A 230,686-nucleotide genomic window follows, 5' to 3' on the forward strand; every position below is an offset into this window, starting at 1 on the left:
CACCAATATCTCCTGAAAAAAATCTCTAACCCACAATCTGGCTGACGGACATCAGCGCGGTCATCACAGACACGATCAGACCGCCAACCACAATACTGATGACGATGATCGCCGCAGGCCCTGCGATCGCCACCACGCGATCGAGCGTCCGCTGCAATTTCGATTCATAGAATTCGGCGACGCGCCCGGCCAGAACAGGCAATTGCCCGGTTTCATCGCCGAGCCGTAGCATCCGGACCGCCATCGGCGGCAGCGCCTTGGTGTCGGCCAGCGCATCCGACAGCTTTGCGCCATGGCGGACACGGTCGGCGGCGTCGCTCCATACCGCCGAGGAGCCGACCGACGACATCATGTCGACGAGAATGCGCAGCGTCGTCGTCAAATTGACCCCGCTGCCGAGCAGCAGCCCCAAATTCCGGCAGAACAGCGAGGTGCGGTAGAACTTCATCACCTCGCGAACGACGGGCAATCTTGCCGCCGCATTCATGAAACCGCGGCGAACGCTCTCTTGGCGCAGCGAGAGCCAGGCGGTTGCGATCAGGGCCGCCGTGATCGCTAGCACCGCGTCGGAATGGGCGCGCAGGAACGTCGAGAAATTCAGGAAGCTGAGGATAAACGGATCGACCTTGGCGCCGAAATCCTGCAGCACGCTGGCGAATTGCGGCAGCACGAATGTGAGGAAGAACAACAGCACGCAAGCTGCCGCACCCAGCACAAACAGCGGATAGCGGATGGCATCACCAAGCCGGCGCTTCAGCGCCTCGGTGCGGGTCCGCTCATCGGCCAGCACTTCCAGCACCTGGTCGAGCGAGCCGGAGGCTTCGCCAACCCGGATCAGCGCCACATACATTGGCGGGAATAATCCCTCGTGCCGCGCCAGCGCTTCGGCAAAGCTCTCGCCTGCGACGACGCGCGACCTGATGTCGGCGACCACCGGGCGCAACCGGCCGAAATCGGGATCGGCGGCCAGCAGTTCGAGGCCATCATTGATCCGGGCACCGGCGCGCAGCAACAGCGCCAGATCGCGCGTGAACAGGGTTACGTCCTCGGGCTTGGGCTTGTTGAAGAGACTGAAGGCGCTGCGCGCCGAGCCACCTTCCTCCAGCGTGACGTTGTCGACCAGAACGAGGCCAAGACGCTCGATCCGCTGCGCAACTTCGCTGGCTGCGGCTGCGGCGATCGCGCCGGAGACCAGTTCGCCGTTGCCGTTGAGCGCGCGATATCGGTAATTCGGCATTGTCTCACCGAACCGTCGTGACGCGGAACACCTCGGGCACGGTGGTCATGCCGGCGCGGCATTTGGCCACCGCATCCGCCAGCATCGTGGTCATGCCGCGCTGCATCGCCGCGGCATCGACGGTGTGCGAATCCGTCTGCGGCCCGACCAGCTTGCGCACCTCATCGCTCATTTCGAGGATCTCGAACACGCCGTTACGGCCGCGGTAGCCAGTGCCGCCGCAGCGCTCGCAGCCGCCGGCTTCATGAATCACCTCGCCGGCCCTGAAGCCGATCACGGCGAAACGGGGGTCGTTGTCGATATCGGCTGACGTGAGCTGGTGCGGCACCTTGCAGCGGTCGCAGAGCACCCGCACCAAGCGCTGCGCGACCACGGCCCGCAACGTGGATTTGAGCAGAAACCCTTCGATGCCGAGATCGATCAGGCGCGGCACGGCCGCAGCCGCAGTCTCGGTGTGCAGGGTCGTCAGCACCAGATGGCCCGTCAGCGCTGCATGGATGGCGATGTGCGCGGTCTCGGCGTCGCGGATTTCGCCGACCATGATCACATCTGGGTCCTGGCGGACAAAGGAACGCATCGCCGACGCAAAGGTCAGGCCGATCGACGGCTTGACCTGCGACTGGTTGATTCCGGGAATTTCGTATTCGACCGGGTCCTCGATGGTGAGAATCTTGCGCGTCGGCTCGTTGAGGATCGACAGCATGGTCGCCAGCGTCGTGGTCTTGCCGCTGCCGGTCGGTCCCGTCACCACGATCATGCCATGCGGCAGCGCCAGAAGCCGCGTCATGATCGCCTCGTCGCGGGTCGAGAGGCCGAGCTTGCCCATCTCCAGCAGGCCGCGGTCGCGCGGCAACAAACGGATCACGGCGCTCTCGCCGGCCTGCGTCGGCATGGTCGCGACGCGCACGTCGAGTTCGGCGCGGCTGGCGCGAATCCGCGCGGCGCCATCCTGCGGCAGGCGGCGCTCGGCGATGTTGAGGCCGGCCAGAATCTTTACGCGCGAGATCAGCGCTTGCGGCGGGATGCCGGTGGGCGACGGCATCGCGCGCAACAATCCGTCGACGCGCATGCGTACCACGAGCCCGGTGCGGAACGGCTCGATGTGGATGTCGCTGGCGCGGAGCTCGACCGCACGCTCCAGGAGGTCGTTGAGCGCGCGCACGACCGGCGCGCCGCTGGCGAGATCGCGCAGGCTTTCGATATCGTCGTCGGATTGCTGGCTCGACGCCTTGGCGCCCTGCCCGGTTGCGGCATCGTCGGCCTCGATGCGCTGGTCGAGCACGGTGGTGATGTCCTCGAAGGAGGCCACGGCCACTTCGACCGGTTCGCCGAACACGATTTCAGCGGCGCGAATGGCGGCGGTATCGGAGGGATCGGCGACGGCAAGCCGGTAGCTTCCGTTCGGCGCGCGCACCGGAAAGATCGTGGACTCGCGCAGAAAGCGACGTGAAAATCCGTCGAGGCATGGCACCGCCGCCAGAAGCTGCGGCAGGCCCAGCCGCACCACGCCCCAGTAGTCGGAAACCTCGTCGGCGAACTCGGCCGCCGAAAGATCGGTGGCTTCCCACAGCTCGCGAAGCGGGCGCGTCAAGGTTGAATTCGTTGGGGATTCGACACGGGCCCGCGCCCGCGCGGGCAAGGAATATTTTTCCAGAAGGTGCTGCCGGAAGGTCTCTGCGGACAGGTCTCGCATCGAATTCCCACCGCTAACCTTTGTTACCGGAAAACAACAGCTCTCACGTGTGACCTGAGGCCTTTGCCCTTGACTTATTTAGTAGCAAAAACATAATTGTGGCGCAAATTTTTGAATGTCCGGACCATGGGGGACCGGGCGGATTTTTCCAGTTCAACCTTTAGCTTTGGCAGGCGTATTTTGTTCAAAGTGGTCGATCCGCTTTCGCGCCTGCGCTCGGGATTGACCGGGACGCTCGCGTTGACGTTGTGCGCGTTTGTGCTGACGGCCTGCATCGTTACCGCCGACCAGTCGGTCGAGGGCAATCCAAAGGATCCCCGCGCCCAGGACATCGCCGACAAGATCAAGTCGATCGACCTGCTGCCGCGCCAGACGGCGGAGACCGGCGCGAGCGGCATCAAGCAGCAGGGAGCCTCGCGTCCGGCGATCTATCTCAGCGACGGGACGACGCCGTCAGGCTCCGCGCTGATCGAGCGCGAGGGCGCCGCCGGCGGCGGCTACGACCTCAACTTCGAGAACACGCCCGTCGCAACCGTCGCAAAGGTCATACTGGGTGACGTATTGAACGTCGGCTACACCATCGATCCCCGCGTCCAGGGGACGGTGACGCTGGCCTCGGTTCGGCCGGTCGCGAAGGCCGACGCGCTGTATGTGCTGGAAAACGCGCTACGGATGTCCGGCGTGGCGCTGGTGCGCGATCGCAGCGGATACCGCCTGATCCCGTCAGCGGAAGCCGGGCCCGGCGGCATCGACCGCACCGCTTCCGCGGAAGCCGGACAGGGCATCAGCGTGGTGCCGCTGCGCTACGTCTCCGCGCAGACCGTTTTCAGGCTGTTGGACGCGTTCGGCGTCAAGGCCTCGACCACCCGCCCGGACAATGGGCGCAATACCCTGATCATCACCGGCAGCGGCTCGGACCGCGCAGCCGCCATCGACACCATCCTGAGTTTCGACGCCGACTGGATGAAGGGCCAATCGGTCGGCATCTTCCCGGTGCGCAACTCCTCGCCGGAGCCGCTGATTGCCGAACTCGAAAAGATCATGGATTCCGGCGACGGCGGCCTCAGCCAGAACGTGGTCAAGTTCCAATCGATCGGCCGGCTCAATTCCATTCTCGTGGTCAGCCAGAAACCGGAATATCTCAAGCGCGCCGGCACATGGATCGCGCGGCTCGACAAGTCAGATACCGAAGGCGTCAACCTGAAGGCCTATCCGCTGCGCTACGGCAATTCGAAACTGATCGTGGCGCTGCTCAATGACATGCTGCTTGGCCATGGCGTCAATAGTTCGCTCGATAGCGCCTCGAGCCAGATCTCGCCCGGCGCCGGCGTTTCGGTATCCTCGTCGGGCGGCGCGGTGGCCGCACTCAGCGGATTGCCGACGGTTGCGGCCGGTGCCGCCACACCAGTCACCGGCACGGGTACGCTCGCTGCCCGGCCCGCGCCGAACGCGAGCCAGGACAGTTTGCCCAGCGGTGCTGCGGTTGCCGGCACCAAATCGGCGGCCGGCGGCGGCGTTCTGCAGAACGTCCGCATCACCGCCGACGTCACCAACAATGCCGTGCTGGTCTATGCGAATGCGGAATCGCAGCGCATCGTCGAGCAGACTATCCGCCAGATCGACCGGCCGCAGCGTCAGATCGCGATCGAGGCGACGATTGCCGAAGTGACGCTGAACGATCAGCTGAACTATGGCGTGCAATACTTCCTGGCGAGCAAGAAAGGCTCGATCTCGCAGACGATATCGGGCATCCAGGGCACCGGCACTACTGCGATCGAGCCAGCCAGCAACGCCGTCAACGCCGCCGCCGGCGCGCTCATCGGCCGCGCCCTGCCCGGCTTCAATCTTCTGATCGGCGCGGAAAATTCACCGCGCGTCATTCTTGACGCGCTGCATAACGTCACCAACGTCAAGGTTCTGTCCAACCCGTCGCTGGTCGTGCTCGACAACCAGCCGGCAACCCTGCAGGTCGGCGACCAGGTGCCGTTCTCGACCGGCACTGCCACCGTGCTGACCGCCAACAACACGGTGGTCAACACCATCGACTACAAGAACACCGGCATCATCCTGCGCGTGCTGCCGCGCGCCAATTCCAACGGCAACGTGGTGCTCGATATCGAGCAGGAGATCAGTAGCGTCGCCGCCGGAAGCGCCGGATCGCTAACGCCGACGATCTCGCAGCGGCGGGTCAAGAGTTCGATCGCAGTGGCGAGCGGCCAGACCGTGCTGCTCGCCGGCCTGATTAGCGAGACTGAGAACAAGCAGCGGCAGGGAATTCCGATCCTGGATTCGATCCCCGGCGTCGGCGACGCGTTCTCGCACCAGACCAACACACGCGCGCGAACCGAGTTGATCCTGTTCATCCGCCCGACCGTGGTCAAGGATGCCGTCGACGCCAGCGTCATCGCCGAGGAAATGCGCAGCAAGATGAACAGCCGCCTGGTCGGCACCAGCAACCCCGTCGTGGTGGTCGAGCCGCCGAGAGCGGCACGCTAGTCACGCGGACTGCAAGCCGGCGAACCGTCAACTCGCCGCTGTTGCCATGGGAGTCGCAAGCCTCGCCGGCGCCCGGGACCGGATGGTTTGCCGGGCGCGTTCCTAGGGCCGTTCCTGGGGACGCTGATGCAGCCGACCGCAGCCAGCGACTTTTCCCCGCCGTTACATCATCCCCAGCAAACTGACGGGCGCCGCAACGGCAGCGGCGCTGTTGCGCGAGCGGACTATCGGAGCCGGCTGGGAAGCCGTGCTATGGGGCTATCGGCAAGGCTTGGCAGCCCTAGCGTTCAGGCGTCGGCGCCCATTCCAGCGCCCGCAGGCGGGCCTGCGCAATCTCGCCGCGCGTCATCTTGGTAGTGACGGCATCGCGGATGCGGGCGCGCGCTTCCCGCGCCTTGCGGGGCGCACCAGCGGTTGCGAGATTGAGCCACTTGCTGGCCTCGACGACGTCACGCGGCACGCCATGCCCGCGGTCGTAGAGCAGGCCAAGCGAATATTGCGCGCGGCCATCGCCCTGCTCCGCCGCGCGGCGATACCACATTGCGGCTTCCGTATAATTCTGCGGAACCCCGCGCCCGGTCTCGAACATGAAGCCCAAATATGTCTGCGCCGACAAATTGCCTCGCTCCGCCAGCGGAATGAATACCCGCGACGCTTGGACATAATTATCACGGTTGAAAGCGGTTACGCCCTGGCGGAGGGATTGCGCCTCGGAGGAACCATCTGCCGATAACAGCAATAAAGCAGCAACGGCGCCGATCACGTGGCGAAATTTCACAAGGACGCGGAACCATGCATACCGCGTCAGCGGTCGCGCTATCCGTCCGAAGTCACGACAATCCCGGGCGCAGCAATGCTCTTTGGAGTCCATCATCATGAGAGCCTAAATGCACGCACCGCGAAAATCCATAGCATTGCATCCGGTGCTTGCAATAAACTATGGACTCTTCGAACGAGAACGGCGACAAGCGCCGGATTCGGCTTGCCGCGGTCTACCGATTCCACATCGTGCGAACTCACCCCAGGTTCCGGCGAAGTCCAGCTTCTAACTCCGAAATACAATGCGCATTTGTATCATCCAGTCGTGCTACATTCCTTGGAAGGGATTCTTCGACCTAATCGGCCGGTGCGACGAATATGTGGTGTTCGACAGTGCGCAATACGTCAAGCGGCACTGGCATAACCGCAATCGCATCAAGACCGCCAATGGCGTCGAATGGCTCACCATCCCCGTCATTGTCAAAGGCAGATTCGATCAGTCGATCGACGAGGTCGAGATCGAGAAGCCGTGGGCGGAGAAGCATTGGCGCGCGATCGAGCTTGCCTACAAACGCGCTGCATTTTTCGATCAGTTCGCTCCCATGGTGAAGGGTTGGTACGAAGCCGCCGACAAGCTGTCGCATCTGAGCGAAGTGAATTTGCTGTTCCTCAAGGGAATCGCCGGATTGCTCGGATTGCAGACGCGCTTGGTAAGCGATGCGATCTACCCTTCGCAGGGCGTGAAAACAGAGCGGCTCTTGGGGATTGCGCGCGCGGCGGGCGCCGACCACTATCTCAGTGGCCCTTCGGCGCGCGCGTATTTTGACGAGCACATGTTCTCGTCCGCCGGCATTGCCACGGAATGGATGAGCTATGAAGGATATCCTGAATACCCGCAGCTGCATGGCAGCTTCGAACATGCAGTAACCGTGCTCGACGTGCTGTTCAATACCGGCCCGCAAGCAAGGCAATATTCAGCACCGACCGCCGCCCCGACTTCTTGAAATCAGCCAAATGCAGGCGAAAAAAATCCCGGGCAATCAGCCCGGGATTGTCGATGCCAGCGCTCCGCAAGAATATCGGGTGCGTTACTGCAGCGCAGCTGCAGTGGGAGCCGTTCCGAGGCTGCTATTTCCGATAAATCGGTTATTGCCAAACGTGGTAGCGCTGCCGCTGAAACCGGTGCTGTTGTTGCTGACACTGGAGCTCGATACCCGGATATTGCCCGAGGCCGCCTGTACGCCGGTGGTGTTGTGGTTAATTAGCGAACTGTCGATATTCATCGTGGCGCCGGCGTCGGCCTCCACACCGGTCGTATTGCCGGAAAATACCGAACGCGCGATGCTAATGTTGTTACCCGTCGTCGCCGCAATGCCGAATGCGTTGTTGATGGATTGAACATTGTCGATGATCGTGGCGTTGGCGCCACCGGTGGAACCGGCGCTGATGCCGTTTCCGGTGTTGTTCCTGATCACCGAATTTCTGATGAATAGCTTGGCGCCTGCGATAGCTCTCCCGTCCAGGATACCCTGCTGCGTGAAATCCGTGATCAGGACATCGTCGATCTCGACTACGGCTGCGCTCAGGATGTTGATGCCCCGAATGCCGGTGCGTGTGCCAACCGATCCGGAGATTCCTACTCCGCTGATGCTGAGCCCGCGCAACTTCACCGTACGGAATGGGTCGTTCGCGCCAACCGGAACGTTGATGTTGATGCCGGTCGTGAAGCTTGCAAGGATCGATCCAAAGGTGCCCGTGCAATCGAGCGTGATGGACTTGGTGATCGTTACCGCTCCAAATCCAGCGGGGTCCAGGCAGTTGATCTCACCGTTGATGGCCGTCTTGGAGATGGCGCCAGCAAACGTCTTGCAGGGCGCCGTCCGGCTGCAAGGATTGACGTCATCGCCCAGGCCGGACACCCAGGTGCGGGTTGCCTGGGCATATGCCGGGGCGGAAATCAGCAACGGGGCTGAAAAACCGACAAATAATGCAAATAAAGCAATACGACGCATCATCTACCTCCTTGTGTTTGCTGGTTCTTTCTCAAACAAAGCCAACGCGAAAAACGGAAGGGAAAAACGGAAGGGTGAATTCAGGCCTGGAACATGCGGATACGCGACAACCAGCGAGACTGGTCAGCTATCCACGCCCGGAGATTGCAGATTGAGACCTTACACTTTTTATGACGAAGTGTTACAAGACACCAAGAACCCCCACTGAAGCAGGTAGGCGCGGTGTTATTTGCAGATGTTATTTGCTGATTGGCGTTTTCAAAATGCACCCCCCTCTTGCTTCAGTCGCCCAATACCCGCAGAGGTTCAACAATTATTTTGTAATTGGTTGAACGTCCGGGCTCGGAGGTTGACATGAGTCTGATTTGGCTTGCCCATGTAGTTGAGATAATAGAGGTTTAATGCGCGGCCCGGATCGATCGGTGAGATCTATGAAACTGTCAATCGTTACGACCCTGTACCGGTCGGCCTCCAGCATCGAGGAATTTTATCGCCGGGTGATGAAGGCTGCGGAGGCCATCACCGACGAGATCGAGCTTGTGATCGTCAATGACGGCTCGCCCGACAACAGCCTCGATATTGTTCTGGCGCTGCATCAGGCTGACCCTCGCATCGTCGTGGTCGACCTCGCACGAAATTTCGGCCACCACAAAGCTATGATGACCGGCCTCGGCCAAGCGCGGGGCAATCTGGTGTTCCTGATCGACAGCGATCTCGAGGAGCCGCCGGAGCTTCTGTCCCGTTTCCATGATCGTTTGAACGAAGGCGACTGCGACGTTGTCTATGGCGTGCAGGAAATGCGAAAGGGCAGTTCCCTCGAGCGCATGACCGGCACCATGTTCTATTCTGTCGTCGACGCGTTGAGCGATCATCGTCTTCCGCGCAATCTGGTGACGGTACGCCTGATGACGCGCGATTATGTCCGTGCCCTCGTCCGGCATCGGGATCGCGAGTTCCACATCTCGAATCTCTGGCAGCAGTCCGGATATCGTCAGGTTGCGCTGCCTGTCGAGAAGCTGTCGCTTTCGCCGACGACCTACTCGCTGGCTCGCCGCGTTCACATGGCAGTCAAGTACATCACGACAACCTCGACGAAGCTGCTTTACATTGTCTTCTACGGCGGCGTCGCGTTGTGCGGTCTGTCGGCGGTGGCAGTGCTTTATCTTGTCGGCCGGTATCTGTTAAACGGCATCGGTATCGACGGATGGACTTCGCTGATCGTATCGGTGTGGTTCTTCGGCGGCCTTACTATGCTCACTCTGGGCATACTCGGGATATATATGGCGAATATCCTCGCAGAGACGCAGCGGCGTCCCTATACCGTGGTCCGCAGGCTGCATCGCGCCGGCGTGGATGACGCGGCAGGCGTGCTCACTGTACTGCCCCGCAGGAAGCGGAGCGACGGTGGGCCGCTGCAATGACCGATCACCGACGTCGTCTCCCAGGCAGGTCCGAACCCGCGTCAGGTAACAATGCGTAAGTGTCTTTCCTGCGGTGAACGCACGAGCCTTGCACCCGCCCAGAAGCTCGTACCGCCCCACTGGGCCTGTTCGCAATGCGGATGGGCACCGGATACACGCGACGGCGTTGCGATCACCGCCCCGGCACTCGCTGACACCATAAGCGGATTCGACCCCGCCTCGTTCACGAACCTCGCGTCGATCGAAAAAGGGCATTTCTGGTTCGAGCCGCGCAATCGGCTGATCACGTCACTGGCGCAGCAGTTCTTCCCCGATGCGAAATCCTACTTGGAGATTGGCTGCGGCACCGGCTTTGTGCTCGCGGCCATGGCAAAGCGCTCAACGCTGACCCGGATCGCCGGGTCGGAACTCCATCCGCGAGGTCTCGAGATCGCCCGACAGCGATTGCCAGGCGACCGCGCTGAATGGATACAGATGGACGCGCGTGCAATTCCGGCGTTCGAGGAATTCGATCTGATTGGCGCATACGACGTCATCGAGCATATCGAAGAAGACGAGACGGTACTCAGACAGGCTCATGAGGGCCTGCGTCCCGGCGGCGGGATCATCATAACGGTCCCTCAACATCCCTGGCTATGGAGCGCAACCGACGATGTCGCGCATCACGTGCGGCGATATCGCCTTGGGGAACTCGAAGGGAAGCTGCAGGCGGCCGGCTTCGAAATCCTGGCGTCGACGTCCTACACCAGCGTGCTCCTGCCGGCGATGATTGCAGCACGGATGCTCGGCAAGCTTCGCGGTCGGGGACCTTCAACCAGCGCGGTCAATGAGGAGGAGTTGAGGCCCGGGCCAGCCATAAACGGGCTGATGGAGCGCCTCCTGCAACTCGAAGTTTCCGCTACGCTTCGTGGCATCCGATGGCCGGTGGGAGGCAGCCGCGTCGTCGCCGCCCGCAAGGCTTGACGGTAAAGGCCCCGGCTGCAAGACGCTCGCTACTCCGTCTTCGCGCGGTTCTCCGAGAACCACGGCAGCCGATCACCGGATGTCGCCGGGTTTGAGCAGGTACCTCCACGTCGCAGCACGGCCTTCCAGAGCAGCGTTGAGGCATTCGCGCCAATTGCTGTCTGCGCGAGCACGGGCCCCTTTGTCATGTTGCTCCCGAATTCGCGCAGCGACGTCGGCGGGCAATGCCGGAAGCTCGCGAAGATCAGCCAGCAGCCCCTCGCCGGAGGCGCAGTTGGCAGGTGTCGGATTGACAAAGGACGGGTCCGTTAGCTTCGGCCATCGCGTGACAATATCCCGGACATTCATCAAGCAATCGATCGTGTCCCGTCCAGGCATATCGGCAAAGAGCGCCCGGATGGTCCGGATCAGATTCTCGTCCGCGTTCAGTTCCGCATGGCCGTCGACGATCGTGCCGATCAGGCCGGCATCAACGCGGCACGGATAGGCAAACGCCACCTGGATGGCGCGACCCGCCAAGACCGGTGGACCGCCGAGACGAGCCAAATGGGCATCGAGGCGCTTCTGAACGAACTCCCTCTGTTCGGCCGTTTCGGTGGGCGGTGGCTTTAGCAATTGCGCCCAGATGGTGGCTCGATTCAGCAATATGGCATCAAGGCAACCGCGCCAATCTCCTTCCGCCTGGGCCCTGACCACGATCTCATGCTGCTCCCGAATTCGCCTTGTAGTCTCGGCGGCGAATGTCGGAAGGTCCGCAAGAGCCTGCAGCAGCGGCCCGCCGGTGGCGCAAGTTGCCGGCGTCGGGTTCACGAAGAACGGGCTCGTGACCTCGGGCCAACGGTTGGTCAGATCCCATATGTCCATCAGGCAATCGATCGTGAACCGCCCCGGCTTGTCGGCGTAGAGCGCGCGTATGGCGTGAAGCAGATCTTCGTCTGCATTCAGCCTCAGGTGCCCGTCAACGATCGCACCGACAAATGCTGCATCAAGCCGGCACGGATAGGTGACCGCGGACTCTACGTTGTAGACGTTAAGAATGGAGGAATAATCTCTCTCCGCCAAGACCAGGCTTACGCCAGCCTCATGGTAGGAAAGCTTTTCGATCGTTCCGGATTCGCGGTCGATCAAGGCCTCACAGATTGGCGATTCCGCCTGCGCAATGAACTGGTAATATCCTAGCTCGCTTTCTGTAGGCCGCCGAATGGCGGCGATTTCGACCACCATCTTGCTTTCGGTCACTCCTATGCGGCGGGAGATCGCTATGATCTGTGGAACTATGGCTTCAAAGAAGTCGCGATCACAGCCGACGTTCTGGCGCGACGCAGCGCGCAGGTGAGCCGTAATCCAGAACGTCTGCGCGTCGTTCTCCACCGACCTGATTTCAAGCTGCCGACGCAGATACTCGCTCGTCGATGCTGCAACGGGCCGTACCGCATAGACCCGCAAGCGACGCCTGGTCACCGAAAGATCCTCGGCGTTAAAGACGTTGATCCTGCCGATGCCGAAGGCTAGCGGCGCAGCGCCGAAAATGCTGCGCGACCACGCCGCCGCCGCGAACCTGTCCGGCTCATCATGTCCGATCGGCAGGCGAATAAGGAAAGCAGACGCCAGCACGACGAGGGTCATCACGATTGCGACCGGGGCGGCGGCCACTCGCTCGGTTCTCCCGTCGAAAGTCTTGCCGCCAGCGCCGGGATCCATGGCGGACGCGCAGTAGGCAGATCGCTTCTCGAGCTTGCCCGGAAGGGTTGACGTCTCGCACACGCCGAAAAGCTTGGTCCGCCTCTCGGCAATGTAGCGATAGATTGCAGGACCGGCTCCCGTAAGCGACAGCAACCAGAAAAGCGGAAGCAGCGGCCATAATGCCACGAGCCGGTGCGCGAGAACGCTGTACAGCTCGAAGCCTGACCAACGCCGCCCCGTCGCAATCTCGATGCCTACGATATCCTGGAGGCCGTCGGCGAGGGTGACACCTTGCTTTGACAACAGCTCCTGGTTCGCCCGGATCGGCGGGAAATCCAACCTGTGAAAGACATCGATGGTCGACAGTGTGCGCACAGTAGAGTCGCACAGCCTGCAGCGATCATCGAAGAAGACCGTCAGCACGTGAGACGAGTTCCCGAACGGCCGTGTGGTCGCAAACAACCCGATCCACAGCAGCAGTTCGTATTTGCCCAGGAGGCCGAGCCTGAGCACGAACGCGCTGATGAGGAAGAAGGCGAGGCCCCAATACATGGCAAAGGCGCGCGTCGCCCGGCCGAGGAAAAGGCCCGGAAGCACCAATAAGTACCAGGCCCACATGCCCAATGTTGCGACGCGCGAGAAAGTCACCAGCGCAAAGGGGCTCCATTCGTACAATCGGACGACGGCGTCATACAATAGAAGATTATGCGCGGGGGACAGGAGAACCCAAGCAATCACCAGGCCGGATGTCCAGGCCGGATCGCGAAGATGCCAGAACGCCGAGTAAAGGCACACGCAGTAATAGGCGAACAGCGTGACTATTTTGACGACGAGCAGCCGATCGCTGCTTGGCGGCCCTGTCCACCGGTGCATGGCACGGATTACGACACCGGCTTGTTCCGTGCGCGCGAGGACAGCATCGAGTGACAAGGTACGTCCCGCAGGCGCCAGGAAGAGCATCAGCAGGATCATAGACAGGACCTGCGTTCCCAACGTGGATGCGCCAAGAGCGTTATCGACAAGGATGTTTGCGGAGGCCATTAGTGCCACCGTCGCGATTGGGGTAAGCAATCCGACCGCGACGAGCAGTGCGAGACCGGCGGCGATCGCTGCCACGAACGGCACGGCCGAGCCGTACAGTACGCTGCTCCAGACGATTTCGCCGTAACGGACGGCGGCCATCGACCCCGCCACGACGCGGACCACCTCCAGCACGCGGAGGTCTGCAAAGAGATCCTGTTCGGGAAGCGCCTGCCGGTTCCGAATGAATTCAGCCAGCGCCTTTTGCACGCCGGCGGCCCAGCGGTTTACCACCGGCGACTGCGCCGCCACCGCAAATATGCATGTCAGTGTCAGGAATACGAGAAACTCGTAAGCCGGCACTCCATCGCTGAACGCATTGACCATTCTTGCTTTGAACTCGCGCCCCGCCCGGCGCTCCGCGAGCTAGCCCTCGTTTCCATGAGAACTACTGCAGATATCGAAACAAGACTCAACCCTCAATTGGTCGTTTTTTGGAGCCTTCCACTTTTAGGGGAGCACGCGCGCTTGGGCACATCTGACGCGTGATTAGCGTCCGACCGTGCTCAGTGCGATACCAACGACAATGACGCACAAGCCGACGAACTGCCTGAGCGACACCGGCTCGGAGAACAAAAATGAAGCGCTCAGGGGCACAACGACGAAGCTCAGCGCCATGAACGGATAGGCGAGACCCAGATCAAGTTTCTCGATAGCAAGCGCCCAACACACGCTGGCCAATACTCCCGCGAGCAGGCCCGAGAGAACGCCGACGTCGGTATACATCGCCCAAATGTAGCTAAACTTGGGGAGGCTCGCTGCGCTGGGCGCGTGAACGAGTGCCCGAGCCTTGAGAATTAGTTGCCCATACACCGTCAAGGCCAACGCACCGGCTATGTAGAGGTATTTTTCCATCATGAGGCTACGGCCCACTCCATGGCTTGAGCAATCAATGTACTTGACGAGAAGGGGCTGACGAAAGATTGCGGAGGGGCGCAATCCAATACAGGTCGATTATCCGAGGCTTATCTCTTTCCTCGCTCGGACCAACGATGGACCGATCACAGCGCGAATCGTGACGCAATTTACATGTTGTCGTCGAGAACTGCGAGCCCGAAACCGGTTCGACCGTAACCGTCTCCATTGTACAGCATGTAGCGCCGGCTCTGATGTTCGAACACACATGGATAAGTCTGCTCGCTTCGCTCCCAATCGCCGGGTTCGCCTGCAAAGGTAACCGCATCGTCGGCGCGGATCCAGTTCTCGCCGTCCATCGAGAAGGCGAAACCGATGCAGTAGCCGGGATTTCGTCGTGCATACCACATCAGGAGCCCCGCACCATCGCGCACCACGCAAGGACGGGAAACGGCGAATTCCGCCGGATCCGATTGACCGGCGAGCGGGAGCGCGATGCCTGTGTCGGGCTTCCAATGCACGCCGTCCGGCGAGCTCGCCGTCTTCACCACGTGCAACATCTGCAGATCCTGCGGACCCCAGGCCAGATGCGACCCGTACCACATGCGCCAATGGCCGGCCTCATTCAGGACCCAGGGATATCCGACCGTAAACGGGTCGGCTTCCGAACGGCCCACGACAGGCGATTTGAAGCGGCGCTCGAATCTGGTTCCCTCGCGGTCGGCGACGGCCATGCCGATGAAATTCGTGAACGGAACGGATCGACCGGCGCTCCAACCGAGATAATAAGCGTAAAGCGCGCCTTCGATAGTCGCGAACGAAGTGACCGAAATGCCATCGGCATCGAATGCGCCACGCGGTCCCGGCGCCAGCAAGGGCCCCTGGACATCGCTGATGGACTTTGCGCCGGTATCGTCAATGGCAAAGTCGATGGAAGCAAGATGCGAACGGTTCAGCATATCCCGCACAGTGAAGAAGACGCGAAGAGTTCCGTTCGCGCGTATCAGAGGTGTCGGATAGGCGGCATGGCTGACGTACCAGCCCCCGAGGGGCTGCGGAGCGTAGATGCGCCCCCGAGCCGGCGCCATATCTGTCGCTTGCGGCGCATATCAGAACCTCGATAGCCAGATCGTGTTAGGGAATAGCGCGGTTCTCCGCAAAATCATCGCGCCCCTGCAGATACCACTGGGTGATGATAGATGCCATTGCATCCTATTGGCGAACATTGGCTTAAGGTTCCGCATGGGTTTTTAGCAACCTCTTATCAACATCAGATGATTGTACGCGATACTGATTAGCGCTTCGAGGGCGTACGCTGGTCTCCGTCCCTCGATTCAATAGGGGCAGGCGGCGGTTCCATACGAGATTGGCTAGCCTTCTCGCGCACGGCCTCGTCAAGCCAGACGTGTAAGCTCCTTTGGCTGGCTTTGGCGGCTTCAATGGCCATTTGCTTCGCCTCGAGGGTCACACCCTCCAACTGGCCAAAATAGCGGGTTCGCATGGTTCCGCCACGGGCGCCTTGATGCGGCAGGTCCAGATCAATCGTCGGCGGGCCATCGTCCACCGTAAACGAGATCAGGTAGAACGTGCTGCCGATAACGTAGTTGAGACCGACATCCCGCACGTTTTCCGGGAGCTTGTCGAGCGGCGCTGGAGCGGCGCAAAGCGGATTGTTGTTCATGACGATCTTGCCGTACTCGGAACGGCGCAGCCACGGGCCGACCGACTCATCGCCAACGAGCACTTTGCCTCCCCGCTTGGTGACCCGGGCCATCTCGCGCAGAGACCCGCCGATGTCACTGAACATGTTCAGTCCACCAAAGTGGAACACACGGTCAAAGCTGGCGTCCTCAAATGGAAGCGGACATGCCGTCGCAATCGAGTATTCTACCGCAACATCGGACCGCGGCAGGTTGTCGAGGCGCTTCTGACAGAGCCTGACCATCTGTTCAGATATATCCTGGACGAAGAGTTCACCGCCGGTCAGTCTCCTCGCGATGAGTTCGGAATCGCTTCCTGAGCCGCAGCCTATTTCGAGCACGCGGTGACCGGGTCGCAGATCGAGGCGATCCAGCGTTGCGTTGCGGACGCTTGCTTCGTCTTCGTTGAAAGCCTGCCAAAGCCAGCGCATCGCGTTTTCATACATATCGCCGGCTTGAGCGTCGTAGGAGCGCCGTGCATCGTTATCTGGACCAGCAAGGATTGCGCCGGCGGTGAAATCGATCACGCCGTCCTTCATTGGAAACCGGTTACCGGATAGATCTCTGATCTCCACGATAGCGCCAGACCCGTCACCAGCCTTGGACAATGGCTCGCCAGTAATCGGAGAGCGATAGACGCCCAGGGCGGACTGACGCATGTTGTCAATTTCCTTGCCTTTATGTGGCTTACGGGAAGACCGCAGCCGATGCGTTCCTGCCATCATGGAGCACGTCGCCGCGAATGCGGCCTCTCCAGCAGAGTGTAATGAATTCCGCAGCACACTGCGAGCCGTCAAAACGAAGTTTTTGCACTGGCGGATGGGTCAATTTGGCGGGGCCGGCGCTCGACGTTCGGACTTGGACAAGCGGGAGCGCAGATGATATCAGGCACTGGCTTACGAAGCAATTTGGCAGCGGGCGTAGCCTGTCCCGCTTCGATGGTCCGGTCCGGCAGCATTCCCGGGAGAGCGCATGAACCGTCACGATCCCATCCCCCGATACGGGGTTTTGACTCAGTCCGTTTCAACGGATGAGCTGAGCCGGGCCGCGGAAAGCCTGCAAATGCTCGGCTTCGCCGTCGTCGACGCCGGATACACCGCAGCCCAGGTCGCCGATCTGCAGAACCGGTTCGAGGACCTGCGTACAAGGGTCTTTGCAGAGTATGGGGCCGACGCGTTGCGGGCGATCGATGAGCACAACACGATCCGGTGTCCGCTGGGCATGGATGGAGCCTTTCTAAACCTCGCCACGAACGAGCGGATCCTCGGCCTCTGCGAGCGACTGATCGGACCCGGCTTCATCCTCAATCAGCAGAACGGCATCGTGAACCCGGGCGACGCCAATACTTATAACCAGGCCTCCTATCATAGAGACCTACCCTATCAGCATTTCGTCAGTTCGCGGCCGCTGGCCATCAACGCGCTCTACTGCGTCGACGAATTCACGACCGAGAACGGTTCGACACTCGTCATTCCAGCCAGTCACAAAGAGGCAGCGTTCCCGTCAGACGAGTTCATCCGGGCGAACGAGAAGCTCATCACGGCTCCAGCCGGGTCGTTCCTGGTTCTCGACTGTATGACCTACCATCGCGGCAGCACCAATCGAAGCGGCAAGAACCGCCGCGCGGTGAATCACATGTACACGATCGGCCTGATGCGGCAGCAACTCGATCTTCCGGCCCTGCTGGGCGATGCTTTCACAGCGGATCCAAAGCTGCGGCGCCTGCTTGGCTACGACTATGCTGCGCCCCGAAGCGCGGCTGAGTATTACGAGAGCCGCCGCCGCAAGCAGCAACGGGCCTGACGCAGATCTTACGAGCTTGGCCGGTTAGCTTTGACTTCCACCACTAGCACGTTCAGATCCAGCAAGCCGCGTGCGGCAAGCGGAATGCGGGCGCGTTCACGCGTCGTCAGCCCGGCGTGGTGCAGCGCTGCAGTAGCGTCGTTGCAAGCCATTTCCTCTGGACACAACATGACCAGGGTAGAACCCTCAGGCGCCACGGTCAGTTGCCGGACCTGTTCGGCAGACAGCGAAGGCATCGTATAGTTCAGCCAAGCTCTGTCCCACAGCCAGAGCGACACCATGCTGTCCAGCATGTTCGTCCTGAGAGTCTTGCCCATGTATCTCAATTCAACCACGCGCCAGTCGTCGCGTTGATCTGCGGGAAGGCACTCCCGGCAGTACCAAAGATAGAAGGGACGGCCCCCCGCGCGGGTGGAATCGACGATCCAGTTCAGCCGGACCATAAGTTCGTAGAAGGGCTTGTAATCGGGATTGGGCCCGACCCGGAATATCCGACGTGTATCGGCATTGGCGGTACCTGCCAGAACTGTCGCGAACATCAGGACTGCCAAGCCCACGCCCGGTTGCCGGCGCGCGAGCATCATGGCGCCCCCAAACAGCAGCGCGATCACAAACCAGAGGAGATAGGCCCAACGCCATTTCGCCTCGAACGCCCAGAGTTGTTCTGGACCAAGTAGCACCAGAATCGCCGCAGCCGCCAACCCGGCCCCCCCCGCCCAGCTCAGCTCGGGCTGCGTATCATCCTTGGATAGCAAAGCCGCGGCGAGGCCGCCGAATACGAGGCACTGGCCCGGAATGAGATAGCTTCCATAGTGTGCGAATTGCAGGGTGGAAGAGCCTATTCCGAAATCCCACAGCAGGAACCATAAGACCGTCAGAACGATGGTGGCACATCCCGCCGTGAGCAAGAGCGAAGGCGACGCCCCTCTCCGCTTCGCGAGAAGAACGGACAGTCCGGCGCAGAGAAAAGCGATCGGAAGGGCGAGGCGATACGCAGACGGCAGCCACTCGCCTCGCGGAACCAGATAGTTCATGCCAAAGCCGCTGAGTGCCTGGCTGCCGAAATGGATGTTCACGTAGAAGAAGAAGAACGGCCCTTTCAATGACCAGGACGTCAGACAGAGCACGCCCGTCACGATTGCCGCGCCTGCGAGGCCGTGGCGCGCCGTCCGCCAGAGTTCGCGCCAGGATATGCCCTCCGCGTAGAGCCACGACAGGATGGCCAGAATCGTAATGATGCCCGCGATGGCATTGCAGAAGGCCGACAGGGCCGCCATGACGCCAGCCAGAACCGTACCCGCTCGCACTGATAAGATCCCGCCGCGATTGACGAGACATGCCAGAGAAGCGAAGAGAAATGCCATGCCCGGTCCGTCGACATAGCCTCGGGTCACCGTTGCGATCCACAGCGGATTCAGGGCAAGGAACAGCGCAGCCGAAACGGCGGCAACACGGCTGTGCCGCGCTCGCACGGCGTAGTACACCGAGAACAGCGCGAGAAAATGAAAGCCAAGCACGAGAACATAGTTGGCGATCTTGGGTGAAAAGATCCGATGAACGAAGAAGCCCGTCAGCGTATAGGGCAGCCTCATCACGTGATAGTTGGGTCCGAACTCCGCGAGCTTTCCTGGAAAGTCGAGAAAATAGCCGAGATACATCCCGGCATCGACCCAACCCGGCGGCGGGAACAGCTGAAAGCGCCCGAGCAGAAGGTAGGCTAGTGGAACAACGATCAGAAAGACCCCTTCAAACCATGACCAGGATCGGATGGCTTGGTAAGGGGATCCAGGCTTTGGCGATGCATATGAGGCATTGCCCTTGGATGGGATTTCTAGTCGTTCGTCGCGCGACATTCTTGCTAGGCTACCCCGCATTCAATTCTCAATCCCGCCAAAGCGCGGTCGCGCGCGGGATTATCGCGCGTCGTATTATCACGTGTCGTCGAGAACAAAGAGCCCAAACCACCCTATGGTGGCCGGGCTAATTCTATGTACGTTCCCCATGCCGGCTTAATACGCCCGCAGCACAATATGGACTACCTTGATCTCTGGTCGTATGCTAGGTCCAACCTGTACTACGCCGCGAGGTGTTGCCATGCTGCCGCACCTGCGCAGCCATTCCCTGTGCTCGCCCGCGTATTCTCAAGATGCGGATCAGGCTCGTCCGTCAATGCAGGGACGAACTGGCGACCACGCAGTCATGACAGTTGGATCCCGAGTTAGGAAAGCGAAGATCGTTGGATGACGGATACAACTGGATCTTCTGATCCCTCAATCCTGGCGGAAGTCGCAGAGTATTATGCTTCAAAGCTGGAAGCGCATGGCTCGACGCCGCAGGGCGTAGACTGGAACGGCGCGGAATCGCATGACCGGCGTCACAGGCAGTTTCTGCGTCTGCTCGATGGTGACCTCGATGCCTCCGTCATCGACATCGGTTGCGGTTTTGGCGATTTCCTGCGCTTCCTCCGCGCAGCCGGGCATCGGGGACATTTCATTGGCTATGACATAGCGCCGAGCATGATTCGAAAGGCGCGGGAGCTGCATGGCGAGGATGCGGATCGCCAATGGCGGATCGGAGCCGAGCCGACCGAGGTGACCGACTTCGCGATTGCCAGCGGGATTTTCAACGTCAAGGGCGACGTCTCGCACGAAAGCTGGCGCCGCTACGTAGTTCAGACGATCGACACGCTGGCGCGTGCGGGACAACGCGGGTTCGCCTTCAATGTACTTAGCTTGTCGAGCGACCCGGATCGACGGCGACCGAACCTTTACTACGCTGACCCGATAGAAATGCTGGCGCATTGTCTTGCCCGATACGGCAGATCGGTCGCGCTCTTGCAGGACTACGGGCTGTATGAATTCACAATGATCGTTCGCCATTCGTGAACGAGCGGCCAAAGCTCCTCGATCCGACGGCCGTCAGCAGCCCGAGCTTATAATTTTCGCAGACGTGTGCTGGGCACCGGCGACCGCTCTGTCCCGCGCGGGGCGACCACCGAAAAATCCGGCTGATCCTCGAGTACCAAAGCGCCGGCGCCGAGCACGCATTGCTTGCCGATGGAGACATGATCGCGGATCGTGACGTTCACGCCGACGAAACTTCCTGATCCAATGCGCACGCCGCCGGATACGACCACATGCGAGGCCAGAAAGGTGTCATCCTCGATAGTGGAGTGATGGCCGATGTGATTGCCGCTCCATAGCGTGACGTTCGCGCCAATGTTGACGAAGGGCTGGATGGTGTTGTCTTCAAGGATGAAGCAATTTTCCTTCGCGTCAAAGCCGGGAAAGAAAGTTGCGCGGCTGCTCAGGTAAGAAACCAGCGCATAGCCCTTCGAGCGCGCGGCCGCTACTTTTTCCGCCCGTAGCACGTTGAGCCTCACATAGCTGACGGCGACGAACATCCGGTGGCGCGCTGGAGGAAATTTGTCCGCCACCTCTTCAAACGCGACAACCGGTCGGCCACGAAACTCCGATTGCTTGAGGAAGGCGCCGTCCACCGTGAAGCCAACGACCTCGTACTCCGAGTCGTGCGTAAAGTAGAAATCCGCCAACTCCGCGATTTCCCCGGTTCCAAATATGACGATTTTTCGCGATGAATCTGATCCAGTCATTGCAACCTTCTAGCGCATGATCGCTGACGAGCCCACGGTCGGAACGTGATTTTCACCATTATTCCCGGATCAGCGCAACGCCACCCTTCCCCCCACCGAAGCATCGGCGTGGCGGAACATCCAGGGGTATTGATAGCGCTAATGGATGAAAAAGCCCGCGTACCAGCCGGAGGGCCCGGTGCCTTCGTGCTGGCCGGAAAGATCGTGCATCGCTTCCGCGGCCGGGAATGGCTGCAACAGGCCGATATGCTCCGGTGAGAAAAGAGCAGGCTGATGGCTCGCCTGGAAGTGTGGATCCGGGTCGGGCCGATCCGCATATTGAGGGTTCGCAGCGGCGGCAATATCCTCGGTCAGGAACCTGAAGGCATTTTCGTCGACGACGGCAAACGCTGACATGCTTTTCGCCAGCGAACCACCGGCGTTCGCTTGCTGTGAAAGAGCGCCGATCACGCCATCCCCATTGAAATCCTGCTGAAAGCTGACTTCCAGCGACTTCAGGGTACCGCTGCTTCCGGAGACGGCGCCAATGGGGCTCGAAATGTAGTTGCCATTACTGTCAACGTTCCACGCCGTGTAGCTGTCGGATCCCGCAAGCTTCCAAGCCACCTGATAGCCGCCGCTGGTCTGGACCGCCCCGATCGGGACCCAGCTGGACTGGCCGGCTATGACATTTGCTCCGCCGTACTTAAGTGATGGCCCCGTCGCGGTGTCGATGGCCCATAGGTAAAAGTTATTCCCAATTGTGACGAGCGCGGTGGATGCTGCCGCCTCAAACACCGAAGCTCCAGCAATCCCGATCGTTCCGTCGCCGTTGAGATCCTGCTGGAAGCTGGTTTCCAGCAACTTCAGGGGGATACTACCCCCAGACGTATTGCCGATGGCGATCGAGACAAAATTTCCAGTGCTGTCGGTGTTCCACAGCGTGTACGCATCGGATCCCGCAAGCTTCCAGGCCACCTGATAGCCGCCTGCAACCTGCTCCGCTCCGATCGGCGACCAGCTTGACTGCCCTACCACAATGCTTGCACCGCCATACTTGATGGTCGGACCAACCGTAGTTCCATTGGCATATAGGGAATATGTATCGCCAGCCGTCGTCAGAGTCGTCGAACCGGCGGCTTCAACAACAACCATTGGAAGACCAATCACTCCGTCCCCGTTGAGGTCCTGGAGAAAACCGATCTCGAGCGCCTTAAGCATGCTGCTGCTCCCGGATAGATTCCCGATTGAGCTGGAGACAAAATTGCCGCTGCTGTCGACGTTCCAGGCTGTGTAGACATCGGCTCCCGCCAGCTTCCAGGCGACTTGATAGCCATCCGCGGTCTGCTCGACGCCGATCGGCGTCCAACTGGCGGCACCCGCAATGATATAGTTTCCGCCATACTGCAGTACGGGGCCGGATGTTGTGCCGTTGGCGTGCAGGTAGAAGTACCTGCCAGCCTGGCTGAGGCTCGTCGAACCAGACGTTTCAACGGCAATCAGCGATGGAATGCCGATCACGCCATCGCCGTTCAGATCCTGTTGGAAACTGGTCTCGATCGCCTGCAACGACGGACTGGATGCAGAAGTCGGAGCGATGGCGTTGGAGACATAATTGCCGCTGCTGTCGGCGTTCCAGACAGCGTACTGATCGCTGCCGGTAAGCTTCCAGACGATCTGATATCCGCCGGCCGTCTGTTCCGCCGCAATCGGCTTCCAGGCCGACGCCACGACCGCGACACCATTGTATTTGAGCGCCGGCCCGGTGCCGCCGGTGCCGAGGTAGAAATAGCTCCCCATGGAAGTCAGGCTGGTCGCCCCCAGCGATTCAATGAGGACGGGAGTGGCCACGCCCATGAAGTCACTGCCGGCAAGCTGGAGATTGCCGGAGATATCAATTGCGAAATCGGCTACCTGATCACCGTTAATGTCGCCTTGGACAACGGTGACGCCGAGAGAGCTGTTGAAATAGTAGTTCAGCTGTCCGGCAGCGCCACCAAACCCCGAAGTCCCAATGAAGACAAACTGATCGAGCGTTCCCGTACTACCAATCGCATCGATTCCACTGAGGTCGATGTGGTCTGTGCCCGTCGCGAAATCGATGATCTTGTCATGCTGGCCACTCGTGGCCGAGCTGTCACCCAGCAGGAACACGAATATGTCGCCGCTGCTGCCGCCGGTCAGATTGTCGACGCCGGCGCCGCCGATGAGCTTGTCGTTTCCGGCGCCGCCGATCAGCGTATCGGCGCCGCCGCCGCCCGACAGCGTACAGCCCGTGTCGCTTGCGGTCAGCCTGTCATTGCCGCTGCCGCCAATGGCTTTCTCGATGGTCGCGCTGAGCGCGATTCCGATATTGTTGGTAAGGCCGCCTACCGACGAAAAGGCGCCCGCGTGCAGGTCGATGGTCTGCGCCGCCGAATAGCCGGAGCAATCGAGCGTGTCGGTGCCGCCGCTGTCATAGATCGTCAGCGCCGGCGCTGAAGTGTAGTTGCCGAAATTGAAGACCGCGCCGGCATTGCTGTTGAAGCCATAGACGGTATCGCCGGTTCGCGTCGAGGTCGCCGCGCCGTACATCGAAGCCACGGCGTAGATGTCCGCCATCTGCGGCGTCACGACGTAGCGGTACGAACTCCCGGAATAATTGGGCTCCGAGAAATACGACATGATGGAATATTGCCAGGTGTCGTTGGCGTAGGTCGCATTTGTCGAATACGACGCGCTGCCGTTGTAGGGCCCTTGGTGGCCCAAGCCGAGCGCATGTCCGATTTCGTGGACGTAGGTCTGGTAGGCGTAGCTATCGATGCCGGTCTTGCCGTCGTTCGCACCGCCGTCGGTGGTGACCCAGTTGGAACTGATGACGATGTTCATCGACGCGATCGCGCCCGAGCCGTACCAACTCCCGCTGGCATAGGCCTGCATCGAACCGGAATTGCTGAACGTGATATTCGCCGTGCCGGACGTCTGGACGAAAGTGATGTTGGCGACGTCAGACCACGCCTGCAGCGCCGACTGCGCAAGGAACTTCTCGGCCGCGTTCAGCGCATTGATATTGTAGGTGATGGTATTGGAGGCCCAATGATGGGCGATGGTGCTGTTGTATTGCCAAAAGCCGTTGACGAGGTAATCGGCGAGCGTCGCGATCGACGCAACCGGCTTCGCAGCGCTCGTAACCACCGTGGTCACGGTATCGGCCGCCAGGGCGAAAGGCTCGCCTTCATCGACGAAGAGCGTTTCGTTCACCCCCTCGTGCGCCGCCACGGGCGCGCCGTTGCCGGCGTCCGGCGCCGCAAAGGTCCAGACGTCATCGAACGGCGAATCGTTCTTCCTCATCGATCGGGGCCTATCAGCAGGTCGTTCGGTTGCGAGAGAATCGTAAAAGCACACGGGAAACTAGAATCGCGCCTATTAACGCTTGTTTACCAGCCGGGCTTATTGCGCGCTTGCTTTACGGCGCATTACGGCAAAAAGCAGAATCCCGGCTGTTATCCGTAGTCTTGCGGGGGCCGGATTTTCGGTTCCGCCAGGCAGGTGCGCGTCCGGACTAGGGTGCCACCGCGCCGCCCAGGATGGCCCGGCCGGACGCCGAACAAGCTGTTGGAAATCGGCGCCAGATTTGTTTAAGTCGGATCGGGCTGCTCCTTCCCACGCGAAATCCAAAAAACAAAGGTTTCTCAATGCCTTTCTCCCGCGCCTCGCAGGCATTGTCCCGCTTCACCGTGCTCGATCTGACCCGCGTCCGCTCCGGGCCCACCTGTGTGCGGCAACTGGCAGACTGGGGCGCCAATGTCATCAAGATCGACGCACTGCTGGAAGACGGCGGCGGCGAGCAGCCGGGCGGCCCGCGCCAGGGCTCGGATTTCCAGAATCTGCACCGCAACAAACGGGCCATGACGCTGAACCTGAAGGACCCCAGGGGCCTCGACGTGTTCAAGCGGCTGGTGGAACAAGCCGATGTCGTGGTCGAGAATTTTCGTCCCGACGTGAAAGCAAAACTCGGCATCGACTATGAGAGCCTGCGCCGGATCAACCCGCGCCTCGTCTATGGCAGCATCTCCGGTTTCGGCCAGGACGGTCCCTACCACAAGCGGCCGGGCTTCGATCAGATCGCACAGGGCATGGGCGGGCTGATGTCGATCACCGGTGCGCCCGGCCAGGGCCCGATGCGGGTCGGCATCCCCGTCGCCGACCTTACCGCCGGGCTGTTCTGCGCGCTTGGCATCCTCACCGCGCTTTTGGAGCGCGACGTCTCCGGCGAGGGCCAGTGGGTGCAGACCTCGCTCTTGCAGGCGCAGATCTTCATGCTGGATTTCCAGGCCTCGCGCTGGCTGATGGAACAGGACGTGGCCAAGCAGGCCGGCAACAACCATCCGACCTCGATCCCGACCGGCGTGTTCAAGACCTCCGACGGCTACATCAACATCGCCACCACAGGCGGGCGAATCTGGGAACGCTGCGCGCAGGCGATCGGCGCGCCCGAACTCGTCACCAATCCCGACTATGCCACCGCGCCCGCGCGCTCGAAGAATCGCGACGCGCTGAACGAAGCGATCGGCAGGCTTACCGAGAAGAAGTCGACCGACACCTGGGTCAAGGAATTGAACGAGGCCGGCGTGCCCTGCGGCCCGATCTACTCGATCGACCAGATGTTCGACGATGCCCAGGTCAAACACCTCGGCATCGCGCAACACGTGCCGAACGACGAGAACCGCCACATCCAGCTCGTCGGCCAGCCGGTGACGCTGTCGCGCACGCCAAGCAAGATGGCCGCGCGCCCGCCGGAATTCGGCGAGCAAACCGAAGAAGTACTGGCCGAGTTCGGCTTTGCGAAAGACGAGATCGCGGAGTTGCGCCAGCGCAAGGTGGTGTGATCCGCCACACTGCCTAGTCACCATCCTCGTGAAAGGCATTCCATGCGCATCATGATCCTCAATGGCCCGAACCTCAACATGCTCGGCATCCGCGAGCCGCACATCTACGGCTCGACCACGCTCGACGCCATCAAGACGTCGTGCGAGGAGTTCGCGGCTTTCGTCGGCGCGGAGCTTTCGTTCCATCAGTCCAACCACGAGGGCGTGCTGGTCGATCTGATCCAGTCCGCACGCACTGCGGCGGACGCGCTGATCATCAATCCTGCCGGCTTCTCCTTCACGTCGATTGCCATCTACGACGCTCTGAAGATCTTCGAGGGTCCGATCTACGAGGTGCACATCTCCAACATCCATGCCCGCGACGAGTTGCACCGGCACTCCAAACTCTCGGCAGCGGTGAAAGGCGTGATCGCGGGCCTCGGGCCGTACGGCTACATCGTCGCCATGCAGGCCGCGCTGCAGGGTGCCGGCAAAATGCCGGCGTCGCTGCCGGCGGCGGTGCGCGTCGGCCCGAAATGACGGATGGAGCCTGATATGCAGGGAGCCGGCTATCTCGCCATCTGGAGCGATCTCGCAGCCCAAGACGAAACCGACTGGGCGCACTGGATCACGCGCGAACACGCCGCCGAGCGCGTCGGCATCAACGGCTTCCTGGCGTGCCGCATCTTCCGTGCGCTGGGCGTCTCGGTGAACCGCTACTTCATCCTCTACGAACTCGAGGACGAGCGCGTCGTCGGCGGCGCGGATTATCTGGCGCGGCTGAACGCGCCGACGCCGTGGTCGCAGCGCATCATGCCCCGGCTCGGCAATTTCGCGCGCGGCGGCGGCCGCATCGCAGCGTCAGCCGGCACCGGCCAGGGCGGCATCGTCGCTCCCCTGCGCCTCGACGCCGCGCCGTCCTGGGACCCCGCCGCACTTGTCGTCGAGCTCGCCCGCCTCGACCGCATCATCGCCGCGCGGGTCCTGCTCACCGACATCGCGCAGACCTCGATCAAGACTCGGGAAAAGGGCATGCGCGCCAACGACGGCTCCTTCGCTGCCCTGTTGCTGATCGAGGGATTGGACGAAGCCGCGGTCCGCGACGCGCTCCACCATCTGCGCAAGACGCTCCCTGCCGAGGATCGCGGCGCCATCGACAGCCTGCCGCTCTACCGGCTCGCCTTCAACCTGCCGAAGCGACTGCTGCCGGGCTCGGAGAGTCGACGGTCAGCAAAATTGCGAAAACAACCCCATGCAAAGTAGAAATGGGGCCCGCTCCATCCGAAAACACAAGATCTAGACTAGCGCAAACGCTTCGCGTTTGTCGCAGACAATGACGGTGAAACGCTACGCCTTCGCCGGCCGCAGCATGCGCGTGACGCTGCTGAAGGCCCTGTCGATCACCGGCCAGAACAACAGCACGATCGCCAGCGTCGTGATCGAGCCGACCAGGCCGTTCGACCAGAACACCTTCATATCGCCGCCGGAGCCGATCATCGACAGGCGGAACGCATCCTCGGCGCGGTTGCCGAGCACCAGCGCCAGCGTGAATGGCGCCAGCGGAATGCCGATTTTTTTAAAGACGTAACCGACCACGCCAAAACCCAGCATCAGCCAGATGTCGAACATCGCGTTCTGGATCGCGTAGGCGCCGATCGCGCAGGATACCACGATCATGGGTGCTACGGCCGCGAACGGCACCCGCAGGATGGAGGCGAAGATCGGCACCGTCGTCAGCACCAGCACGAGACCGACGACATTGCCGAGATACATCGAGGCGATCAGGCCCCAGACGAAATCCTTGTGCTCGACGAACAGCAGCGGACCCGGATTGAGGCCCCACACCATCAAGCCTCCGAGCAGGATCGCCGCGGTGCCGGAACCGGGAATGCCGAGCGCCAGCATCGGCAGCAGCGCCGCGGTGCCGGAAGCATGCGCCGCCGTCTCGGGCGCGAACACACCCTCGATGCGGCCCTTGCCAAAACTGTCCTGGTCCTTGGAAAAGCGCTTGGCGAGGTTGTAGCCCATGAAGGACGCGGCGATCGCGCCACCCGGGGTGATGCCGAGCCAGCAGCCGATGAAGGAGGAGCGAAACAGCGTCACCCAATATTTCGGCAAATCCTTCCACACGGACAGCACGACGCGCAACGAGATGCCGGCGGCGTGGCCGCGCAGCGCCAGCCGCTCTTCCATCGTCAGCAGGATCTCGCTGATGCCGAACAGGCCGATGACCGCGACCAGGAAGTTGACGCCGCGCAACAGCTCCGCCGAACCGAAGGTCATCCGCAACTGGCCGGACACGGTGTCCATGCCGATGCCGGCGAGCAAAAGGCCAAGCGACATCGAAATGACCGTCTTGTGCTTGGCCTCGCGGCCGAGGCCGACGAAGGAGCAGAAGGTCAAGAGGTACACCGCGAAGAATTCGGGCGGCCCGAATTTCAGTGCGAACGACGAGATCATCGGGGCCAGGAAGGTGATCAGCATCACCGCAACCAGCGAGCCGATGAACGACGAGGTGAAGGCCGCGGTCAGCGCTTCCGCCGCCCTGCCCTGTTGCGCCATCGGATAACCGTCAAAGGTGGTCGCGACCGACCAGGCTTCGCCGGGGATGTTGAACAGGATCGAGGTGATGGCGCCGCCGAACAGCGCGCCCCAGTAGATGCAGGACAGCATCACGATCGCCGAAGTCGGGTCCATCGTGAATGTCAGTGGCAGCAGGATCGCCACGCCGTTGGGGCCGCCGAGGCCCGGCAGCACGCCGACGAAAATGCCGAGCACCAGCCCGAGCATCATCAGCAGCAGCGTCTTCCAGGTCAGCAGCACGGCGAAGCCATGCATCAAGAGGCCCAAGGCTTCCATTTACAGGGCTTCCATCAGTTCAATCCCACCGGCAGCTTAGCGGCCGAGCGCCGCTTCGAGCGGGCCCTTTGGCATGATGACGTCGAAAGCGATGTCGAAGGTCACGAACATCACGGCGGTGAACACCAAGGCGGTGAGCAACGACTTCCACAGCGCGATCTTGCCGACCATGCGCATGAAACCGGCGATCAGAAGGAAGCTCGCGACATACAGCCCGAGGAACTGCATGGCGAGGCAGAACAGCAGCGTCGGCACGAACACCGCCATCACGCGGCGAAGCTGCGCCCGCGTCACGAAGACCTCGGAAGCCTCCCTGCGCGACAGGAATGCGGCGACCAGGCCATAGAGGCTGGCGCCGGCGAGGATCACCGAAAGATAAAACGGAAAGTACCCGGATTGCGGGCCGGTCGATTCCCAGCCTGCTCCCGTGCGCCAGTTGTCGTAACCAAGCGTCAGTGCGAGCGCGAACAGCAGGAGGCAGACGACGACGTCGACCGCGCGAACGCTCGTCACCGCGGGCGAGTCCGCCTCCGGCGCGGTCGGATCCTCGACGACGATTTCGATGTCGGTGTTGGACATGGAGACGGTGACCCCCGGTACGACAGACGTGAACGGGGATACGTGCCGATGCCGCTGGCGTCAATGACCCGCGCTGCGCTCCGGGAATGCGCTCGCAAGTGCAGCACGCTCGGGGCGGAGCAGACCGCGCTCGGTGATCAAGCCCGTCACCAGCCGCGCCGGCGTGACGTCGAAGGCGTAATTTGCCACCGGCGAGCCCTCGGGAACCACGCGCACAGTCTCGACGCGCCCTTCGGCGGTGCGGCCGGTCATGGTCGCCACTTCGTCGGCGCTGCGCTGCTCGATCGGAATCTGCCTGATGCCGTCATCGATACCAAAGTCGATGGTGGGCGACGGCAGTGCAACATAGAACGGTACGCCATTGTCGTGCGCGGCAAGCGCCTTCAAATAGGTACCGATCTTGTTGCAGACATCGCCATTGGCGGCCACCCGGTCGGTGCCGACGATGGCGAGATCGACCATGCGGTGCTGCATCAGATGCCCGCCGGTGTTGTCCGGGATTACCGTGTGCGGAACGCCGTGATGGCCGAGTTCCCATGCGGTGAGCGAAGCGCCCTGATTGCGCGGCCGGGTCTCGTCGACCCAGACATGAACCTTCAGGCCGCGATCATGCGCCAGATAAATCGGCGCCGTCGCGGTGCCCCAATCCACCGTCGCGAGCCAGCCGGCGTTACAATGGGTCAGGACGTTGACGGGCTCACCGGGCTGCTTCCCCGCCGCGATCTGTTCGATCAGCGCAAAACCATGCCGGCCGATCCCCTGGTTGATCGCGACGTCCTCCTCGGCGATTTCGACCGCGCGCCGGTAGGCCGCCGCGACACGTTCGGACGCCGGCAATGGCCGGAGCAATCGCGTCATCTCATCGAGCGCCCATTTCAGGTTGACTGCGGTCGGTCGGGCCGCCAGCATCATCGCATAGGCACGGTCGAGCGCTGCATCGGAAGCGTCCGCCCGCATCGCAAGCGCCATGCCGTAAGCAGCAGTGGCGCCGATCAGCGGCGCGCCGCGCACCAGCATGGAACGGATGGCCTCGGTCGCGTCCTCGGCGCTTGCGATGGACGCCACCACGAATTCATGCGGCAACCGCCGCTGGTCGATCGCGCCCACCGTTCGGCCGTCGTCCTCGAGCCAGATGCTGCGGAAATGGCGGCCATCGACCTTCATGAGCGAAGCACCCGTCCGGCCACCGCATCGAGCTTGGCGAGCAATGCGGGATCGCGCGCTTCCGGCGCAGTGATCAATGCGGTGTCGAGCGCCTTGTCCGATCCAACTGGACAAGGCTCGTGCTCGCGCGGGAAATCGGTGGCGAGACGTGCAACGAGCGCCTTCGCCTTGCCGGCATTCGAGTTCAGCACGCGAATGATGTCCTGCACGGTGACGGCGTCGTGATCGGGATGCCAGCAATCGAAATCGGTGACCATCGCCACGCTAGCGTAGCAGATCTCGGCCTCGCGGGCGAGTTTGGCCTCGGGCATGTTGGTCATGCCGATCACCGAATAGCCCTGCGCCTTATACGTCAGGCTCTCGGCGAGGCTGGAGAATTGCGGGCCTTCCATGCACAGATAGGTGCCGCCCTGCACCGCCGCGATGCCTTCGGCCTTGGCGGCCGCCGCCAGATGCACATGCAGCCGCGGCGAAACCGGATGCGCCATCGAGACGTGGGCGACACAGCCCCTGCCGAAGAACGAACTCTCGCGCTTGTAGGTGCGGTCGACGAACTGGTCGACCAGCACGAAGGTGCCGGGCGGCAGTTCCTCCCGGAACGAACCGCAGGCCGACAGCGAAACCAGGTCGGTAACCCCGGCCCGCTTCAGCACGTCGATATTGGCGCGAAAGTTGATATCGGAAGGCGATAGCACATGTCCCTTGCCGTGGCGCGGCAGGAACACGACCGGCAGCCCGGCGAAGACGCCGCGCGTCAGGGCTGCGGACGGCTCGCCCCATGGGCTCTTGATGCTCTCCTCGCGGACGTCCTCCAGCCCCGGCAGGTCGTAGATGCCGGATCCGCCGATGATGCCAAGCACGGCATTGGTCATGACTTCTCCCACCCAGCGCGTCACAGGGATGTTCGACTATACTGCGACGCAATAATCAAGCATTGTCCGAAGGCTGCAAGAGGGCTTGAAAGGCAGACCGCGAACCGCCGGGAGGCGCGCCAGTCGGTCATCGGCACCTGCCTGCGCATGACCACGCTTGATGCCGCCGAAGCCGGCGCGGCAATACCCGCGCCGCCTGCAAATCGGCATGCCGTCATTGCCGTCGAACGAGAAAATCGAGAAGGTCCGCCTCCGCGTGGCCGGCTACGGCCACACGGCGCAGTGAGAGCAAGCGTGCTACTTCGCGACGAAGCCCGCTTCGTTCATGAGCTGCGAGTTGAGCTTGTCGTCCTCCTCGAGGAATTTCAGCATGTCCTTGCCGGTGAGGAAGATCGGCTTGAGCGCCTGCTTCTCCATGTAGTCCTTGTACTCCGCCGTCTGCGTCACCTTCTGGAACAGGTCGACGTAGAACGCCTGCTGCTCCGGCGTCACCTTGCCGGGCAGGAACATCGCGCGCAGCATCAGGTACTGCATGTCGAGCCCCTCCTCCTTGCAGGTCGGGACATCGTTCCAGGATTGCGTCTCGGTGACCTTGGTCTTGTAGGAGATGCGCTCCTTGTCGAACACGCAGAGCGCACGGACCTGGCCGGCGCGCCAGACCTCGAGATTTTCGGAAGGGTTATTGACGTTGGCTTCGGTGTGCTTGCCGACGAGTTGCGTCGCCGCCTCGCCGCCCGACTTGTACGGCAGATAGGAGAATTTCGCGCCGGTCCTCTGCTCCATGAACACGGTGAGCACATGATCCTCGCGCTTGGAGCCGGTGCCGCCCATCTTGAACGGCGAGCTTGCGGCCTTGGCGGCAGCGATGAAGTCCTTCACCGTCTTGGGGCCCTCGGCGTTATCCCACAGCACGAACTGGTCCAGCGCGACCACCGATACCGGCGTCAGTTCGCGCCAGTTGAAGGGAATTTTGGCCGACAGCGGCAGCATGTAGATCAGCGAATAGGCGATCAGGACCTTGTTGGGATCGCCGTCACTGGACTTCATATACATCAGCGCCTCAGCGCCGGACGCCCCGCCCTTGAGCGATACAACCATCGGCTGCTTCATCAGGTTGTTCTTCTGAATGGCCGCCTGCATCATCCGCGCCATCTGGTCGGACGCACCGCCCGCGCCGGCTGCAACCACGATTTCAACCGGCTTGGTCGGCTCCCAAGCGGCAAGCGCCGGGGCGCTTGCGATCATGGCCGTCAAGGCGGCCGCGGCTTTGAGGATCTGTCTCACGAGTTTCTTCCCTATGTATTTGCAAGACTTTGTAAAATCAGACTTGGCTGGTTGCTTGCCACATCTTGCGAGCGAACCGACGAGAGTTCAAGCTGCACCGCAATGCGCCGCCTATGACTTTCGCATAAATCCTTCCGGCTGGAGGCCCGTAGCTACGTACAGCCGATTCAATCTCGCCGCTTTTTCGTTGCATGGCTACGAGTGGGCCCATTTAATGCACGCTACAAGAAAAACCAGGAGGAGAGACTGAATGAGAAGGATTTTGATCGCTGTCCTTATGGGCACGGCGCTGACCCTTGCGGGGTGCGGACGGGATCCCGGACCGAAGGGCGATGCCGGCCCTCAAGGACCAGCCGGGCCGCAGGGCGCGCAGGGCGTGCAAGGCGTGGCCGGCGCTCAAGGGCAACAGGGTCCCCAAGGGCCGCAGGGACCGCAGGGTGCGCCTGGCGCAAAGGGCGATCCCGGACCGGCTGGCGCTTCCGTCAGGTCGGTTCAGGCCAGCGGTGAGGTCAGTTGCGATGCAAGTGAAAACCTGGTGTCGGTGTTCTGTCCGACTGGCGGTGGACCCGATGGCGCCAAGTGCGGCAGCGGTCCGGCCATTGGTCTTTGTCTCAAAAAGTAGCCGCCCTACCGCGCCACGATCCGACGAATGACGGTCGGCGAAAAAGCATGAAAGCGTTCGCGATTGGTTTGCTCCTGGCTTGTCTTGCCACCGCCGCGGACGCCGGTTCCTCAATCATCGGCGCGGGCTCTCAAACCTGCACAGCCTGGACCAACCGCAAAAAGAATGCGGTCGTCAAAGGAAGCTTTGAATCCTGGCTGGTTGGATTCATCAGCGGCTTGAACATCAGCGGCGAACGGGACATGGTTGGTGGCGGCGACTTCGACGCGATCATTGCGTGGATGGATCAACGTTGCCTCACAACCCCCTCAGACAGAATAGGAATCGCGGCGCTCGACCTGGGTATGGAACTGGCAAAAAAGGCTGCCAAGCCTTAATGGGCGGTTCTGACCGCTGGTTGCCCTACTTGCCCTTCCAGTTCGGCGAGCGCTTGTTGAGGAACGCATCCATTCCCTCGCGGAAATCCTCGCTCATATAGGCGCGCAGGATCAGGTCCTCGCCCTCGTCGCGAGTCAATGTCCGCCGGATGCGGCGCACTGCTTCCTTGGTGACTTCGAGCGTGATCGGCGCGTGGCTGGCGACAAGCTTTGCGGTTTCGTCGGCGCGGCGCTGCAGTGTCGCGACATCAGGCACCACTTCATTGAGCAGGCCGAGCGCCAGCGCTTCCGGCGCCTCGACCAGCCGCGCCTTGAAGATCAGATCCTTGGTCCGCGCGGGGCCTACCAGCGAAACCAGCCTCGAGATATTCGACATCGACAGGCAATTGCCGAGCGTGCGCGCGATCGGAAATCCGATCCGCGTCGCCTCGGTGCCGATACGGATATCGCAGCACGCCGCGATCCCCGCGCCGCCGCCGGTGCAGGCGCCGGCAATCGCCGCGATCGTTGGCACCCGACACGCCTCCAGCGCGCCGAGCACGCGATCGATCCGCGCTTCATAGTCGAGCGCATCCTGCGCGGTCTTGAAGGCGCGGAACTGCGAAATGTCGGTGCCGGACGCGAACGCCTTGTCGCCGGCGCCGGTCAGGATCATCGCCTTGATCGAGCGGTCGTTGTTGATGGTCTCGCAGGTCGCCGCCATCTGCTCGTACATGGCAAAGGTCAGTGCGTTGCGCGCCTGTGGACGGTTGAACGTCAGCCGGGCGATGCCGTCCTCGACGGAATAGATCAGGTCTTCGGTCGAAGCTACAGGAGCGTTCATCGCAGCTCTCTCTGTTTTTGTTTCGGTCAAACAGGCTCAGGCCACGGCGGCCTTTGGCATCGGCACAGTATCGCGTCCCTTGAGCACTTCCATCGCCGCCAGCACGCCACCGCCTCGATGCGGCACCTTGGCGAGATCGAGACCCATCTCGACACCCGACAGCGTGCCCATCATCATGAGGTCGTTGAAATGTCCGATATGGCCGATCCGGAATACCTTGCCCTTGATCTTGTTCAGGCCGGTGCCGAGCGACATGTCGAAGTTTTCCAGCACAACCTTGCGGAAATTGTCGGCGTCATGGCCTTCCGGCATGACGACGCCGGTCAGCGCGGGCGAATGCGCGCCCTGCTGCTGGCATTGCGTTTCCAGGCCCCACACCTTGGCGGCTGCGCGCGTCGCGGCGCTGTGGCGCTTGTGCCGGGCGAAGACGTTCTCCAGCCCCTCTTCCTCGAGCATCTTGACCGCCTCGCGCAAGCCGAACAGCAAGTTGGTCGCGGGCGTGTAGGGCCAGGTGCCGGCCTTGTTGATCGCGATGACTTCCTGCCAGTCCCAGTAGGAGCGCATCGCGGGATTCGCCTTCGCTACCGCAAGCGCCTTTTCCGAGATGGCGTTGAAGCCGAGACCCGGCGGCAGCATCAGGCCCTTCTGCGACCCGGCCACCGACACGTCGATGCCCCAGGCGTCGTGCTCATATTCCAGCGATCCCAAACCGGAGATGGTGTCGACCATCAGCAGCGCGGGATGATTGACGCGGTCGAGAATTTTACGGACTTCCTGCGGATGGGTGACGCAGCCGGTCGAGGTCTCGTTGTGCACCACGCACACAGCCTTGATCTTGTGCGCCTTGTCGGCCGACAGCTTGGCCTCGATCTGCTCGAGGTCGGCGCCGTGGCGCCAGTCGCCGGGCAGGAAGTCGACGTCCAGCTTGAATTTCTCGGCGATGCCGTGCCACAGCACGGCAAACTGTCCGGTTTCCGCCATCAGAACCTTGTCGCCGGGCTGCAGCGTATTGACGAGGGCCGCCTCCCAGGCGCCGGTGCCGGACGACGGATAGATGATCACCGGCTGCTTGGTGCGAAACACCCGCTGCATGGCGGCCAGCACGGCGTGGCCGATCTCGGCGAATTCCGGACCCCGGTGGTCCATGGTCGGCATGTCCATCGCGCGCAGCACCCGGTCCGGCACGTTGGTCGGTCCCGGAATCTGCAGAAAATGCCTTCCAGTATGCACAGTCATGGGCGTCCTTCCCGGTATTGCCTTGGCGTTTCGAGCCGCTCGAATATCACCATTTGGCGGGCTTGTCGCCCGCCGGACGCCGCACGTCAATGCATAAGGAGCAGGGTTGGAGCGGCGCCCCCGGCACGCGCGAGCTGCCGGCTAACTGCCGACGACCTTGAGATGCGCGGGGGAATTGCCTTGCGGACGCTGCTCCAGATACTTCATCGCGGCATCGACGCCTCCGGGACGGTGCGGAACGCCGGCGACCGACAGCCCCATCTCCACGCCGGTCAACGCACCGAGCAGCGTGAGCTCGTTGCATTCGCCGAGATGGCCGATGCGGAATACCTTGCCCGCGACCTTCGACAGGCCGGCGCCGAGCGACATGTTGTAGTTGTCGAGCACGACCTGGCGGAATTGATCGGCGTCGTGCCCCGGTGGCATCAGCACGGCGGTCAGCACGGGCGAATACTCCCGGGGCTCCTGGCACAGCACCTCCAGCCCCCAATGATTGACCGCCGCTCGCGTCGCTGCGGCGAGCCGCTGGTGACGCGCGAACACATTGTCGAGCCCCTCTTCGAGCAGCATCGCGATCGCCTCGCGCAGCCCATAGAGCAGGTTTGTCGCCGGCGTGTATGGGAAAAAGCCCTTCGCGTTCGGCTTCAGCATTTCCTCCCAGTCGAAGTAGGAGCGCGGCATCCGGTTGGTCCTCGCGGCGGCGCGGGCCTTGTCCGAGATCGCGTTGAAGCCGAGGCCGGGCGGCAGCATGAATCCCTTTTGCGAGCAGCCGACGCTGACATCGACCTTCCAATCCTCATGCCGGTAGTCGATCGACCCGAGCGAGGAGATGGTGTCGACCATCAACAAGGCGGGATGTCCGGTCCGGTCGATCGCAGCGCGGATCTCGGCGATACGGCTGGTCGCGCCGGTCGACGTCTCGTTATGGACGACCATCACCGCCTTGATCGCGTGTGCGGCATCCTCTGCGAGCCTGGCCTCGATCTGGGCGGGGTCGGCGCCGCGACGCCAATCGCCGGCAATGAAATCGACCTCGATCCCGAAGCGGCCCGCCATATGGCGCCACAGGGTCGCAAAGTGGCCGGTCTCCACCATCAGAACCTTGTCGCCGGGCGAAAGCGTATTGACGATCGCGGCCTCCCAGGCGCCGGTCCCCGACGACGGAAAGATCACCACCGGTCCAGCTGTCTGGAAAATCCTCTGGCTACCTTCCAGCACCGCCCGCCCGAGTTCGGCGAACTGGGCGCTGCGGTGATCGATCACGGGCATGTCCATCGCGCGAAGAACCCGGTCCGGGACCGGGCTGGGTCCTGGAATCTGCAGAAAATGCCGTCCTTGCCGCATGACAACCTCCCAAAAAGGCCTTGCGAGTTGTTTTGCATTCATTTTTTGTCTTTTCAACCTAATTTTGGTATTCGATTTGGATCGTCGACGCCGCAGATTCTGCAAACTACTGTTATGCAAATGAAATCCACGATTCCCGAAACCGGGGTGCCGATTACCCAGCCCGACCGCCAGGAGGCTTCGCTGCACGGCGAAATCCTGCTGCGGCTTCGCGATTACGTGGTCGAAGGCAACATTCCAGAGGGCGCACGCGTTCCCGAACGGCAGCTCTGCGAGATGCTTGGTATTTCGAGGACGCCGCTGCGCGAGGCGCTCAAGGTCCTGGCTGCGGAGGGCTTGATCGAGCTCCTGCCCAACCGCGGCGCACGCGTGCGCCAGCTTAGCGTGCGGGATCTGGAGGAGCTTTTCGACGTTATGGCCGGCCTGGAAAGCCTCGCCGGACGCCTTGCCTGCGAGGCCATCACCGACGAGGAAATCGCAGCAGTCGAGCGGCTGCACTACGAGATGTACGGCCATTACCTCAATAGCGACATGCACGGCTATTTTCAGGTCAACCAGCGCATCCACGAGAGCATCGTTGCCGCCGCGCGCAACGAGACCCTGCATGCGGCCTACGCCAGCTTTGCCGGCCGGATCCGACGCGTCCGCTATTCTGCCAATTTCGCGCGCCAGCGGCAGCGTTGGGGCGAGGCCATGCGCGAGCACGAAGCGATCCTGGATGCGCTGCGCCGCCGCGCCGGAAGCGAGCTGAGCGACATCCTGTTCCAGCACTTGCGCAACAAGCGAGCCGCAGCCATTGAACATCTGGCGGCGGCATGGGGCGCCGCCACGGCTAAGGCTGCGGGCAGCTAGCTTGTCGATTATGAATTCATAATGTAATTCGCCCTGGAAAAAGTGCATAATCCCGCTGAGGGGTTACAACGACCCTCTTGGGTCACTTTGGATTTGGGATGAAAAACGCCTCAACACTCGAGCGACGCCTGCGGTCGAACATGACCGGCGACGTCCTTTTCGGCGCCTTCGACCGAGGCCGCTACGCCACCGACGCATCGTTCTACCAGATCATGCCGCTCGGGGTCGTGATCCCCCGCACCATCGATGAGGCGCTGCGCGCGCTTGCGATCGCCCGCGCCGACGGCCTGGTTGTCACCCCGCGCGGCGGCGGCACATCGCAATGCGGCCAGACGGTCAACGAGGGAATCGTCGTTGATTTCTCCAAACATCTGAACCGCATCCTCTCGCTCGACGTCGAGAACCGCACTTGCGTGGTCGAGCCCGGCATCGTGCTCGACGACCTCAACCGCCAGCTCAAGAAACACGGGCTGTGGTTTCCGGTCGACGTCTCGACCGCCTCGCGCGCCACCATCGGCGGCATGGCCGGCAACAATTCCTGCGGCGGCCGTTCGCTGCGCTACGGCACCATGCGCGACAACACGCTGTCGATGGATGCGGCGCTGGCCGATGGGACGCTCCTGCATTTCGGCGAGGTACCGCGGGATCTGGCGCGGGTGACCTCGCCGCAGAGCGGGCTCGCGCTGTTCCGGGATATGCTCGATCTCGGCGAGCGCGAGGCCGGCGAGATATCGAAGCGATTTCCCAAAGTGCAGCGCCGCGTCGGCGGCTACAACCTCGATGCGCTGGTGCCGCGCAACGCGCCGAACAACATGGCGCATCTGCTGGTCGGCTCCGAAGGCACGCTGGCCTTCACCACGCAGGTCGAGTTGAAGCTATGGCCCATCATCCGCAACAAGGTGCTCGGCGTCTGTCACTTCGGCAGCTTCTACGAGGCGATGGACGCCGCCCAGCATCTGGTCAAGCTCCGCCCGATTGCTGTGGAGCTGGTCGATCGCACCATGATCGCGCTCGGCCGCGACATCGCGATGTTCCAGCCCGTGATCGAGGCGACCGTGCGCGGCGATCCGGATGCGCTGCTGATTGTCGAATTTGCGGAAGAGGATCAGCCCGACAATCTGCAAAAACTGAAGCAGCTTTCCGAATTGATGTCAGATCTCGGCTTCGGCTGGAACCATCCGCAGCGCAAATGGGGCGGTGTGGTCGACGTTATCGAACCCGCGACGCAGACGGCAATTGCGGATTTCCGCACCTCCGGCCTCAACGTCATGATGTCGATGAAGCAGGAGGGCAAGCCAGTCTCCTTTGTCGAGGATTGCGCCGTGCCGCTGCCGCACCTCGCCGACTATACCGAGCGGCTCAACGCCATCTTCGCCAGGCACGGCACCCGCGGCACCATGTATGCGCATGCTTCCGAGGGCTGCCTGCACGTGCGGCCCGTTCTCAATTTGAAGCTCGAAAAAGACGTCAAGACGATGCGCGCCATCGCCGAAGAGACGTTCGAGATGGTGCGCGAATACAAGGGCTCGCACTCCGGCGAGCATGGCGATGGCCTGGTTCGCTCCGAGTTTCACGAAGCAATGTTCGGCTCCCGCATCGTTGCCGACTTCCGCGAGGTGAAGCAGCGCTTCGATCCCGACAATCTGCTCAACCCTGGCAAGATCGTCGATCCTCCGAAAATGGACGATCGTTCGCTGTTTCGTTATCGGCCGGACTATCACATAGGCGAACTCAAGACCGCGCTCGACTGGTCGGCCTATCCCGGTGCCGGCGGCGGCTTTCAGGGCGCGGTCGAGATGTGCAACAATAACGGCGCCTGCCGGAAGCTCGAGGGCGGCGTGATGTGCCCGTCCTACCGCGCGACGCGCAACGAAAAGGACGTCACGCGCGGCCGCGCCAACACGCTGCGGCTCGCCATATCGGGCCAGTTGGGACCGGACGCACTGGCCTCAGATGAGATGGTGGACACGCTCAAACTCTGCGTGTCCTGCAAGGCCTGCCGCCATGAATGCCCTGTTGGCGTCGACATGGCCAAGATGAAGATAGAGGTGCTGGCTGCCCGCGCGGAGAGACACGGCCTTTCGCTGCGCGACCGGCTGGTCGGCTATCTGCCGCGCTATGCGGATCTCGCGTCCCGCTTCGCCCCGCTCGCCAACTGGCGCAACAACAGTCCGTTGCTGCGTGCGCTGTTCGAGAAGTTTGCCGGCATCAGCGCGAAGCGTGCCCTGCCCGCGTTCCGCCGCGACGTGTTCAAGGCCGACGCGGAGGTCTTCGGCCCCGCCGATGGCCATGAGGTCGTGCTGTTCGCCGATACCTTCAACCGCGCCTATGAGCGCGAGAATCTCGACGCCGCCTTGCGCGTGCTCGTCGAAGGTGGCTATCGCGTTCACATTCCACGACCCGTGGACCGCGCCCGTCCGCTGTGTTGCGGGCGGACATTCCTCTCAGCCGGCCTGGTCGCACAGGCGCGCAGCGAACTGAACAGGCTTGTCGCGACCTACGCGCCGTTCGCCGCGCGCGGCGTACCGATCGTCGGGCTGGAGCCGAGCTGTCTTCTGACGCTTCGCGACGAACTGCTCTCGCTGCGCTCGGACAATGACGCCAAGAGCGTCAGCGCGCATGCATTGCTGTTCGAGGAATTTCTGGTTCGCGAGGCGGAGGCGGGCCGCCTGAAACTGCCGCTCGGCGCCATGCCGACGAAGGCGCTGGTTCACGGTCACTGCCACCAAAAATCATTCGGGGCGTTCAAGCCGGTCGAAAAAATACTTCGCCTCATTCCTGATCTCAGTGTCGAAACCGTCGAATCCAGTTGCTGCGGCATGGCCGGCGCGTTCGGCTACGGCGCCGACACCTATCAAGCCTCGATGGAGATGGCCGAGCTGTCGCTGCTGCCGGCCGTTCGCCGCGCCGATGTGGCTGCGTTGATCGTCGCCGACGGTACCTCGTGCCGTCACCAGATCAAGGATGGCACGAACCGTGCAGCGCTGCACGTCGCCCGGGTGCTCGCGATGAGCCTCGACAGCGCGCGGCCCAACCATTAATCCCGCTCAATCGCAAAGGAACTTAATTCATGGCTGAACTCACCCTCGACGTCGCCCGCAAGATTCTCGATGCCGCCCTTGCCAAGGGCGTCGAGAAGAAACTGAAGCCGCTGGTCATCACCATTCTGGATGCCCGCGGCTGCGTCAAAGTCACGGCGGCGCAGGACGGCACCAGCCTGATGCGGGCCGAGATTGCGCACGGCAAGGCCTATGGCGCACTCGCGTTGGGCATGGGATCGCGGGCGTTGTTCCAGCGCGCCCAGGAGCAGGCCTATTTCGTCGGTGCGGTGAATGCGCTGGCGCAGGGACGTCTGGTGCCGGTGCCCGGCGGCGTGCTGATCCAGGATGACGGCGGCCTGCTTGGCGCCGTCGGCGTCAGCGGCGACACCTCTGACAATGACGAGATCTGCGCCGTCGCAGGCATCGAAGCCGCCGGACTGAAGGCAAACGCGGGCTGATCAGCGCCCCGGCCATGACGGTTTGCGTTTCTCACCGAAGGCCTTGAGGCCTTCCTTGGCGTCTTCCGTCATCGCCAGCAACGCGATCTGGCTTTCGGTATAGGCGATGCTCTCGTCGAACGACATCGAGGCGATCGCCCGCATGGCGTATTTGCCGCGCCGGATCGCGGTCGGCGACTTGTCGACGATGCGGCTGACCAGCCAGTCGACCTTGGCGTCCAGCTCGGCCGCCGGCACCACGTAGTTCAGGAGGCCGGCTTCCTTGGCCGTGTGCGCGTCGAACGGCTCGCCGGTCAGCGACCATTCGCTGACCAGCCGCTTCGGCGCGATCGACTGCAGCAGGCTGAGCACCTGCATCGGGAACACGCCGACCTTCACCTCGGGCAAACCGAAAATCACGTGATCGGCAGCAACAGCCATGTCGGTCATGCACAGCAAGCCCATGCCGCCGGCCATGCAAACGCCCCCCACCCGCGCGATTGCGGGCTTGGTGGCGTTCTGCGACAGCCGCAGCAGATCGGCGTAGTCGACATTGGGCCTGGAATAATCCATCGAAAACGCCGCGCCGCTGTGCTGCAGGTCGGCGCCGGCGCAGAACGCCTTCTCGCCCGCGCCCGTCAGCACGATGACACGGACGTCCTTGTCGTCATGCGCGTCGCGATAGCCACGCGCGATGCCGGCGACCACGTCGGCATTGATGGCGTTGCGCTTGTCCGGCCGATTGATGGTAATCCAGAACGCCTGTCCGCGCTTTTCGCGTATCACGCTGTTCGTGTCGGTCATTGTCCCGCTCGCCTGGTTTGCCGTTGCATGGCAAGCATTTGCGGCAGGATGGCAGCGGACTGCAAGCGGGAATTAGCCGGCGGGCGCGGTCTTCTTCACCCAGACCTTGTTGTCATGGAACGCCGCGCCACCGATGGGAGCGACCGTTTCAGCCCCGGTCAGCATGTTGATGCCGCGGCCGCCGATATGAGCCTTGTTCGGATGGATGGACTCGGCGATCAGCACGCCGCGGCGCACCCCGTCAAACAGCTTTACCGTCAGCGTGGTTTCGCCCCGCATGTTGCCGAGCGTCACGGCGTCGCCATCGGCGATCGAAAGGCTTGCGGCGTCTTCCGGGTGCATCATCACTGTCGGCGCACCCTCGCGGGCCTGCGATCCCGGCGTCTCGTTGAAAGTGGTGTTGAGATAGCTGCGCGACGGCGAAGTGGCGAGGCGGAACGGATGAACCTCATCCGCCTCCTCGATGATCGTCCAGTGGTCGGGCAGCGAAGGCATCTCGGCCCAAGGACCCAGGCCCGGATTGCCGACGGGCGGGTGCGCCCAGTCGGCCTTGAAATGGAACTTCTTGTCGGCGTGCGCGAAGCCGTCGAGATAATGCGAGGTGCGAAAATCCGGCTGGATATCGCGCCACAGATCCGCTTCCAGCGTCTCGATATCGCCGTGACCGCTCTTTTTCAGCGTCGCGTCGATCAGTTCGCGCGGCGTCATCTCAAACCCGGGATGCACGGCGTTGAGGCGGCGGCCAAGGCCTTGCAGCACCTCATGGTTAGAACGGCACTCGCCGGGCGGATCGATCAGCTTGGCGCCGACCGAAATATGCCCGTGACCGCCACCGTAATAGAGATCGTCATGCTCCATGAACATCGTCGCCGGCAGCACGATGTCGGCCATGGCAGCCGTCTCGGTCATAAACTGCTCATGCACCGCCATGAACAAGTCTTCGCGGGCAAAGCCCTTTCGCACAAGTGCCTGTTCGGGCGCCACCGTCACCGGGTTGGTATTCTGGATCAGCATCGCCTTGACCGGCGGTCCACCCTTCAAGGCTTCGGCATCGCCGGTCAGGATACGTCCGATCTGGGACTGATCAAGCCAGCGGCTCGTGCGGTCGATCGCGTCATGCCCCTCGATGATGGATTCGTCGAACTTCCAGATCGAAGCATTGTTGAAGAAGGCGCCGCCACCTTCATATTGCCAGGCGCCTGTCACCGCCGGGATGCACAGCGCTGCATGCATCTGCGCCGCGCCGTTGCGGCTACGCGTGAAGCCGTAGCCAAGGCGGAAGAACGAACGTTTGGTTTGGCCGACAATGCGCGCGAATGCCTCGATCTCTTCCACCGGCACGCCCGAGATCGCTGAAGCCCATTCCGGCGTGCGGGTCGCGAGGTGCGCCTCGAGTTCGTCAGGACAATCGGTATAGCGATCCATATAGGCGCGATCCGCGTAACCCTCGCGGAACAGCACGTTCATGACGCCGCAAGCAAAGGCGCCGTCGGTGCCCGGCCGGAGCAGTATCTTGATATCGGCCTGCTTCATCGTGTCGTTGTTGTAGACATCGATCGCCGCGATCTTCGCTCCGCGCTCCTTGCGGGCGCGTGAGGCATGGGTCATCACGTTGACCTGGGTATTCACGGGATTGGTGCCCCAGATCACAACGAGATCGGAGACCCCCATCTCGCGCGGGTCGACGCCGGCGATCTTGCCGGTGCCGATGGCAAACCCGATGCGCGCGACGGTCGCACAGATGGTGCCGTAGAAACGGGAATACTTCTTCACATGCGCGAGGCGATTGATGCCGTCGCGCATGACGAGCCCCATAGTGCCGGCGTAGTAATAGGGCCAGACAGACTGGGCGCCGAATTCGCGCTCGGCCTGATCGAAGCGCGCGGCGATCTCATCGAGCGCTTCATCCCAGGAAATCCGCGCGAACTGGCCCGAACCCTTTGGTCCGGTACGGCGCATTGGATGGAGCAGCCGGTCAGGATGATGAACACGCTCGGCGTAGCGCGCGACCTTCGCGCACACCACGCCGGCGGTATAGGTCTGCAGCTTGGAGCCGCGGACCCGGCCGATCGAGCGTCCGTCGATCACCTCGATGTCGAGCGCGCAGGCCGACGGACAATCGTGCGGACAGGTGGAGTGGCGGATATCGACCTTGGCGTGCTGGTTCATGCGCTTCTAGGTAACATCAAACGCCGCGGTCGCCGAGAGGGTTTGTCCGGCAGTACACCTGCAAAAACGGCCGTTAGCCATGCATCAGGCGCCGAAATAAGCGCCGCCATTGGTGTGGATGGCCTGCCCGTTGATGTAGCGCGCGCCGGGCCCGCACAGAAAACGAACGGTTGCAGCAACGTCTTCCGGCAGGCCACGATTGCCGGTGATGGTCTGATGGATCAAATGATGCGCCGGCTCCGGCTTGTCCTTGGGACGCGGCGTGCCGATCAGCCCGGGAACCACGCAGTTCACAGTGATGCCGTCATCGGCAAGATCGTGGGCCAGCGCGCGGGTCAGGCCGATGATGCCGGCCTTTGCCGTCACCACATGCGCGCGGTTCTTCGCACCCGTATGCGCGCTGAGGCCGCCGATATTGACGATCGTTCCCGCGCCTGACGTGCGCAACGCCGGCAGGCAGGCCTTCACGCAGTGAAACGTTCCATCGAGGGTCACATCGAGGATTTCGCGCCACGCCGCGTAGTCCATCTCGGCGAAGGGTTTTTCGCGCCGCAGCGCCGCGTTGTTGATAAGGATATCGATACGGCCGAATTGCTTCATGGCAGCATCCGCCATGGCCTGCACCGCCGCGGCGTCGGATACGTCGCCGAGATGAACCAGCGCCTTGCCGCCCGCGGCCTCGATTTCGCGCACAACCGCGTCCGCCTCAGCGCGGTTGATGCGCGCACTGACCACGATCGACGCGCCGCCCTCCGCGAGCGTCAGCGCGATCGCGCGGCCGATATTGCGGCCCGCGCCGGTGACGATGGCGACCTTGCCGGCGAGTTCTTTGGTCATGAGCCGCTACCCACGCAATGGAGAGAGATCGATACGGCCATTATACAGCCCCGCCATCAGCTTCAACGCAGCATCGCTTTGCACCGCGCTCCAGCCGCCATGCGCGGCGTTGAGCAGAAATTTGTCGGTCACGTCCTGTCGCGTCAGTGGCTCCTGCGCGCCGCCGCGCAAATAAGGCTGCCTATCCTCGACCACGCTGCCGTCTTTAAGCACGGCGCGGATATGACCGGTATAATTGTTCGGATAGGGATTATCCGGGTCGATCACGAACTTCACCTTGGCGGCGAGCGCCAGCACGCGCGGATCGCGGATCGCGTTTTCGGTGAATGCACCGAGTCCGACGCCGCCATGCACGAAGCCGGTAGCCAGCAGATAAGGCACGGCGAATTTCGCGGCATAGCCGTTGCGCGGACGCTGCTTGTCGGCGAGCGGCTCCCACAGCCGGTGCACCGTTCCCTCCGCCACCTCGCAGACGATCTCGGTGACATCCTCGGGTTTGATGCCACGCGCGGCCAGCCGGCGCGCACAATCGATATAGGGCTGCGCCATGGTCCCGCATGGATAAGGCTTGAAGGCCAGCGTGTCCGTCACCCAGCGTGTGCCGAAATCGCCGGTCAGCGCATCGTAATCGCCCTCCGTGGTATGTGCAAAGCCATGGAATAGCCCGTGCACGCCCTCGAACACCGTGCGTGGCCCGACGAACCCTGCCCGCGCCAGGAGCGCCGCGCGGATACCCGACTGCGCCGCCCATCCGGCATGCAGCCGTTTGGTCCAGGCGCCTTCCGCAAGATATTCGATGATGCCGCCGGCCAAGCTGCCGGCGACACCGAGGGCATCTACGATCTGCCTGGCGTTGAGGCCAAGCGCGGCACCGACGCCGGCGGCCGCACCCATCGCGCCGAAGATTGCCGTCGGATGAAAACCGGCCTTGTGAACGGCCTTCGGCACCACGAGGCTCAACCGGCACAGCACTTCGGTGCCGACGGCGATCCCGGTCAGCGCCATGCGGCCATCCGGATGATGCCGCTCGCAGGCAGCGAGCACTGCCGGCACAATCACGGCGCCCGCATGCACCGGGCCGCCCTCGAAAGTATCGTCGAAATCCTCGCCATGCGCGGCCGTGCCGTTGACGAAGGCGGCGCCTGCCGCATTCAGCGTGCGCTGGTGCCCGATCGCCGTACAGGGGCCGTCATCGTCGCAGCCCGCCAGCGCGCTTCCGATGTAGTCCGCGTTGCGCGCGGTGACGCACAGCCCGACCACGTCGATCAGCAGGTCCTCGCATTTGCGCGCGGTCGCAGCCGGCAATGCGCCGGGCCCGAGTGCGACGATCTTTTCGGCCAGCGTTTCGGCGACCGACGTCTCCGGCAATCCAGAGGCCATATCGGTCAAATGCGGAAGATTTTTGTGTAGCGCGCCTTGATCGACTCGCTCTCCCTCTCTACCGCCGCGGCGTCATCCTTCATGGTCTTAATGTCTTTCAGTGACTTGCGCCCCGCCTTCTCGACGGTTTGAGAATGCACCGAGCGGAGGCCGCCGACATCGATGATGAGCTGCTGAGCCTCCCGGCTGAGACTGAACGACTGAAACAGCCGCGCCGCGTTCGGATTGGGTGCATCCTTGAAGACGCCGTTCGGTCCGATGATCAGCGGCGAGCCTTCCGTGGCGTAGACCGGCTCGACCGGGCGGCCCGCCTCCTTCATCTGAAAAATGTTGTATTCGTTGCCGTCGGCCATCACCGCGCGCTCGCCGAGATCGAGCTTCTTCGGTGGATCGGCGGATGACTGCACCTGCATGATGTTCTGCTTGGCAAGTTTCTCGAAGAAGCTCCAGCCGAGATCGCGCTGCATCTGGTAAGTCGCGGTCATGATGGTGCCGCTGTAGCCCGGATGCGCCTTGACGATCTTGCCCTTCCATTTGGGGTCGAGCAGATCGGCAAAACTCTTCGGCGCGTCCTCCGCCTTCACCAGATTGGTGTTGTAGGCAATGATGCTGAGCCAGACGCGAAAACTCGCAAACTGGCCGTCCGGATCCTTGTGCTCGGCCGGATAGAATTTTGCGACGTCTTCCGGCACGTAAGGCGCCAGGATGCCGTCGCGCTTCCAGACGATGAAATGCGCGGCGTCGGAGGAGTTCACGACGTCGACGGCGTGGATGTTGCTGGAATATTCCTGGCCGATGCGCTGGAACACGCGCTCCGCGCCGGTGCGTTCGACGCGCACCGAGATGCCTGGATATTTCGCCTCGAACGCCTTGGCCAGCTTCTCCGCGACCGGCAAATCGGTCGAAGTGTAATAGATGACCTTGCCTTCCTTCCTTGCTGCGTCGATCAGCGCGGGCGTCACCGCTTCCGGCGGCGGCGCAGCGGCCATCACGCGCGTGGAGAATGCTGCGCCTGCGAGAGCGGCGCCGGCGCCGGCCAGCACATGGCGGCGTGAAATCCCTGGGTGTTTCATGTTTTCGTTCCCCGCGCTGTCGGCGAAGTTAGGTACCCCTGATCCCCCGCATTATTCCTATGAATTGCCCGCTGTCCATCGCCGGCAGCGTCTGGCGATGGCAGCTAAGCCTAAATGCTACTGTGCAGGACAGGCGGCGCCGGTTTTCATCCAGGCCTCGACCAGAGCGCTGGCCTGCTTTTGCGTGCCGGGCACGGGGCTGCGGCCAGCGCCGGGAGCCCAGGCCCACCCAACCAGCGTGTCTTCGCCGATATGATGGATGAGTTCCTCGAGCGTGCGGCCGCCATTGCGCGCGGGATCCTTGAGCTGGGCGCAGATTTCGGCGATCGTCTTGCCCTCCCACGCCATTTCGCGCGGTGCCAGGTGCCATTCCGGATGACCTGGCATACGGCCGGGTTCGAAGTTCGCATGCCTGTGGCAAATCGAGCAGCGCATCGCGGCAACGCCATGGCCGTCCGCGCCGCGCGTCACCGGCGGCTGGTGCAGCCGCCCCTCGTCGCCCTGCCGCGGCCGATCGGTTGCGGGATGGCAATTCGTGCAGCGCGGATGGGTCAACACCTTGCCAAGCTCGGTAAACATGGCCGCCGATCGCGCATCCGTATCCGATATCGGAGCAAAGCTTTCCGGGCTTGCAAGCGATTGCGGCGCCGTCTGGGAAACGGCGTAACCGGTAAACATACTCGCCGCGACCGCAAGCACGGCGACCGCAAGCTGAACCCGCAGTTCCGATTTCATGTCGATTGCGCCTCGCGTCCGCTCACTGGTTGGCCACGAGATAGCGCCTGGAATCGGCGAGGATCACATCCCGCACGGCCTCGTGGTATTTGATGTAGCCGGTGCAGCGGCAGATATGGCCATCGAGCGCTTCAGCGATGGTGTTTTCGAGATCAGCGCGCTTCACGGGCGCCTTGGCCAGACGCTCCAGCAGAACCTGCCCCTCGTTGAGGAAGCCCGCGGTGCAATAGCCGCACTGGAAGGCGAAGTGCCGGATGAAGGCCTTTTGCAGCGCCGTTAGTTCGTCGCCCTTCGCATGTCCTTCGACGGTGCGGATGGTCTTGCCGTCGAAGCTTGCCGCCGAGGCGACGCAGGTCGGGCTGGTGTAGCTCGTGCCATCAGGATCATCGACGATAACAGCACAACTCAGGCACTGCGCGGCGCCACAGCCGAACTTTGTGCCGGTCATGCCGAGATACTCGCGCAGGAAATCATTCATCGAGAGTTCGTCGCGCACCTCCACCGGTCCATGCGCCCGGCCGTTGATCGTGAGGCTCAATTTGGTCACGCCAAAACTCCCTTGAGCAGGCTTGCCGTCACTGGCAGGGACTGAAACCGGCGGCCGGTTGCGTCGAAAATCGCATTCAGGATGGCGGGCACCACCGGAACCATGACGACTTCCGCCATGCCTTTCGGCGGCTCGTCCGGCGTGAGCGGCGGCAGCATCTCGATTTCGAGGTCGTGCAGCGGCAGGTCCGATCCCCGCGCGACGAGGTATTGCCCGAGATTCCACTGCCCGTTGCCCGGCCCGCCTTCAAAAGGCGGCAGCGTCTCCAGCAAGGCATAGCCGACGCCCATGGCGAAACCGCCCTGCGCCTGCCCCATCACCACCTCGGGCACCAGCGCCGTGCCGCATTCGAACACGCTGTAGGCCTTGGCGATGCGCAGCGCGCCGGTGGCGCGCTCGATCTCGATGCGGACCAGCGTGCCGCACATCGACGTATAGGCCGTGCCGATCCGGTTGTTGTCGGTCGGCGGGAACTTGACGCTGACGCGGTTGATGCGCTCAAATCTCCCGTTCCCTCTGCGCAACGCCAATGCGTCGATCTCGGCGCGATACTGTTCGCCAAAAAGCGGAAAACGCGCGCGTGACCATGCCCAGCGGGAAAAACTGTGGGCCACGGCGCCGGTCACGAGGTTGCGCGCATGCGCTCTTGCGGCGAGGGCCGGCAGCGGCAACGGCGCAAGACCTGTTACGATGAGCTGGCCGTCCTTCCACTGCGCTTTCGCCCAGTCCTTTGCGCGCGGATCATTCGGCGCGATGCGCCATAGTTCCAGCGCCGCCGGCCACAGCCCAAAACGGAAGATGACGCGCGCGGCTTCGGCCGCCGAGTGCGTGCCGACATGCGCGCCGATCGAGGCGCTGGTCGCCGAGCTGATGGCGGGCACCCAGCGCGGATTTTTCTCCGCGGCGTCCTGCGTCTTCTGGTCCATCGTGTAGGGATCGCCCGACGTGACCAATCCAAGGGCGTCATAGGTGTCGACACGCGCCACCGAGACTTCGTCGGCGACCGCACCGAGATGGAGCGCTACCCTATTCGCGAGCGCGGTGCCGATACCGTTGCCCATCTCGGTATGGTCGCAATAGATCGTGATCTTGCCGTCGGGAGACAGTTCGACACGCCCAAGCGAACAATCGGCGCCGGTGCCGTAGTCCTTGGTCACGCACGCAACACCGGTACCGACGAGCATGCCCTGCGCCGCGGCCGATTTCAGCTGCGCGCGCTGCTGCCAGATCGGATGCTTCTCGAGCTTGTCCAGGATTTCAGCGGTGCGGACCGAAACGCCGTAGGGATTGCCGGTCATGGTCCGGCCCTTGGGCGCGAGCGCATTGCGCCGCCGGAACTCGATCGGATCAAGCGGCAAGGCAACTGCCACTTCGTCAACCAGCGCCTCCAGCGCCGTCATCGTCTGCAGCGTGCCATAACCGCGCATCGATCCCGCAGTCACTCCGCGCGAATGGACGGCAACCGTGGTCACGTCGACCTTCGGCACATCATAGATGCCTATCGCGGCGGTCGCGCCGACGGTCGCCACATTGGGTGAAAAATTCGCCAGCCCGCCGCCGTCAAGGACGTGGTCCGCGGCGAAAGCCGTGATCTTGCCCGTTGCGCGGTCGACGCCGATTCGGGATCGCATTTTAAAAGCATGGCGCTTGATGCCGCCCTGAAACTGCTGATAGCGGTCATGCGCCAGCCGCACCGGATGACCGGGGAAGAACATCGCCGCCAGCGCCACATACAGCACAAACGGCGTGTGATCGCGGCCTCCGAAGCCACCACCCATATAGGTGAACTGCGTGTTGATCCGCGCCGGCTTGAACGGAGCGCGGACCTCGCCAAGCAGATGCGCGATCGACTCCGTCGCCTCGTAGGGCGACTGCACACCCAGCACCAGCTCGAGGCCGCCGCTCTTCCTGTCGTGCCACGCGAGACCGGTCTCCGGTTCGAGAAACATCGGATCGACCGATTGCGTCTCGAATTCGCGATCCAGCACCAGAAGATTCGGATTTTTAGCGGCGAGTTCGGCACGGATCCGCTCGCCATGGACCGCGGCCTTGGCGTAGGCCGCCTCGGTATCCTTGGCGGCGGGCGACCATATCGGAAGCGGTGAATTCTGCGAGCGTCCCGGGCTGACCCAGCCGGCCATGATCGGCGAATAGACGTCGGGCGCGTCCGGCGTCGCGCCGGCCACGCGCGTAAAGCGATACGCGCCATAGGCCGGCATGGCGACGGGACCGGTTTCCTCGCCGAACCGCACGAACGTTCCATCGCGCAACGCGAGGCGCGCCTGATCGAAGGCGTCGAACGTCTCGAAGATCAACAGCCCGACCGGCTGCCCCAGATAGAGCGGCGTTTTGCCAAGCGGACAGAACAGGTCGCCGGTATAAAATTCGGGAACGCGGGTGCCGATCTTGTCGAGATCGGCTGATGTCACCACGACGGACGGTTTCATCGCGCCGCCAAGCCGCGCAAGATCCATTCCGAGATAGACGTGTGTCGCATCCGGCGCACGGATGAGCATCGCGTGCGAGGTAGTGGCCGGCCAGCCTGGAAGGTCTGCCGCGCGGAAATCGGATGCGTAAAGCTTCGCGCCGGTTACCTTGGCCGTGCCATCGACCCGGCCCGCGCCATCGGCGGCCGGGTTCCAGCTTGCGCGCCCCGGAAGGGACGCGCGCGGTGGCAAGGCGGCAGCTTCCGCCGAACCCAAACGCGACAGGCTGAGCGCGATGCCGCCCGCCGACACCCAATTCAGAAATTCGCGTCGCGAAGCTCGCATGCTCTCACCTTGTCCGGAACTACTTCAGATCGGCGATGGTCGCAGGCCCCGGCCCCGGCGTGACCAGTGTCGGCCACTGCTTCGAGCCAAAGGGAACAACGGGTGGCAGGAATGGTGCCATGCCGCGCTTGCCGGTCTCGGCGATGATCGCGGCGCGGGCATCGCCGCCCATCAGTTCGTAATCCATCAGATGGTAATTGCCGAAAAACAGCGCGCCGACCGAGCGGTCGGCGATGATGCGGGTCAGCGATTCCAGCATGTCGGTCGGCGTGGTGGTGAAGGAAATCGTCTCGATCAACAGCAGGCGGTTGTTGATGGCGTCGGGGCCGAAGAATTGCGCCAGCACGCTGAACAGAACGTTGTTCTGGCGTGCGACGTAGATCGTATTGCTGGCGGCATAGGTCTTGTCCCAGTCGGCGCCGAGCTGCGTCCTCCATTCGGCCAGCACCGCCATCCAGTGCGCGACCTGCGTTTGCGCCGCCCATGCGACGTTCTTCGCCAGATAGGGCGCCTGTTTCTTGCCGAAAGCTTCGAGGGCTGCGAATGGAATGACGCCTTTGGCAACGCATTCGTCCATGAAGGCGATGTTGTTCTGCAGGATGGTGCGGTTGTTATCGCGCCAGCCCGCCTCCATCGGTGTCGCATCGAGACCGTCGAGCGCCGACTGCATGCGGCTGCGATAGGCCAGCATCGAGCCGCGCCAGGACTTGTCATCGGCGTTATCGATGTAGGGGCCGACGACCTGGGCCAGCGCCATCGTGCTGTGGCCGACGGACTTGAGCAATTGATACACGATCGGCACCTGCGGTGCGTCGATCGGCGCCATGCCCGGCCGATAGAGGATCATCCGGCCGCCGGCGCCTGAGAACAGGCCGAGGATCACCGGATGCTTGCTCAGGATGTTCTTCTGGAAAATCTTTGCTGCGTCGCCATAGAGCTCGAACATGCCGGTGTTGAGCGCCAGCACATTCCTGGTCGCGACATCCGAGGGCGTTGCGGCGGTCTTGCCTGATATCGGCGCCATGTAAGGAGGAAGGGTCTGGGCGCCGGCAACGGTCCCGCCGGAGAGCATGAATACAGCGACGGCCAGACTGGTGGAGATCCTCATGGCGCGTTCCTTGTAGTCGACCTGAACCGTATGGGTCCGGCGCGACGAATATCTGATTCTGGGACTAGCAGTCAGTGTGCGGATGGCTAGACTTGGCACTAGACTTGGCACGAGGTCGGTAAACGGGCCCTTGCAGAAAAAGAGTCAGTTGGGGAGGTTGACATGATGCGCTTGAGAACGGCGCTCGCGCTGGCGGCAATCGTTGCGGCGCCACCTCCTCTCGCTACGCCCAGCCTGGCGCAGGACTATCCCTCCCGGCCGGTGAAGGTGATTGTTCCATTCGGCGCCGGGGGGCCGGCCGACGTTACCGCCCGCCAGATCGGCAACATCCTGCAGGAGAGTTTCGGCCAGCCATTCGTGATCGAAAACCGCACGGGAGCCGGCGGCGTCATCGGCACGCAGGAAGTCACCAAGTCGCCGCCCGACGGCTATACGCTGCTGATGATGTCGAACACCCAGACTGCGAATGAATCGCTGGTTCCACAGCGCAAATACGAGCTGATGCGCGATCTCGCGCCGATTGCGCCGGTCAACTATTCCGACCTCGTCATCGTGGTTCATCCCTCCGTGCAGGCAAAGACGCTGCAGGAATTCATCGCGCTGGCCAAATCGCAGCCTGGAAAACTGAACTATGCGTCATCAGGCCAGGGCACGCCGTATCACATGGCGGGCGAGCTGTTCAAAGCCATGGCCGGCATCGACGTCTTGCACGTGCCCTACCGCAACAGCGGCGAGGCGCGCAGTGGCGTGATCGGCGGCCAGGTGCAGATGATGATCGACGCGGTTCCGGCGATGGCGCCCAACGTCGCCGAAAATCAGGTGCGTGCGCTGGCGACGACAGGCAAGACGCGCTCGACCGTGCTGCCCAATGCGCCGACGGTGATCGAGGCCGGCGTTCCCGGCTATGAGGCCACCATCTGGCTCGGCCTGATGGCGCCTGCGGGTACGCCAAAGCCGATCGTCGACAAACTCAATGCGGCCGTGAACGCGATCGTGAAACGATCCGATATCGTCAAGCTCTGGACCCAGCAAGGCGCGGTTCCTATGTCGATGACGCCGGAGGAATTCGACAAATTCCTGCGCGGCGATATTGTGAAATGGGCGGAGGTGGTCAAGAAGTTCGACAAGCCGCCGCAATAAAAAGAAGCCGCAGGAGAAGGTTCGCCCTCGATGCCGAGCGTTCGATTTCGCCTCAACGGCGCCGAGACCGAGATTGACGCCGATCCCGACCGGTCATTGCTGGATATTCTGCGCGGGCAGCTCGGCATGACCGGGCCGCATTTCGGCTGCGGGGCCGGCGAGTGTGGCGCCTGCAACGTGATTGTCGGCGATCGCGCGATGTCCGCCTGCGATACACCGCTATGGTCGGTGGCAGGCAAGGACGTCACGACGATCGAAGGGCTGGGAACGAGCGAGCGGGCGCATCCGCTGCAGCGGGCCTTCATCGCCGAGCAGGCGCTGCAATGCGGCTATTGCGTCTCCGGCATCCTGATGAGTGCCGTGGCGCTACTGAAGCGAAATCCGTCACCGACAAGCCGGGAGGTAAAGGAAGCGCTCGACCGCAACCTCTGCCGCTGCGGTTCGCATAATCGCATGGTGCGGGCCGTGCTGCGCGCGGCGGAAGAAATGGCGGCAGGATGAACCAGCCGGCCCCTTCCCCGCCCGCGCTGCCGGTAAGCCTTGCGGCAAACCCGAAGCTGTCGTCATGGCTGAAATTCTCAAGCGCCGGACAGGTAGCTATCTCGCCCGGCAAGGTGGAGATCGGGCAAGGCATCGTGACGGCGCTGGCGCAGATCGCCGCGGATGAGCTCGATATTGATCTATCGCGGGTGCAGATGATCCGCGCATCGACCGCCAGCAGCCCCAACGAGGGCGTCACGTCGGGCAGCCTCTCCATCCAGCAATCGGGCCGCGCGCTGCGCCATGCCTGTGCGGAAGTTCGCCGGATCTTTCTTCAGCAGGCGGCGGAACGGCTGGGCGTCGACATCGATGCGCTCGACATCGAGGACGGCACCATTTCGGGACCGGGCAATGTCAGGACCAGCTATTGGGAGCTTGCCGAGGAAGTTTCGCTCGATCGCGACGCCACGCCGGGCGTAACGCCGAAGATCGCATCGCGCCGGGCATTGGCCGGGAATCCAATTCAGCGGATCGACATTCCGGACAAGGTTTTGGGCCGGCCGCGATTCATCCACGATCAGGCGTTGGGGGGAATGCTGCACGGCCGCGTGCTGCGGCCGGAGAACACGCGCGCGAAGCTTGCGGAATTGAAGGAGGATGGCGCCCGCGCAGTGGCCGATCTTGTTGCAATCGTGCGCGACGGCAGTTTTGTCGGTGTCGTCTGCGAGACCGAACATGGCGCGGAGGCGGCTCTCAACGCGTTGCGCAAGGGCGCGTCCTGGTCCGGCGGCGAACCTCTCCCTGACGAAAACGATCTGGCTTCATTCCTGAAAGCCCAGCCGTCGGAATCGACTGTCATCGACAAGAAAACGGCTACGTCGCCTGGCACGGCAGCGCGGACCATCCGGCGGCAATATACCCGCCCCTACATTGCGCACGCGTCGATCGCGCCGTCCTGCGCCATGGCGCAGTGGCACGGCGACCGCGTTCATGTCTGGACCCACAGCCAGGGCGTCTATCTCCTGCGCGCCGATCTGGCGCTGGTTCTCAAACTGCTGGTCGAGAACATCACGGTCGAGCATATGGAGGGCGCGGGTTGCTATGGGCACAACGCCGCCGACGATGTCGCGCTCGATGCCGTGCTGCTCGCCAAGGAAACCGGCGGCCGGCCAGTTCGAGTCCAATGGTCGCGGCAAGGCGAGATGTCGGATTCACCGTTCGGGGCGGCGATGGCGATCGAGATCGAAGCTGACCTGGATGCGCAGGGTGAAATCGTCGACTGGCGACACTCGATCTGGAGCAACGGCCATGCGGCTCGGCCGGGGCGCGCGGCACAGCCCGCATTGCTGGCGGGGTTCGAACTGGCGAATGCTTTTCCGCGCATGATCTCGACCAATCCGCCGCAGGCCAATGGCGGTGGCGGCGATCGCAACTCGATCCCGCTGTATGATTTTCCATCCTGGCGGATCGAGAGCCATCGCCTGACGACCATGCCGATCCGCACTTCGGCGCTGCGGACGCTTGGTGGGCAGGGCAATGTGTTTGCGATTGAATCCATCCTCGATGAAATCGCCACCGAACGCGGTGAGGATCCGGTCGCGTTCCGGCTGCGTCACTTGCGCGATGAGCGGGCCAAGGATGTCATCCGTGCTGTTGCCGCTCGCGCCAAATGGAAGCCCGAGAAGCAGCCGGGCGTTGGTCATGGCGTGGCCTTTGCCCGCTACAAGAACACCGGCGCCTATTGCGCTGCGATCGCCGAAATCGAGGGCGCCGAGGAAATAACCGTCAGCAAGCTGACGCTGGCGGTCGATGTCGGCGAAGCGATCAATCCCGACGGCGTCATCAACCAGATCGAGGGTGGCGCCATACAGGCCACGAGCTGGGTGCTGAAGGAGCGCGTGCGCTTCGACCGGCAACGCATCACCAGCACGAGCTGGACGGAATATCCGATCCTGCGCTTCAGCGAAGTGCCCGATGTGGAGGTTGAAGTGATCCAGCGGCCTGATATCGAGCCGGTCGGCGCCGGCGAGGCTGCCCATGGCCCGGTTACAGCAGCCATTGCCAACGCCGTGTTCGACGCGCTCGGCGTGCGGGTGCGTGATTTGCCCATCACGCGTGACAGAATCATCGCCGCGATGGAATTGACCGCATGAGCCCCCTGAACATCCTCAGCGGCGGCGCGGCACAGGGCCTGGTCGTAAGCCTGACACCGGCCTTCAAGGCCCAGACCGGTTTCGATATCGCAGGCGAGTTTGGCGCCGTCGGCGCCATGGCCGACAAATTACGCAAGGGCACGCCGGCAGACATCGTCATCCTGACCGCGGCGCTCGTCGCCAGACTGGCGGAGGAGAAGTTGGTGGTTGCCCGTTCGATGACCGATGTCGGCGTGGTCGAAACCGCCCTCGCCGTTCGCACCGGCGATCCCCTGGCCGCGGTCAAGGATGCCGCTGACTTGCGCGAGGCCTTGCTGGCGTCCGATGCGATCTTCGTTCCGGATACCAAAGCCTCGACGGCCGGAATTCATGTTGCAAATGTCCTTCAGCAGCTCGGCGTCGCCGATGAAGTTGCCACCCGTCTGAGGGTTTTTCCGAATGGCGCAACGGCGATGCGCGAACTGGCGGCGTCCGAGGCGCGACGTCCGATGGGATGCACGCAATCGACCGAGATCATCGGCACCAAAGGCGTCACCTTGTCCGGTTCACTGCCGCCGGGCTGCGAACTCGCAACCATGTACACGGCAGGCATCACGATCGCCGCCGCCCACCCGCAACGAGCCCGGGACCTGATCGACTTGCTGACCGGCGCCGGGCAGCATGAACAGCGGAAACGCGCGGGCTTTATCAGCGGCCTGAGCCAGGCGCCGACGTAGCGCTCCAATTGTTGGATGAGAGCCTTTCGGGCGCACGGCACAAAACCACTGCATGGCTCGATTTCCGATTGTCAAAGTCAATTCATATACTAATATATCAATCGAGAAAGCAGCCATATGCCCACCCGCACATCGAAAAAGACGGATCCTACGGTTCGCCGAATGGCCGCCGGCACCCGCCGCAGCGGCAGGCCGCGCGCGGCAACGGCGGCGTCAAAAATCTATTCCGATCTTCGGGTCGAACTGGTGTCGCTGCAGCGCCGGCCCGGCGAAGCCATCTCGGAAGCGCAAATCGCGCTCTCCTACGGGGTGAGCCGCACCCCCGTTCGCGAGGCCATTCTCAAATTATCGGATGAGGGCCTGCTGGAGATCTATCCCCAGTCCGGCATCTTCGTGTCGCGCATTCCGGTTGCGGCGCTGCCGGAAGCCATCATCATCCGCAAAGCGCTGGAGGAAACCACCGCGCGGCTCGCCGCGGAACGCGCGACATCGAGCCAGATACTGGCGCTGCAGTCGATCCTGGAACGCCAGCGTGAGGCCAGCGCCGCCGGAGACAGCGACACATTCCACCAAGCCGATGAAATGTTTCATGCTACAGTTGCCGATGTCGCCGGCTATCCCGGAATCTGGAAATATATCCAGCAAGTGAAGGTTCACGTCGATCGCTATCGCCGGTTAACGCTGCCCCAGCGCGGGCGGATTCCAAAGGTGATCGTCGAACATGAGGCTATCCTGACTGCGATCGAGGCGCATAACCCCGAGGGCGCAAGGCAGGCCATGGAAATCCACCTCGAGAGCCTTCTCGAGAACATCGCGGCTACCCAACACATCAATCCGGAGTATTTCGACGAACGACCTTAGAATTCGGAAAATCCACAAACGATAAACAACATCAGGAGGAATACTATGAAACGCCGCGACTTCATCAAGTTGAGCGCAGGACTTGGAGCCACAATGGCGACCGCGACGCCACTGTCATCCGCATTCGCGCAGACCAAAATGGTGCTGAAGGCTTCCGACGTTCACCCGCTCGGCTATCCGACGGTCGAAGCCGTGGTCCGGATGGGCAAGAAACTGGACGCCGCCACCAACGGCCGGCTGACCATCCAGATGTTCCCCTCGATGCAGCTCGGCGGCGAAAAGGAAATGATCGAGCAGGCCCAGCTCGGCGCGCTGCAGATCGCCCGTATTTCGGTCGGCGCCGTCGGCCCCGTGGTGGACGACGTCAACGTCTTCAACATGCCGTTCGTTTTCCGCAACTCCAAGCACATGGAGAAGGTGATCGACGGCGAGATCGGCGACGAATTGCTGGCGAAGATTTCCGCGACCGAAAAAACCGGCCTGATCGCGCTGTGCTGGATGAACGCCGGCTCGCGCAACGTCTACAACAACAAGCGGCCGATCCGGACCATTGCCGACCTCAAAGGCCTCAAGGTCCGCATGATGGGCAATCCGCTCTTCGTCGACACGATGAACGCGCTGGGCGGCAACGGCGTAGCCCTCGGCTTCGATCAGGTCTTCAGCTCGATGCAGACCGGCGTGGTCGACGGCGCGGAGAACAATCCGCCATCGTTCATCGCGCAGAACCATTATCAGGTGGCCAAGTATTTTACGATGACCGAGCACCTGATCATTCCGGAGCTTTTGGTGTTCTCGCGCATCTCCTGGCAAAAGCTGTCGCCCGAAGATCAGGCGCTGATCAAGAAACTTTCAAAGGAAGCGCAGCAAGAGCAGCGCGTGCTCTGGTATGAAGCGGAGAATGCCGCTATCGAAAAAATGAAGGCGGCCGGCACCGAGATCATCACCGACATCGACAAGAAGCCGTTCCAGGATGCCGTCAAGCCGGTCTGGGACAAATACGGCGCGAAATACGCGGCGATGGTCAAGCGCATCGAGGCGGTGAACTAGCGCCGGCTCGCGAATGGCGGTGGCCGGACGACGTCCGTTCCGGTCACCGCCGAGCTACCGAAGCGATTTGAAGCGACGTTATTCTCCGAGGTTGAAATGTCGAATTCTGCGGCCGGAGTTTTCCGGCGTGTGAACGATGCGGTTTACTGGACCGGCGCCGTGGTCGCCTGCGTGGCGCTCGTGCTGGTCTCAGCGGTCATTCCGTGGGCCGTCTATACCCGATACATCCTGAACAGCGCTGCATCATGGCCTGAGCCGATGGCCGTGCTGCTGACTGTCGGCATCACCTTCATCGGCTCGGCCAACTGCTATCGCCAGCGCATCCACATGAACATGACGGTTGGCACCGACTTGCTGCCGCCGCTGCTGCGACGCGCCTCGCTGTTCCTCAGCGAAGTCTTGATGGGCGTGATTGCGATCTTCATGGTAGTTTGGGGACTGCGGCTCGTTCACACCACCTGGGAAAATTCGGTCGACGAATTTCCGTGGCTGTCGGTCGGCATCACCTATTTTCCGATCGTGGTCAGCGGCGCCATGATGCTCCTTTTCGTCGTCGAACGCCTGACCATCGGGCCACCGCCGCGTGACGGCGCCGACGCCCACGTACCGATCGAGTAATTCCCATGGATATCGCAGTTCTGCTTCTCAGCATGTGCTTCTTCTTCGCGATCGGCATGCCGATCGCCTACGCGCTGGCGCTGTCCTCGCTGGTCGGCGCGCTCTGGATCGACCTGCCGGTTGGCGCGGTCATGCAGCAATTCGCAAGCGGCGTCGGCAAGGTCTCGATGCTGACCATCCCGTTCTTCGTGCTGGCGGGGGCCATCATGGCCGAGGGCGGCATGGCCAAGCGGCTGGTTGATTTTGCAGCCGTGGTCGTTGGGTTCACACGCATGCGGGGCGGCCTCTCGCAGGTCAACATTCTCGCGACCACGATCATGAGCGGCATCTCCGGATCGTCGGTTGCCGATACATCCGCGATCGGTTCGGTGATGATCCCCCAGATGGCCGCCAAAGGCTATCCGCGGGTGTTCGCAACCAACGTGACCATCAGCGCCTCGCTGCAGGCAATCATCATTCCGCCGAGCCACAATTCGGTGATCTATTCGCTGGCGACCGGCGGCGTGGTCTCGATTACCAGCCTGTTCCTGGCCGGCGTGCTCCCCGGCCTGCTGCTCGGCTTTTCGTTGATGGTGCTCTGCCTGTTCTACGCCTATCGCGACAAGCATCCCAAGGGGGAGCCTGTTCCGATCCGGCAAGCGATCAGGATGCTCGGAGACGCGGTATGGGGAATCGTGACGCTGGTCATCGTTCTGGGCGGCATCCTCACCGGCGTCTTTACGCCGATCGAGGCGGGTGCGGTCGCCTGCGTCTGGGCGTTCTTCGTCACGATGTTCGTCTATCGGGACTACAAGTGGTCCGAACTGCCGCTACTGGTCTACAAGACGCTGCAGACCGTGGCGATGGTGCTGACGCTGGTGGCCACCGCGTCGTGCTTCGGGTATGTCGCCGCCCTGATGCAGATGCCGGCAAAGATGACCGAGTTCTTCGTTGCCATATCGAGCAACAAATACGTGCTGCTGATGTGGTTGAACATCATGCTGCTGGTTCTGGGAACGGCGCTCGACCTCGCTCCCCTGTTGCTGATCTGCACGCCGATCCTGCTACCTGTCGTGAAGAGCTTTGGCATCGATCCCGTGCATTTCGGCATCGTCATGCTGCTCAATCTCGGCATTGGCCTGCTGACGCCGCCGGTGGGAACGACGCTGTTCGTGGGCTGTGCCATCGGCAAGGTTTCGGTCGACGAGGTGATGCGCGGCATCTGGCCATTCTACTACGTAATGTTTACGGTGCTGATGATCGTGACCTATGTGCCCTGGCTGTCGCTGGCGCTGCCGAAGGCGTTCGGCTTCTAGAGCAGGCGCCGCAGTTCGCGGGCAGAGGAGACTTTTGCGTGAAGATCGTCGACCTTAGCCGCGAGCTCTATCACCGTACGCCGAGCTATCCCGGCCACCCGCCCGTCATGCACGGCGTCTGGAAGACCCACGAAGAATCCTTCGCCGAGTCCGGCAACGTGCACGGGCTGGCGTCGATGTTCATTTCCATGGTCGACCACGCCGGTACCCACATCGACGCGCCCAGGCATTTCGGCAAGAGCGGCATATCCATCGATGAGTACCCGCTGGAGAAATGCATCGTGCCGGGCATCTGCATCGACCTGCGCCACATCGCGCCGCGCGCCGAGATTACGCCTGCCGATCTCGAGGCAGCGGTGACAAAGGCCGGCGTGCCCGTGCCGAAGGGCGGCACCGTGCTGCTCTGCACCGGTCACCATGAACGGACATTCCCCCGCAAGGAATATTCGAGCGACAATTCCGGCGTGAACGTCGCCGCCACCGAATGGCTCGCGCAGCATGGCATCGTGCATTTCGGTATCGATTCGATGCGGCCGGGGCCTGAGGGCAAGGTAAATGCCCTCGTCCACAAGGCCTGCCTCGACCTCGACATCACCCATATCGAGAGCCTGTGCAATCTCGAGGCGCTGCTTGGCCGTGGCCAGTTCACCTTCATCGGCCTGCCGATGAAGTGGCGCGGCGGGACGGCTTCGCCGATCCGCGCAGTTGCAGTGTTTGACATGTGAACGTCGCCAAGGGGCACGTCGCCAAAGGGCGGCGACGCGCACCGCCGGTCATTCGCCGTCGTGTCCCGCCCCTGCCTCTGCCATCTCGCGAAGCGTTTCGGCATTCAGCACAACGATGGCACCGTGCTCGAGGCGTACCAAGTCGCGCCCTGCCCAGGCGCGCAACTGCTTGTTGATGCTCTCCCGGGTCATGCCAACCATCTCGCTGATTTCCTGCTGCGTGATCGCGATGGTTCGGCCCTGCGGGGCAGAGGTGTGCTTTTCGGACAGGCGAAGCAGCGCACTGGCCAGCCGTCCTGGCAGATTCTGCAGGATAATCTGCTCGACCTGATCGCTGGTCGATCGCAACCGCTCGCAGAGCAATTCGATGAATTTCATTGCCAACGCCGGTTGCGCCTTCACGAAGGGGATGAATTCGCGCCGGTCGATGACGAAGAGTTCGCAATTGCTGTTTGCGATGGCGTCGGTCGAGCGAGCCTGTCCGTCGAGCAGCGCGATCTCGCCGAAAATTTCCCCAGGCCCAACGATGTTCAAGATCGCATTGCGGCCATCGGGCGAAGAAATGCTCATCTTCACCGTACCCGAAATGACCGCGTACAGGCTGTGGCCGGGATCGCCTTTGGAAAACAGCGTGGCGCCCCGCTTCAGTGTGGAATGTTTGGCGTAACGGCAGAGCTGGTCGAAGGCCTCCGGCTCGAGGTCGGCAAAAATCGGATGCTTGCGCAAGACCGACAGTTTGCTGCTCGAGAATCCGTGAGCTTCACCCGTCCTTTGTTGAGGCACGCCAGTCAAACTCCAGGGAACACGGGATTACCGCCCTTCCGTAATCAACGCGGACCGGCTTTTCAACCGGAAAGCGCCCCGGCGCGTCAATTTGGCGGCGGAAAACCGAACCAATGCCTCCATAACGGCGGAACCATGGCCGGATCGCACTGCCGTCGCAGCCGAGGGCTGGAATGCAGCAAAAAGCCAGCAAGATCTGGCGATCTTGCTGGCTTTTTTAATCTGCGCCGTCAGGTAGTTATCTCAGCGAAGAATTCGGGCAAAGCATCTGAAGTCCAATTGTTGCGGCTACATGTGTGCCATCGACATTCTCGCCGACCTTCAGCACCAAGCGGCATCGGGCTGGGCGACCTCAGATTGGTCGAAATAACTTCGGTAATCTTGTCGCGGATCGCCTTGGGAATTCCGCCGGAGTGCATGCGCGACGACATAGCCGGAGTGAATGCCGACCCGGACGTGAAGGCCCGGATATTCCAGCAGCTTGATGCGCCTCACGGGCTCGATGGCGGCGTGACAGGCCGTAACGGCGTGGTTGTCGCCCACGTGCGGCGCACCAAACAACGCAATGGTGGGCACGCGGAGCCTGTCATCGGGCGCGCGTTCGCGCGACCCGGTGGCTTTGCCCACGGTTCTCTAACTCCCGCGATAGGTCGCGTAGCTCCACGGCGTCACCAAGAGCGGCACGTGGAGATGGCCTTCCGGATCGCTGACTGAAAAGTGCAAGGGAATGCGATCGAGAAACGGCGGATCGGACATCGGCACGTCGCGATCGGCAAAATAGGCGCCGACGCGAAACGCCAGTGAGTAGCGACCGATCGGCACCGGCTGGCCGCCGATCAACGGCTGATCGGTACGGCCGTCGCTGTTGGTGATGGCGCGCGCCACCACGCGGGACTGGCCAAGATCGGACAGTTCCGTCAGCTCTACCGCTACCCCCGCCGCGGGCCTGCCGCTGTGGGTATCCAGCACATGGGTCGACAGGCGGCCGTGCACCGGAAGCTTATCCTCGGACGCGACGAGTTGATCGAGACGGAGCGCCGCGATCCGGCAGATTTCCCCGATCGAGGTCTGCGCCTCGGCTTGGGCATCATTCGGCAACCGGCGTTCGAAATCGCGCAGGATCGAATCGCGGGTGTGGCGCCGAACGCAGACGATATAGGGAAAGCCGAATTTGGCGCGATAGGCGTTGTTGACGCGCTCGAATGCCTGATATTCGGCATCCGACAGCCGGTCGAGGCCGGCGCTGTTCTGTTCGGCGTGGGATTCCGCGGTGAGACCGGCGGCGCGCTGGGTCTTGCTGGCAAGATCGGGATGCGCCTTGATCAGCGCCAGCTGTAATTCCTTAGGCGCGCCGTCGACCGCCGACTTCATCGCGGCGAATAGCTCGTTGACACCCGCAAACGGCCGCAGCGCCGCCACCTGCCCTGCGATCCATGGCGAGTATTCAAAGACATTTGCCAGTGCGGCGACGAAGTCGTCCTGGCTGCAAATGTTGAGATCGGACAGCTTGTTCAACATCGCTTTCGAACCTATCCGATATCGAAGGCGTTGTCGGCCAGATGCGCCAGATTGGCGTGCCAGTGCTGCGCGATCTCAAGCCGGGTGGGCACCCAGACCCGCTCGTGCTGTCCGATGTAATCGAGAAACCGCATCAGCGAAGCCGCGCGGCCGGGGCGGCCGACGACCCGGCAATGCAGGCCGACCGACATCATCTTCGGCGCGTTTTCGCCTTCTTTGTAAAGAACGTCGAAGCTGTCCTTGAGATAGGTGAAGAATTCATCCCCGCCGCCAAAGCCCTGCGGGTTCACAAAGCGCATGTCGTTGGCATCAAGCGTATAGGGAATGACCAGATGCGGCTTCGAGCCGCGCGCCCTGATCCAGTATGGCAGGTCGTCGGCGTAGGAGTCGCAGAGATAAAGCAGACCGCCGGCTTCCATCAAAAGCCTGAGCGTGTTGATCGAGGAGCGCCCGGTGTACCAGCCGAGCGGGCGCGCGCCAGTCGCCTCGGTGTGGACGCGGATCGCCACCGCGATCTCGGTCCGCTCCTCGCTCTCCGACATGTCCTTGTGCTCGATCCATCGCAGGCTGTGGCTGGCAATGTCCCAGCCAGCCTCCTTCATGGCGGCGACTACATCAGGATTTCGCTTCAACGCCTTCGCGACGCCGAACACGGTGGCCGGCAAATTGCGTTCGGTAAAAATCCGCCACAGCCGCCAGAAGCCGGCACGCGAGCCATATTCGAACATCGATTCGATATTGGCGTGGCGCTGGCCGGGCCAGGGCTGTGCACCCAATACGTCGGACAGGAACGCCTCCGAGGCGCGATCGCCGTCGAGAATATTGTTCTCGCCGCCTTCCTCGAAATTCACCACGAACTGGACCGCGACCCGCGCCTTGCCCGGCCATTGCGGATCGGGCGGATTGCGCCCGTAGCCGCGGAGATCGCGCGGGTAAGCCGGCTCGGCCATGCTAAACTTCCTCGAAGCGGATCTTCTGTGCACCCTTCCACAGCACGGCCTTGCCGAACGCGGTCAGGTTCTCCAGCCCCGAGGTCAGGGTGATGAAGTGGTTGCCGGCGAGCTGGCCCATCTTGCTGGCGAAATGCACGCCGCCATAGGCCAGCAGGATTTCGGTTTCGCTGATGCCGCCCGGATAGAGAATGATCTGGCCGGGCGCGGGATAGCTGGTGTGGTTCTCATAGGAGACGCCGAAATCGAGATCGCCGAGCGGCATCCAGACACCCTCACCGCTCCAGCGGACGTGGATCGCTTGGCTTTCGAACGGCATCGCCTTGCGAAACGCCGCCACCGTCTTCGGCGCCAGTTGCTCCTCGAAGCGGGCCTGGAAGGTGAATTCACCGGCACGAACAATCAGTTGGCTCATCGATCTCTTCTTCTGGATATAGGTGAGGACGCAAGTTCAGCCGTATCCATTACAGCCGGGATTAATGGAAGCAAGGGCCATTCCAGCCTCAAAGGCCGTTTCTCAGGCCGGGGCTCAGCTCGACCCTCGCCGGCATTCATCGAGCGACACGGCTGCTCAGGCGTCGCCGCGCCAGAAAGCGGTCTGCAACGGCAGCTGGTGTTTGATCATCGCAACGCCGTCGACCACCCTGAGGCCACATGCGGCGGAAGCCTGCATGAATTCGGTCCGGCGTGCGGCGATGATATCGAATACCGCGCAATCGCTTGACAGCTTCGCCGGATCCATCGGCAGAGCGTCCGCTGCGTGCAGCCCGAGCGAGGTTGCGTTGACGACGAGGCCAGCGTCGTCGAACCGTTCATCGAGGCTGATGTCAAGACCGGTGAAATGGTCGCGGAGTTTCGCCGCCAGCGTTTCAACCGGCCCCGGCGTCTCGTTGAGGATTCGCAGCCGCTTCAATCCGGCCGCCGCAAGCGCATGGCAGATCGCGCGGCCCGCACCACCCGCACCGATCACGACGCAACGGCGCTCGGGATCGAATACGCCAGCTTCGCGGGCGGCATTGAGGAATCCGCCACCATCAAAGGATTCGCCGACCAGCCGCCCGCCGGGCTCGATCCTGATCGTGTTGACCACGCCCTCGAAGCTGGCGGCCGGTCCGACCGCGTCACAAAGCTCGAATGCGGCGGGCTTGTGCGGCATGGTGAGGTTGAAGCCGGCGACGCTTGGCGATTTCGCCAGCGTGCGGATTGTCTCTGCCAGATGCTCCGGCGCGATGTCGAGCGGCACCATGTGCCAGTCGAGCCCGTTGCCGTGGAAGTAAGGCGTGTAATGGCGGGGCGCGCCGACATGCCCGGCCGGATGGGCAAAGATAAAGACGAATCGCGAAGCGCCGGTCGGAAGCTGCATCGCCTTATCCCTTTACGGCGCCTGCCGTCAGCCCGCTCACCAGATAGCGGCGCACCGCGAGAGAAAAAATCAGAACCGGCGCCATGACCAGCGATCCGCCGGCGGCGATCTTGCCCCATTCCCAGCCCTCGTAGTTCATGAAGTTGACAACGGCAACGGGCGCGGTGCGCGCGTTGATTCGCGTCAGGATCAGCGCGAAGAAGAAGTCGTTCCAGGCATAGAGAAAGCACAGGATCGCGGTCGCGGCGATCCCGGGCGTCACCATCGGCAGCACGATTTCGAGGAACACGATACGGCTCGATGCGCCATCGACCAAGGCCGCCTCTTCCAGCGATTGCGGCACCGTCTCGAAGAACGGCTGCATCATCCAGATCACCAGCGGCAGGTTGAAGCTGGTGTAGACCAGCACCAAGCCGGTGACGGTGTCGAGAAGTCCGATCCAGCGATAGAACAGGAAGAACGGAATCGTGAACGCGATCGGCGGCGCCATCCGCGTCACCAGGATTGCGAAGCTCAGCGCGTGCTTGCCCCGCCCCGCCCATCGCGACAGCGCGTAGGCCGCGGGCACGCCTAAAATGAGCGCCAGCGCGGTGGAGAACGAGGCGCTCATCAGGCTGTTGACGAAGGAGGCCGGGAACGCGCCCTGCCAGAGCGAGACGTAATTCTGCAGCGTCGGCGTGAAGATCAGAGGCGGCGGAAACTGCAGGATCAGGTCGTTGGACTTGAAACTCATCTGCAGCAGCCAGAGGAACGGTGACAGCAGCACGATCAGCGTCACGCCGATCGCCACAAGCCGGCGAACGCTGGCCGAACGGCGGATAGGCCCGCTCATGCTGCCACTCATGCCATGGCCTCGCGGCGGCGGCCCATCCACACCACACCGAGGCTGACGGAGACGACCAGCAGCAGCATCACGACCGTGACCGAACTGGAATAGCCGATTTCGTTGAAATCGAAGGCGAGCAGATAGGCGTAATAGTTCGTCACTTCGGTGACGCTGCCCGGCCCGCCGCCGGTCAAGAGGAATACCAGCGGGAAGGCTTTCACGCTGTCGATCAGGCGAAACATGCCCGAGATAACCAGGATGGGCGTGATGAAGGGCAGCGTGATGTAGAAGAAGATCTGCAACCGGTTGGCGCCGTCGACCAGCGCCGCTTCGGAAAATTCATCCGGAATGGTTTGCAACGCGGCCAGCACCATCAGAAATGTGAAAGGAAGCCATTCCCAGGTGTCGGCGATGATGATCGCGGTCAGCGCAAAATCGACGCTGGAGGTCAGCGACGGCATTGCGATGTTGAGCAGGCCAGCGGCGTAGTAGAGCGGGCTGATATCCGGCGTGTAGATCAGCTTCCAGATGATCGCCACCACGATCGGCGGCAGCACCATCGGGATCAGGAAGAAAGTGCGGGCGAATTCCACGACGCGCGACTGCGTGTGCAGCAACAGCGCCAGCAGCATGCCGAGCAGAACCTGAAACAGCACGCCACAGAACGACAGCTTGGCCTGCACCCACAGCGAATTGACGAAGCGCGGGTCATCAGGCAGCAGGCGATAGTTGCGCAAGGGCGAACTGAAGTCGGTCGACGAGCCCGGATTGACCAACTGGAACGGCGTCAGGCTGGTCACGACCAGATAGATCGCGGGCAGGCCTGCGATCATGAACAACACGATCAGGCTCGGCGCCAGCGCGAAAGCGTTGAAGCGGCGGCGCTCGGCGTCGACCAGTCCTTTTCCGCTCAAAGCGCAGTCCCGGCCCGGCGCATATTGGCAATCGCCTGCTCCTGCGCAGCGTTCATCGCCGCCTGCGCCGGAAGCTGCCTGGTCGCCACCTGTTCGAAGGCCTTGTTGAGGACATCGCCCACGATCGGGAATTCCTTCACGGTGCGATAGGCCATGTAGTTCTCGCCCTTGGCCGGCAATCCGAGCACCTCGAGATAGAGCGCGCCGAGGTCCTGACCGTTGACCGTGTTGAGCTTGCGATATTCCTCGCTTTCGATGACGGATCTGCGGCAGACGGAGGAATGGCCGTGCTCCTTGACGAGCCGCATCGAGATTTCCGGGCTGAGCGCCCATTTGATGAATTCCCAGGCCGCCTTCTTGTTCTTGGCGTTTTTGGGAATGCCGAGCCCCTGGCTGTTGGCGGCCGGGAAATCACGCACCGGGCCGGCCGGCATCCGCACCACCCGCGCGGTGTCCTTGACCTTGCTGTCCCCGGACATGAGGATCGGCGTGATCCACGCGCTGGAATGAATGAAGATGTTGGAGCGGCCGGTGAGCAGCGCTTGCCGCGCCTGATCCTCGGTATAGGTCAGCACGCCCTTTGGCGCATAGTTCTTCAACAGGTTCGCGTAGAACTCGATCGCCTGGATAGCTTCCGGCGAGTTCAGCGCCGGCATGATGTCGGTGGGTGGATTGCGAAAAATGTTGCCGCCAAAGCCCTGGATGTAGGGCGGCAGGCACCAGTGATGAAGCTGGAAGCTGACGAGACCGGTGACGCCGTCGGTGCCGTTGATCGCGGCGCAGACCTCCTGCAGTTCAGCAAAGGTCTTTGGAATCTTCAACCCCTTTTTCTCCATCAGGTCCATACGGGAGAGGCCCATCACCATGGCGCCGCCTTCCCATGAATAGCCGTAAGTCGCGCCCTTGGTGTCGCGGTAAGGCACCTGCGCGCCTTCGACGAAATCCTTCGGCTTCCACTCTGCCGGGGTCAGGTTGGGATCGCCGGTGAATTCATCGAGATTGGCGAGCAGCCCCGCCGCAACCCAGCGCGCGGCGAGAATGAAGGTGACGTTGACGAAGTCGAACGCCGAGCCGCCCGACGATAGTTCCAGATTGGCCTGCTGGTTGTAGACCGGAAACGCCGATAGCTGCAGATCGACCTTCATGCCGGTCTGCGCCTCGAACTCCGGGATGTAGTTCTGCAGCAGGGTGAAGAAGCGGTGCTGGAACGACGCGCCGCGCAGCGTGACGCCGGCAAACGGTTTTGCCTGGGCGATGACGGGCATCGGAAACGCTGTCGCGCCAAGAGTGGCGCCAAGGGTGGCGGCGCCGGCCTGAAGCAGCTTCCGGCGGCTGACGGCTGCGGATTTATGGCCCGAATTCTTCTTGGTCATGGCGCCCTCCCTGACGATCTTTTTCCGACAATATGACCGACATAAAATAGACTGTCAAAAGGAGGCTTCTCTCAGACTAGCTATTTTTATGGTATGAATTGACATCGCATCGCAATAAAGCAGACAATATTATTTCAAGGCTTGAGGGTCACGATTTGCCCAGGGACGCCGAACTCCGCCAGTCCAACACCCACGTCGCGCGCGAAATCGCAAAACTCATCGTCTCCGGCGTATGGCACGAGGGCTGGACACTGCCGCGCGAAATCGAGCTTGCCTCGAAATTTGGCGTCAGCCGCACCTCGATCCGGGAATCGCTATCCGTCCTCAAGGCGAAAGGCTTGATCGCGGCGCGGCAGAAGGCCGGCACGCATGTGCGCGAGCGGATCAACTGGAACATGTTGGATGCGGAGCTTCTGGAGTGGACATGGGCGTTGCGGCCCACGGAAGAGTTCGCCCGTCAGCTCACGCAGGTGCGGCGGATCGTCGAGCCGGAGGCCTGCGCGATCTGCGCCGAGCGCGGCTCGGATGCCGATCTCGCCCGCATCGAACGCGCCTATCGCGAGATGGACGCCGCCGGAATGGACAGCCGCGCCTATTCCGAGCCCGACCTCCGCTTTCATCGCGGCATCCTGACCGCGACGGGCAATGATTTCCTGGTTGCTTTCGGCGCCACCGTCGAAGCGGCGCTTCGGATGTCGTTCGATCTCTCGACGCTGAATCCGGGTGCGCCGCGCAAGAGCCTGCCCTATCACCGCGCCATCCTCGACGAGATATGGGCGCGCAATTCCGATGGCGCGCGGCGCGCGATGCACCGCCTGATGGACCTGACGGAGCGCAATATCACCTCGGCGCTGTCACGCCGGCATGGCGAAGCGATGGCGGCAGCGGATGCCAGCCGTGAGCACGACGCGTAACGGAACGGCCCTAAACGCTTGCTTTCCCTTGGTGTTGTGCGGTTTCATTCCAGGCAAACATCAAGCGACCTCAGGAAACACCCATGCCCGCAAGAATCATCGGAATGATCGGCACCCGGCAGGAAGGCGTCGCGGTTCACCTGATCAAGGGACAGATATCGCGCCAATGGGTGATCGACTTCACCCGCCTGCACGAGCAATGGAACTATGATTCTGTTCTCGTTGGATATTATGCTTCCGCCGCCGAAGGTTTTGCGATTGCGCTTTACGCAGCCGACCACACCGAGCGGATCAAGTTCCTCATCGCGCACCGGCCGGGCTCGGTGGCGCCGGCGCTTGCCGCGCGGCAGGTCGCGACCTTCGACCAGCTCACGCAAGGCCGGATGGCGCTGCACATCATCGCCGGCACCAGCGACGCAGACCAGGCCAGCGAAGGCGACTTCCTGCCCAAGAATGACCGCTACCGCCGCGCCGGCGAATATCTGGAGGTGATGCGAAAACTCTGGACCAGCGACAGCCCGATCGACCACAAGGGCGAGTTCTACCGGGTCGAGGGCGGCTACTCCGACATCAAGCCCCATCAGCAGCCCTGCCCGCCGCTGTTCTTCGGCGGCTCATCGGAAGGCGCGCTGGAAATGGGCGCCAAACATTGCGACGTGTTCGCGATCTTCGGCGAGCCGCTCAAGGAGACACGGGAGCGGGTCCAGGACTTCCGCCGCCGCGCCGCTGCCTTTGGGCGCAGCGTCGGCTTCAACATGTCGCTGCGGCCGATCATGGCGGCGACCGAGGGCGCGGCGTGGGACAAGGCCAACGCCCTGCTGGCGGATGTCGAGCGCAAGACCGGCGCCGCGCCGCAGCCGACCAACCATTCCGCCGAACGCCTGCTCGGCTACGCCGCGCGCGGCGACGTCCATGACGAGCGGCTGTGGATGGGAATCGCGCGCGCCACCGGCGCACCCGGCAATACGTCGTGCCTGGTCGGAACGCCGGAGCAGATTGCGGCGGCGGTGCTGGAGTATTACCGGCTCGGCATTCATTCGTTCCTGCTGCGCGGTTTCGAGAATCCGCACGACACGATCGCGATCGGCCGCGACCTCATTCCACTCATCAAGCAAGGCGCGCTTGCGATCGACCGGCAGGCCGAAGCAGCCGAGTAGACTTCACCCGAAGAATTTGCGGACATCTCAAGATGCCGGCCTAATGCATTGGAGTCCAAGAAGAAAACGCATGAAAGAAATTGCATGAAGGCCGTGGTTGTCGACAGCCACAACTCGATCGACGGCATCTCGATCAAGCAGATCGATACGCCCGGCATTTCCAACGGCGAAGTCCGCGTCGCGCTGAAGGAACTGACCGGCGGGCGTGGGCGGCATCTGGTCGTAGGCTTCGCCTCGGGCACCATTCCGGCACTGGCCTTCAACCTGCCGCTGCTCAAGGGCGGCGCGCTGCTCGGCGTCGATCTCGCCCAGATCCAGAAGCGCGAGCCGGATACGCATGTGCGCCTGATGGCGCAATTGTTCGACTGGCTGGCATCGGGCAAATTGCAGCCCGTGGTCGGCAAAGTCGTGCCGTTCGAGAATTTTCGCGAGGCGTTCAAGACCATGCACTCGCGGTCGGCGCTCGGCAAGATGATCGTCAAATTCAGCTGAAGTGACGCATCAATGCAGGATACGAACTGATGCCTCTGGAAAATAGCAGTAAATCGCGCCGCCTGATGCATACGCGGTCGATCGAAAGCGAAGGATTTCTGCGCGACGATGGCCTTTGGGAAGTCGAGGCGTGGCTGCGCGACACAAAACCCTTCACCCAGCGCGCCGACCGTTTTCGCGGCGAACTGAAGCCGGGCGATCCCGTACACGATATCGGCCTGCGGCTCGCCATCGACGACGGCATGACCATCCGCGAGGCGGAAGCGATGATGCGCGCCACGCCCTACCCCACCTGCGTCGAAGTCGAGCCGATCCTGCGGCGCCTGATCGGCGAGCGGGTCGGCCCGGGCTGGCGCGAAACGGTGCGGCGCAAGATCGGCCGGCTGGAAACCTGCACGCATCTGATGGAATTGCTCGGCCCAGCCGTGACCACGCTGTACCAGACCATGTCCTACGGCAAGAAGCCGCAAGGCCGCGACACGCTGGAGAACCAGCAGAACTCCGGCGAGCGTCCGTTCTTCATCGGCGGCTGCCATTCCTGGCGCACCGACGGCCCGATCGTCGCCGCGATGTTCCCGCAGTTCGCGACCAAGCCGGCGGCGAAAGACTAGATCGGGATGGGTTAGAGTCGAATCGATTCGCCGTTAGTGCGAAGCACTAACGATCTCGTGTCCCGGACACCGTGCAAAGACCCTTCGGCGGTACACCGCAGGGGCCAGACACAAAATCGCTAAAACAACCCCATGCAAAGTAGAATGCGCCCGGCTCGCAGCACTCACGCCGCTTGCGTCCAGGGCACGAGTGACCCCCGGGCACACCCCTCAGAATAGATATCTGAGATATCACTTATTGACATATTAGCATCAATACTTAGGATGCAGGAATGACCTTTCATATTGGTCCGAGCGTCGCCGGCGAGGCAGACTGATGATCACTGCGGCTCAATTGCGGGCTGCCAGGGTGCTTCTCGGCATCGATCAGCGGCGGCTCGCGGAGCTGTCGGGGCTTTCGGTGCCAACCATTCAGCGGATGGAAGCGAGTGAGACGATGATTCGGGGCAACGTCGATTCGCTGGTGAAGCTGATCACCGCGCTCGAGGATGCCGGCATCGAATTGATCGACGACGGGGCGAACAGCGACGGCGGCGGACGCGGCGTGCGGCTCAAGGCCGGCTCCGGAGATCGCGCGGAAAACAAGACATCGAGCGCAGCGAGGGCGCGCAAATAATGTCGGCCGTCGCCCTGCAAATGGTCTGTGTCGCCGGACTGCTCGGGTTGCCCGCGCTGGCGATCGTTCTGAGCCGGTCGAAGATCTCCACACCTGTCATCTACGGCGCGACACTGGCCGTATCGGCGATTGCAATGGCCGGCGCGTTGCGCTTCCTGGTCGGCGGCGCCGCTGATGCCACCACCCTCACCCTGCCGGTCGGTTTGCCGTGGCTTGGCGCGCACTTCCGCCTCGATGCACTGGCCTCGTTCTTTCTCGTCGTCATCAATCTGGGTGGGGCGTCGGCAAGTCTCTATGGCCTCGGCTACGGCCATCATGACCCCGCACCGCACCGCGTGCTTCCCTTCTTCCCCGCCTTTCTCGCCGGCATGAACCTCGTGGTGCTGGCCGACGACGCCTTCTCCTATCTGCTGTGCTGGGAGTTCATGTCGCTGGCATCCTGGGCGCTTGTCATGGCGCATCATCGCGAGCCGGGCAACGCCAGGGCCGGCTACGTCTATCTCGTCATGGCCAGCTTCGGCACTCTCGCGCTGCTGCTCGCCTTCGGCTTGCTGGCGGGGCCGGCGGGAGATTACGGATTTGCGGCCATTCGCGCCGCGCAGCACACGCCCCATGCCGCGACGCTGGTGCTGATCCTGATGCTGCTCGGCGCCGGCTCCAAGGCGGGCCTGGTGCCGTTGCATGTCTGGCTGCCGCTCGCCCATCCCGCGGCTCCGAGCCACGTGTCCGCGCTGATGAGCGGCGTCATGACCAAGGTCGCGATCTACGGCTTCATTCGCGTCTTGTTCGATCTGCTGGGACAGCCGAGCTGGCCGGCCAGCGCGATCGTGCTGTTCCTCGGCAGCATCACCGCCGTCATGGGCATCCTTTACGCCATGATGGAGAAGGACCTGAAGCGCCTCCTGGCCTACTCTACCATCGAGAATATCGGCATCGTCTTTGTCAGCCTCGGCCTTGCCATGGCGTTCCAGGCCAATGGACTGAAGGCGGCGGCGGCGCTCGCCTTCACGGCCGCGCTGTTTCACGCACTCAACCACTCCTTCTTCAAGAGCCTGCTGTTCTTCGGCGCCGGCGCCGTGCTGACCGCGACGGGCGAGCGCGACATGGACAAGCTCGGTGGTCTCATTCACCGCATGCCGTTCACGAGCTTCGCCGTTCTCGTCGGCTGCGTCGCGATCTCGGCGCTGCCGCCGTTCAACGGCTTCGTGTCGGAATGGCTGATCTTCCAGGCGGTGCTGCAAAGTCCGGAACTGCCGCAATGGGCGCTGAAGATCATGGTGCCCGCGGTCGGCGCGATGCTCGCTCTCGCTGCCGCACTGGCCGCGGCGTGTTTCGTCAAAACCTACGGCGTGACGTTTCTTGGCCGGCCGCGCGCCACGGCCGCGGAAACCGCCTCCGAAGTCGACCGCTTCTCGCTCACGGCCATGTCCATCCTCGCCGTGCTCTGCCTGCTCGCCGGAATCCTGCCGGGACTGGCGATCGACGCGCTTGCGCCGGTTACGACTCAAATCCTCGGCAGCCGCATGCCGACGCAGGCCAGTCAACCCTGGCTTTCGATCGTGCCGATTGCCGAGAGCCGCAGCTCCTACAATGGACTGCTGGTGATGGTGTTCATCACGGCGGCCGCGTCGCTGGCGGTCTATTTCATTCATCGCTTCGCCTCCCAGTGCGCTGCGACGCGGACCGGCCTGGGGTTGCGGTTTCTCCGACGCGACGCCCGCCGCGCAATATTCGGGCGTGAGCTTCGCCCAGCCGATCCGCCGCGTGTTCGGCACGCTGGTGTTCCACGCCCGCGATCACGTCACGATGCCGCCGCCGGGAGACCTCCGTCCGGCGCGGCTCAGAATTGAACTGCACGATATGGTTTGGAACGGAATGTATGCGCCAATTGCGGATGCCGTCGGCTTTTCGTCCAGCCGACTCAATCGCCTGCAGTTCCTGACCATCCGGCGATACCTCAGCCTGGTTTTCGCCACCCTTGTCACGCTGCTGCTGGTGCTCGCGATATGGTCGTGATCTCGGACATCATCGTGCAAGGCGTGCAGATGTTGCTCGTGCTGCTGCTCGCCCCGCTCCTGACCGGCTACGTGCGCAAGATCAAGGCCCGGCTGGTGCGCCGTCAGGGAGCCTCCGTCTTTCAGCCCTATCGCGATCTGCTGCGCCTGATGCGCAAGGAAGTGGTGCTCGCTGACAACGCGTCGTGGCTGTTCCGCGTGACGCCCTACATCACCTTCGCGGCAATCTGGGTTGCCGCGGCGCTGGTGCCGACCTTCGCGACCGGGCTGCTGTTCAACTGGACGGCCGATCTCATTGCCATCGTCGCGCTGTTGGGAAGCGCGCGTTTCTTCCTCGCGCTCGCCGGGATGGACGTCGGCACCAGTTTCGGCGGCATCGGCTCCAGCCGCGAGGTGATGATCGCAGCGCTCGCCGAGCCGGCGATGCTGCTGATCGTATTCTGTCTGGCGCTGGTCGCCGGCTCGACGCAACTCTCGACCGTCTCGCACTTGCTGGCGTCGTCCTATGTCGGACTGCGGGTGTCGCTCGGCATGGCGCTGGTCGCACTGTTCATGGTGGCGATCGCGGAGAACGCGCGCATCCCCGTCGACAATCCGGCGACGCACCTCGAACTCACCATGGTGCATGAGGCGATGATCCTGGAATATTCGGGACGCCATCTCGCGATGATCGAACTCGGCGCATTCCTCAAGCTGCTGCTCTACGTCTCGCTGATTGCCTGCGTGTTCTTCCCCTGGCAGATCGCGCTCTACGGCAGCGGCGCGTTGTCCTACACGATCGGCGCCGGCGCCTATGTCGTCAAGCTCGCGCTCGCCGGCTTCCTGCTCGCGCTGTTCGAGACGGCCACGGCAAAGATGCGGGTGTTCCGCGTCCCGCAATTTCTCGGAGCGGCGTTCATGCTGGGCCTGCTCGGCACCCTGCTGCTGTTCGTCTCGAGGAGTTTCTGATGCAAATGCACAGCCTCGCCTTCGACGTTTCCCACACGCTGGCCGGCGGGCTGGTGCTGATCAGCCTGATGATGCTGTATCAGGACCGTCTCTATTCGCTGCTCAACGTATTCGCGCTCCACGCGCTGGTGCTGTCGCTCTCGGTTGCCTGGCAGGCCTTCATCCAGGACGCGCCCCATCTCTATGTCACCGCCGTCATCGCCCTGGTGTTCAAGGCGATCGTCATTCCGGTGGCACTGCACCGCATCGTCAAGCAGCTCGGAATTCACCGCGACATCGAATCCGCGGTCGGGATCGGTCCGACCATGCTGGCCGGAATGGGCCTGGTCGCGCTCTCGCTGGTTCTCATGTTGCGGGTGACGAGCGACGCCGACCCGCTGGCGCGCGAGGATCTCGCCTTTGCGCTGTCGGTGGTGCTGCTCGGACTTCTGGTCATGGTGACGCGCCGCAACGCGGTGAGCCAGGTTGTCGGATTCATGTCGCTCGAAAACGGACTGGTGCTGGCGGCGACTGGCGCCAAGGGCATGCCGCTGGTCGTCGAGATCAGCGTCGCCTTCTCGATCCTGATCGCGTTCATCGTCATCGGCATCTTCCTGTTCCGAATCCGCGAACGCTTCGATTCGGTGGACGTCTCCGCGCTCGACGACTTCCGGGGCGAACGCAGATGAACCTTTCTTTCTTCAATCCCGTCACGGCCGTCCTGCTGATCCCGATCTGCTCGGCGGCGCTGCTCGCGATCCTGCCCGGCTACCGCATGACGGCACGGCTCAATGTCGTTGCCAGCCTGGCGACATTCCTGTCTGCGCTCTCCTTGTTCGTGGTCGAACGCCCCGCCCCCGGGCCTTACGTGCTGATCGACGACCTGAACATCGTGTTCATCGTGCTCAATACCTTCGTGGGATTCACCACCAGCATCTTCAGCGCGAGCTATATCGCGCACGAGCTCGAAAGCGAGCGGCTGACGCCGGCGTACCTGCGCTTCTACCATGCCATGTATCAGATCATGATGTTCGGCATGAACCTCGCGTTCGTGTCGAACAATATCGGCCTGATGTGGGTCGCGGTCGAAGTCGCGACGCTGACGACGGTGCTGATGGTCGGCATCTACCGTACCCACGCCGCGCTGGAAGCGGCCTGGAAATATTTCATCCTGGGCAGCGTCGGCATAGCGCTTGCCCTGTTCGGCACGATCCTGGTCTACATGGCCGCGCGCCCGGTGATGGGCGAAGGCCAGGACGGCATGGTCTGGACGCTGCTGGTCGAGCGCGCAGCAAACTTCGACGCGGCCCTGCTCAACGTCGCCTTCGTCTTCCTGTTTCTCGGCTATGGCACCAAGGTCGGCCTCGCGCCGCTGCACGCCTGGTTGCCCGACGCGCATGCCGAAGGTCCGACGCCGATATCGGCTGTCTTGTCGGGCCTGCTGCTGAACGTCGCGCTCTACGCGCTGCTGCGCTTCAAGATACTGCTCGCCGCCAACCCGGCCTCGATTGCGCCCGGGCCGCTGATGGTGACGATGGGCCTGGTCTCCCTGATCTTCGCGGCCTTCATGCTGTACCAGCGGCGCGACATCAAGCGGCTGTTCGCCTATTCCTCGATCGAGCACATGGGCATCATCGTGTTTGCGTTCGGCATGGGCGGGCCGCTCGCCAATTTCGCCGGGCTGCTGCACATGGTGATGCACAGCCTGACCAAGTCGGCGATCTTCTACGCCGTCGGACACATTTCGCAAATCAAGGGCACCCAGCGGATTTCCCGGATCCGCGGCCTGACCGTGACCCATCCGGCGCTCGGCTGGGGGCTGGTGGTGGGCGTGGTCGCTATCGCCGGACTGCCGCCGCTCGGGATCTTCATGAGCGAGTTCCTGGTCGTGAGTTCGACCTTTGCAAGGCAGCCGTTGCTGGCGATCGTGCTGGTATTCGGGCTGCTGCTGGCGTTCGGCGCACTGACGTTGCGCCTGACGAGTGTTGCCTTCGGCGAGCCGCGCGGCAGTACGGCCCCGGCCGACGCCTCGTATATTCCGATGTTTGCGCATCTCGCGCTGGTGTTGGGCGCCGGGATTTATCTTCCCGCCCCGCTGGTGGTCTGGTTTCAGCACGTGGCTCAGCTCCTTGGATAGGAACGAAATGAAATGCCGTCGCTGATCGATCTGACGCTGGAGGGCCGCAAGGTCGGGCAATACGGCCCGTGGCCGCGCGTTGCGGTCGATACTTCGGTATGGACATTTGCGGCGAGCGAACTGACCCACGGACGCTGGAGCCTGCTCGGCCTGTGGGGCGAGCCCGCAACGGTGCACATGGCAATCATGGATGGACAGACCGCGGAGATCGCGGTCGTCAGCCTGGATTGCTCCGACCGCACGTTTCCTTCTGTCGGCAGGCATCATCCGCCGGCCTTGCGGCTGGAACGCACTATCAACGACCTGTTCGGACTATCCGCCCAGGGCTCGCCCGATGCCCGCCCCTGGCTCGACCACAACCGCTGGGGCGTGCGCTACCCATTGGGAGATCGCATCGACGCATTGCCGAAGGCGGCGCCCTACGGTTTCCTGGCGGCCGAAGGCGACGGCCTGCACCAGATCCCGGTCGGTCCGGTGCATGCGGGCATCATCGAGCCCGGACATTTCCGCTTTACCGCCAGCGGCGAGACCGTGGTCCGGCTGGAGCAACGGCTCGGCTACGTCCATAAGGGCATCGACGCGCTGATGACCGGCGCCAGCGTCGCGCGCGGCGTCCAACTTGCGGCCCGTACGTCGGGCGACAGCACCGTGGCTTACGGCTACGCGTTTTCGCGCGCGACCGAAATCGCGCTGGATCTCGCCGTGCCGGACCGGGCCGTGTTCCTGCGCGCGCTGCTGGCAGAACTTGAGCGGCTCGCCAACCATCTCGGCGACATCGGCGCGATCTGCAACGATGCCTCCTTTGCATTGATGCACGCGCATTGCGCGATGTTACGCGAGGGCGTGCTGCGCGCAGCCGGAACCGCGTTCGGCCATCGCCTGATGCGCGACATCATCGTGCCCGGCGGTGTCAGCCGCGACATCGGCAATGGCGGGGCGGAAACCATCCAGGCCACGCTGGACAATATCCGCCAGCGCTTTCCCGCGCTGGTCGAACTCTATGACAACACCGCTTCGCTGCAGGATCGTACCGTCGATACCGGAACGCTCAGGCCGCCGCTCGCCCAACAATATGCCGCCGGCGGCTATGTCGGCCGCGCCTCGGGCCGCTCGTTCGATGCACGCCGGACGCTGGCCTATCCGCCCTACGACAGCCTGCGTTTCGACGTGCCCGTTCTCAACGAGGGCGACGTCAATGCACGCGTCTGGATCAGGATGCGCGAGGTCGAGCAAAGTCTGTCGCTGATCGACCAGATCCTGAGCCGGCTTCCCGAAGGCCCGACCTACAAGGACGTCCCGCTTGGAGGGGAAGTGCGGGAGGGCATGGCGATCGTGGAGGGATTCCGCGGCGATGTTCTGGTCTGGTTGCGCCTGCGCAATGGCCTGATCGAGCGATGCCACATGCGCGATCCGTCCTGGTTTCAATGGCCGCTGCTGGAAGCCGTGATCGAGAACAACATCGTCGCGGACTTTCCGCTCTGCAACAAATCGTTCAACTGTTCCTATTCGGGCCACGATCTCTAAGCATGATCCCGGAAAAGTGGGTACCGGTTTTCCGAGAGGATCATGCTCAAACAAAAAGGATAGAGCGAGATGACTGTTCGAAGAAGAGTCATCTCGCTCTAAGGAAGCCACGCGATGCGCAAGCTGCTCTTCGAAAGCGTGTTTCGCCGGCCGCTCACCGAGCGGGCGCCATCGCCCGATGACGCCGCCGTGGCGGAGCTTGCAACCGCGCTCGGGCAGGCCGCGCGACGACGGCTCGGCCGGAGCCTGTCGATCCGCGAGGTCGATGCCGGATCCTGCAACGGATGCGAGCTGGAAATTCACGCGCTCAACAATGCCTATTACGACGTCGAGCGGTTCGGCCTGCGGTTCGTCGCCTCGCCGCGTCATGCCGACGTCCTGATGGTGACGGGACCGGTGACGAAAAATATGCGCGAGGCACTACAGCGCACCTATGATGCCACGCCCAATCCGAAATGGGTCGTGGCGGTCGGAGATTGCGCGCGGAACGGCGGATGTTTTGCCGGCAGCTATGCGGTCGTGGGCGGCGTCTCCGAGGTCGTCCCGGTCGACCTGCACATTCCCGGCTGCCCGCCTGCCCCCACAGCCATGCTGCAAGGATTGCTTGCCCTGCTCGAGCGCGCGGACACGGGCGCCGCTACATCGTGAGAAACGCTATCGAACCCGTTCCAGCACCCTCTTCGGGCGGCGGACGGTCTTGCTCTTTGACTTGGGGGTTGTCTTGGGGTTTGTGACATGTTCCCGAAGACGCACCCCTCGCCCGCCTGTCGCGCTTGCGGCGCCCGGATTGATCAGCTCTATCCCGGCGCTCTCGAGCGCGGAAACCAGTTTCATCAGCGAATCGACGTTGGCGCGGATCACGCCATCGCTGGCTTCCATGCGCTGGATGGTCGGCACCGAAAGATCGGCCAGTTCGGCCATTTGCCGCTGATCGATGCTCAGAAGCGCTCGCGCGGCCCTGAGCTGATTGGCGGTAATCATGGAGGCGGTTCTCCCGGTTTTGAAACGGATATATCTATCCCATCTAAATTACCGTCTCAAGCATCAACTTAGAGGTTCAGCATATCAACCGGGAGACTACATGGCCTTAGCACGATTGGCATCCGATCCACGACATGATAAACGATGTATCAAACATCCTATTTAATGCATGGTGAGACAAGGTGCGGCTGCTGGGGCGCTATCAGGGCAGGAACGGCGCAATCGAGATTGTCGAATGCTCCGCGGACGGAACGCGGATCTATTTCGAGGAAGGCATCAGGCAGAGTCAGGCCACACCCGACGGCGAGAGCGTCTTCAGCTACGTCAGGCTCATGGACGAGCTGCTGCATCGCGCGACGAACATTCTGGTCCTGGGATGCGGCGGCGGGAATCTCGCCACCAGGCTGGCACGTCTCGGAAAAGACCTGACGATCGTCGACAATAATCCGATCAGCTTCGTGATCGCTCAGAGATATTTTGGGCTGCCGGACGGATTGCCGCTGGTGGTGTCCGATTTCCGGAAATTCATTCTCGACGACGATCTGCTTTACGATGGAATCGCCATCGATGTCGGAGGTCCGGATTTTTGCTTTGATGACGAATTCGACGTCGAGACCTGCGACGCCATCCGCGCGCGGTTGACGCCCGGTGGCCGCATCGTCATGAACGTCTTGGTCGCGAACGACATCGACCCGGTACCCGATCGCATCGCCGCACGGCTTGCCGGCGACCGGCTGGGAGCGTGGATCATCGACGAACAGGGCGTCCAGGATCGAAATGCGATCATTGCATGCGTGCCGGAAAAGCAGTTGAACGCGCGTCCGGCGCTCGCCGAGGTGATGCAAAACAGCCTCGAGCGATGGTCGACCCGGCGAGGCAGATTGCGCGGCCGCGACCTCGGCGCGATATATTCCACCGCTGACAGGTAGCCAGCCGCGCCGAGAAAACGCTCCCCTCAGTTAGCCGGCGTGTTCGATGGCGCGGATGGCACCGCGCAGTTCGGCGAGCCCGCGCAGGCGGCCGATCGCGGTATAGCCGGGATTGGTGCGCTTGGTTTCCGCGAGATCGTCGAGCATGCGATGGCCGTGATCGGGCCGGAATACGATCTGGTGGCTGGACGAACGCTTCCTGTTCTCGGCAAGCAGCGCCTTGAGCACCGCGATCATGTCGACGTCGCCGTCGAGATGATCGGATTCGAAGAACGACAGGCCGTCGCTTTCCCGCTTGGTCGCCCGCAGATGGGCAAAGCCGATCCGTGGCGCAAAGCGCTTGGCCATGGCCGGCAGATCGTTTTCCGCGCGCACGCCGAGCGAGCCGGTGCAGAAGCAGATGCCGTTGGCCTTCGAGGGCACCGCGTCGAACAGCGCCTGATAGTCTTCCGCCGAGGACGCAATGCGCGGCAGGCCAAACAGCGGCCGCGGCGGGTCGTCCGGGTGCAGCGTCAGCGTCACGCCGAGGGATTCGGCGACCGGCGTCACACGCGCGAGGAATTCGCTGAGGTGCCGGCGCAGCACCGCGGAATCGATACCGCGATATTGCTGCAGGCGGTCGCGGAATTGCGGGATCGTCAGCGGATCCGTCGTGGAGCCCGGCAGCGCGCTGGCAATGTTGGTGACGAGGACATCGATATCGGCCTGCGTCATCCGCGAATAGGCCTCCTTGGCGCGACGCTGCGCGGCCTCGGAATATTCGGCCTGCGCCTCGGGGCGCTCCAGGATATGCAGATCGAACGCCGCGAACCGCTCCTGGTCGAAGCGCATTGCCTTGGCGCCGTTCGGCAATTCCCATTCGAGATCGGTGCGGCACCAGTCCACGACCGGCATGAAATTGTAGCAGATGATCTTGATGCCGGCGGAAGCCACCGCCTCGAGGCTCGCGATCCAGGTCTCGATCGAGCGCGTCGCCTTGCCCCCGAGCCGCTTGACGTCGTCGGGAATCGGAATCGATTCCACCACCGACCAGGTCAGCGGTGAGCGGCCGGGCTGGCTGTTCTCGATCAGGTTCTTGCGCTCCTCGACGGCGGCGCGCGTCCAGGCTTCGCCGATCGGCACCTGATGCAGCGCCGTCACCACGTCGGTCGCACCGGCCTGGCGGATATCGTCGAGCGATACGGGATCATTGGGCCCGTACCACCGCCATCCCTGCAGCATCATGCAAGATCTCCTGAAACGAAAAATGCGATCACGCCGTCAGCACGACCTTGACGCTTTGCGAACGGTCGAGCGCCAGCCGCACCGCGTCGGGCGCGACCGAAAGCGGGCGCTGGGCCGTTACCAGCGAAAGTACGTCGACGCTGCCATCGGCGATCAGTTCGACCGCGGTGAAGAATTCCGCTCCGAAGCGGAACGAGCCGCGCAGGTCGATCTCCTTGGCCATGACAGCATTCGCCGGCACCGGGATCTGCCCGCCCGGCAGATTGCCGACCTGGACCACGACGCCGCCGCGCCGGACGACGCCGATCGCGCTTGCAAGGCCTGCGGCCGTGCCCGAGACTTCAAACGCGACATCGAACGGGCGCGCCGCAGCTTCCGCCTTCAGCGCCTCCTCACCGCCGGAGATATCGACGACATGGTTGGCGCCAAGCTTCGTAGCAAATGCCAGCGGCGCCGCCGCGATATCCACGACGGTCGTCTCCGCGATCCCTGCGCGTTGCGCCGCCAGCATGGTCAACAGGCCGATCGGACCGGCGCCGAACAGCACCGCGCGCTTACCCCTAACGTCGCCGGCGCGGGCGACGGCGTGCAGGCACACCGCCAGCGGTTCGGCGAGCGCTGCCGCCTGATAGGTCACGTGGTCGGGAATCTTCACGCACTGCGCGGGAATGGCGTCGAAGTAGGACGCAAAGCCGCCCTGCATATGCGGGGTCTTCGAGGCCGATCCCATGAAGAAGATGTTTTCGCAGAGATTAGGCCGGCTCTCGCGGCACGGCTTGCAGTGACCGCACCAGCGCGACGGATTGAGGGCGACGCGGTCGCCGACCTTCACGCCTGGCGCAGAGTCTGCGATCTCGACCACCTCGCCCGCGATCTCGTGGCCGAGCACGAGCGGCGAGGTCACCACGAAATCGCCGGTGCGGGCATGGCGGTAGTAATGCATGTCGGAACCGCAGATGCCGCCGGCGCCGAAACGGATGCGAACCATGCCCGCGGCGAGCGGATCGAGCGGCCGCTCGACCATGCGCAGATCTTCCGGGCCGAACAGCGTTGCGGCCAAAGCCATCGATGTCATTTTGAGAGTCCCATATATTTAGGTAGCCAGAGCGTCAGTTCCGGGATGTAGGTGATGGCGATGAGCGCCAGCAGAAGCGGCACCAGCCACGGCAGGATCGCCATGGTCGTGCGCTCGACGGAAAGCTTCGCCACGCGGGCGAGCACGAACAACACCATGCCGAGCGGCGGGTGAAGGAGTCCGATCATCAGGTTCAGCGTCATGATCAGGCCGAAATGGATCGGATCGATGCCCAGTTTCAGAACGATCGGCAGCAGGATCGGCACCAGAATGGTGATGGCGGCGATGGTGTCGATGAAGCAGCCGACGAACAGGATCAGGATATTGGCGAGCAGCAGGAATACCCATTTGTTCTGGGTGATCCCGAGTATCACGTCCGTCAGCGTCTGCGCCGCCTGCGACACCGTCAAAAGCCACGCGAAGATCGAGGCCGCGGTGACGATGAACAGCACCGATGCCGTGGTCTCGATGGTGTCGAACGTCGCCTTGGCAACGGTCTGCAGCGTCATCGAGCGATAACGCACCAGCCCCAGGAACAGCGACCAGATCACGGCAGCCACCGCAGCTTCGGTCGGCGTGAACCAGCCGAGTGTCATGCCGCCGATCAGGATAACCGGCGCCATCAGCGCCATGACAGCGGAGAAATCGAAATACCAGTCGAGCGCGAGCAACGCGACGAGCCCGATTCCGACCGCCATGTTCACGGACATCCCGGCGACGACCAGGAGCCAGACCACCAGCGGGAAGGCCATGACGATGAAGATCTCGAGAGCGGCCGAGCCGATTTGCGGCCAGGAGAACGGCGAGTCGCTGCCCCAGCCGTTCTTGTGGGCGAAATAGGCCACGGTCGCCATCATGGCCAAAGTCATGACGACGCCGGGGATCACGCCGCCGAGAAACAGCGCGCCGATCGAGACGTTCGCCATCATGCCGTAGATGACGAACGGCAGCGACGGCGGGATGATCGGACCGAGCGTGGCGGACGCCGCTGTCACGCCGACGGCGAACTCGGTGGAGTAGCCGTGATCCTTCATCGCCTTGATTTCGATAGTGCCGAGCCCTGCGGCATCCGCGATCGCGGTGCCGGACATGCCGGAAAAGATCACGGAGCCCACGATATTGACGTGACCGAGGCCGCCGCGCATCCAGCCCACCAGCGCGACCGCGAATTTGTAGATGCGTCCCGTGACGCCCGCGATGTTCATGAGGTTGCCGGCCAGAATAAAGAACGGCACGGCGAGCAGCGGAAAGCTCTCGACGCCCGCGATCATGCGCTGCGCCAGCGTCACGTCAGGCGTGATGCCGGTGACGAGAATGTAGACCAGCGACGATGCCGCCATGGACAGCGCGACCGGCAGGCCGAGCAGCATCAGCAGCAGAAATCCCCCAAGCAGCAGCAGCATCGCCCTACCCTTCCGTTCCGTCGAATGCGCCGGGGCGCTCCAGGATGGAGTAGCCCCGCCGCCAGTTCTCGACCGCGATCTGGATCGCGCGCGCGAACATCAACACGAAGCCGAGCAGCACGGCGTAATACACAAAACCCTTTTGAAACTTGATCGTGGTCATCCGCTCGTCACCGATGATCTGGATGAATTGCCAGACCAGCTTGATCGCATAGCCGAAGAACGCGATCCGAATGAGGTCGATCGCGGTCGACAGCGCGCGCGCCGGCAGATGCGGCAGATAGCGGAACAGCAAATCGACCTGGATGTGCCGCGACAGCCGCACGCACATCGCCGAGCCGATGAAGACCACGCCGATCAGGCAATAGGTCGCGATCTCCTCGGTCCAGGCATAGCTGTCGTTGAGGACATAGCGGGTGAAGAACTGCAGGAACACTGACAGCGCCATGATCCAGAAGATCGCGAGCGCGAGCCAGTCCTCCGTGGCGTAATGACTGAGGTCGGCGCCCTTGGGGACCTCGTCCTCGAACGTATGGGCGATCTCGTCCGCCGTGATCTGCTTGTGCACTTCAACCGTCGACATGCGCCCTCCCCGAACTGGCGTTTGAGAAGCTGCGTCCGTGCCCGCCGCCAAAATCGCGGCAGGCACGGACGAAAGCCCAACCGTTTATTTCACCGCCTGGATGCGTTCCCAGTCGGCCTTGCGATAGTCGAAGCTCTCAAAACTCACGGTCTTGAGCACGGTGTCGCGGAACTCGTCCTTGTTGACCTCGGTCACCGTCAGACCCTTCTGCTTGAAGAAATCGACCAGCTTGGCTTCGTTGGTCTTGATCTCGGCGGTCGCCTTCGCCGCCGCTTCCTGCGCGACGTCGGTGAAGATCTTGCGGTCTTCCTCGGACAACTTTTTCCAGAGCGCGCCGGACATCACGGTGTTGAGATGATCGACGATGTGGCCGGTCAGCACGATGTGCTTCTGCACCTCGTAGAATTTCTTGGCCTCGATGGTGGTGAGCGGATTTTCCTGGGCCTCGACGGTGCCGTTCTGCAGGGCGAGATAGACCTCGGCAAACGCAATCGGCGCGGTATTGGCGCCGCAGGCGCGCGGCATCGCAAGATAGGCCGGCACATCAGGCACGCGAATCTTGAGGCCCTTCATGTCGGCGCAGGTCTTGATCGGCTTGTTCGACGAGGTGTGACGCACGCCGTAGTAAGTCACCGCCAGGATGCGATGGCCGGTCTTGTCCTCGTAGCCCTTCGTAAGCTCCTTGAAGACGTCGCTCTTGGTATAGGCGAGGAGATGATCGGCGTCGCGGAAGGTGTAGGGATAGTAGGTCACGCCGATCGGCGGGAAGCTCTTGGCCGCAAAACTCGAGCCCGAGATGATCATGTCGACCGAGCCCAGCGAAAGCCCCTGGTTGATGTCGGTTTCCTTGCCGAGCTGCGAGGCCGGATAGACGTCGATCTGGTAACGCCCATTGGTGCGCTTGCCGATTTCGCCGGCGGCCCAGACGGAAGCGGTGTGGAACGGCTCAGACGTTTCGTAAACGTGGGCCCATTTGAGCTTGGTCTGCGCCATGCCCGATGAGGTCGCGGCCAACAGCGCCGCTGCGGACGCCGCGAATGCAATCGTCAATTTCTTGAACACGTGAATTCCTCCCTTGCTACAATTTGCTTTTGTTACCCAACCGGCCCGGCATTTTGCCGGCTCGTTCGAATTCTCATCGCTCAGCCGCTCCTTGCGCGAACGCGGGAGGCAGACGAAGCTTCGGTTCCGAAATTTTGCGCGAAACGCGCCTGCGAGCGCGCCAGGTGCTCGCGCATCGTCACGCGGGCCGCATCGGGATCGTGCACGGCAATGGCATCACGGATCGCGCGGTGCTCGGCCAGCGCCGCATTCCAGGATTGCGGATTCTCGAAATAGTGCGCGAGCTTGGCGAAGTATGGATTGAGCCGCTGGTCGAACAACTCGCCGACCACACGGACCAGCACGGCGTTGTCGAGACATCCGGCTACAGCGACATGAAACGCGCGGTCATGGATCATCGAGGCCTCGCCCGGATGCTGCACCTTGGCCATCGCATCCAGCGAAGCGTCGATGCGCGCAATGTCTTCGGGTGTCGCGACCCTCGCCGCCTGTTCGGCGATGGCGCCTTCGATGAATTCGCGGGCGCGCAGCAGCTCGAACGGGCCCTCGATCTCGGCCGCCGCCGACAAGGGCGGTGCGAGCGCCGCCGGTTCGCTGACATAAATCCCGGAGCCGACGCGAATCCGGACCCGGCCCTCGACTTCCAGGGCGATCAGGGCTTCGCGCACCGTCGGCCGCGAAACTTTCAATTGTTCGGCAAGATCGCGCTCGGTCGGAAGCCGGCTGCCCACGCGGTATTCGCCGCTGTCGATCAAGGCACGGAGCTGATCGGCAACCTGGCGATAAAGACGTCGCGCTTCCACGGCTTCGAGCGGCACGCTCGGCTCTCCCTGACGATCCCCTGAAGTGATCGATTTTTCTTGCTTTGATCGGGCCCAGGCCAATAAATCGGCAATATTGGCCTTACCAATTGACCAAAGATTGATAGATCGAGCCTCCCATGTCAAGCGAAACGCCGAAAAATCACGTTTCCGGCCCGAAAGACGGCGATTTTCGCCTGTCCGACGCCAACCTCGACAGACTTCCCGGCCATGTCCGGCGTCCGGCCTATGACCGGTCGGACATCACGCCGGGCATCGTTCATCTCGGAATTGGCGCCTTCCACCGGGCGCACCAGGCGGTGGTGATCGACGACCTCCTTGCGGGTGGCGCGACGGAATGGGGAATCGTCGGGGCCAGCTTGCGCAGTTCGGAAACCCGCGATGCCCTCGCCCCGCAGGACTGCCTCTACACCCTCGCCGTTCGTTCCGGCGCGGGCACCGACCACCGGATCATCGGCTCGGTTCTGGCATGCGAAGTCGCCAAGGAGAAACCTGCCCCGCTGATCGCGCGCCTCACCCACCCCGCTACGCGCATCGTCTCGCTGACGGTCACCGAGAAGGGCTACTGTCACACGCCGCAAACAGGCGACCTGGACGAATATCATCCCGACATCGTTCATGACCTGCAGAATCCGGGCACGCCGCGCTCGGCCATCGGATTCCTGGTGGCTGCGCTGGCGCGCCGGCGGATTGCGGGTGCCGCCCCCTTCACCGTTCTGTCGTGCGACAATCTCTCCGCCAATGGCCATACCGTCGGGCGGATCGTGACGCAGTTCGCTAGCCTTCGATCGCGCAATCTCGCCAAATGGATTGAGGCCGAGGTGGCCTTCCCTTCGACCATGGTGGACCGGATCGTGCCGGAGACCACCGACCTCGACCGGTCCGAGGTTTCCTCCGCGCTCGGCATGACCGACGCGTGGCCGGTGGTGACGGAGCCATTCATGCAATGGATCGTTGAAGATCGCTTTCCGGCAGGACGGCCGGATTTCGCCGCCGCAGGCGTGCAAATGGTCTCCGATGTGACGCCGTTCGAGCATATGAAATTGCGGCTGCTCAACGCCAGTCACTCGGCGCTGGCCTATCTCGGCTATCTCGCCGGCCATGAAACCATCGCGTCCACCATGACCGACCATCGCTTTGCAGCGCTCGCCCGACAGGTGATGCTCGACGCGGCGCCGACGCTGGCGATGCCTGAAGGCACCGATATTACGGCCTACGGCGCGTCGCTGCTGCAGCGCTTTTCCAACACCGCCCTGCATCACCGCACCTGGCAGATCGCGATGGACGGTTCGCAGAAACTGCCGCAGCGGCTGCTCGCCCCCATGCAGGACCGGTTGCGGCTGGGCCTTTCGATCGACACGCATGCGCTCGCGGTAGCCGGCTGGATGCGCTACGTCACCGCAAAGGACGAACAGGGACGCGCCATCGAGGTGCGCGATCCGCTTGCCAGGGAATTGGCTGACATCGCTGATCGCGCCGGCCCAGTCGCGGAGCGCCTTGCTCCCGCGCTGTTGGAGGTGCACTCCATTTTCGGCACCTTCGGCAGCGATCCCCGCATGCGCAGCGCCGTCACTGAGGCGCTCTCGAAACTCTATGCCCTGGGTGCACGACAGACAGTGCAGACGTTTCAGCCGACATGATTGGTGGGTCACCCGGTGGCAAGGCCACACCGCGACCGCCGTTCATTTCGGAAATTCAGCGGGCTATCGTGACAACAACGTCCTGGTGAGTGGGTGATCGGGATCGGCGAGCCCGTCGATGACATCGAAATGATGCCGGCCGGGTTCTTCGATCGTGCAGGTTTTCGCGCCGAGCCCGGTCCAGATGTTGGCGAGGAGCGCATTCTGGCGGACGAATTCCGGGCGCTCCGCGCTGCCCACCCAGCACGTCACGCGCACATCCTGCATCGGCTCCAGCAACGCCGGGCTTTCCACGAGCGCCTCGGCCTCGTCGATCCGGAGGTCCGCGTTCATGGCGGCCTTCATCAGCGGACGAAGGTCATGAACGCCGGAAATGGAGACCGTGTGGCTGATGCGCGCCCGGACGTCGCCCGGGAGCGGCGACGTCGCCGAAATCATGCGTGTCACCAGATGCCCGCCGGCGGAATGGCCGGCCAGAAAAAGCGGGCCTTCGACCATCGCGGCGGCGCGCGCGACGGCCGCGGCAATTTCGCGCGTGATCTCGGAGATGCGTACGTCCGGGCACAGCGTGTAGGAGGGCATCGCCACCGCATAGCCGCCTTCAACCGATCCGCGCGCGAGATGCGACCAAAAGCTCTTGTCGAGCGCCTTCCAGAATCCACCATGGACGAAGACGACCAGGCCCTTTGGCCGGCCTTCCGGTCTAAAGAGATCGAAGCAGTTTCGTGCGCGCTCGCCATATGGGATATCGAGCGTCGCGCGGCCGCTGCCCTGGAGTGCATCGCGATAGGCCTGCGCGGGCTGCACCCACGCGGCCGGCCAGCGTTCGCCGCCCGGAATGTTCGGAGCATTCGCATAGGCGTCGCTCCAGTCGGAAATCTGATGAAAAATCACGCAGTTCGCTTTCCATTTCGATTCTGTGGGCCGAACGGATGTCCGATCGATGCCCGCAGGAACCAGTCTATACCGGGAAGCGCACCTTGCGCCCATAAATTTTAAGCTTGAAATAATTGATGTCAGCGCGAATAATTCCAGAGGGCGCGCATCAGGGAAAGACATGACCGATTTCACGCGAACGAAATCCCGGTTCGCCATCCCGAATGGCGTGATCTATCTGGACGGCAATTCGCTCGGTCCCCTGCCCGTAGCGGCCGCCGATCGCGTCGGCCGCATGATATCGGAGGAATGGGGCAGGCACCTCATCAAGGGCTGGAACGTCGCCGGGTGGATGACGCAGCCGCGCCGTATCGGTGACCGCATCGGCCGATTGATCGGCGCTGCCGAAGGGACGGTGGTGGTGGGCGATACGCTGTCCATCAAGGTCCACCAGGCGCTGGCCTCGGCGCTTGAGCTCAATCCGTCGCGACGCGTGATCTTGTCGGACACCGGCAACTTTCCTTCCGATCTCTACATCGCCAGCGGTCTGCTTGAATCGCTCGACCGGGGCTACGAATTGAAGGTCGTGGCCCCCGAAGCCGTCGAAGCCGCCATCGACGAGACGATCGCGGTGCTGATGCTGACCGAGGTCGACTATCGCACCGGCCGGCTGCACGACATGAGCGCGCTGACGCGCAGGGCACATGCCGCCGGCGCGTTGACGGTCTGGGATCTGGCGCATTCCGCGGGCGCGATTCCGGTCGAGTTGGAAGCTGCCGAAGCCGATTTCGCAGTCGGCTGCACCTACAAATATCTCAATGCCGGTCCTGGCGCGCCCGCCTTCATCTATGTAGCGCCGAAGCACGCCGATACGGCGCGGCCGGCGCTTTCCGGCTGGATGGGTCATCACGCGCCCTTTGCCTTTGACCTCGACTATCGGGCCGGGCCGGGCATTGAGCGAATGCGGGTCGGTACGCCCCCGATCATTGCGATGGCCGCGCTCGACGCCGCCCTCGACGTCTGGGACGGCGTCAGCATGACCGACGTGCGCCATGCATCGATCGCGCTCGCCGACCTGTTCATCCGCGAAGTCGAAGGACGTTGTCCCGAGCTGACACTGGCTTCGCCGCGGGACGGAAAGCAGCGCGGCAGCCAGGTTTCGTTTCGTCACCCGGATGGCTACGCGATCATGCAGGCGCTGATCGCACGCGACGTGATCGGCGACTTCCGCGCGCCGGACATGATGCGCTTCGGCTTTACGCCGCTCTACATCGAAGAAGCCGAGGTTCGCGCGGCGGTCGAAATCATCGCCGACGTCTTGACCAATCGCCGCTGGGATACCGCGGAATACCGCAAAAAGGCGCTCGTAACATGACTGGCAATCGCGACGAATCCTCGCGTGAAGGAGCCCAGATGTCGTTCGAGGGGCGCATGTCCTACAGCGATTATCTGCATCTGGAACGCGTTCTGGACGCACAAGAGCCGCTCTCGGACGCGCATGACGAACTGCTGTTCATCATCCAGCACCAGACTTCCGAACTCTGGATGAAGCTGGCCATCCACGAAATCCGTTCCGCCATCAAGGCGATCCGCCACGACCAGTTGCAGCCCGCCTTCAAGATGCTGTCGCGCATCGCCCGCATCTTCGAGCAGCTCAATACCGCCTGGGACGTGTTGCGGACGATGACACCCAGCGAATACACCGAGTTTCGCGATCAGCTCGGGCAGTCCTCGGGTTTCCAGTCGTACCAGTACCGCGCGATCGAGTTCCTGGCCGGCAATCGCAATTCGGCGCTGCTTGCCCCGCACGCCCACCGCGCCGACATCATGGCAAAGCTCGAGGAAATTCTCGCTGAGCCGGGCCTCTATGACGAGGCGCTGCTGCTATTGGCGCGCAATGGTTTTGACATCGGCGAAGACGCACGCCGAACCGACTGGCGCGTCACGCGCACGCCAAACGACGAGGTTTTGGCGGCCTGGAAGACCGTCTATGCGTCGCCGGCGAAACACTGGATGCTCTACGAGCTTGCGGAAAAGCTGGTCGATTTCGAAGACTATTTCCGCCGCTGGCGCTTCAACCACGTCACGACGGTCGAGCGCATCATCGGCCTGAAGCGCGGAACCGGCGGCACGTCGGGCGTCTCCTACTTGCGCAAGATGCTCGAGGTCGAACTTTTTCCGGAACTCTGGAAGCTAAGAACAGAGCTTTAAGACGACACCCGACAAGCGGGTTTCAGCGCGGCACCACTGCGGTCGCTTCGATCTCGACGCGGGCGGCTTTCTCGACCAGACGCACGACCTGTACCAGCGCCATTGCCGGATAATGCGCGCCAAGAATCTCGCGGTAGACGCCGCCGAGTTGTTTCAGGCTCGCGAGATATTCCTCGATGTCGACGACATACCAAGTGAGGCGCACCAAATGCGCAGGGCTGGCGCCGCCCTCGGCAAGGATATCGGCAATGTTGCTCAGCGTCTGACGCACCTGCGCGACGAAGTCGGGCGCGAGGCGCCCTTCCGTATCCCAGCCGATCACGCCGCCGGTCACGACAAGCCGGCCATCGGCGGCCATGCCATTGGCATATCCTTTCGGCATCGGCCAGCCGCTCGGCTGCAGCACTTGCGGGCCGGACGACGAGGTATCGGTCTTGTGATGAGGCACCACACTCAGTGTGGGGCCTTTGGGCGCGATCACCGGCATTCTCCATCAGGTTAGGCGTTATTCCGCGGCGATACTTGGCGACGCCGGACCGCCCGTGGCCATCTGCCTCAGCGCAAAGCGCCTCAGCTTGCCGGTCTCGGTCTTCGGCAGTTGCGCGACGTATTCGATCGCGCGCGGATATTTATAGGGTGCAATCGTCTGCTTGACGTGATCCTGCAACGCCTGTGTCAGCGCGGCATCGGCGGCAGCGCCGCCCGCCAGAACCACGTAAGCCTTGACGATCATGCCGCGCGCCTCGTCGGGCGCGCCGACCACGCCGCATTCGGCCACCGCTGGATGCGACAGCAGCGCGGCCTCGACCTCGGGACCTGCGATGTTATAGCCGGAAGAGACGATCATGTCGTCGGAACGGGCGACAAAAGACAGCCGCCCATTCGCGTCGCGGACGAAGGAATCGCCTGTCAGATTCCAGCCGTCGCGCACATAGTTCGATTGCCTCTTGTCGGCGAGATAGCGGCATCCCGTCGGCCCGCGCACGGCAAGCTTGCCAACGGTACCCGCCGGCAATTCGTTCATGTTGTCGTCGACCACCTTCGCCTCATAGCCGGAAACCGGTTGCCCTGTCGTCCCGGCGACGGCGTCACCGACGCGATTGGTGATGAAGATGTGCAGCAGTTCCGTCGAGCCGATGCCGTCGAGAATGGTCTTGCCGGTCTTGCGGGTCCAGTTTTCGAACACCGACGCCGGCAATGTCTCGCCGGCGGAGACCGCGATCCGCAGCGACGACAGATCGGCGCCGTTGTCCATCGCGGCCATCATCGCGCGATACGCCGTCGGCGAGGTGAAGCAGATCGTCGCCTTATAGGTCTCGATGATCTTGACCATTTCGGGCGGCGCCGCGTTTTCCAATAACGTTGCTGTCGCCCCGAACCGCAAGGGGAAGATTGCGAGCCCGCCGAGCCCGAAGGTAAAGGCCAGCGGCGGCGAGCCGACGAAAACATCATCCTCGGTGACGTTGAGCACTTCTTTGGCATAGCCGTCCGCCACGATCATGAGATCGCGATGGAAATGCATCGTCGCCTTGGGCTCACCGGTAGTGCCCGAAGTAAATCCCAGCAAGGCGACGTCATCACGTCCGGTCTTTACTGCATCGAACCGCACCGGCTTGTTCAGCGCCACCCGGTCGAGCTCGGCATCATGGTTGGACGTGCCGTCGAAATTCACCACCTGCTTGAGAAAGCGGCTGGTCTTCGCGCATGCGACCAACTCATCGGCAATGCGGCTGTCGGTCAGCGCCAGCGCGATCTCGGCCTTGTCGATAATCTTGCCCAGTTCGCCGGCGCGCAGCATCGGCATGGTGTTGACGACGACAGCGCCCGCCTTGGTGGCCGCAAGCCAGGCCGCAACCAGCGCCGGGTTGTTGCCGGAACGGATCAGGACGCGGTTGCCGGGCTTGACGCCGTAGTTCTCCACCAGCGCATGCGCGAGGCGGTTGGACCAGTCAGCCAGTTCCTTGTAGGTGCGCTGGCGGCCGTTGCCGATCAGCGCGATCCGGTCGCCCCAGCCTTTTTCGACGATGCGGTCGGTCAGTTCGACCGCCGCATTCAGATATTCCGGATATTGAAACTCGGGCCGGTCGAGCAGCATGTCCGGCCATTGTTCTGATGGCGGCAGGTTTCGCCGCGCGAAATCGTCGACATGGCCCGACGGGCCAAGAGGTTGGCTGGGAGTTCTACCTGACATTTTCATCTCCCCTCGCTTCCATCAATGAAAGGCTCGAGATCAATATCGAGGACGCCCGGCAACGCCGTCTCGCAAATCATTTTAGGCTTAAAACAATTTTTCGCAAGTGGGAATCAAGGGTGGAATCGCGCCTCCCCGCCGCCGAGACCAGCCTGACGGCGGCGGCGTCATGGGAACCCGTCAGGCGGCGCGGTAGGCCGTTGCCGAGGCCAGGAAGCGGCCATAGGCCGCGGCATCAGGCGGGGTAAATTTCTCCACCAGGGGATTGGCCCGGCGTCCGGACACGCCGATATCGGCCAGCAATTCGTCAAAATGCTTGAAGTGATAAGGCGCCACGCACAACCCGCCATAGACGCCGGCCGCCGGCCGCTCGACGCGCTTGAAATGCAGCATCATCTCGATGTTGTCCCGCATCTCCTCAAGTGTCGGCTGACGGGCGAGTTGGCCATCGGCGTAGCGCACCAGCCAGTTCGCCGCGAGGTCAGCGCACAGCACCGTGCAGAAGCTGGAATTGAAACCGACGAATCCCATCTCGGGCAGGTCCGGATTGGCGATCAGCCGATACAGCCGGTATTGCCCGTCGGGATCGACAAGCTTGTCGCGGTACGCCTGCGGCAGGAACGGCACGCCCAGTTTGTAGCCGATCGCGAGTATCGCGACATCGGCCTCGACGCGCTGCCCGCCGGTCATCACGATCGAGTTGCCGTCGTAGTGATCAAAGCTGCCTCTGATAGCCTTGATGCGGCCGTCGGCGACCATCGGAAAGAATTCTGGCGTGGCGATCGGCACCGAGCAGTTGACGCCGTCTTCGATCCTTTCCTTCGGCACCATGTCGCATTTGCGGAGCTTGAGCTGAACTTTCAGCAGGCTCTCCAGTCCGCGCCAGTTGGCCCAGACGAACGGCTTTGCGACCGCATGCGCGAACCGCGACATCGCGCCGATGCCCCAGCTTCGGAACATCTCCTCCTGCGCGCGGATGTAGAGAATGCGTTTGAAATTGACCAGGCCGCCGATGAAATAGGGAATCCGCCACACCGGCTCGCGATACACCAGCGTCACCTCGGCGGCACCGGAATTGACCGCGTTGACCGCGATATCCGTTGCCGATTTCGAGCCGCCGAGCACAACGATCTTGCGGCCCTTGGCGAGAACAGGATCGTTGTATTGCGAGGAGTGCATGATCCGCCCGCCCTGCGCCTTGAAGGCATCTTCGCCGGGAAGGCTGAGCGTCTGCGGCTCGTTGAACTGTCCCGTGCAAACCGCGACAAAATCGAAATCCTCGTGACGGACGCTGCCATCAGGCCCCCGCAGCTCGAGCCGCCAGCCGGGCGCGGAATCGGGCCGGCGATCCATCTGCACCACGGCCGTATTGAAGCTGACAGCGCCAAGGAGATCGTTGTCCTTGGCGTACTCGGTCAGATAGGCGTGGACCTGCGGACCCTTCGGCCATTCCGGATAGGAATCCGGCATCGCCTTGTCGGTGTAACGGTAGAGATCCTTCGGGCTTTGGGTCTGCACCTCGGGATAGGACCGCGACGGCTCCCAGACGCCACCGAGATCGCCGCTGCGCTCGACGACCGTGACCTGATGTCCGCGCGCGACGAAGGCTTTTGCAGCAGCCAGACCGGATACGCCGGCGCCGATGATGCAAACCTGTTTTTGCCTGACCATGACAATTCTCCAGCAGGGATCAGCCCCAGAGCTGAGGGCTCAACGCGTTGCGATTTCCGGCGCAATTGCCCGGCGGTTGCGGAGCTATTCGTTGGCCTCGGGCGGCAGGAAGTTCACCTCGTGCTGCGCCGAGATCCGGACCACCTCTTCGGGATCCGTCAGATTGTGTAGCTGATTGAACAGCGCTTCGAGCTTCTGCATCGGCGACACCCAAAACAGCGCGCGCGCCGGCTTGTCGGATTTGTTGAAATAGCCATGCGGAATGCCGCGCGGCATCCGAACGAGGTCGCCGGCCTTGGCCTGCACCCAGACGCCATCGAGCTTGAGGTCGAGGGTGCCCTCCTGCACCAGGATGAATTCATCCTGCGTCGGGTGAACGTGCACCGGCACGAACTGGCCGGGCTCGCTGTTGGTCTCGAAGGCAAAGGTTGAATCGGTCACGGCCTTGGGGAAATAGACCTGACCCAGGATATTCCAGGTCTTGCCGCCGTAGCCGGTGCCGCTGGCGGTGATGCCTTTTTCGAGTGCTGCCATGTCGCCATCTCCTGTGTCGCGGTTGTTGTGGTTGCGAAGGTCAGAATGGTTCGCGCAGGCTCTGCCGCGGCGGGTCGGCCGTCTAGCCGGAAAACCACGCGAACCAGCGTCCCGCACTCGCCTCAGCCCGCCCGCGCCTTCGCGGACTTCTGCGCCGAAGCCTTGGTCTTGGCCAAAAGGCGCATCAGCTCGCGGACGTCCTTCGGCGTCAGGTCGCCGAAGACGTCGGCAATCCACAATTCGTGCTCCGCCGCCATCTTGCGGAATTCGGCCCGCCCCGCCTTGGTCAGGCGGATCACCTGTACGCGGCGGTCGGCGTCCGAGGTGCGGCGGTCGAGATGCCCGGATTCGACGAGGCGCTCGACCAGCCCGGTGACATTGCCGTTCGAGACCATCATCCGCTTGGAGACATCGGACAGCGTCATGCCCTCCGGCACCTTGTCGAGCTGGGCCATCAGGTCGAACCGTGGCAGCGTGACGTCGAAGCGCTCGCGCAAGCGGCTGCGCACCTCGCCCTCGACCAGGGTCGTGCAGGTCAGCAGGCGAAGCCACAGCCTGAGTTCGTCGCCATGATGCTCCGGGAGTTCGACGGCCTTGGTCTCTGAATCGAGGATCATGATGCAAATCTGGTCCGGCTTGGGCGTTCGGCGATCCGAACAGAGCGCTGCTTCTCGGATCATTGCTCAGATTTCTTTAAGTTTCAAGCAATTGGCGCACGGCTTGCATAGACGCGTTCTGCTTGCAGGTGCCGTCACCGTCAGAATAAGCTGCGGTCCGAGCGCCTGGTGTGGTGTGGGTTTTCGGTTGCAGAGGCCGAACGGAGAAATAATCATGAAGCAGTCGTTGAAGCTGACCGGACTTGCCGTTTTGCTGGGTGTTGCCGCAGCTCCCGCCGCAGCGCAGGAGAAAATCAAGATCGGCGTGATCACGACCTTGTCCGGCCCGGCGGCCGTGCTCGGCCAGCAATCCCGCGACGGCCTGCAGCTCGGAATCAAGGACCTCGGCGGCAAGATGGCCGGCAAGGACGTCGAGGTCGTCGTCGTCGACGACGAACTCAAGCCCGACGGCGCCGTGACCAAGGCCAAGGGCCTGCTCGAACGCGAGAAGGTCGACTTCGTGGTCGGGCCGATCTTCTCCAACATCCTGCAAGCCATTCACCGGCCGGTGACCGAGAACAAGACGTTCCTGATCAGCCCGAACGCCGGTCCATCGAGCTATGCCGGCAAGGAATGCAGCCCGTTCTTCTACGTGACCTCCTACCAGAACGACCAGGTGCACGAGATCCTCGGCAAGGTCGCGCAGGACCGCGGCTACAAGCGCGTGTATGTGCTGGTGCCGAACTATCAGGCCGGCAAGGATTCGGCGGCCGGATTCAAGCTCGATTACAAGGGCGAGGTCGCTGAGGAAAGCTACACGCCGCTCGGCACGCTGGATTTCCAGGTCGAGCTGACCAAGATCGCCTCTTCCAAGGTCGATGCGCTGTTCACCTTCATGCCGGGCGGCATGGGCGTCGGCCTCGTCAAGCAGTACCGGCAGGCCGGCCTCGCCGACAAGATCCCGGTGCTGTCGGCATTTACGGTCGATGAATCCACCCTGCCCGCGCAGCAGGACGCCGCCGTCGGCATGTTCGGCGGCGCCAACTGGGCGCCGGACATGGACAATCCGCAGAGCAAAAAATTCGTCGCCGCTTACGAAGCTGCCTACAACAGCGTGCCCGGCACCTACGCCATGCAGGGCTATGATACGGCCATGCTGATCGAGAGCGCGGTGAAGGCGGTCAAGGGCGACCTCAAGAACAAGGAGGCGGTATCGGCCGCGCTGAAAAAGGCCGAGTTCGCCTCGCTGCGCGGCGATTTCAAGTTCAACGTCAACGGCTATCCGATCCAGAATTTCTATCTGACCAAGGTCGCCAAGCGTCCGGATGGAAAATTCCAGACCGAGATCGTCGAGAAGGTGTTTTCGAACTACGGCGACCGCTACGCCAAGGATTGCGCGGCGGGCAAATAATCAATCGAGGGGAGCGACACCATGAGGACCGAAATCGCAGGCATCACGCGCGCCAATGAAGGCATCCAGGGAATTTCCTGGAGCATCCTCGGCCAGACCTATGTGCCGAAAAACGTCACCGAGCATTCCTTCTCGTGGCATGCGACGTTCCCGCCCGAGACCTTCGTACCGCCCCACATCCATCCCGACCAGGACGAATATCTCTACATCCTGGAGGGCCAGCTCGACTTCTTCCTCGACGGCGCGGACACGCAGGCCACACCGGGCGATCTGGTGCGGCTGCCGATGGGCAAGCCGCACGGCATTTTCAACAAGTCCGGCCGCACCGCCAAGACGCTGTTCTGGGTGTCGCCGACACGGCGGCTCTACGATCTGTTCTGGGCGATCCACAACATGAAGGAGCAGACGCCGGACGCCGTGGTGGCGCTCGCGGCCGAACACAACATCCACTTCCTGCCGCCGCCTCCGGGGGCGTGAGGCCGAAATGTTTCGTCATGGCCGGGCTTGACGGCGATTGCTGGTCCTACGCCCGCACCGCCGCCAGTCCCAGCGGGGGCGGCGCAAACCCGGCCTTGGAGGCGTAGCCGCGCACGATCGCCTCGCGCTGGGCGTGGCTCAGCACCTTCTCGATGTCGGTAAAGCCATCCGGCGCCAGCTGCTCGACCGCGTCGATCACGCCCTCGGGCCCGCCGCGGCGGTTGGAGCGCACGATCTCCGCCGTCATCGGCAGGCGCTTCTGCTCATAGGCCGCCAGCGCCTGACGCGGATGCTCAGCTCGCGCCAGTTCATCGGCCAGCGCGCGGGCGTCGAGGATCGCCTGCGACGCGCCGTTGGAGCCGACCGGATACATCGGATGCGCGGCGTCGCCGAGCAGCGTCACCCGTCCCCAGGTCCAGTACGGCAGCGGATCGCGGTCGCAGCACGGATATTCGTAGAATTCGGGCGTCGCCGAGATCAGGCTGCGCACATCGACATGCGGCACCTTGAATCGTTCGACATGCGGCATCAGTTCCTCGCGCTTGCCGGGCCGCGACCAGTCCTCGCGGCGGGGCGGCGGTGAATTGCCGTCGCTGACTTTCACCATGACCGCCCAGTTGGTCAGCCGGCTCGCCGGGCTCGATCCTTCCGCGATCGGATAGACCACGACCTTGCCGTGATTCCCGCCGGCCACGATCATCGAGCGGCCGGTGAGGAACGCCGGCCATTCGCGCGCGCCGCGCCACAGCATGATGCCGTTCCAGCACGGCGGCCCCTCGTCCGGAAACAGCATTTCGCGTACCCGCGAGTGAATGCCGTCGGCGCCGACAAGGATATCGCCGCGCGCGGTTTTGACATGGGCGCCGGTGCGGTCGAAAAAGTGCGCGACTACGCCGCCCTCGTGCTGCGCGAACGCACCGAGACGGCAGCCGGTGTGGATTGCCTCCTGGCCGAGCCGCTCCTCAACCGCGCGATGAATGACGCTCTGCAGGCGGCCGCGATGAACCGAGAATTGCGGCACGTCGTGACCGGCATCGAGACCGCGAGGCTCGCGCCAGACTTCCTGGCCGTGGCGGTTCAGATAATACAATTGGTCGGTGCGAACAGCGGCGGCATCCAGCCGGTCCAGCAGCCCGAGGCCGGTCAATTCTCTGATGGCATGCGGCAGCGTGTTGATGCCGACGCCGAGCTCGCGGATGCTTTCGGACTGCTCGAATAGTTCGCAGTCGATGCCGCGCGCCCGCAACATCAGCGCAGTGGTAAGCCCTCCGATGCCGCCTCCGACGATGATTGCTTTCATCCGCGTTACTCCAACTCTCCTCCTCACCTCACACCCCGCTTGCGGAGAGAGGAAGGGATCGAGAGAGCCTGCCATCCAGCCTATTCGGCTGCAAGCGGCTTTGTCGCCTCGGCTTTCAGCTCGGCCCGGGTTTTCGGCTTACCCTTAATTTTGAGGTCCTCGAAATCCTGCCGGTCGCGCACGCTGTTGCGGAAGATCTGTTCCTTGCCGGGCAGATATTGCGGCGGACAGGCGATATCGGCGCCATACCAGGCCGCCGCCCGCATCGTAAACGACGGATCGACCAGATGCGGCCGGGCGAGCGCGACGAGGTCGGCTCGGCCGGCGGCGAGGATGGTGTTGACCTGATCTGCTGTCGTGATGTTGCCGACGCACATGGTTGCGACCCGGGCTTCGTTGCGGACCTGATCGGAGAATGGTGTCTGGAACATCCGGCCGTAGATCGGCTGCGCGTCGCGCACGGTCTGTCCCGTGGAGACATCGACCAGATCGACGCCGGCTTCGCCGAACGCACGTGCGACTGCCACCGCGTCATTGCCGGTGATGCCGCCTTCGGCCCAGTCGGTGGCGGAGATGCGCACCGACATCGGCTTGTGCGCCGGCCATGCCGCGCGCATCGCCTCGAACACCTCCAGCGGATAGCGCAGCCGGTTGGCGAGCGTGCCGCCGTATTCATCGGTACGCGTGTTAGTCAGCGGCGAAATGAAACTCGCCAGCAGATAGCCGTGGGCGCAATGCAGTTCCAGCATGTCGAAGCCGCAGGCCACGCCGCGCAAGGCCGCGGCGACGAATTCCTGCTTGACGCGATCCATCGCGGCGCGATCCATCTCGCGCGGCACCTGGCTGTCGGGGAAGTACGGCAATGGCGACGCCGAGATCGTATCCCAGCCGCCCTGCTCCAGCGGCCGGTCCATGCCCTCCCACATCAATTTGGTGGCGCCCTTGCGGCCGGCATGTCCAAGCTGCAGGCAGATTTTCGCGGCTGAATTGGCATGGACGAAATCGACAATCCGCGTCCATGCCGCCTGCTGCTCGTCGTTCCACAGGCCGGTACAGCCCGGCGTAATGCGGGCGTCGCGGCCGACGCAGGTCATCTCCGTGAAGATCAGGCCCGCGCCGCCGATCGCGCGCGAGCCGTAATGTACCAGATGGAAATCGGTAGGCACCCCCTCCTTCGCCGAATACATGCACATCGGCGAGACCACCGCGCGATTACTGACTTCCATCTCGCGCAGCTTCAGCGGCTGGAACATCGGCGCGACAGGCTTGTCGACATCGACGTCGAAGCCCTTGGCGCGGACCTGCTTCGCAAACGCCTTGTCGACCTCACGGACGAACTCGGGCGCGCGCAGCGTGAGATTGTCGTAGGTGATCGCCTTGGCGCGAGTCATGACGCCGAAGGCGAACTGCACGGGATCGAAATCCCAGAAGCGGTCGACATGCTCGAACCAGACCAGCGAGACGTCGGCCGCATGCTGGATCTTCTCGACCTCCTCGCGCCGCCCGTGCTCGTAGGTCTGCAACGCGGCGTCGACCGTCGGCGCCTGGGCCATCGCGTCAGCGAGTGCGATCGCATCTTCCATAGCAAGCTTGGTGCCGGACCCGATCGAGAAATGCGCGGTTGCTTTGGCATCGCCGAGCAGCACCATGTTGTCCTTGACCCAGCGCTGGCTGCGGATCATCGGGAAATTGCGCCACATCGAGCGGTTGATCAGCAGCGGATGGCCGTCGAGGAACCAGCCGAAAATCTTGGCCATTCGATCGGCGGATTGCTGTTCGCTCAGGCCTTCGAGCCCGGCGCGCTGGAAGGTTTCGGCGTCGGTCTCGAAGATCCAGGTCGAGCGGCCGGCTTCGTATTGATAGGCATGCGCGATGAACGGGCCCCACTCCGTCTCCTGGAAGATGAAGGTGAAGGCGTCGAGCGGCCGGGTCGAGCCCATCCACGCGAACTTGTTGGAGCGCAGGTCGATCTGCGGCTGGAAATGCTCGATGTGCTTGTCGCGGAAGCGGCTGTTGATGCCGTCGGCGAGCACGATCAGATCGGTATCGGCGAAGCGGGCTTCGTCGTCGATGTCGGTCTCGAACAATAGCGTCACGCCGAGTTCGCGGGCGCGCTCCTGCAGGATCAATAGCAGCGTCCGGCGTGAGCAGCCGCAAAAGCCATTGCCGCCGACGCGATGGACGGCACCGCGGAAATGCACGGCGATGTCGTCCCAATAGGCGAATTCCTGGGTGATGCGGCGATAGCTCGGCGGATCGTATTTCTCGAAATTGTCCAGCGTCGCGTCCGAGAACACCACGCCGAAGCCGAACGTGTCGTCGGCGCGGTTGCGCTCATAGACCGTGATCTCGGCCTGGGGCCGCTGTTTCTTCAAGAGGATCGCGGCGTAGAGACCGGCCGGTCCGCCGCCGATAATCGCGATCTTCATCTACCGCCTCCGAAACAGGTGTCGGGCTAGCTCGGAAATTACTTTAAGCCTAAAATAATTTTGGGGCAAGGGGCAGGATTTCGTGCCCCGGATGCGGCGCAGCGATGCGCTGCTGTTCCGGGGCGCCACCTCGGTGGGTCCCGGCCCTGCGGAGCAGCGTAAGGAACGCTGCACCGCGTCCGGGACACAGCCCATAAAGCCCCCTCAATTCCCCTCGAACACCGGGGTCCGCTTGTTCGAAAACGCCTCGAAGGCGCGGCCGAAATCTTCCGTGGTCATGCAGAGCGCTTGCGCCACCGCTTCGGCCTCGATCGCCTCCTCCACCGACATCGCCCATTCCATCGCCAGCATACGCTTGGTCATGGTGTTGGCGAAGGTGGGCCCATCCGAAATCTGCTTGGCCAGAAGCTGCGCCTGCGGCAGCACCGCGTCCGGCGTAACGATACGGCTGAAGAAGCCCCAGCGCTCGCCCTCCTCGGCGGTCATGAAGCGGCCGGTATAGAGCAGTTCGGAGGCCCGCGACTGCCCGATGATGCGCGGCAGGATCGCGCAGGCGCCCATGTCGCAGCCGGCGAGCCCTACCTTGTTGAACAGGAATGCGACCTTGGCCCCGGTGGCGGCCAGGCGCAGATCCGAGGCCATCGCAACGATCGCACCGGCCCCGGCGCAGATGCCTTCGACGGCGGCCACGATCGGCTGCGGACAGGCCCGCATCGCCTTCACGAGATCGCCGGTCATGCGGGTGAAGGCGGTCAGTCCCTTGGTGTCCATCTGAATCAAAGGACCGATGATCTCGAACACATCGCCGCCCGAGGAAAAATTACCGCCTGCGCCGGTGACGACGATGGTTTTGACCTCGTCATCCATCGCGCAGGCGCGGAAGAAGTCGGTGAGTTCGCGATAGCTTTCGAAGGTCAGCGGATTCTTTCGCTCGGGACGATTGAGCGTCACCGTGGCGACGCGATCGACGACGGCCAGCAGGAAATGTTTCGGCGAATAGTCAGCCAGCGGCAGCGTGACGGGGTTGGCGGGCTTGCTCATGATCTCTCCCTGAATTTAATCGTTATCGATGTGGCGGCCGATCAGACTTCGCCGCCCGCTACCGCAATGGCTTGACCCGTGATGGCACCGGCGCCTTCGCCGCAGAGCCACAGCACGGCGTCGGCGACCTCCGATGGCGCCACGAGGCGCCCCTGCGGATTGTGCTTTGCCAGTTCGGCGATGGCCTGCTCGCGGCTGCGGCCGGTTTTCTTGATGATGTTGTCGATCGAGCCGTCCAGCAGATCGGTTTCGGTGAAGCCGGGGCATACGGCATTGACGGTGACGCCGCTCTTCGCCGTCTCCAGCGCCAGCGAACGAACGAGGCCGATGACGGCATGTTTCGCCGCGCTGTAGGCACTAACATAGGCATAGCCCTTCAAACCGGCGGTGGACGCGACGGCGACGATCCGGCCGCGGCGGCGCTCCACCATTCCAGGCAATACCGCCTGCGTGGCGTGGACCACGCCCATGAAATTCACGTCCATCATCCGCTGGAACATCCCCGCATCGGAACGCCCGAAAGGCGCGGACTCCGCTGCGCCCGCATTGGCAACGAGAATGTCGATCGGCTGCCGCGCGGCGGCTTCCGCAACGGCGGCTTTGATCGATGCCGGATCGGCGACGTCGGCTGCCGGATCGGCGACGTCGGCTGCGGCCGCGAACTGTGCCGCGCCGGATGCGACGGCTTCATCCAGCGTAGCGCGGTTGCGGCCGAGCACCGTTACCGTCGCGCCGGCTTTCGACAGCGCCGCCGATATCGCCAGCCCAATGCCCCGCCCGCCGCCGGTGACGAGCGCATGGGAGGAACGCGACAATGGGGACATCGGTCAAGCCTCCTGGATGAAGGTTCAGCGTATATTTTAAACTTCAAGCTTTTGCAAGGAAGCGGCGGGGAACGTGGTTACGGCGGTGCGGTCGTCCATGCCTAGTGCGCAATTGCGCACGGGCGCAGGGACCCACAGCCACCGTCGCCCATTGCTGAACGAAAGCCGTCGACCATCTTGGCAAGACAACATCCGCCGGGGCGTATGGGTCCCTGCGTTCGCAGGGACGACCGGCGTGGAAGCAGTCGCGATACAAAGTATGACTCTGCGTTCTCGCGGCGCATTGCGTCCGAGGTTTGTTGGGTAACTTCTCGCCCTCCTTGTTAGAGGGCGCAGGGAAGACCGGGTGCTTGCTGCACCCGCGGTCTCGCGTGCTATTTGCGCAAACAAAAGTGCACACGAGCATACAGGGCAGCGGGAGCATTCCGGCCTTCCCTGCGCAATGGCTTTACGGTTTACTTCGTGCTCTTCCCGGAGAACGGCTCTTTTGCCTCCGTCGTCGCGCAGACACTTCTGCGCAACTTAACGCCAGCACCGCGGCGCCCGAACCACACGACTTCGCCGTACGCTTCCGGCGCGCAACGTCTATCGCGCCCTCAGCGTCCATCGCATCTCACCGCACGTTCGTGACGATGGCCAACGCCCCTCATCCGCCGTGAGACGGGCGGAGTTATGGAGCTGATTTGCCCGACATGTTAAGCGGAATATTTTTGCGCCAAGGGCTGGACAGGATTTGAGTGATTTGCCCGTCGTGCCAATTGGTCGCAGTCGCTGCACAGGATTTTCGCTTGCGCGAGAAGCAAATCAGTTCGCAGTTCGTAGGGTGGGCAAAGCGCAAGCGTGCCCACCATCAAGAAGCACGATCGGCGATGGATGGTGGGCACGGCACTGACGCGCCTTTGCCCACCCTACGGGTTAACGATGCCGTCTCTTCTCAGCGGCGGCGGCAGAGCATCGTCGCCGATATCGGCTTCCCTGTCTTTGAACAGATGAACGATCGCGTTCGCGTAGTACCGCAACTGCACGAGCTCTTGCGGGTTGGCGCGGTAGGAGTCGTCGGTCTCGATCACCAGATGGCGCAGCGTCAGCATCCGCAGGCCGACGGAGATGGCGTAATCGCGGTCGGCGCGCGGGATGTGAACATAGCTTCCGAGCCGTTCGAGCTCGCCGGTCAAGGTTGAAACGCGGCCCTTGATTTCGAACAACGTCAGCAGCTGGCCACCCGCCTCCAGCATGGCGGTCACAGGCATATCCGAAGCGATGCCACTCGCCGCGCATGGCCAGCCAGAGACGGTCACAATCCCGCAAATCTCGTCATCGCGCTCGCCGGCCTTCGACCGGCCACGGCAGAGCACGCTCGGATACTCAGCCCTCGTTTCAAATCGTCCGACAGTTCATCATGTCCGACGCGATCCGCCGCCGATTCACCAGCCGCTTCACCGTCGGCCAACTTGCCGGGGCGGCTCGATCCCGATCACAAACCTCCCCCGCCGCTCTCAAATCGCCATAGCGCCTGCGGCACGGCCTGGGGCCGGCATCCGAAACCTTTCACAAAAGCGGAAGTCACGGGACGTCACTCCGGAAGACCGGAGGTACGCTCGTAGAGCCGGCTGACGAGATGGAACAGGGGCCGCCCGGATTGTGCGAAGGGAAGATAGCCCAGCTCGTCGAGGCTGAACATGAACGGAAGCCGGGCCTTCTGTTCACCGTGAATTCAGTTTCGCTGGCTAACGTGATCTCACGGCCACCAGAGGTGGCCGGATTTCCAGCCCCTGAACTGAAAGGACACCACATGCTCAAGAATATATCTGTTCCCGTTCTTGTTGCATCGCTCCTCGCTGGATCTGCAGCAATTGCTGCCGGTAGCGCCGTAGCTCATGATACCAAGTCTTCTGTGGACGCAAAGGCGCAGGCGACAGTAGACCAGCCGGTCGCGCAGGGTAACTCCGAGATGTCGGCCGCCAAGAAGGCCGCGAAGAAGACCAAGAAGACCAAGAAAACAAAGAAGGAGATGTAGGTACTCGCGCTTGCGGGAGGTGCGCGATGACGCGGGTGAAGCGGCATCGCGCCACCGCGTCGGCGGAGTTTGGCTGCGTGCTAATGAGTCCACACGCTAGCCCGGCATGAAGGCATCGAATGCGGCCCAGAGCTGCGCGCGATAGCGGTCGTCTTCCTGCAGGATTTCCGATCGTTCCGGCAAGCGCGCCCTCTGGAACGGGATTGGCCGGTATCGACAGCAGCGTCATGGAGTTGATGTCCAGGCGGCGGCTTGGCGAAGAACCACCTGACGGCAATGAACAAGGCGCCGGATCAATCTAGATGATCCCGTTGTTGCGAAGCGCGGCGATGGCATCTGCGTCATAGCCGATATCGGCCAGCACGCGATCGGTGTGCTCGCCGAGCGTCGGCGGACGCGACACGATTTCGCCTGGGGTCTCCGACAGCCGCACCGCGGCGCGCGCCGTCGGCGCCGGCTTCGGCAAGCCGGGTAATCGACATCCTGCATGAAGCCGGTGGCGCGGATATGCGGATGCTCCAGCGCCTGCTGCGGGCTCAGCACCGGTCCGGCCGGAATCATCGCTCTTCCCAGCGTATCGACGGCTTCCTGCGTGGTGCGCTCGGCGCACCAGCGCGCCATCCGTTCGCTGATAACAGGACCGTTGTCGCCGCGCTTGAGATCGTCGGCGAAACGCGGGTCGTTCAGCCAGTGATCCTCCTCGCCCATCAATTTGGCCCAGCGGATGAACAGCGGGTGCCCGGTGACCTGGCACAAGACCCAGCCGTCCTTGGTGCGGTAGATATCGGCGGGCGCCGCGGTCTGGCCGAGATTGCCTGTCGGCACGCGATTGGCTGATATCACCGCCTGCTCGATCAGGGTCGCGTTGGTGAAGGAGAGCGCGGTCGCCAGCAGCGCGCCTTCGACGATCTGCCCGCGCCCGGATTTGCCGCGCTCGATCAGGGCGGCGAGCGTGCCGAACGCGCAATGCAGCGCGGTGCCGAAATCGACCCAGTTCACCGCCGCCCGGTACGGCGGATCGCCCTTGCCCGTCATATACACCGCGCCCGACATCACCTGGCCAACGCCGTCAAAACCAACGCGGTCGGACCACGGCCCCGGCCCGCCGAAAGCGGTCGCGGTGGTCAGGATGATGTCCGGCTTGATCGCCTTCAGCGATTCATAATCGAGCTTCATCGCCCGCAGCGTCTGCGGCGGCAGGTTGGCGACGACGACATCTGATGTGGCGACCAGCCGGCGCATGACCTCCTGCCCTTCCGGCTTCATCGGATCGAGCGTGATGCACTTCTTGTTGCGGTTGACCTGCAGGAACAGCGCGCCCTCGCCGCCTTCGCCCACGGGCGCTACGAAACGGTCCTCGCTGCCGTCGCGTTTCTCCACGCGAATGACTTCCGCGCCGAATTCCGCCAGCAATGTCGCGCAATACGGCCCCGCGATATAGCGCCCGAAATCGAGGACGCGAACGCCCTCCAGAACTCCCCCCATCGATCTTTCCCTTGTTCTTTCTGCTCGATTGTGTCGAGCCTTGTATCATGTTGATGAATGAATTGGACAATCATACAATCACTGATCCCTTTCGAATGGAACATCCACAAATGACCCCGACTGCACAACGGCCCTATCGCGGCGTTTTCCCTGTCGCTCCGACCATCTTCGACGATCGCGGGGATCTCGATCTCGCGGGGCAACGCCGCTGCATCGATTTCATGATCGACGCCGGCTCCAACGGCCTCTGCATTCTGGCGAACTTCTCCGAGCAGTTCGTGCTGACCGATGTCGAGCGCGAACAGGTGATGCATGCGGTGCTGGAGCACGTCGCCGGCCGGGTGCCGGTGATCGTGACGACGACGCATTTCGGCTCGCGCATCTGCGCCGAGCGCAGCCGCCAGGCGCAGGACGCGGGGGCTGCGATGGTGATGATCATGCCGCCCTATCACGGCGCCACTTTCCGCGTGCCGGAGAAGGCTATTTTCGACTTCTACCGCACCGTGTCTGACGCCATCGACATCCCCATCATGATCCAGGATGCGCCGGTTGCCGGGACGCCGCTTTCGGTCGACTTCCTGGCGCGGATGGCGCGGGAAATTCCGAACATCCGCTATTTCAAGATCGAGGTGCCGATGGCGGCGGCGAAGCTGCGCGACCTCATCGCAGCCGGCGGCGACAGCATCGAAGGGCCCTGGGACGGCGAGGAAGCCATCACGCTGATGGCCGATCTCGATGCCGGGGCGACCGGCGCCATGACGGGTGGCGGCTATCCGGATGGCATCAGGCAGATCGTCGATCCCTATCTCGCCGGGCGCCGGGAAGAAGCGATGGCGGCCTATGCGCGCTGGCTGCCGCTGATCAATTACGAGAACCGCCAGTGCGGCTTGCAGGCCGCCAAGATCCTGATGCAGGAAGGCGGCGTGATCGGCTCGGAAGCGGTTCGTCATCCCCTGCAAAGGGTTCACCCGGCGGCGCGGGCCGGCCTCATTGAAATCGCGCGCCAGCTCGATCCGGTGGTGTTGCGCTGGGGACGGTAATCACGCCTTCATGACGGCTGGACGCAAAAGCGCACGGGAACGGAACCTTCGCTTCGATCAAACGTAAAAATCGGGGAGGAGCGACATGACCGAACAACAGACCTTTGCCTTGCTGCTGGGCGAGGCGGCGATGGCCGTTTGGGGCAATATGCCGCGCGACATTCAGGAAGCGCTATTCGAGACCGCGATGCGCGAGCGGGAGGACCTGCGCCACGGCCTCGCCTGTCTGCTGCATGAGCGGCACCCCAGAACGCAGCATCCGGCCAGGCCCGCGTGACGCAGACCTCTACTGCGGAAACGCGACATCCGCAATCACGGGAAGATGGTCCGAATACGCACAGGCCTTGCGATCGGTCCAGGCCGAGCGGATCGCCAGATCGCGCGAGGCATAGATCCGGTCCAGCCGCATCATCGGCAACCGGGCGGGAAACGTCCGCAGCCGCGTTCGGACCGGGCAGATCCGCGCCAGCACGCCTCTCACCGACTTCACCCAGAACCAGTCATTGAAATCGCCGAGCACGAGCGTCCGCGTCGGCTGCACCAGGTCGGCCAGGGCATGGGCCTGCGCGTGCCGTTCATGGATGCTCAGGCCGAGGTGGGTGGCAATGACCCTGACCTCCCCGTGACCGGACAATATGCGCGCGGCAATGGCCCTGCGGGGCTCCCGTTCCTGATACGAGACGTCGGAAATTTTCGGCGGCTCGGCGAAGGGCCAGCGGCTCAACAGCACCTGTCCGTAGTCGCCGTCCTCGGTGACGATCGATCGCGCATCGACGCTGTGGTCGCCGACGGCCTTCGCCAGCAGGGCAAAGGGATCATCGGTTCTTCCGCGCGAATCGACCTCCTGCAGCGCCACGACATCAGGCGACCAGTGGCGGATGATCGAACAAACGCCATCCAGATCGAACTTCGGATTGAGGTGGAAGATGCCGTGCACATTCCACGTCATGATGCGCATTGTGGCCGTCACGTTCTTCGTCCCGCCATCCACGTCACCAGGAACTGCACGCCAAGGCACAGCGCGATCCAGGCTGTGACCGCCAGCGCCAGCAGCACCACATTCGTCCATGAGGCGTTTCTGGCGAGGTCGGCGATCTGCGCGCCGAGCGCGGCCATGACAGCGATCCCCGGCGCCATGCCCAGCACGGTGCCGAGCAGGAAATCGCGCAGGCTCAGCTTGCTCGCGCCCGCCGCCAAGTTCACGATCGAGAACGGGGCGATCGGCACCATCCGGATCATGGCGACCGCAACCACCCCCTTGCCGATGATGCGGCCTTGAACCCGCGCGGCCCGGCGCCCGAGCAGCCGCTGCAGGCGCGCCTGGCCCAGCACGCGGCCGATCGAAAACAGCGTGAGCGCGCTGAGCAGCACGCCGGCGCCCGCACTGAAGAAACCCATCCACGGCCCCAGCGCCGCTGCCGTGGCGGCAATCAACACCAGCACCGGAAACACCACCAGCCCGCCGACGACGAAGGCGGCAATCGCGAACAGCGGCGCGAATTGCGACCGCGCGGGTTGCGAAATGACCGAGGAGACAAAGCCGACATCGGTGAAATCGTGCAGCGACGTGTACTGCCAGGCCAGCGCGAGGCCGGCGAGCGCCGCGGCCAGGCCGGATACCGCCAAAATGGTTCTTGCCGTCCACATGCGATTGGCGGCGCGGTCGAGGCGAAGCGGTTCTCTGGGGTCGGCGACCGGCTGCACGACGGTTGCCACGCTGCCGGCTGTTGCGGCCGGGTCGATCGGCTGCAGCGATTTCGCGCCGCCCGCGTCCGGCAGGCGGTCGAGAAATCCAAACAGGTCGGCTTCGTTGCTTTCGATCTCCCGTTCGTCGACGCCGCAGAAATGCCCGATCAGGCTGCGGCGAAGCCTGGCGATATATTGGCGATGCGCGCCGGATGTCGCCTCGAAGGCGAGATCGCATTCGGTGTCCGCGCCCATCGAGCGATTGTTGAGGTTGGCCGAACCCACGCGCAGGATACGATCGTCGACGATCACCACCTTGCTGTGCACCATGACCGCGGCAGCACGACCCCCATCCCTTGTCACGGGATAGAGAAAACGAACCCGGTCCATCACGCCTGCCGCCACAAATTGTGCGATGAATCCGCCGCGGCCGCTCTGCATGGCCTGCGATTCGAACCAGGACGAATGCATCTTCGGCGTGATGATCAAAACACGAAGCTGTGGCACATCGAGCATCCGCTGCGCCAGCAGGCGCGCGATGTCGGTGGCGCTGGTGAACTGGTTCTCGATATAGATGAGGCGGTCGGCCGCATTGATGGAGGCCTCGAACAGCCGCGCGACCTCGTTCACGCCGGCTTCGCTTGCGGTTGCGATCTCGGTCCGGGCGATGCCTGCCGTCATTCCGCGGGATTGCACCGGCACCGAGGCCGGCCAGCGCTCGCCCGTGACGCCAGCGCTTGCTTCGACCGTGCAGCCGGCGGCGCGCCACCTGCTCTCCGCTATTTCCGTCAAACTGGCCGCCGCTTCGCCATCCACCATGCACTGCACGTCGTGAAACGGCGGATAGGGCTTGCCGTCGGGATCGGTCCGCAGCGGATGATAGGCGTTGTGTTCGCTGGTGTCCCAGCGCCTTATCGTGAGGTCGAGACCGCCGACGAAGGCGAGCGCGCCGTCGATCACGACGATCTTCTGATGCTGCGCCGAGCCCAAGGGAAGGCTGGAGTCGAAACAGAAACGAAGCCTGTCGGGCGCTTCCGAGGTGAATTTGGCGACTGAATTCCACTCCCGCTCCGCCGCGTAGAGCGCCAGGAAATTCCAGCTCAGGATGTTGATCCGCAACTCGGGCTTCGCCTTCAGGAGCGCTTTCAGAAACGCGCCGAGCTCTTCCGGATAACCATCGTCGGCATGCCCGGACGGCCCGACAAAGCGGGTCAGGCTGTGGATGTCCCAACCGATGATGTAGACCTGCCGCGTCGCGAGCAGCAGCGCTTCCCGCAAAGCGGCGAAATACGCGGCCGCGTCATTGAGCATTGCCAGCCGCCCTGCCTTGCACCTTCTCCATACGGTGTCGCCCGGGATGAGGATGGATGAGCTTTGCAGCAGGCGGCACCTCGGCAAGATATGGAAGCATACGGGATCGCGAAACGTATGTTCGCCCGAAATCAACGTTTTGCGGCCGGGCCGGTTCCCCCGACCACAGGCTCGATGTAGGTGCTGTGCAGCGATGTCGGCGACTTGAAACCGTCGAACATGATACGGACGGTGCTGCGATAGTGGCCTGAACCGATGATGATCCCTTCCCGGCCGGCGAGATTTGGGCATCGCCTCGCTCCGAGCGCGCTCAGCCTGACGCGCGTCCGTTCAGGCGGCGGAGACAACTGGTCGGGTAGCCCTTTATGAGATCGCATTCCCGGACCAAGCGCCTTTGCGGGGCTCATTTATTGCCCGGCGAGGAAATACGTTCAGTCCCCAATGCCTGGCGGGAAATCCACCGGCGCACCATGCGATTGACGAAGGGTGGCGCTCCGGAGGCGATCGCGCCCGCCAACCAATGCCTGACGTTTCTTGTCATCGTGAGCATGGTGTCCTCCTTTCCCACCGCGCGCCTGCCAACGGGACAATTCCGACAATCCTGCCCTACACCGAGACCGAGTGTTCGCTGGCGGTCTGCCGGTCCGGCGTGGGCCGCCAATCACGCCACTTCCGGACCGACCGTGCGCTCGCCGGTTCGATCGCGGCCAACAGCGCGGCGTTGATTTCCGCCATGCGCCCAAGCTTGGCCATACACCTGGCAACCGCGACGAATCCGTCCGGCAGAGCCGGTTGCAGCCGCATGAATTCGAGATGCTGGCGCAATGCTTCCTCGTGCTGGCCGAGGCTTTCGCAAACCTGGCCCAGACATTGCCACGCCTTGGCGGCGTCGGGCCGAACCGTCGTCAGGATCCGGAACAGCCGCTTGGCCGCGGCGAAGTCACCCTTCGCCGCCAGCAACTGGCCCAGCCTGTGCAACCCGTCGGCGTGTTTCGGCTCAACCTCCAAAATGCGGCGGTAGCCGATCTCCGCATCGGCCGACTGTCCCTTGCGGTGAAGTTCGGTCGCCTGTTGCAGCAGGTCGGGAATGCACCTGGGATCGATCCGGCCGCCGAGATTCCTGCCACTCCTGGTTTCCAGCACGATGGAGTGGATCTTGCGCTCCTTGCAGCCGAACGAATATTTGTACGGCTCGTTGCCGCGCAGGAAGTCGTATTCGACAAACCCGCGCTCGATGGCGTGGCGAATGCTGTAGGCATGCAGGATCATGCCCGCCGGGGGCCCCTCGAACGTCTCGTCGCGTCCGGTCATGTAGAACGAGAACGTCCGCCTGCGCGGCTCCACCAAGGTCGCCAGCGCCGCGACCGGCCGGTCGCCGTGCCAAAAGGTCGGCAGGTACACCAGACCGGAATGGAAACTGCGCGTCAGCATGTTGCCGTTGGAGCGGATCAGGCTATCGATTCGATCAGCTTTTCGGGCACGCCACTTCGTGTCCCAGAAGCCCAGCAGGGTCTTGAGGTCCCGATCAAACGTCTCTGATGTGGCGACGGTTATTCTATATTCACTGGACGCTTCGACCTGCTTCAGGAGACGGCGGATCTTCTGCCGCGTATTGGAGCTGAGCGCGTCGAGATAAGCGTTCCAGTCCTTCGGCAGCGTGGCGTAGGGGCAGAGACTGTTGTCGATCCCGTCGGTCTTGATGATCTTGTCGACTGTGGTCGCGTGGAAACTCGCCTTCGGAAAGCAGGCGGTCAGCAGCCGCCACCGCCGCTCGGATATTCTGACATTGTCGAAATGGAGCCGCGCCCAGTTCATCTGCCTGATGGCGCGGGCAAAGGCCGGAATGACCTTGTGCTCCGCCTCTAACCTGCAGATGATGCCGGTATAGTCGGCGCCGAAATTGCCCGCCATCCGGATGTTGCCGAAAACGTCGGATTTCTCGATCGTGGTCTGCATCCGCAACGGAAAGAATGCGACGTAAGGCAAATCGGCGGCGTCACGCTCTTTCGCGGCCAGGATGAACCATGGTCCCGGGATGCTGGACAGCCAGCCGCTCAGCCATTTCCATGACAGGAAAATCTGCGCCTCGTCGTCCGCGTCGTAGACCGCGTTCCAGTTGTCCTCGAGCTTGGCCAGCGACGGCAACGTTTCGATGATGTCGATATGCACGGCGGACACCTTTCCAAAACTTCGTGTTAACTGCTCATTGATCGCCTAGCGCTCCCGGAATGCGCGCATCATGCTGTCGTGAATCGGCCTGACGATGTACTGGAAGAACGTCCGTTCCGACGTCTTGATGTAGACCTCGGCCGGCATCCCGGGCGTCGGGCTGAAGCCCGGAATATTCCTGCTCTCCTCGCTGTTGAGCTTGACGCGCACGATATAGATGTCGGTTGGTCCCACCTGCTGGGACTTCTTTTCGTCCGCCAGCGTATCGGCCGACAGGTAGATGACGTCGCCGGAGACCATCGGCGTGATGCGCTGGTTCAGCGCCGTCAGCCGCACCATCGCCGTCTGTCCGTGCTTGACGCTGTCGATATCCTGCGGCCGCAATCGCGCCTCGATGATCAGCTCGTCCTTCAGCGGCAGAAGCTCCATGATGTTCTTGCCGGCCTCGACCACGCCGCCCTGCGTATGATAGCGCAGCTTCACCACCACGCCGCTCACCGGCGCGGTGACGCGCACCCGATCGAGCACGCCCTTGGCGCTCAGCATCCGCTCGCGGACGTCGGCCAGCTCGCCGCGGACCTCATGCATCTGCTCGACCGCGGTCTTGATCGCGGTCTTGCGCACGCCATTGATCTGCTCGACCGCGCGGGCGATGCGTTCCTTGGCATCGCCGATGTCGCCCATGATGCGGCCGACCTCGCCTTCCAGATTGGCCTTCGACCGCTGCAGCACCATCAGTTCCGGCTTGCGTACCAGCCCAGCCTGCACCAGCTTGTCCTTGGTCGCGATTTCCTCGTCGAGCAGAACGATCTGGCGATGGACGGCATCGAGCTGGACCCGGGATCCCCGGATCCGCTCATCCAGCGCGTTGATGCTCTCCTGGATGCTCTTGACGTCGCTGTTGAGGTTGTTGCGGCGCGCCGTGAACGCCATCTTCTGACTGTCCACGATTTCCCTCACCTCGGAAGAGCTGGCCAGCCAATGGACGATCTCGGGCGGCCACTTGACATCGTCTTCCTCCTTCATCTCGGCTTGCAGCCTTGCATCGATCGCCGTCAGGCGGATGCGCCGCAGGAACAGCCGCTGCAACTCCGCGCGCGCCGCGGTGTCGTCAAGCTCGAGTAACAATTGCCCGGCTTCCACCGTGTCGCCTTCGCGCACGTAGATTTCGCGGATCATTCCGCCCTCGAGATGCTGGACGATCTTGTTCTGTCCGGTAACGACGAACACGCCTGAAGCGACCACGGCGCCGGCGATCGGCGCCATGTTGCCCCAGACACCGAAGCCCATCAGCATCACCGCCATGATCAGCGCACCGGCAACGGTTGGCAGCTTGGTCGATCGCGGCAGCGTATCGTACCAGGTGCCCTCTGCTTGCGCGGTGCGGTCCGCAATTTTCCTGTTGGCCATCGCGTAACCTCGTTGCTGTCAAACCGGCCGACGCCCTCGATCAATTCAACGAAGGCGGATCGCCCGGCCCGGTCGGGACATTGTTCGGCTTGCGTCCGGTGATCATCGGAATGATCTCGTCGCGGCTGCCGAAAGCCTGCACCGCGCCCTGATGCAGGATCATGATCTTGTCGACGCTCATCAGCAGCGCGGCGCGCTGGGTGATCGTCACCACCGTGATCTGCTTTTCCTTGGCGCGCACCAGCGCCTTGGCCAGCGCCCGCTCGCCATTGGCGTCCAGATTCGAATTCGGCTCGTCGAGCACGATCAGGCGCGGGTTGCCGTAGAATGCGCGCGCCAGCCCGATCCGCTGCCGCTGGCCGCCCGACAGCGGGCTGCCGTCCATACCGACGATGGTCTCGTAGCCCTGGGCAAAGCTCGAAATCATCTCATGCACATCGGCGGTCTCGGCGGCGTCGAACACGTCCTCGTCGCGGGCGTCGTCACGCATGCGGCCGATGTTGGCCTTGATGGATGCCGGGAACAGTTGCACATCCTGCGGCAGGTAGCCGACGCTCTCGCCGAACTGGCGCGGATCCCAGTTGCGCAGATCCATCATGTCGAGCCTGACGCTGCCGGCGGTCGGAATGATCGATCCGACCAGCATGCGGGCCAGCATGGTTTTCCCGGTGCCGGAATCTCCGACGATGGCAAGCGATTCCCCGGGCTTCAATTGAAAGCTGATTCCGTTCAGGATCACCTTCTTGTTCGGCGGCGGCACGTAGAGAATGCGCTCGACATTGAGATATCCGGCCGGACGCGGCAGGCGGAGCCGCTCCAGGTTGAGCGGCGAGTTCAGCAACAGCGCCTTGACGCGGGCATAGGCCGAACGCGCCTGCACGAAGCTGCGCCAGCCTTCGATGGTGCCTTCCAGCGGCGCCAACGCACGGCTCGCCACGATCGAGGCGGCAATCACCATGCCGCTGGTGACCTGAGTTTCCAGCGCCAGCCATGCGCCCCAGCCCAGGATGGCTATCTGGGTGCACAGCCGCAGGAACTTCGACAACCCCGTCATCAGGATGTTGCGATCCTGTCCGATCACCTGCGCTTTCAGGGACTCCACGGTTTCGCGGCCCCAGACCTGGACGCCTTCCGGAATCATGCCCATCGCATTGATGACCTGGGCATTGCGGGCCATCGATTCCGCCTGCAGGTTTGCCCTGGTGCCGTAATTGTTGGCCTGGTTGAACGGGACCGCGGTGACCCGCTGGTTCAACAGCGCCACGGCGATCAGCGCGAGGCCCGATCCCAGCACGATGAATCCGAGATGGGGATGGATCAGAAACACCACTGCGAAATAGACCGGCGCCACCGGCGTATCGAACATCGTCAGCAGCACCGGACCGGTAATGAACGAGCGCAGGTGCTGCAGGTCCGCCAATGTCTGGAATTCGCGGCTGGATCCGCTCTGCGCGGCCTTGGCGGCGGCGCTCAGGACGGGTCCGCCCAACCGGGCTTCGGTTTCGACCGCAACCCGCATCAGGATGAGGCGGCGCATCATGTCCATCAGCACATGCGCCCCGATCGCGATGAGCACGATGATGGTCAACATCACCAGCGTGTCCGTGCTGCGGCTGGTCAGCACGCGATCGGACATGTTGAACAGGTAGATCGGGATGGCGAGCACCAGCAGGTTGACCGCAACCGAGAACAGACCCACGGTCACCAGGTTGCGGCGCGCATTTGCCAAGCCACTGCCGAGCACGTCCCTGAATTCATTGTCGCTGGAACGCTTATGCAGCGGCGGCGAGTTACCACCGCCACCGCCTCCTCCACCGCCGCCGCCTGCAGAGCCGCCGCCACCGTCCTTGTCACCTCCGGTGCGTAGCGCCGGAGCGGGAACCGCCTGCTCGATCACGACGGTGGATCCCGGCGGCGGGGTCTTGGCTTCGGTCTTGGCGTCCGTCTTGGCTTCCGTCTTCGCTTCCGTTTTGACTTCCGGCCCGGCTTCGGTTTTAGCTTCCGTTTTCACCTCAGCCTTGACTTCCGTCTTGGCCTTCTCGCGCCGGAATGGCTCGACCGATGCCGGCTCGGCGGTCTTGGCGTCAGCGGTCTTGGCGTCAGCGGTCTTGGCGTCAGCAGTCTTGGCGTCAGCAGTCTTGGCTTCGGCCGGGCCACCCTTCTCGTCAGCAAATTTGATGTGCGGATCTTCGGCGCGCGAAGGCAGCGGATCAAACCACGGGCGAAGCGGAATTATCTTGGCTGTGCTCGCCGTTGCTTCGTCATGCTGACTCAGCCGCAAGTTCCCGGCGCTGCTGCCTGGACGATCATCCCAGCCCCACATTTGAAAACTCTCCTGCAACGGCAATAAACAAAACAACTGGACTTCTAGTGCAGCACGCTCGCCATCGGATCTGCCTGCGCCGAATTGGCAATCGCCGCCGGCGGCGGGCTCGCCGTGTCGTGAGGGTGGTCATCGACGAAAGCAATGAGTTCGGTTACCAGCGCGTTGGTATCGGCGTTGACGGCATGATCCTCTGTCGGCACCAGATTGGCCTGCACCAGAATGGAATCGGTGTAGATCTGGCCCTTGACGTATGTGGCATCGGGGTTGACGTCGACGATCGCTGCGTCGTTGTGCAGTCGATTGCCTCCGGTGGTGGCCGACTGCGTTACGGCCCCGTCGGGATCAAGCGCCATCAGATCTGCCAATGGCTGATTCTGGAGCTGATACATCACATCGACGTCGGAGGTGATGTTGGTCTGCCAAACCGCATTGATGTCGTAATAGTTTCCGGTGATGTAGAGCACCTTTAGCGGGCCGCCATGGCCGATGAGGGCGCCGGCCAGTTCCGGATCGAGCGATGTCATGCCGGCGGCCAGCAGGCCTTCGATCAGCGCGAGGTTCCCGGGCAGCTCGTCGAAGGTATCGCCGCCATAATTTGCAATCCCGGCTTCGTTCGCCAGGCTGTTGTCGCCTGAACTCGCTGATTGAGACGGGTCGGCACCGTCGGCGGACATCACGATCTTGTCGTTGTCCAGCAGAATGTTGTTTTGAAAGATCACGTTCAGGCCGTGATAGCCGCCCTTGATGATGATCAGGTCGTATTCAATGCTGCCGTCAAGCACCAGGGCCAGATTGCCTTGCTCATTGTGGCCACCGACGAGGTTGTAGTGGGAACTGCTGCTGACCTGCGTTAACACATCGTTGTCGGAGAGATAGTTGACCTGAGCCACCGCGTGAACGCTGTAATAGTCGCCGTCGACCACGTCGACGCTCCAGTTCGGGCCGGCCGCGTGGGCCGCGAAGCCGGTATAAAGGCTGGGGTTCTGCGCGAAATCGGCGATGTTGGTCGCGACGTCCTGAGCGTTGGCCGCCGATGGCTCCTGATTGCCGCCCGATACGCTGATGTGGTCGTGATCGACGGTCGTGTTGGTCTGGAAGATGGCATTGGTCTTGAAGTAATCTCCCATCACCACCATGGTGCGGGCACCCTCGCCGATATCGACGATCAGCGCCGCGTTGATACCGAAGTTGCCGCCCAACGTGGCCCACTGACCGATCCCGTCGCCGGTATCCGGCAGTTTTTCCGGCTCGGCCGGCGGCGTCGGTTCCGACGGCCGCTCCTGCAGCTCGCCGTTGACATAGTAGCCAGGGGTCACCGAGTGCGCATCCGGCGTGCCGCCCCGCTCGGCCCAGGCCGCGTCGTGAGAGATCACAAAATCGGTCGCGCCGCCATCGGTCTGCGGCATCTGCCAGTTGACGGGTATCTGGGCGTTGGCATCGGCCGCCAATTGCTCGATGGTGGCCATCGCATCGCTGTTGAGGCCTGCGATCAGGGGCTCAACCGCGGCCAGGGCATTGGCCGGTAGATTGACGTCGTCGTCATGCATGAAGTTGTACTGGTGAACCGTCAGTTGGGTCTGCTCGCCGCCATCCTGGTATTGCACCCTGACGTGATGCTCGACACCACCTCCGCCGCCACCGCCCGCCGGCTTCGGCAGCGGGATGTTCGGGGCCTGCGAACGCGGAAGAAAATCGGAATCGTCGTCCTGCGGACCGTGGAGCAGCTTGAGCGGACGGCCTCGGACGAAATGGATCGGGTCGTCCGGCATCGGCTCCGGCACCGGGCCCGCCGCAGTATCCATATCGTCTGGTGCGAAGCGATAATCGTAATTCGGCCGCAGCGTCGTGTAGTCGTCGGAAGGACGGTGCACGAGACTGTCATCATACTGGATGCGGTCGCGGGCGATGTCGTGGAAGATCTGCAGATATCCTGCGAAATGGGAAATGATTTCAACGAAGCTCGCTGACGCCATGGGAACCTCCCGTCGCCCTGAACTGGCGGAGCCGCGGTACGGCCATCAGTTCTTGTCGGCGACTGCAGCGACTGAAATGGAATATGGAAAAAATGACCCGCGCGGCAAACCCCGCGCGGGTCGTACGCAAGACTAAAGTGTATCGTGAGAATCGGTCAGATCGTGACCCGCAACCTCCATGGTGATGCTGTTGAACTGGATGTTCGCACCCTGGGTGATGTTCTGGTCGAAGGCAGACTGGTTCAGAATTGCATCGGCACTGGAAGAAATGCCGGCGCCGGCGCCTACCGTGTCGCCCATATGCGCACCGTCGATCTTGGACTCGCCGCCCTCGATCTTGGCGTCCATATCGAAGCCGGCGCCCGGATAGGATCCGCCGCCGTTGTAGGTGGCACTCGAGGTGTTGACGTCCTGATCGGCCAGGTTGTTGACCTGATCAATGTTGAACTGGTTACCACCACCGTTCAGCGTCTGGTTCACCACATCAGGCATCACGATGGAATCGACCGTGCTGAAGTGGTGGAGATCGATGACCGGGCTGCTCAGGCCATCGGCGTCGAGGTCGAGATCGACCTTCACGTCGACATCGACGTTGACCTTGTTGTCGACGGTATTTTGGATCTTGTTGTCGATGTCGTTATCGACCTTGTTGTCGAGGGAGTTGTCGACCTTGTTATCGACCTTGTTGTCGAGCTTATTCTCGTTCTCGTTCTCGTTCGAGTTTTTGTTGTCGTTCTTGTTGTCGTTGTCGTTCTCGTTCTCGCTCTTGGAATCCAGCGACTGCACGGCGAACTGCAATTGGCCCTGACCCTGGGCCTGACCCTGGCCCTGGCCTTGAAGCTGAGCCTGGAGATTGGCTTGCGCCTGCGCCTGGTCTTGCTTCTGGTCCTGATCCTGGTCGGGATCGTGCTTGCGTTGTGGCTTACCCATGACGAGCTCCTGCGGTTTGGAGCATCGCGGGCGGAACGAGATCGCTGATCTTCTAAGTCTGCGGTCTTCGAAGCGCGGCGGTGCTCTTTATGTCGGTTGTTCCGACTGCCGGCACCTCGCGTTATTGCGGATGCCGGCCTGGCCAGAATGCCGCCGCATCTCCGCCAACAACATGCACGCATTGGATGCATCGCCGTATCTTGCGATATCAACCATCGACAAGGTTGACGCTCGGAAAGATTCAGTCTTCGAAAAAAGTCGGTCTTTGAATGAACTGGAGCGGAGCGAGGCGTGACCGTTCGTCATCGCCGGCCTGTCTCAGGCCGCATCGAGGGGAACACTTCGTGGCTGGGCGCCGCAGACATGCGCTTCAAGGCGCGGCAGCAAGTCCCATATCTCGCGGTTGATTTTCGTCATCTCGTGGGTCGTCCGCACCATCTCCTGCAGACGGCCTTCGTCCAGTGCCTTTATCTCTCCGAACCTCAGGCTCGACCTTGTTTCCATCAATCGCATTGACTGCGTGTGGGTGATGGCGCCCGAGGAATCGAAAATGAACATGCAGTGATTCAATTCATTGCGGACCTTGGTGGATTCCGAAAAACGCTCGATGAGTGTAGTCAGATTTTTCGACAGAGCCTTGTCGCTAACCCTGATCTTGGCCAGTCGCTGGATCAGATCGAGTCTCGCGCGGGTCGTGTTCAATGTCGCGAACACGACTGCGGCGGAAGCCTCGTCGGTGCGCAGCAGAATCATCAGCACGTAGATGAAAAGACTTTCGTTGTTCGACCAGCTGCAGATCAGGTTTCCCATCAGGGCGAGAACGAATGTGCGGCGATCCGCCGAGGCGGGGGCCGCGGCAGCGAGCATGTCAAAGTCCGGTTTTGGAGGCAGCTTGCTGACAAACATGGCAATACGTCCGCAGATGCAAGGTCGGCAATATTCATTCATTTGATGGTAACGGCTTCATCAGCAAGGCAGTACATATCGAAAGATATATTAGCAGAGGTTGGATCCTCATTTTTATACAACCTTTTATATTCAAAAATGTCGCTTTCTTGCTGTTATCCTGCTGCAGTTCCCTTGCTTTCGACGACTTCTTGTCACACTCGCGCTTCTTGGCATTCCGTCGGAACAAGCGTAAACTTTTATGCACAATTAAGATGCTAAGTGATCTATTTCACAGCCACCCAGAAGGGTCGCAAGCAATCTATCGATAGTCATAGGATGTAATTCATCGATAGTCATAAGACGTAATGTAAGGGGCGCGTTATGTCGGTCCCGTTCAAGAAGACGGTTTTCCTTGTAGACGCAATGGCCTTCAGACGAGCTCGCGCAGAGAGCTTCCTAAATCCGTGGGCCCGTAACGAAAGCGTCGAGCTGATTTCGCTCGATCCTGATGAAGCCCACACAAGACTCGTCGAGCGCGCCGTATGCGACATGCTGATTTACAGCGTCGGCGCTCCCTCTCCCCACGAAGTCTTCACCGAGATACAGGTATTGCATACGCTTCGCCGTGAGGCGGCGCTCGCGATCGTCTCCGACGACGAAAATCCCGCCACCGTCCTCGCCGCGATGCGTTGCGGGGCTCAGGGTTACTTCAGCAATTCCATGGCGCCCGAACTTGCGTTGCAGGCCCTTTCGTTCGTCCTCCACGGCGGCACTTATTTTCCGCCGACCGCCATCCTGGCCAGCCAGACCTTCAGCACGCCTGCGCCCATCGAATACAGGCTGCCTGAACTCTCCCAGGAACAACCGCTTCCGGGACCTGAACAACAGACGCAGGCGCCGCCTCTCGGGCCGGAAGACGGCCTTTACGAGCAGCAAGGCTCCCTTTTCGACGACAAGGCGGCTGGCGTGCCGCGCGACCATGGCTTCAACGGCGCGCGGCACGCGCCCGAGTTTACCGAACGGCAGTACGCCGTTCTCGTTTGCCTCTGCCAGGGCGACCCCAACAAGGTAATCGGTCGCAAGCTCGGCATGACCGAAACAACCGTGAAAGTCCATGTCCGCGAAATCATGCGCAAGCTGGGCGTAAGCAACCGGACCCAGGTCGCGATCGCCGCGGCGCATGTCTGCTCGGGCAGCGCGGTCGAACTGGTTTCCGCGGATTCATCCATGGCGGCCAAGCCGTCGATCTCTCACTAGCGATGAATTTTCGGCGCTGCGTCCCGCGCGCCATTGCACCATCCTTGCGGAAATGAATCAGCACCCGATCGGCGCCACAATGCGCGCGTTGGAAAAGACACAGGGATCATTGGCACTAATCCCTCCGACATAGCGATTCACGAAAGAGCGAATGGCGAGGAGGCTTTCGCACTCCCCTCGTTCCCTGGTCATCGCTCCAGCCGGGATTCGCGGCAGAGACGCAGTTCCGAAGGAAAAGCCGGGCCCCGGGCGGCCCTTTCGCGCAGCTGACGGCGCGCTCGATCGGCTCCGCGAGGATGCGCCAGGCCGGCTTTGATTTCCTCCATCTCCCCGGCGGTCTTCAGGCAGCGTCTCATTGCGGAGCAGCATCCCATTGCAATCCCATTATATATGATTATCGTCATATAACAGTGACCGAACAGGAGAACCCGTGATGTCCGCAAGCCTCGATCCCGTTGTCATCCTTTCCGCCGCCCGCACGCCGCTTAGCCGGTTCATGGGCGAATTGTCCCCCTTCAGCGCGCACAAGCTCGGTGCGCACGTGATCGCCGCCGCACTGGACCGGGCGAAGCTTGCGCCGGAGCGCATTGACGAGGTCTTCATGGGCAACGTGCTGCCGGCTGGACAGGGCCAGGCCCCGGCGCGACAGGCGGCGCGCGGCGCCGGACTGCCAGATGCCACCGGCGCCACCACCGTCAACAAGGTCTGCGGCTCCGGCATGAAGGCGACCATGCTGGCGCATGACATTATCAATGCGGGCTCCGCGGCAATCGTGCTGTCCGGCGGCATGGAGAGCATGAGCAATGCGCCCTATTTGCTGGCCAAGGCGCGCGGCGGCTATCGCGCCGGTCATGACCGGATCATCGATCACATGATGATGGACGGGCTGGAAGACGCCTATGAGACCGGCCGCTCGATGGGCGATTTCGGCGAGGCCACCGCGGAGGCCTATCAGTTCACCCGCAAGGACCAGGACACCTATGCGGTGGAGACGCTGACCCGCGCCCGCAAGGCCGTCGAGGACGGCGCGTTCAGGGCCGAGATCGCGCCGGTCACGCTCGCCGAAAGGGCCGGTCCGCGCGTCATCGCCAATGACGAGCATCCGCTCAAGGTGGACCCTGGCAAGATTCCCGGATTGAAGCCCGCGTTCCGCGCCAACGGCACCATCACGCCGGCCGCCTCCTCCGCCAACGCCGACGGCGCCGCGGCGCTCATTCTCGCCAAGCGCTCGCTCGCCGACCGTGACGGCCTGCCGGTGCTCGCCGAGATCAAGGGCCACGCCACGCACAGCCAGGAGCCGCAATGGTTCACCACCGCGCCGATCCCGGCCATCCGCAAGCTGCTCGACAAGGTCGGCTGGAGCACGGGCGATGTCGACCTGTTCGAAATCAACGAAGCGTTCGCGGTGGTGGCGATGGCGGCGCAGAAGGATCTCGGCATCGCGAGAGAAAAACTCAACGTCAATGGCGGCGCCTGCGCACTCGGCCACCCGATCGGCGCCACCGGCGCGCGATTGATCGTGACGCTGCTGCATGCGCTGGAAGCGCGCAACCTGAAGCGCGGCGTTGCAGCGCTCTGCATCGGCGGCGGTGAAGCTACCGCCATCGCCGTCGAGCGCATCGCTCGCTGACGGCGCGAATGGAAAGACAGCGAGCGGCGCGCGCCGCGTCGCTCGCCGCCGTCGAATCTCGACAACGATGCGCAAACGAACTTCTGGGCAAACTTCATCGCGCAGTCCAATTCGCTGGGACAACAGGCAATTGCGGCAGTCACCGCTCACGATGCGGCCGCGACCGCTGCGGTTATCGCCAACCTGCATACCTTCCAGACGGACGTCACCAACTTCGACGCCGCGCAGGGTGGCATCTTCGAGGCGCGGTTCGACAACGAACTACTCGGCGATACGAGTACGCTTGGAGCCGAGGTGACCAAGATGATCGAAGGCTTGCAGACCGGAAATGCGGCGTTGGTCGGCGCTGCCGCCGAGCAGATGCACGCTAACTCCGCCGATGTCGGAGGCAACAATATCCCGGTGAACGGCGGCACCTACAACCCGGCATCAGCATGACCTCCGGCGTCCCATCGTATTCATGGCGGCGACCGCTGGAGGTCAGTCGGATTAGGGTGGGCAAAGGCGCGTCGCGCCGTGCCCACCATCTATCGGCAGAGTTTATCGCGAATGGTGGGCGCGCTGCGGCAAAGGCTCAGGAACTCATCGAGCGCCACATCCGCGAGACGACCAAAAACGTCATCAAGCACGCCGGTCATCTCTTTGTGGCACACGACGAGGACCGTCGCAGCCGGGCTGATCACGTCGCCGCGGAATAATCCAGCCGAAGCCCTCCCCGTCCCTTGCCCACAACCAGTCTTGCTGTCATTTTGCGCTGATCAATCAAACGCGGTAGTTCGTTTCCGAGAGGGCTGCTTTGTCCGCGCCAATGCTCTTTTGCAGGTTCAAGCAGTGAGACTGGTTGCCAATTCGCTGTGGATGCCCATACCATCGAGCTATTGGCGCGATTTGCGATTGGCTGAACCATCGTGCGGAACAAATTGGCGGTTCTGATTACTTTGGCAAAACGCCCCGAGGGGCGAGCGAGCCTCGATGAGCTCGCAGACGAAGTCGCGCTGCTCATTGCAGAGACAGATAAAAAGATCGGAAATGGCGAACGGCTCTGCGCACTCGACCATATCGACATTTTTCAGTCCGGGCTCGTGGCGTCTGAGAACGACAGCTTGTGGATCACCGAGAATGGCCGGTCACTTCTCCATGCGCTGGGGATCTCGGCGCAAGGGTGGCCTGATCCCGATTTTGCCTCGACCTCGCAATCGCTGAATTTGATCGATGATCTAATCGGCACCGAAGCGCGCCTGAAGATTTTTGATCGCGTGTCTCGGTCAATTGACCAGAATGCTGATGAGACAACCGGCCCGGAAGCTCCATCACGGACTTCTCGGCCCGACGATCCCCGGCTGGATCGTCGAGCCGCGATAAGCAACGAAGCATCCCCACATCATCGCGATGGTGAAATCGCCTCGGATGCTCCTGCTTTCCTGATCCGCAAATTCGGCTCTGGGCTGCGAGATGCGTCTGCAAGCTCCAATCCTTTGAGTAAGCTAACGCAGCGCGTGCGGCAGGGGATCGGCATCTGGCGCCGCCATCTCCAGCAGGATCAGCCACCGAAAGAGACCCGCCGCTCAGGGGCAAATATGGAACGCGGACTGTTCGCACTGCTGAGCCTGCTCGTAATCGTGAGCTGCGCTGGCGCGGTCGCCGCCCTCATACAAGTCAAATCCTTGAAATCAGAATTAACCGCCCTGCAACGCGAACTGCTTCCACTCAAGCTGAGAGTAGCCATGCTCGATCAGATCGAAAAGAGCAGGGAAACACCAGACAAGGTCAGCGATCAAAAAAATCAGTCGTCGCGAGAAAGTCGCGCTGAAGAAGCCCCCCTTCTTCTCTCTCGCGAAGAGATTCAGCTCATTCGCGACTATATCAAGCCGGCCCCCGTCGCAGGCTCTTCCACGACACCCATCAGTGTCGGCGATCCCATCACCGGACCGACTATCCCCTTCCCGTCTCCTGTCACGGAGAAGGTGCCCAAATTGCTCGGCGCAAGGTTTGCGATCAAAAACAGCACGATCATCATCGTCAAGAAGGACAGTCGTCAGGCTGACGCTGTACTTGGACCGAACTAGATCCTGTTGCTGTCCAGGGCGAGAAGACGCGCCTCGTGGTGGGAAACCTTTAAGGCAGGTTAACGTCTTTGACGTATCGCTTGTCTCATGAACCGCCTTTTTAAATTGCAGTTCCTGGGGCCATTCGCGCTTTTTGTCACCACGCGCAGTCTTAATAGAAATCGAACTGATACCGGCAGCTATTCTGCTTATGGCTGATTATTCGGCGGCCTTTCAATGAACCGCCGGCTGCCATTGAGTAGCTCGAGGTTATTGGCGATCACCGGGTTGCCCGGATCGAGCGAATAAGCCTTCTCAAACTTTCGCCGCGCCGCAGTCAGATTGCCGCGCAGCATGTACGAATATCCCTGATCATTCAGGACCTGAACGGTTTCGCCCCCCAGCCGAATCGCCTGCGCATAAGCCTGATCGGCAAGATCAAAGCGACGCAACCGATCGTAGCTCGCTGCGAGCCCGATCCAGGCCGTCACGTCCTTCGGCGATTTCTCGACGGCGTCCTTGAAATAGCGCTGGGCGATCCCGTAAGCGCCGCGGTTGAAATGCTCCAGCCCCAGCCGCACGGGCTCGTCCGAAGGGTAGTATTTGACATCGGTCGGTTCCTGCACGGGGTCCCCGCCCGGCGGATCCACGGGCGCCACGATTGCGGCCTCCCTCAGCGTGTATTCGCACCCGCCAAGGACTGTCCCTAGCCAGCAACAGGTCAGCGCTAGAAACAGACGTCGCATAAACTTTGTCCCCGGACCGGCCCAGCGGAGTCACTGCACCGCTCGTAAAAATTATCGCTCAATCAACTTACCAAAACACCAGCACGATTACGCTCCATGCAGGATGCGCTTGCTCCGGAAAGCCAGCTCATGGCCCCTTTTGATTGATACTTTGGTTGATAGTCTGGTCAGTGGTAATGAGCTGCTGGGTCGTGACGGGAGGCCGCTGCCCCAGCTGCTTCGTCGCATCGCTGATGTCGGGTAGCTGATCCAACGGCTGTCTTTGGGCGCCATATCGTGTCACGGCGGCGCCCACGCGCCGGGCGTCGTGCGCGATCCTGCGATCGCCGACGTTTCGCGGCCAAGGATGGATCGTATGGGTGACGGCGTTGACCTGCTTGGCATCGCCAGCGGTCATCGTGATGGTATCGGAACGCTGGAAGTAGCGATCCACCTCGTCATGACCGTACAGCCCGTAACAGCCCCCGAGCAGGAAGGGTGCGAACAGAGCCAGATACCTGATGGTCATCTCTCGCTTCCTTCTCAGTTGAGCGTTTTCACCACCGGCTGGTTTGCAGCCGGGGCCGGTACCGGAATCGTCGCAGTGACCTCAGGCGCGATGATGTGACCGTAGGGTCCTTTAACCTCGCCTCCGGAATTGACGTAGTCATTGTAGCGCTTGCGCACTTCCATCTGGCCATTGAGGAAGAAGTCGACATCGTTGGCCGGCAGCCGCGAGTCGAGCGGCGACGCCAGCGCCTGGCCGGGCGCCGCCGGCGCAACCAGGCGCGGCGTCACGATAATGACGAGATCGGTTTCCTCCTGCTGGTACGACTTGCTGCCGAACAAGGCTCCAAGCACGGGCACCGAGCCAATCCACGGCAATTGCGAAACGTCCTGGCGGTTGCGGGTCTGCAGCAGGCCGGCGATGGCAAAGCTCTGGCCGTCGCGCAGCTCGACCGTCGTGCGCGCATCGCGGCGGGTCAACGCCGGCACTGTCGTCCCCTGAATCACCACCGCATTGGCGAAATCAAGCTCGCTGACCGATGGCTCAACCCGAAGGTTGATCACGCCGCGCGAGAGAACGGTGGGGACGAAGGCCAGCTCAACACCGAACTTCTTGTAGTCGATCGTGATGGTCGGAAAACCGCTCGGGGTCGTGTTAGGTATCGGCACTGGAAATTCACCGCCGGCCAGGAAGCGGGCGGCATCGCCGGAAAGCGCGATCAAATTCGGCTCCGCCAACCGGCGAACCAAACCTTTCGTTTCCAATGCAGAGACAAGCAAGTCCACCGAGCCGCCGTTGCTGGTTCGAATGAGACTGGTCAACAGACTTCCGAACGGCGCAGGTGCCAGACCGCCCGCGGTACCCAAGAGCGTTCCCGCCGCTCCGAGTATCGGAAGGCTACCGGTCGGAGGACTACCGACAGGGTCCCCCCCAGCACCGAGGGGACCGGGGGCGGTATTAATACCGCCAATCGGTGATCGACCGGCGCGTGTGACACCGCCCAGGCCGGTATTACCGACGTTAGTGCCATTGGCATTCGCCGCATAAAGGTTCACGCCGAGGTTACGGCCGGCCTGCCGGTTGACCTCGAGAAAGCGCACCTCAAGCATCACTTGCTGCGGCGCCGCGACGCTCATGGCGTTGACGACGACGCCCCCCTTGGGAACGGTGCTGGTGGCGATCGCCATGGCCCGCTCAGCCGCAACCGCGTCGACGGCGGTTCCGCTGAGCACCACCTGCCCCTCGGAGGCCGAGACGCGAATACCCTGCATGCCGGTGCTGGTCCGGATGTTCTGCTGCAGATTGCCGGTATCGATCGCCACCTCGACATCGAGGATGCCGATCTGCTTCATCGACGAATCGAACAGGATGACGTTGGTGGTGCCGGTCTGCTTGCCCTGGATGTAGATCAGGTGATCGCTCAGCGACTTCACGTCGACGATGTCAGGCGAGCCCGCCACAATCGTGGCAAAAGCCGTATCGACCCTGAAGGTGCGTGACTTGTTGAGGGTCACCTTGACCCGCTGGACGTCGTTCATTTCGCTGACGAAGACGCCGCTGGAGGAGCCCCGCCGATCCGCAGCCACCGCGCGGTCAGCGGAATCAAACAAGACAAGCGCAGCGCCAAGAGCTATTGCGCCCAAGGCGAGAAGCCTCCCGCCTGCCTTACCCGAGACGCGACCGCCCTTCATGTGATTCCCTTCGCCGCGATCCACTTCTGTCCCCGTAAATTTACGGCCTCAGCGTCCTAACAACTCTCCTTCACGCACCACATCGTAGAGCCTACAGCCTGTCCCACTATAAATCGTTACTTGGCACGCTCTGGCCCCAGATAGGACACTTCCCGGTCTCCCGCCGGCCGCGAATGTGGCGCAAAGATCATCATCCGTCATGCGCCTCGTTTGCAAGGAAAGACCCTTACCGGGCTGTCGCAACACCCGAGAAAACTTTCCAATGTTGCCAGCGCGCACCACTTTCTGCCTGCTCGGGGCGAGCTGCAGCGTGCCCGCATTGGAACCGTGCCGGTTCCAATGACTCCTTCAGCCACGGTGTAAAGTTGTCGATTCGTTTGGGATACTTTCCCAATTCTGGCATTTAAGATTGCCTCCCCTGCCCTCATTTCCCCCTCTCCCTGGCGGCCTGGACTAACCCCGGCAGAAGCCTCCCTCCAGAAAAACAGCCGCGGCCAACACGCGATCGCCTGCTGTGCCGGCTAAGGGCTCGTCGTTCATCGGCTTGACGCCCGGGAATGCGCTAGAACGGAATTGAGGTGGACGCGCTCGGCGCATTGAGTGCGGTGCCCCATATCGGCATCAGCATGGTAAAGCCTGCTTGGGAAGCTGTGACAGTCAAATTGTTGCCGCTGGACGTCACGTTCAGCGTAGGGGTGAGACCGCCGAAATACAGGAACGGCGCCGCGTTCTGCTTACCGGTCGTGGACAGGGGATCGCCGGTGCAGCCGGAGGGCGACTGAGGCGGGCTTTGAAGCACGGCGGGCGTGTAGCAGTTGATCATGACCGCACGGGCACCGGCGCTCGCGAGCGTCCGCAAGGACTGCATGGTGATCGCATAGCGTCCGAGATCGAAGATGGCGAACATCAATGTGAAAAGCGGCACGAAGACGAGGATAAATTCGAACGCCGCGACACCGCGCTGATCGAGCTTTCTCATCATTGCACCAAAGCGACGACTTGGGTGTACGCGACGGGACCACACCCTTGCGTGTTCAGGTAGCCGCCACCGCTCATGTCAATTGTTTTGGCGATCACCTCTGAACAGGTCGTATTGGTGCTGGCAGTCGTTCCGTTCCAGGTAACGTCGACGTGGGGGAAGTACATGGCGCCGCCCAGGCTAACATTACCACCACCGTTTATCTTGACCTGATTGCTGGTCTTGTTCGGGGCCTGATCATCAATCAGGACGCCATTCAGATCAGAAGAGAAACTGTTAGTAGCAGGTGCGGAGAGATCAACCGTACCCCCGGTGATGCTAAGCCGCGAATCTCCGAGCAATACGAGAGTTACGCCTGTGCCTTTCAGTTGTCCGCCGGTAATCTTTATAGTTGCGTTGTAGAAGACATATGTTCCCGGGTCCAATATGTACTGGTCTCCGTTCGACACCGTGAAACTACCGTAAGCTCCACTGCCCGCGCTGTTCGGCGAGCAATGCTTCCACCCATCCGCCTGAAGAGGGCATGATAGGATTGCGTTGCCAGTCCTACTGTTGAACAATTCGCCATCTAATTTGCTAAGCGGATTGTTTGCGTACGGCATAAAATAGTTGTGCGGCACGCCCACACCAGGATTGTTACAGGTGCTTGAAGGGGTGCAGCCACTTGCACCGTAAATGGCCCATCCCGAACCCGTGAAAGATGGAGTGCTGGCAAACTGAACAGTGGTGTCCGACATCAGCCCGCAGCCAGTTCCGTTGTTGCTGAGGTTACCACCAAGCTTAAGTGCGCCTGAGTCAGGTCCAAGTGCCAACGCACACAGTTTGGTCGGGTTCTGAACGAGAGCAATGGCTTGGGCGGGGATGTTCACGGTGGTCAAACCCAGCACTGCCGCCAAGTAGGCAGGCTGTTGCTGGCTGACCCTGGCGCGAACGGCGTTGCCGATGCCTGCAGCCGGCGTTGTGAACGTGGCCCCATTGTAATCGCCGATATCGATCTGCACGGCCCGCGATATTCTGCTCGGAAGGGGCGCACAGTTGGTGCCCGGATAGGCGGTGTCGCCGGAGTTGCAAAACGCATTCTGTGCCGCGAATTCCTTGCTGCGATAATCCACTGATTGGGTGTCGCAGGTCGCACCAGCAATAGCGCATGCAAGCCGCAAGGCGCCCGAGTAGGCCGCCGCGTCGGCGGCGTTCTGCGCGTGCTGCTTGGTGACGTACCACGATCCGGCCTCGGCCCCGAGTGCGACCACTCCGATGAGCGGCACGAGGGCGATGACTGTTGCGAATGCGGCCGAGCCTCGTCGGGAACGGAGCAGATTACGCATGGAAACACCTACTGGAAGCGTTCAGAGTAAGGCAACGTGTACGTACAACTGGTGGGGCACAGCACACCCGTTAACACAATCGGCGCCAAAGTGACGGTTGTCGAAAATGTAATGTACTTGGGAGAAGCAATATTGCTTGACGAGCAGGTAGCGCCTGCGTCTCCGCATAAGACCTGGATGTTGCCGATCGTATGACCAGCAACTGTTGTCTGTAGCCCTGCCCTCCAGGTCACTGTGCCGTCGGGGCCGAGCGGATTATAATACTGGACATATTGCCCGAAGGAGCGCAACGCCGTCCATGCGGAGATAAACCGGAAGCCCGCGGCGGCTACGTCAGCGAGCGGCATAAGCAGGCTCGCCACCAAGAAAATGTAGACGATGATTGTCTCAAACGCGACGGCGCCGCGCTGATCCGCGATAAAGGACTTCTTACGACACGCGCGCCTGCCTCGACCGATACTTACGACTTCCGATCGCGGACTCCGAGCAGTAGCGATTTGAACCATATCCATGACAATTCGGCCACGCATAGCCGCTCACCAAACATAAGGGACCACTCTCCAACGCGATGTTTCGTAGCTGGAATACTCAGGGCAATTGCGCCGAAGCAGGTCCTCTTCGTAAAGAATTCGGCACACTTGTATGCTGATATGCAGGCCCAGTACGAGCACCGTAACCGGTGTCAGGTATTGCAGCACGACGCCCAGGACCACGATTTCTTCTGCGAGGTAGAGCGGGTGCTTGATCCATCGATACGGACCGGTTTGCACCACCGAACGCGCCTGTGGCACCAAACTGAACGACCGACCTAGATGTCGGATAGTGACAAGCATCATGATCGTGCCAACCAGCACGCAAGCTGTCGATGCCAGGTTTGGCAGCGCTTCGTCGGTTTTGCCGAAGAAAGTGATTGTCCATGGCATATAGCTGCCGACGAATGCAGCCATTCTAGGCAGCAACCCATCCGCATGCGCCTTTGCCGGTGACCTGGTCATGATCAACAGCGCCAGGAGCATGTAGAAGATGGCAAGGCAAAAACTTGACAGAAGCGATGGCCAGGGATCGGTAAATGACCCAATTCTGACGGCGACGCAAAGTGCCAGCAACATGAACCAAATGCTGCCAAGCAGTTGCATCATCCACTCGTAAGACCGGTTTTTCGACAGGGCGAGCGTGCTCATGGCTACTTACCGAAGCTGGCGAACGAACGCACGAGGTGCAGAACTGGACTTCCTCCCATGATGACGAACATGGCTGGAAGCAGGAACAGCACCATCGGAATGGTCAGCTTGGCGCCTAACTTGTGTGCTCTTTCTTCGAGCTTGGTAATACGTTCTCGCCGCATGTCGACAGCGATACTGCGTAGCGCTTGGCTCAACGGCGTTCCGTATTGCAGGCTCTGGCTGATCATGGTGCCGAACCGGCGAAGCCCATCTGAGGTTGATGCCAAATTCTCGAATGCGTCGATGCGATTTGGTAATATCCGGAGATCATCAAGAAGACGGTGCAACACCCAGGCCATAGCAGGATTGGTCTGGTTCATCTCTTCCGCTACACGTCGCAGCCCGCTCTCCATGCCCATTCCCGCTTCGCTGCACACAACCAGCAAATCGATCATATCCGGCGTCCCCAGCCGGATGGCAGCATCAAAACGCCGTTTCAGCACCGACAGAATCAATCGCGGCCCCAGAATTCCGATCACCACACCAATGAGCGTGAAGACCAGCACGTCGGCAGGTGGCCTTCCCGAAAGCTGTGCCAGAAGTAGCGCGATGACCGGGAACAAGAACATGCTGGCTACTTTGACACCGATCCAGGTCGGCAAGGTCCGATGATGATTGAATCCTGATGAGTGAAGGATCGTTCGCAGTTGATCCAGATTCTCCTCAGCGTAGAAGCGCCGATACCGCATGCCGAGCCACGAAAACCAACCGGTCATGCCTTGGAAGGGTGCTGACCGGTAAGGGATGCCCATCACGGCGTTTGACACCCGTGTATCCAATGCACGGACGTGTATTTCGTGGATGATCAACAAGCAGGTCGCAGTCCCGGCTGCTACTGCGAGGGCCACCAGACTGAGACCAAAAGTCATAGTTCTGTCTCCCGTCTGACCATCCAACTTATCACCAGGTGCCCGATAAGCACTGAGGCTACTGCGTAAGCCAGGAGCTTGTTTCCAGTCGGATCAGAGAACAATAAATCAACATTTTGCGGATTGGCCGCGTATAGCAACGCGCCCGCAATCAAGGGCGAGACTGTAAGTGCTCGTGAGGAAAAGATCACTTCTCCTGCCAGCGCCTTGGCGCGAGCAGCCAGCGCAACACGCTGGCTCACGGTGTCTCCCAGCGTCTGCAAGGTTTCGGCCAAGCTGCCGCCTGACTTCAACTGGACCGCAAGCGTCACCGCAAACATTGCATACTCTGCCACTTGCGTTCGCTGATAGACAGCTTCGACAGCTTCCTCCGGAGGTCTTCCCAGATTCACTTCGCTGCATACGATAGCAAACTGCCCGGCTGTTGGTTGCGGCATCTCGCGCGCGATCGTGCGAAATGCCTCGTGCACAGGCAGACCCGATCGGACCGTACTTGTCACCAGCTGGATCGCGTCAGGCAGCTGTCGAAAAAGTTGACTGGTGAAGCGACGTTGCTGCCATCCAAACAGAACTCGCACGACCACTATGGCGGCAATTGCAGCCGCGACAGACACGTAGAGGATGGGGAATCCCAGCAGGTTATTGGCATAGAAGATTGCCGCTACCGTGATCGCGGCGGCAACTAGCACATACGCCGGATGCCAGGCGTGAACCATCTTGGGCCTGTAATTGGCCAGGCGATGGAGAAACAGAGACCGGGACCCGGTCTCCGCCCGGCGAATGGATGGCAGGCTGGCCGGATGTGAGGCTGGTAGAGCTACCGCCAGCTGGCGATGCATGCGTCGTTCTCGACCGTCGAGCCACAACGAATTGACCGCTGCGCACACCGCAAGCACCAGAACAGTGACGATCACGAACTCCGGTATCATATTTGCCTCATGGCTTCGGCCCAGGCACGATCAAGCCCAAAATAGACAAGACGGCTCTTGAACTTCGGGACGGCGTTCGTGGATCTATAGGTGCCGGATATCCGCCCATGCACATCCTCCTCCTGGTACTCGAAGGCTGCGATGTCATTGGTGGTGATCACATCCCCTTCCAGCCCCATCACCTCGCTGATCTGGACAATGCGACGCTGTCCATCGCGCATGCGTTCGACTTGCACGATGATATCCAGCGCAGCGACGATCTGAGCTCGAATGGCCCGCGACGGCAGATTGACCTGCCCCATCTGCACCATGTTCTCGATGCGGGTCAGGGCATCGCGGGCGCTATTGGCATGGACCGTGGAGATCGAACCATCATGGCCGGTGTTCATTGCTTGCAGCATGTCAAATGCTTCAGCGCCGCGCACCTCACCCACGACGATCCGGTCAGGACGCATGCGCAGGGCATTCCATAGCAGATCGCGTTGCGTCACCTGCCCCGTGCCTTCGAGGCTGGGAGGCCGGGTCTCCAGACTGATCACGTGCGGCTGCTGAAGCTGCAACTCTGCCGCATCCTCGATGGTGACGACGCGTTCGGTGTGATCGATGAATTGGCTCATGGCATTGAGCAGCGTCGTCTTGCCGGACCCGGTGCCGCCGGAGACCAGAACATTGAGCCGAGACCGGGCGGCAATCTCCAGCAATTGTCCGATGACTGCGGTCATTGACCCGTTTTCGATCATCCCTGCGATATCCAAACGGCGGCTTGGAAATTTTCGGATCGAAATGCAGGGGCTATGGATCGCTAGCGGCGGAAAAATGATGTTGACCCGGCTGCCGTCCGGCAAGCGGCAATCCACCATCGGACTGGATTCGTCGACACGCCGCCCAACTTGCGCGGCGATTTTCTGCGCCACCGATGCGATGTGATCATTGTCGCGGAATCGCACCGCGATCCGTTCCAGCTTGCCGCCTCGCTCGACATAGATGCTACTCGGTCCGTTGATCATGATGTCGTTGATCGATTGATCGAGCAGAAGCGGACGCAGAGGCCCGTAGCCGGTCATGTCGTCCGCAATCTCGTCCGCTAGCTGAAGCTGCTCGCGACCCGACAGTTCGAGCCGTTCCTCATTGGCGATTCCATGGATGATTTCCTCGATCTGCCGCCGCAGGACATCGCGCGAAACAGTCGCGGCCACCGATGGCTCAATCTGCTCGATGACTCGCTCGCGGAGCGACGCTGACATCAGGGGCCGCTGAGGCGAAGGTTCTTGCCTGGGCGCAGATGCAGGCAAGCTCGGCGTCGACGCCGGCAAGGGCGTCAATGCCGGCAAACGAGCTGGCGTATCGTCGTCGCGCCTCCCAAAGGTCTTCATAATCCGAGCAGCCTCCTCAGCCGTCCCTTCTGCTCGGTGCCGAGCCCCGTGATCTCCCGGACAATCGGGGCGAGGTGACGCCGCAGTCCTGATACGTGCTTGAGCGCTGGAATTCCGAGATTGACCGCCTGGGTCATCCCCTTCCCGAGATCGGGTACCACCATGTCTGGTTCTGCCCCCAAGGCCTTGACAACCGCGGCCCTGGGTAGGCCGCCGGGGCGATTGGCACGGTTGAGCAAAGTAAAGACCCGATCCTTGCCGGCTATGTTGGTGACGGCAGTGCGCAGTGCATGGGCGTTGCGAAGTCCGGTCACCTCGGCTTCCAGCAGCACCAGCACATGGCGAGAAAGCGTGATCACCGGATGGATGGATGGCGGAAACGGCACCGGGACATCGACAACGATGTAATTGAACCGTTGGCGAAGCAGACCCAGCACGTGTCTGACGCCCGCCTCGGTGATGTCGAGCTGCGCATCCAGTTCCTCATCGGCGGAAATCAGGCAAACCCGCTCGTTGACCTCAATTGCCGCGCGCTCGAGGAACAGCGTGTCCGCCCGCATCGGGTTTTCCAGAGCGATGCGCAGGCCTGGCCCAGGCTGAACCCCCAACATCACCGCCGTTTCGCCGCCTTGCAGATGGAGGTCGAGCAGCGCGACCTTGGCCTTGGTGGTTTCGGCCAGTTGAAGTGCGAGATTGATGGCGATACTCGTTGCTCCGGCGCCGCCCTGCGCGCCACAGATCGAGATCACATGCCCGCCACGATCGATTTGACCGGGCGCTACATCGCCAAGCAACTTCGGTCGCAGCTGGTCCAGCACCATGTCCCGCGTGAGCGGCCTCGGCAGGTACTCGGTCAAGCCGAGCTCCATAAGCTCGCGGTAGAAGGTGATCTCCCTGCTCTCACCGATCAGAGCCACCCGGACATCGGGTGGGCAGACGCCGGCCAACCTTTCCAGTTCGGCAAATGGATCATCGATTCCGCTGATATCCGTCACCAACGCGAATAATTCGGTGTCGGTTTCGAGCATCCGTATGGCATTACGGATCGTGCCGCGCTTGATCGATATGTTGCTGCCTTCGAGGCCCTTGCGCAGAGCCGCAGCACTGAGCTCGTCATTTACAAAACACACGATCCGGTTGCGCGCTACAACAGATGTAGCTTCTTCAGGCGAACTGACGACTGCAATGTTAACGCTCATCAACGTTTCTCCAGCAACTTGCCTGCCTGAACCACCATCGTCGCACCCCGGCGGGAAACTTCCGACCCATCGCAGCTGACCATAGTGTCGCCGTCGCCTGAGTCCTGTTTCCTGACCGAGTATTGCTTGGTCTGACCTCCAGCATGAATGACTACCGCTGCAGTCCGGCCGGCAATTGCATTCTGGCGAGCGATTTCCGGCGACACATCGCAGCTGGACATGGCGCCAGTGTCCGCCGTATCCCACTGCTCGACTGCTGCCCGTACGGCCAGGGAGAGCGTTCCGATCTGCTTTGCGACTGTGATCTTCTTGACCTGGTCTGGCGCAAGCTCCAACGACACAGTTTGCGCTTGCTTGCCGGCCACCGAGCTAATGGTTCGCCCGCCTTGCACAATCTCCTGGTCAATCGCAATGACTCGAACGTTTGCCAGAACGGTTTCGCTCAGGGCCCGACGCGCGGGATCCGCCTTCTCGAACACTTGAGTCAATAAGACATCAACATAATCACCCGGCCTGATCAGCCCCGAGACGCCCGACTCCTCGTCCACCTTGATGCTGATTGCGCGGCTATCCGGTGCCAAGACGCTGGCCAGAAAACCCCGATCTCGCGGTCGCAATACGTCCTGTAAGGTGATCGGACTGCCAGCGTCGACGAACTTGCGAACCAGAGAGCCGGGAAGTCCGAGCTTCGAGTCGGGCGTTTCAAGAATCGCCCCTGCTGGAAGGCGTTCAGGCGGCACCGAGCGTACTGCGAAATCTTCTTCGCGGGCCAATGTACCTTTCGATAGCGGACGTGCCGCAACAAAATACCCGACAGTCGAAGGAGGCGCCGGCCCCTGCTCCGCGACCGCTACCGGAACTTGTTTCGGCAGGTTCATGTTGTAGGCAATCAGCCCGAACGCAGTGGTTGCGAGCAACAGCACCAGGATGATCGAGAGACGCAACGCGGATGACATGTCAAACTCCTTTGCTCAAGATGGCCCAGATGCCACCGCACGCTATGGCAACCCCGAAAGGCAGCGGCGCCTGTCGCAAATGGCGCCAGCGCTCTACCGCGTAGACGCGGCGCACGAGCGACGATCCGACGGGCGCTAGCCTGGGATATGGCAGGAGGCGCATCAGCAGATGCATCAGGGCAAGAACGCCGCCGGCCAGCGCGGTTATGGTCAGCAGCTGAATCACGCCGGCCAGCGGGAAGCCGATCGCCAAGGCAGTCAGCAACTTGACGTCGCCGCCGCCAATTGCTCCGCGCGTGTATAGGACAAACAGCAGCAGAAAGAGGATCGCGGCTGATATCAGCGACTCGGCGAGTTGCACCGGGCCGGTCAATTGACTGGCGATCCCGAGGAGCGCCAGCGCCAGACAAATTTCATTTCGGATCAAGCGCGTCGCGACATCGATCGTTGCGACATATAGCAACAATAGTATTTCCAGAATCGAGGCTGTGGGAGCAATCCAATTCATGAAATGCACGCCTCAAAAAAAGTGGAAGGCACACGAAAAAGCGGGGGCACACACTTACAAGAGGGGGGCACGTTGGATTGCCCCCCTCTGGGGTCAAATGGCCGTATCAAACTGCCGCAGCGAAAGTGGCGGTGATAGCGGCGATCCCGGCAGTCAGCGACTGCCCGATCGCACCACCAGCTCCAATACCGAACACAGCCGATACTGCGCCAATGATACAAACCGCGACGATAATGTACTCGAACGACACTACGCCATCCTGGTCAGTTCGCAGACGCTTCAACGCTTCCGTAGTCTTGATGTAGTATTTCAACATAAGAAAAACCCCTTCCTTCAGGATGAATTTTGCACAACGCGTTGGCGAAAAGCCGTTGCCAACTTTTCCGATCTTAGTATCAAGCCAAAATGCTGTCATTGCTCATGGCAGGGATCGTCCGTATATGTACGGAGCGATGCGCCGGAAATTCCGGGTTACCTCCGGAGGTATGAGCCAGCACTACGCTCACCACGTTGGCGGGAGATCGAGTCGGCCGCCGCGCCCTGAATGTCGATGCGCGATGCCGCCGTTTTGCTAGCGTGTGCACTGGCGCACGTAGTGGCCGTTCACCCGTATCCACTGGCAGGGGCTTGGTGGAGGCTCCTTGATGACGACGTAGCCGTGGTAGTCGATGTTGGTTGGTGCGGAAAGGCCGCGCCAGAACACGGCGTTCGCGTTGGAAGAGCTCAGAGTCATCGTTGCCGAGAAACAGGCCAGGGCGACACAGAGCAGAAAGAGTGTTCGCATCATCATCGGATCCCTGCTCCTCGCAGGCTCCTGGACAAGCGGCTCGGCGTTCTTGGCGCCCTGGGCTCGACCCGGCACCTTCATCGCGACGGTTACCGTCATTCCGTTCATGCCGGAAGGCTGGGACGTCGCCGCGGGAGGCTTCCCTGCGATGACGGACAACGTGCCCTTCCTGATGAAGGACGTCGTTCTCCTCGCGGTCTCGCTTTATTTCCTGAGGCAGGACGCAGTTCGCCTGACGCGGCAATAAGATGGCACTCTGCTGCCTGCTCGCCTCAAGGCGATCAGATGATGTGGAAGTCCGTGGCATTCACCGTGCCGCTCACCCCCGTAAGATCAATTTTGGCAATCAGGACTTTGTTACCGGAGCCGTTGCCGTCGGCGTCGTAGTAGAGATTGCCATTGTTGGTATCGTACAGAACGAAATCGTTCCCATCCGCAGCGTTGCCACCAGCGCTTGCGCTAAAGTTGGCTGCATCCAGGACGCCCGTGGTAGACAGAGCGGTGAAGATTGAGTTCTCTAGATATATCTCGTCCGCTGAGTTGGCGCTGAAATCCTTGATCGTGTCCACATTGGTTGCTGCGTCGAGCGCAGTGTCAAAGACAAATGTGTCGTTGCCGCCTCCGCCGAACAACGTGTCATTGCCGGCGCCACCGTGGATTTGGTCATCGGCCTGTTGACCAAACACCGTATCGTTTCCGGAACCGGCAAGGATGATGTCACCATCGCCTCGCGCGAAGATTACATCGTCGCCGACGGCGGCGCTGCCGGAAATTGTGTCGCTCGCGTTCGTGCCCGTGATAACGCTGAAGGTCTCGGTGAAAGTGCTCGTCCCCTGGGTCACTTGCACGGACAGTTCATACACGCGATTGTCGTCCAGGTTGCTGGCGCTGATGACACCTGTCGAACTCACTGTAAGGTCCCCAGCAAAGCCACTAGCCGGTCCGCCTGCAAGAGTCGTTGCGCTGAGACTTGTGGCGGCAAACGAATATGGCTGGGCGCCGCCATCCGGGTCGACGACCGAAATTTGCCCGAAGGCGCCGTTCGGCAACGAATTTCCTGTCGCACCTGTGTATGTAAAGATCAGGTCGCTGGCCGCATCATTAACACCGTTAATGGTCACCGTCGCGGTGGCGGTATTGGTGGCGCCGTGGGCATCAGTTATCGTGTAGGTGAAGGTGTCGGTCGTGCTCTGACCCACCGCCAGCGCATCCAACACATTGCCGTCCGCCGTGTAGGTTATGACGTCATCGCTGAAGTCGAACGGCGTACCGTTGTCGCTGAGAACAACCGAGCCCTTGGCGCCCTGCGTCACGGCGGTGATCTTTAGGGTCGTGGTCTCGCCGCTGTCCGGATCCGTGTCGTTCGACAGCAGGAGGGACCGCAGGTTAGCCGTGGTGGCATCTTCGTTCACCGATATGCTGTCATTGACCGCAACCGGGGTATCGTTGGTGCCGGTGATGGTGATCACCAGATTGGCCGGCGCCGAGGCGGCACCGTTCTCGTCGGTGGCGGTGAAGGGCACGGTGAGCACCAGCGGCTCGCCGGCGTTGAGCGCATCGTAGCTCGACGCATCGAAGCTGTAGCTGCCGTCCGAAAGGAAGGTCAGCCCGGCCGGCGCCGGACCGACCAAGGCATAGGTCAAGGTCGCGGTCTCGCCGCTGTCGGCGTCGGTCGCCGAGACATTGCCGGCAATGCTGGCGTCCTCGGCGACGGCGGCGACCGCCGCGCTGGCGACCGGGATGTCGTTGGTGCCGGTGATGGTGATCACCAGATTGGCCGGCGCCGAGGCGGCACCGTTCTCGTCGGTGGCGGTGAAGGGCACGGTCAGCACCAGCGGCTCGCCGGCGTTGAGCGCATCGTAGCTCGACGCATCGAAGCTGTAGCTGCCGTCCGAAAGGAAGGTCAGGCCGGCCGGCGCCGGACCGACCAGCGCATAGGTCAGGGTCGCGGTCTCGCCGCTGTCGGCGTCGGTCGCCGAGACATTGCCGGCAATGCTGGCGTCCTCGGCGACGGCGGCGACCGCGGCGGTGGCGACCGGAACGTCGTTGGTGCCGGTGACGGTGATCACCAGATTGGCCGGCGCCGAGGCGGCACCGTTCTCGTCGGTGGCGGTGAAGGGCACCGTGAGCACCAGCGGCTCGCCGGCGTTGAGCGCATCATAGCTCGAGGCGTCGAAGCTGTAGCTGCCGTCCGAAAGGAAGGTCAGCCCGGCCGGCGCCGGACCGACCAGCGCATAGGTCAAGGTTGCGGTCTCGCCGCTGTCGGCGTCGGTCGCCGAGACATTGCCGGCAATGCTGGCGTCCTCGGCGACCGCGGCGACCGCCGCGGTGGCCACCGGAACGTCGTTGGTGCCGGTGACGGTGATCACCAGATTGGCCGCCGCCGAGGCGGCACCGTTCGCGTCGGTGGCGGTGAAGGGCACGGTCAGCACCAGCGGCTCGCCGGCGTTGAGCGCATCGTAGCTCGACGCATCGAAGCTGTAGCTGCCGTCCGAAAGGAAGGTCAGCCCGGCCGGCGCCGGACCGACCAGCGCATAGGTCAGGGTCGCGGTCTCGCCGCTGTCGGCGTCGGTCGCCGAGACATTGCCGGCAATGCTGGCGTCCTCGGCGACGGCGGCGACCGCCGCGCTGGCCACCGGAACGTCGTTGGTGCCGGTGATGGTGATCACCAGATTGGCCGGCGCCGAGGCGGCACCGTTCGCGTCGGTGGCGGTGAAGGGCACGGTGAGCACCAGCGGCTCGCCGGCGTTGAGCGCATCGTAGCTCGACGCATCGAAGCTGTAGCTGCCGTCCGAAAGGAAGGTCAGCCCGGCCGGCGCCGGACCGACCAGCGCATAGGTCAAGGTCGCGGTCTCGCCGCTGTCGGCGTCGGTCGCCGAGACATTGCCGGCAATGCTGGCGTCCTCGGCGACGGCGGCAACCGCCGCGGTGGCGACCGGAACGTCGTTGGTGCCGGTGATGGTGATCACCAGATTGGCCGGCGCCGAGGCGGCACCGTTCGCGTCGGTGGCGGTGAAGGGCACGGTGAGCACCAGCGGCTCGCCGGCGTTGAGCGCATCGTAGCTCGACGCATCGAAGCTGTAGCTGCCGTCCGAAAGGAAGGTCAGCCCGGCCGGCGCCGGACCGACCAAGGCATAGGTCAAGGTCGCGGTCTCGCCGCTGTCGGCGTCGGTCGCCGAGACATTGCCGGCAATGCTGGCGTCCTCGGCGACGGCGGCGACCGCCGCGGTGGCCACCGGAACGTCGTTGGTGCCGGTGACGGTGATCACCAGATTGGCCGCCGCCGAGGCGGCACCGTTCGCGTCGGTGGCGGTGAAGGGCACGGTCAGCACCAGCGGCTCGCCGGCGTTGAGCGCATCGTAGCTCGACGCATCGAAGCTGTAGCTGCCGTCCGAAAGGAAGGTCAGCCCGGCCGGCGCCGGACCGACCAGCGCATAGGTCAGGGTCGCGGTCTCGCCGCTGTCGGCGTCGGTCGCCGAGACATTGCCGGCAATGCTGGCGTCCTCGGCGACGGCGGCGACCGCCGCGGTGGCCACCGGGACGTCGTTGGTGCCGGTGACGGTGATCACCAGGTTGGCCGCCGCCGAGGCGGCACCGTTCTCGTCGGTGGCGGTAAAGGGCACGGTGAGCACCAGCGGCTCGCCGGCGTTGAGCGCATCGTAGCTCGCGGCATCGAAGCTGTAGCTGCCGTCCGAAAGGAAGGTCAGCCCGGCCGGCGCCGGACCGACCAGCGCATAGGTCAAGGTCGCGGTCTCGCCGCTGTCGGCGTCGGTCGCCGAGACATTGCCGGCAATGCTGGCGTCCTCGGCGACGGCGGCGACCGCCGCGCTGGCGACCGGAACGTCGTTGGTGCCGGTGACGGTGATCACCAGATTGGCCGGCGCCGAGGCGGCACCGTTCTCGTCGGTGGCGGTAAAGGGCACGGTCAGCACCAGCGGCTCGCCGGCGTTGAGCGCATCGTAGCTCGACGCATCGAAGCTGTAGCTGCCGTCCGAAAGGAAGGTCAGCCCGGCCGGCGCCGGACCGACCAGCGCATAGGTCAAGGTCGCGGTCTCGCCGCTGTCGGCGTCGGTCGCCGAGACATTGCCGGCAATGCTGGCGTCCTCGGCGACGGCGGCGACCGCCGCGGTGGCCACCGGGACGTCGTTGGTGCCGGTGACGGTGATCACCAGGTTGGCCGCCGCCGAGGCGGCACCGTTCTCGTCGGTCGCGGTGAAGGGCACGGTCAGCACCAGCGGCTCGCCGGCGTTGAGCGCATCGTAGCTCGACGCATCGAAGCTGTAGCTGCCGTCCGAAAGGAAGGTCAGCCCGGCCGGCGCCGGACCGACCAGCGCATAGGTCAAGGTCGCGGTCTCGCCGCTGTCGGCGTCGGTGGCCGAGACATTGCCGGCAATGCTGGCGTCCTCGGCGACCGCGGCAACCGCCGCGGTGGCCACCGGAACGTCGTTGGTGCCGGTGACGGTGATCACCAGGTTGGCCGCCGCCGAGGCGGCACCGTTCGCGTCGGTCGCGGTGAAGGGCACGGTCAGCACCAGCGGCTCGCCGGCGTTGAGCGCATCGTAGCTCGAGGCATCGAAGCTGTAGCTGCCGTCCGAAAGGAAGGTCAGCCCGGCCGGCGCCGGACCGACCAGCGCATAGGTCAAGGTCGCGGTCTCGCCGCTGTCGGCGTCGGTCGCCGAGACATTGCCGGCAATGCTGGCGTCCTCGGCGACCGCGGCGACCGCCGCGGTGGCCACCGGAATATCGTTGGTGCCGGTGATGGTGATCACCAGGTTGGCCGGCGCCGAGGCGGCACCGTTCGCGTCGGTGGCGGTGAAGGGCACGGTCAGCACCAGCGGCTCGCCGGCGTTGAGCGCATCATAGCTCGACGCATCGAAGCTGTAGCTGCCGTCCGAAAGGAAGGTCAGCCCGGCCGGCGCCGGACCGACCAGCGCATAGGTCAAGGTCGCGGTCTCGCCGCTGTCGGCGTCGGTCGCCGCGACATTGCCGGCAATGCTGGCGTCCTCGGCGACCGCGGCGACCGCCGCGGTGGCCACCGGGGTGTCGTTGGTGCCGGTGATGGTGATCGACACCAAAGCAGGACTGCTGGCAGCAATGCCGTCGGTCGTCACATATTGGAAGCTATCTTCGCCGGTTTGGCCACTGGCGAGACCGTTGAACACCCCGCTCTGCACATAGCTGAAAGTGCCGGTCTCAGTATCGAGCGTCGCCGTTCCACCCGCCGTGGTGGTAAACTTGATCGAGCCATTCACGACTCCATCCAGATCACCCGCTCCGCCGTCGGTGATCGTGGTCGTAGCTACTTTGACCGCGGCAACGTCCAGATCTCCCCCATCGAAATCCGTGTCGTTGCCAAGCACGCTTGCCGCAAAGAATGGAACGTCCTCGGCCGCAGTATGGGTATCTTCGTTTGCGATCGCCGCATGGTTCGTAGTCAAGTCAACATTAACCGGCGCGATCTTCTCGATCGCACTAACCTTCAGATTGATACTCTTGAACGCATAGATCGTCTGATCCGCTTGCCCGGTCAGATTATTTTTGTGAGCCGGATACCAGACGTTATTGAAGTAATTGATTTCGTCGTTGAGCGCCTGCATAAATGCGGCGTCATTGTTTTGTTGAACGCTGACAGAAATTTTAAGGGTGTCGATCTCGGCGGTTCCGCTCGCCACTGTACCATTGCCACCGTCGTAAATGTCGTATCCCTTAAATGTGGTTCCGCTCTGCAACACCCCGTTGTCATAGAGAGAGCCGCCTGTGAGAGTACCGGGCAGCGCACCTGACCCTGCAACGTATGTGCTGCCGAGCTTGTACTCATTCTCGTATGCTTTGAAGCTAAGCGTATCTGTTCCCGAGCCGCCGAGAAGGGTGTCAAATCCGCTTCCCCCATCGAGCGCATCGCTCCCGGAGCCGCCGTTAAGCCGATCATCCCCCGCGTCTCCGGAGAGATTGTCGTCGCCTGACCCGCCGACGTAGTTGTCGTTGCCACTGGTGCCTGTGAGGGTGGTGGTGCCGCTGGCGCTTGCCATTTTACGCTCCAATTTCGTGAAAAATCCTGTTCGTGAAAATTCGCGCGCCTAGCGCGTGGTTGGGCTCGACAATGAAGTGGATGTCGCGATTGCGGTCTGGAATTCTGGAATGACAACTGGATGAAAAGACAGCGGGTTGATGGTGCGGGTCGCGCCCGACCGATTGTCGGTCGAGTTGAAGTGCGTTACCGACTCGTATTGCGCACCTGTGACTGTGACTGTGACTGTGGCTGTCCGGCTCAGGGTCAGCACATCGGCGTCGGCATTTGAACCGTTGGACGAAGACCAAACGGCCGAGATTCGTCGCAACGCGTCGTTGGATCTAAAACAGGTCGGGTTCGCTTGCCGTTCGTGGTTGACGTTTGCAGCCCACCAACGCCTTCCAAACTCCGTTCGCCAACCCGAAAAATCCGCCCGCGAACGAACAATCACAATAGCCAGCGCACGCGTGCTGCCGTCGGCCTTCCTTCGGCCCAATGTGATAAGCCCCGACATTTCCCTGCCCGTTCTTGGCGGCCGACAGCGACCGCGCCGATCATCGTTCGTTGTCCGTGGGATTTGGAGTTTCAGCGAGTGAACATCACGAGTGAAAATCACGCAGCGCTGGCAATGAGCTTTTTTCCAATCCTCTTAGGTAGGTCCCATTATCGTTGAAAATCTCGTCAACGCGCCAACGCAGACGGAGTAACCACGAATATCTACCTTTGTGCCGGCATTCCCGGGATTTTACGGGCCTTCACAGCAGCAATTTGACAACCCTGCGCAACTTATGGCGCGGAACGTCCGCAATGCTTCCGGCGTTCATTCCGTTCAGTGCAGTCGCGACCGAGCGGATACGGACTGTGTCTCATCACGATGCCTCATAACCGCTCATTCCACTGGACCCGCGCGAAATTCTACGGGTCCCCTTTCGGCCTATGGGACCCTATTGAAAGCGGTTGCCTTCGGACTTTCGAGTTCCTTCTTAAAGCTGCCACCGCTGCCCAGCTCACAGCAGCAGGGTGCGAAGGGGAACGATGTTCACGACCGGAGAACCACGGAGGTTCTCATGGCACGATTGGCATCGCCTTTGCTGTTGGGAGAATGCGCCGTTAGAGCGCCCCAAAACAAACCAGCGCAGAGGCTACCAATGGTAAACCCATCTCTGAATGAGACGCTCCGGGGAACCGCAGCGACGAACTGGCTTCAAATCGCGACACTGATCGAGACCCTATTACGCTCGGTCGAGCTCCTCACCGTCGAGATCGAATACGAGGAGGTCCGGGTGGGCGTTCGCGACTTGTCGGACCCTACCTATTCGGTGTTGGCGCGCCGCCTAAGGGCACGCAAGGACAACATTAGAGCCACTATCGTTTCGCTGGAAATGCTGGATCAAGAAGCACCCAAGGCGGCCTAACGCGGCAAGGGAAGGCAACGTGGCTCGGCCACCCTTGGCAGCGCCGTTCGATCGCATCACGCGAGTGTCTGCTTTGTGCCGCAAAGCAGAGGAAGGTCGTGGTAGGCAAATCGAAGGCGCGCTCACCGCGCTCGCATTCGAGAGTGGGGCCGCCAGTCGCTCCGTTCCGGCCTTGGCTGCAGCTCGCGGATGCGCACGTCAGCCTCTTCGCTGAAAAGCAACGATCTCTCGCTCGTCGGGCACGCCCGCCTTCTTGCTCAGCCTCTTTGGCTCGCTGAGCTGCTCTTTTGATCAGTCTATCTATCGGCATGCTCAGCATCATCTTCCGATACTCGACGTCCGGAGAGTTTGTCCGGCACAGGCCCGATGATGATCGGAGCGCGGTATTGGATTTCCTTTGTCGTGCAACATTCAGGCCGGGATCTCGCTTCCGGGCCAGAATGAATCCACCGCGTTGCCTGATTTGAGCCGCATTGTGACCCAGGTCGCGGCCAAAGGTCGTGCCTGGGGCGCAACACCGGGGTTTCCATGTCCGGTCATTTGCGATTTCGCATCGCCGCTTTTGTCCTTCTCGCAGGTCTCTCGACTTCGCCTGCGTTTTCGAATCCTTTTGCCGACTTCTTCAATGCCGCTCCCCGGCAAGCCACTGCGCCCGCTTCCGCGGAAGAGGAGTGCTTGCCGCGGCCCGGCAATTCGACGGCGGCCGGCCAGCACTGGGTCTATCGTTTGGAAGGCCACCGCAAATGCTGGTTCCAGGCCGCTGAGGAGACCGCGGTGAAGAAACAGGTTCGTCATCGCGCCGCGAAGCCACGTGTCGTCGCTCCCGAGGAGAACGAGGCCGCGCGGCGCAAGCGGAAGGCGGTCGTGGATGCGCGTGCGGAGCTGCTGCGCTCCGCACCGGCGGAAACGTCCAAGCCGATGCGGCCCGCGCCCGAGCTCAAGGTGGTTGATGCCGCTTCCGTCCTAACTACGGGGGCCGCAGCCTTTGTGCCGCCGGCAGCCATCGAAAACCTCGCGACCGATCAGCTCACGCCCGGCCAACCCACGCCGCGCCAGGTCGACGTGGAGACGCTTCTGGCGATTGCACCGGCCGCCAGCGACGCGGTTGCCGCCTCCGTGCCTCCGGTCGCGCCGGTCGCCATTCCCATCGCCGAGGCGGCCGATGACGGGCGGGGCTGGACGGCAACTTGGCTTGGCGTGCTGCTGATGGCGCTGGGGCTCGCCTCCCTCTTAGGCTCGAGCCGAACCGTTCGGGAGGCCGCGCTGTTGCGCGATTGATGCGAGGACGGAGCTGGCGGCCATCGCAGCCGTCACAATAATTCCGGCTGCCGCTTCGGTTTGATCCTGATCAAATTCAGCAGCGTTGCGGCCGCGACCATCACCAGGATACCAGCGATGCTGAGCGCGATCTGCATCGCAAGCCCATCCGAGATGTTGACCAGCGCTATGTGGCTGGCAAGCGCCAGTAGAACACCGAGGCAGTAGATTGCCAGCGAGTTCTCGCCACAGCGGATCGCGCCGCGCATCACCGGCGTCGTCAGCCCTCGCCAATCGCGAGGCACGAGCCATACCGCCAAAATCGCAAGGGCAAAAAAATGCAGCAGTCGCAAAGGATCGAGATTCGATTTGTCCAGCGGATAGGTCAGCTTTGCCAGCGCCTGCGGGACCAGCGCTTCCAGTGGTTTGATGCTGCAACTCAATGCGATGATCAGGCTGAAGACCAGATAGAGAACGGCAAGCACGAGCACCGTGCGCGAGGTCAGCCACGGCCAGAATCTCCTGCCCTCCGTGGTCCACCATGCGCCGAGCACAACCAGCAACTGCCAGGCCAGCGGATTGAAGAACCAGTGATTGCTCGGCCATGCCGGGACAGTCCAGCCGAAGACGTGCACCAGCGCATAAAGCAACACCGAGGCGCCGAGCGCAAGGTTCGGCACTCGCAGCAGCAGCCACAGCAGCAGCCCGAACGAAAAGTGATAAACCACGAAGATCGGCAAGACGTCGGTGTTGACGGGACGGTATTGCAGGATCACCGCATGCGCGAGCGTCGCGCCGGGATGTTCCAACAGAATTCGCGTATTGCTCTCGTCGGCAAACCGACCGCCGCCTGCGAGGTAAACCATAATGGCGCAAGCGAGAGTGAGCAGCAGAAATGCGACATAGATGTCCCAGCTCCGCCACAGCGTACGGCTGATTACGCCGCTCCAGCCCTCGCACCAATGAGCCTTGCCGTAGGCCAGCGCGCAGGTCACACCCGAGACGAACATGAATACTTCCGCGGTATCGCAGAAGCCGTAGTTCCGCAGCGTCAGCCAGCTTCCGATGTTGTTAGGGACATGGTCAAGAAAGATGCACCATAGCGCGATACCGCGGCAGGCATCGATGCGCAGGTCGCGGCCAACGCCTTTCAGCTCCGGGGGCTCGCCCACCGATGGCTTCGGAGTGACGGTTCGATCATGCATCTGCTCGCCCGTCCCGTGTGTAGCCACGCCTTAAGAGGGACTGCATATGACCAGGAAGCATCACCGCCGCACGGCCGGATCGTGACAACGCCAGGGACGCCCATCCCCGATGGTTGTGACAAAATGCCTATCACGCGAGCGAACGTGTTCGTGGCGCGCTGAGCGTAAACGGTGATTACTCGCCAACCCTATTCCGGCTGGCGGACAGCTCATGTGATCTGTTTCGCATCAGCGTGATCAACTTCCTTTGAAAGCACTTGCCTTCATTCGCCGGTGGCATTCGCGCTCAATTTGATTTTGTGAACGTCGCCTACCCCGGCACCGTCCCAACCGTGCGAGCGCGCCGGCTGGGTGTGCGACGCGCACAAGACGGTGCACAAGAGAATGAGCGCCGGATCGCCGCCGCCACGCCACCAAATCGCCTAACGACTCAACCAAGCGTGTTGCAACGGGCCGCGGGCGATGCGCATGGGTGCAGCAATGATGCGCTTTGGGTCCCTAACGCCGGCCGGAATTGGGCTGATCATGGTCACGCTGTTTTCGGTCGGCGCGATCGTCGTTCGAGTCATGACTGTGTCCGAACACGGTGAAATCCGCGCGCGCACCACTTCTGAGAACGGTAACCGAGTCACCCCGGATATTGGTGTCGCAGACCTGAGGGGGTCGCTGCCGTGAGATAACTTGTTGGACGTCAACACGTGTCTGCCGTGCAATGAACGCGAGGAATGTTAGTTGATCGTCGCGTGCACGGTAGTTGCCGACGTGCCAGAAGCCTTCGGCCCCTGCCCCGTTGCTAAGCCTCAGGTCAGTCGAGCGGAAGCCCCGATGTTCACCCACCAAGTTTAGGGGGCACTCGGCCTTGTGGGATGAACTCCGCAGCGAGTACAAGATTCCGGGTACCCGTTGGGAGTTCGCGATCTGATCCGCCCAGATGAGGCATCGAGAATCGGCTATGGGGAAGCGCCCGTGCATTCACGGCGAGCTGCCAAAACTTCATCAAACAGCGTCTTTAGCAACCTTCAGCGGTGACGCCTTAACCGACTTGCTGGCCGGCTTGGCCGCGAACTCCATAGGCTCTTTCGTGAATGGGTTTACACCGCTGCGGGCTTCAGTAGCAGGTTTGTTCACGACCGACATCTTGACGAAGCCGGGAATGACGAATTCGCCGCACTGATTCAACTCCTTATAGCCTACAGTCGCCATGTGCTCGATGACAGCCCTTACATCTTCCTTCGAAATCTGCGTTCCCTCTGCAATCGCATCAATCAACTGGTTCTTGGTCATCTTGGCCATGATGGATTCCTCTGTGGGCGCTTAGAACAAAGCGCATGAGTCACACTGCATGCGCCACTCTGTCAAAAAACGCGGCGAGTCCGCGCAGATCGCTTTTCGTTCATGCCTATGGTCATGAAGTCACCGGGCTTAAAACCTATCGAGGCCCAAAACGCAAGCAGTAGCTCAGCACGAGTGCCGTACCGCTTCTCCCAGGCAACAGAGTAAGCGTACTCATCGTGGGCTTGCTTTGAGATCGGCAGGATGAACCAGCCATGGTCTTTGAGGCCTGTTCCCGCTTTTAACAAAGGACCTCTGGGTGGTGACGTTCCACAGCCAGGGTAGCCGATGTCGATGCCCGGACGAATGTCCGCTTATGATTTCATTGACGGGAGCAACCCTGTTCGCGCGATCGATGTGTTTGTCGATGCTCTCGATTTGGCTGAGATGAGCTTTGAGAGGGGAGCCGGCGGCGACTGGTCCGCCATCGTATCACCCCTCGTCCGTCTCCCTTCAGGAATTTCCATGTTGTGAGGTCACGACGACCAGTTCCCGGCCCCCGCCTTTCACGGGCATACCCTTATCGCGAGCGTCAAATACTTCGCATGGCCACGAAGCTCACGATGTCGTCGGGCGAGGCTGATGCAACCGTCCAGGGTCGACAACATCCGTTATCGCGCATCGGTGCGAGCCTCCGCGTGACCGTCACGCGGGATGTCCCGGTCCCCACCAACCGAACCGATGACGTCTCAGCCAGTCTTTGGCATGTGGTAGTTTATGAGCGCCTGAGATTGGAGACCCGCCTCTCCCATCGATGGGCCGATGACTGCGTCACTTGCACCGGCAACGAATAGGCGGCGAACGAAATAGCGACATCTCTCTTCAACGGGCAGCGGACTCGCGCCATTCCAAATAAAGCAACCAAGAAGGCGATTAGACGAGCAATATCAACTGGCTGGGGCGGGGGGGATCGAACCTCCGAATGGCGGAATCAAAATCAGTTTGATTATTCAATGATTCCAAGGCGCATTTGGAAAAACTGGACGAAATACGCTCCAGTAATTTCAATAGCTTGGTTGCTGTTTCCAAATGAAAACGGGACCCAGGGCTGCTTGAAGTGTGCTCTCGCGACCCAAGGCCGCATATGGTTGCATTTTTACTATGGCTGGCGGTGGTTGCTGACGCCACAGTTCAACACAATGCCGAGCTTGGCGGCCATCGTCCCCGTCGAAGCCAGGCTGCGATTCAGGGTTCGCGCGATCTTTCTGACGGGCGTATTGCTCGCAGGCGAGCGGTAGCAGGAGAGTCCTCGCTCCAGTCCTGGGCTGGATCGACAGCACGGCTGCCTCGCAGCGTCGGCCAGCCCCTGGCCAGGATGAGATCCTTCAGCGCAACCGGCACACCATCGACGGGGCCGAGCCGCTCGCCGCGCTGCCAACGCACTTCAGACTCGCGCGCCGATGCCAGCGCGGATTCGGCATCCAGCAATGCAAATGCATTGACATGCCGGTCAAGGCGCTCGATCCGCGCAAGCACAGCCTGCGTCGCCTCAACAGACGAGAGCGATTTTGTCCGATATCGCTCAATCAGATCCAAAGCGGAGAGATCGGCAATGTCATCCGGCCGCCCTGGTTGCGACGCTGAATTCCGCTGGAGTGCAGTTTGAGCAGACATGACAGGCCACCTCGTCGTAGCGGCAGATCACCTGCCTAACGTGTGATGGCTAAGCGTTCGCACATGCGTGCTGCAGCAATTAATTGCGGCGCAGCTACCCCTGTATCAAGAACGCAAAATCCGGCATGTCAGCCGGCGCAGCATCGGAATGAAAATCTGCAAAACCGAAATGTTGGAGCGGAGTTCGACTAGATGCCGATCGGGAATCATCGGTGCCCCAATTGCGGAAAGAGAGCCGACTCATTCACGAGACGAAGTTTGTGCAATCCGGTCGGCAGTCAGCGCAGATATCGGGCAAGGAACGGGCGGACCGCATCAAGCACGGGCCCCGGCTGCTCCTCGGGCTGGAGATGGCCGCCGCAAATGGCCCATCCTTCGACCTGTTTTGCCCAGGCTTCTCAGATGGTGAGCGGCGTTTCCTTGCCATCGAAACGTCCCTGCTCCCACAGCACCAGTATCGGGCAATCGAGCAGGCGTCCGGCGGCGCGGTCGGCCAGGTCGTGCTCGTGATCGAACGTCGCGCCGGCGCGGTAGTCTTGCATCATCGCATGCCGGACTTCGGGCCGGCGGAATGCCGCGTTATAGGCGGCCAGCGCTTCGCTGGACAGCGAGCCGGGATCCTTCGCCATCTTCGCTTCCGTCAACCAGATGAGATTCTCCTTCGTTACAAGCCGCTCTCGGCCGTAACCCTCTGCACGACGCCGGCAAACTCCTCCACCAGGCGAGAAGCCGGCCGTTTTGTGCCTTTCAGCAACCGTGCGACACTTTGCAGGCTCGGTGCGAATGGACGCGTGACGAGATCATTAGTTCGCGCACTGAGCAGGCCGAGGCCGTCCAGGATCGCGATGCCGGCACCGGCACGCACCAACTCGCAGGCGATATTCGATTGCGACGCCTCGACGGCGATGCGCAAGCGTAGATTGGCCTCGGCAAAGGCAATGACGATCGCGGCCCCGATCGACAAATGCGGGCCCGGACAGATCACTGGCTCGTGCGCAAGATCGGGCGCACTCAATACATCCTTAGCTGCAAGCCGGTGACCGACCGGCAGCACGCAGCCGAGCTTGGTCGTGCAGAGAATGGTGCTGTCAAGGGACGGATCCCCAAGCGGGCCGACAGTCAGGCCGAGATCAGCTCGCCCTTGGGCGACACGGGTGACGACCTCCGGCCCCGTCAACGTTTGAATGACAACGGAGACGTCCGGCCGTTCAGCACGAAAGCGCCGGACCGCTTGCGGCACAATGGTGTGACCGAACCCGGTCACGATCGCAACTGTCAGGAGCCCCGCCTGACCGTCGCGAAGCTCGACCGCCAACCGCTGGGTGTGCTCGATCGCCGCGAACACGTTCACGACTTCCGCGAAAAGCGTCTGCGCCTCGGTCGTCGGCTTCAGCCGTTTCTTCGCGCGCTCAAATAACCTGAAACCAAGACGTTCCTCCGCCTGTTGCAGCATACGGCTGACCGCCGGCTGGGAAATGTTCAAGGCAGCGGCCGCGTTCGTCACTGAGCCCGATTGCATCACACATCGGAACACGTTCATCTCCCGCACGCTGATCGCCATATATAACCTCAAAGCATGAACTATGACCAAATCGGCATTTGAAACTATGTAGTGGGCGCCGGCAATATCCCGGGGATCCGAATAGTGGCTGCCCATGCATTTCCTTGACCGACGCCGGCCCCGCCCGGTCACCGACGCGCTGCGCGCGACGGTGATCGAGGATCTCCCGGAACTCGCGCAGATCCGTAACGAAGAACTGCGCCGCAAGGCGATCGAGGCCTGGGCCTATGCACTGGCGGAAACGGATTTTCCGCGCATCACCGCCATTCCGGGAGAGGCGACGCCCGGCGTCTTCGCGCTGAAGCGCGGCAGCCAGGCTGTACATCTGCGCAGCGTGGCCCGGATCGCGATAGCGATCGCAGACGAGTTTACGCAGGAATTCCCCGAAGCCGCGGTCAATCGCGACATCGTGCTGGCAGGCGCGCTGCTGCACGATGTCGGCAAAGCCTGGGAGTTCGATCCCGCCAACCGCAAGCGATGGGAAGCGGATAAATCGCAGGCCGGCTCGCCCGCGCTGCGCCACCCGGTTTACGGCGCCCATGTCTGTATCGCAGTCGGGTTACCCGAGGAGATCGCGCACATCGCACTCGGCCATTCCTACGAGGGCGACCTGATGCAGCGCAGCCTCGAATGCCTGATCGTCCATCGCGCCGACCACATGTGGTGGTCGATTGCGGGCGGTTTCGGCCTGCTAAGGGCGGAAACGGCGGGCATGCTCGAAAGCCGAAAAATAACGCCGCGCACCTTGCGAACGGCGAAGAAGCGGGAGGGACAGGATGACAACGGCGAAAGGGCTGACGCGGCGAGCTAGCCTTGCTCTGCTCGGTGCGCTCGCTGCTCCGCGGCTGGCCCGCGCGCAGAGCGATTACCCCAACCGCATCATCAAACTGATCGTGCCATATGCGGCCGGTGGGAGCAGCGACGTCGTCGCGCGCTTCATCGCGGAACGCATGCGCGACAAGCTGGGGCAGTCGATCGTCATCGAGAACCGGCCGGGCGCGGGCGCGATTATTGGATCGCAATTCGTCGCAAAGTCGGTATCCGACGGTTACACGCTGCTTCTCGGCGGCGTATCCACCCACGCGGTGAATCCGCGTCTGCGCAAGCTCGCCCCCTATGACGGGATCAACGACTTCACTTCGCTGGGGCTGATCGGCACCGGACCTCTGGTGGTCTCGGTCAATGCTAGCGTGCCTGTCAACAACCTGCAGGAACTCATCGCCTACGGCAAGGCGAACCCAACCAAGCTCGCCTACGGTTCCGCGACGGGCGTCATTCTGCATCTCGCCGGCGAGTTGCTGAAGAACATAGCGGGCTTCGAGATGCTGCATGTTCCCTATAGCGGCAACGGACCGGCGCTGACCGATGTGCTCGGCGGAAGGCTGCAGGTGATGGTCGACGCTGTAAGCAATTCGGCGCCCTACATTGCCGATGGAAAATTGCGACCCTTGGTCGTCGCGTCGCGTCAGCGTACCCCGCTGCTGCCGGACGTGCCGAATTCGACCGAGGCAGGCTTGCCCAACTATCAGGTCGAGACATGGTTCGCGCTCTACGGACCGGCGGCCATGCCAGGCGAAATAGTCGGCAAGATCAACACCGCACTCAATGCCGTGCTGCAGGAGCCCGACGCGGTCGGCCAGTTCGCCAAGGTCGGGCTCGACCCGCGGGCTACGAGCCCGGCTCAAGCGGCTGCGCTGCTCAAGGCGGAATCGGACAAGTGGGGAGATGTCATCCGCCGGATCGGGCTGCAGGTGGAATAGGATCCTCGATTGACCGCCAATGCAGCTTTCGACTGCGGGTGAACATGCGTAGCTCGCCACGTGTGCAGGGCTTAGCTCCGTAGGGAGCAAAGTGAGGAGTCACAAACGAACGCAGCCTCACGAGGCTGCGCCAAAAAACCGGAGGAACGCAAGCAATGAAAGCACTCGCAAGAATGAGCGTCACGGCATTCGCTCTTTGCGCCTCGCCTCATCCGGGCGTGCTGTACGCCGCAGCGGAGTCACTACCTCAGGGGCCGATCGTTGGTGACCAGGATCTGTCGTCGTTCTACCGCTGGACCGGCGCTTTGCCCGACAAGCCGGGCCTCATGCTGCGCGAAGAAGGAATACAAGATCAGCCCGAGATCGTTGCGGCCGCGACCGCCAGAAGAATCCTCTACACTTCGACGGATGAAAGATGGCGGTCCGGCCTCATTCCGGTCAGCGGCACGCTCTATCTTCCGAAGCGAACCGCACCTCAAGGTGGATGGCCGCTTGTTGCCTGGGCGCACGGCACGCTCGGCGTATCCGACAGGTGCGCCCCATCCTGGAGCAGGCATCGGCCTCGCGACGGCGCGTACATCAACAATTGGCTGGAACAGGGCTTTGCCGTCGTTGCGACCGACTACCAGGGTCTCGGCGGCCCCGGCCCGCACCCCTATCTCAATTGGGAAGCAGAGGGGCGCTCGGTGCTCGATGCCGCAAGAGCGGCGCTCGACCATTCGAACGGACAGATCGCCAACGCCATCATCATCACAGGTCAGTCGCAAGGCTCCGGCGCCTCGCTCGGCGCAACACGTCTCGCGCCTTCCTACGCACCCGACCTCAATATCAAGGCATCGATCGCAACCGGCATCGTTTCCCGGTTTCCCGACGCGGCCAACAAGGCTTCAAGCGAACAGACTTTGGCGCGTTCATCTCCCCCGCAATACACCATTCTCATGATGATCGCCGGTGCACTCGGCGACGACGCAATAAAGCCGGACGACCTCGTTACTGAGATGGGGAAGCCGCTACTGCAAGCCGCCCGGGAGGGATGCACCGCAGAGCTTGGACAAATCGTTCGCAGCAACGGCCTGACCATGGCAAACAGCTTGAAAGATCCAGAGATCGCGGATCGTCTTAGCGCTGTCATGGAAATGAGTCCGGTTCGCATGCCGGTACCGGTCTTTCTCGCCACAGGCCTGGCCGACAAGCTGATCACACCGCAACGCCAATATGCCGCGGTTGCCGCACTCTGCGCGGCCGGGAGCAATGTGGTTTGGAAGACCTATGCTGGCGTGACCCACAACGGAACGGTCCATGCCGCCTACGCCGACGAACTTGTGTTCGTTCATGCCGCCCTGACCGGAAGCCCGATCCAGTCCAACTGCGATTCGATCTCCGACCCGGGACGGCCGGGAGAGCCCTCACCCGGTTTCAAATTCAACGATTGAAGGCCGGCCACGGAGAAGAACAATGCGCTCATTGACGCGAAGAACCATTATCGGCTCGGGACTGGCAACGGCGCTTTCTGTTTCGCCCTTGCTGCGGCGAGCCGAGGCGCAGACTTACCCGCAACGACCGGTCAAGATCATCGTTCCGTATGCTGCGGGAGGCGCCTCCGACATCATTGCGCGGCTGGTTGCACCGGAATTCGAACGTGCCCTGGGCCAGCCGTTCATTGTCGATAATCGCGGCGGCGGCGCGAGCATGGTTGGCACGCAGGCGATCGCGACCGCCTCTGCTCAAGGCGAAGCCATCGGCGTTGTCGATAGCGCGTTTGTCATCAATCCCGGCTTGTTTCGCACGAAGCTTCCCTACAACACCAAGAAGGACTTTGCGCCGATATCGCTCCTGGCAACCTCGCCTCTCGTTCTTGTCGTGCATCCTTCTGTGGCCGCCAATAGCCTGCAGGAATTTGTCGCGCTCGCCAAAGCGCAACCGGGCAAGATCAACTTCGCCTCGGCCGGGCTTGGCACCGCCATTCATCTGGCCGGAGAGCAACTGCGACAAGCAGCGGAGATCGATATTTTGCATGTGCCGTATCGCGGAGGCGGGCCGGCCATCACCGATCTGATCGGCGGCCAGGTACAAATGACGTTTGCCACCGTTGCAGCGATCGGACAGCAGGTACGTCAGGGTCTGGTTCGCGCCCTGGCCGTCACAGGAGGCGGCCGCGTCGCACAGTTGCCGGACGTCCCCACAATGGCCGAGGCCGGCTTGCCGGCCGTCGACGCCACGCCAATCTTCGGCATCGTCGGGCCGGCCGCGCTGCCGCCGCCAATCGTCGACAAGCTTGCAGAGGTTGCCGGCAAGGCCTTCAAGAGCGAGCCGCTCCGATCCAAAGTAGCGGAACTTGGGTTTGTTTCTGTTGGCAGTTCGCCGCCGGAGTTTGCGGCACGCATTGATGACGAAGTCGCAAAATGGGCCCGTATCGTCGAGAAGGGAAATATTCAGCCGGGCTGACCTCTGCCCCTCACGTTCACGCAGCGAGTGGTTATGAAAATTACCAAAATCCGTGGTTTCAATCTTAGCTTCCCGCTGGCCGAGCCCATGGGAAACGCACTCAACGTGTTCCGGAAGCGGGACGCGTTGCTTATCCAGATATGCACGGATGGCGGCCTCTCCGGCTGGGGCGAGGCAGGCAATTCCCCTCACGCCGCCGGCGCCTTTATCCGCGCCCGGTTGGCCGGACTCATCCTGGGCAAGTCGCCCGCCGAGTACGGCCGCCACTTTCAATCGATGTGCGCCTCCGTCGGGTATGATCGGCGCGGCGCGTCGATGATGGCGATATCGGCCATCGACATCGCCTTGCACGATCTTGCTGCGCAAATGCATGGAATCAGCGTGGCGGCGCTGATGGGCGGGGCGGTACGCAACGAGGTATTTGCTTACGCAAGCGGGCCGTTCGTGCGAATGCAGCCAGATCCCTACCGGGAATATCAGCGCGAGGTCGATCAGTATCTTTCCCTGAACTTCAAAGCCATCAAGCCCCGGGGCGGCGTTGAGCCGAGAGCCGATGGCATCATGGCAAACGCGCTTCGCAAGCAGGTGGGCCCTGACATCGGCATCATGGTCGACATCAACCAGGGCTATACCGCAGCAGCCGCCATCCGTTCCGCAAGGTTCATGGAAGATGCCGACCTGCTCTGGATCGAAGAGCCGGTTCAGCCGGAAGACATCCCGGGCTATCAATCCTTTGCGCGCGCCACCACGGTCGCCACCGCTGGCGGAGAAGCACTCGGAAGCGTGCGCGCCTTTCGTGATTTTCTTGCCGCAGGCACCTTTGATATCCTTCAACCCGACCTTTCGATATGCGGAGGCTACAGCGGCTTTCGCCAAGTTTGGGCGCTCTCGCAAGCCTATGACCTGCCCATCATGCCCCACGTGTTTGGCACGGCCGTAAACTTCCGCGCCTCGCTTCAAATGTCGGCTGTGCTTGAACCACGTCGCGGCGGAGCTTGCGCCGCGTATCCATTCGTGGAGTACGACATGATGGACAACCCGCTCCTGCGCCTTGCCGGCACACCATCAGTTAGCCGGCACGGCATGCTCGCGGTCCCGGAAGGTCCCGGCACGGGGCTGGACTTGCAGCCCGAACAGCTTGAGCCGTGGATCACTGACTCCTGGTCGGAGCATCTGTAGGGGTCTGGAATTTCATCTGCGGTCACCAGCCACGGCCCAAGGACATTTCCGGTATCAAAGTCTTTGCCCTTCGGGATGGCCCGCCCTGAAGGCGCATCTGACGTAACACTTGAACAAGAGCGTGCGAGTGCGGCGTTGAAGGGAGCGGGTCGAGGAGCCCGCAGAGGGAAGGCCTGTACGGTGCACAGGTCTTCGTTGTCTGAACAGGAGAGCGAGTCAGCTGCGTTCGGAGCTGAGGAGCGGCCCGAACAGTTCCCAGTTGCTACCCTGGAATCGCTGCATCTGAAGCTGTTTGATCAAGTTGTAGTCGGTCGGGCTGCTTTTGAGGCGGATGCCGGGAAGCAACTGTCCGACCTCGATATCGAGATTGGTCGCCTGCTTGAGCACGTTCTCGCGGGTGAGATTGTCGCCGCATTTTTTGAGCACTTCGACCATGGTCTTTCCGACGGCGTAGCCGTACACCGTGAAGCCGTCGCCTCTGTCGCCCTCAGGAAAATACTTGTCCATGAAGCCCGACCACTCGTTCATGCCGGGGTCGTTCTTCCACTGCGCATCGTTTGCGTCTTTGAGATAAACGGCACTCAACACCCCCTGAGCGTTTTCGAATCCGGCCGGCTTCATCACGCCGTTCACCGACGTTGAAACGTTGCTAACGATGTGAACGGGTTTCCATCCCACCTCGGCGACCTTCTTGATGCTCTGCGCCACAAATTTCGGTGTTGCGATCGTCAGCAGAACATCCGCATTCGCGGATTTGATCTGAACGATCTGGGAGTCCACCGTCGGCGCGGTCACTTCGAATGGAGCCTCCGATACGATCATCGAGGCCTTGGCCCCCAGACCGTCGCGCAAGCCGGTGAGGTAGTCTTTGCCGAAGTCATCGTTCTGATAAAGAATTCCGATCTTCGCGTTCGGATGGTTCTTCATGATGTATTGCGCGTAGATGCGGGCTTCGTTCTGGTAGTTGGGAATGAAAGCCATCGTCCAGGGAAAGTTCTGCGGATCCACCCACTTCGAAGCGCCCGTCGCGAGGAAGAGGTGCGGGATCTTCTTCGTGTTGGCGTACTTGTGGATTGCGGAGTTGCCCGGCGTTCCGAGTATGCCAAACAGCAGCAGCACTTCGTCGTTCTCGACGAGCTTGCGCGTCTGCTCGACGGTTTTCGGTGGACTGTAGCCGTCGTCGTAGCTGATGAAGTTGATCTTTCGGCCGTTGATGCCGCCCTGCTCGTTTACCATTTTGAAATAGGCGGAGAACGTCTTGCCGATCACGGAGTAGGCGGACGCCGGTCCGCTGTATGGCATGATGTTGCCGATTTTGATTTCAGTATCGCTCGCGCCAGCGTCATAAGCCTTCTGGGCGGTCGCGCCGGTCGCGGTCGCTGCGCCGAGCAGACCGGCGGCCAGTAACAAACCCGCAGTCTTCAAGATGCGATAGGCCATTGGTGACCCTCCCTAAGGGGCAGATGTCGATGTTCGCCCGGCCTTTTATTTGTGGCTCGTGACGACAGTCAGTTCCAATATGGTCACCGTGACCCGTGCGCTGCGCTAGATCAAAAAATCGAGATAGCGCTATTCACGGGTGATTAGCGGCACTGCCGTCTAGTCTTGTCTGCTGACTGGCTCTGAAGCCGGGTGGCATCAGGACGCATTCGCAACGTTCCGATTGCCGGGCGGGAGCGGCCGGCCGCAGCGAGCCATCTTCCGCTAGCCCGCACGATTTCTTTTTCAGTGCGAATTCGAGATTTGTAGGGATGGGCAAAAAAGTGCCGCGCGCGTGCGCGTTACAGCGCAAGCCAAAGGACGAGTTGTCCCACGACCGCACAAGGCAGCTCGAACGTCAACGCGAGGAGCTGTCCCCGTCTGATTTCATCGATGTTCGGGTCGGGAAGGATCTCGATAGCTAGCAACAGGGTTAGACCGCATTCCATGAGACCTCGATTCTGCTGTCCGGCGTGCCCGATTCATTTCGATAGGGGGAATCGCAATGCAGATCGATGTAATGATGCGAGCCCTGCATCACCCAAGATCGCCCTCGAAAGCGGCCTTGCATCGGCTTTCGATGTGGCCTCAGCGCGTGCTCAGGACTGCGCTGGCACCTTCTTGAGAACGGCCTGCAATTCCCCCGACTGGAACATCTCCGTTACGATGTCACAACCGCCAACGAACTCGCCTCGCACGTACAGCTGGGGGATTGTCGGCCAATCAGAGTAATCCTTGATCCCCTGCCGCAGTTCTTCGGACTCGTAGATGTTGTGCGATTTGAAGGTTACGCCGAGATGATCGAGTATTCGGACCACCTGCGCAGAGAATCCGCAGGCCGGTGCGGCTTGCGTGCCTTTCATAAACAGAACGATTTCGTTGGAGTTCACTTCGCTGCGGATGAAATCTGCAACACTCATGATCTTTCCCTCATCTGAATCGGCGAGAGCCTGACTTCCATCTACCATCCGACCGAGGCATATTAAAGTACAATTTTAGAACTTTGTTGTCGCACCAGGGTCGATTCCTGGAGCGAGAATCGACGTAGCCTCCTTGTCAGTCCGCGACTCTGCCGTTCAAAAAAAGAGGCCGGCTACCACTCAGCCGGCCTAAGGTCCAAGTCAGCGGCGCCGTCCCGCTTGCCTTGGGGGAGCACCTAGAATGCGCACCAAACGATCGATTTTATGGAAAGTCAATTCCAAAATGGAATTGACAAGATCACTTTTCTGCAGGGGCGGCAACTCGCAGACGCCCTCAACGGGCATGAAGCAGCCAATATTGCATTGCATTCCAGTTCATAGATGATTATCGTCATATAATAGCTTGCGACCGAGCAGGAGAACCAATCATGGCCGCTGCCCACGATCCCGTCGTCATCCTTTCCGCCGCCCGCACCCCGCTCGGCCGCTTCATGGGCGAGCTGTCGCCGCTTGCCGCTCACAAGCTCGGCTCGCACGTCATTGGCGCGGCGCTGGAACGTGCGAAGCTCGCGCCGGAGCGGATCGACGAGGTCTTCATGGGCAATGTGCTCCCCGCAGGCCAAGGCCAGGCTCCGGCGCGACAGGCCGCGCGCGGCGCCAAGCTCCCCGATGCCACCGGCGCCACCACTGTCAACAAGGTCTGCGGTTCCGGCATGAAGGCAACCATGCTGGCGCATGACATCATCCATGCCGGCTCGGCCGAGATCGTGCTGTCGGGCGGCATGGAGAGCATGAGCAACGCGCCCTATCTGCTGGCGAAGGCGCGCGCTGGCTATCGCGCCGGCCACGATCGGATCATCGACCACATGATGATGGATGGCCTCGAGGACGCCTATGAGACCGGCCGCTCGATGGGCGACTTCGGCGAGGCCACCGCGGAAGCCTACCAGTTCACCCGTGCCGACCAGGACAAATACGCGATGGAGACGCTGACCCGCGCGCGCAAGGCGGTGGAAGGCGGCGCCTTCAAGGCCGAGATCGCGCCGATCACGCTGGCCGAGAAGGCCGGCCCACGCGTCATCGCCAACGACGAGCATCCGCTGGAGGTCGATCCTGCGAAGATCCCCGGACTGAAGCCGGCGTTCCGCGCCAACGGCACCATCACGCCGGCCGCCTCCTCCGCGAATGCCGACGGCGCCGCCGCGCTGATCCTGGCAAGGCGCTCGCTCGTCGATCGCGAAGGACTTCCGGTCCTGGCCGAGATCAAGGGCCACGCCACCCACAGCCAGGAGCCGCAGTGGTTCACCACCGCACCGATCCCGGCGATCCGGAAACTGCTCGACAAGGTCGGCTGGAGCGTCGGCGATGTCGACCTGTTCGAGATCAACGAAGCATTTGCCGTCGTCGCGATGGCAGCGCAGAAGGATCTTGGCATTCCCAGGGACAAGCTCAACGTCAATGGCGGCGCTTGCGCGCTTGGCCATCCGATCGGCGCCACCGGCGCGCGCCTCATCGTGACGCTGCTGCACGCGATGGAGGCCAACAACCTCAAGCGCGGCATCGCATCGCTCTGCATCGGCGGCGGTGAGGCCACCGTGATCGCGGTCGAGCGTCTCGTCCGCTGACGGTAACGGCCGAGTGCAACATACTCGACATGCGACACGAACAGTGTTGCCCGTCCGTTTGGCCGTGCTCAGAAGATCGTACCCGAGCCTGATGAAAGTTCTCATGGCCGACCGGAGCAAGATGATCGAGACTGCACCGCAGCACTCGCCCGTCTCTGGCATTTTGCAAATCGGAGTCCTTGCCGGGCTGGCGGCGATGGGGACACTCGCGACCAACATTATGCTGCCGTCGCTGCCGCAGATGGCGATATCGTTCAAAGTCACAAGTGCGGCGGTTACGTCCGCCATCACAATCTTCCTTGCGGCGTTCGCATTGGGCCAGCTTCTGGTCGGGCCGATTTCGGATCGCTACGGCAGGCGCTGGCCAGTTTTAGCCGGATTTGCGGTGTTCTTCGCAGGCAGTATCTGGTGCGGCCTGGCAAACGATCTACCGAATCTTCTGATCGGCCGCGTCTTGCAAGCTTCCGGCGCGTGCGCGACCTCAGTACTGTCGCGTGCCATAGCCCGCGACATGTTCAGTGGCGCGGCGCTGGCGCGCGCGATGGCACTGATCATGATTGCGATGTCGGTGGCTCCTGGTTTCTCGCCGCTGCTTGGGGGCGTGCTTGATCACAGCTTCGGTTGGCGCTCCGAATTCGCCCTCGTCGCCGCCTTTGCCGTGGCTGGTGCCATCGCCTACGGCATCGTGCTTGGCGAGACGCACAATTCGGTCCGAACTCCACTCGATCCGTTGGCGATCATCCGAGCCTATCTCGGCCTTATCAGGGATCGCCGCTTCGCTGTCCCCACCGCAACGGTCAGCCTGACCATAGGCGCATTGTTCTCGACGTTTTCGGCCTCTCCGCACATATTCATCGAAGTACTTCAGTTCACCCCTATCCAGCTGGGTCTCTTTTTCGCCGGCACCGTCCTGATCGTGTTCGCGGCCGGCATGCTTGCGACGAAATTAGCATCACGCTACGGGCTCAAGCGCTCGATCCGTGCCGGTTTGTGGGTAACAGCCGCAGGCAGCGTGGGGATCCTGCTCGTCTCGCAGTTCAGCCCGACCATCTTGCCGTATCTCTGCGCGATGTGCGTGTTCGTCCTCGGCATGGGCATTGTCACTCCCCTCGGTACCGCGCAGGCGCTCTCTCCCTTCGGCGATAAAGCCGGCGCGGCCTCGGCTCTGCTCGGCTTTTGGCAGATGATGAACGCCGCGGCCGGGGTATGGCTGGCCGCCACCGTGTCGCTTGAAGCAATATTCGCGCTAGGCGTGGTGTTGACAATGTTTTCGCTGGCGGCTCTCGGCTTGTACACGCTGAAGCCGGGCCTCGATTAGCGCTACACCGAAAATCATCGTTGATCGAACGTGGCCACTCGCCATCTTACCAGTTCGTCGGCGCCCGGTCCGGCCTGTGGCCGTACGTCCCTTAGGCGCACCATTTCACCCGACTTGATATCGACAAGCGCGAGCTTCACCGGACGACCGCTGTTGCCGTTGATGAATTTGAGCGGCGGGCCGGCGTCGCCCGTAATCGCCCACTTGTCGCCGACTTGCGCTAGCGCCTGGAGCACCAAGATAATGTCACCGCCCTTTCGGGTCAGGAGATACTCGTAGCGATCGGGACGGGACTGATACCGCCGCCGCTCGATCAGTTCATTTTCTTCAAGATGCTTGAGGCGGTCGGACAAGGTGGCATGGGTAACATCAGTCGACTTTCTCAAATCCTCGTATTTGCTCAAACCCAGCGACAGGTCGCGCAAGATCAGAACTGCCCAGCGATCGCCGACCGCATCGAGCACCCCGGCGATCGAACAAGCCATTCCCTCAAAACTCTTCGAGCGCATCTGCGTGGACCTCCGAAATAACTCTTATTACCAGAGTAAACTCGCCTGGCCCGCTATCCAAGGCCAGACCGGGAATTTTCATGCAAGAATTCACTTGCCTTCCCGTCACTCTTATTATTAGAGTTAAAGAAACACAAGCGCCAACCATTTCCGACAGTTCATTACGAACTTAGCATGGTTTTGTGTCGAGCCGTCAGCGAACCCATGAGAATAATTGGCGGAATGAGCCATACGGCTCTCGCGGAGGAACAATGAAGTTTTTGCAAATGTCTAAATTTGGCAATCCCACAGAGGTGGTTGAACTTATCGAAAGCGATCCACCCCCACCGCCGGCAGCAAATGAAGCCACGGTCGAAGTCGAATACTCACCGATCGGTCCCGCTGAACTTCTGATGATCCGTGGCATGTATGGGATCAGGCCACAGCCGCCGGCGCCGCTTGGGAACGAAGCTATTGGACGCGTTGTCGCCGTTGGAGCCTCGGTTAAAAGTGTAAAGACTGGCGATCGTGTCGCCATTCCGATCGGACTTCCCGTGTGGAGGCAGGCCATAACGGTCGCGGCCGCCGATCTCATCGTCTTGTCTGCGCAAGCCGATCCCCAACAGCTGTCAATGCTTCGGATCAATCCGCTGACAGCGGCATTGCTCTTAACCGAGTATGTCGAACTCGGCAAGGACGACTGGGTCATCCAGAACGCCGGCAATTCCGGTGTGGGACGCAGCGTCATTGCGTTTGCACGGGAGTTCGGACTGCGCTCGGTAAGCCTCGTACGCAGACCCGAACTCGTGGATGAGCTGAAGTCAGCCGGAGCTGACGTCGTCCTTGTCGATGGACCCGACGTTGTGAAGCAGGTCGCAGCGGCTACCGGCAAGGCTAAAATCAAGCTGGGACTTGACGGCGTGGGTGGCGACTCCGCGCACTGGGTTGCGTCTTGCCTAACGTCGAACGCCAAGATGGTCGCCTATGGCGGCGTCAGCGGAAAGCCCGCGGCCGTGAGTCCCCTGAACATCATTTTCAAGCAGGTGACGCTGGAAGGGTTTTGGCTGTTCTATCCGCGCTTTCGAGATGCACACGAAAAGCTTGCGGCTCATACGCGGACAGCCGAGCGACTGATCGCCGAAGGCAAACTGCACGTTCCGGTCGCCGGCGTTTATTCGCTCGAGCAGGCAACTCAGGCCATTGCGCATGTGCAAAAAGGCGGGAAAGTCCTTCTGAAACCCAACTAATGGATAATCAACGGTCAGGCGCCCTGAACTCTAGGGCGCCTGAAACCGCAACCAGTCCGATATGGAAAGCCATAGGGCGAACCGGAGGAAACATGACTGCACTTTTAGATCTGGTGCTGGAGTCTCACGGAACTCTTGAACGATGGCGAAAATTCAACGCGATCGATGTCAACCTTTCGATGCATGGTGAGCACTGGAAAAGAAAGGGATGGGACGGTGTCTTCAAAAATGTTCAATTGAAGGTGCAAACGAAAGAACAGCGAGCTTGCTATACGCACTTTACCGAAGAAGGCGTGCAAAGCATCTACGAGCCGGATCGTGTTCGGCTAGAGACAATCGACGGGAAGCTTATTGAGGAGCGTGTACATCCAAGAAAGGCGTTTGAAGGACACACCCTTCAAACTACGTGGGATAGGCTGCATCTGGCTTACTTTTCCGGGTATGCACTTTGGAATTATCTGAATACTCCATTTATGTTTGTCACTGAGAGTGCCAAGGCGGAGGAAATAGATCCGGTGTCCGATCAAGGCACGGTACGCCGGCGGCTGAAGATCACTTTTCCCAAAAAGGTTGGAACTCACTCTCCGGAACAGATATTCCACGTCGATGAAAACGGACTCATCGCTCGTTTGGATTATACCACGCTTGTGGCCGGTGGCGCTCAAGCCGCGCACTACATGTCCGAGTACAAGAACATTCAAGGGATAATGATGCCAACCAAACGGCGCGCGTTCAGGAGAAACCCGGACGGAACTTTAAATACTGAACCTGTCCTCGTCGGTATTGATATCTCTGCAATAACCTTGACTTAAGAAAAGCATTGAGACGGCAGGAAGCACGCAAACAAATGGGTATCTCCGTTGTTATGCAAGGGCAGCCTGCCTTAGCGAGGCAAGAGGCGAGCCTGATGACCGGGACCGTCAGTGCCGGCGCATAGAGACCGCCACCTCAGCGGCACAGCGGATCAGCACGACACGCTGATCGATGTCGGTTTTGTAGATGATCGTGACGTCGACATTGCTGAAGCTGCGGCATGCCGAGGGCCTTTCGAAAGAGGTTCTTTCCAACAGCGATACATTTTCTGGCGAAAGTATTATTTTTCCCTTCGGCTCTGGGGACACCAGCGGTCTGTCAGCAGCTATGAATCATGGCGTCGTGTGTCCCCGGCGATAGCAGAAGGACAGTAGAGTTCATTGCAGACGGTCGGCATCGGGCACCCCGGCGATCGAACAAGCCATTCCCTCACTCTTCGAGCGCATCTGCGTGGACCTCCGAATAACTCCTATTAGCAGCGTAAACTCGCCTGGCCCGCTATCCAATGGCCCGACCAGGAATTTCATGCAAGAATTCACTTGCCTTCCAGTCACTCTTATTATTAGAGTTGATCAATGCACAAGGGGGGCAATGGATATGAGCGAACTGCGCGACCTTGTCCTCAACGCTCACGGTGTCACACGCTGGAAATCGGCCAGGACGATCGAGGGCAATATGTCGATCACCGGCCTGCTATGGGCAAGAAAAGGCTGGCCCGACGCGCTGAAGCAGGTCCGCGTTACGGCCGATACCGAAAGCCAGCGGGTTTACTATCAGCCGTTTACGAATCCGGATTGGCGCAGCGTCTATGGGCTCGAGGCGGTCGCAATCGAGACGTCGGACGGCAAGTCAATCAAGAGCAGGGTAAATCCGTGCGCGTCGTTTCAAGGCCACGCGGTTGAAACGGCGTGGGACGATCTGCACCTCGCCTATTTCAGCGGCTACGCGATCTGGAATTATCTCAATACCCCGTTTCTCTTCGTGTTGCCGGGCTTCAAGACGGAAGAGATCGAACCCTGGGACGAACATGGCGAGAGTCGACGCCGGCTAAAGGTGACATTTCCGGATTCAGTCGCGACGCATTGTCCCGAACAGGTGTTTCATATCAACAGTGAAGGCCTGATCTCGAGACTTGACTACAGCGCGGTCGTAACCGGCGGAGTTCCGATCGCGCACTACGCTTCCGAATACAAGGATTTTGATGGCGTCAGGATCGCGACCAAGCGGCGCGCCTATCGTCGAAGAGCGGATGGCACCGCGATCACCGAAGGCGTTGTGGTGGCGATCGATATTGCCGACATCCGGTTCTCATAAAGGAGTACGGCGGCCAGCGTGCCGTAAACAGGAGGAAGAATGCCGGAAACTAACAACCGTCACATGGTGACGCTGGAAATCAACGGCACGCGCAAGACGGTCCTCGTCGAGGCGCGGAGGTTGCTGGTCCATCTGATCAGGGAGGATCTTGGCCTCACCGGCACCCATGTGGGATGCGATACCTCGCAGTGCGGCGCTTGCACCGTGGAGATCGACGGGCAAGCGGTAAAGTCCTGCACCGTGCTGGCCGTGATGGCAGATGGCGCGTCGATCACGACTATCGAGGGCCTAACCGCGCCAGGTGCCGAACTCAGTCCGGTTCAGGCAGCATTCCATGAACATCACGCGCTGCAATGCGGCTTTTGCACGCCGGGCATGGTGATGAGCGTGCGTCAGCTATTGAAGGATAAGCCCGATCCAACCGAGCACGACATTCGCCACGGCCTTGCCGGCAACATCTGCCGCTGCACGGGCTATCACAACATCGTCCGCGCCGTCGAAAGCCGGGCATCGAAAGGCGATCAGCCATGAACGATACGAGCGCTATCCGCCATATCGGCCAGCCGCTCAGGCGACGCGAGGATTTCAAACTCCTCTCCGGCAAGGGCCGCTACGTTGATGATGTCAGGTTGCAGGGTATGCTGCATATGGCGGTACTGCGGTCACCGCACGCCCACGCCGAGATCAGAAGCGTCGATCTGGCCGCCGCCAAAGTCGCACCGGGTGTTCGCCTCGTCCTGTCCGGCAAGGCGCTCGCCGGCAAAATGGGCCCGATCGTACCGAACTGGATCATCCCCGGCAGCAAGGTGCCGTTCCGCCCCGTGATCGCAACCGACCGCGTTCGCTTTGTCGGCGAATGCGTGGCGCTGGTGGTGGCGGAAACGCTGGCCGAAGCCTACGACGCGATCGGTCTGATCGAGGTCGATTACGAGGTGCTGCCCGCGGTGACCGATGAAGAGGCCGCGATCCGGGAAGACGCGACGCAACTCCATGACAACGTTCCCGGGAACATCACCACGATCTACAAGGTGCGCGGAGGCGACTACCAGCAAGCCACCCGCGAGGCCGATCAGGTCATCGGACTACGCATCGTCAACAACCGTCTGATCCCGACCTGCATGGAAACGCGCGCGATCGTTGCCTCGCCAGAACCGGACGGCACGCTGACGGTCTATATCGGCAGCCAGGTCCCCCACATGCACCGGCGCTGGATCGCCGAGACGGTCGGCATTCCCGAGCATCAATTGCGGGTGGTTGCACCTGATATCGGCGGCGGCTTTGGCGCCAAGATGCATCTTTATCCAGAGGATCTGCTCTGCCCCTATCTCGCTCGCGAACTCGGCGCACCGGTCAAATGGTGGGAAAGCCGCTCCGAAAGCCATCAATCGACCAGCCATGGTCGCGCCCATACAGAAAACATCGAGATCGCTTTCAGGAACGACGGCAAGATCCTCGGCCTTAAGGTGGCGACGCTCGGCAATGTCGGCGCCTATCTCTCCAACATGGCAAGCGGCGGTCCAACGGTAAACACCATCAATTTCGGTACTGGCACCTACAAGATCGACAATTACGAAGCCATTTCCCGCGTCGTCGTCACCAATACCGTGCCGGTTGATGCCTATCGCGGTTATGGCCGGCCTGAAGGCGCCTATATTGCCGAGCGTGCAATCGATGCGGTGGCGCGCCATCTCAAGCTCGACCAGGTCGAGGTGCGGCGGAAGAACTTCGTTCAACCAGCGGAATTTCCCTATCGGCCCTACGGCAGCATGGGGGTGATGTATGACAGCGGCAACTATCAGGGACTTCTCGACAAGGCGCTCGCGGCTTTCGACTATGACCGACGCCGCAGCGAATGCGAGGCCCTGCGCGGCAGCGGCATCTATCGCGGCATTGGCGTCGCCGCCTATACACATATGTGTGGGATGGCACCGTCACGCCGGTTGGCGATGAGCGGATTTGACCGTGGCGGCTGGGAAAGCGCTCGTGTCAGCATCGATTCCAGCGGGCGAGCTACGATCTATTCGGGCTCGATGAGCCAGGGACAAGGCCACATCACGTCGCTATCGCAGATCGCGGCAGACGTGCTGCAGATTCCGATTGAAAACATCGACATCGTACAAGGCGACACGCGCCAGGTACAGGCCGGCCACGGCACGTTCAATTCCCGTTCGATGGCGGTCGGCGGATCCAGCGTGCACGTGTCCTCGCAGCGCATCGTCGCCAAGGCCAGGAAGATTGCGGCGGGCATGCTGGAAGTTGACGAAAAGGATGTTTCCTATTCGGCGGGTGCATTCAGCGTGCCCGGGACGGATATTGCGCCGGTAACGTTCTCAACGGTGGCCCGCATGGCCTATGTCGGCCACAAGCTTCCGGACGGCGTCGCGCCGGGCCTTGATGAGACGGTGTTTTACGACCCGACCGGCATGGGTTCGCCATCAGGCATCCATCTCGCCTATGTCGAGGTCGATCCAGAAACCGGGATCGTCGATATCCTCGACTATGTCGCGGTGGACGACGTCGGCACGCTGATCAATCCCCTGCTCGCGGCCGGCCAGATCCACGGCGGCGTCGTGCAGGGCATCGCGCAGGCGCTCTATGAAGAGGTCAGCTACGATCCTGACAATGGGCAACTGCTGACCGGCTCGCTGCTCGACTATGCCGTTCCGCGCGCCGAGCATGTGCCGAACATCCGATCGCTGTTCCAGGAAACGCCCTCGCCGACCAATCCGATCGGCGTCAAGGGTATCGGCGAGAGCGGCTCGATCGCCGCCCCACCCTGCATGGTTCACGCCGTGCTCGATGCCTTGTCACCGTTCGGTATCGCCCATCTCGACATGCCGCTGACGCCGCCACGCGTCTGGGCTGCGGTGCAACAAGCACGCATGGGAGCGTCCCAATGATCCCCGCAGCCTTCGATTATGTCCGCGCATCTTCGCTTGCCCAGGCGATCGATCTGTTGCGCGACGATTCCGACGGAACGAAGCTTTTGGCCGGTGGCCATACCTTGCTGCCGGCGCTGAAGCTACGGCTGGCGTCGCCCGCGCTCCTGATCGATATCGGAGGCCTCGCCGAGCTCAAGGGAATCGAGATTGGCGAGACCGGCATCAGGATCGGCGCACTGACGACGCATACCGAACTATTTGCATCCGAGCCGCTGAACAAGGAGTTGCCGGTCTTTCGCCAGGCGGCCGGCCTCATTGCCGATCCCCAGGTACGTAACCGCGGCACGATCGGTGGCTCGCTCGCGAACGCCGATCCCGCGGCTGACTGGCCGGCGGTTGTGGTGGCGCTGCAGGCTGAGATCGAGATCGCAGGCACGAATCGCCTGAGAAGGGTGGCGGCAAAAGACTTCTTCGTCGATATCTTTTCGACGGTTCTGGAATCGAACGAAATTCTCGCCAGCATCCATATCCCGCGACCGATGAACGGCATGCGTTTCATCTACCGAAAGATCCGGCATCCCGCGAGCGGCTTTGCCGTCGTGGGAATCGCGGTCGGCGTGCGGCTGCAGCAAGGCGTGGTTGCCAAGATTTCCATCGGCGTCACCGGTGCAGCGAACCATGCGTTCGCCGGCCAGCACGCCGCCGATTTCCTGACCGGCAAGACGCTCTCGCGGGACAATATCGACCAGGCGGCAAAATTGCTGAGTGAGGCCACAGAGTGCCTCTCGGACCGCTACGCGTCGGCGGACTACCGCGCGAATCTGATCCGGGTCGAGATCAGGCGAGCGCTACTTGCGCTTTCGTCGTGAGGCGGGAGCCTTCGCACCGGCCGCTGCACGATCGGCGATATCGCCGCCAAATCGCTTGCGATTGAACGGAACAGCACCTGCGCCGGCAACGATCTCGACGTCCTCGAGCCGCAACGGCTTGCCGCCGCTCGTACGCAGTTCCGGATACTCGATCGGGCGCCTGGCGGCGCGGTCGCGGAACACGACCTGCGGCCCGGCCGGCTCCGCCAGCCAGTCGTCACCCCATTTCTTCAGCGCTAGATAGGCCGGAAAGAAATCACGTCCCTTCTCGGTCAGGACGTACTCATATCGCCCGGCGTGTTCGGGTAGCGGCACCCGCGTCATGACGCCGGCCTCGACGAACTTCTTCAGCCGGGTGCTCAAGATATTGGGAGCGATCCCGACATAGTATTCGAACTCGTCGAAGCGTTTCACGCCGTAATAGGCCTCGCGCAGGATCAGGATGGACCAGCGGTCGCCGACAATTTCCATGGCGCGCGCCATGGAGCATTCCTTGTTGGCAAGACGGCTTTGCTTGACACTGGACATAGCTGTTTCAATCCCGAACTCAGCCCATACCATATTGAGCGGGATTCGTGTATGTCCAGTGCCGTTCGGCGTTTCGCTATCAGGCGGCCTGACCGGGCTCGGCTTGCGCCTTGGCCACGACCTCGGGCTCCAGCGCGCGGCGATGCGAAACGAGCACGCCCGCTTCGCTCAAGCGCTTCAGTTCCGCCTCGCTGACGCCGAGCTCTGTGAAGACTGCGAAATTATGTTCGCCCTGAAAGGCAGGCGTGCCAATTGGCGTCAAGTCTTCTGCCGAAAAGCGCCAAGGCCGGCCCGGCAGGCGATATTCACCGCCGCTGCGGTCAGGAACGTGTTGCACGGCGCCCCAGTAGTCGCTCCATTCCGAGGCCGTGAGCTCCTTGATCGAACGGATCTCGCCCATGGCGATTTTGGCCTCGTCGAACTGGGCGTCGAGGGTCGCCATGTCCGGAAAGGTCAGGATCCAGGACTGGATGATCTGGTGCAGCACGCCGAAATTCAACCGGCGCGCGGCCGCAGTGGAGAACCGGGGATCGTCCATCAGATCGACGCGGCGCATGGCGCGCAGCCACGACGGAAAGGTCAGGCTGCCGATGATACTGGTCGCAACCGTGAAGTGCTCGCCTTGCGGTCCCGTGAAAAATGGGCAATCGGTGGCCCCGAGTATCGCGGGCTCCGCCCCGATATCGTCGTCGGAGAGATCGACATGCGCTCGTTCATTGACGGCGAGCAGCGTCGCCGCCATTGCAACGTCGATATACTGGCCCTGCCCCGTCTTCTGGCGGCTGTTGAGCGCTGCGAGAATCGCAATCACGGTCTGCAATCCGGCATAGACGTCTGCATGCGACAGGCTGTCGGTACGCGGCTCCGCCAGCGTGTTGCCATAGTGACGAACGCTGTTGTCGGTAAAGCCGGCCTCGGCCTGCACGGTTGGCGCATAGGCCATCCGGCTGCGCCACGGACCGCCCTGGCCATAGCCGGTGATCGACGCGTAGATCAGACGCGGGTTGCGTTTGGACAGTGTTTCGTAGTCAAGGCCGAAGAAAGCCAGAGTCCCGGCACGGAAATTTTCGACGACGATATCGGCGGTGTCACAGAGTTTCAGCACCAACTCATAGGCGCCCGGCATATTGAGATTGATGCTGACATTGCGTTTTCCGGCATTTTGCTGGGCGTAGTAGCCCGACATGCCGTCGGTCGATGGAAACGCAAACCGGGAAACGTCGGGGCTTGGCGGTTCGATCTTGATGACCTCGGCGCCAAGATCCTGCAGCGTCCGCGCGCACAGCGGACCAGCCAGCACGCGGGAGAAATCGACGACACGGATTCCACTCAAGGGGCCACTCATGTCAGCGCCCCGCGAACTTTGCAAGACCTGGGCCGTTCTTGCGGAATGACGTGAGACCGGTCTTGAGGTCTTCCGACGCCCAGATCGGCGCCTGTACTCTTGCCATCGCCTCGTCCGCAGCCACCACGCCCTGGTTGACGGCGATATGCGCGAGTTCCTTGGTCGCGGCATGCGCCACCGTCGGTCCCTGCGCAAACTCCTCCGCGATTGCCATCGTCGCCGTCTCCAGCGACTCTTCCGGAACCGTGAGATTGATTAATCCCCACTTCTCCAGCGTCGGCGCATCATAGCGCCGCGCCAGCATCGACATTTCCTTGGCGCGCTGCGCGCCGATCCGCTGCACCTGCCGCTGGATTCCGCCCAGCAAGGGATGCAGCCCAAGCGTCGCCTCGACCGAACCGATTTTCGCCGACGTGGCCGCGATGATGTAATCGCACGATAAGGCAAGCTCGAGACCGCCACCCAGGCAAACGCCGTGAACACTGGCGATTAACGGGATTGGCAGCAGTTCCATAAAGCGCAGGAATTCGACGCCGTTCAGCTGCCGATTTTCAGCGCCTTGATCTTCGCTGTCTGCCTCCACCCGCTTCTCGAACTGATCCAGATCTGCACCGGCGGAGAAATGCCGCAGTCCGCTGCGGATGACGATGGCGCGGCTGCCTGCCCTTTGCGCCGCCTCCACCTGCTCCACAATCGCGTTGAGGAGCTTGGGGCCGAGCAGGTTGTGCGGCCGATAGACCATTGTCAAAACGGAGATATTGCCACGCTGTTCGCGCGTCACAAATGCATCCTCGGACAAAGCTGCCTCCTGTTTGCCGGCGGCTCTCGCGACCGCACCATTTCGGCTGTGAACGCTACATCACAGCTTGCATTTTGCAAGCTGTCATTTTCTCCCGCATCAAATGTCTTGGCGCTCGACCCGATTTTTCAAGACCCCGATGTTCTCGACTTCGAGTTCGATGCTATCCCCGTGCTCGAGATACCAGCCAAGTTCGAGGCCGCAGCCATTGCCCACGGTACCGGACCCGATGAACTCACCGGGCATCAACGTCTCATCCCGGGTGATGTGGGCGATGATTTCTTCGAACGAAAACAGCATGCCTTCGCTCGTGCCCTGCGAACGAACCTCGCCGTTGACGCGGGCTTCCATCTTGAGCTTGTAGGAATCGCCTATTTCGTCGGGCGTCACGATCCAGGGGCCGAGCACGTTGCCGCCATCGAAACTCTTGCCTTTGGCGGGTTCCAATCGGCCTTCCATCTCTATGCGCTGGGCATCGCGGGCCGAAAAGTCGTTGAAGATTGTGTAGCCGAAAATGTGGTCGCCCGCCTTCGCTGCAGGAATGTTCGCGCCCCTGTTCTTGGTGACGATTCCGAATTCCAATTCGTAGTCCATCACCTGGCTGTAACGCGGCCATTTCACCGTCGTGTTTGGGCCCTTCACGCTAAAGCGGTTGGTGATGTGTAGTAGATTGGCTGCCTGCGATACACCTCTGGCAGTTCGGGCAGCGGCGCCGCCTGCAGGCGCGCGAGTTCAGCCGCATCGCCGGCCTTTCGCGCATTTAGTTTGAGATGCCCGATCGGGCCTTGAACGATATGCACCGGAAACGACATGCCGTCGCGCATCTGGCGCGGCTCCGGCAACGGGGCAAGGATTTCGGCTTCCGCCACCGCGGACCACAAGTCCTGATCTTTCCTATAGCGGTCGAACAGATTGGATGCTTCGTCGAGCGCGGCGTCGCCGGCATCCACGAGGTCCAGCATCGATCTGAATGCCGGATTGTGCTTACCGGCCCGCTGCGATGCGGAAGCAAGATCAAACAACAGGCGGCCGCCGGCATGGACTAGCGCGACCTTATTTTGACCGCCGGATCGATAGGTAGCCAGTTTCAAGGCGCGCCTCCCAAGCCAGATCAGCACTTCTCGTGCGCAGCATAGATCATAACTTGCATTTTGCAAGTCAATATTCTGCCGGAGCTTATCGAGTTGGAAGACGTCCGATCGCACCAACGCGATCGTTCGCGAAGGAGCACCGATTACCAGGGGCCCATGGAACACGCGGTAGCTGCTGAAGGCGATCCCAACCAGCGATGTTCGTTGTAGTACCCCTTTACACAAGGCCGCGTCAGCCAGCGGTTAGTTTCGAAAAATCCGGCTTGCGACGCTCGGCAAACGCCGCGAATGCCTCGCGCGCTTCTGCGGTCTGCAACCGCTCGCGGAACAGCGCGCTTTCTCGGCTCATTTGCGCTGCGATCCCTTCCATATCGCGCATCAGCGCCTTGGTGTGACTGAGCGAGCCTGCGGGTTGCTTGGTCAGTGCTTCGGCGGCTTCCCGGGCTCTGGCTCGCAACTCTGCGGCCGGCACCACGGCATTGGCCAAGCCACAGGCCAATGCACCAGCGGCATCAAGTGGCTGTCCCAGCGCAAACATGGCGTAGGCGCGGACGTGGCCGATGCGCGCAGGCAGCAGCCAACTCGAGGCCGCCTCTGGGACGAGAGCCAGGTTCACGAATGGCGTCATCAACCTTGCGCTGTCGGCAAGAAAAACCAGATCGCAGTGCAGCAGCATAGTGGTGCCGACCCCTACCGCGTTGCCCTGCACTGCGGCGACGAGCGGACGGGTTGCGTTGCCGAGATTGTTGATGAACCGGAACGCCTGACTTTCCCTCGCATCTTTACCGCTGGCTTGAGCGCTGAAATCCGCGAGGTCGTTCCCGGACGTAAAGCTGTCGCCGTCTCCCTGAAACAGCACGACGCGTATGGCCGGATCTTGCTCCGCTCGCTCCAGCCCATCCGACATGGCGCTGTACATGGCATTGCTGAGTGCATTCTTCTTGTCGGCGCGGGCCAACGTCAGTGTCATGATGCCCGCGGCCACTTCGGTCTTCACGTGTTCAGTCACGATCGTCTCCTCTCGAACTCAGCTTTTGTCTGCTGCACCCGTTTCCGCGCCAGCGCTCGCGGCCTGATTGCGCAAGGCCTGCCGACCGGCGTCCAGAAGAGTGTCAGACAGCCGCCTTTCGCCGGCCGCACGCGCGAGCACGATGGAGCCGACCATGGTCGCAATTGCGCCGGCTGCGGCCTGCCGCGCATCCGTTGATGATCTCTTCGGGATCAAACCAGCGATGACATCGATCATTTTCTCGAGCCTACCGGCAAAGGTACGCCGCGCCTCCGGGCCCGAGCGTCCAATATCCGCGGCCAGAGCCGGAAGAGCGCAACCGCGGGCCGCATTGTTGCGGTGGCGGGGGCTCAGATAGGACTCGACGACTGCGTCGAATCCTTTCTCGGCAGGCAACCCCTCCGTGAGATCCAGCCAATGAGCGACGGTTCGATCCATGGCCAAGGCGAGCGCTTCAATGACCAGAGCATCACGCGACTTGAAGTAGGCGTAGAAGCTGCCATGCGTCAGGTCGACGAGCTTCATCAGGTCGACCACACTCAAGCCGTCGGCCCCGTTCTGACGCAGGCCGTAGGAAGCATTTTCGACAATCCGCCTGCGCGTCTGCTGCCCATGGTCTTTCGGGTAACGCATTGCTTGCTCCGGGATGACCAAAGAAACAGAGCCATATTAGATGACTGTCATCATATATAACAATCAAATTCCGCAGAATGGCCTTTTGATCTGCGCACCGCCGATTCAGCAGCGATTCGAATGTCGCGGGCGAGTGCGAGCGCAAGCCCTGCGCCCGCGGCAGGCCTGGGAAGCGCCGCGAGCGTCGGCTTTCGCAAGCCGACCAACGCACCCGTGAGGGTGCGCTGCTTGATGCGCAAATCGGCGACCCGTTCATCGATCGGCGCTTCGGCTTTGGCGACATTGCTCCCCATACTCTTGACGTCACCGCCCGCGCAGAAGGCGGCCCCAGCACCCGTGATGAGCAATGCGCCGACGCTGGAATCGTCGCCGCACTGCCTGATCACGCGCCGCAGCGCGGGAGTAAGTTGATCGGACAGGGCGTTGCGGGCCGCGGGCCGGTTCAGCGTGACGAGCGCCACGCGATCCCGGATCTCGCACAGCAACTCACCTGTGCCGGTGTCGACCTCGATCCGATCTTCTGCCATCCGCCCTGGTCCCGTTGCGCTTCAGGCGACCATCAAGGCTTCCTTGCTTTCGGCGTCCAGGAATCCCGTAAGCCTTCCCCTGATCAGCCGCTCGGCATCCGCCATGATACGGTCGATCAACTCCTTCACCGTCGGAATGTCGTTGATGAGTCCAACGACCATGCCGCAGCTCCAGGCGCCCGCGTCCATATCGCCGTCGATCATCACCTTGGGATAGACGCCTGCCACCTGATCGTGGATATCGTCGATCTTCAGGCCCTTGCCTTTCTCTCGTTCAATCTCGAGCAGGTGCTCGACGCCCTTGTTGTTCAATACCCGTTCGGTATTCCGCAGCGCGCGCATGACCAGGCGCGTGTCGAGTTCCGACGCCTTGACCAGCGCGTTCTTGACGTTCTCGTGTACCGGCGCTTCCTTAGTGGCGATGAAGCGCGTGCCCATGTTCATGCCGGCGGCCCCCATCGCCAGCGCCGCAACCAGACTACGCGCGTCGGCCATGCCGCCGGAGGCGACAAACGGTATCTTCAGTTCCTCGGCCGCACGCGGCAGCAGGATCATGTTGGGCATGTCGTCTTCGCCGGGGTGGCCGCCGCACTCAAAACCGTCGACGCTAACGGCATCGCAGCCGATCTGTTCGGCCTTCAGCGAATGCCGAACGGACGTGCATTTGTGGATCACCTTGATGCCGCCTGCCTTCAGGGCCGGCATGTACTGTTCGGGGCTCCGGCCGGCGGTTTCGACGATCCTGACGCCGCCCTCCCTGATGGCCGCGATGTATTCCGGATAGGGCGGCGCGGTAAAGGTGGGAAGGAAGGTCAGGTTCACGCCGAACGGCTTGTCCGTCATATCGCGGCAACGCGCGATCTCCTTGGCCAGCAGTTCCGGCGTCCGTTGCGTCAGTCCCGTAATGACTCCGAGCCCGCCGGCATTCGATACCGCAGCCGCGAGTTCGGCAAACCCCACATAGTGCATTCCGCCCTGGACGATCGGATGTTCGATGCCGAACATTTCGGTAATTGCTGTCTTCACTCGTTCCTCCAATGTTTTCAAAGATCTCTGGTCTAGGCGGATTATCGCTCGTCAGTGGACAATTTCGAGGAGGCCCGCGGCACCCATGCCGCCGCCAATACACATGGTAACAACCGCATACTTGGCCTTGCGCCGGCGGCCCTCGATCAGGGCGTGGCCGGTCAACCGCGCGCCAGTCATGCCATAGGGGTGACCGACTGCAATCGATCCGCCATTGACGTTGAGCTTTTCCGGGTCGATCCCGAGCTTGTCGCGGCAATGGATCACCTGTACCGCGAACGCCTCGTTCAATTCCCACAGATCGATGTCGTCGACCTTGAGTCCGTGTCGCTTGAGCAATCGGGGCACGGCATAGACCGGACCAACGCCCATCTCGTCAGGTTCACAACCAGCCGAGACGAAGCCGCGGAAGATACCGAGCGGCTTCAGCCCCTTTTGCGCCGCGAGCTTGTCGCTCATGATGACAGCTGCACTGGCGCCGTCCGAAAGCTGACTGGCATTGCCGCCGGTGATGGTGAAGCCTGGCCCCTTGGCCGGCTTGACACCTGCGAGACCTTCGGCCGTCGTATCGGAACGCGGCCCCTCGTCCGCTGATAGCGTCACCTTCTGATAGGACACGGCGCCGCTCGCCTTGTCCGTGATCGCCATAGTGGTGTTGATCGGCGCGAGTTCGTCCTGGAAACGGCCGCCCTGTTGGGCAGCCGCTGTCCGGCGCTGGCTCTCGAGGCTGTATTCGTCCTGACGTTCGCGCGAGATATTGTAACGTTTCGCAACAATCTCGGCGGTATCCAGCATCGCGATGTAGGCGTCCCCCTTCATCGCGAGCAGTTCGGGATCGACGGCATGAAAACTGTTGAACTGGTTGTTCTGAACCAGGCTGATGGATTCGCCGCCGCCGCCGATGGCAACCTCCACGCCATCGAAAATGACCGAGCGGGCGGCCAGCGCAATTGCCTGAAGCCCGGACGCGCATTGGCGGTCGATGGTCGTTCCGGCCACGCTGACCGGAAGGCCGGCCCGGAGCAGCGCCTTGCGCGCAATGTTGGTACCCGTGGTGCCCTGCTGCATGGCACAGCCCATCACGACATCCTCGACTTCGGCGCCGTCGAGTTTCGCGCGCGACAGGGCCGACGAGATGGCATGTCCGAGCAGGGTCGCGCCTTCGGTATGATTGAGTGCGCCCTTGTACGCCTTGCCAATGGGCGTGCGAGCGGTCGAGACGATTACGGCTTCAGTCATTGTTTACCTCTGGTCGGGGTGCGGCAGTCGATTTGCTGCGTTGGAAGGAAGTTCAGCTCTGCTGCGCGTACCGCATCAGATGATAGGCGGGATCGCCGAACTGGACGTTGATGGAGCTTATTCGCTTGAAGTAGTGGCCGACATTCAGCTCGTCGCTCATCCCCATGCCGCCGTGCAGTTGCACGGCCTGCTCCGCGACAAAGCGTGCGGCGTAACCAACCTTCGACTTCGCGCCCGACGCTAGTTTCGATCCATTTGGCTCGCGGGCGGCGAGGCTGAGGTTCAGATGCTGAGTGAGCGAGATCGCCTCTTCGAGCGCGATGAACATGTCGACCATGCGATGCTGCAACACCTGAAAGCTTCCGAGAGCAACCCCGAATTGCTTGCGCGTCTTGCTGTATTCAAGCGTCGCGGAATTCAGCACGGACATCGCACCGACAGCTTCAGCGCAGAGCGCTGCGATAGCAGAGTCACGGCAAGCTTCCAGAGCAGCGACTCCCCAGCCTTCAAGGCCCAGCAATTGGCTGGCCGGTACTTCCACGTTCATCAGCGTGAGTTCCGCGGCACGCCGGCCGTCGATCGTCTTGAAGCTCTGCAGGTGAAGATTGGCCGAATGGCGATCGACCACGAAAAGGCTCACGCCAAAGCGATCGCGTGGCTCGCCCGACGTGCGCGCCGAGACGATCAGCTTATCGGCCCACGGTGCGCCAATCACCGCGGCCTTGGTCCCACTCAGGACAAAATTGTCTCCGTGACGACGCGCGGTGGTCGTAACGTTGTTGAAATCATATCGCGACCGGCCCTCCGCCCACGCCAGCGCCCATATCGTCTCGCCTTCCATAATCTTCGGCAGGAACGCCTGGCGCTGCTCGGGCGAGCCGACGTCCTCGATCAGTCCACCGGCAAGGACAATCGTCTCAAAATACGGCTCGACCACGAGGTTACGGCCGAACTCCTGCATCACGATCATGGTCGCAAGCGAGCCGCCACCAAGGCCGCCTGAGCTCTCCTGGAACGGCGCAGCGCAGAGCCCAAGTTCGGCGAAGGATTTCCAGTGCCTGCGGCTCCAGCCTTCATCGGTCGCAACGATCTTGCGGCGCTCGTCGAAATCGTACTGCTCGCGCAGGAAGCGTTGAATGCTGGACCGGAGCAGTTCCTGTTCTTCCGTCAACTGAATATCCATCGGATACCTCGTGCGATGCGGTCAGAGACCCAAAACCGCTTTCGCGATGATGTTGCGCTGGATCTCGTTCGATCCCCCGTAAATGCTGAGCTTGCGCGAGTTCAGGTACTTCTCGGTCGCGGTGTGTCCGTAGTCCGGGCCCGGCATGAAGCGGTTGGAGCTAACCGGGTGTTCACGGATGGCCAGACCGTAATTGCCGATCGCCCGGTGCGTCAGATCGGTAATGCGCTGGAATATCTCAGTGCCCCTGATCTTGAACAACGATGCGGCCGGCCCCGGATTTATGCCGCGCGACATCTGCGCAACGATACGCAGTTCGGTTGCCTCCAGCGCCAGCACATCGAGCTCGACGCGTGCGATCTCCCTGATGAATTCCCCGAACGCTGGATCGTCCTCGCCGACCTCGGACCTCACGATATGCTTGAGCCGCTCCAGATACCGGGTCGACCGGCCGATGCCGGCCATGCTGGTGCGCTCATTGCCAAGCAGGAATTTGGCGTATGTCCAGCCCTTGTTCTCCTCACCGATCAAATTCTCCACGGGGACGCGCACGTCCTCGAGAAAAACGTCGTTGACCTCGTGCGATCCGTCGATGGTGATGATCGGTCGCACGGTAACGCCGGGCGATTTCATATCGATCAGGAGGAAGGAGATACCGGCCTGGGGCTTTGCTGCAGGGTCCGTCCGCACCAGGCAAAAGATCCAGTCAGCATGCTGAGCCAGCGTTGTCCAGGTCTTGTGGCCGTTGACGATGTAGTGATCGCCGTCGCGCACCGCCTTGGTGCGAACCGAGGCGAGGTCTGAGCCGGAGCCCGGCTCAGAATAACCCTGGCACCACCAATCCTCCCCCGAGAGAATTCGTGGCAGAAACTTCCTCTTCTGCGCGTCGTTGCCGAAGGTGTAGATGACCGGGCCGACCATGGTGACGCTGAATGCCAGCGGTGGCAGCGTCCCGGCGCGCGACGTCTCCTGTTCGAAAATGAAGCGCTGTGTGACAGACCAGCCTGGGCCGCCATATTCCTTGGGCCAGAGCGGAGCAATCCACCCCTTCTTGTAGAGGATCCGGTGCCAGAGCAGCGACTGCTCCTTCGTCAAATCGGTCTCGGGATTTGGCACGCGCATTTCCTGCGGATAGTTCTCCGCAATAAAGGCGCGCACCTCGCCACGAAATGCAGCGTCCTCGCTGGAAAGATTGAGCTCCATCGTGCGAGGCTCCCGCTACCATTTCTCGCCGAACGGACGGATCTCCAGCTCGAATGTCCAGGCGCTTTTGGGCTGCTGATAGAGCAGCCAATAGGATTCCGCGACTGAGGACGGCGGCATCAATGCATCGGGATTATCAAGCGCGTTGGGACCGAGCGCCTCGATCCTTCGCTGACGCACCCATTCGGTGTCGACGCCGGAATCGATGATGAGATGCGCCACGTGGATGTTCTTGGGCCCCAACTCGCGGGCGGTTGCCTGTGCGACGGCTCGCAGACCGAACTTTGCGCTGGCAAAGGCCGCATAGCCGATTCCGCCGCGCAAGCTTGCCGTTGCTCCGGTGAAGAAGATATTGCCTTTGCCCCGGGGCAACATCAATCGCGCCGCCTCCCGGCCGGCAAGAAAGCCCGAGTAGCAAGCCATTTCCCAGACCTTGCGGAACACGCGCTCGGTGGTTTCCAGAATGGGAAAGTTGACATTGGCGCCGATGTTGAAGATGCATACCTCGAGCGGCGCATGCTTATCGGCATCGCCGAGGAACGAGATGATCTCCTCCTCCTTGCGTGCGTCGAGCGAGCGCGCATGAATTTCGCCGCCGGCCTTCTCGATCTCCTTGACGAGCGGTTCTAGCTTGGCGCCGTTGCGGCGCCCGGCAAACACCGTAAAGCCCTCTGAGGCGAACTTCTTCGCGATCTCGCCGCCGATAAAGTCACCGGCGCCGATCACGGCCACGGTTGCGTTTCTCTTTTGCAAAGGTCTTCTCCCGGTCACGTCAAGTGAGTTCGTCGGTGGAATTTCGCTGCCTGCTTGGCAGCAGCTCGGTCGCGATGCAAACAGCCAGCTAACTCATGCTCGCGGCTCTTGCCAGTTGAGCTTCCCGGCAAGACGTCGACGACAACGATTTTCGGCGGCCGAATATAGGAGGCGAGCCGAGGTTTGATGAAATCCATCAGATCGGCCGGTTTGACGCGTGATCCCGGGAACGGCTGCACGAATGCGACGAGCTCCCCATCACCGTTGAGGGCTCGGCCCACGACGGCGGATTGCACATCCTTGCGTGAATTGAGGATTGCCTCAATCTTCGCTAGTAAGGCGCTAATCATTTCCTTGGTGCGGCCGAAAATGTACAGCCAATCGCCGTCAAAGCGGGCAAGATCGCCGGTATTGAACCAGCCTTCGCTATCGATCACTTTGGCTGTCAATTCGGGAGCGCGGTAATAGCCGCGCATCACGTTGCGCCCGCGCACGTGGAGTTCTCCGACCTCTTCCTTTGATAATGGTATGCCGTCGATTGTTCTGAGGCGCCCCTCTACTCCCGGCAGCAACGTGCCGACAGCGTGATCGGAACGCGGCCCATCGAAGCGCACGCCTGATATTCCCGACGAGCATTCGGTGACTCCATAGCCGTTGAGCAGCGGCAAACCAAACTCCTTCTCAACTCGCATCTTCAGACTCGGGTCGAGCGGCGCGCCGGCAACGGCAATCAAGCGCAACGAGCCCCGGTCGAGCCGTTCCAGACCTGATACACTCTTGTACTCCAGCAGGCGTTGATAGGCGGCGGGTACGCCATTGAGGATGGTTACGCCCTCCTCCGTGATCGCCTTGGCGGTAGCCGCCGGATCGTACTTGCTGACCATCCGCACTGTGCCGCCAACCATCAACGTCATGATCAGGAGCGAGATGCCGACGATATGCGACATCGGCAACACCAGATAGACCTTATCGTCGCGAACCATCTTGCGGGAAAGCGCCGTGGTCCAGGCGCTGATCAGCAAGTTTTCATGGGAGAGCATAACCCCCTTCGGCAACCCCGTCGTTCCCGAGGTGTAGATCAGCACCGCCACTTGCTTTGCAGGATCGGCTTCCACCGGCTCGACGGTTGCGCTTTGGTTGAGTGGCCCGACGGCGACGTCGTGCAGCGGGCCCAGTTGCCGGTTCTCAGCTCCGAGGCGCGACGCATGGGCCGCCGCTTCCTTCGAGACACCTGAAGTAAAGAACATCCGGCGAGCGCCGCTGTGATCGCGAATCTGGTCCAGCTCGCGCGACGACAATTGCGGATTGGCGACGACCGCCCAGGCGTCGAGTCGGCTCGCCGCCAGCAGCAACGCAGCGAGCGCAATGCAGTTTTCGCTGACAATGATCATCCGGTCGCCCGCTCTGATTCCAAGCGAGGAGAGGACGGCAGCGATCTGTCTAACGCGCTGCTGCAGGTCGCGGTAGCTCCAGGATGCCCCGATCTCGACCAGCGCGATCCGGTCGGGGGCTTCGGCAACCTGTCTTGCCGTTACTTTATGGATGCGCCTCGGCAAGCCGGCAGCAATCTCGTCGAGATTGATCGCCTCCGAAAGCTCCGCCACGACCGACCTCCCGACCAAAGCATGCCCATTTCTGCAACGCGGCACATTCGCCGCTCACATAACGTTCTTTTTTAGAACTCGTCAATCACTAATTCATCATCCCTGTTTGATGAGGTCCCGAAAGGGGCAACTTGGCTGCCATATACAACTGCGCATTATCGAAAACTCTCGTTTACAAGGCATCGACCCGCCGCTACGATTAAAGTATCAAATAGGAACTTAATTAGGAGGAACGGTGATGGCGGAAGCCCGCGGCGTGGCGATACTTGTGGGCGCAGGCGACGCCATCGGAGCTGCCGTGGCCCGGCGTTTTGCGAAGGGCGGCTATACGGTTTGCATCTGCAGGCGTGATGCGTCCAAGTCGCAGGGGCTTGTGGGCGAACTGAGGGCTGCGGGACATAGCATTCACGCGTTCAGCGTCGATGCCCGCCAGGAAGCAGAGGTCCAAGGCATATTTGCGCGAATCGAGAAGGAATTCGGACCCATCGAGGTCTGCCTCTTCAACGCGGGATCGAACGTCAACAAGCCATTGCTGGAGACAACCGAGAAGCTGTTCTTCAAGGCATGGGAATTGGCCTGTTATGGCGGCTTCCTGGTCGGACGTGAGGCTGCGCGCGTCATGCTTCCGCGCAAACGCGGCACTATCTTCTTTACAGGTGCAACGGCCAGTGTGCGTGGCGGCCCGGGGTTTGCGGCATTTTCATCAGCGAAGTTCGGACTTCGAGCAGTGGCCCAGGCGATGGCGCGCGAGCTCGGACCGAAGAACATTCACGTCGTGCATCTTCTGATCGACGCCGGCGTCGACAGCGAGGCGATTCACCAGCGCATGAAAGCGGCGAAGGGGATCGAGGCAAGCGAAATTCCCCCAGATAGCCTGACCAAGACGTCTTCCATTGCCGATGCCTACTGGTTCACCCACCAACAAAGCAGGGATGGCTGGACCCACGAGCTCGATCTCCGCCCCTCTGTGGAGAAATGGTGACATGAACGCGACGCCAAGCCTGACCCTGTGGGGCGTTGGGACAAGCCGCACCATTCGCCCGCACTGGGCCATGCATGAGCTTGGCTTGTCATACAAGGTCCGGCCGATCGGGCCGCGGACAGGCGAGACCAAGACGGCGGAATACACCAAGCTCAATCCCCGCCAGAAGATTCCCTTGCTGCAGGACGGCGACTTCTGCATTGGCGAAAGCGCCGCGATTGTCGCCTATCTGTCGCGAACGTATTCAACGCCAGACCGTTCGCTGATTCCCGAAACGCAGCGCGAATTCGCCACGTGGCTCGAATGGTGCTTCTTTATCGTGGCCGAACTCGATTCTACCAGCCTTTACGTCATGCGTCGCCATCGCGCGGATGCGTTGGGACACATCTATGGAGTTGCACCCGAAGTCGTCGCGCAGGCTGGCGAATACTTCCGGCAACAACTTCGCCACGTCGAGGTCGCACTGGCAGACGGCCGGCAGTTCCTGATGGGTGACCGGTTCACCAGCGCTGACATCCTGCTGACCACGTGCCTGGACTGGGCCATCGCTTACGGAGTCGGTATTTGCGACAACGCGCAACCCTACCTGGAACGAATCCGGAGGAGAGAGGCTTATCAGCGCGCTGAGACTGCGAATGTTCCGGTGACACCGTCTACTCCCGTGCAAGCAAACCCCTGAGAGCTGATACCGCCCACGCCAAAGGGCTTAAGCTCCAAGGCCCCCCCGCGTTTGCCGATTGTCTTGTCGATAGCGCCGTGGTCGCACTCCAATTCGCGGAACACTTCGCGCCGTGCTTTTCCGATCGTTAGGACCGGGCCACAGACCGACGATATTTGCGCGGCGTCTGATTCGCGACTGGGCGTCGAAAACGCCAGCTGCGGGCGTCACGGCGTAGTCCAAAACGCTCTCGTCGAGGTCGCAACCAATCCGCGGTGGCAAAACGCATGCATCTTGAGCATTCAATCTTAATATCGCCTGCACAGGGCAGACATACTGTCAGCGATCCGAGCGACTTGGCGACGATCAACGATCGTCGCAATCTCGTCGTCGATCTTCCGACAGATCGGCATCGCGGCTTCCAGGCGTGCTGCGCCTTTTTTTGTCAACCGTACTTCGCGACTTCGCGAGTCAAACTCAGCAACGACGATTTCGACAAACCCTTTGCGCTCTAAGCCGCGCACGCCTCTCGATAATGTCGACTTCTCGAGTCCCATGTGCCTGGCCAAAGCTCCAACACTATCACTTCCTACGGCGGCAATGTGAGTCATCAGAAAGAACTCGGCCGCGCTGAGGCCTACGGCACGCAGCCTTGCTTCCAACAAGCGAGTAACAAGGCGTTCAGTCAGCCGTAAATTCATTCCGATGCAGGACCGGATGACCTCCTGAACGTGGACTACGGGGAACCTTCCAGGGTCTTGCTCGATTTGCTTCATAACGACTGTTTTACCAGGAACGCGTCCACTAGAGACGGGGTATCAAGTCGGCAGTGTCGGTAATGTCCTCTTAGCGCCAATTAAGCCGACGCGGAAGTCCCTGAGCGCTAGACCGTAGCCCTAACCGATCTTTCGCTGACCATCTTTTCGATGGCGCCATCATCATAGCCGAGCTCGCGCAGGATCTCGCGCGAGTGTTCGCCAACGCGAGGCGCCGGTCCTCCGATCATTGCCTTATTCACTTCAAATTGGGCAGCCGGTTTCGGCTGCCGGACCCGCCCCACCGTCGGCTGCTCGAATTCAGTAATGATGCCGCGCGCGACCACCTGTTCGTTGTGAATGATTTCACTCCGGCGCAAGATCGGCGCGCAAGGCACGTCGGCGGCGTCGAGGCGCTCCAGCCATTCGGCCGTGGTGTGCTGCCCGATATACTCCGCCATCTTGTTGATTCGCGCGGTGGCATTGACCGAGCGCGCCGCCGGCGTCGCAAACCGCGGATCCTTGGCAAGCTCGGGATCGCCGGTGGCCCGGCAAAACCCCTGCCATTCGGAATCCGATATGGTGCCGGCCGTGATGTAGCCATCGCTGGTCTTGAACACGAGGTCCGGCCGGTCGTTGGGATCGGTGGCGGCGGCCTCGGCTCCCACTACCGTGTACTGCATCATGCCTTCCGGCCACAGGTAGGAAATCATCGCATCCAGCATCGCAACCTGGATATGATCGCCCTGCCCGGTTTTCTCGCGGGCGTAGAGCGCCGCCGCCACCGCTTGGGCGGTAAACACCGCGGTGGTCTTGTCGCATACGATGGTGCGGATCATCTGCGGGCGGTTGGTGACCGGCTGCGACTGGACATCGGCGAAGCCTGACAGGCCCTGAATGATCGGGTCGTAGACGCGCTTCTTCACGTACGGGCCGGTATCGCCGACGCCGCTGATCGAGACATAGATCAGGCGCGGGTGACGCTGGCGCAACTCTTCCACGCCAAGACCGAGGCGCTCCATGGTGCCGGGCCGGAAGTTCTGTACCAGCACATCAGACTGCGCGACCAGCTTGCCGAGAACCTCGCGGCCGGCCGTGCTTTTGACGTCGATCGACAGCGAACGCTTGCCGCGGTTCGACGAAATGAATAGCGCCGAGAACTCGCCATCCTTGTCGATGGTGGCACGGCTGCGGCGGGTAATATCGCCGCCGATCGGCTCGATCTTCAGCACGTCGGCGCCCTGATCCGCCAGAAACATCGTCGCGAACGGACCCGAGACCACGCCGGTCAAATCGAGGACACGAACACCATTAAGCGGACCAGGCATGGCACTCCCCTGTACTTTGTAATTCTGGGCCTGAGCCGAACTTCGATTGTTGGCCAGCCCTGGATTAATCTATTCGCTGACGTTGAGGCTCGATTCTACGCCGTCTTGGGAACAGGCTGACGCGTCTGCTCGACGATCGACTCCTCGACGTCGCGGAGCTGGTCTTTGCCGAAAAACATTTCCTTTCCAACGAAGAAAGTCGGCGAGCCAAATGCTCCCCGGCTTACCGCGTCGTTGGTGAGATCGATCAGTCTCTTCTTGACGTCATCCTGTTGTGCGCGGGCGATCAACCTGTCGATATCGATTCCCGACGAAACAAACGCGTTCCGGAAGATTTCGAGGTCGTCCATCTTCTTGGGCTCTTCCCACATATGATGATAGGCGGCGCGGAAATAGGGCTCGAACATGCCTTCGAACTGGGCCGCGACGGCGCCGCGCATCAGCATCAGCGTGTTGACCGGAAAGAACGGATTCTGACGAAATTTCGTAATATTGTGGCGCCGGATGAACCGCTGGGTCTCGAGCGCCTGATATTCCGGCTTGTTCTTGATGCCGCGAAGCGAATCGAACGGCGACATGTTGCCGGTCGCCTTGTAGATGCCGCCGAGCAAAACCGGGACATACTCGAACTTTACGCCGGTACGCCGCTCGATCCCCGGAATGGCAACCTCCGCCAGATAGGCGTTGGGGCTGCCGAAATCGAACTGGAATTCTACCTTCAGGGGCATGTCGGCTTCTCCCGGAGCGTGCATTGAATGATCAGGTTTGATGTCCAATAGCCGAATTCCGGCTACCACCCATCTTTATAGTTCTAAAAACGAACTGTCAAATTCCTGCGAATTTCTGCTGATTTTCGCATCCCTAATAGGGGATTGTTTGGAGCTGAGTACCTATCTAGAATGGTAGCGAAGCTGAGGTTCCCTGGACGATTCGAGCGGAATCGGGCGCCGGATGACTGGAGAGCAGGAAAATGCGATGGGATGCCCTTGAAGAAGAGCCGTGTTCGATGGCCCGCACCATCGGCGTGATCGGTGACCGTTGGACCCTCCTTATTCTGCGCGAATGCTTCCTTCGCACCCGCCGCTTCGAAGGATTTCAGTCTGCGCTCGGGATTACACGGCATTTGCTCGCCGAGCGGCTGAAGAAACTGGTCCGGCAAGGTGTCCTGCGCCGCATTCCCTATCAGGAGTCGCCCAAGCGGCATGAATACATCCTCACCCAGAAGGGACTCGATCTCTATCCGATCATGATGGCGATTGTGCATTGGGGCGACACGCACATGGTCGACGAACGCGGGCGGCCGCTGCTGCACCAGCACCGCAAATGCGGCAAGAACTTCGATCCGGTCATGGTCTGCTCTGAGTGCGGCGAGCCGCTTTCGGCTAAGGAGGTTCATACCCACCCCGGCCCCGGTGCCCGAAGCACTCCAGCGGCAAAGGCGCCAGAGAGCCCGAAGGCAAAAGCGCGCCGCAAAGCAGCCGCTTGAGGTCGCGCGCAGCTGGGATATGACGTCGTAGGCCTCGCTCTAGCAATTTGCAGCCTGGGAATATCCGCAGGCGCCATCTGGCGGACACGACATGCGGCAGGGTCGCGAACGACTGAACTCGCCTTTAGACCCTAGTCACATCTCGACTTGTTTCGTTGCAGTAGAGGCGCTCGACCTGTTCAGAACGATGCTTCAGCACAGCACGTTGATTGACGTAAGCCTTGTCGGTGATTTCCCCTGCTGCCATTGACGGCGGCTCCTTCAACAGCGAGAACGAGCAGATTCTTTCGCTGCTTCCAACGGTTTCATTGTATTCCCGAAAACGTTGCTTCAGAAATTCGACCACATCGGCATCGCAGGTCAAATCTGAGCCTGAACTCTTCGAAATCCGCGCTGCCTCAGTCGGATTCAACCAGCAGAGCAGCGCGCACGATTCACGATTCTCCCCGGCAACGACAATGTCCAGCAATACGCCGCGCGTGGCTGCCAGGATTGCCGCGCGCATATTGCCGATCGAGACCCACGTGCCGTTCGCAAGCTTGAAGTTTTCAGAAATTCTGCCCGTAAAACGCAGCCCAAGCTCCGGCTTCTCGGGATCCAGAAACGAAACAGTGTCGCCGATGCGATAGAACCCTTCCTCATCGAAGGCTTTTTCCGTCAGATCCGGCCTTCCGAGATAACCTGGCGTAACATTGGGTCCCTTGACCCTTGCCTCGTAAGTATCTGAAACAGGGATCAGCTTTAGTTGAAGACCCGGCGCGGGAAGACCGATCTCTCCCGGCCGGTCCGTTGCCCAATGGGTCGTACTGATTGTCGGTGCCGTTTCGGTGGTGCCATAGCCCGACATGACAGGGATTCGCCGACCGGTAATTGAAGATGTCAATCGATAGAGCTTTTCGAGCGTGCCTTCCGAAATTGCAGCCCCGGCATAGCTCATTCTATCCATCCGCTTGAACACGCTGGCGCCAAGCTCGGGGTCGTTCTCGATCGCGTCACACAACAGGTTATAGCCGGCAGGCACGTTGAACATGGCGGTCGGGGAAATTTCCCTGAGGTTGGCGATCGTCTTGTGGAAAAGCTGAGGCAGCGGCCGACCGTCGTCGATGTAGAGCGTCCCGCCATTCTTGAGGATGCTGTGAAGGATCACGTTGCTGCCCATTGTGTGGTGCCATGGCAGCCAGTCGACCTGGACCGGCGTATCCGGAGGAGACACCAGCAGGCTGCCCATTTGAAGGGAGCTCGCCATCATGCGGTGGGTGTTGAGCACGCCCTTGGGAAAACCGGTCGAACCGGACGTGAAGAGTATCTTTGCGACAGCGTCGCAAGACACCGCACGTGATGCACGCTCGAATCCGTCACTCCCGCTCAGGGCCGTCATTGCCTGGAAAGGCACCGTTTCCGGCGCGCCATCGACGCTGATCCAGGTCGCGGCTGCGAGTTCGGCAATGGAGCGGCCCGCGGAAAAGTCGCGTCCGCTCTGAACGAAAACGAAGTTCGGGCGCAGCGCTTCCGCGACGTCCTTGAGGCGGGCCAGGCTGCCGGGCATCAGCGTGTAGTTTGGCGATATCGGCGCCAGGATTACCCCTATCGACATCGCTGCAAACGAGATCACGGCGTTCTCGATAGAGTTCCCTGAAAGTACCGCCAGCTTGTCAGCCGGCTTTGCGCCCATATCGATCAGGCTTTGGCCGACCGCCTGAACCTGCAACCATGCTTCGCCATAGGTAATCTCGTCCCATCGTCCCCTCGCGTTGCGCTGCGCAAGAAAAATTCTATCCGGAACAGAATTTGCCCAGGTCGGAAGGAAGTCTGTGATGCGCCAATCGCACTCGCCCAACTGAATAGGCGAACTCAATATGAGCGTGCCGTCGGTTCGACGCGCTATCGAAACGTCTTTTGGCGCAAACGTCAGTGCCTTCGTCGACATCGAGATTGATCTCCTTAATTACGCGTAGAGCCGACCGCGCGCGCTGCACGCGCTTCGTCCCCTGATGGCCATTGCCTCTGGTCTCACCGCCTGGGGGCGTGATCCGTCAACCGGGCTGCGGGCCAGAACGGTGGGCAGTTCGCATCGAACTGCCGCACTCGTGGCTTCGCTGGTCAGATCACTCGGACCTGGCGTCCAGCACTTCCCCGAAGGCTTGCCAGCTCGTGCCGGTCCATCGCTGCAAGCGCATCTGCGTCCAGATCATGTTCTCAGTGTCGCTGGTGTTGACCTTGATGCCGGGCAGCGCAGTCGGAACGACGAAGTCCTTCAGGTTCTTGGCCTGCGCAAGAATACTCTTGCGCGACAGATCATTGCCGCATTGCTTTAGAATCTGCTCGAGCACGACGCCTTGCTGATAGCCGGTCAGATAGCTTCCATTGGTGATATCGGCGCCTGGCAAATACTTGTCAAAAAACACCCTGAAGGCCTGCATGCCCGGGTCATCTTTCCACGCCGAATCCAGAACATCCTTGTTGGTCGTACCGACGATCACGCCGACAGATTTGTCGAGACCGGCGGGCGCGAGCGTGCCTCCGACCGAGCCGGATGGAAAATTGACGATTACGGTCGCCTTCCAGCCGATTACCGAGGCTTGCCGTATGGCCTGAGCGGCGAACTTCGGTGTGCCAGCGATCACGAGGGCATCCGCACCGGAGCTCTTCAGATTGACGACCTGTGAATCAACCGTCGGTTCGGTGACCTCATAGGAAGCGCTCACGACCTTCCGGTCGAAATCCTTGCCGAGAAAGGCCTTGAAGGCGTTCAGGTAGTCTTTGCCGAGGTCGTCGTTCTGATAAAGGATGGCATACTTGGCGTTTGGCAGCGCCTTCGTCAGATATTTGGCGTAGATTTTTCCTTCAGTGTCGTAACTCACGAGGCCTGTCGTGGTCAGCGGGTAATTGGTGACATCCGTGAACTTGGACGATCCGCTAATAATCGCGATGCTGGGCACCCCTTTCGACCTAAGGTATTTGGCCGTGGCTGAGATACCGGGAGTGCCGAGCTGACCGAACATGAACGACACTTCATCGCTCTCAACGAGTTTGCGGACGTGCTCCACGGCTTTGGGCGGGCTGTACGCATCGTCATATGCGATGTAGTTGATCTTGCGGCCGTTAATTCCGCCGCGGTCATTGACCGACTGAATATAGGCCATAAGTCCCTTACCCACGAGACCGATCGATGAGGCCGGTCCGCTGAAGGGAAAAACGCCGCCAATCTTGATCTCAGTCGCTGAAACCGCCGGCTCTTCAGCCGCGAATGCCGGGCCGCTCAAAAGTAAAGCCAAAGCCGCCACGGTCTTCCATCTTATCAACATTGCTCTTCCTCCAAACGCGCACCCTTTCGGGCAGGTGGTTCTGTCTTGTTGCGCTGCCAGTACTGATCCCTCGCGTCACTCCGAAGAGGCATCGAGTACCTCGCCGAAAAGGTCCCAACGCGTGCCTGTCCAGCGCTGCAGCCTCATCTGCGTGTAGTTCATGTTGATTTTGTCACTCGTATTGACGGTGATGCCAGCCAGCAGCGTCGGCAACGCCACATTCTTCAAGCTCTTCGCCTGCCTGATGATGTTGTCGCGGGACAGGTCGTTGCCGCACTGCTTGATCAGCTGTTCGAGCAGCATGGCCTGCGTGTAACCAAAGAGGTAATTGCCGTCGGCGATATCGACGCCCGGCATATACTTGTCGATGAAGGCCCGATAATTCTTCATCCCTGCGGTACTATCCCACTGCGCATCGGTCGGATCCATCACTATGGTCCCGACTATCACCCCTACCGACCTTTCAAGTCCTGCCGGCTTAAGCGTTGCGCCAACCGAACTGGAGGGGTAGTTCAGCAGGATTGTTGGCTTCCAGTCGATCTCGGCGGCCTTTCGGATTGCTTGGGCCGCAAACTTTGGCGTTCCTGCCACCAGCAATGCTTCGGCGCCTGAGCTCTTCAAATTCACGATCTGAGAATCCACTGTCGGATCGCTGATTTCATAAGCGATGGCAGTGACTTTCTTGTCAAAATCGCCTTTGAGACTCGCCTTGAAGGCGTTGACGTAATCTTTGCCGAGGTCATCGTTCTGATAGAGGATGGCGTATTTCCCATTGGGAAACGTCTTCGTCAGGAATTTGGCGTAGATCTTTCCCTCGGTGTCGAAGCTGACCAGACTGGTCGTCGTCAGCGGAAAATCCGTCACGTTCGTGAACTTGTTCGATCCCGAGACGATGCCGACGGCTGGCACGCGCTTCGACATCAGATATTTTGCCACCGCCGTATTACCGGGCGTGCCGAGCTGACTGAACATGAAGGCAATCTCGTCGCTTTCGACGAGCTTGCGAACGTGCTCGACCGCTTTGGGCGGGCTGTAGGCGTCATCATAGGCGATGTAATTGATCTTTCGTCCGTTGATGCCGCCGCGGTCGTTGATCGACTGGACGTAAGCGAGAATCCCCCGGCCGACCAGGCCAATCGACGAAGCGGGTCCGCTGAAAGGAAAGACGCCACCGATCTTGATCTCAGTCTGAGTTACCCCCGGCGCATCGGCGGCAAATGCGGACGATCCAAGCGCCAAAAGCATCAGCGCGAAAGCAGGTTTGAAACATCTGAGCATAGCGTCCTCCCTTTATGAATAGCTGAGGCGCATCCCCGGCGGGGTCGCGATCCTGCAAACCGCGGCCATTGTTCAGCCGTCTTTCCTTCAACGTACAGTTCTTTTTTAGAACTAGTCAAGCTGCTTTAACACTTCGTCCTTCGCCAAGCTCCCGGCACGGAAGAATGTCTTTCTGGGAGCCGACCGCCCGGTTCTGAGCTGCCCGAATTTGCTGAAATTGAGCGTTTCGCTAACTCAGCTTGGCGGCGGTGCATCCAGTGGTAAAGCCTTGAATGACCAGCAGGAATGTGACGGGAAGTATCAATCTTGCCGGCGACGGCTCTGTCAATTCCTATACAGAACTGAAATCCGGCCAACTTGATAGTTGGACGCAGCGCAAAGCGATCGCTTTGGCATATATCTGGATCGCGTGCTCAAAGTTGTTCGCCGCAAGTGACCACGAGCACGAGCTGGTGGGCCTGGGACCGCCTCCCTGACTCGCGATAGAGCTACCGCTTCTCGACCTTTTCCGGAGTGATGATCTGGACCTCTACCGGGGCTGCAAAGCACTTGACCGCGACGCGGCCAAACGCCTTCATGTGGTCGCTCTTGGAATGCACAGGGAGGCACTCGGCGGACCGCCACTGCTCGACGAACACGAGCTTGTTCGGATCGGTGGTACTTTCGAACAGCTCGTAGGAAATACACCCGTCTTCCTTGTGGGTGGCGGCGATGCAATCCTTCGCGGCGGAAAACAACTTCGCCTTCATTTCTGGCTTCACCGTGAGCGTTGCTATCACGTAGACCATCTCGTCTATTGTCCTCTCTTGACGCGGAGATCCCGCACCTCTTGCATCTACTTGAAAGCCGCGAAGGTTCCGCTGGCGGTAGCGAGGCGATGTAACAGCGGCACCGGCCGCAGTGTTTCGTCCTTGTCCAGTGCGGCCATAAACGCCAACCGCTCAGCCACGACAGGCAGGCCTACCTGGTCCGCAAGAAACATCGGACCGCCGGTCTGGGACGGCCAGCCGTATCCGTAGAGCCAGACCAGATCGATGTCGCTCGCCCGCTCCGCGATCCCTTCCTCGAGAATTCGTGCGCCCTCATTGATCATCGGATAGATCAGTCGCTCATGAATCTCGGTGTCGCTGATCTGGCGGCGAGTGATACCCAACTTACGACTGGTATCCTGGATCAAGGCCTCTACGTCGGCATCCGGAATCGGCGTTCTGGATCCAGCATCGTACCGGTAGTATCCCGCTCCGGTCTTCTGACCGAATCTTCCCGCTTCGCACAACGCATCCTCGATCGGAGATGTCTCGCCACTATCCTTGCGCGATCGCCAGCCGATATCGAGACCTGCCATATCCCCCATGGCAAAAGGCCCCATCATTCCGAACCGCGTCGCGACAGCGTCAACCTGCTGCGGCAGCGCCCCGTCAAGCAACATCTTGCGGGCCTGGAGCAAGCGGACGACGAGCATTCGATTGCCGACAAAGCCGTGGCAGACGCCCACGACGACGGGAATCTTCCCGATGCGCCGCGCGACTGCGGCGGCGGTAGCCAGCACGTCCGGCGCCGACTTTTCACTACGTACGATCTCGCACAGCTTCATGACATTCGCCGGGCTGAAGAAGTGCATCCCGAGGACATCCTGGGACCGCTTCGTGACGGATGCGATCGCGTTGACGTCGAGAAAGGAAGTATTGGTTGCGAGAATCGCGCCCGGCTTCGCAACTGTGTCGAGCTTGGAGAAAATGTCCTTCTTTATCTGCATGGTCTCAAAAGCAGCCTCGATGATGAGGTCGGCTTCCGCAGCGTGCTCCAGGCCCACGGCACCCGCTATCAGTTCCAAGCGCTTGGCAACGGTGTCCGAAGACATCCCGGAGCGCGCTGCGCTCGCCTCGTAACTTTTTCGTATAGTACCAAGGCCACGGTCGAGCGAATCCTTTGCGATCTCGATCAGCTTCACCGGGATGCCGGCATTGGCAAAGGACACGGCGATGCCGCCACCCATGGTGCCCGCGCCGATGATCGCGACCGGATCGATCTTGCGCGGGCGCGTGCCCGCTTCGACACCGGCGATCTTGTTGCTGCTGCGTTCCGCGAAGAACACGTGACGCAGCGCTTTGGACTGATTGCCGCCTCTCAATCGCGTGAACAGCGCCCATTCCCGTCGGATCGCTTCATCAAACGGTACGTCCAGGCACCAGGCAACGGCTTCCACACAGGCCGCCGGAGCTTCCAGCCCCCGATTGCGCTTCATCGCTTCGGCCGCCGCCTTTGTCAGGATGCTTCTGTCGGCGCGTGCCGCTTGCAGCTTCGAATCGTCATCGCGCAGCGAACGCAGGGGACGGCGTTCGGACAGAACTTTTCTGCGCAAAGGCAACACCTGCCGCGACTGGTTCCCCTTCGAATATCTGGTGGACCAGCCCAAGCTGCAGCGCCTCTTCCGCGCCGATCGGATCGCCGGTCACGATCATTTGCACAGCTCTCGCCGGTCCGATGGCACGCGGCAGACGTTGCGTACCGCCACCACCCGGGATCAATCCAAGTTTGACTTCCGGTTGGCCGAGCTTGGCATCGCTCGCCGCGATACGGAAATGGCAGCCCATCCCAACTTCGAGGCCGCCGCCGAACGCGACGCCATGAATTGCGGCGACGACAGGTTTGGACCGGTTCTCGAACAGGCGATTGATTTCGTCGAGACTGGGTCCCTCGATCTTCTGGTCGAACTCGCGAATGTCGGCCCCGCTAATGAACGTGCGGCCGGCGCAGGCAAGCACGACAGCCGCATACTGCGGATTGTCCAGCACCTCCCGCATGGCGTCGCACAGACCCTGGCGCACCAGCGAGCCGAGTGCGTTCACTGGCGGGTTGTCGACCAGAAGAACGGCCACTGTGCCGTGTTTCTCGATACTAACAGGGCTTGTCATCGGCTATCTCCTTTAGGATGGGCGGTGCGCTCGGATCCGCCCAAACCGCTTGCGCGGCGTCGGCTGGTTGGCAGCTTGGTAGCTCGGCTTGGTCAGTGCTGGCCACGGCGCATCTGGCGAGCGGCTATTGAACATTGAATTGAGTGCGCGCCAGCATGCGCCGGCGGGCGAACCGTCAGACAGCCATGATGCCGCCGTCCACTGCCAATATCTGACCCGTAATGTGCTTGCCGGCGTCGCTGGCGAACAGGATGATCGCCCCCTTCAGATCGTCTTCATCACCGATGCGACGCAGCGGAACCCCCTCAGTCAGCTTGTCGAGGCCAACCGCTTTAATGGTTCCGGCCGTCATTCTGGAGGGGAAGAAACCGGGAGCGAGCGCATTGACCGTAATGCCGTACTGACCCCAACTGCCCGCCAATGCGCGGGTGAAATTGACAACCGCCCCCTTACTCGTGTTGTAGGCAATCATCTGCGGCTCGCCAACGTGACCCCGCAATCCGGCAATCGACGCCATGTTGATGATGCGTCCGTACTTGTTCGGAATCATCGATCGCTTCGCGACCTGCTGGCTCAACACGAACAGGGAACGAATATTGAGATTCATCACCTTGTCCCATGCTTCGACAGGATGATCCTCTGTCGGAGCTCCCCAGGTGGCGCCGGCATTGTTCAAGAGAATATCGATCCTGCCAAACTTGCCCAAGGCCTGGTCGACCAACCGCATGATATCGTCATCCTTGGAATTGTCGGCCGCGATAGCGTCCGACTGATATCCGAGCTTTGAAAGATGTGAACACGCCTGCTCGAGATCGGCGGCTTTCCGCGACGACAAAATCACCTTGGCGCCTTGCTCGCCCAACGCCTCGGCGATCTGCAAGCCCAATCCACGTGAGCCGCCCGTTACGAGCGCGATTTTTCCCGTAAGATCGAATGCCTTCTTCACGCTGCCCATGAGCGATTCCTTCTCATAGAGTTGCTCTTCATAGCCGGACACGCACCGCTGTTCCCGCAAGACCAGCCAGGTTTGCTTGCACAATCACCTGGCGCTTTGGATGAACAGCTCAATCAATGCAATGATGGTATCCGGTGCGTCTTCCTGACTAAAGTGTCCCGCATGCGGGAGCTTGATGACCGGCCCGTCAGGCCATATTGCCTTGAAATCGGAGATCTGGTTCTCCGGCGCAATCGCTCGATCCTTCATGCCGACGGCAAGCATCGCGGGTTTCGACTTCAGGTTCTGGAGAAGCTGAAAGCCCTCCTCGAGGTATGGAATGATCCGACCGAGCAAAGCGTCGAGCGGAAACTCAATTGCCCCGACGCAGTCCTCCTTGGTTGGAAAGGCCGAGCCGAAGGCTGCAAGCCAATTGGAATCCACCGCCGACAAATTCTCCAAACCCTGCGTCTTCATGATGCTGAGGATATTCACGTCCAGGTGCCCCAACACCTCCCCGAGCGTGCCGGCTTTGTGATGCTTCAGGATGAGCTGGAACCAGGGCGTCGACCCCGCCGAGGTCTTTCCATAGCCGGCCAACGTGTTGAGGAGAAACAGGCGCCTGACGCGATGCGGATGTCGTAGCGTGAACGCCGAGCCGATCAGCCCACCCCAATCCTGCAAAACGAACGTAATGTTCTTGAGATCGAGCGCTTCGATCAATTTGGTCAGGTTGTCGACATGAGTCCTCAGCGAATATTCCCGATCCCGAGGAGTTTCGCTCTTGCCGAAACCCATGTGGTCAGGAACGACGACTCTGTGCGTGGCGGAAAGCGGCGGGATGAAACGTCGATAGAGGTAACCCCAGGTGGGCTCCCCATGCAAACAAACGATGGGATCGCCGGTCCCCTCGTCGACGTAATGCATCCGAAAGCCGGCTCCCTCGAAAAAGCAGGGTTCGAAAGGCCAAGTTCCACCAAAGGTCTCGCTGGCGGCAATCATGACAAGTCATAGCTCCTTCGCATCTTCTCGAACGCACCTATTCCGCGATGGCAAAACCACCTTTGGCGCGCTCAGTGCCTCGGCAATGTGGCGACCAATCCAACGCGAGCAGTGCGATCCTCGTAAGATCGGACGCCTTGCGTGCTGCCCATGAGTGACTCCTTTTCCTTGCCGAATTGGTCACGGCGCAGACGACTAACGTCCCTTGAAGACCGCGGCACGGCGTTCGACGAAGGACTGGATGCCCTCCATCATGTCCTGGCTGTTGAAGACACGGTCCTTGATTTTGGGGATGTAGTCGATCGCAGCTCGTTCAGCGGCCTCGATGTACTTCAACGCAGCTTCTTTGGTGACCTGGATTCCGATCGGCGCGTTCTTGGCAATGGTTTGCGCCAGCTCCATCGCACGCTCAATTTGCTTTCCGGGGTCGACCACTTCCTGCACGAGGCCGATCCTGTGGGCCTGCGTGGCATCGAACTCGTCGCACAGGAACAGGTGGTACATTGCATCCCCCCAACCGGCCCGGGTCAGAAAGCGGAAGTGCGCGCCGCCGAGCGGCGCAATACCCCTCTTCGACTCCATCTGGCAGAATCGGCTGTTTGAGGCAGCAACGACAATGTCTCCGGCGAGCATCATTTCGATGCCGATGGTGTAGACGATGCCCTGCACCGCGGTGACGACAGGTTTGCGGCAACGTCCCTTGAGCCCGAACACGTCGATGTTGGCAGCCGGAATATCGATCCTTTCGGCTTTTGGGCCAAAGAATTTGGGCATGTCGAGGCCGGAGGTAAAGTCGCTGCCCTCGGCGCAGACCACACCGGCCCAATAATCGTCATTGCGGTCCAGCAAGGTCATGGCATCGGAGATCTGCACCATCATCTGCGGATTGAACGAATTCTTCTTCGCCGGATTGTCGATGATGATTTTCAGCACCCGCCCGTGAACCTCAGTGCGGATCCGACCCAGCGGGGCCTTCTGTTCGCTCATTTGCTCCCTCCTTGCAGCGCTTGACACCTGAGGGATATCGGCCCGCGGCGGTGCGCTCGATCAGGTCACATGACAATTTGTGCCCAACGCCGGCTACAACATTCTTGTGCCTGCCTTATTCAGGAATGAATTTCACGACGGCGAGCAGGTGGTTTAGTTTCCCGCCGCTGACAGTTGGCGGCCTAGCGCTGCAAACGCCCCCTACCCGCTGCAGAGGCGCATCATGACGACTAATCCACTGTTCGAACCCTTCCAGGTGAAATCGCTTGAAATTCGGAACCGTGTGGTTATGGCGCCCATGACGCGCTCCAAGAGTCCCGACGAGACGCCCGGAGAAGATGTTGCCGCATACTACCGCCGCCGAGCGGAAGGCGGGGTTGGGCTGATCATTACCGAAGGCACGACCATCGACCGGGCCGGCAGCTCAAACGATTCCAATATCCCGAATCTGTATTCACCCCGAAGCATCGATGGCTGGCGCAAGGTCGTCGCTGCAGTCCATGCCGCCGGCGCGAAGATCGCACCCCAAATCTGGCATCAGGGCATGGTGCGCAAGCAGGGTACCGGTCCCCGGCCAGACGGCAAATCGGACGGGCCCTCGGGACTATCGGGTTCTGGGAAGCAAGTCGCCGAACCGATGACCGATTCGGATATCGCCGACACGATCGACGCATTTGCAAGAGCTGCACTGGTTGCGAAAGAAATCGGCTTCGACGCTGTCGAGTTACATGGGGCGCATGGATATCTGGTGGACCAGTTTCTTTGGGCGCAGTCCAACAGACGAGATGACGCTTACGGTGGACACCTGGTAAAGCGGACCCGGTTCGCCGCTCAGATCATCAAGGCAATTCGAACGCGCGTCGGACCGGACTTTGTCATCATTCACCGTTTCTCCCAGTGGAAGCAGCAAGACTATAGCGCGCGACTTGCGCACACACCTGACGAGCTGGCCGCCCTTCTGACTCCGCTGGTCGACGCCGGCGTCGACATATTCCACGCTTCAACGCGACGATTCTGGGAGCCCGAGTTCTCCGGTTCCGATCTCAATCTCGCCGGATGGAGCAAGAAGCTTACCGGAAGGCCATCGATCACCGTTGGATCTGTCGGCCTCAAAGGTGCTGACTTTATCGACTCCTACAAGGGCAAGAGCGCCGAGGTCAGCGAGTTGCACGATCTGGAAGCGCGCCTTGGACGTGGCGAGTTCGACCTTGTTGCGGTGGGTCGGGCGCTGATCGCCGATCCATATTGGACGTCGAAAGTCCGCGACCGGCGATTCAAAGAGTTGTCGGCATTTTCTCCGGCATCAATGGCAATGCTTTGATGCGGGAGCTCATCTGATTGGGAAAGCGTCCGGCAACCGAACCGGATCAGGCGGCCCCGAAGGGCTCTAGAAGGCGACAGGCTCCGCAAGATAGGAGACTCCAAGCCACTCCGCGACCAAGGCAGGCTTGTCGGAGCCGTCGATCTCGACGACGACCTCCGACCTTGTCATGAATTCCTTTGCGCCGCGGGCGGTCACCTCGATCAGCTTGAATCTTGCTCGTACGCGGCTTCCGGAAGGCACCGGCGTCACGAAGCGAATTTTGTCAAAACCGTAATTGACCCCCATCACCCGCCCCTTGATGTCGGGCAAGCCATCGTGGGCCATGGCGACCAGCATGGATAGGGTGAGAAAGCCGTGGGCCACCGTGCCACCGAACGCCGTCTTGGCGGCACTTGCCGGATCGACGTGGATGAACTGCCAATCCTCGGTCACGTCTGCGAACTTGTCGATCCGGCTCTGATCGATCTCGAACCAGCGAGACACGCCCACTTCCGTTCCGGCAAGCGCGGCATATTCGTTCATTGCGATTGCTGACATACTCCAACCTATGTGGCTTACCTCAACACATTCGTACGGGCGAGCTCTATTCCGCCACCTGTTTCATTCCACAGCTCGTATCGTTACTTTCAGTTGCGCGCCGAAACATATGGAAATTCACCCGAAGGCTGCTTATCCTCGCGCGAGATTCTTCTGAATGAAGGCTATCATCCAGAACTCACGTTGGCTGCCGACATCCAGATCGTCAAGTGCAATTTCCTTGGAGCGACACAGGTGGGACACTCGCAGGCGGAGAAGGCAAGAAGCCGGGAGCGGATTCTGGACGCTGCAGCCCTGCAGCTCAGGGAACTGGGATTGGCGGGCATCAGCATAGGCGAACTCATGAAGTCCGCCAGACTAACCCATGGCGGCTTCTACGGGCATTTCGAGTCGCGCGATGATCTGATCGCCCAAGCGCTCGATCGGGCTCTTGCTGATGGCGACGCGTCGGCAATCAACGCCGCAAGCGCCAAAGGGCCGCGCACGCTCAAGTCTTTCCTGAACGCCTACCTTAGCAAGGCACATCGCGATCACCCGGCGTCCGGCTGCGCCGTTGCTGCTCTGGCCGGCGACGTCGCCCGCGCCGATTCGCGAACGCGGGAAATCATGACGGCGTATCTCGAATCATCCTTCGACAGCATCGCTGCGCTTATTGAGGACGAGGACGCGGCCGAGTTCGCTATTTCGGTGATGTGCACGATCATAGGCGCGATGACTCTTTCCCGCGTGATGAGGGAAGAGGCAGCATCGAAAAAGATTCTGCTGGCCGCGCGACGGTCAATCCTCGATTACGCGGAAATGCGTCGATCTTCCCGCCCGTAACCTGTGCTGTGCCCATCCGTCGGGTCCCTGCAAAGGAACTGATTGCGCTTAAGCAAGCGGGAGTTCTGTGGTCGTGGAGAATCCTGCGCGTTCCTGGTAAATGCAGCTTACCGCGCTCACGCAATGCGCTGCAAAGGCCTTCGAGGCCCCTGCTGCCCCAGAAACCACGCACGAGAGTCGGCAAATTCTGTTTCGAGACACCGGCGGACCTGCCCTGTCAACTTGCGTAGATCACTCTCGCGTCGGCGCAACAGCCAGAGATCCATCGACGACGATTCGTTCGGGAGGACACGCACCAATCCCTCAGCGAGCGCGAACGGCACCGCCAGGAATGCCAGCCCCAGCCCCGCTGCAGCGGCAGAATAATGGTTCGCGATCGGCATCACTCTCAATGAGGCACCGGCATCAGCCGCGGCCTTGAATCGCGTGAGAAGAAGCATTTGCCCGGAACGCTCGCCCTGAAGGCCGGCGAAGTCAGCCGAACTCCCGATAATCTCATGCTTATCGAGGTCCGCGATGGATCGTGGCGCCGGATGTTCGGCCAAGTATGCTTCGGACGCGAACAAGCCGAAAGCAACCGTCGCTACCCGACGTCCTACCAGCTCGTTGTCGCCCGGATGGCCCATCCGGATAACAAAATCGAGGTCGCTTGCGGCAAGATTTTGCTGGAGAACAGTGGAGATAATCTCGAGGCGCATCCGACCATTGAGTGAGCGCAGTTTCTTGACACGAGGCAACAACCAATGCTTGGTCAGGCCTTCGCTGGCGGATATCTTGAGGGAAGAAGACCTGTCCCCGACACGCGACGACAGGTCACGTTGAAACAACTCGAACGACCGTACGATGTCCGCCGCGGACCGACGGAGTTGTTCGCCTTCCTGTGTCAGCTTGACACCTGAGGACACGCGAAAGAACAGCGGAGCTCCGATATAGCGTTCCAACTCCTTCAACCGCCGACTGAGCGTCGGCTGGCTCATACGTAGTTCGCGCGCCGCGCGATTGACACTGCCGGAGCTCGCGACGGAAGAGAACAATCGGAAGAGATCCCAGTTTGCCTCGGCTACTCGTCCCCTTCGCGGCGAGGGCTGGACCTGACGGCTTCCATATTCGGCAGCCGCCTCGAGGTTCAGGCAAGCGTTATCTCCAGAAGATCCCGTCAAAGCCTCAGCCGTCATCGCCGCCCCCTGGAACGCAGCCCAGATCTGCTCCATGCCATTATGGGCAAATTGATATCGTAGTTACCGGACCGCGGCGCCATTCTGCATGACATTTATCATCCTGAATGGAGAATGCTGTTCATCATGCAAAACGTCAAGACCCATTTCATGAGTTCTGCGGGCTACGTCGAGGTTTTCGCCGAGCGACGCGGCGGAACGGGGCGGCGCGCTTCATGGCAGCAATTCCTGATCTGCCGCCGTATACACATTGGCGTGGCGCAGGACAAAGTCGTAAACGCTGAGCGGAGGCGTGCCAGTGACCTTCTCCACATCCGACGTCAATCGGTCATATCGATTCTGCTGTTTAAGAAGAGCCATTGTTGCGAGATGGGCGAGCGCATGCGGAGACAACATGCCGCTATCCTCCAACTGCTTGCGCCAAGGTTCCCAAGGCACGTTCACGTAAGTGATTGGACGTCCGAGGGCCCTGGAGAACTCTTCGGCAACCCCGTTCATATCCTGAGACCGCGGGCCGGTCAGTTCGTATATCATCCCGATGTGACGGTCCGGGTCTTCGATGATTGCGGCGATCACCCTCGCAACATCTTCACTTGCGATCGGCGAGGTCTTTCCATTCCCGAAAGGCAATCGGATTTGCTGATGCTCGCGGATAGAACTGGCCGACAGCCTGAGGAAGAACGTATCCAGGAATGAAGTTGGACGGACATGCACGACGGGCACCCCGGACCAATTCAGCGCCTGCTCCGCGAGCCAGTGCAGCTTCTGCTGCGGGCTGTCTGTGGTCGAATTGATTCCCATTTGCGAAACCGTCATTTGCGAGATGTTCACGAACGCACTCACGTTGTGATGTTTCGCGACGGCGGCGGCATTGACGGTCGCTTCGAGATACTGAGCCGACACCGTCATTCCGAAGTACATTCGCTCGCAACCCTCAATGGCGCGATGCATCGCGTGCAGATCGAGAAGATCCCCGGTGACAACCTCAACGCCGCGTTCGGCTAGTTTGGCCGACCGAACGTCCTCATTGCGAACTAGCGCCCTCACTTTGGATCCTCGTCCGATCAGTAGTTCGCACATGGCGCGACCAACTGTTCCCGCAGCACCGGTGATTAAGATCGGAGATTCCATCTCTTCCTCCTCGGACGCTCCGCGAGCCGTGCTTGGGCACGCTGGAACGAACCCAGCGCTACTGCTCGAATAATGGGGCAGGCCACCTGCGGTCCGCCTACATTCGAAGAAATCAAGACGGAAAACATCGACCGAAGGCCTGCAGGAGCCTCGGTGAACCGCGGAAGCGAAGCTTTCTGCGCAGCAGCAGCCAGGGCAACTTCACTTCCTTGCGCAGAAAGCTCAGCCAAGCGTCACTATCGGCTGTCATGGCGAAATCCGCCGCCCCCTGACGACCGTTGGTGACTCTTATCGTCTTGTTTCTGATTTCGACGGTCACTTCCGCGGGTTCGCGGCCGACGAATGTGAAATGAAATCTCGCATTAAGGCCGACAGAACGTCCCCGCTGAAAGACCAACGCGAGCGATCTCAGAAAAACAAGAATCGAACGTATATTCGAAAGTCCGTTGCGGACACGCTTGATCGGCTTGTGCGGGAAGCGACGGGGCACGTAGGCTTCAGGGTCCGATCCGGCGACGACGTAGACGGTCTCGACCTTGTCGGTCAGCGGCTTAGCTATCTCCTCCATGTATTGCTTTCGGTCGGCGAGATAGGGACCGATCACATCTTCGCCTGCAGGACACACCGCCATGCAGTAAGCGGCTTTGTAGTTCGCACCAAAGGAAAGGCTTTGCCACATTGAGGCCGTTTCTGCCGGCGTGAACCTGTCCCGGTAGGCGCGCGAATCCGAACTGTCGGTGATTCCATTCACCCAATCGATGAACCCGCCTGAGAATTCGCGATAGTTGTGGGTGTAGCAGGCCGCGAAATCAAAATGCCCGTCCGGGGCGATCGCACCGGTGGGACAGGCGGAAACGCACAGCTTGCATTCCAGACAAGGGCTGTAATCAAGCGGTCGCGAGTAAGCACTGACCTCCGCATCCAGCAAAACGGTCCCGAGAAGAACAAAGTTGCCGAACCTTGGATGGATGACGTTGCGATGAATGCCCATCCGACCAAGGCCAGCCGCTTCGGCGATGGGCTTGTGCGACACGAGCCATTGCTTGCCTGCACCGAACCGGTCCATCTCCATGGGAAAGCCAACTGCAGCCGCATTGATCGCTCGAACGCCGAGGGCCTCCAGCTTGCTTACGATCTCTCGAACCACGCCGTCTGTCTTGTCAACGACGTGGTGAAACTCGACGTTTGCGATGGACCGCATTGGAGTTCGGATATTCTCGCGATTCATCCGGCACACAATACTGATGAGAGATTTTGTGCGGGGGAACACGCCGATAATATCTGCGCGGTGCACGGCGAGATCTTCGCGATCGACTTCGACGAAGCCTACGTCGTCTGCCCCCGCTTCCAAACACAATGACCTGAGCCGATCGGCATCCAATGTATGTGGCGGGGACGCTATTGTCCCAGCTCGATGCGATACAACGGTTGGATGACTCGCTAAATCGGCCACGCACCAACTCCTTCGTCAGCAGGTCCAGACCGGCTCCGATGTCGATCGGACCCACATTTCATAAACAAAACTTAGTCACTTGTAAAAAACTAGTCAACTCTGGTAATAGACTTGGGACGACTCATAGGGAATGACCGCGCGTTGTAAGCGGGACCTCAACTCCGCCAATAGGTTGGGAACTCCTGAAGACCAGACCGGCGCCAACCGTCATTTTCCCAACTGCTGGAGCATTCGCGATGCGATTGACTGTCAACGGCAAGCGACACGATTTGGACATCGAACCGGAAATGCCTCTTCTTTGGGTGCTTCGGGATGAACTCGGCATCACGGGACCGAAGTATGGCTGCGGGGCCGGGCTTTGCGGTGCGTGCACCGTGCATGTCGACGGTGCCGCGGTTCGTTCCTGCTCGATCAGCGCCGGCGAGGTTCGCGGCAGCGTCACGACGATCGAGGGTCTCGGAACGCCGGCAAACCCACATCTGGTTCAGCAGGCTTGGATCGAGCACCAAGTTGCGCAGTGCGGCTATTGTCAGTCCGGCCAAATGATGACTGCAGCAGCCTTCCTGTCGAAAATCCCCGATCCGTCTGAGACCGATATTGCCGACGCCATGAGCGGAAATCTTTGCAGATGCGGAACTTATCCTCGCATCCGCAGCGCCGTCAAAACTGCAGCCCTGATGATGAAGGGGAAATAGCGTGGCTCGGCTTGGAAAAATTGCACGACGCACGTTTCTGATCGGATCCGCTGCGATCGCCGGCGGCGTCGCGTTCGGCTATTACAACTTGCGCAAGGAACCGCTCAATCCGTTGCTCAAAGGCCTGCAGCCGGGTGAAGCCGCGATCACGCCCTACGTCCGGGTTGACGCGAAGGGCGTTACGCTTATTACTCCGCGAGCCGACAAAGGCCAGGGCGCCTATTCCATCCAGGCTCATCTGATTGCCGAAGAGCTCGATGTGGATCCGCATAAGGTTCGCATCGACCCTGGTCCGCCCAGTCCGGCATACTTCAACAGCCGGATCATGGACGACAGCCTGCCCTTTTCGACAATCGATGATGGTTTCCTGGCACGGGGTGCGCGTGGTGGTGGCGAAGTATTAAGCCGCCTGCTAGGCATGCAGATAACAGGCGGATCCTCCACCGTACCCGACGGTTTTCATAAACTCCGCATGGCGGGGGCCGTTGCGCGCGAGACTTTGAAGGAGGCGGCCGCCAGGAGATCGGGAGTGTCCCGATCGCTACTGAAAACTCAAGACGGCATGGTCATCCTGCCCGATGGCAAGTCCGTTACTTACGCGGAACTAGCCGTCGAGGCAGCGCAGCTCGAGCCCATTACCGATGTCACGCTCCGACCGGAACAGGAGTGGCGTTACATCGGCAAGAGCATGCGAAGGATCGATATCGTCGCGAAGTCTACCGGTACACAGCGGTATGGCATTGATGTTCGTTTGGACCGGATGCTGTACGCCACCGTGCGTGCCAATCCCGGCATGGGAGGCACGATCAAACGATATGATGCCTCTACCGCGGAAAAGATGAGGGGCGTAAAGAAGATCGTCCCGGTCAAAGACGGTGTGGGCGTCATCGCCGATAACACGTGGAGAGCCCTTCAGGCCGCGGCCGCGATCAAGATCGAATGGAACGATCCTCCCTATCCGGCCAACTCGGCCAGAATGTGGAAGGTATTGGAGAATTCGTTCTCCAAAGACCTGCAGGACAGCCGACTTCGCAACGACGGAGACGTCGAGAAGGCATTGGCCGGCGCATCCAAACCGATTGAGGCGGAGTATCGAACGCCATATCTGGCTCACGCACCGCTCGAGCCCATGAATGCGGTTGTACTCTATACGAAGGAACGGCTCGACATCTGGACGGGAACGCAGATCCCGCTATTCCTCCAGATGCATGCTGCGAAGCTGGCCCAACTGCCGGAAGACAAGGTTCATGTGCACGCTCAGCCAATCGGCGGCAGCTTCGGAGCGCGACTCGACGACACCTATGCGTTGCAGGCCATCGAGCTTGCGATTGCGATGGAAGGCGTTCCGGTCAAAATGACGTGGAGCCGAGAAGAGAACATGGCGCACGACTATCCGCGCCCGATCCAGCTCTCGCGCGCAAAGGGAACGGTTCGCGATGGCAACGTCGAGAGCATGAGCATCGATATCGCCGGCCAATCAATGGGCGCCTCCTGGTTTAACCGTCTGCAGGCGCCCGTTCCTCCGGGTCCCGATACTACAAGTGTCAATGGTGTTTGGGACCAACCCTTCGCAATACCGAACTACCGGGTGACGGGTTACCGCGCGAAGGAAATGGTGCCCGTCAGCCCCTGGCGATCGGTTGGAGCCTCCGGCAATGGCTTCCATCATGCGTCCTTCTTGGACGAATTGATCCATGCCGCCGACGCGGATCCGATGTCGGAACTCATTCGCCTCTGCAATCATGACGCCTCGAAGGCTGTCCTGGAAGCTCTGCGGGATATCTCCGGCTGGAAGGGACGCCGCATAGACGATAGGCGAGCTCGCGGGGTTGCCCTGACATTATCATTTGGTGTGCCGATGGCAGAAGTCGTTGAAGTGAGCGATACGCCGCAAGGCATCAGGATCGACAGAGTATATGCCGTTTGCAACGTAGGGCGCGTTCTCGACCCAATCAATTTCGAGGCGCAAATCCAGGGAGGCATTATCTGGGGCTTGGGCCACGCGATGAATTGTGAGCTGACCTACGACAACTTCACGCCGGTCCAGACCAATTATCACGAGTTCGAGGGAATGAGATTCCATCAGGCACCGGAAATCATCGTCAAGGGATTGCAGCTTGGCAGCGAGGTGCGGGGAATTGGCGAACCCCCCGTTCCGCCTGCGGCACCGGCGCTCGCGAACGCCATCTTTGCTCTCACCGGAAAGCGTGTGCGCGAACTGCCCCTAAACAAGAGCGTCAAATTCGCGTGACAAATTGGTAGGGTAGCGATTGCACCCACAGGATCGCCGGAGGTCGCAGCCGCCGGCTCCATCTGAGCATACTCTGCGGTTTCGGCAAAACACTCGTCATAGAGGTTGGCGAGATCGGGATATTTCGCGAACGGAATCGAAACAACGATCACCTCAACACCCTGCACGGCATCCTGCTTTGAGACGGCGGTAGCTCCTACGTCGCGGGCGAGATCGCGGATGGTGTCCGGCTCCTTCGAAGTGGCGAGCTTGAGCTCACGGCCACTGGCGGCAAGCGGTCACACCCAGAAGTGGTGCCGATGTTGCAAGCGCAGATGATTCCGATTTTCATGGGATGTCGTTTTGCGAATGTGGCAGAGCATCCGCCTCCCGAGACCTGCTGAGAGCCTTCCGGATGAAGCGTATCTGGCTGCGCAGGTCTGCTTCGGTATCTTCGCCGTGTCGAACGCTGTGCTCGATCAGAATCGGATGGAAGAACGACATGAACGCGCGCTTGACCGCTCGCGCGGCTTCAGCGGCATCTTCGACTTCAAACTCGCCTGCTTCGGTGCCCTCGCATATGATCGCCTCGAAGATCGTCACCATCCGCTCGTTGTGGGCCCTGATGATCGCCCAGTTCTCCTGCATGGCGGCGACAATCAGGTCGTGCATGTGCTTTTCCTTGAGCAGCGTCATCCTGATGTGGCGGTGAAGGGCGGTCAGAAGCGCGTCGAGTTTCTCCATGGCCGGCGCGTTCGTGCGTGCGATCGCAAAGGCGATGTCGGCAACCTCGTTGGCGACCCGCCCGCAGATGGACTCGTTGATCGCGTCCCTGGAGGGAAAGAAACGGTAGACATTCGCCGGGCTCATTCCGAGTTCGTAGGCAATGTCAGCTACCGAAGTCTTATGGTAACCGATACGGCGAAAGTGCTCCTCCGCCACCTCCAGGATGCGCGCGCGCGCCTTGTCGGGATCGGTTCCCGTTCGGACCGAACGATTCATGGATGTCTCCAGAACTGACGAATTGAATATGGCGGTCTCGCCCGGGACTGATCATCTGGCGTGCTGGTGACTGCGATTTGTTCGGAGCCTGCTCGACACCCGCAATGCCAACACCGGTTTTAGCTGTCACTTACTGCCGTATCTCGCTGAGACTGGGGCGCGATTGCAATTGCCCTTTGAGGAGCTTTAGGTCACGCTCAAGCTCATCGACGCGCTTTCCGAGAGAAAACAAGTAGTCGCCGGTCGGGTCGTCCACGCCCTCCAGAACTTCAGCGATCCGCGCAATCCTGGTCCAAAGTCGCCTTAATCCGCTCATCTTTGCCTCTGCGTTTCATAACTTGGCGCGCGGGCGTCGTGCGTAGCTGCGCGCGAAACTGAAATGGATGTCGAACGATGTCCTACTCTGCAGCCATTGCTGTTCGCAGTTCCGACTGCTCCTTCGAATCCTCATGGATCTCATCTGTCGTCGGCTTGATCCGAAACCACGCGGCATAGAGCGCAGGAAGGAACAGCAGGATCAGCACCGTGCCGACCGCGGTGCCGCCGATCAGCGTATAGGCCATCGATCCCCAGAAGACGGAATGCGTGAGAGGGATGAAGGCCAGCACGGCGGCAAGCGCGGTCAGGATTACCGGCCTCGTGCGTTGCACCGTGGCCTCGATGACGGCGTGATAGTCATCAAGGCCGGCAGCAAGGTTCTCCTTGATTTGTTCGGTCAGGATCAGCGTGTTGCGCATCAGGATGCCCGCCAGTCCAATCAGGCCCAGAATCGCGTTGAATCCGAAGGGCTGGTGAAAGGTCAGCAACATCGGCACGACGCCGACGAGGCCAAGTGGTCCCGTCAGCACGACCATGGCCATCGTCGAGAAGGATCGCACCTGCAGCATGATGACGATCAGCATGGCAGCAATCATGGCGGGAAAGATCGTCGCCAACGCGTCGTTGGCCTTGGTTGCCTCTTCGATCGATCCGCCCAGTTCGATACGATAACCGGCCGGAAGGGATGCGATCAGCGGCTGCAGGGCCGTCTTGATCTCCTTGGAAACCTCCGGAGGTTGGGTCGCCTCGTTGATGTCCGAGCGGATCGTGACGACGGGCGTGCGATCGCGGCGCTTCATAATCGGCTCTTCAAATCGGACTTCCGAATGGCCGACCTGGTCGAGCGGAATCGGGCGGCCGTCCCTGCTCATCAACGAGAAATCCGCCAAGCGCGCCGGATCGAGTCGCTCGCCGCCGGCGCTGCGCGCCACGATAGGGACATTGCGGATGTCCTCGCGGACCTGCGTCACCGTGATGCCCGTGAGCAGGAACTGGAGTTGCCGCCCCACTTCGGCCGGCGAAAGGCCGATAAGGTTCAGTCGATCCTGATCCGGGATGAAGCGGAGCACAGGTGTGCGATCGCCCCAATCGCGATTCGCCTGCCGCACATCGGGAACGCCACGCATGACGCCAAGGACCTTTTGAGAAATTGCGTACAATTGCGCCGGGTCAGGACCCATGACGCGAAACTCCACGGGAAAAGGCGTATAAGGTCCGAACACCAACTGGGTGACGCGCACATTGGCTTCAGGTGCAAGGCCCTTTGACACCGCCTGTCGGAGTCGCTGCTTCAACGCTTCGCGCGCCTCCGCGTCCGGTGTAAGCACGACGATCTTGGCGAAGGCCGGATCGGGCAACTCCGGCGCCATCGCGAAGAAGAACCGCGGCGCGCCCTGACCGACATAGCTCGTGACGATCTTGGCCTCCGACTGGTGACCCAGCCAGCCTTCGAGCTTCTCGACTGTGGCCGTCGTCGTCTCGATGCTGGTGCCTTCCGGCAGGCGAACCTCCACCAGCACTTCCGGGCGGTCGGACGTCGGGAAGAACTGCTGTTTGACGCCCCCCATGCCGACGACCGAAAGCGCGAAGGCGACGGCGACGATGCTGCAGGTCAGGAACTTGTGGCGCACGGCGAAGGTGATCAGCCCTCGCAGGCGCCGATAGTTCGGTGTGCCGTAAATCGCGTGGTGACCGCCTTCAATCGGCTTGATCGCGGGCAGCATCTTGACGCCAAGATAGGGCGTGAAGACCACCGCGACGATCCAGGATACGATGAGGGCGAACCCCACGACCCAGAAGATGTTGCCAGCGTATTCGCCGGCCGTCGAGCGCGCGAAGCCCACCGGCAGGAACCCGGCGACCGTCACGAGCGTGCCCGACAGCATTGGCGCCGCAGTGTGGCTCCACGCGTAGGCCGCCGCCTTGATGCGGTCCATGCCCTCTTCCATTTTCACCACCATCACCTCGATGGCGATGATGGCGTCGTCCACGAGAAGACCAAGCGCCAGGATGAGGGCGCCGAGCGTGATGCGGTCGAAGAACCGGCCGGTTTCCAGCATGATGAGGAACACGACGGCAAGCGTCAGAGGGACGGCAGCCGCCACGACGATGCCGACGCGCCAGCCGAGGCTGAGCAGGCTCACCAGCAGCACCACGCCGAGCGCCATCGCAAACTTCATCATGAATTCGTCAACCGCCGAGGTGATGTTGACGGCCTGATCGCTGACCTTGGCCAGACTCATCCCGAGTGGCAGCGTCCGAGCAATAGCGGCGGACCTCTCCTCCAGCGCCTTGCCGAGCGCGAGGCCATCCCAGCCCTCTTGCATAACCGCCGCGAGCATGATGGAGGGCTCACCCTGGTGTCGGATAAGGTAGGTGGGAGGATCCTCGTAGCCGCGGCGGACTTCGGCGATGTCGGAGAGTTTCAGCGTCCGTCCCGCAGCGACGATCGGCGTGTCGGCGATTGCCTGGACGCTGTCATAAGCGCCATCGACCCGGATAAAGACCTGCGGCCCCTTGGTGTCGATCGAGCCTGCCGGTGTGACCGTGTTCTGCCGCTGCAAGGCGGCAACAATATCCTGCGCCGACACGCCGAGGGTTGCCAGTTTGGCATAGGAAAACTCGATGAATATCTGCTCGGGACGCTCACCGAGGATGTTGATCTTCTTGACGCCGGGCACGTGCAGGAGATCCTGACGAATGGTCTCGGCTTGCCTGGCGAGTTCCCGCATCGGCATGCCCTTCGCCTTGAGGGCATAGAGGGCGAAGCTCACGTCGGAATATTCGTCGTTGACGAAGGGGCCGAGCACGCCCGTCGGCAGCTTGCGGGCTTCATCCCCGAGCTTCTTGCGGGCCTGATAAAACTCCTCCTGCACGCTCGATGGCGGTGTGCTGTCCTTCAGCGTAACCGTCATGTACGCATAACCTGGCCGTGTGGTCGTTTCCACCCGGTCGTACCAGGTCAATTCCTGAATCCGCTTCTCCAACGGTTCGGCGACCTGGTCCTGCATCTCGCGCGCCGTCGCACCCGGCCATACCGTTGTGACCGTCAGCGTCTTGATGGTGAAGGACGGGTCCTCGGCGCGTCCGAGCATAAGAAAGGCGTAGGCGCCTGCGGCCGCCAGCAGAATGATGAAGAACAGGGTTACGGCCCGCTCGCGAACGGCGACCGCGGAAAGATTGAAGCTCATCAGTTGCTCCTGGTTTCAGAGGCAGTCCTGACGCGGGCGCCATCCTGCAGAAGATGAGCGCCGAGCGAAACAATGGAGACACCAGAACTCAGTCCGGAGATCACGGCATTTTCGCTGGTCACACGAAGAAGCTTGACGGGATGAAAGCGTACGACCGAGTTGCCGCTGTCGAATACCCAGACGCCGGTCGTCCTGCCGTCATCGAGCACGGCTCCAAGCGGCACCTGCAGTTCCGGCTGGCTCTGTTGGCTTGCAAGTCGAATGGTGACCGTCGCACCAAGCGGCGCCGCCGCGGCCTCGCCGTCGAGCACGTAGCGAGCCTCGTAGGTGCGGGTCTGGGCATCGGCAGAATCCGACAACTGGCGAAGATGCGCGATAAAGCGGCGTCCATCGCTTCCATACAGGCTCGCCTCAGCGAGCGAGCCAATCGCCGGCCGGACCGTTTCGGGAAGCGCGACCACGGCTTCGCGGGGGCCAGACTGTGCAAGCCGAACGACCATCTGGCCGGCGGAGACGACTTGTCCGGGTTCGCCAAGCGTTTGCATGACCGTTCCGTCCGCATCCGCCACCAGAACAGAGTAAGTCGCCTGGTTCTCGGCAACCCCTGCTTCCGCTTCGGCCGCGGCGAGCTGCGCTTTGGCAGTATCCGACGCGGCCTTCGCCTGTTCGTAGCGTTGATGGGACGTCCATCCGTCGTTGACCAGATTGGCGTATCGCCGCTCATCCGCATCCGTCTGAACGACGGTTGCGCGTGCGGCGGCAACGGCATTGCGCTTCGCCGTAAGCGCAAGGCGGAGGTCGGTTTCGTCGATCCGCATCAGCGGCTGCCCGGCTTTGACCTGCTCACCGACGTTCACGAGCCGTTCAACGATCTTACCGGCAACGCGAAAACCGAGATTGCTCTCCACCCTGGCCCCTATGGTGCCCGTGAAACCGCGTTCGGATCCGGTCACCCGTGCGGCCGTCACCAATTTGACAACCGGCGGTTCCTGCCTCGGGTCACGCGCTGCGGAAGCTCCGGGGGGAATAGCGAGAGTAGCGAAAACGGCCGCTCCGGATGCAGCGATCAGGACTCCAGCCAAGACCACAAGTCTGCTCTTTCTCATCGCCATCTCTCCGTGCAATTTAGATTTCGTTCGAACTCTATAATCAAATTAGATGTCGATCGCAATCTAAATTTGAGCTCTGACGAGAATGTGATCCCCGAAAATCGGCCTTTTTGCCCCTCTGTGACGCTGAATCCAGCCATGCTATTGATAGATTGCACTCGAACTCTATCTGAGATATAACTTTCGATCGAAATCTAAATGGAGGTGCACCATGCGTGTCAGTCGCATTCAAGCCGCGGAGAACCGCCAAACCGTGATTGATGTGGCAAGTCGCCTTTTCAGGGAGCGCGGCTTTGATGGCATCGGGCTCAAGGATCTGATGAAGGCGGCCGGGCTAACACAAGGCGCCTTCTACAAGCAGTTCACCTCAAAAGAGGATTTGGCGATGGAGGCGTCCAGGCGCGCGTTGGAGGGCGCTTCCGGCCGATGGTCGGATGCGGCAGCGAAAAATCCTGATGATCCGCTCGGCGCGGTGATCGCGTTTTACCTCAGCGGCGACCATCGCGAAGAAAAGATGGACGGCTGCCCGATCGTGGCGCTCGGCGCGGATGCCGCCAGACAGGGATCCGGCGTAAAGGCGGCATTCGAAGAGGGAATAAAGGCACATCTCGAAGTGCTCGGCCGCTTCATTGCAGAGGCCGGTGGCGAGGCGTCCAGTGGCAAGGCCATGGCCATTCTCGCGACGATGGTCGGCGCGGTGACATTATCGCGCGTCGTCAACGACCCTGATCTGGCTCAAGCACTTCTGGATGCGGCAGTTGAGCAGGTTCGCGAAGCCGCTGCCGCTTGAAAGATCTTCGTCTTCAAAGCAGAGAGAGATCGAATGCGTAGCGCGACTGAAGTCAAACCAAGTCTGCTCAAGCTATCGGATACGTTAAGCGTACGTTTTCAGAAGATCGGCAGCGGGCCTCCCCTGCTTCTGATCCATACCATCCGGACGCAGCTCGAATATTTCCGCAGTCTGGCGCCCCTCCTCGCCAGTTCGCACACGGTGTACGCCATTGACCTTCCCGGCCACGGGCACTCACCAATAGATCCAACCGCAACCTTCGACGAACCCTATTTCAGGCGGGCCGTCATTCGCTTTATCGAGGAGCTAGACCTCTCGGCGGTGACGCTTGTTGGCGAGTCGATCGGCGGCGCATTGGCCCTCACCGTGGCGGCGTCGCTTCCGCAGCGGGTGAAGCGGGTATATGCGATCAACCCCTACGACTACGAGACCCGCTACGGAGACGGCATTCGACGCGGCAACTGGTTTGCGAATTTTATCATCGGAAGTTTGCAGATCCCGCTGCTCGGCGCGATGAATGCATCCCTCGAAAACAAGATGGTCCTCGGCAAGATTATGGCCGGCGGATATCACAATCCCCGCAAACTGCCGGCCGATCTGCTCGCTGAGTTCAATGAAGTGGCCCGCCGCCCGGGATACAAGCGGATCGCACGCAAAGTGCTGGCAGGCTGGCAATCCTGGAGCAAGGCCCGCGATTACTATCGGCAGATCTCGGCGCCGGTCACGCTCATCTACGGCGATAGCGATTGGTCTCGGCCAAATGAGCGCGAACGCACACGGTCGCTGATTCCTGTCGCGCAATTGGTGATGCTCAAGAATACCGGCCACTTCTCGGCTGTCGAGAATCCGTCGGAACTGGCTCGTGTGATATTGGCGACGGAATGACCGCAATGATCAACCATAGGAGTGCGTGACTATGCCCAAGCGCTTCCGGGAGAGCTTGAATTATTCGGCCGAGGCCCTGGGCATGGACGATCCGCGCGGCGAATACGTCTTCAGGCTCGAAGATCGTGTCTCAAAGCTTGAGCGCGAAGTCGAAGGTCTTCGGATACAATCCCGAACGACGCCGGCTGGCTCGGCGAATGACCGCGTCCATCTGTAAGCAAAGTCATCTCACTCTAACAAAGAACGTCGCCAATTCAGCGAAGGCGACTGTCACGAACTATTTATTCTTCGTTACCGCCTGCAGAGCTTCAAAGTTCGTGCAGAGATACCAGATCACGATCGAATGATGGTTATCATATCGTGGCGGAGCGGTTCGCTAACTGCGGATTCGGGCTCTTAGGTTGTCTGGAGCAAATATGGGCGAAGTTATTCGATTTGTGCCAAAGTCTGAGCGCGAGCGAGACCGTCTCATTCGCGAGGCGCGCGCGATTTACGACAGCATCTTCCCGCCAACCGATCCAGTCAGCGAGAAGCGAAATAATACACCGGTGAGTCATACGGTCAGCGGCGCCAATACCTATCGTAGCGACGAATTTCTCCTGTCTTGATCAAGATCATTCTCGTACTTTGCAGTCTCCTCTCCGGCAAATTGCCACGAGCAGATCGTCACCCCCTCGGACTTCACCGACCTCTCGGTGGAGTGCTGCCTGATTGGTGCCCCGCAGCTCGGCGAATGGATGAAGCAGCAGCATCCCGCCGACTGGCGTGGCGCTGCGTGATTGGCAAACAGAATGGCAGGGAGCTTAGGGTCAAAAGCAGCTTTCCTTGGCTGGAGTTCGTTGGTCCGATCGGCGTCGCCGTTGTATCCAAGGAGATATGTCTATGAACCATCTTCAACACACCGAGCAGCTTCCAGAACATGCAGGTTTTCGGCTTCGACATCTACGACGACGACTTGGCGATGATCGAGGCCATCGATGGGGCGACGTTTTGCCTGGTCCGGCGTATATCCCACGAAGTTGGATTGAACGTCACGTTCTCTAAACAATCTTCGGATGATGACCGCGGACACACGCAGTAGTTAACAGCACAAAGAACGAGGTGATTTCTATGAGCAAGACCAATCCTGCCGTAGCTCTTGTGACGGGGGCATCCTCCGGTATCGGATATGCAACAGCTAACGTTCTGCAGAACGCAGGCTATCGCGTATTCGGAACCAATCATGGCGCGCCCGCCGCAAGACTCGATGGCATTACAATGCTGACTTGTGACGTGACCGATGACGCTTCCGTCGCGAAATTGGTCGAAGATGTGCTGGCAGAGGCCGGTCGCATCGACCTGCTTGTCAACAATGCCGGTGTTGGGCTGATCGGTGGCGGGGAGGAGTCCTCGATCGCCCAGGCTCAAGCATTGTTCAACGTGAACGTCTTTGGCGTTATGCGCGTGACGAACGCGGTGCTGCCGACAATGCGACGTCAAGCGAAGGGCCGGATCATCAATATGAGCTCCATCCTGGGTCTGATCCCGTCGCCCTACAATGCCATCTATTCATCGACCAAACATGCTATCGAAGGCTATTCTGAATCGCTCGATCACGAACTGCGCACGTTGGGCATTCGAGTCGCGCTGGTTGAGCCCGGCTATACCAACACGGCATTCGAAAAGAACAAGGCGAATCCCGATCAGCCGCTTTCGATCTACGATTCGGTGCGCACACAGACCGTACAGTTTATGCTGAAGAGCGTGGAAGACGGCGATGCCCCGGAAATTGTGGCGGAGACAGTCTTGAGAGCGGCAAGTGCTGCTGTGCCGAATAGACGCTACCCCGCTGGAAAACTGGCGCGCCAGGTCCGAATGCTGCGCCGGTTCGTGCCCGAATCCGCTTTCGACAAGAGTTTGCGGAAGCAGGCAGGTCTGCCGGGTTGAGGTCGACATCAACGACATCCTGACTTTCAATGCCGATCAATGCGATGGCCTGCCGAAGACGTCACCACAGTCGCTCTGTCACCGCCGCCCGGCTTGATTGAACCACAGCTCGAAGCCCTATTCCGCGCGACTGGCATCGACTTTCGGATCGGCGGCAATCGGGCTTCTACAGCCCGTCGCATGATTTCGTGCAAGTGCCACCGCCGCAGGTCGAGACACCCTACGGCTGCCTCAGAGATGGCCGGCGGGAGGAGGCCGCAGTGTGGTCTGTAAGCTAACTTGGACAATTTCAGTCGTATCGGCAACACCAGCCGCCCCTCCTTGCTGAAGCCCGAACTCGCGTCAAAGGACTTGAGCGACTCCTCGGGCAGGATGGCACCTCGCGCTTCCGTCGCGAGCGCAGCTGAACCCTTTCCGCGCCGAGTTCGGGCAGACCGGGCGACGCGTTTCCCCTCTTGCTTCCCGAAGAGCCCAGCGCCAGCCGGCGGGCTCGACCAACACTGATCGTAGAAGGTCATCGCCGGACGAAGTAGGCTGCGTCGGCAGGACGCGTATAGATATTTGCGCGCGGAACCACGCACCTATATGCGGCGCACAGTGTTGGTGCACCGCAGGGCGAAAGGACCGTTCGCCTGTGGCCAGTCTCGGGCGGCGAATTCGAATATATTAAACGCCGCTGGCATGCTACAAATGGCCGTCGGTGCGCCGACAAATTAAAGATGCCGCAGGACCGTCGATGACGACAGTTCCGTAAGAACTTGCTTGATTGCCTGTCCGTTGGGCTGCAGACACGCTCTTACGGTTCGGTGCAAGAGCTCTTCGAAGCACGATCTTCCGATTTACCTGGATGCATGTGCTCGATGTGCGGTTGCTGGGATGAGCGGGCTCGATTTTCAAGAGAAGCTTGCCGGTCTTGGCAATCACCTTCCGATCGTTCTGATAACGGGTCGGTAAGAGCAATGAAGCAAGGCGCTATAGATTTCTTGCTCAAGCCGTTCCGCGACAGGACATTCATGCGATTGCTACAGCCGTCCAACGTGACCGTCAGCGGCGGTCTTCTGAAGGCGACTTTGTAGATCTTCGTAGCCGGTTCGCAAAGCTTTCGGCGCGTGAGCAGCAAGTCATCCTGCTGATGACTCATGGGAAGCTAAAAGCGCACTGATAGATTATTTGGTCCGGTCCTTGGACGGGCCGTCGTGAAAGCGTTAGACCCCGAAACGACCTCGGTGTGTTGAAATGACGTCTGAGTCTTTCGAAATCTTGGACCTTGTCGGGGAGGCGGTCTTTGTCCGCGACTTTGATGGTCGCATAAAGGCATGGAACAAGGCCTCGGAGACGCTGTACGGTTACTCTCGTGAGGCGGCGGTCGGCCAGTTGGCAGACGCTATCCTCCGTACCGTGTATCCCATATCGGATGCCGACGTTGAAGCCAGTTGTCTTGCGACTGGCCATTGGGAAGGACAGGTCAAGCGGAAATCGGCGCAAGGCAACCAAATGCTAGTGCACGTTCGGCTGTCGGTGCAATACGATCTGACGAGCAAACCTATCTACATCGTGGAGACTGGGCGGGAAGCCAAAGCGACGAACGTCGAACCGGAATTGCGGCTTAGTGAAGCTCGCTATCGGAACCTCTTCCAAGCCATGGCCGCTTCTTTTTGGGAGCTGGATTTCTCGGACGTAAATCAGAGACTGCGAGCGCTGCGCAAATCCGGCGTCGTGGATTTCCGAAAGTACTTCACTGAGAATCCCGAGGAAATACGCGAGATGATGGGGGCGGCACGTGTGGTAGACGTTAATGATCAAACGGTGACCCTTTTCGGTCGAGGTAACAAGGAAGAGTTACTTGGGAATCTCAAACCTTTTTGGCCCGACGAAAGCACTAACGCGTTCGCCGAAGCGATGCTGAGCGGCATCGCGCGGAAACCTCATTACTGGACTGAATGCAAGATGCGCCGGATCGATGGCGGTATCTTCGATGCACTCTTCACGATCGCCTATCCGCCTGACCTCAGCGGATGGACGAGCATGGTCGCCGTTATCGATATTACGGAGCGCAATCGAGCGCAGGAGATGCTGCAGCGTGTGCAGAGCGATTTCGCGCATGCGGCTCGCGTCTCGATGCTGGGCGAACTTACGGCCTCCATCGCTCATGAAGTGAACCAGCCGCTTACGGCCATTGCCATTAACGGAGAGGCAGGTCTGCGGTGGCTCGCACGGGCCGAACCCGAAATTAACGAGGTGCGCAAGCTTACGAAACAGATTGTCGCGGATGCTCGGCGGGCCGCTGATGTGATCGCCCGGATCCGTTCCATGGCCGCGCACCGTGCACCTGAGCGCAATTTGGTATCGCTCGATGAGGTAATTCGGGAGGCGCTTCTTTTCATTCAACACGAACTGCAATCGCATGCCGCCACCGTAGTGCACGAACCGTCTACTGACTTGCCGTTAGTTCTTGCGGACCGGACACAACTTCAACAGGTGATCGTCAACCTAACGGTCAATGCGATGCAAGCCATGGTCCAATCGGGCGCTTCCCAACGCAATATTACAATTCGAACTAGGCTCGCGGACAATGGGAGGCTTGCCTGCGTCGTCGAGGACAGCGGGCCCGGTATCAATTCCGACAACTTTGCGCGCTTGTTCGACAGTTTCTTCACGACCAAGCAGCATGGCATGGGCATGGGACTTCCGATTTGCCGCTCCATAGTCGAGGCGCATGGCGGTTACATCCTGGCGGAAAACGTCAGTCCCTCGGGAGGTGCCCGCTTCTCCTTTGTCCTGCCTGTGCCGGATCGAGAGCCATGCGTCCGACGGGGACGCGCTTAGGTCTCACGGACCGGATTTGAGTGACGAAAGCAGCCTATCCCGCGGCATCACCTGGCCCATAAGGAGCCTTTCGATCGCAGCGTCACAGCCAGTTCTTGGGTTTAAACGCGGAGAGCATGTGCTGATACCAATGCAGGATGGCAGGGATTGGCCGGTTGCTTTTCTCGGTGCGATCTACGCCGGATCGTACCGGCCGCCGTACGCTGCTGACGGCTGACGACTATTTCCGTGCCCAGGCGGTGCTGGTCAGTGGCGAAGTGCTTCCGGCGATCAAATCGGCCCTGTACGTGCCGGTCACTTTCTGTATGTCGAACAACTGACCACCCCAATCAGGCGATTTCTCGGCTTTCGGCCACCGCTTTGACCGTGAGTGACGCCTTATACGGTCCGACAGAACGGGCGAGAGATCATATCGCTCCAAGTCCTTTGTTGCACCATGTTACTATTAATAATATAGTCACTTGCTTTTCGAGGTACGGGAGGAACAAAAATGCGCATGACTGGTGTACACAGCTTTCCAGCAATTGATCGTGTCATCTATGGCAAAGCTGCGTCTGAAGCTCTGAACGATGAGGCAGAGCGGCTGAATGCAAAGCGCGTCTTCCTTCTCGCCAGTCGAACCTTGAACACCAAGACCGATGAGATCGAGAAGGTTCGGCGTACGCTCGGCGACAAACATGTGGCGACCTTTGACGGAATTGCACAGCACACGACGCGCAAGCAAGCTGCCGCGGTTGCCCGTCAAGCTAAAGACGCAAAAGCTGATCTGATCGTGGCTGTCGGTGGAGGTTCTGCCATCGATCTCGCAAAAATAGTCATAATGGCGATGGAACATGATATCCGCGATGAAGCGGGTTTCGATCCATTCCCGATGGGCCCGGGCGTAAACTTCTCTCCGTTTCGTTCGCCAGCAGTCCGACAGATCGCGGTCCCATCGACGCTGAATGGTGGCGAATACAATGCAGCAGCGCTCGTCACCGATGAGCGCCATAAGTTGAAGCAGATATTCTTCCACCCCCAAATGTCGCCAGTGTCGATTATTCTCGACCCTGCCCTCACCCTGCATACGCCTTCGAGCCTTTGGATGGGATCGGGAACGCGCTCGATGGATCACGGTATCGAAGCGTTGTGCTCGCCCGCCGGCACACCGCTAGCCGACGAGGTCGTCTTGGCGGGTATCCGCATCCTGCGTGAGGGAATGCTCCGGACCTTGCAGCAACCTGATGATCTGGAGGCGCGGCGACTATCTCAACATGGCTCATGGCTTGCGTCCTTTGGCCTCCAGGCACGCGTCCCGATGGGAGCAAGTCACGGCATTGGCCATGTGCTCGGAGGGACTTTCGACGTTCCTCACTATTATTGCACCCCTGTCATCATGCCGAGCCTGCTTCGATACAATAAGCCATTCACTGAGGACGCGCAGAAGCGCTTAGCGGCTGCTCTTGGCGGGCCGGGTATGGAGGCCGGAGACGCCTTTGCGGAATTCACCAAGAGCCTTGGATTACCTGCCCGTCTTGCCGATGTCGGTATCGGCGAAGATAAGTTTGGCAAAATCAGCAAGATTGCAATTAATCATCGCTTCATCCAAACCAATCCGCGGCCTTTCAAAAGCGAAGCTGATATCGTAGATCTGCTGCGAATGGCCGCTTAGCCTCACCGAAACAGCGAATGCGCTCGGTGGGGCAAACGGGTCTGGCGTGCGGGAAGGACTTCGAATTCTTCCGCGCGTCGTCCAGGCCGCACTGAAGGCATCGCTCAGATGCTTTCAGTGCGCAGCATCGGCAGGTCGGCCGCTAATTTCGCGCAAGTCTCTTGGTTCGTCGCAAGTGGTCCGAGACAGCCGGTTTGTTCAACCAACCGCCATCAGCGAGGTTGGATGAAGATCGGCCAGGCTGGCATACCCGTCGACGGCCATCAGCAAGTCCGCTTCAGCCAGAATGCATCGCAGCACGTGAACGATACCCTCGACGCCGTCCAGTGCGAGGCCATAGGCATACGGCCGGCCAATCCCAACAGCCGTCGCGCCGAGCGCCAAAGCCTTGATGACGTCTGTCCCCGATCGTATCCCGGAGTCGAACAGAACCGGCGTGTTGCCTGACGCTTTGACAATGCCAGGCAGAAAGTCGATCGCCGCAATGCCGCCGTTTGCCTGACGGCCCCCATGATTTGAACAGTAGATGGCGTCGACGCCGCCATCGATGGCGCGCCGCGCGTCATCAGGATGGCAAATGCCCTTGAGAACGAGCGGAAGCGTGGTCAGCGAGCGCAACCAGGGAAGATCGTCCCAGGTCAAAGGATTTCCGAAGATCTTCCCCCATTGCGTGACCGCCGCCTGAAAATCTTCCTCGGGCGGCCTTTGCAGCTTTTTGCGAAACACCGGATCCGAAAAATAATTGTTGAGAACGTGCCCATGCAGCTGAGGAAAATTGGCCAAGTTAAGATCCCGTGGGCGCCATCCGGTGATCCATGTATCCAAAGTCACCACGATGGCCTTAAATCCCGCAGCCTCAGCCCGGCGAAGCAGGCTCTCGGCAACGTCCCGATCGGTGGGCGTATACAACTGAAAGAAGCCTGGCGTTTCGCCAAACTCGGCAGCCACTTGTTCAAGCGGATCGTTGCTGAACGTCGAAGCGATCATCGGGACACCGATCTTTTGCGCGGCCCTTGCGGTCGCGATGTCGCCGCGAAAATCCTGGGCGCATAATGCGATGACGCCGATGGGGCTCATGAAGAGCGGAGTTGGAAGCCGCATCCCGAAAAGCTCGATCGACAGGTCCCGCTTGGCGGCGCCGACAAACATGCGCGGGATCAAACCCCAGCGCTCAAATGCAGACACGTTGAGGTTTTGCGTATGCTCGTTGCCGCAGCCACCGGCTACGTAAGACACGAGCCTCGGCGACATCGCAGCGTGCGCCCGCGCTTCCAATTCGCGGAAGTCGGTCGGAAGTTTCGGCAGCTTTCCGCTGAGGCCGCCAATATAGATTTCTGTCTGGTAGTCGCCGTAATGACTCAATGTGCCCTCCGTACTCCTATCCATTGCGATCGGCGCAGCGCGAGCGGCAAGAATAATGAGGCCCACGCGCTGAACCTCCCCGAAAACGGCCGAGATCCGGGCTTCATTCCCGTCGGGTCCGAGGCGAGTGCGAGAACGCGCGAGCTTGATCCCGGCCTTCCAGCTCCGTTCCTACTTGCCGGCTTCTCTGGCGCGACGCGCCTCATGAGATTTCACATGCGCATAGGCTGCCTTGAGAAGGACAGGAGTTTCTCCTGCTTTCGCCCGACGCAACAGGTCGCCCAGAACATGGTCGCCTTCTGTCGGCGATCCTTTCTCGATGTCGCGCAGCATGGACGCCATCAGCGGTGAGCCCGGCGTTGTGAAGATGGACCGCGTGCGTTCCATAAAGACCGGACGTGGCTCAAACCCTGCTCCGGCCGCGATCCCGTTGCACTCGTCAAGAAAATTCATCACAAGGCCGGATGCGCCAGCGGCGACGATATCCCCGATCGAGGCGCGCATCAGACAGGTCGAACCCGCGGCAGTGGCGATGAATACCCATTTCTCCCACATGTCCTGCAGGATGTTGCCGCTGGGCTCGGCAATAAAATTGGCGCCTGACAATGCAGCGATGATCTCATCGCGGCGTTTCGATCGCGCCCCGTTTTGTTCGCCAAACCCCAGCGTATGCAAATCGACGAGATGAAGAATCTCACCATTGGCAGACAGCGTGGCCGAAATGGCGCATTGGCCGCCAAACACCTTCTCCTCCCCGAAGCGGGCGTTCAGCACGTCGATATGCCGCAGACCATTCAAAAAGGGAATGATGACCGTGTTGTCTCCGACCGCGGGCGCGAACGATTGAATGGCGCTGTCGAGATCATAGGCCTTGCAGCTCAACAATATCAGATCGTAGTGGCCTTTCAGCCGTTCGGAAGTCACGGTCGGCGGTGTTGGCAGATGGAGATCGCCGGCCTGGCTCCTGACGACAAGCCCATTTTTCTCGAGCGCTTCTGCACGGGCGGGCCGCACGAGGAACGTGACATCACGCCCCGCCGCCACAAGCCTCGCGCCAAAGTATCCGCCCAACGCTCCGGCGCCGATTACCAATATCCGCAAGATTCATCTCCTTCTAACCTCTCAATTGCGAGACGTCGGCTGCAGCCAACAAGCCGCCGCCGATCAAGCTTAGTCCCTGTAGCGCGATCCCTTTCCATCAAGTGCGCGACGATAGGCTTTGAACGAATCCTGCCCAAAAGAGGTTTTTTCGTCGAAGCCCTTTGCAACCTCGCCCTGCATCTGGCGCGTCGTCCGACGCAGAACCTCTTCCGACAAAGGCCGCCGGTTTTTGCCGAACGTTGCAGCTGCGAGTTGCACTTCGCACGCGCGTTGCAGGATCGTCATGCGGAACAGTGCCTCCGCGGCAGTCCTCCCGCATGTCAGAAGACCATGATGTCTCAGGATCATGTAGTTCTTGTTGCCGAGCGAATTTACGAGGCGCTCGCGCTCACCAAGGTCCGTCGAAATGCCCTCGAAGTCGTGATACGCGATTTGCTCATAAAGCATCGCGCCGTAGAAGCTGTGATGCGACAGCCCCTCCTCCGTGCAAGCAACAGCCACACCGGCCGTCGTGTGCGTGTGCGCGATGAAATGAGCGTCATCGCGCGCGGCATGAACCGAAGAATGGATCGTGAAGCCAGCCGCGTTGACGCGACCCGGAACGTCCACAACCTTGTTTCCATCAAGATCAATCTTGATCAGATTGGAGGCTGTGACCTCGTTGTACGCCAGCCCGAACGAATTGATCAGAAAGTGCCTGTCAGGACCCGGTATCCGCGCCGTGATATGATTGTAGATGTGCTCGCACCAGCCTAGATCAAAGAAGACATGGTACAGCGCGGCGAGATCCTCTCGAACCAGCCGTTCCTCGGCAGCCATTGCACGGCGATTGACATGGCCGGGTGAGGCCTGGATGTTCATGCGTTTCCCCGAGAGCGGTTATTGTTGGCCGTACGTCAGTTGAGCAAATCCGGCTGTTCCTTAACGATCTTCGAATAAAGGGTCTGGAATTGAAACCAGCCTGTCCTCGGCGCACCGAGGATGTTGAATGCCTGTTGCGCAGACTCTTCGGGGATTACCTTGAGAGATTGCCCTGTTCGCGCAGCCGCCGCCTCAGCGAGCAACTGCACTTGGCACGACCGCTCCATCGTGATGAACCACCACACTGCTTCATCAACCGTCTGGCCGACCGTCAGAAGTCCATGGTTCTGCAGAATTGCCGCCTTGTGAGGCCCCAACGCCCGGGCGATTTGCTGCCCCTCATCCAACTCGACGGCGACTCCGCCGTAATCCTCGTACAGAGCGTGGTCGTTGTAAAAGGCGCAGGCGTCTTGCGTGATCGACCCCAACTTTCGACCCAGTGTCGAGAAGGCCCGGCCGTACGTGGAGTGCGAATGCGCCGCGCCGACAGAATCGGGACGGGCAGCATGAACGCTCGCGTGAATCGCGAAAGCAGCCGCATTGACCGGATGATTGCCTTCGACAACTTCGCCCTTGTGGTTGACTCGAATAAGATCAGACGCCTTGATCAGGCCAAAGCTCATGCCAAAGCCATTTACCCAGAATGTGTCGGTGAACTCCGGATCGCGCGCGGTGATGTGACCAGCGACGCCTTCATCGAACCCGAACTTGGCGAACAACCGGAAGCCGGCTGCGAGGCGCTCTTTGCGATGCTGCCGTTCTTCGGCCAATGTTGAAAAGACCGGCGGTTGAGGCAGCCCCTGCGTCATCTTCTCCGCCGCATGCGCCTGCTGAGCCTGTTTTGAGGGCGCGTTCATCGCATTCTCCCTTTTTCTCTTGTACGTTTCGCGATGCGGAATTGGAGGGCCAACCGACCTTCGCTGGCTTTTCCCACTTGCCAGCCCTACAATTCGGCTCCATCGATTTGTCCATGACGCTGACGGATGGCCATCCAAAGCACAATTGAATTCGGTTGCTGATTGTTGAAGCAGGCTCAAGCCAGAAAATGTCTAGCCCGGCTCTTCCACCTCTCACGAGTCTGCGCGCCTTCGAAGCGATCGCGAGATTTGGCAGCGTCAAGCTTGCCGCCGAGAGCCTCAATCTGACGCCGTCCGCTATCAGTCATCAGATTCGGGCGCTAGAGGCGCACTTCGGTGTACAACTGGTCGAGCGCAAGGGACGCAACATCGCCCTGACTGAAAGCGGTGCAGTCTACGCCGCCTCCGTGCTAAACGCGTTCAACGAATTATTTCGCGCAAGCGACATCTTGGGTATCCGAAAGCACGATCGTGTTGTACGCGTCAGCGTGACTCCGACATTTGCAATGCTGGCCGCGTTGCCCAACCTGGAACGCTTCCGCAAGGCGTCGTCCAACCTCGACCTCAGACTGGAAGCACGCAACACGACCGTCGACTTCGCAAAGGACGATATCGATGCCGCGGTGCAACTGGGAACGCCACCGGTGCCAGGCCTGACATTCCATCGGCTTCTTCGCTCCCGCGCGGCGCCCTGCGCCGCGCCGGAGTTACTTGAGAGATTTGGGCCTATCAGCACGGTCAAGGACCTCTGTAAATTGCCCCTGATCGAATTCAGCACTATGCCAGACAGTTGGCGTGCATGGTTTCAGGCAAACGATCCCGATCTCCCATCGATCGAACCCGAACTGCTCGGCGACAGCCTGCTCACAGCACTTCAAATGGCCCGGTCCGGCATGGGAGTTATTCTTGCACCGTTTCCCTTGGTTTCGCCGATGATTACCAGCGGGGCTCTCAAGGCCCTTACGCACTGGCCGTCCTTCAAGCTGGACTCACGAGACTTCTATTTTACCTATCGAAAAGTGCATGAAGCATCGAACAGGATCAAGGCCGTGCACCAGTGGCTGAAAGTCATAGCCAGAGATCTCGAGGCCGAGTCTGCAATGTTGGGGATTTGAGGCTTGATCCGCCCGGGTACAAGAATGTCCGTTTGGAGAGTAAATCTCGTCGGCTAGATACAAGCTGGTTCGGACTCTCGGACCTGTGACCGTCGCGTCATCATCGAGTGATCGAGACGAGACTTGTGTCTTATGGCTGGTCCCGGCCGAGCCTGACAAAGGCAACATCGTCACTTATCTCAAACTCCCCAAGGAGGTTGATGGTCGCATCACTGGTAGTCATAAAATCCTCGACCGCTTTTTACGCCAAGGCGGCCGTCGGCGATCATCTTCTTCAGCAAAATCCGCGGCCCT

200 protein-coding genes and 7 pseudogenes (2 of these 207 cut by a window edge) are annotated in these 230,686 nt (G+C 61.3%); 81 read left to right on the top strand and 126 right to left on the bottom strand.

The genetic code is table 11. The annotated features are described in order from the left end of the window. The 3 genes in view from gspG to V1293_RS13320 are tightly spaced (at most 22 nt apart) and all read right to left on the bottom strand, a layout consistent with a single transcriptional unit that may run on beyond the window. Nucleotides 1-3 carry the 5' portion of a type II secretion system major pseudopilin GspG gene (gene gspG, locus V1293_RS13310; protein WP_334510142.1) on the bottom strand. 450 nt of this gene lie to the left of the window's left edge, so only the first 3 of its 453 coding nucleotides appear in the window; the start codon lies at nt 1-3; its stop codon lies off the left edge, out of view. Nucleotides 4-25: 22 nt separating this feature from the next. Further along, entirely contained in the window at nt 26-1,237 is a 1,212-nt protein-coding gene (locus tag V1293_RS13315; protein WP_334510144.1) for a type II secretion system F family protein, read from the bottom strand. Nucleotides 1,238-1,241: 4 nt separating this feature from the next. Continuing rightward, the gene (locus tag V1293_RS13320; RefSeq protein ID WP_334510146.1) at nt 1,242-2,930 is read right to left on the bottom strand and encodes a GspE/PulE family protein; all 1,689 of its coding nucleotides are present in this window, start codon (nt 2,928-2,930) and stop codon (nt 1,242-1,244) included. Between the two features lie 126 nt (nt 2,931-3,056). Between V1293_RS13320 and gspD the strand changes: the two genes are divergently transcribed. Then, nucleotides 3,057-5,426, top strand: coding sequence for a type II secretion system secretin GspD (gene gspD / locus V1293_RS13325; RefSeq protein WP_442894237.1), 2,370 nt, complete (start codon nt 3,057-3,059; stop codon nt 5,424-5,426). Nucleotides 5,427-5,706: 280 nt separating this feature from the next. Here gspD and V1293_RS13330 read toward each other — a convergent pair whose 3' ends face one another. Further along, complete coding sequence (locus tag V1293_RS13330; protein ID WP_334510148.1) at nt 5,707-6,042, bottom strand: tetratricopeptide repeat protein; 336 nt, start codon at nt 6,040-6,042, stop codon at nt 5,707-5,709. Nucleotides 6,043-6,487: 445 nt separating this feature from the next. Here V1293_RS13330 and V1293_RS13335 point away from each other — a divergent pair, with 445 nt between their 5' ends. Further along, the gene (locus tag V1293_RS13335; RefSeq protein WP_334510150.1) at nt 6,488-7,189 is read left to right on the top strand and encodes a WbqC family protein; all 702 of its coding nucleotides are present in this window, start codon (nt 6,488-6,490) and stop codon (nt 7,187-7,189) included. 84 nt (nt 7,190-7,273) lie between these two features. Here V1293_RS13335 and V1293_RS13340 read toward each other — a convergent pair whose 3' ends face one another. Next, entirely contained in the window at nt 7,274-8,197 is a 924-nt protein-coding gene (locus tag V1293_RS13340; RefSeq protein ID WP_334510151.1) for a right-handed parallel beta-helix repeat-containing protein, read from the bottom strand. A 431-nt stretch (nt 8,198-8,628) separates the two neighbouring features. On the opposite strand from V1293_RS13340, the gene V1293_RS13345 reads away from it, so the two are divergent. Next, nucleotides 8,629-9,618 carry a glycosyltransferase family 2 protein gene (locus tag V1293_RS13345; RefSeq protein WP_334510153.1) on the top strand — a complete coding sequence of 330 codons (990 nt, stop codon included), beginning with the start codon at nt 8,629-8,631 and terminating at the stop codon, nt 9,616-9,618. Between the two features lie 51 nt (nt 9,619-9,669). After that, complete coding sequence (locus V1293_RS13350) at nt 9,670-10,581, top strand: class I SAM-dependent methyltransferase (protein ID WP_334510155.1); 912 nt, start codon at nt 9,670-9,672, stop codon at nt 10,579-10,581. 72 nt (nt 10,582-10,653) lie between these two features. On the opposite strand, the gene V1293_RS13355 is transcribed toward V1293_RS13350, so the two are convergent. The 4 genes from V1293_RS13355 to V1293_RS13370 form a co-directional block, all read right to left on the bottom strand. Beyond that, nucleotides 10,654-13,671, bottom strand: coding sequence for a thiol-disulfide oxidoreductase DCC family protein (locus tag V1293_RS13355; protein WP_334510157.1), 3,018 nt, complete (start codon nt 13,669-13,671; stop codon nt 10,654-10,656). A 162-nt stretch (nt 13,672-13,833) separates the two neighbouring features. Further along, nucleotides 13,834-14,202, bottom strand: coding sequence for an EamA family transporter (locus V1293_RS13360; RefSeq protein WP_334510159.1), 369 nt, complete (start codon nt 14,200-14,202; stop codon nt 13,834-13,836). 167 nt (nt 14,203-14,369) lie between these two features. Next, nucleotides 14,370-15,158 carry a hypothetical protein gene (locus V1293_RS13365; RefSeq protein ID WP_334510161.1) on the bottom strand — a complete coding sequence of 263 codons (789 nt, stop codon included), beginning with the start codon at nt 15,156-15,158 and terminating at the stop codon, nt 14,370-14,372. A 335-nt stretch (nt 15,159-15,493) separates the two neighbouring features. Further along, nucleotides 15,494-16,558, bottom strand: a complete 1,065-nt coding sequence (locus V1293_RS13370; protein ID WP_334510163.1) for a class I SAM-dependent methyltransferase — start codon at nt 16,556-16,558, stop codon at nt 15,494-15,496. A 313-nt stretch (nt 16,559-16,871) separates the two neighbouring features. On the opposite strand from V1293_RS13370, the gene V1293_RS13375 reads away from it, so the two are divergent. Further along, the gene (locus V1293_RS13375) at nt 16,872-17,702 is read left to right on the top strand and encodes a phytanoyl-CoA dioxygenase family protein (protein WP_334510165.1); all 831 of its coding nucleotides are present in this window, start codon (nt 16,872-16,874) and stop codon (nt 17,700-17,702) included. Between the two features lie 8 nt (nt 17,703-17,710). On the opposite strand, the gene V1293_RS13380 is transcribed toward V1293_RS13375, so the two are convergent. Next, nucleotides 17,711-19,555, bottom strand: a complete 1,845-nt coding sequence (locus V1293_RS13380; RefSeq protein ID WP_334510167.1) for a hypothetical protein — start codon at nt 19,553-19,555, stop codon at nt 17,711-17,713. A gap of 387 nt (nt 19,556-19,942) precedes the next feature. Here V1293_RS13380 and V1293_RS13385 point away from each other — a divergent pair, with 387 nt between their 5' ends. After that, a complete protein-coding gene (locus V1293_RS13385) occupies nt 19,943-20,587 on the top strand; it encodes a methyltransferase (RefSeq protein WP_334510169.1) in 645 nt (214 codons plus the stop codon). Between the two features lie 47 nt (nt 20,588-20,634). Here V1293_RS13385 and V1293_RS13390 read toward each other — a convergent pair whose 3' ends face one another. Then, entirely contained in the window at nt 20,635-21,255 is a 621-nt protein-coding gene (locus tag V1293_RS13390; protein ID WP_334510171.1) for an acetyltransferase, read from the bottom strand. 198 nt (nt 21,256-21,453) lie between these two features. Beyond that, nucleotides 21,454-24,624 carry a M10 family metallopeptidase C-terminal domain-containing protein gene (locus V1293_RS13395; protein WP_334510173.1) on the bottom strand — a complete coding sequence of 1,057 codons (3,171 nt, stop codon included), beginning with the start codon at nt 24,622-24,624 and terminating at the stop codon, nt 21,454-21,456. A 344-nt stretch (nt 24,625-24,968) separates the two neighbouring features. Here V1293_RS13395 and V1293_RS13400 point away from each other — a divergent pair, with 344 nt between their 5' ends. Genes V1293_RS13400 through V1293_RS13410 form a run of 3 tightly spaced genes read left to right on the top strand, consistent with a single transcriptional unit; the run spans nt 24,969 to nt 27,404 of the window. Then, nucleotides 24,969-26,162 (top strand): CaiB/BaiF CoA transferase family protein, encoded by a 1,194-nt coding sequence (locus tag V1293_RS13400; RefSeq protein WP_334510174.1) that lies wholly within the window; start codon nt 24,969-24,971, stop codon nt 26,160-26,162. Nucleotides 26,163-26,204: 42 nt separating this feature from the next. Further along, the gene (locus V1293_RS13405; protein ID WP_334510175.1) at nt 26,205-26,681 is read left to right on the top strand and encodes a type II 3-dehydroquinate dehydratase; all 477 of its coding nucleotides are present in this window, start codon (nt 26,205-26,207) and stop codon (nt 26,679-26,681) included. Nucleotides 26,682-26,696: 15 nt separating this feature from the next. Next, on the top strand, nt 26,697-27,404 hold the full coding sequence (locus V1293_RS13410; RefSeq protein WP_334510176.1) for a hypothetical protein: 708 nt from the start codon (nt 26,697-26,699) through the stop codon (nt 27,402-27,404). An 84-nt stretch (nt 27,405-27,488) separates the two neighbouring features. Here the strand turns inward: V1293_RS13410 and V1293_RS13415 are convergent, their stop codons facing one another. The 4 genes from V1293_RS13415 to V1293_RS13430 are packed head-to-tail and all read right to left on the bottom strand — an operon-like array spanning nt 27,489 to nt 31,615. Further along, complete coding sequence (locus V1293_RS13415) at nt 27,489-29,000, bottom strand: tripartite tricarboxylate transporter permease (protein WP_334510178.1); 1,512 nt, start codon at nt 28,998-29,000, stop codon at nt 27,489-27,491. 36 nt (nt 29,001-29,036) lie between these two features. After that, nucleotides 29,037-29,579: a tripartite tricarboxylate transporter TctB family protein gene (locus V1293_RS13420; RefSeq protein ID WP_334510181.1), complete on the bottom strand. Its 543-nt coding sequence runs from the start codon at nt 29,577-29,579 to the stop codon at nt 29,037-29,039. A gap of 60 nt (nt 29,580-29,639) precedes the next feature. Continuing rightward, nucleotides 29,640-30,743, bottom strand: coding sequence for an S-methyl-5-thioribose-1-phosphate isomerase (gene mtnA / locus V1293_RS13425; protein WP_334510183.1), 1,104 nt, complete (start codon nt 30,741-30,743; stop codon nt 29,640-29,642). Continuing rightward, nucleotides 30,740-31,615 (bottom strand): S-methyl-5'-thioadenosine phosphorylase, encoded by an 876-nt coding sequence (locus V1293_RS13430; RefSeq protein WP_334510185.1) that lies wholly within the window; start codon nt 31,613-31,615, stop codon nt 30,740-30,742. Before V1293_RS13430 ends, mtnA begins: the two co-directional genes overlap by 4 nt. Nucleotides 31,616-31,775: 160 nt before the next feature. Between V1293_RS13430 and V1293_RS13435 the strand changes: the two genes are divergently transcribed. After that, nucleotides 31,776-31,901 (top strand): hypothetical protein, encoded by a 126-nt coding sequence (locus tag V1293_RS13435; protein ID WP_334510186.1) that lies wholly within the window; start codon nt 31,776-31,778, stop codon nt 31,899-31,901. A gap of 11 nt (nt 31,902-31,912) precedes the next feature. Here the strand turns inward: V1293_RS13435 and V1293_RS13440 are convergent, their stop codons facing one another. Next, entirely contained in the window at nt 31,913-32,860 is a 948-nt protein-coding gene (locus V1293_RS13440) for a Bug family tripartite tricarboxylate transporter substrate binding protein (RefSeq protein WP_442894346.1), read from the bottom strand. 708 nt (nt 32,861-33,568) lie between these two features. On the opposite strand from V1293_RS13440, the gene V1293_RS13445 reads away from it, so the two are divergent. Continuing rightward, nucleotides 33,569-33,898 carry a hypothetical protein gene (locus V1293_RS13445; RefSeq protein WP_334510189.1) on the top strand — a complete coding sequence of 110 codons (330 nt, stop codon included), beginning with the start codon at nt 33,569-33,571 and terminating at the stop codon, nt 33,896-33,898. A gap of 25 nt (nt 33,899-33,923) precedes the next feature. On the opposite strand, the gene V1293_RS13450 is transcribed toward V1293_RS13445, so the two are convergent. The 3 genes from V1293_RS13450 to V1293_RS13460 form a co-directional block, all read right to left on the bottom strand. Next, nucleotides 33,924-34,721 (bottom strand): enoyl-CoA hydratase/isomerase family protein, encoded by a 798-nt coding sequence (locus V1293_RS13450; RefSeq protein ID WP_334510191.1) that lies wholly within the window; start codon nt 34,719-34,721, stop codon nt 33,924-33,926. Nucleotides 34,722-34,757: 36 nt separating this feature from the next. Beyond that, nucleotides 34,758-35,957, bottom strand: coding sequence for a pyridoxal-phosphate-dependent aminotransferase family protein (locus V1293_RS13455; RefSeq protein WP_334510192.1), 1,200 nt, complete (start codon nt 35,955-35,957; stop codon nt 34,758-34,760). Between the two features lie 141 nt (nt 35,958-36,098). Next, entirely contained in the window at nt 36,099-37,301 is a 1,203-nt protein-coding gene (locus V1293_RS13460) for a pyridoxal-phosphate-dependent aminotransferase family protein (protein WP_334510194.1), read from the bottom strand. 120 nt (nt 37,302-37,421) lie between these two features. On the opposite strand from V1293_RS13460, the gene V1293_RS13465 reads away from it, so the two are divergent. The 3 genes from V1293_RS13465 (at nt 37,422) to V1293_RS13475 (ending at nt 41,652) form a co-directional block, all read left to right on the top strand. Continuing rightward, nucleotides 37,422-38,153, top strand: a complete 732-nt coding sequence (locus V1293_RS13465; protein ID WP_334516715.1) for a GntR family transcriptional regulator — start codon at nt 37,422-37,424, stop codon at nt 38,151-38,153. Between the two features lie 98 nt (nt 38,154-38,251). Then, nucleotides 38,252-41,194, top strand: a complete 2,943-nt coding sequence (locus V1293_RS13470) for an FAD-binding and (Fe-S)-binding domain-containing protein (protein ID WP_334510196.1) — start codon at nt 38,252-38,254, stop codon at nt 41,192-41,194. A gap of 29 nt (nt 41,195-41,223) precedes the next feature. Then, nucleotides 41,224-41,652, top strand: coding sequence for a GlcG/HbpS family heme-binding protein (locus V1293_RS13475; RefSeq protein WP_334510198.1), 429 nt, complete (start codon nt 41,224-41,226; stop codon nt 41,650-41,652). Here the strand turns inward: V1293_RS13475 and V1293_RS13480 are convergent, their stop codons facing one another. The 9 genes from V1293_RS13480 to V1293_RS13520 all read right to left on the bottom strand — a co-directional run bounded on the left by V1293_RS13480 (nt 41,653) and on the right by V1293_RS13520 (nt 53,055). Next, nucleotides 41,653-42,435, bottom strand: a complete 783-nt coding sequence (locus V1293_RS13480; RefSeq protein ID WP_334510200.1) for an enoyl-CoA hydratase/isomerase family protein — start codon at nt 42,433-42,435, stop codon at nt 41,653-41,655. Between the two features lie 72 nt (nt 42,436-42,507). Beyond that, nucleotides 42,508-44,604 (bottom strand): molybdopterin oxidoreductase family protein, encoded by a 2,097-nt coding sequence (locus V1293_RS13485; protein ID WP_334510202.1) that lies wholly within the window; start codon nt 44,602-44,604, stop codon nt 42,508-42,510. A gap of 84 nt (nt 44,605-44,688) precedes the next feature. Continuing rightward, on the bottom strand, nt 44,689-45,441 hold the full coding sequence (locus V1293_RS13490) for an SDR family NAD(P)-dependent oxidoreductase (protein WP_334510204.1): 753 nt from the start codon (nt 45,439-45,441) through the stop codon (nt 44,689-44,691). Nucleotides 45,442-45,447: 6 nt separating this feature from the next. Further along, complete coding sequence (locus V1293_RS13495; protein WP_334510206.1) at nt 45,448-46,821, bottom strand: MmgE/PrpD family protein; 1,374 nt, start codon at nt 46,819-46,821, stop codon at nt 45,448-45,450. Between the two features lie 5 nt (nt 46,822-46,826). Then, the gene (locus V1293_RS13500; protein WP_334510208.1) at nt 46,827-47,894 is read right to left on the bottom strand and encodes an ABC transporter substrate-binding protein; all 1,068 of its coding nucleotides are present in this window, start codon (nt 47,892-47,894) and stop codon (nt 46,827-46,829) included. Nucleotides 47,895-48,011: 117 nt separating this feature from the next. Next, entirely contained in the window at nt 48,012-48,629 is a 618-nt protein-coding gene (locus tag V1293_RS13505) for an Isoquinoline 1-oxidoreductase subunit (protein ID WP_334510210.1), read from the bottom strand. A gap of 22 nt (nt 48,630-48,651) precedes the next feature. Further along, a complete protein-coding gene (locus tag V1293_RS13510) occupies nt 48,652-49,176 on the bottom strand; it encodes a (2Fe-2S)-binding protein (RefSeq protein WP_334482956.1) in 525 nt (174 codons plus the stop codon). Beyond that, the gene (locus tag V1293_RS13515; RefSeq protein WP_334510212.1) at nt 49,173-51,947 is read right to left on the bottom strand and encodes a xanthine dehydrogenase family protein molybdopterin-binding subunit; all 2,775 of its coding nucleotides are present in this window, start codon (nt 51,945-51,947) and stop codon (nt 49,173-49,175) included. Before V1293_RS13515 ends, V1293_RS13510 begins: the two co-directional genes overlap by 4 nt. Nucleotides 51,948-51,966: 19 nt before the next feature. Beyond that, on the bottom strand, nt 51,967-53,055 hold the full coding sequence (locus V1293_RS13520; RefSeq protein ID WP_334510214.1) for a hypothetical protein: 1,089 nt from the start codon (nt 53,053-53,055) through the stop codon (nt 51,967-51,969). Between the two features lie 165 nt (nt 53,056-53,220). On the opposite strand from V1293_RS13520, the gene V1293_RS13525 reads away from it, so the two are divergent. From V1293_RS13525 to V1293_RS13565, 9 genes are all read left to right on the top strand, one after another. Continuing rightward, nucleotides 53,221-54,195, top strand: coding sequence for a tripartite tricarboxylate transporter substrate binding protein (locus tag V1293_RS13525; RefSeq protein ID WP_334516716.1), 975 nt, complete (start codon nt 53,221-53,223; stop codon nt 54,193-54,195). A gap of 30 nt (nt 54,196-54,225) precedes the next feature. After that, the gene (locus V1293_RS13530) at nt 54,226-54,696 is read left to right on the top strand and encodes a (2Fe-2S)-binding protein (RefSeq protein WP_334510216.1); all 471 of its coding nucleotides are present in this window, start codon (nt 54,226-54,228) and stop codon (nt 54,694-54,696) included. Further along, a complete protein-coding gene (locus tag V1293_RS13535; RefSeq protein WP_334510218.1) occupies nt 54,693-56,828 on the top strand; it encodes a xanthine dehydrogenase family protein molybdopterin-binding subunit in 2,136 nt (711 codons plus the stop codon). Before V1293_RS13530 ends, V1293_RS13535 begins: the two co-directional genes overlap by 4 nt. Further along, on the top strand, nt 56,825-57,544 hold the full coding sequence (locus V1293_RS13540; protein WP_334510220.1) for a molybdate ABC transporter substrate-binding protein: 720 nt from the start codon (nt 56,825-56,827) through the stop codon (nt 57,542-57,544). The genes V1293_RS13535 and V1293_RS13540 overlap by 4 nt, the downstream gene beginning before the upstream one ends. Before the next feature lie 162 nt (nt 57,545-57,706). Next, a complete protein-coding gene (locus tag V1293_RS13545) occupies nt 57,707-58,405 on the top strand; it encodes a GntR family transcriptional regulator (protein WP_334510222.1) in 699 nt (232 codons plus the stop codon). Between the two features lie 45 nt (nt 58,406-58,450). Beyond that, on the top strand, nt 58,451-59,452 hold the full coding sequence (dctP, locus tag V1293_RS13550) for a TRAP transporter substrate-binding protein DctP (protein WP_334510224.1): 1,002 nt from the start codon (nt 58,451-58,453) through the stop codon (nt 59,450-59,452). A gap of 96 nt (nt 59,453-59,548) precedes the next feature. Next, nucleotides 59,549-60,070, top strand: a complete 522-nt coding sequence (locus V1293_RS13555; protein ID WP_334510226.1) for a TRAP transporter small permease — start codon at nt 59,549-59,551, stop codon at nt 60,068-60,070. A gap of 5 nt (nt 60,071-60,075) precedes the next feature. Beyond that, nucleotides 60,076-61,365 (top strand): TRAP transporter large permease, encoded by a 1,290-nt coding sequence (locus V1293_RS13560; protein ID WP_334510228.1) that lies wholly within the window; start codon nt 60,076-60,078, stop codon nt 61,363-61,365. Nucleotides 61,366-61,403: 38 nt separating this feature from the next. Beyond that, nucleotides 61,404-62,090 carry a cyclase family protein gene (locus tag V1293_RS13565; protein ID WP_334510230.1) on the top strand — a complete coding sequence of 229 codons (687 nt, stop codon included), beginning with the start codon at nt 61,404-61,406 and terminating at the stop codon, nt 62,088-62,090. Nucleotides 62,091-62,138: 48 nt separating this feature from the next. Here the strand turns inward: V1293_RS13565 and V1293_RS13570 are convergent, their stop codons facing one another. The 9 genes from V1293_RS13570 to V1293_RS13610 form a co-directional block, all read right to left on the bottom strand. Next, nucleotides 62,139-62,873, bottom strand: a complete 735-nt coding sequence (locus tag V1293_RS13570; RefSeq protein ID WP_334510233.1) for a Crp/Fnr family transcriptional regulator — start codon at nt 62,871-62,873, stop codon at nt 62,139-62,141. A 321-nt stretch (nt 62,874-63,194) separates the two neighbouring features. Then, entirely contained in the window at nt 63,195-63,500 is a 306-nt protein-coding gene (locus tag V1293_RS13575; protein WP_334510235.1) for a hypothetical protein, read from the bottom strand. 6 nt (nt 63,501-63,506) lie between these two features. Further along, on the bottom strand, nt 63,507-64,391 hold the full coding sequence (gene uraD / locus V1293_RS13580; protein ID WP_334510237.1) for a 2-oxo-4-hydroxy-4-carboxy-5-ureidoimidazoline decarboxylase: 885 nt from the start codon (nt 64,389-64,391) through the stop codon (nt 63,507-63,509). Between the two features lie 11 nt (nt 64,392-64,402). Next, nucleotides 64,403-65,341, bottom strand: a complete 939-nt coding sequence (gene puuE, locus V1293_RS13585; RefSeq protein ID WP_334510239.1) for an allantoinase PuuE — start codon at nt 65,339-65,341, stop codon at nt 64,403-64,405. 1 nt (nt 65,342) lies between these two features. Next, nucleotides 65,343-65,756, bottom strand: a complete 414-nt coding sequence (locus V1293_RS13590; RefSeq protein ID WP_057851712.1) for a DUF3830 family protein — start codon at nt 65,754-65,756, stop codon at nt 65,343-65,345. 156 nt (nt 65,757-65,912) lie between these two features. Beyond that, nucleotides 65,913-66,704 (bottom strand): shikimate dehydrogenase family protein, encoded by a 792-nt coding sequence (locus V1293_RS13595; protein ID WP_334510241.1) that lies wholly within the window; start codon nt 66,702-66,704, stop codon nt 65,913-65,915. A 4-nt stretch (nt 66,705-66,708) separates the two neighbouring features. After that, entirely contained in the window at nt 66,709-67,536 is an 828-nt protein-coding gene (locus V1293_RS13600) for a carbohydrate ABC transporter permease (protein ID WP_334510243.1), read from the bottom strand. 8 nt (nt 67,537-67,544) lie between these two features. Continuing rightward, nucleotides 67,545-68,444, bottom strand: a complete 900-nt coding sequence (locus tag V1293_RS13605; RefSeq protein ID WP_334510245.1) for a carbohydrate ABC transporter permease — start codon at nt 68,442-68,444, stop codon at nt 67,545-67,547. Next, the gene (locus tag V1293_RS13610; protein WP_334510248.1) at nt 68,441-69,817 is read right to left on the bottom strand and encodes an ABC transporter substrate-binding protein; all 1,377 of its coding nucleotides are present in this window, start codon (nt 69,815-69,817) and stop codon (nt 68,441-68,443) included. The genes V1293_RS13605 and V1293_RS13610 overlap by 4 nt, the downstream gene beginning before the upstream one ends. Nucleotides 69,818-69,972: 155 nt before the next feature. Between V1293_RS13610 and V1293_RS13615 the strand changes: the two genes are divergently transcribed. The 11 genes and pseudogenes from V1293_RS13615 to V1293_RS13665 all read left to right on the top strand — a co-directional run bounded on the left by V1293_RS13615 (nt 69,973) and on the right by V1293_RS13665 (nt 80,858). Next, nucleotides 69,973-70,731 (top strand): FadR/GntR family transcriptional regulator, encoded by a 759-nt coding sequence (locus V1293_RS13615; RefSeq protein WP_334510250.1) that lies wholly within the window; start codon nt 69,973-69,975, stop codon nt 70,729-70,731. 83 nt (nt 70,732-70,814) lie between these two features. Further along, entirely contained in the window at nt 70,815-71,888 is a 1,074-nt protein-coding gene (locus V1293_RS13620; RefSeq protein ID WP_334510252.1) for an LLM class flavin-dependent oxidoreductase, read from the top strand. An 84-nt stretch (nt 71,889-71,972) separates the two neighbouring features. After that, nucleotides 71,973-72,380 (top strand): zinc-binding dehydrogenase, encoded by a 408-nt coding sequence (locus tag V1293_RS13625; RefSeq protein ID WP_334510253.1) that lies wholly within the window; start codon nt 71,973-71,975, stop codon nt 72,378-72,380. A 29-nt stretch (nt 72,381-72,409) separates the two neighbouring features. Next, a complete protein-coding gene (locus V1293_RS13630) occupies nt 72,410-72,991 on the top strand; it encodes a DUF2889 domain-containing protein (RefSeq protein WP_334510254.1) in 582 nt (193 codons plus the stop codon). Nucleotides 72,992-73,307: 316 nt separating this feature from the next. Next, the gene (locus V1293_RS13635) at nt 73,308-73,607 is read left to right on the top strand and encodes a helix-turn-helix domain-containing protein (RefSeq protein WP_334510255.1); all 300 of its coding nucleotides are present in this window, start codon (nt 73,308-73,310) and stop codon (nt 73,605-73,607) included. After that, a pseudogene (gene hyfB, locus V1293_RS13640) lies at nt 73,607-75,623 on the top strand (hydrogenase 4 subunit B). Before V1293_RS13635 ends, hyfB begins: the two are co-directional and overlap by 1 nt. After that, nucleotides 75,614-76,570, top strand: a complete 957-nt coding sequence (locus V1293_RS13645) for a respiratory chain complex I subunit 1 family protein (RefSeq protein ID WP_334510257.1) — start codon at nt 75,614-75,616, stop codon at nt 76,568-76,570. Before hyfB ends, V1293_RS13645 begins: the two are co-directional and overlap by 10 nt. A 5-nt stretch (nt 76,571-76,575) precedes the next feature. Further along, complete coding sequence (locus V1293_RS13650) at nt 76,576-77,238, top strand: hydrogenase-4 component E (protein ID WP_334516717.1); 663 nt, start codon at nt 76,576-76,578, stop codon at nt 77,236-77,238. Then, nucleotides 77,235-78,686: a hydrogenase 4 subunit F gene (locus V1293_RS13655; protein ID WP_334510258.1), complete on the top strand. Its 1,452-nt coding sequence runs from the start codon at nt 77,235-77,237 to the stop codon at nt 78,684-78,686. The genes V1293_RS13650 and V1293_RS13655 overlap by 4 nt, the downstream gene beginning before the upstream one ends. Before the next feature lie 12 nt (nt 78,687-78,698). Continuing rightward, a complete protein-coding gene (locus tag V1293_RS13660; RefSeq protein WP_334510260.1) occupies nt 78,699-80,210 on the top strand; it encodes a hydrogenase large subunit in 1,512 nt (503 codons plus the stop codon). Between the two features lie 114 nt (nt 80,211-80,324). Continuing rightward, nucleotides 80,325-80,858 carry an NADH-quinone oxidoreductase subunit B family protein gene (locus V1293_RS13665; RefSeq protein WP_334510262.1) on the top strand — a complete coding sequence of 178 codons (534 nt, stop codon included), beginning with the start codon at nt 80,325-80,327 and terminating at the stop codon, nt 80,856-80,858. 6 nt (nt 80,859-80,864) lie between these two features. Here the strand turns inward: V1293_RS13665 and V1293_RS13670 are convergent, their stop codons facing one another. Then, nucleotides 80,865-81,191, bottom strand: a complete 327-nt coding sequence (locus tag V1293_RS13670; protein WP_334510264.1) for a helix-turn-helix transcriptional regulator — start codon at nt 81,189-81,191, stop codon at nt 80,865-80,867. Nucleotides 81,192-81,373: 182 nt separating this feature from the next. Between V1293_RS13670 and V1293_RS13675 the strand changes: the two genes are divergently transcribed. Beyond that, entirely contained in the window at nt 81,374-82,120 is a 747-nt protein-coding gene (locus tag V1293_RS13675; RefSeq protein WP_334510266.1) for a class I SAM-dependent methyltransferase, read from the top strand. Nucleotides 82,121-82,150: 30 nt separating this feature from the next. Here the strand turns inward: V1293_RS13675 and uxuA are convergent, their stop codons facing one another. The 6 genes from uxuA to V1293_RS13705 all read right to left on the bottom strand — a co-directional run bounded on the left by uxuA (nt 82,151) and on the right by V1293_RS13705 (nt 88,285). Continuing rightward, a complete protein-coding gene (gene uxuA / locus V1293_RS13680) occupies nt 82,151-83,341 on the bottom strand; it encodes a mannonate dehydratase (protein WP_334516718.1) in 1,191 nt (396 codons plus the stop codon). A 31-nt stretch (nt 83,342-83,372) separates the two neighbouring features. Continuing rightward, entirely contained in the window at nt 83,373-84,419 is a 1,047-nt protein-coding gene (locus V1293_RS13685; protein WP_334510268.1) for an L-idonate 5-dehydrogenase, read from the bottom strand. Next, nucleotides 84,416-85,822, bottom strand: a complete 1,407-nt coding sequence (locus tag V1293_RS13690; protein ID WP_334510270.1) for a TRAP transporter large permease — start codon at nt 85,820-85,822, stop codon at nt 84,416-84,418. The genes V1293_RS13685 and V1293_RS13690 overlap by 4 nt, the downstream gene beginning before the upstream one ends. Nucleotides 85,823-85,826: 4 nt before the next feature. Then, nucleotides 85,827-86,405: a TRAP transporter small permease gene (locus tag V1293_RS13695; RefSeq protein ID WP_334510272.1), complete on the bottom strand. Its 579-nt coding sequence runs from the start codon at nt 86,403-86,405 to the stop codon at nt 85,827-85,829. An 84-nt stretch (nt 86,406-86,489) separates the two neighbouring features. After that, complete coding sequence (locus V1293_RS13700; RefSeq protein WP_442894347.1) at nt 86,490-87,398, bottom strand: sialic acid TRAP transporter substrate-binding protein SiaP; 909 nt, start codon at nt 87,396-87,398, stop codon at nt 86,490-86,492. Nucleotides 87,399-87,547: 149 nt separating this feature from the next. Next, nucleotides 87,548-88,285 carry a FadR/GntR family transcriptional regulator gene (locus V1293_RS13705; RefSeq protein ID WP_334510277.1) on the bottom strand — a complete coding sequence of 246 codons (738 nt, stop codon included), beginning with the start codon at nt 88,283-88,285 and terminating at the stop codon, nt 87,548-87,550. Between the two features lie 122 nt (nt 88,286-88,407). Between V1293_RS13705 and V1293_RS13710 the strand changes: the two genes are divergently transcribed. Beyond that, on the top strand, nt 88,408-89,928 hold the full coding sequence (locus V1293_RS13710; RefSeq protein WP_334510279.1) for a mannitol dehydrogenase family protein: 1,521 nt from the start codon (nt 88,408-88,410) through the stop codon (nt 89,926-89,928). Nucleotides 89,929-89,991: 63 nt separating this feature from the next. Here the strand turns inward: V1293_RS13710 and V1293_RS13715 are convergent, their stop codons facing one another. After that, entirely contained in the window at nt 89,992-90,822 is an 831-nt protein-coding gene (locus V1293_RS13715) for an alpha/beta hydrolase (RefSeq protein WP_334510282.1), read from the bottom strand. A 163-nt stretch (nt 90,823-90,985) separates the two neighbouring features. Here V1293_RS13715 and kynU point away from each other — a divergent pair, with 163 nt between their 5' ends. Then, entirely contained in the window at nt 90,986-92,179 is a 1,194-nt protein-coding gene (gene kynU / locus V1293_RS13720; RefSeq protein WP_334510285.1) for a kynureninase, read from the top strand. Beyond that, on the top strand, nt 92,176-93,015 hold the full coding sequence (gene kynA / locus V1293_RS13725; RefSeq protein ID WP_334510288.1) for a tryptophan 2,3-dioxygenase: 840 nt from the start codon (nt 92,176-92,178) through the stop codon (nt 93,013-93,015). Before kynU ends, kynA begins: the two co-directional genes overlap by 4 nt. 22 nt (nt 93,016-93,037) lie before the next feature. Here kynA and V1293_RS13730 read toward each other — a convergent pair whose 3' ends face one another. The 5 genes from V1293_RS13730 to V1293_RS13750 form a co-directional block, all read right to left on the bottom strand. Then, the gene (locus tag V1293_RS13730) at nt 93,038-93,502 is read right to left on the bottom strand and encodes a RidA family protein (protein WP_334510289.1); all 465 of its coding nucleotides are present in this window, start codon (nt 93,500-93,502) and stop codon (nt 93,038-93,040) included. A gap of 18 nt (nt 93,503-93,520) precedes the next feature. Beyond that, on the bottom strand, nt 93,521-95,206 hold the full coding sequence (locus V1293_RS13735; RefSeq protein ID WP_334510290.1) for a benzoate-CoA ligase family protein: 1,686 nt from the start codon (nt 95,204-95,206) through the stop codon (nt 93,521-93,523). A 180-nt stretch (nt 95,207-95,386) separates the two neighbouring features. After that, the gene (locus V1293_RS13740; protein WP_334510292.1) at nt 95,387-96,877 is read right to left on the bottom strand and encodes a flavin-containing monooxygenase; all 1,491 of its coding nucleotides are present in this window, start codon (nt 96,875-96,877) and stop codon (nt 95,387-95,389) included. An 84-nt stretch (nt 96,878-96,961) separates the two neighbouring features. Then, nucleotides 96,962-97,411, bottom strand: a complete 450-nt coding sequence (locus tag V1293_RS13745) for a cupin domain-containing protein (RefSeq protein ID WP_214486093.1) — start codon at nt 97,409-97,411, stop codon at nt 96,962-96,964. 122 nt (nt 97,412-97,533) lie between these two features. Continuing rightward, the gene (locus V1293_RS13750; protein ID WP_334510295.1) at nt 97,534-98,028 is read right to left on the bottom strand and encodes a MarR family winged helix-turn-helix transcriptional regulator; all 495 of its coding nucleotides are present in this window, start codon (nt 98,026-98,028) and stop codon (nt 97,534-97,536) included. A gap of 214 nt (nt 98,029-98,242) precedes the next feature. On the opposite strand from V1293_RS13750, the gene V1293_RS13755 reads away from it, so the two are divergent. Both V1293_RS13755 and V1293_RS13760 read left to right on the top strand, forming a co-directional pair. Then, on the top strand, nt 98,243-99,418 hold the full coding sequence (locus V1293_RS13755; RefSeq protein WP_334510297.1) for an ABC transporter substrate-binding protein: 1,176 nt from the start codon (nt 98,243-98,245) through the stop codon (nt 99,416-99,418). A gap of 21 nt (nt 99,419-99,439) precedes the next feature. After that, nucleotides 99,440-99,895 (top strand): cupin domain-containing protein, encoded by a 456-nt coding sequence (locus V1293_RS13760; protein WP_334510299.1) that lies wholly within the window; start codon nt 99,440-99,442, stop codon nt 99,893-99,895. Between the two features lie 46 nt (nt 99,896-99,941). Here V1293_RS13760 and V1293_RS13765 read toward each other — a convergent pair whose 3' ends face one another. The 5 genes from V1293_RS13765 to V1293_RS13785 all read right to left on the bottom strand — a co-directional run bounded on the left by V1293_RS13765 (nt 99,942) and on the right by V1293_RS13785 (nt 106,733). Further along, entirely contained in the window at nt 99,942-101,195 is a 1,254-nt protein-coding gene (locus V1293_RS13765; RefSeq protein ID WP_334510300.1) for a flavin-dependent oxidoreductase, read from the bottom strand. Between the two features lie 80 nt (nt 101,196-101,275). After that, a complete protein-coding gene (locus tag V1293_RS13770; protein ID WP_334510302.1) occupies nt 101,276-103,624 on the bottom strand; it encodes a bifunctional salicylyl-CoA 5-hydroxylase/oxidoreductase in 2,349 nt (782 codons plus the stop codon). 204 nt (nt 103,625-103,828) lie between these two features. Continuing rightward, nucleotides 103,829-104,665, bottom strand: a complete 837-nt coding sequence (locus V1293_RS13775) for an enoyl-CoA hydratase family protein (protein WP_334510304.1) — start codon at nt 104,663-104,665, stop codon at nt 103,829-103,831. 41 nt (nt 104,666-104,706) lie between these two features. Continuing rightward, the gene (locus V1293_RS13780) at nt 104,707-105,489 is read right to left on the bottom strand and encodes an SDR family NAD(P)-dependent oxidoreductase (RefSeq protein ID WP_334510306.1); all 783 of its coding nucleotides are present in this window, start codon (nt 105,487-105,489) and stop codon (nt 104,707-104,709) included. A 908-nt stretch (nt 105,490-106,397) separates the two neighbouring features. Then, nucleotides 106,398-106,733, bottom strand: coding sequence for a hypothetical protein (locus V1293_RS13785; protein ID WP_334510308.1), 336 nt, complete (start codon nt 106,731-106,733; stop codon nt 106,398-106,400). 374 nt (nt 106,734-107,107) lie between these two features. Between V1293_RS13785 and V1293_RS13790 the strand changes: the two genes are divergently transcribed. Beyond that, nucleotides 107,108-107,506 carry a hypothetical protein gene (locus tag V1293_RS13790; RefSeq protein ID WP_334510309.1) on the top strand — a complete coding sequence of 133 codons (399 nt, stop codon included), beginning with the start codon at nt 107,108-107,110 and terminating at the stop codon, nt 107,504-107,506. A 298-nt stretch (nt 107,507-107,804) separates the two neighbouring features. Here V1293_RS13790 and V1293_RS13795 read toward each other — a convergent pair. Then, nucleotides 107,805-108,991 (bottom strand): annotated as a pseudogene (locus V1293_RS13795) (CaiB/BaiF CoA transferase family protein). A gap of 110 nt (nt 108,992-109,101) precedes the next feature. Between V1293_RS13795 and V1293_RS13800 the strand changes: the two are divergent. Beyond that, nucleotides 109,102-110,031, top strand: coding sequence for a dihydrodipicolinate synthase family protein (locus tag V1293_RS13800; RefSeq protein ID WP_334510311.1), 930 nt, complete (start codon nt 109,102-109,104; stop codon nt 110,029-110,031). An 85-nt stretch (nt 110,032-110,116) separates the two neighbouring features. After that, the gene (locus tag V1293_RS13805; protein ID WP_334510313.1) at nt 110,117-110,308 is read left to right on the top strand and encodes a hypothetical protein; all 192 of its coding nucleotides are present in this window, start codon (nt 110,117-110,119) and stop codon (nt 110,306-110,308) included. 9 nt (nt 110,309-110,317) lie between these two features. Here the strand turns inward: V1293_RS13805 and V1293_RS13810 are convergent, their stop codons facing one another. From V1293_RS13810 to V1293_RS13850, 9 genes are all read right to left on the bottom strand, one after another. Further along, nucleotides 110,318-111,001 (bottom strand): endonuclease/exonuclease/phosphatase family protein, encoded by a 684-nt coding sequence (locus V1293_RS13810; protein ID WP_334510315.1) that lies wholly within the window; start codon nt 110,999-111,001, stop codon nt 110,318-110,320. Further along, complete coding sequence (locus V1293_RS13815) at nt 110,998-113,028, bottom strand: VTT domain-containing protein (protein ID WP_334510317.1); 2,031 nt, start codon at nt 113,026-113,028, stop codon at nt 110,998-111,000. The genes V1293_RS13810 and V1293_RS13815 overlap by 4 nt, the downstream gene beginning before the upstream one ends. A 403-nt stretch (nt 113,029-113,431) precedes the next feature. Beyond that, complete coding sequence (locus V1293_RS13820) at nt 113,432-113,578, bottom strand: hypothetical protein (protein WP_334510319.1); 147 nt, start codon at nt 113,576-113,578, stop codon at nt 113,432-113,434. A 56-nt stretch (nt 113,579-113,634) separates the two neighbouring features. Next, nucleotides 113,635-115,197, bottom strand: coding sequence for a GNAT family N-acetyltransferase (locus V1293_RS13825; RefSeq protein ID WP_334510321.1), 1,563 nt, complete (start codon nt 115,195-115,197; stop codon nt 113,635-113,637). A 45-nt stretch (nt 115,198-115,242) separates the two neighbouring features. Beyond that, on the bottom strand, nt 115,243-116,607 hold the full coding sequence (locus V1293_RS13830; RefSeq protein ID WP_334510323.1) for an HlyD family type I secretion periplasmic adaptor subunit: 1,365 nt from the start codon (nt 116,605-116,607) through the stop codon (nt 115,243-115,245). A 40-nt stretch (nt 116,608-116,647) separates the two neighbouring features. Continuing rightward, on the bottom strand, nt 116,648-118,930 hold the full coding sequence (locus V1293_RS13835) for a type I secretion system permease/ATPase (RefSeq protein WP_442894238.1): 2,283 nt from the start codon (nt 118,928-118,930) through the stop codon (nt 116,648-116,650). A 44-nt stretch (nt 118,931-118,974) separates the two neighbouring features. Further along, on the bottom strand, nt 118,975-120,702 hold the full coding sequence (locus V1293_RS13840) for a hypothetical protein (protein WP_334510325.1): 1,728 nt from the start codon (nt 120,700-120,702) through the stop codon (nt 118,975-118,977). A gap of 336 nt (nt 120,703-121,038) precedes the next feature. After that, the gene (locus tag V1293_RS13845; RefSeq protein ID WP_334510327.1) at nt 121,039-121,836 is read right to left on the bottom strand and encodes a hypothetical protein; all 798 of its coding nucleotides are present in this window, start codon (nt 121,834-121,836) and stop codon (nt 121,039-121,041) included. Between the two features lie 318 nt (nt 121,837-122,154). Further along, nucleotides 122,155-122,742 (bottom strand): hypothetical protein, encoded by a 588-nt coding sequence (locus V1293_RS13850; RefSeq protein WP_334510329.1) that lies wholly within the window; start codon nt 122,740-122,742, stop codon nt 122,155-122,157. Nucleotides 122,743-123,105: 363 nt separating this feature from the next. On the opposite strand from V1293_RS13850, the gene V1293_RS13855 reads away from it, so the two are divergent. The 5 genes from V1293_RS13855 to V1293_RS13875 all read left to right on the top strand — a co-directional run bounded on the left by V1293_RS13855 (nt 123,106) and on the right by V1293_RS13875 (nt 127,677). Continuing rightward, complete coding sequence (locus V1293_RS13855) at nt 123,106-123,981, top strand: response regulator transcription factor (RefSeq protein WP_334510332.1); 876 nt, start codon at nt 123,106-123,108, stop codon at nt 123,979-123,981. 433 nt (nt 123,982-124,414) lie between these two features. Then, nucleotides 124,415-125,611, top strand: a complete 1,197-nt coding sequence (locus tag V1293_RS13860; protein ID WP_334510335.1) for an acetyl-CoA C-acyltransferase — start codon at nt 124,415-124,417, stop codon at nt 125,609-125,611. Between the two features lie 294 nt (nt 125,612-125,905). Beyond that, nucleotides 125,906-126,049 (top strand): hypothetical protein, encoded by a 144-nt coding sequence (locus V1293_RS13865; protein ID WP_334510338.1) that lies wholly within the window; start codon nt 125,906-125,908, stop codon nt 126,047-126,049. A gap of 56 nt (nt 126,050-126,105) precedes the next feature. Next, nucleotides 126,106-126,309 (top strand): hypothetical protein, encoded by a 204-nt coding sequence (locus tag V1293_RS13870; RefSeq protein ID WP_334510341.1) that lies wholly within the window; start codon nt 126,106-126,108, stop codon nt 126,307-126,309. A 222-nt stretch (nt 126,310-126,531) separates the two neighbouring features. Next, nucleotides 126,532-127,677, top strand: coding sequence for a hypothetical protein (locus V1293_RS13875; RefSeq protein ID WP_334510343.1), 1,146 nt, complete (start codon nt 126,532-126,534; stop codon nt 127,675-127,677). Nucleotides 127,678-127,865: 188 nt separating this feature from the next. Here the strand turns inward: V1293_RS13875 and V1293_RS13880 are convergent, their stop codons facing one another. The 13 genes from V1293_RS13880 to V1293_RS13940 all read right to left on the bottom strand — a co-directional run bounded on the left by V1293_RS13880 (nt 127,866) and on the right by V1293_RS13940 (nt 140,356). Beyond that, complete coding sequence (locus V1293_RS13880; protein WP_334510346.1) at nt 127,866-128,315, bottom strand: tetratricopeptide repeat protein; 450 nt, start codon at nt 128,313-128,315, stop codon at nt 127,866-127,868. A 214-nt stretch (nt 128,316-128,529) separates the two neighbouring features. Next, a complete protein-coding gene (locus V1293_RS13885) occupies nt 128,530-128,910 on the bottom strand; it encodes a hypothetical protein (protein ID WP_334510348.1) in 381 nt (126 codons plus the stop codon). 14 nt (nt 128,911-128,924) lie between these two features. Then, the gene (locus V1293_RS13890) at nt 128,925-130,580 is read right to left on the bottom strand and encodes a type II and III secretion system protein family protein (protein WP_334516720.1); all 1,656 of its coding nucleotides are present in this window, start codon (nt 130,578-130,580) and stop codon (nt 128,925-128,927) included. A 562-nt stretch (nt 130,581-131,142) separates the two neighbouring features. Next, the gene (locus tag V1293_RS13895) at nt 131,143-131,559 is read right to left on the bottom strand and encodes a TadE/TadG family type IV pilus assembly protein (RefSeq protein ID WP_334510350.1); all 417 of its coding nucleotides are present in this window, start codon (nt 131,557-131,559) and stop codon (nt 131,143-131,145) included. Next, nucleotides 131,559-132,884, bottom strand: a complete 1,326-nt coding sequence (locus tag V1293_RS13900; RefSeq protein ID WP_334510352.1) for a pilus assembly protein TadG-related protein — start codon at nt 132,882-132,884, stop codon at nt 131,559-131,561. Before V1293_RS13900 ends, V1293_RS13895 begins: the two co-directional genes overlap by 1 nt. A 536-nt stretch (nt 132,885-133,420) precedes the next feature. Beyond that, complete coding sequence (locus V1293_RS13905) at nt 133,421-134,065, bottom strand: methyltransferase family protein (RefSeq protein WP_334510354.1); 645 nt, start codon at nt 134,063-134,065, stop codon at nt 133,421-133,423. A gap of 2 nt (nt 134,066-134,067) precedes the next feature. Beyond that, on the bottom strand, nt 134,068-134,976 hold the full coding sequence (locus tag V1293_RS13910; RefSeq protein WP_334510356.1) for a type II secretion system F family protein: 909 nt from the start codon (nt 134,974-134,976) through the stop codon (nt 134,068-134,070). Next, complete coding sequence (locus tag V1293_RS13915; protein ID WP_334510359.1) at nt 134,973-135,905, bottom strand: type II secretion system F family protein; 933 nt, start codon at nt 135,903-135,905, stop codon at nt 134,973-134,975. The genes V1293_RS13910 and V1293_RS13915 overlap by 4 nt, the downstream gene beginning before the upstream one ends. Continuing rightward, on the bottom strand, nt 135,902-137,278 hold the full coding sequence (locus V1293_RS13920) for a CpaF family protein (RefSeq protein ID WP_334510361.1): 1,377 nt from the start codon (nt 137,276-137,278) through the stop codon (nt 135,902-135,904). Before V1293_RS13920 ends, V1293_RS13915 begins: the two co-directional genes overlap by 4 nt. Beyond that, nucleotides 137,275-138,477: an AAA family ATPase gene (locus V1293_RS13925; protein WP_334510363.1), complete on the bottom strand. Its 1,203-nt coding sequence runs from the start codon at nt 138,475-138,477 to the stop codon at nt 137,275-137,277. The genes V1293_RS13920 and V1293_RS13925 overlap by 4 nt, the downstream gene beginning before the upstream one ends. After that, complete coding sequence (cpaB, locus tag V1293_RS13930; protein WP_334510365.1) at nt 138,477-139,433, bottom strand: Flp pilus assembly protein CpaB; 957 nt, start codon at nt 139,431-139,433, stop codon at nt 138,477-138,479. The genes V1293_RS13925 and cpaB overlap by 1 nt, the downstream gene beginning before the upstream one ends. 1 nt (nt 139,434) lies before the next feature. Continuing rightward, a complete protein-coding gene (locus V1293_RS13935) occupies nt 139,435-139,941 on the bottom strand; it encodes an A24 family peptidase (protein ID WP_334510367.1) in 507 nt (168 codons plus the stop codon). 106 nt (nt 139,942-140,047) lie between these two features. Next, complete coding sequence (locus V1293_RS13940) at nt 140,048-140,356, bottom strand: hypothetical protein (protein WP_334510370.1); 309 nt, start codon at nt 140,354-140,356, stop codon at nt 140,048-140,050. A gap of 298 nt (nt 140,357-140,654) precedes the next feature. On the opposite strand from V1293_RS13940, the gene V1293_RS13945 reads away from it, so the two are divergent. After that, complete coding sequence (locus tag V1293_RS13945; protein ID WP_334510372.1) at nt 140,655-140,975, top strand: DUF417 family protein; 321 nt, start codon at nt 140,655-140,657, stop codon at nt 140,973-140,975. 34 nt (nt 140,976-141,009) lie between these two features. Here the strand turns inward: V1293_RS13945 and V1293_RS13950 are convergent, their stop codons facing one another. Then, nucleotides 141,010-146,757 carry a VCBS domain-containing protein gene (locus V1293_RS13950; RefSeq protein ID WP_334510375.1) on the bottom strand — a complete coding sequence of 1,916 codons (5,748 nt, stop codon included), beginning with the start codon at nt 146,755-146,757 and terminating at the stop codon, nt 141,010-141,012. Nucleotides 146,758-146,805: 48 nt separating this feature from the next. Beyond that, entirely contained in the window at nt 146,806-147,252 is a 447-nt protein-coding gene (locus V1293_RS13955) for a hypothetical protein (protein WP_334510377.1), read from the bottom strand. A 553-nt stretch (nt 147,253-147,805) separates the two neighbouring features. On the opposite strand from V1293_RS13955, the gene V1293_RS13960 reads away from it, so the two are divergent. After that, on the top strand, nt 147,806-148,153 hold the full coding sequence (locus V1293_RS13960) for a hypothetical protein (protein WP_334510380.1): 348 nt from the start codon (nt 147,806-147,808) through the stop codon (nt 148,151-148,153). 528 nt (nt 148,154-148,681) lie between these two features. Continuing rightward, on the top strand, nt 148,682-149,431 hold the full coding sequence (locus tag V1293_RS13965) for a hypothetical protein (protein ID WP_334510383.1): 750 nt from the start codon (nt 148,682-148,684) through the stop codon (nt 149,429-149,431). Between the two features lie 32 nt (nt 149,432-149,463). Here the strand turns inward: V1293_RS13965 and V1293_RS13970 are convergent, their stop codons facing one another. After that, nucleotides 149,464-150,615, bottom strand: coding sequence for an OpgC domain-containing protein (locus tag V1293_RS13970; RefSeq protein ID WP_334510385.1), 1,152 nt, complete (start codon nt 150,613-150,615; stop codon nt 149,464-149,466). Between the two features lie 468 nt (nt 150,616-151,083). Here V1293_RS13970 and V1293_RS13975 point away from each other — a divergent pair, with 468 nt between their 5' ends. Beyond that, nucleotides 151,084-151,290 carry a hypothetical protein gene (locus tag V1293_RS13975; protein ID WP_334510387.1) on the top strand — a complete coding sequence of 69 codons (207 nt, stop codon included), beginning with the start codon at nt 151,084-151,086 and terminating at the stop codon, nt 151,288-151,290. A gap of 321 nt (nt 151,291-151,611) precedes the next feature. Here the strand turns inward: V1293_RS13975 and V1293_RS13980 are convergent, their stop codons facing one another. The 4 genes from V1293_RS13980 to V1293_RS13995 all read right to left on the bottom strand — a co-directional run bounded on the left by V1293_RS13980 (nt 151,612) and on the right by V1293_RS13995 (nt 155,122). Further along, nucleotides 151,612-151,908, bottom strand: coding sequence for an HU family DNA-binding protein (locus V1293_RS13980; protein WP_334510389.1), 297 nt, complete (start codon nt 151,906-151,908; stop codon nt 151,612-151,614). 1,224 nt (nt 151,909-153,132) lie between these two features. Next, nucleotides 153,133-153,561, bottom strand: a complete 429-nt coding sequence (locus V1293_RS13985; RefSeq protein WP_334510391.1) for an amidase family protein — start codon at nt 153,559-153,561, stop codon at nt 153,133-153,135. Nucleotides 153,562-153,959: 398 nt separating this feature from the next. Beyond that, nucleotides 153,960-154,190, bottom strand: a complete 231-nt coding sequence (locus tag V1293_RS13990; protein WP_334510393.1) for a hypothetical protein — start codon at nt 154,188-154,190, stop codon at nt 153,960-153,962. A gap of 35 nt (nt 154,191-154,225) precedes the next feature. Beyond that, entirely contained in the window at nt 154,226-155,122 is an 897-nt protein-coding gene (locus tag V1293_RS13995) for a LysR substrate-binding domain-containing protein (protein ID WP_334510395.1), read from the bottom strand. A 94-nt stretch (nt 155,123-155,216) separates the two neighbouring features. Between V1293_RS13995 and V1293_RS14000 the strand changes: the two genes are divergently transcribed. The 5 genes from V1293_RS14000 (at nt 155,217) to V1293_RS14020 (ending at nt 160,506) form a co-directional block, all read left to right on the top strand. Further along, complete coding sequence (locus tag V1293_RS14000; protein WP_334510397.1) at nt 155,217-155,933, top strand: HD domain-containing protein; 717 nt, start codon at nt 155,217-155,219, stop codon at nt 155,931-155,933. Further along, complete coding sequence (locus V1293_RS14005; protein WP_334510399.1) at nt 155,899-156,882, top strand: Bug family tripartite tricarboxylate transporter substrate binding protein; 984 nt, start codon at nt 155,899-155,901, stop codon at nt 156,880-156,882. The genes V1293_RS14000 and V1293_RS14005 overlap by 35 nt, the downstream gene beginning before the upstream one ends. A gap of 155 nt (nt 156,883-157,037) precedes the next feature. Next, a complete protein-coding gene (locus V1293_RS14010) occupies nt 157,038-158,315 on the top strand; it encodes a lipase family protein (RefSeq protein WP_334510402.1) in 1,278 nt (425 codons plus the stop codon). A gap of 22 nt (nt 158,316-158,337) precedes the next feature. Next, a complete protein-coding gene (locus V1293_RS14015; protein ID WP_334510404.1) occupies nt 158,338-159,327 on the top strand; it encodes a Bug family tripartite tricarboxylate transporter substrate binding protein in 990 nt (329 codons plus the stop codon). A 33-nt stretch (nt 159,328-159,360) separates the two neighbouring features. Then, nucleotides 159,361-160,506, top strand: coding sequence for a mandelate racemase/muconate lactonizing enzyme family protein (locus V1293_RS14020; RefSeq protein ID WP_334510407.1), 1,146 nt, complete (start codon nt 159,361-159,363; stop codon nt 160,504-160,506). Between the two features lie 216 nt (nt 160,507-160,722). On the opposite strand, the gene V1293_RS14025 is transcribed toward V1293_RS14020, so the two are convergent. After that, nucleotides 160,723-161,946, bottom strand: coding sequence for an ABC transporter substrate-binding protein (locus tag V1293_RS14025; protein ID WP_334510410.1), 1,224 nt, complete (start codon nt 161,944-161,946; stop codon nt 160,723-160,725). 638 nt (nt 161,947-162,584) lie between these two features. Further along, nucleotides 162,585-162,905, bottom strand: a complete 321-nt coding sequence (grxD, locus tag V1293_RS14030; RefSeq protein ID WP_334510412.1) for a Grx4 family monothiol glutaredoxin — start codon at nt 162,903-162,905, stop codon at nt 162,585-162,587. 428 nt (nt 162,906-163,333) lie between these two features. Here grxD and V1293_RS14035 point away from each other — a divergent pair, with 428 nt between their 5' ends. Further along, nucleotides 163,334-164,530 carry an acetyl-CoA C-acyltransferase gene (locus V1293_RS14035; protein ID WP_334510414.1) on the top strand — a complete coding sequence of 399 codons (1,197 nt, stop codon included), beginning with the start codon at nt 163,334-163,336 and terminating at the stop codon, nt 164,528-164,530. 91 nt (nt 164,531-164,621) lie between these two features. Further along, nucleotides 164,622-165,848, top strand: a complete 1,227-nt coding sequence (locus V1293_RS14040) for a multidrug effflux MFS transporter (protein WP_334510417.1) — start codon at nt 164,622-164,624, stop codon at nt 165,846-165,848. A gap of 14 nt (nt 165,849-165,862) precedes the next feature. Here the strand turns inward: V1293_RS14040 and V1293_RS14045 are convergent, their stop codons facing one another. Beyond that, on the bottom strand, nt 165,863-166,357 hold the full coding sequence (locus V1293_RS14045) for a winged helix-turn-helix transcriptional regulator (protein WP_334510419.1): 495 nt from the start codon (nt 166,355-166,357) through the stop codon (nt 165,863-165,865). Between the two features lie 251 nt (nt 166,358-166,608). On the opposite strand from V1293_RS14045, the gene V1293_RS14050 reads away from it, so the two are divergent. The 6 genes from V1293_RS14050 (at nt 166,609) to V1293_RS14075 (ending at nt 173,461) form a co-directional block, all read left to right on the top strand. Continuing rightward, on the top strand, nt 166,609-167,583 hold the full coding sequence (locus V1293_RS14050) for a zinc-dependent alcohol dehydrogenase family protein (protein WP_334510421.1): 975 nt from the start codon (nt 166,609-166,611) through the stop codon (nt 167,581-167,583). 92 nt (nt 167,584-167,675) lie between these two features. After that, nucleotides 167,676-168,395, top strand: a complete 720-nt coding sequence (locus V1293_RS14055) for a hypothetical protein (RefSeq protein ID WP_334510423.1) — start codon at nt 167,676-167,678, stop codon at nt 168,393-168,395. Nucleotides 168,396-168,993: 598 nt separating this feature from the next. Next, nucleotides 168,994-169,710 carry a hypothetical protein gene (locus V1293_RS14060; protein WP_334510424.1) on the top strand — a complete coding sequence of 239 codons (717 nt, stop codon included), beginning with the start codon at nt 168,994-168,996 and terminating at the stop codon, nt 169,708-169,710. A gap of 39 nt (nt 169,711-169,749) precedes the next feature. Further along, nucleotides 169,750-170,241 (top strand): (2Fe-2S)-binding protein, encoded by a 492-nt coding sequence (locus tag V1293_RS14065; RefSeq protein WP_334510426.1) that lies wholly within the window; start codon nt 169,750-169,752, stop codon nt 170,239-170,241. Beyond that, nucleotides 170,238-172,610 carry a xanthine dehydrogenase family protein molybdopterin-binding subunit gene (locus tag V1293_RS14070; RefSeq protein WP_334510428.1) on the top strand — a complete coding sequence of 791 codons (2,373 nt, stop codon included), beginning with the start codon at nt 170,238-170,240 and terminating at the stop codon, nt 172,608-172,610. Before V1293_RS14065 ends, V1293_RS14070 begins: the two co-directional genes overlap by 4 nt. Continuing rightward, entirely contained in the window at nt 172,607-173,461 is an 855-nt protein-coding gene (locus V1293_RS14075; protein WP_334510430.1) for an FAD binding domain-containing protein, read from the top strand. The genes V1293_RS14070 and V1293_RS14075 overlap by 4 nt, the downstream gene beginning before the upstream one ends. Here the strand turns inward: V1293_RS14075 and V1293_RS14080 are convergent. The 13 genes and pseudogenes from V1293_RS14080 to V1293_RS14140 form a co-directional block, all read right to left on the bottom strand. Continuing rightward, nucleotides 173,441-173,944 (bottom strand): winged helix-turn-helix transcriptional regulator, encoded by a 504-nt coding sequence (locus V1293_RS14080; protein ID WP_334510432.1) that lies wholly within the window; start codon nt 173,942-173,944, stop codon nt 173,441-173,443. The genes V1293_RS14075 and V1293_RS14080 overlap by 21 nt on opposite strands. 124 nt (nt 173,945-174,068) lie before the next feature. Continuing rightward, complete coding sequence (locus tag V1293_RS14085) at nt 174,069-175,322, bottom strand: CaiB/BaiF CoA transferase family protein (protein WP_334510435.1); 1,254 nt, start codon at nt 175,320-175,322, stop codon at nt 174,069-174,071. Between the two features lie 13 nt (nt 175,323-175,335). Beyond that, nucleotides 175,336-176,115, bottom strand: coding sequence for an enoyl-CoA hydratase/isomerase family protein (locus V1293_RS14090; protein ID WP_334510436.1), 780 nt, complete (start codon nt 176,113-176,115; stop codon nt 175,336-175,338). A gap of 117 nt (nt 176,116-176,232) precedes the next feature. Then, nucleotides 176,233-177,224 (bottom strand): annotated as a pseudogene (locus V1293_RS14095) (fumarylacetoacetate hydrolase family protein). A gap of 232 nt (nt 177,225-177,456) precedes the next feature. Then, the gene (locus V1293_RS14100) at nt 177,457-178,233 is read right to left on the bottom strand and encodes an enoyl-CoA hydratase-related protein (protein ID WP_334510438.1); all 777 of its coding nucleotides are present in this window, start codon (nt 178,231-178,233) and stop codon (nt 177,457-177,459) included. A gap of 18 nt (nt 178,234-178,251) precedes the next feature. After that, nucleotides 178,252-178,866 carry a TetR/AcrR family transcriptional regulator gene (locus V1293_RS14105; RefSeq protein WP_334510440.1) on the bottom strand — a complete coding sequence of 205 codons (615 nt, stop codon included), beginning with the start codon at nt 178,864-178,866 and terminating at the stop codon, nt 178,252-178,254. A 98-nt stretch (nt 178,867-178,964) separates the two neighbouring features. Beyond that, nucleotides 178,965-179,393, bottom strand: a pseudogene (locus V1293_RS14110) (enoyl-CoA hydratase-related protein); the annotation flags it as partial. Between the two features lie 21 nt (nt 179,394-179,414). Beyond that, entirely contained in the window at nt 179,415-180,419 is a 1,005-nt protein-coding gene (locus tag V1293_RS14115) for an NAD(P)H-dependent flavin oxidoreductase (RefSeq protein WP_334510442.1), read from the bottom strand. 51 nt (nt 180,420-180,470) lie between these two features. Next, nucleotides 180,471-181,658, bottom strand: coding sequence for an acetyl-CoA C-acyltransferase (locus tag V1293_RS14120; RefSeq protein ID WP_334510444.1), 1,188 nt, complete (start codon nt 181,656-181,658; stop codon nt 180,471-180,473). A 52-nt stretch (nt 181,659-181,710) separates the two neighbouring features. Continuing rightward, nucleotides 181,711-182,841, bottom strand: a complete 1,131-nt coding sequence (locus V1293_RS14125) for an acyl-CoA dehydrogenase family protein (RefSeq protein WP_334510446.1) — start codon at nt 182,839-182,841, stop codon at nt 181,711-181,713. A 21-nt stretch (nt 182,842-182,862) separates the two neighbouring features. Next, complete coding sequence (locus V1293_RS14130) at nt 182,863-184,044, bottom strand: acyl-CoA dehydrogenase family protein (protein WP_334510448.1); 1,182 nt, start codon at nt 184,042-184,044, stop codon at nt 182,863-182,865. A 15-nt stretch (nt 184,045-184,059) separates the two neighbouring features. After that, complete coding sequence (locus tag V1293_RS14135; protein WP_334510450.1) at nt 184,060-184,797, bottom strand: SDR family oxidoreductase; 738 nt, start codon at nt 184,795-184,797, stop codon at nt 184,060-184,062. 14 nt (nt 184,798-184,811) lie between these two features. Next, a complete protein-coding gene (locus V1293_RS14140) occupies nt 184,812-186,401 on the bottom strand; it encodes a class I adenylate-forming enzyme family protein (RefSeq protein WP_334510452.1) in 1,590 nt (529 codons plus the stop codon). A gap of 238 nt (nt 186,402-186,639) precedes the next feature. Between V1293_RS14140 and V1293_RS14145 the strand changes: the two genes are divergently transcribed. After that, complete coding sequence (locus tag V1293_RS14145; RefSeq protein WP_334510453.1) at nt 186,640-187,383, top strand: SDR family NAD(P)-dependent oxidoreductase; 744 nt, start codon at nt 186,640-186,642, stop codon at nt 187,381-187,383. Nucleotide 187,384: 1 nt separating this feature from the next. Next, nucleotides 187,385-188,062 (top strand): glutathione S-transferase family protein, encoded by a 678-nt coding sequence (locus tag V1293_RS14150; RefSeq protein WP_334510454.1) that lies wholly within the window; start codon nt 187,385-187,387, stop codon nt 188,060-188,062. Nucleotides 188,063-188,349: 287 nt separating this feature from the next. On the opposite strand, the gene V1293_RS14155 is transcribed toward V1293_RS14150, so the two are convergent. The 3 genes from V1293_RS14155 to V1293_RS14165 all read right to left on the bottom strand — a co-directional run bounded on the left by V1293_RS14155 (nt 188,350) and on the right by V1293_RS14165 (nt 190,852). Then, complete coding sequence (locus tag V1293_RS14155) at nt 188,350-188,817, bottom strand: MarR family winged helix-turn-helix transcriptional regulator (protein WP_334510456.1); 468 nt, start codon at nt 188,815-188,817, stop codon at nt 188,350-188,352. A gap of 107 nt (nt 188,818-188,924) precedes the next feature. Continuing rightward, the gene (locus tag V1293_RS14160; RefSeq protein ID WP_334510457.1) at nt 188,925-190,124 is read right to left on the bottom strand and encodes a CaiB/BaiF CoA transferase family protein; all 1,200 of its coding nucleotides are present in this window, start codon (nt 190,122-190,124) and stop codon (nt 188,925-188,927) included. 95 nt (nt 190,125-190,219) lie between these two features. Continuing rightward, nucleotides 190,220-190,852: a 2-hydroxychromene-2-carboxylate isomerase gene (locus V1293_RS14165; RefSeq protein WP_334510459.1), complete on the bottom strand. Its 633-nt coding sequence runs from the start codon at nt 190,850-190,852 to the stop codon at nt 190,220-190,222. Between the two features lie 242 nt (nt 190,853-191,094). Here V1293_RS14165 and V1293_RS14170 point away from each other — a divergent pair, with 242 nt between their 5' ends. Then, a complete protein-coding gene (locus tag V1293_RS14170; RefSeq protein WP_334510462.1) occupies nt 191,095-191,610 on the top strand; it encodes a winged helix-turn-helix transcriptional regulator in 516 nt (171 codons plus the stop codon). Nucleotides 191,611-191,734: 124 nt separating this feature from the next. Here the strand turns inward: V1293_RS14170 and V1293_RS14175 are convergent, their stop codons facing one another. From V1293_RS14175 to V1293_RS14210, 8 genes and pseudogenes are all read right to left on the bottom strand, one after another. Beyond that, entirely contained in the window at nt 191,735-193,537 is a 1,803-nt protein-coding gene (locus V1293_RS14175) for an AMP-binding protein (protein ID WP_334510464.1), read from the bottom strand. 178 nt (nt 193,538-193,715) lie between these two features. Continuing rightward, entirely contained in the window at nt 193,716-194,915 is a 1,200-nt protein-coding gene (locus V1293_RS14180) for an ABC transporter substrate-binding protein (RefSeq protein ID WP_334510466.1), read from the bottom strand. A gap of 75 nt (nt 194,916-194,990) precedes the next feature. Next, nucleotides 194,991-196,193 (bottom strand): ABC transporter substrate-binding protein, encoded by a 1,203-nt coding sequence (locus V1293_RS14185; RefSeq protein WP_334510468.1) that lies wholly within the window; start codon nt 196,191-196,193, stop codon nt 194,991-194,993. Between the two features lie 488 nt (nt 196,194-196,681). Beyond that, the gene (locus tag V1293_RS14190; protein ID WP_334510470.1) at nt 196,682-196,981 is read right to left on the bottom strand and encodes a putative quinol monooxygenase; all 300 of its coding nucleotides are present in this window, start codon (nt 196,979-196,981) and stop codon (nt 196,682-196,684) included. A gap of 47 nt (nt 196,982-197,028) precedes the next feature. Further along, nucleotides 197,029-199,108 (bottom strand): annotated as a pseudogene (locus tag V1293_RS14195) (3-hydroxyacyl-CoA dehydrogenase NAD-binding domain-containing protein). 175 nt (nt 199,109-199,283) lie between these two features. After that, nucleotides 199,284-200,105 carry an SDR family oxidoreductase gene (locus V1293_RS14200; RefSeq protein ID WP_334510472.1) on the bottom strand — a complete coding sequence of 274 codons (822 nt, stop codon included), beginning with the start codon at nt 200,103-200,105 and terminating at the stop codon, nt 199,284-199,286. 42 nt (nt 200,106-200,147) lie between these two features. Next, the gene (locus V1293_RS14205) at nt 200,148-201,044 is read right to left on the bottom strand and encodes an alpha/beta fold hydrolase (protein ID WP_334510474.1); all 897 of its coding nucleotides are present in this window, start codon (nt 201,042-201,044) and stop codon (nt 200,148-200,150) included. Nucleotides 201,045-201,239: 195 nt separating this feature from the next. Further along, nucleotides 201,240-202,031, bottom strand: a complete 792-nt coding sequence (locus V1293_RS14210; RefSeq protein ID WP_334510477.1) for a crotonase/enoyl-CoA hydratase family protein — start codon at nt 202,029-202,031, stop codon at nt 201,240-201,242. Between the two features lie 223 nt (nt 202,032-202,254). Here V1293_RS14210 and V1293_RS14215 point away from each other — a divergent pair, with 223 nt between their 5' ends. Further along, the gene (locus V1293_RS14215) at nt 202,255-203,352 is read left to right on the top strand and encodes an NADH:flavin oxidoreductase (protein WP_334510479.1); all 1,098 of its coding nucleotides are present in this window, start codon (nt 202,255-202,257) and stop codon (nt 203,350-203,352) included. Between the two features lie 66 nt (nt 203,353-203,418). Here V1293_RS14215 and V1293_RS14220 read toward each other — a convergent pair whose 3' ends face one another. Next, a complete protein-coding gene (locus V1293_RS14220; protein ID WP_334510482.1) occupies nt 203,419-203,892 on the bottom strand; it encodes a MaoC family dehydratase in 474 nt (157 codons plus the stop codon). 183 nt (nt 203,893-204,075) lie between these two features. On the opposite strand from V1293_RS14220, the gene V1293_RS14225 reads away from it, so the two are divergent. After that, nucleotides 204,076-204,714, top strand: a complete 639-nt coding sequence (locus tag V1293_RS14225; RefSeq protein ID WP_334510485.1) for a TetR/AcrR family transcriptional regulator — start codon at nt 204,076-204,078, stop codon at nt 204,712-204,714. A gap of 116 nt (nt 204,715-204,830) precedes the next feature. On the opposite strand, the gene V1293_RS14230 is transcribed toward V1293_RS14225, so the two are convergent. From V1293_RS14230 to V1293_RS14240, 3 genes are all read right to left on the bottom strand, one after another. Beyond that, nucleotides 204,831-205,925: a LysR family transcriptional regulator gene (locus V1293_RS14230; protein WP_334510487.1), complete on the bottom strand. Its 1,095-nt coding sequence runs from the start codon at nt 205,923-205,925 to the stop codon at nt 204,831-204,833. A 177-nt stretch (nt 205,926-206,102) separates the two neighbouring features. Next, nucleotides 206,103-207,020, bottom strand: coding sequence for an SDR family NAD(P)-dependent oxidoreductase (locus tag V1293_RS14235; RefSeq protein ID WP_334510489.1), 918 nt, complete (start codon nt 207,018-207,020; stop codon nt 206,103-206,105). A 112-nt stretch (nt 207,021-207,132) separates the two neighbouring features. Further along, nucleotides 207,133-208,473, bottom strand: a complete 1,341-nt coding sequence (locus V1293_RS14240; protein WP_334510491.1) for an SCP2 sterol-binding domain-containing protein — start codon at nt 208,471-208,473, stop codon at nt 207,133-207,135. Nucleotides 208,474-208,709: 236 nt separating this feature from the next. On the opposite strand from V1293_RS14240, the gene V1293_RS14245 reads away from it, so the two are divergent. After that, nucleotides 208,710-209,168, top strand: coding sequence for a (2Fe-2S)-binding protein (locus tag V1293_RS14245; RefSeq protein ID WP_334510493.1), 459 nt, complete (start codon nt 208,710-208,712; stop codon nt 209,166-209,168). A gap of 1 nt (nt 209,169) precedes the next feature. Beyond that, a complete protein-coding gene (locus tag V1293_RS14250; protein WP_334510495.1) occupies nt 209,170-211,419 on the top strand; it encodes a xanthine dehydrogenase family protein molybdopterin-binding subunit in 2,250 nt (749 codons plus the stop codon). 158 nt (nt 211,420-211,577) lie between these two features. On the opposite strand, the pseudogene V1293_RS14255 reads toward V1293_RS14250, so the two are convergent. The 4 genes and pseudogenes from V1293_RS14255 to V1293_RS14270 form a co-directional block, all read right to left on the bottom strand. Next, a pseudogene (locus V1293_RS14255) lies at nt 211,578-211,640 on the bottom strand (hypothetical protein); the annotation flags it as partial. A gap of 106 nt (nt 211,641-211,746) precedes the next feature. Then, nucleotides 211,747-212,400: a TetR/AcrR family transcriptional regulator gene (locus V1293_RS14260; protein WP_334510497.1), complete on the bottom strand. Its 654-nt coding sequence runs from the start codon at nt 212,398-212,400 to the stop codon at nt 211,747-211,749. 398 nt (nt 212,401-212,798) lie between these two features. Then, nucleotides 212,799-215,909, bottom strand: coding sequence for an efflux RND transporter permease subunit (locus tag V1293_RS14265; protein ID WP_334510499.1), 3,111 nt, complete (start codon nt 215,907-215,909; stop codon nt 212,799-212,801). After that, nucleotides 215,909-217,015 (bottom strand): efflux RND transporter periplasmic adaptor subunit, encoded by a 1,107-nt coding sequence (locus V1293_RS14270; protein ID WP_334516721.1) that lies wholly within the window; start codon nt 217,013-217,015, stop codon nt 215,909-215,911. The genes V1293_RS14265 and V1293_RS14270 overlap by 1 nt, the downstream gene beginning before the upstream one ends. A 214-nt stretch (nt 217,016-217,229) precedes the next feature. Here V1293_RS14270 and V1293_RS14275 point away from each other — a divergent pair, with 214 nt between their 5' ends. The 8 genes and pseudogenes from V1293_RS14275 (at nt 217,230) to V1293_RS14315 (ending at nt 225,096) form a co-directional block, all read left to right on the top strand. Then, nucleotides 217,230-217,808 (top strand): TetR family transcriptional regulator, encoded by a 579-nt coding sequence (locus V1293_RS14275; protein ID WP_334510502.1) that lies wholly within the window; start codon nt 217,230-217,232, stop codon nt 217,806-217,808. Nucleotides 217,809-217,841: 33 nt separating this feature from the next. Beyond that, on the top strand, nt 217,842-218,693 hold the full coding sequence (locus V1293_RS14280; RefSeq protein ID WP_334510504.1) for an alpha/beta fold hydrolase: 852 nt from the start codon (nt 217,842-217,844) through the stop codon (nt 218,691-218,693). 416 nt (nt 218,694-219,109) lie between these two features. Continuing rightward, complete coding sequence (locus V1293_RS14285; RefSeq protein ID WP_334510506.1) at nt 219,110-219,301, top strand: hypothetical protein; 192 nt, start codon at nt 219,110-219,112, stop codon at nt 219,299-219,301. Between the two features lie 502 nt (nt 219,302-219,803). Beyond that, nucleotides 219,804-220,619 carry an oxidoreductase gene (locus V1293_RS14295; protein WP_334510509.1) on the top strand — a complete coding sequence of 272 codons (816 nt, stop codon included), beginning with the start codon at nt 219,804-219,806 and terminating at the stop codon, nt 220,617-220,619. A gap of 25 nt (nt 220,620-220,644) precedes the next feature. Next, nucleotides 220,645-220,828 (top strand): annotated as a pseudogene (locus V1293_RS14300) (zincin-like metallopeptidase domain-containing protein); the annotation flags it as partial. 1,027 nt (nt 220,829-221,855) lie between these two features. Continuing rightward, nucleotides 221,856-223,445: a sensor histidine kinase gene (locus tag V1293_RS14305; RefSeq protein WP_334510511.1), complete on the top strand. Its 1,590-nt coding sequence runs from the start codon at nt 221,856-221,858 to the stop codon at nt 223,443-223,445. Between the two features lie 137 nt (nt 223,446-223,582). Next, the gene (locus V1293_RS14310) at nt 223,583-223,765 is read left to right on the top strand and encodes a hypothetical protein (protein WP_334510514.1); all 183 of its coding nucleotides are present in this window, start codon (nt 223,583-223,585) and stop codon (nt 223,763-223,765) included. A gap of 170 nt (nt 223,766-223,935) precedes the next feature. Continuing rightward, complete coding sequence (locus tag V1293_RS14315; RefSeq protein ID WP_334510516.1) at nt 223,936-225,096, top strand: iron-containing alcohol dehydrogenase; 1,161 nt, start codon at nt 223,936-223,938, stop codon at nt 225,094-225,096. Between the two features lie 198 nt (nt 225,097-225,294). On the opposite strand, the gene V1293_RS14320 is transcribed toward V1293_RS14315, so the two are convergent. The 4 genes from V1293_RS14320 to V1293_RS14335 all read right to left on the bottom strand — a co-directional run bounded on the left by V1293_RS14320 (nt 225,295) and on the right by V1293_RS14335 (nt 229,277). Then, complete coding sequence (locus tag V1293_RS14320) at nt 225,295-226,524, bottom strand: lactate 2-monooxygenase (protein WP_334510518.1); 1,230 nt, start codon at nt 226,522-226,524, stop codon at nt 225,295-225,297. 105 nt (nt 226,525-226,629) lie between these two features. Further along, a complete protein-coding gene (gene panE, locus V1293_RS14325) occupies nt 226,630-227,559 on the bottom strand; it encodes a 2-dehydropantoate 2-reductase (protein WP_334510520.1) in 930 nt (309 codons plus the stop codon). Between the two features lie 69 nt (nt 227,560-227,628). After that, nucleotides 227,629-228,420, bottom strand: coding sequence for a class II aldolase/adducin family protein (locus V1293_RS14330; protein ID WP_334510522.1), 792 nt, complete (start codon nt 228,418-228,420; stop codon nt 227,629-227,631). 35 nt (nt 228,421-228,455) lie between these two features. After that, nucleotides 228,456-229,277 (bottom strand): class II aldolase/adducin family protein, encoded by an 822-nt coding sequence (locus V1293_RS14335; RefSeq protein WP_334510524.1) that lies wholly within the window; start codon nt 229,275-229,277, stop codon nt 228,456-228,458. A 155-nt stretch (nt 229,278-229,432) separates the two neighbouring features. Here V1293_RS14335 and V1293_RS14340 point away from each other — a divergent pair, with 155 nt between their 5' ends. Then, nucleotides 229,433-230,392, top strand: a complete 960-nt coding sequence (locus tag V1293_RS14340) for a LysR substrate-binding domain-containing protein (RefSeq protein ID WP_334510526.1) — start codon at nt 229,433-229,435, stop codon at nt 230,390-230,392. A 209-nt stretch (nt 230,393-230,601) separates the two neighbouring features. On the opposite strand, the gene V1293_RS14345 is transcribed toward V1293_RS14340, so the two are convergent. Continuing rightward, on the bottom strand, nt 230,602-230,686 hold the 3' portion of the coding sequence (locus V1293_RS14345; RefSeq protein ID WP_334510528.1) for a 3-hydroxyacyl-CoA dehydrogenase family protein. 776 nt of this gene lie beyond the right edge of the window; the window shows 85 of its 861 coding nt (coding positions 777-861); the start codon falls outside the window, past its right edge — the gene reads right to left on this strand; its stop codon occupies nt 230,602-230,604.

The sequence above is a fragment of the Bradyrhizobium sp. AZCC 1693 genome (genome assembly GCF_036924745.1).
Classification (GTDB): Bacteria; Pseudomonadota; Alphaproteobacteria; order Rhizobiales; family Xanthobacteraceae; genus Bradyrhizobium.

Bases quoted from the DNA above. Each gene is read 5' to 3' on its own strand.
- V1293_RS13315 (WP_334510144.1), bottom strand. From the start codon at position 1,237: ATGCCGAATTACCGATATCGCGCGCTCAACGGCAACGGCGAACTGGTC.
- V1293_RS13320 (WP_334510146.1), bottom strand. From the start codon at position 2,930: ATGCGAGACCTGTCCGCAGAGACCTTCCGGCAGCACCTTCTGGAAAAA.
- gspD (WP_442894237.1), top strand. From the start codon at position 3,057: ATGGGGGACCGGGCGGATTTTTCCAGTTCAACCTTTAGCTTTGGCAGG.
- V1293_RS13335 (WP_334510150.1), top strand. From the start codon at position 6,488: ATGCGCATTTGTATCATCCAGTCGTGCTACATTCCTTGGAAGGGATTC.
- V1293_RS13340 (WP_334510151.1), bottom strand. From the start codon at position 8,197: ATGCGTCGTATTGCTTTATTTGCATTATTTGTCGGTTTTTCAGCCCCG.
- V1293_RS13345 (WP_334510153.1), top strand. From the start codon at position 8,629: ATGAAACTGTCAATCGTTACGACCCTGTACCGGTCGGCCTCCAGCATC.
- V1293_RS13350 (WP_334510155.1), top strand. From the start codon at position 9,670: ATGCGTAAGTGTCTTTCCTGCGGTGAACGCACGAGCCTTGCACCCGCC.
- V1293_RS13355 (WP_334510157.1), bottom strand. From the start codon at position 13,671: ATGGTCAATGCGTTCAGCGATGGAGTGCCGGCTTACGAGTTTCTCGTA.
- V1293_RS13360 (WP_334510159.1), bottom strand. From the start codon at position 14,202: ATGATGGAAAAATACCTCTACATAGCCGGTGCGTTGGCCTTGACGGTG.
- V1293_RS13365 (WP_334510161.1), bottom strand. From the start codon at position 15,158: ATGCTGAACCGTTCGCATCTTGCTTCCATCGACTTTGCCATTGACGAT.
- V1293_RS13370 (WP_334510163.1), bottom strand. From the start codon at position 16,558: ATGCGTCAGTCCGCCCTGGGCGTCTATCGCTCTCCGATTACTGGCGAG.
- V1293_RS13375 (WP_334510165.1), top strand. From the start codon at position 16,872: ATGAACCGTCACGATCCCATCCCCCGATACGGGGTTTTGACTCAGTCC.
- V1293_RS13380 (WP_334510167.1), bottom strand. From the start codon at position 19,555: ATGTCGCGCGACGAACGACTAGAAATCCCATCCAAGGGCAATGCCTCA.
- V1293_RS13385 (WP_334510169.1), top strand. From the start codon at position 19,943: ATGACGGATACAACTGGATCTTCTGATCCCTCAATCCTGGCGGAAGTC.
- V1293_RS13395 (WP_334510173.1), bottom strand. From the start codon at position 24,624: ATGAGGAAGAACGATTCGCCGTTCGATGACGTCTGGACCTTTGCGGCG.
- V1293_RS13400 (WP_334510174.1), top strand. From the start codon at position 24,969: ATGCCTTTCTCCCGCGCCTCGCAGGCATTGTCCCGCTTCACCGTGCTC.
- V1293_RS13405 (WP_334510175.1), top strand. From the start codon at position 26,205: ATGCGCATCATGATCCTCAATGGCCCGAACCTCAACATGCTCGGCATC.
- V1293_RS13410 (WP_334510176.1), top strand. From the start codon at position 26,697: ATGCAGGGAGCCGGCTATCTCGCCATCTGGAGCGATCTCGCAGCCCAA.
- V1293_RS13415 (WP_334510178.1), bottom strand. From the start codon at position 29,000: ATGGAAGCCTTGGGCCTCTTGATGCATGGCTTCGCCGTGCTGCTGACC.
- V1293_RS13420 (WP_334510181.1), bottom strand. From the start codon at position 29,579: ATGTCCAACACCGACATCGAAATCGTCGTCGAGGATCCGACCGCGCCG.
- mtnA (WP_334510183.1), bottom strand. From the start codon at position 30,743: ATGAAGGTCGATGGCCGCCATTTCCGCAGCATCTGGCTCGAGGACGAC.
- V1293_RS13430 (WP_334510185.1), bottom strand. From the start codon at position 31,615: ATGACCAATGCCGTGCTTGGCATCATCGGCGGATCCGGCATCTACGAC.
- V1293_RS13435 (WP_334510186.1), top strand. From the start codon at position 31,776: ATGCCGCCGAAGCCGGCGCGGCAATACCCGCGCCGCCTGCAAATCGGC.
- V1293_RS13440 (WP_442894346.1), bottom strand. From the start codon at position 32,860: ATGATCGCAAGCGCCCCGGCGCTTGCCGCTTGGGAGCCGACCAAGCCG.
- V1293_RS13445 (WP_334510189.1), top strand. From the start codon at position 33,569: ATGAAAGCGTTCGCGATTGGTTTGCTCCTGGCTTGTCTTGCCACCGCC.
- V1293_RS13450 (WP_334510191.1), bottom strand. From the start codon at position 34,721: ATGAACGCTCCTGTAGCTTCGACCGAAGACCTGATCTATTCCGTCGAG.
- V1293_RS13455 (WP_334510192.1), bottom strand. From the start codon at position 35,957: ATGACTGTGCATACTGGAAGGCATTTTCTGCAGATTCCGGGACCGACC.
- V1293_RS13460 (WP_334510194.1), bottom strand. From the start codon at position 37,301: ATGCGGCAAGGACGGCATTTTCTGCAGATTCCAGGACCCAGCCCGGTC.
- V1293_RS13465 (WP_334516715.1), top strand. From the start codon at position 37,422: ATGAAATCCACGATTCCCGAAACCGGGGTGCCGATTACCCAGCCCGAC.
- V1293_RS13470 (WP_334510196.1), top strand. From the start codon at position 38,252: ATGAAAAACGCCTCAACACTCGAGCGACGCCTGCGGTCGAACATGACC.
- V1293_RS13475 (WP_334510198.1), top strand. From the start codon at position 41,224: ATGGCTGAACTCACCCTCGACGTCGCCCGCAAGATTCTCGATGCCGCC.
- V1293_RS13480 (WP_334510200.1), bottom strand. From the start codon at position 42,435: ATGACCGACACGAACAGCGTGATACGCGAAAAGCGCGGACAGGCGTTC.
- V1293_RS13485 (WP_334510202.1), bottom strand. From the start codon at position 44,604: ATGAACCAGCACGCCAAGGTCGATATCCGCCACTCCACCTGTCCGCAC.
- V1293_RS13490 (WP_334510204.1), bottom strand. From the start codon at position 45,441: ATGACCAAAGAACTCGCCGGCAAGGTCGCCATCGTCACCGGCGCGGGC.
- V1293_RS13495 (WP_334510206.1), bottom strand. From the start codon at position 46,821: ATGGCCTCTGGATTGCCGGAGACGTCGGTCGCCGAAACGCTGGCCGAA.
- V1293_RS13500 (WP_334510208.1), bottom strand. From the start codon at position 47,894: ATGAAACACCCAGGGATTTCACGCCGCCATGTGCTGGCCGGCGCCGGC.
- V1293_RS13505 (WP_334510210.1), bottom strand. From the start codon at position 48,629: ATGAAATCGGAACTGCGGGTTCAGCTTGCGGTCGCCGTGCTTGCGGTC.
- V1293_RS13515 (WP_334510212.1), bottom strand. From the start codon at position 51,947: ATGCGAGCTTCGCGACGCGAATTTCTGAATTGGGTGTCGGCGGGCGGC.
- V1293_RS13520 (WP_334510214.1), bottom strand. From the start codon at position 53,055: ATGAGGATCTCCACCAGTCTGGCCGTCGCTGTATTCATGCTCTCCGGC.
- V1293_RS13525 (WP_334516716.1), top strand. From the start codon at position 53,221: ATGCGCTTGAGAACGGCGCTCGCGCTGGCGGCAATCGTTGCGGCGCCA.
- V1293_RS13530 (WP_334510216.1), top strand. From the start codon at position 54,226: ATGCCGAGCGTTCGATTTCGCCTCAACGGCGCCGAGACCGAGATTGAC.
- V1293_RS13535 (WP_334510218.1), top strand. From the start codon at position 54,693: ATGAACCAGCCGGCCCCTTCCCCGCCCGCGCTGCCGGTAAGCCTTGCG.
- V1293_RS13540 (WP_334510220.1), top strand. From the start codon at position 56,825: ATGAGCCCCCTGAACATCCTCAGCGGCGGCGCGGCACAGGGCCTGGTC.
- V1293_RS13545 (WP_334510222.1), top strand. From the start codon at position 57,707: ATGGCCGCCGGCACCCGCCGCAGCGGCAGGCCGCGCGCGGCAACGGCG.
- dctP (WP_334510224.1), top strand. From the start codon at position 58,451: ATGAAACGCCGCGACTTCATCAAGTTGAGCGCAGGACTTGGAGCCACA.
- V1293_RS13555 (WP_334510226.1), top strand. From the start codon at position 59,549: ATGTCGAATTCTGCGGCCGGAGTTTTCCGGCGTGTGAACGATGCGGTT.
- V1293_RS13560 (WP_334510228.1), top strand. From the start codon at position 60,076: ATGGATATCGCAGTTCTGCTTCTCAGCATGTGCTTCTTCTTCGCGATC.
- uraD (WP_334510237.1), bottom strand. From the start codon at position 64,391: ATGTTGAACAAGCTGTCCGATCTCAACATTTGCAGCCAGGACGACTTC.
- puuE (WP_334510239.1), bottom strand. From the start codon at position 65,341: ATGGCCGAGCCGGCTTACCCGCGCGATCTCCGCGGCTACGGGCGCAAT.
- V1293_RS13590 (WP_057851712.1), bottom strand. From the start codon at position 65,756: ATGAGCCAACTGATTGTTCGTGCCGGTGAATTCACCTTCCAGGCCCGC.
- V1293_RS13595 (WP_334510241.1), bottom strand. From the start codon at position 66,704: ATGCAGCTTCCGACCGGCGCTTCGCGATTCGTCTTTATCTTTGCCCAT.
- V1293_RS13600 (WP_334510243.1), bottom strand. From the start codon at position 67,536: ATGAGCGGGCCTATCCGCCGTTCGGCCAGCGTTCGCCGGCTTGTGGCG.
- V1293_RS13610 (WP_334510248.1), bottom strand. From the start codon at position 69,817: ATGACCAAGAAGAATTCGGGCCATAAATCCGCAGCCGTCAGCCGCCGG.
- V1293_RS13620 (WP_334510252.1), top strand. From the start codon at position 70,815: ATGCCCGCAAGAATCATCGGAATGATCGGCACCCGGCAGGAAGGCGTC.
- V1293_RS13625 (WP_334510253.1), top strand. From the start codon at position 71,973: ATGAAGGCCGTGGTTGTCGACAGCCACAACTCGATCGACGGCATCTCG.
- V1293_RS13630 (WP_334510254.1), top strand. From the start codon at position 72,410: ATGCCTCTGGAAAATAGCAGTAAATCGCGCCGCCTGATGCATACGCGG.
- V1293_RS13635 (WP_334510255.1), top strand. From the start codon at position 73,308: ATGATCACTGCGGCTCAATTGCGGGCTGCCAGGGTGCTTCTCGGCATC.
- V1293_RS13645 (WP_334510257.1), top strand. From the start codon at position 75,614: ATGGTCGTGATCTCGGACATCATCGTGCAAGGCGTGCAGATGTTGCTC.
- V1293_RS13650 (WP_334516717.1), top strand. From the start codon at position 76,576: ATGCACAGCCTCGCCTTCGACGTTTCCCACACGCTGGCCGGCGGGCTG.
- V1293_RS13655 (WP_334510258.1), top strand. From the start codon at position 77,235: ATGAACCTTTCTTTCTTCAATCCCGTCACGGCCGTCCTGCTGATCCCG.
- V1293_RS13660 (WP_334510260.1), top strand. From the start codon at position 78,699: ATGCCGTCGCTGATCGATCTGACGCTGGAGGGCCGCAAGGTCGGGCAA.
- V1293_RS13665 (WP_334510262.1), top strand. From the start codon at position 80,325: ATGCGCAAGCTGCTCTTCGAAAGCGTGTTTCGCCGGCCGCTCACCGAG.
- V1293_RS13670 (WP_334510264.1), bottom strand. From the start codon at position 81,191: ATGATTACCGCCAATCAGCTCAGGGCCGCGCGAGCGCTTCTGAGCATC.
- uxuA (WP_334516718.1), bottom strand. From the start codon at position 83,341: ATGCTGCAGGGATGGCGGTGGTACGGGCCCAATGATCCCGTATCGCTC.
- V1293_RS13685 (WP_334510268.1), bottom strand. From the start codon at position 84,419: ATGACATCGATGGCTTTGGCCGCAACGCTGTTCGGCCCGGAAGATCTG.
- V1293_RS13690 (WP_334510270.1), bottom strand. From the start codon at position 85,822: ATGCTGCTGCTGCTTGGGGGATTTCTGCTGCTGATGCTGCTCGGCCTG.
- V1293_RS13695 (WP_334510272.1), bottom strand. From the start codon at position 86,405: ATGTCGACGGTTGAAGTGCACAAGCAGATCACGGCGGACGAGATCGCC.
- V1293_RS13700 (WP_442894347.1), bottom strand. From the start codon at position 87,398: ATGGCGCAGACCAAGCTCAAATGGGCCCACGTTTACGAAACGTCTGAG.
- V1293_RS13710 (WP_334510279.1), top strand. From the start codon at position 88,408: ATGTCAAGCGAAACGCCGAAAAATCACGTTTCCGGCCCGAAAGACGGC.
- kynU (WP_334510285.1), top strand. From the start codon at position 90,986: ATGACCGATTTCACGCGAACGAAATCCCGGTTCGCCATCCCGAATGGC.
- kynA (WP_334510288.1), top strand. From the start codon at position 92,176: ATGACTGGCAATCGCGACGAATCCTCGCGTGAAGGAGCCCAGATGTCG.
- V1293_RS13730 (WP_334510289.1), bottom strand. From the start codon at position 93,502: ATGCCGGTGATCGCGCCCAAAGGCCCCACACTGAGTGTGGTGCCTCAT.
- V1293_RS13735 (WP_334510290.1), bottom strand. From the start codon at position 95,206: ATGTCAGGTAGAACTCCCAGCCAACCTCTTGGCCCGTCGGGCCATGTC.
- V1293_RS13740 (WP_334510292.1), bottom strand. From the start codon at position 96,877: ATGGTCAGGCAAAAACAGGTTTGCATCATCGGCGCCGGCGTATCCGGT.
- V1293_RS13745 (WP_214486093.1), bottom strand. From the start codon at position 97,411: ATGGCAGCACTCGAAAAAGGCATCACCGCCAGCGGCACCGGCTACGGC.
- V1293_RS13750 (WP_334510295.1), bottom strand. From the start codon at position 98,028: ATGATCCTCGATTCAGAGACCAAGGCCGTCGAACTCCCGGAGCATCAT.
- V1293_RS13755 (WP_334510297.1), top strand. From the start codon at position 98,243: ATGAAGCAGTCGTTGAAGCTGACCGGACTTGCCGTTTTGCTGGGTGTT.
- V1293_RS13760 (WP_334510299.1), top strand. From the start codon at position 99,440: ATGAGGACCGAAATCGCAGGCATCACGCGCGCCAATGAAGGCATCCAG.
- V1293_RS13765 (WP_334510300.1), bottom strand. From the start codon at position 101,195: ATGAAAGCAATCATCGTCGGAGGCGGCATCGGAGGGCTTACCACTGCG.
- V1293_RS13770 (WP_334510302.1), bottom strand. From the start codon at position 103,624: ATGAAGATCGCGATTATCGGCGGCGGACCGGCCGGTCTCTACGCCGCG.
- V1293_RS13775 (WP_334510304.1), bottom strand. From the start codon at position 104,665: ATGAGCAAGCCCGCCAACCCCGTCACGCTGCCGCTGGCTGACTATTCG.
- V1293_RS13780 (WP_334510306.1), bottom strand. From the start codon at position 105,489: ATGTCCCCATTGTCGCGTTCCTCCCATGCGCTCGTCACCGGCGGCGGG.
- V1293_RS13790 (WP_334510309.1), top strand. From the start codon at position 107,108: ATGGAACAGGGGCCGCCCGGATTGTGCGAAGGGAAGATAGCCCAGCTC.
- V1293_RS13800 (WP_334510311.1), top strand. From the start codon at position 109,102: ATGACCCCGACTGCACAACGGCCCTATCGCGGCGTTTTCCCTGTCGCT.
- V1293_RS13805 (WP_334510313.1), top strand. From the start codon at position 110,117: ATGACCGAACAACAGACCTTTGCCTTGCTGCTGGGCGAGGCGGCGATG.
- V1293_RS13815 (WP_334510317.1), bottom strand. From the start codon at position 113,028: ATGCTCAATGACGCGGCCGCGTATTTCGCCGCTTTGCGGGAAGCGCTG.
- V1293_RS13820 (WP_334510319.1), bottom strand. From the start codon at position 113,578: ATGCTCACGATGACAAGAAACGTCAGGCATTGGTTGGCGGGCGCGATC.
- V1293_RS13830 (WP_334510323.1), bottom strand. From the start codon at position 116,607: ATGGCCAACAGGAAAATTGCGGACCGCACCGCGCAAGCAGAGGGCACC.
- V1293_RS13835 (WP_442894238.1), bottom strand. From the start codon at position 118,930: ATGTGGGGCTGGGATGATCGTCCAGGCAGCAGCGCCGGGAACTTGCGG.
- V1293_RS13840 (WP_334510325.1), bottom strand. From the start codon at position 120,702: ATGCCGGACGACCCGATCCATTTCGTCCGAGGCCGTCCGCTCAAGCTG.
- V1293_RS13845 (WP_334510327.1), bottom strand. From the start codon at position 121,836: ATGGGTAAGCCACAACGCAAGCACGATCCCGACCAGGATCAGGACCAG.
- V1293_RS13850 (WP_334510329.1), bottom strand. From the start codon at position 122,742: ATGTTTGTCAGCAAGCTGCCTCCAAAACCGGACTTTGACATGCTCGCT.
- V1293_RS13855 (WP_334510332.1), top strand. From the start codon at position 123,106: ATGTCGGTCCCGTTCAAGAAGACGGTTTTCCTTGTAGACGCAATGGCC.
- V1293_RS13860 (WP_334510335.1), top strand. From the start codon at position 124,415: ATGTCCGCAAGCCTCGATCCCGTTGTCATCCTTTCCGCCGCCCGCACG.
- V1293_RS13885 (WP_334510348.1), bottom strand. From the start codon at position 128,910: ATGACCATCAGGTATCTGGCTCTGTTCGCACCCTTCCTGCTCGGGGGC.
- V1293_RS13890 (WP_334516720.1), bottom strand. From the start codon at position 130,580: ATGAAGGGCGGTCGCGTCTCGGGTAAGGCAGGCGGGAGGCTTCTCGCC.
- V1293_RS13895 (WP_334510350.1), bottom strand. From the start codon at position 131,559: ATGAGAAAGCTCGATCAGCGCGGTGTCGCGGCGTTCGAATTTATCCTC.
- V1293_RS13900 (WP_334510352.1), bottom strand. From the start codon at position 132,884: ATGCGTAATCTGCTCCGTTCCCGACGAGGCTCGGCCGCATTCGCAACA.
- V1293_RS13905 (WP_334510354.1), bottom strand. From the start codon at position 134,065: ATGAGCACGCTCGCCCTGTCGAAAAACCGGTCTTACGAGTGGATGATG.
- V1293_RS13910 (WP_334510356.1), bottom strand. From the start codon at position 134,976: ATGACTTTTGGTCTCAGTCTGGTGGCCCTCGCAGTAGCAGCCGGGACT.
- V1293_RS13915 (WP_334510359.1), bottom strand. From the start codon at position 135,905: ATGATACCGGAGTTCGTGATCGTCACTGTTCTGGTGCTTGCGGTGTGC.
- V1293_RS13920 (WP_334510361.1), bottom strand. From the start codon at position 137,278: ATGAAGACCTTTGGGAGGCGCGACGACGATACGCCAGCTCGTTTGCCG.
- V1293_RS13925 (WP_334510363.1), bottom strand. From the start codon at position 138,477: ATGAGCGTTAACATTGCAGTCGTCAGTTCGCCTGAAGAAGCTACATCT.
- cpaB (WP_334510365.1), bottom strand. From the start codon at position 139,433: ATGTCATCCGCGTTGCGTCTCTCGATCATCCTGGTGCTGTTGCTCGCA.
- V1293_RS13935 (WP_334510367.1), bottom strand. From the start codon at position 139,941: ATGAATTGGATTGCTCCCACAGCCTCGATTCTGGAAATACTATTGTTG.
- V1293_RS13940 (WP_334510370.1), bottom strand. From the start codon at position 140,356: ATGACAGCATTTTGGCTTGATACTAAGATCGGAAAAGTTGGCAACGGC.
- V1293_RS13950 (WP_334510375.1), bottom strand. From the start codon at position 146,757: ATGGCAAGCGCCAGCGGCACCACCACCCTCACAGGCACCAGTGGCAAC.
- V1293_RS13955 (WP_334510377.1), bottom strand. From the start codon at position 147,252: ATGTCGGGGCTTATCACATTGGGCCGAAGGAAGGCCGACGGCAGCACG.
- V1293_RS13960 (WP_334510380.1), top strand. From the start codon at position 147,806: ATGGCACGATTGGCATCGCCTTTGCTGTTGGGAGAATGCGCCGTTAGA.
- V1293_RS13965 (WP_334510383.1), top strand. From the start codon at position 148,682: ATGTCCGGTCATTTGCGATTTCGCATCGCCGCTTTTGTCCTTCTCGCA.
- V1293_RS13970 (WP_334510385.1), bottom strand. From the start codon at position 150,615: ATGCATGATCGAACCGTCACTCCGAAGCCATCGGTGGGCGAGCCCCCG.
- V1293_RS13975 (WP_334510387.1), top strand. From the start codon at position 151,084: ATGGGTGCAGCAATGATGCGCTTTGGGTCCCTAACGCCGGCCGGAATT.
- V1293_RS13980 (WP_334510389.1), bottom strand. From the start codon at position 151,908: ATGGCCAAGATGACCAAGAACCAGTTGATTGATGCGATTGCAGAGGGA.
- V1293_RS13985 (WP_334510391.1), bottom strand. From the start codon at position 153,561: ATGTCTGCTCAAACTGCACTCCAGCGGAATTCAGCGTCGCAACCAGGG.
- V1293_RS13990 (WP_334510393.1), bottom strand. From the start codon at position 154,190: ATGGCGAAGGATCCCGGCTCGCTGTCCAGCGAAGCGCTGGCCGCCTAT.
- V1293_RS13995 (WP_334510395.1), bottom strand. From the start codon at position 155,122: ATGGCGATCAGCGTGCGGGAGATGAACGTGTTCCGATGTGTGATGCAA.
- V1293_RS14000 (WP_334510397.1), top strand. From the start codon at position 155,217: ATGCATTTCCTTGACCGACGCCGGCCCCGCCCGGTCACCGACGCGCTG.
- V1293_RS14005 (WP_334510399.1), top strand. From the start codon at position 155,899: ATGACAACGGCGAAAGGGCTGACGCGGCGAGCTAGCCTTGCTCTGCTC.
- V1293_RS14010 (WP_334510402.1), top strand. From the start codon at position 157,038: ATGAAAGCACTCGCAAGAATGAGCGTCACGGCATTCGCTCTTTGCGCC.
- V1293_RS14015 (WP_334510404.1), top strand. From the start codon at position 158,338: ATGCGCTCATTGACGCGAAGAACCATTATCGGCTCGGGACTGGCAACG.
- V1293_RS14020 (WP_334510407.1), top strand. From the start codon at position 159,361: ATGAAAATTACCAAAATCCGTGGTTTCAATCTTAGCTTCCCGCTGGCC.
- V1293_RS14025 (WP_334510410.1), bottom strand. From the start codon at position 161,946: ATGGCCTATCGCATCTTGAAGACTGCGGGTTTGTTACTGGCCGCCGGT.
- grxD (WP_334510412.1), bottom strand. From the start codon at position 162,905: ATGAGTGTTGCAGATTTCATCCGCAGCGAAGTGAACTCCAACGAAATC.
- V1293_RS14035 (WP_334510414.1), top strand. From the start codon at position 163,334: ATGGCCGCTGCCCACGATCCCGTCGTCATCCTTTCCGCCGCCCGCACC.
- V1293_RS14040 (WP_334510417.1), top strand. From the start codon at position 164,622: ATGAAAGTTCTCATGGCCGACCGGAGCAAGATGATCGAGACTGCACCG.
- V1293_RS14045 (WP_334510419.1), bottom strand. From the start codon at position 166,357: ATGCGCTCGAAGAGTTTTGAGGGAATGGCTTGTTCGATCGCCGGGGTG.
- V1293_RS14050 (WP_334510421.1), top strand. From the start codon at position 166,609: ATGAAGTTTTTGCAAATGTCTAAATTTGGCAATCCCACAGAGGTGGTT.
- V1293_RS14055 (WP_334510423.1), top strand. From the start codon at position 167,676: ATGACTGCACTTTTAGATCTGGTGCTGGAGTCTCACGGAACTCTTGAA.
- V1293_RS14060 (WP_334510424.1), top strand. From the start codon at position 168,994: ATGAGCGAACTGCGCGACCTTGTCCTCAACGCTCACGGTGTCACACGC.
- V1293_RS14065 (WP_334510426.1), top strand. From the start codon at position 169,750: ATGCCGGAAACTAACAACCGTCACATGGTGACGCTGGAAATCAACGGC.
- V1293_RS14070 (WP_334510428.1), top strand. From the start codon at position 170,238: ATGAACGATACGAGCGCTATCCGCCATATCGGCCAGCCGCTCAGGCGA.
- V1293_RS14075 (WP_334510430.1), top strand. From the start codon at position 172,607: ATGATCCCCGCAGCCTTCGATTATGTCCGCGCATCTTCGCTTGCCCAG.
- V1293_RS14080 (WP_334510432.1), bottom strand. From the start codon at position 173,944: ATGGCGCGCGCCATGGAAATTGTCGGCGACCGCTGGTCCATCCTGATC.
- V1293_RS14105 (WP_334510440.1), bottom strand. From the start codon at position 178,866: ATGCGTTACCCGAAAGACCATGGGCAGCAGACGCGCAGGCGGATTGTC.
- V1293_RS14120 (WP_334510444.1), bottom strand. From the start codon at position 181,658: ATGACTGAAGCCGTAATCGTCTCGACCGCTCGCACGCCCATTGGCAAG.
- V1293_RS14125 (WP_334510446.1), bottom strand. From the start codon at position 182,841: ATGGATATTCAGTTGACGGAAGAACAGGAACTGCTCCGGTCCAGCATT.
- V1293_RS14130 (WP_334510448.1), bottom strand. From the start codon at position 184,044: ATGGAGCTCAATCTTTCCAGCGAGGACGCTGCATTTCGTGGCGAGGTG.
- V1293_RS14145 (WP_334510453.1), top strand. From the start codon at position 186,640: ATGGCGGAAGCCCGCGGCGTGGCGATACTTGTGGGCGCAGGCGACGCC.
- V1293_RS14150 (WP_334510454.1), top strand. From the start codon at position 187,385: ATGAACGCGACGCCAAGCCTGACCCTGTGGGGCGTTGGGACAAGCCGC.
- V1293_RS14155 (WP_334510456.1), bottom strand. From the start codon at position 188,817: ATGAAGCAAATCGAGCAAGACCCTGGAAGGTTCCCCGTAGTCCACGTT.
- V1293_RS14160 (WP_334510457.1), bottom strand. From the start codon at position 190,124: ATGCCTGGTCCGCTTAATGGTGTTCGTGTCCTCGATTTGACCGGCGTG.
- V1293_RS14165 (WP_334510459.1), bottom strand. From the start codon at position 190,852: ATGCCCCTGAAGGTAGAATTCCAGTTCGATTTCGGCAGCCCCAACGCC.
- V1293_RS14170 (WP_334510462.1), top strand. From the start codon at position 191,095: ATGCGATGGGATGCCCTTGAAGAAGAGCCGTGTTCGATGGCCCGCACC.
- V1293_RS14175 (WP_334510464.1), bottom strand. From the start codon at position 193,537: ATGTCGACGAAGGCACTGACGTTTGCGCCAAAAGACGTTTCGATAGCG.
- V1293_RS14180 (WP_334510466.1), bottom strand. From the start codon at position 194,915: ATGTTGATAAGATGGAAGACCGTGGCGGCTTTGGCTTTACTTTTGAGC.
- V1293_RS14185 (WP_334510468.1), bottom strand. From the start codon at position 196,193: ATGCTCAGATGTTTCAAACCTGCTTTCGCGCTGATGCTTTTGGCGCTT.
- V1293_RS14190 (WP_334510470.1), bottom strand. From the start codon at position 196,981: ATGGTCTACGTGATAGCAACGCTCACGGTGAAGCCAGAAATGAAGGCG.
- V1293_RS14205 (WP_334510474.1), bottom strand. From the start codon at position 201,044: ATGATTGCCGCCAGCGAGACCTTTGGTGGAACTTGGCCTTTCGAACCC.
- V1293_RS14210 (WP_334510477.1), bottom strand. From the start codon at position 202,031: ATGAGCGAACAGAAGGCCCCGCTGGGTCGGATCCGCACTGAGGTTCAC.
- V1293_RS14215 (WP_334510479.1), top strand. From the start codon at position 202,255: ATGACGACTAATCCACTGTTCGAACCCTTCCAGGTGAAATCGCTTGAA.
- V1293_RS14220 (WP_334510482.1), bottom strand. From the start codon at position 203,892: ATGTCAGCAATCGCAATGAACGAATATGCCGCGCTTGCCGGAACGGAA.
- V1293_RS14230 (WP_334510487.1), bottom strand. From the start codon at position 205,925: ATGGAGCAGATCTGGGCTGCGTTCCAGGGGGCGGCGATGACGGCTGAG.
- V1293_RS14235 (WP_334510489.1), bottom strand. From the start codon at position 207,020: ATGGAATCTCCGATCTTAATCACCGGTGCTGCGGGAACAGTTGGTCGC.
- V1293_RS14245 (WP_334510493.1), top strand. From the start codon at position 208,710: ATGCGATTGACTGTCAACGGCAAGCGACACGATTTGGACATCGAACCG.
- V1293_RS14260 (WP_334510497.1), bottom strand. From the start codon at position 212,400: ATGAATCGTTCGGTCCGAACGGGAACCGATCCCGACAAGGCGCGCGCG.
- V1293_RS14265 (WP_334510499.1), bottom strand. From the start codon at position 215,909: ATGAGCTTCAATCTTTCCGCGGTCGCCGTTCGCGAGCGGGCCGTAACC.
- V1293_RS14270 (WP_334516721.1), bottom strand. From the start codon at position 217,015: ATGAGAAAGAGCAGACTTGTGGTCTTGGCTGGAGTCCTGATCGCTGCA.
- V1293_RS14275 (WP_334510502.1), top strand. From the start codon at position 217,230: ATGCGTGTCAGTCGCATTCAAGCCGCGGAGAACCGCCAAACCGTGATT.
- V1293_RS14280 (WP_334510504.1), top strand. From the start codon at position 217,842: ATGCGTAGCGCGACTGAAGTCAAACCAAGTCTGCTCAAGCTATCGGAT.
- V1293_RS14285 (WP_334510506.1), top strand. From the start codon at position 219,110: ATGGGCGAAGTTATTCGATTTGTGCCAAAGTCTGAGCGCGAGCGAGAC.
- V1293_RS14295 (WP_334510509.1), top strand. From the start codon at position 219,804: ATGAGCAAGACCAATCCTGCCGTAGCTCTTGTGACGGGGGCATCCTCC.
- V1293_RS14305 (WP_334510511.1), top strand. From the start codon at position 221,856: ATGACGTCTGAGTCTTTCGAAATCTTGGACCTTGTCGGGGAGGCGGTC.
- V1293_RS14310 (WP_334510514.1), top strand. From the start codon at position 223,583: ATGGCAGGGATTGGCCGGTTGCTTTTCTCGGTGCGATCTACGCCGGAT.
- V1293_RS14315 (WP_334510516.1), top strand. From the start codon at position 223,936: ATGCGCATGACTGGTGTACACAGCTTTCCAGCAATTGATCGTGTCATC.
- V1293_RS14330 (WP_334510522.1), bottom strand. From the start codon at position 228,420: ATGAACATCCAGGCCTCACCCGGCCATGTCAATCGCCGTGCAATGGCT.
- V1293_RS14335 (WP_334510524.1), bottom strand. From the start codon at position 229,277: ATGAACGCGCCCTCAAAACAGGCTCAGCAGGCGCATGCGGCGGAGAAG.